Source organism: Dickeya sp. MK7, assembly GCF_000406305.1.
GTDB classification, from domain to species: Bacteria; Pseudomonadota; Gammaproteobacteria; order Enterobacterales; family Enterobacteriaceae; genus Dickeya; species Dickeya fangzhongdai.
In genome coordinates this window covers 3,193,036-3,392,182 of sequence record NZ_CM001984.1, presented here as the reverse complement: position 1 = coordinate 3,392,182, position 199,147 = coordinate 3,193,036, and the positions used below count along the sequence as shown (strand labels likewise).

Annotated in this window: 155 protein-coding genes, 3 tRNA genes and 1 pseudogene; 117 read left to right on the top strand and 42 right to left on the bottom strand. The window is 58.7% G+C overall.

Translation table 11 applies throughout. The features are described from left to right. Nucleotides 1-151: 151 nt before the first annotated feature. Nucleotides 152-228, bottom strand: a tRNA-Arg gene (locus DXXMK7_RS14575). 335 nt (nucleotides 229-563) lie between these two features. Here DXXMK7_RS14575 and DXXMK7_RS14570 point away from each other — a divergent pair. Further along, nucleotides 564-3,008 carry a DUF3772 domain-containing protein gene (locus tag DXXMK7_RS14570; RefSeq protein ID WP_038919727.1) on the top strand — a complete coding sequence of 815 codons (2,445 nt, stop codon included), beginning with the start codon at nucleotides 564-566 and terminating at the stop codon, nucleotides 3,006-3,008. A gap of 93 nt (nucleotides 3,009-3,101) precedes the next feature. On the opposite strand, the gene DXXMK7_RS14565 is transcribed toward DXXMK7_RS14570, so the two are convergent. After that, entirely contained in the window at nucleotides 3,102-3,962 is an 861-nt protein-coding gene (locus DXXMK7_RS14565) for a D-amino-acid transaminase (protein ID WP_038919726.1), read from the bottom strand. 417 nt (nucleotides 3,963-4,379) lie between these two features. Between DXXMK7_RS14565 and alaC the strand changes: the two genes are divergently transcribed. Continuing rightward, nucleotides 4,380-5,621 carry an alanine transaminase gene (gene alaC, locus DXXMK7_RS14560; protein WP_038919725.1) on the top strand — a complete coding sequence of 414 codons (1,242 nt, stop codon included), beginning with the start codon at nucleotides 4,380-4,382 and terminating at the stop codon, nucleotides 5,619-5,621. A gap of 155 nt (nucleotides 5,622-5,776) precedes the next feature. Continuing rightward, nucleotides 5,777-6,178, top strand: a complete 402-nt coding sequence (gene outS / locus DXXMK7_RS14555; protein WP_038919724.1) for a GspS family T2SS pilot lipoprotein variant OutS — start codon at nucleotides 5,777-5,779, stop codon at nucleotides 6,176-6,178. Between the two features lie 34 nt (nucleotides 6,179-6,212). Here outS and gspB read toward each other — a convergent pair whose 3' ends face one another. Next, nucleotides 6,213-6,833, bottom strand: coding sequence for a type II secretion system assembly factor GspB (gspB, locus tag DXXMK7_RS14550; RefSeq protein WP_038919722.1), 621 nt, complete (start codon nucleotides 6,831-6,833; stop codon nucleotides 6,213-6,215). A 135-nt stretch (nucleotides 6,834-6,968) separates the two neighbouring features. Here gspB and DXXMK7_RS14545 point away from each other — a divergent pair, with 135 nt between their 5' ends. The 13 genes from DXXMK7_RS14545 to DXXMK7_RS14485 all read left to right on the top strand — a co-directional run bounded on the left by DXXMK7_RS14545 (nucleotide 6,969) and on the right by DXXMK7_RS14485 (nucleotide 19,790). Continuing rightward, a complete protein-coding gene (locus tag DXXMK7_RS14545) occupies nucleotides 6,969-7,295 on the top strand; it encodes a hypothetical protein (protein WP_038919721.1) in 327 nt (108 codons plus the stop codon). Nucleotides 7,296-8,174: 879 nt separating this feature from the next. Next, nucleotides 8,175-8,993 (top strand): type II secretion system protein GspC, encoded by an 819-nt coding sequence (gene gspC, locus DXXMK7_RS14540; protein ID WP_038919720.1) that lies wholly within the window; start codon nucleotides 8,175-8,177, stop codon nucleotides 8,991-8,993. 1 nt (nucleotide 8,994) lies between these two features. Next, on the top strand, nucleotides 8,995-11,124 hold the full coding sequence (gene gspD, locus DXXMK7_RS14535; RefSeq protein ID WP_038919718.1) for a type II secretion system secretin GspD: 2,130 nt from the start codon (nucleotides 8,995-8,997) through the stop codon (nucleotides 11,122-11,124). Beyond that, on the top strand, nucleotides 11,121-12,617 hold the full coding sequence (gspE, locus tag DXXMK7_RS14530) for a type II secretion system ATPase GspE (RefSeq protein ID WP_038919717.1): 1,497 nt from the start codon (nucleotides 11,121-11,123) through the stop codon (nucleotides 12,615-12,617). Before gspD ends, gspE begins: the two co-directional genes overlap by 4 nt. A gap of 1 nt (nucleotide 12,618) precedes the next feature. Further along, a complete protein-coding gene (gene gspF / locus DXXMK7_RS14525; RefSeq protein ID WP_038919716.1) occupies nucleotides 12,619-13,845 on the top strand; it encodes a type II secretion system inner membrane protein GspF in 1,227 nt (408 codons plus the stop codon). A 34-nt stretch (nucleotides 13,846-13,879) separates the two neighbouring features. Next, a complete protein-coding gene (gspG, locus tag DXXMK7_RS14520; protein WP_038667257.1) occupies nucleotides 13,880-14,341 on the top strand; it encodes a type II secretion system major pseudopilin GspG in 462 nt (153 codons plus the stop codon). 2 nt (nucleotides 14,342-14,343) lie between these two features. After that, the gene (gspH, locus tag DXXMK7_RS14515; RefSeq protein ID WP_038919715.1) at nucleotides 14,344-14,883 is read left to right on the top strand and encodes a type II secretion system minor pseudopilin GspH; all 540 of its coding nucleotides are present in this window, start codon (nucleotides 14,344-14,346) and stop codon (nucleotides 14,881-14,883) included. A 3-nt stretch (nucleotides 14,884-14,886) separates the two neighbouring features. Continuing rightward, complete coding sequence (gene gspI, locus DXXMK7_RS14510; protein WP_038667263.1) at nucleotides 14,887-15,264, top strand: type II secretion system minor pseudopilin GspI; 378 nt, start codon at nucleotides 14,887-14,889, stop codon at nucleotides 15,262-15,264. Continuing rightward, nucleotides 15,261-16,001 (top strand): type II secretion system minor pseudopilin GspJ, encoded by a 741-nt coding sequence (gspJ, locus tag DXXMK7_RS14505; RefSeq protein WP_038919714.1) that lies wholly within the window; start codon nucleotides 15,261-15,263, stop codon nucleotides 15,999-16,001. The genes gspI and gspJ overlap by 4 nt, the downstream gene beginning before the upstream one ends. After that, nucleotides 15,998-17,074, top strand: a complete 1,077-nt coding sequence (gene gspK, locus DXXMK7_RS14500) for a type II secretion system minor pseudopilin GspK (RefSeq protein ID WP_038919712.1) — start codon at nucleotides 15,998-16,000, stop codon at nucleotides 17,072-17,074. The genes gspJ and gspK overlap by 4 nt, the downstream gene beginning before the upstream one ends. Next, nucleotides 17,071-18,273: a type II secretion system protein GspL gene (gene gspL / locus DXXMK7_RS14495; RefSeq protein ID WP_038919711.1), complete on the top strand. Its 1,203-nt coding sequence runs from the start codon at nucleotides 17,071-17,073 to the stop codon at nucleotides 18,271-18,273. The genes gspK and gspL overlap by 4 nt, the downstream gene beginning before the upstream one ends. Then, on the top strand, nucleotides 18,270-18,758 hold the full coding sequence (gene gspM, locus DXXMK7_RS14490; protein WP_038919710.1) for a type II secretion system protein GspM: 489 nt from the start codon (nucleotides 18,270-18,272) through the stop codon (nucleotides 18,756-18,758). The genes gspL and gspM overlap by 4 nt, the downstream gene beginning before the upstream one ends. 180 nt (nucleotides 18,759-18,938) lie before the next feature. Further along, nucleotides 18,939-19,790, top strand: a complete 852-nt coding sequence (locus tag DXXMK7_RS14485; protein WP_038921062.1) for an A24 family peptidase — start codon at nucleotides 18,939-18,941, stop codon at nucleotides 19,788-19,790. A gap of 176 nt (nucleotides 19,791-19,966) precedes the next feature. Here the strand turns inward: DXXMK7_RS14485 and ypdK are convergent, their stop codons facing one another. After that, a complete protein-coding gene (ypdK, locus tag DXXMK7_RS23285) occupies nucleotides 19,967-20,041 on the bottom strand; it encodes a membrane protein YpdK (protein WP_099327210.1) in 75 nt (24 codons plus the stop codon). A gap of 270 nt (nucleotides 20,042-20,311) precedes the next feature. Here ypdK and DXXMK7_RS14480 point away from each other — a divergent pair, with 270 nt between their 5' ends. From DXXMK7_RS14480 to DXXMK7_RS14470, 3 genes are all read left to right on the top strand, one after another. Next, nucleotides 20,312-20,806 carry a YbaK/prolyl-tRNA synthetase associated domain-containing protein gene (locus tag DXXMK7_RS14480; RefSeq protein ID WP_038919708.1) on the top strand — a complete coding sequence of 165 codons (495 nt, stop codon included), beginning with the start codon at nucleotides 20,312-20,314 and terminating at the stop codon, nucleotides 20,804-20,806. Between the two features lie 318 nt (nucleotides 20,807-21,124). Beyond that, a complete protein-coding gene (locus tag DXXMK7_RS14475; RefSeq protein WP_038919706.1) occupies nucleotides 21,125-21,697 on the top strand; it encodes an alpha/beta hydrolase in 573 nt (190 codons plus the stop codon). 315 nt (nucleotides 21,698-22,012) lie between these two features. Continuing rightward, nucleotides 22,013-23,071 carry an alkene reductase gene (locus DXXMK7_RS14470; protein WP_038919704.1) on the top strand — a complete coding sequence of 353 codons (1,059 nt, stop codon included), beginning with the start codon at nucleotides 22,013-22,015 and terminating at the stop codon, nucleotides 23,069-23,071. Nucleotides 23,072-23,446: 375 nt separating this feature from the next. Here DXXMK7_RS14470 and DXXMK7_RS14465 read toward each other — a convergent pair whose 3' ends face one another. The 6 genes from DXXMK7_RS14465 to DXXMK7_RS14440 form a co-directional block, all read right to left on the bottom strand. Then, a complete protein-coding gene (locus tag DXXMK7_RS14465) occupies nucleotides 23,447-23,863 on the bottom strand; it encodes a hotdog fold thioesterase (RefSeq protein WP_038921061.1) in 417 nt (138 codons plus the stop codon). Between the two features lie 23 nt (nucleotides 23,864-23,886). Next, nucleotides 23,887-24,645, bottom strand: coding sequence for a 2,3-dihydro-2,3-dihydroxybenzoate dehydrogenase (dhbA, locus tag DXXMK7_RS14460; protein ID WP_038919703.1), 759 nt, complete (start codon nucleotides 24,643-24,645; stop codon nucleotides 23,887-23,889). Then, nucleotides 24,642-25,517, bottom strand: a complete 876-nt coding sequence (locus DXXMK7_RS14455; protein ID WP_038919702.1) for an isochorismatase family protein — start codon at nucleotides 25,515-25,517, stop codon at nucleotides 24,642-24,644. Before DXXMK7_RS14455 ends, dhbA begins: the two co-directional genes overlap by 4 nt. A gap of 3 nt (nucleotides 25,518-25,520) precedes the next feature. Continuing rightward, nucleotides 25,521-27,149, bottom strand: coding sequence for a (2,3-dihydroxybenzoyl)adenylate synthase (locus DXXMK7_RS14450; protein ID WP_038919701.1), 1,629 nt, complete (start codon nucleotides 27,147-27,149; stop codon nucleotides 25,521-25,523). Then, nucleotides 27,146-28,333 carry an isochorismate synthase gene (locus DXXMK7_RS14445; RefSeq protein WP_038667293.1) on the bottom strand — a complete coding sequence of 396 codons (1,188 nt, stop codon included), beginning with the start codon at nucleotides 28,331-28,333 and terminating at the stop codon, nucleotides 27,146-27,148. The genes DXXMK7_RS14450 and DXXMK7_RS14445 overlap by 4 nt, the downstream gene beginning before the upstream one ends. Before the next feature lie 83 nt (nucleotides 28,334-28,416). Further along, nucleotides 28,417-30,624 (bottom strand): TonB-dependent siderophore receptor, encoded by a 2,208-nt coding sequence (locus DXXMK7_RS14440; RefSeq protein WP_038919700.1) that lies wholly within the window; start codon nucleotides 30,622-30,624, stop codon nucleotides 28,417-28,419. Between the two features lie 313 nt (nucleotides 30,625-30,937). On the opposite strand from DXXMK7_RS14440, the gene fes reads away from it, so the two are divergent. From fes to DXXMK7_RS14425, 3 genes are all read left to right on the top strand, one after another. Continuing rightward, a complete protein-coding gene (gene fes / locus DXXMK7_RS14435) occupies nucleotides 30,938-32,245 on the top strand; it encodes an enterochelin esterase (protein ID WP_038919699.1) in 1,308 nt (435 codons plus the stop codon). 59 nt (nucleotides 32,246-32,304) lie between these two features. Next, a complete protein-coding gene (locus DXXMK7_RS14430) occupies nucleotides 32,305-32,523 on the top strand; it encodes an MbtH family protein (RefSeq protein ID WP_038667303.1) in 219 nt (72 codons plus the stop codon). Between the two features lie 102 nt (nucleotides 32,524-32,625). Next, nucleotides 32,626-41,190: a non-ribosomal peptide synthetase gene (locus tag DXXMK7_RS14425; RefSeq protein ID WP_038921060.1), complete on the top strand. Its 8,565-nt coding sequence runs from the start codon at nucleotides 32,626-32,628 to the stop codon at nucleotides 41,188-41,190. A gap of 380 nt (nucleotides 41,191-41,570) precedes the next feature. Here the strand turns inward: DXXMK7_RS14425 and DXXMK7_RS14420 are convergent, their stop codons facing one another. The 3 genes from DXXMK7_RS14420 to fepD are packed head-to-tail and all read right to left on the bottom strand — an operon-like array spanning nucleotide 41,571 to nucleotide 44,528. Then, nucleotides 41,571-42,368 carry an ABC transporter ATP-binding protein gene (locus DXXMK7_RS14420; protein ID WP_038919697.1) on the bottom strand — a complete coding sequence of 266 codons (798 nt, stop codon included), beginning with the start codon at nucleotides 42,366-42,368 and terminating at the stop codon, nucleotides 41,571-41,573. A gap of 36 nt (nucleotides 42,369-42,404) precedes the next feature. Further along, a complete protein-coding gene (gene fepG, locus DXXMK7_RS14415; protein WP_038919696.1) occupies nucleotides 42,405-43,439 on the bottom strand; it encodes an iron-enterobactin ABC transporter permease in 1,035 nt (344 codons plus the stop codon). Between the two features lie 12 nt (nucleotides 43,440-43,451). Further along, the gene (gene fepD, locus DXXMK7_RS14410) at nucleotides 43,452-44,528 is read right to left on the bottom strand and encodes a Fe(3+)-siderophore ABC transporter permease (protein ID WP_038919694.1); all 1,077 of its coding nucleotides are present in this window, start codon (nucleotides 44,526-44,528) and stop codon (nucleotides 43,452-43,454) included. A gap of 176 nt (nucleotides 44,529-44,704) precedes the next feature. On the opposite strand from fepD, the gene entS reads away from it, so the two are divergent. Next, complete coding sequence (gene entS, locus DXXMK7_RS14405; RefSeq protein ID WP_038919693.1) at nucleotides 44,705-45,985, top strand: enterobactin transporter EntS; 1,281 nt, start codon at nucleotides 44,705-44,707, stop codon at nucleotides 45,983-45,985. A gap of 34 nt (nucleotides 45,986-46,019) precedes the next feature. Here entS and fepB read toward each other — a convergent pair whose 3' ends face one another. Continuing rightward, entirely contained in the window at nucleotides 46,020-47,084 is a 1,065-nt protein-coding gene (gene fepB / locus DXXMK7_RS14400; RefSeq protein ID WP_038919692.1) for a Fe2+-enterobactin ABC transporter substrate-binding protein, read from the bottom strand. A gap of 419 nt (nucleotides 47,085-47,503) precedes the next feature. On the opposite strand from fepB, the gene DXXMK7_RS14395 reads away from it, so the two are divergent. Both DXXMK7_RS14395 and DXXMK7_RS14390 read left to right on the top strand, forming a co-directional pair. Continuing rightward, entirely contained in the window at nucleotides 47,504-49,363 is a 1,860-nt protein-coding gene (locus DXXMK7_RS14395) for an Svx/AvrXca family virulence/avirulence protein (RefSeq protein WP_038919691.1), read from the top strand. Nucleotides 49,364-49,506: 143 nt separating this feature from the next. After that, nucleotides 49,507-51,396, top strand: coding sequence for an Svx/AvrXca family virulence/avirulence protein (locus DXXMK7_RS14390; protein ID WP_038921059.1), 1,890 nt, complete (start codon nucleotides 49,507-49,509; stop codon nucleotides 51,394-51,396). A gap of 141 nt (nucleotides 51,397-51,537) precedes the next feature. Here the strand turns inward: DXXMK7_RS14390 and DXXMK7_RS14385 are convergent, their stop codons facing one another. Beyond that, nucleotides 51,538-52,347 carry a 5'-nucleotidase, lipoprotein e(P4) family gene (locus DXXMK7_RS14385; RefSeq protein WP_038919689.1) on the bottom strand — a complete coding sequence of 270 codons (810 nt, stop codon included), beginning with the start codon at nucleotides 52,345-52,347 and terminating at the stop codon, nucleotides 51,538-51,540. Nucleotides 52,348-53,376: 1,029 nt separating this feature from the next. On the opposite strand from DXXMK7_RS14385, the gene DXXMK7_RS14380 reads away from it, so the two are divergent. Further along, complete coding sequence (locus DXXMK7_RS14380) at nucleotides 53,377-54,168, top strand: NPP1 family protein (RefSeq protein ID WP_038919688.1); 792 nt, start codon at nucleotides 53,377-53,379, stop codon at nucleotides 54,166-54,168. Between the two features lie 276 nt (nucleotides 54,169-54,444). Here the strand turns inward: DXXMK7_RS14380 and DXXMK7_RS14375 are convergent. Then, nucleotides 54,445-54,519 (bottom strand) — tRNA-Arg (locus DXXMK7_RS14375). A gap of 499 nt (nucleotides 54,520-55,018) precedes the next feature. Between DXXMK7_RS14375 and mlaA the strand changes: the two genes are divergently transcribed. Together mlaA and mqo are read left to right on the top strand one after the other, a co-directional pair. Continuing rightward, nucleotides 55,019-55,780 (top strand): phospholipid-binding lipoprotein MlaA, encoded by a 762-nt coding sequence (gene mlaA, locus DXXMK7_RS14370; RefSeq protein WP_038919687.1) that lies wholly within the window; start codon nucleotides 55,019-55,021, stop codon nucleotides 55,778-55,780. 416 nt (nucleotides 55,781-56,196) lie between these two features. After that, nucleotides 56,197-57,768 carry a malate dehydrogenase (quinone) gene (mqo, locus tag DXXMK7_RS14365; protein ID WP_038919686.1) on the top strand — a complete coding sequence of 524 codons (1,572 nt, stop codon included), beginning with the start codon at nucleotides 56,197-56,199 and terminating at the stop codon, nucleotides 57,766-57,768. A gap of 81 nt (nucleotides 57,769-57,849) precedes the next feature. Here mqo and fadL read toward each other — a convergent pair whose 3' ends face one another. After that, nucleotides 57,850-59,115: a long-chain fatty acid transporter FadL gene (gene fadL / locus DXXMK7_RS14360; protein WP_038919684.1), complete on the bottom strand. Its 1,266-nt coding sequence runs from the start codon at nucleotides 59,113-59,115 to the stop codon at nucleotides 57,850-57,852. A gap of 381 nt (nucleotides 59,116-59,496) precedes the next feature. Between fadL and DXXMK7_RS14355 the strand changes: the two genes are divergently transcribed. The 4 genes from DXXMK7_RS14355 to sixA all read left to right on the top strand — a co-directional run bounded on the left by DXXMK7_RS14355 (nucleotide 59,497) and on the right by sixA (nucleotide 64,952). Further along, nucleotides 59,497-59,793 (top strand): YfcZ/YiiS family protein, encoded by a 297-nt coding sequence (locus DXXMK7_RS14355; RefSeq protein ID WP_072093503.1) that lies wholly within the window; start codon nucleotides 59,497-59,499, stop codon nucleotides 59,791-59,793. A 285-nt stretch (nucleotides 59,794-60,078) separates the two neighbouring features. After that, the gene (gene fadI, locus DXXMK7_RS14350; protein ID WP_371205854.1) at nucleotides 60,079-61,398 is read left to right on the top strand and encodes an acetyl-CoA C-acyltransferase FadI; all 1,320 of its coding nucleotides are present in this window, start codon (nucleotides 60,079-60,081) and stop codon (nucleotides 61,396-61,398) included. Beyond that, on the top strand, nucleotides 61,395-63,587 hold the full coding sequence (gene fadJ / locus DXXMK7_RS14345) for a fatty acid oxidation complex subunit alpha FadJ (RefSeq protein ID WP_038919682.1): 2,193 nt from the start codon (nucleotides 61,395-61,397) through the stop codon (nucleotides 63,585-63,587). Before fadI ends, fadJ begins: the two co-directional genes overlap by 4 nt. Nucleotides 63,588-64,466: 879 nt before the next feature. Then, the gene (sixA, locus tag DXXMK7_RS14340; protein ID WP_038919681.1) at nucleotides 64,467-64,952 is read left to right on the top strand and encodes a phosphohistidine phosphatase SixA; all 486 of its coding nucleotides are present in this window, start codon (nucleotides 64,467-64,469) and stop codon (nucleotides 64,950-64,952) included. A 102-nt stretch (nucleotides 64,953-65,054) separates the two neighbouring features. Here the strand turns inward: sixA and smrB are convergent, their stop codons facing one another. Next, nucleotides 65,055-65,597 carry an endonuclease SmrB gene (gene smrB / locus DXXMK7_RS14335; RefSeq protein WP_038667348.1) on the bottom strand — a complete coding sequence of 181 codons (543 nt, stop codon included), beginning with the start codon at nucleotides 65,595-65,597 and terminating at the stop codon, nucleotides 65,055-65,057. A gap of 274 nt (nucleotides 65,598-65,871) precedes the next feature. Between smrB and prmB the strand changes: the two genes are divergently transcribed. From prmB to DXXMK7_RS14305, 6 genes are all read left to right on the top strand, one after another. Then, on the top strand, nucleotides 65,872-66,804 hold the full coding sequence (gene prmB / locus DXXMK7_RS14330) for a 50S ribosomal protein L3 N(5)-glutamine methyltransferase (RefSeq protein ID WP_038919678.1): 933 nt from the start codon (nucleotides 65,872-65,874) through the stop codon (nucleotides 66,802-66,804). Nucleotides 66,805-66,876: 72 nt separating this feature from the next. Beyond that, on the top strand, nucleotides 66,877-67,962 hold the full coding sequence (gene aroC, locus DXXMK7_RS14325) for a chorismate synthase (protein ID WP_038919677.1): 1,086 nt from the start codon (nucleotides 66,877-66,879) through the stop codon (nucleotides 67,960-67,962). Between the two features lie 46 nt (nucleotides 67,963-68,008). Further along, the gene (gene mepA, locus DXXMK7_RS14320) at nucleotides 68,009-68,839 is read left to right on the top strand and encodes a penicillin-insensitive murein endopeptidase (protein WP_038919676.1); all 831 of its coding nucleotides are present in this window, start codon (nucleotides 68,009-68,011) and stop codon (nucleotides 68,837-68,839) included. 3 nt (nucleotides 68,840-68,842) lie between these two features. After that, the gene (locus DXXMK7_RS14315) at nucleotides 68,843-69,643 is read left to right on the top strand and encodes a sulfite exporter TauE/SafE family protein (protein WP_038667361.1); all 801 of its coding nucleotides are present in this window, start codon (nucleotides 68,843-68,845) and stop codon (nucleotides 69,641-69,643) included. Then, nucleotides 69,643-70,206: an elongation factor P hydroxylase gene (locus tag DXXMK7_RS14310; protein ID WP_082170923.1), complete on the top strand. Its 564-nt coding sequence runs from the start codon at nucleotides 69,643-69,645 to the stop codon at nucleotides 70,204-70,206. Before DXXMK7_RS14315 ends, DXXMK7_RS14310 begins: the two co-directional genes overlap by 1 nt. 35 nt (nucleotides 70,207-70,241) lie before the next feature. After that, a complete protein-coding gene (locus tag DXXMK7_RS14305) occupies nucleotides 70,242-70,520 on the top strand; it encodes a YfcL family protein (protein ID WP_038919675.1) in 279 nt (92 codons plus the stop codon). Nucleotides 70,521-70,684: 164 nt separating this feature from the next. Here the strand turns inward: DXXMK7_RS14305 and DXXMK7_RS14300 are convergent, their stop codons facing one another. After that, nucleotides 70,685-71,581 carry a LysR family transcriptional regulator gene (locus DXXMK7_RS14300; RefSeq protein WP_038919674.1) on the bottom strand — a complete coding sequence of 299 codons (897 nt, stop codon included), beginning with the start codon at nucleotides 71,579-71,581 and terminating at the stop codon, nucleotides 70,685-70,687. 307 nt (nucleotides 71,582-71,888) lie between these two features. On the opposite strand from DXXMK7_RS14300, the gene DXXMK7_RS14295 reads away from it, so the two are divergent. The 4 genes from DXXMK7_RS14295 to DXXMK7_RS14280 are packed head-to-tail and all read left to right on the top strand — an operon-like array spanning nucleotide 71,889 to nucleotide 75,160. After that, nucleotides 71,889-73,307: a coniferyl aldehyde dehydrogenase gene (locus tag DXXMK7_RS14295; RefSeq protein WP_038919673.1), complete on the top strand. Its 1,419-nt coding sequence runs from the start codon at nucleotides 71,889-71,891 to the stop codon at nucleotides 73,305-73,307. A gap of 41 nt (nucleotides 73,308-73,348) precedes the next feature. After that, nucleotides 73,349-74,026, top strand: a complete 678-nt coding sequence (locus tag DXXMK7_RS14290; protein WP_038919672.1) for a type 1 glutamine amidotransferase domain-containing protein — start codon at nucleotides 73,349-73,351, stop codon at nucleotides 74,024-74,026. 25 nt (nucleotides 74,027-74,051) lie between these two features. Beyond that, nucleotides 74,052-74,681, top strand: coding sequence for a glutathione S-transferase family protein (locus DXXMK7_RS14285; protein WP_038919671.1), 630 nt, complete (start codon nucleotides 74,052-74,054; stop codon nucleotides 74,679-74,681). 53 nt (nucleotides 74,682-74,734) lie between these two features. After that, a complete protein-coding gene (locus DXXMK7_RS14280) occupies nucleotides 74,735-75,160 on the top strand; it encodes an organic hydroperoxide resistance protein (protein WP_038667380.1) in 426 nt (141 codons plus the stop codon). Between the two features lie 88 nt (nucleotides 75,161-75,248). Here DXXMK7_RS14280 and DXXMK7_RS14275 read toward each other — a convergent pair whose 3' ends face one another. The 4 genes from DXXMK7_RS14275 to mnmC form a co-directional block, all read right to left on the bottom strand. Beyond that, nucleotides 75,249-75,563, bottom strand: coding sequence for an AzlD domain-containing protein (locus DXXMK7_RS14275; RefSeq protein ID WP_038667383.1), 315 nt, complete (start codon nucleotides 75,561-75,563; stop codon nucleotides 75,249-75,251). Beyond that, entirely contained in the window at nucleotides 75,560-76,288 is a 729-nt protein-coding gene (locus tag DXXMK7_RS14270; RefSeq protein WP_188726071.1) for an AzlC family ABC transporter permease, read from the bottom strand. Before DXXMK7_RS14270 ends, DXXMK7_RS14275 begins: the two co-directional genes overlap by 4 nt. Nucleotides 76,289-76,374: 86 nt before the next feature. Beyond that, the gene (locus DXXMK7_RS14265) at nucleotides 76,375-77,208 is read right to left on the bottom strand and encodes an AraC family transcriptional regulator (protein WP_038919669.1); all 834 of its coding nucleotides are present in this window, start codon (nucleotides 77,206-77,208) and stop codon (nucleotides 76,375-76,377) included. Between the two features lie 65 nt (nucleotides 77,209-77,273). Further along, the gene (mnmC, locus tag DXXMK7_RS14260; protein WP_038919667.1) at nucleotides 77,274-79,292 is read right to left on the bottom strand and encodes a bifunctional tRNA (5-methylaminomethyl-2-thiouridine)(34)-methyltransferase MnmD/FAD-dependent 5-carboxymethylaminomethyl-2-thiouridine(34) oxidoreductase MnmC; all 2,019 of its coding nucleotides are present in this window, start codon (nucleotides 79,290-79,292) and stop codon (nucleotides 77,274-77,276) included. A gap of 158 nt (nucleotides 79,293-79,450) precedes the next feature. Between mnmC and fabB the strand changes: the two genes are divergently transcribed. Next, nucleotides 79,451-80,671, top strand: coding sequence for a beta-ketoacyl-ACP synthase I (gene fabB, locus DXXMK7_RS14255; protein ID WP_038667395.1), 1,221 nt, complete (start codon nucleotides 79,451-79,453; stop codon nucleotides 80,669-80,671). A gap of 125 nt (nucleotides 80,672-80,796) precedes the next feature. Here fabB and flk read toward each other — a convergent pair whose 3' ends face one another. After that, a complete protein-coding gene (gene flk / locus DXXMK7_RS14250; RefSeq protein WP_038919666.1) occupies nucleotides 80,797-82,011 on the bottom strand; it encodes a flagella biosynthesis regulator Flk in 1,215 nt (404 codons plus the stop codon). A 513-nt stretch (nucleotides 82,012-82,524) separates the two neighbouring features. Here flk and pdxB point away from each other — a divergent pair. From pdxB to hisP, 14 genes are all read left to right on the top strand, one after another. Then, on the top strand, nucleotides 82,525-83,658 hold the full coding sequence (pdxB, locus tag DXXMK7_RS14245; RefSeq protein ID WP_038919665.1) for a 4-phosphoerythronate dehydrogenase PdxB: 1,134 nt from the start codon (nucleotides 82,525-82,527) through the stop codon (nucleotides 83,656-83,658). Between the two features lie 85 nt (nucleotides 83,659-83,743). Further along, on the top strand, nucleotides 83,744-84,754 hold the full coding sequence (locus tag DXXMK7_RS14240) for an aspartate-semialdehyde dehydrogenase (protein WP_038919664.1): 1,011 nt from the start codon (nucleotides 83,744-83,746) through the stop codon (nucleotides 84,752-84,754). Beyond that, on the top strand, nucleotides 84,754-85,584 hold the full coding sequence (truA, locus tag DXXMK7_RS14235) for a tRNA pseudouridine(38-40) synthase TruA (RefSeq protein WP_038919662.1): 831 nt from the start codon (nucleotides 84,754-84,756) through the stop codon (nucleotides 85,582-85,584). Before DXXMK7_RS14240 ends, truA begins: the two co-directional genes overlap by 1 nt. A 63-nt stretch (nucleotides 85,585-85,647) precedes the next feature. Then, complete coding sequence (locus DXXMK7_RS14230) at nucleotides 85,648-86,313, top strand: DedA family protein (RefSeq protein ID WP_369831404.1); 666 nt, start codon at nucleotides 85,648-85,650, stop codon at nucleotides 86,311-86,313. A 230-nt stretch (nucleotides 86,314-86,543) separates the two neighbouring features. After that, a complete protein-coding gene (accD, locus tag DXXMK7_RS14225; RefSeq protein ID WP_038919661.1) occupies nucleotides 86,544-87,455 on the top strand; it encodes an acetyl-CoA carboxylase, carboxyltransferase subunit beta in 912 nt (303 codons plus the stop codon). Between the two features lie 79 nt (nucleotides 87,456-87,534). Then, nucleotides 87,535-88,803 (top strand): bifunctional tetrahydrofolate synthase/dihydrofolate synthase, encoded by a 1,269-nt coding sequence (gene folC / locus DXXMK7_RS14220; RefSeq protein WP_038919660.1) that lies wholly within the window; start codon nucleotides 87,535-87,537, stop codon nucleotides 88,801-88,803. Then, a complete protein-coding gene (dedD, locus tag DXXMK7_RS14215) occupies nucleotides 88,793-89,644 on the top strand; it encodes a cell division protein DedD (protein ID WP_038919658.1) in 852 nt (283 codons plus the stop codon). Before folC ends, dedD begins: the two co-directional genes overlap by 11 nt. A gap of 481 nt (nucleotides 89,645-90,125) precedes the next feature. Further along, nucleotides 90,126-90,617, top strand: coding sequence for a colicin V production protein (gene cvpA / locus DXXMK7_RS14210; protein WP_024106620.1), 492 nt, complete (start codon nucleotides 90,126-90,128; stop codon nucleotides 90,615-90,617). Nucleotides 90,618-90,647: 30 nt separating this feature from the next. Beyond that, nucleotides 90,648-92,165, top strand: coding sequence for an amidophosphoribosyltransferase (purF, locus tag DXXMK7_RS14205; RefSeq protein ID WP_038919657.1), 1,518 nt, complete (start codon nucleotides 90,648-90,650; stop codon nucleotides 92,163-92,165). A gap of 140 nt (nucleotides 92,166-92,305) precedes the next feature. Further along, complete coding sequence (locus DXXMK7_RS14200) at nucleotides 92,306-92,875, top strand: UbiX family flavin prenyltransferase (RefSeq protein ID WP_038919656.1); 570 nt, start codon at nucleotides 92,306-92,308, stop codon at nucleotides 92,873-92,875. Nucleotides 92,876-93,262: 387 nt separating this feature from the next. After that, the gene (locus DXXMK7_RS14195; RefSeq protein WP_038919654.1) at nucleotides 93,263-94,042 is read left to right on the top strand and encodes a lysine/arginine/ornithine ABC transporter substrate-binding protein; all 780 of its coding nucleotides are present in this window, start codon (nucleotides 93,263-93,265) and stop codon (nucleotides 94,040-94,042) included. A gap of 68 nt (nucleotides 94,043-94,110) precedes the next feature. Next, on the top strand, nucleotides 94,111-94,800 hold the full coding sequence (locus DXXMK7_RS14190) for a histidine ABC transporter permease HisQ (RefSeq protein ID WP_038919653.1): 690 nt from the start codon (nucleotides 94,111-94,113) through the stop codon (nucleotides 94,798-94,800). Continuing rightward, nucleotides 94,793-95,509: an ABC transporter permease gene (locus DXXMK7_RS14185; protein WP_038667446.1), complete on the top strand. Its 717-nt coding sequence runs from the start codon at nucleotides 94,793-94,795 to the stop codon at nucleotides 95,507-95,509. The genes DXXMK7_RS14190 and DXXMK7_RS14185 overlap by 8 nt, the downstream gene beginning before the upstream one ends. Before the next feature lie 38 nt (nucleotides 95,510-95,547). Continuing rightward, complete coding sequence (gene hisP / locus DXXMK7_RS14180) at nucleotides 95,548-96,321, top strand: histidine ABC transporter ATP-binding protein HisP (protein ID WP_038919652.1); 774 nt, start codon at nucleotides 95,548-95,550, stop codon at nucleotides 96,319-96,321. A gap of 41 nt (nucleotides 96,322-96,362) precedes the next feature. Here hisP and DXXMK7_RS14175 read toward each other — a convergent pair whose 3' ends face one another. Both DXXMK7_RS14175 and yfcG read right to left on the bottom strand, forming a co-directional pair. Then, complete coding sequence (locus DXXMK7_RS14175; RefSeq protein WP_038919651.1) at nucleotides 96,363-97,271, bottom strand: TIGR01777 family oxidoreductase; 909 nt, start codon at nucleotides 97,269-97,271, stop codon at nucleotides 96,363-96,365. A gap of 272 nt (nucleotides 97,272-97,543) precedes the next feature. Beyond that, nucleotides 97,544-98,173 carry a GSH-dependent disulfide bond oxidoreductase gene (gene yfcG / locus DXXMK7_RS14170; RefSeq protein ID WP_038919649.1) on the bottom strand — a complete coding sequence of 210 codons (630 nt, stop codon included), beginning with the start codon at nucleotides 98,171-98,173 and terminating at the stop codon, nucleotides 97,544-97,546. Nucleotides 98,174-98,423: 250 nt separating this feature from the next. Here yfcG and yfcE point away from each other — a divergent pair, with 250 nt between their 5' ends. Both yfcE and yfcD read left to right on the top strand, forming a co-directional pair. After that, nucleotides 98,424-98,975: a phosphodiesterase gene (gene yfcE / locus DXXMK7_RS14165; protein WP_038667458.1), complete on the top strand. Its 552-nt coding sequence runs from the start codon at nucleotides 98,424-98,426 to the stop codon at nucleotides 98,973-98,975. 90 nt (nucleotides 98,976-99,065) lie between these two features. Then, a complete protein-coding gene (gene yfcD, locus DXXMK7_RS14160) occupies nucleotides 99,066-99,677 on the top strand; it encodes an NUDIX hydrolase YfcD (protein WP_049842385.1) in 612 nt (203 codons plus the stop codon). Between the two features lie 105 nt (nucleotides 99,678-99,782). Here yfcD and pta read toward each other — a convergent pair whose 3' ends face one another. Beyond that, nucleotides 99,783-101,924 carry a phosphate acetyltransferase gene (gene pta, locus DXXMK7_RS14155; RefSeq protein ID WP_038919648.1) on the bottom strand — a complete coding sequence of 714 codons (2,142 nt, stop codon included), beginning with the start codon at nucleotides 101,922-101,924 and terminating at the stop codon, nucleotides 99,783-99,785. Nucleotides 101,925-102,015: 91 nt separating this feature from the next. Continuing rightward, nucleotides 102,016-103,218: an acetate kinase gene (ackA, locus tag DXXMK7_RS14150; protein WP_038919647.1), complete on the bottom strand. Its 1,203-nt coding sequence runs from the start codon at nucleotides 103,216-103,218 to the stop codon at nucleotides 102,016-102,018. 464 nt (nucleotides 103,219-103,682) lie between these two features. On the opposite strand from ackA, the gene yfbV reads away from it, so the two are divergent. From yfbV to DXXMK7_RS14125, 4 genes are all read left to right on the top strand, one after another. After that, nucleotides 103,683-104,138, top strand: coding sequence for a terminus macrodomain insulation protein YfbV (gene yfbV, locus DXXMK7_RS14140; protein ID WP_038919645.1), 456 nt, complete (start codon nucleotides 103,683-103,685; stop codon nucleotides 104,136-104,138). A 136-nt stretch (nucleotides 104,139-104,274) separates the two neighbouring features. After that, entirely contained in the window at nucleotides 104,275-104,769 is a 495-nt protein-coding gene (locus DXXMK7_RS14135) for a YfbU family protein (RefSeq protein ID WP_038667469.1), read from the top strand. Between the two features lie 36 nt (nucleotides 104,770-104,805). Continuing rightward, complete coding sequence (locus DXXMK7_RS14130) at nucleotides 104,806-105,462, top strand: sugar phosphatase (RefSeq protein WP_038919643.1); 657 nt, start codon at nucleotides 104,806-104,808, stop codon at nucleotides 105,460-105,462. A 146-nt stretch (nucleotides 105,463-105,608) separates the two neighbouring features. Further along, entirely contained in the window at nucleotides 105,609-107,444 is a 1,836-nt protein-coding gene (locus tag DXXMK7_RS14125; protein ID WP_174213748.1) for an SLC13 family permease, read from the top strand. A gap of 68 nt (nucleotides 107,445-107,512) precedes the next feature. Here the strand turns inward: DXXMK7_RS14125 and yfbR are convergent, their stop codons facing one another. Both yfbR and DXXMK7_RS14115 read right to left on the bottom strand, forming a co-directional pair. Then, nucleotides 107,513-108,112 carry a 5'-deoxynucleotidase gene (gene yfbR, locus DXXMK7_RS14120; RefSeq protein WP_038667475.1) on the bottom strand — a complete coding sequence of 200 codons (600 nt, stop codon included), beginning with the start codon at nucleotides 108,110-108,112 and terminating at the stop codon, nucleotides 107,513-107,515. Nucleotides 108,113-108,258: 146 nt separating this feature from the next. Further along, the gene (locus DXXMK7_RS14115; RefSeq protein ID WP_038667479.1) at nucleotides 108,259-109,473 is read right to left on the bottom strand and encodes a pyridoxal phosphate-dependent aminotransferase; all 1,215 of its coding nucleotides are present in this window, start codon (nucleotides 109,471-109,473) and stop codon (nucleotides 108,259-108,261) included. A 1,332-nt stretch (nucleotides 109,474-110,805) separates the two neighbouring features. On the opposite strand from DXXMK7_RS14115, the gene lrhA reads away from it, so the two are divergent. The 15 genes from lrhA to DXXMK7_RS14040 all read left to right on the top strand — a co-directional run bounded on the left by lrhA (nucleotide 110,806) and on the right by DXXMK7_RS14040 (nucleotide 130,086). After that, on the top strand, nucleotides 110,806-111,756 hold the full coding sequence (gene lrhA, locus DXXMK7_RS14110) for a transcriptional regulator LrhA (protein WP_038919642.1): 951 nt from the start codon (nucleotides 110,806-110,808) through the stop codon (nucleotides 111,754-111,756). Between the two features lie 637 nt (nucleotides 111,757-112,393). After that, complete coding sequence (locus DXXMK7_RS14105) at nucleotides 112,394-112,837, top strand: NADH-quinone oxidoreductase subunit A (protein WP_038667485.1); 444 nt, start codon at nucleotides 112,394-112,396, stop codon at nucleotides 112,835-112,837. Nucleotides 112,838-112,855: 18 nt separating this feature from the next. Beyond that, nucleotides 112,856-113,530 carry an NADH-quinone oxidoreductase subunit B family protein gene (locus DXXMK7_RS14100; RefSeq protein ID WP_012885398.1) on the top strand — a complete coding sequence of 225 codons (675 nt, stop codon included), beginning with the start codon at nucleotides 112,856-112,858 and terminating at the stop codon, nucleotides 113,528-113,530. A 116-nt stretch (nucleotides 113,531-113,646) separates the two neighbouring features. Continuing rightward, a complete protein-coding gene (gene nuoC / locus DXXMK7_RS14095) occupies nucleotides 113,647-115,446 on the top strand; it encodes an NADH-quinone oxidoreductase subunit C/D (protein WP_038667488.1) in 1,800 nt (599 codons plus the stop codon). A gap of 2 nt (nucleotides 115,447-115,448) precedes the next feature. Further along, nucleotides 115,449-115,979 (top strand): NADH-quinone oxidoreductase subunit NuoE, encoded by a 531-nt coding sequence (gene nuoE, locus DXXMK7_RS14090; protein WP_038667491.1) that lies wholly within the window; start codon nucleotides 115,449-115,451, stop codon nucleotides 115,977-115,979. After that, entirely contained in the window at nucleotides 115,976-117,325 is a 1,350-nt protein-coding gene (gene nuoF, locus DXXMK7_RS14085; RefSeq protein WP_013318705.1) for an NADH-quinone oxidoreductase subunit NuoF, read from the top strand. Before nuoE ends, nuoF begins: the two co-directional genes overlap by 4 nt. A gap of 113 nt (nucleotides 117,326-117,438) precedes the next feature. Continuing rightward, nucleotides 117,439-120,165 (top strand): NADH-quinone oxidoreductase subunit NuoG, encoded by a 2,727-nt coding sequence (gene nuoG / locus DXXMK7_RS14080; protein WP_038921053.1) that lies wholly within the window; start codon nucleotides 117,439-117,441, stop codon nucleotides 120,163-120,165. Then, a complete protein-coding gene (gene nuoH, locus DXXMK7_RS14075) occupies nucleotides 120,162-121,136 on the top strand; it encodes an NADH-quinone oxidoreductase subunit NuoH (protein WP_038667494.1) in 975 nt (324 codons plus the stop codon). Before nuoG ends, nuoH begins: the two co-directional genes overlap by 4 nt. A gap of 16 nt (nucleotides 121,137-121,152) precedes the next feature. Beyond that, on the top strand, nucleotides 121,153-121,695 hold the full coding sequence (gene nuoI / locus DXXMK7_RS14070; protein ID WP_013318702.1) for an NADH-quinone oxidoreductase subunit NuoI: 543 nt from the start codon (nucleotides 121,153-121,155) through the stop codon (nucleotides 121,693-121,695). A 10-nt stretch (nucleotides 121,696-121,705) separates the two neighbouring features. Continuing rightward, complete coding sequence (gene nuoJ, locus DXXMK7_RS14065; RefSeq protein ID WP_022634183.1) at nucleotides 121,706-122,257, top strand: NADH-quinone oxidoreductase subunit J; 552 nt, start codon at nucleotides 121,706-121,708, stop codon at nucleotides 122,255-122,257. After that, nucleotides 122,254-122,556: an NADH-quinone oxidoreductase subunit NuoK gene (nuoK, locus tag DXXMK7_RS14060; protein ID WP_012769142.1), complete on the top strand. Its 303-nt coding sequence runs from the start codon at nucleotides 122,254-122,256 to the stop codon at nucleotides 122,554-122,556. The genes nuoJ and nuoK overlap by 4 nt, the downstream gene beginning before the upstream one ends. Then, nucleotides 122,553-124,403, top strand: a complete 1,851-nt coding sequence (nuoL, locus tag DXXMK7_RS14055; protein WP_038919641.1) for an NADH-quinone oxidoreductase subunit L — start codon at nucleotides 122,553-122,555, stop codon at nucleotides 124,401-124,403. The genes nuoK and nuoL overlap by 4 nt, the downstream gene beginning before the upstream one ends. Before the next feature lie 96 nt (nucleotides 124,404-124,499). Continuing rightward, nucleotides 124,500-126,035: an NADH-quinone oxidoreductase subunit M gene (gene nuoM, locus DXXMK7_RS14050; RefSeq protein ID WP_038919639.1), complete on the top strand. Its 1,536-nt coding sequence runs from the start codon at nucleotides 124,500-124,502 to the stop codon at nucleotides 126,033-126,035. Nucleotides 126,036-126,041: 6 nt separating this feature from the next. Beyond that, nucleotides 126,042-127,499, top strand: a complete 1,458-nt coding sequence (gene nuoN / locus DXXMK7_RS14045) for an NADH-quinone oxidoreductase subunit NuoN (protein WP_038919638.1) — start codon at nucleotides 126,042-126,044, stop codon at nucleotides 127,497-127,499. 406 nt (nucleotides 127,500-127,905) lie between these two features. After that, the gene (locus DXXMK7_RS14040) at nucleotides 127,906-130,086 is read left to right on the top strand and encodes a multicopper oxidase family protein (protein ID WP_082202619.1); all 2,181 of its coding nucleotides are present in this window, start codon (nucleotides 127,906-127,908) and stop codon (nucleotides 130,084-130,086) included. Nucleotides 130,087-130,479: 393 nt separating this feature from the next. Here DXXMK7_RS14040 and DXXMK7_RS14035 read toward each other — a convergent pair whose 3' ends face one another. Beyond that, on the bottom strand, nucleotides 130,480-131,361 hold the full coding sequence (locus DXXMK7_RS14035) for a PhzF family phenazine biosynthesis protein (RefSeq protein WP_038919637.1): 882 nt from the start codon (nucleotides 131,359-131,361) through the stop codon (nucleotides 130,480-130,482). Between the two features lie 212 nt (nucleotides 131,362-131,573). Here DXXMK7_RS14035 and DXXMK7_RS14030 point away from each other — a divergent pair, with 212 nt between their 5' ends. From DXXMK7_RS14030 to fdoI, 19 genes are all read left to right on the top strand, one after another. After that, nucleotides 131,574-133,166 (top strand): ABC-F family ATPase, encoded by a 1,593-nt coding sequence (locus DXXMK7_RS14030; RefSeq protein WP_038919636.1) that lies wholly within the window; start codon nucleotides 131,574-131,576, stop codon nucleotides 133,164-133,166. A gap of 592 nt (nucleotides 133,167-133,758) precedes the next feature. Next, nucleotides 133,759-134,886, top strand: coding sequence for a hydrogenase 2 small subunit (gene hybO / locus DXXMK7_RS14025; RefSeq protein ID WP_071603970.1), 1,128 nt, complete (start codon nucleotides 133,759-133,761; stop codon nucleotides 134,884-134,886). 3 nt (nucleotides 134,887-134,889) lie between these two features. Beyond that, nucleotides 134,890-135,906 carry a hydrogenase 2 operon protein HybA gene (gene hybA / locus DXXMK7_RS14020; protein WP_038667515.1) on the top strand — a complete coding sequence of 339 codons (1,017 nt, stop codon included), beginning with the start codon at nucleotides 134,890-134,892 and terminating at the stop codon, nucleotides 135,904-135,906. Next, the gene (gene hybB, locus DXXMK7_RS14015) at nucleotides 135,893-137,092 is read left to right on the top strand and encodes a Ni/Fe-hydrogenase cytochrome b subunit (protein ID WP_038919635.1); all 1,200 of its coding nucleotides are present in this window, start codon (nucleotides 135,893-135,895) and stop codon (nucleotides 137,090-137,092) included. The genes hybA and hybB overlap by 14 nt, the downstream gene beginning before the upstream one ends. Beyond that, nucleotides 137,070-138,776, top strand: a complete 1,707-nt coding sequence (gene hybC / locus DXXMK7_RS14010; protein ID WP_038919634.1) for a hydrogenase 2 large subunit — start codon at nucleotides 137,070-137,072, stop codon at nucleotides 138,774-138,776. The genes hybB and hybC overlap by 23 nt, the downstream gene beginning before the upstream one ends. Continuing rightward, on the top strand, nucleotides 138,776-139,276 hold the full coding sequence (locus tag DXXMK7_RS14005; RefSeq protein WP_038919633.1) for a HyaD/HybD family hydrogenase maturation endopeptidase: 501 nt from the start codon (nucleotides 138,776-138,778) through the stop codon (nucleotides 139,274-139,276). Before hybC ends, DXXMK7_RS14005 begins: the two co-directional genes overlap by 1 nt. A 46-nt stretch (nucleotides 139,277-139,322) precedes the next feature. Further along, on the top strand, nucleotides 139,323-139,820 hold the full coding sequence (gene hybE / locus DXXMK7_RS14000) for a hydrogenase-2 assembly chaperone (RefSeq protein ID WP_049842407.1): 498 nt from the start codon (nucleotides 139,323-139,325) through the stop codon (nucleotides 139,818-139,820). Nucleotides 139,821-139,824: 4 nt separating this feature from the next. Continuing rightward, a complete protein-coding gene (hypA, locus tag DXXMK7_RS13995; RefSeq protein WP_038667526.1) occupies nucleotides 139,825-140,166 on the top strand; it encodes a hydrogenase maturation nickel metallochaperone HypA in 342 nt (113 codons plus the stop codon). Nucleotides 140,167-140,232: 66 nt separating this feature from the next. Next, nucleotides 140,233-141,381 carry a hydrogenase nickel incorporation protein HypB gene (hypB, locus tag DXXMK7_RS13990; protein WP_049842386.1) on the top strand — a complete coding sequence of 383 codons (1,149 nt, stop codon included), beginning with the start codon at nucleotides 140,233-140,235 and terminating at the stop codon, nucleotides 141,379-141,381. 2 nt (nucleotides 141,382-141,383) lie between these two features. Beyond that, nucleotides 141,384-141,671, top strand: a complete 288-nt coding sequence (gene hybG / locus DXXMK7_RS13985; RefSeq protein ID WP_038667529.1) for a hydrogenase maturation factor HybG — start codon at nucleotides 141,384-141,386, stop codon at nucleotides 141,669-141,671. Next, entirely contained in the window at nucleotides 141,658-142,773 is a 1,116-nt protein-coding gene (gene hypD, locus DXXMK7_RS13980) for a hydrogenase formation protein HypD (RefSeq protein WP_038919630.1), read from the top strand. The genes hybG and hypD overlap by 14 nt, the downstream gene beginning before the upstream one ends. Further along, entirely contained in the window at nucleotides 142,773-143,801 is a 1,029-nt protein-coding gene (gene hypE / locus DXXMK7_RS13975; RefSeq protein WP_038919629.1) for a hydrogenase expression/formation protein HypE, read from the top strand. Before hypD ends, hypE begins: the two co-directional genes overlap by 1 nt. Nucleotides 143,802-144,168: 367 nt before the next feature. Continuing rightward, nucleotides 144,169-146,463 carry a carbamoyltransferase HypF gene (gene hypF, locus DXXMK7_RS13970; RefSeq protein ID WP_038919627.1) on the top strand — a complete coding sequence of 765 codons (2,295 nt, stop codon included), beginning with the start codon at nucleotides 144,169-144,171 and terminating at the stop codon, nucleotides 146,461-146,463. A 100-nt stretch (nucleotides 146,464-146,563) separates the two neighbouring features. Further along, a complete protein-coding gene (locus DXXMK7_RS13965) occupies nucleotides 146,564-147,049 on the top strand; it encodes a YlaC family protein (RefSeq protein ID WP_038919625.1) in 486 nt (161 codons plus the stop codon). Nucleotides 147,050-147,175: 126 nt separating this feature from the next. Then, complete coding sequence (locus DXXMK7_RS13960) at nucleotides 147,176-147,919, top strand: glutamine amidotransferase (protein WP_071605216.1); 744 nt, start codon at nucleotides 147,176-147,178, stop codon at nucleotides 147,917-147,919. 11 nt (nucleotides 147,920-147,930) lie between these two features. Beyond that, the gene (locus tag DXXMK7_RS13955; protein WP_038921045.1) at nucleotides 147,931-149,352 is read left to right on the top strand and encodes a PLP-dependent aminotransferase family protein; all 1,422 of its coding nucleotides are present in this window, start codon (nucleotides 147,931-147,933) and stop codon (nucleotides 149,350-149,352) included. Between the two features lie 731 nt (nucleotides 149,353-150,083). After that, the gene (gene fdnG / locus DXXMK7_RS13945; RefSeq protein WP_071605215.1) at nucleotides 150,084-153,134 is read left to right on the top strand and encodes a formate dehydrogenase-N subunit alpha; all 3,051 of its coding nucleotides are present in this window, start codon (nucleotides 150,084-150,086) and stop codon (nucleotides 153,132-153,134) included. Nucleotides 153,135-153,149: 15 nt separating this feature from the next. Further along, on the top strand, nucleotides 153,150-154,052 hold the full coding sequence (fdxH, locus tag DXXMK7_RS13940) for a formate dehydrogenase subunit beta (RefSeq protein ID WP_038919623.1): 903 nt from the start codon (nucleotides 153,150-153,152) through the stop codon (nucleotides 154,050-154,052). Beyond that, nucleotides 154,039-154,671, top strand: coding sequence for a formate dehydrogenase cytochrome b556 subunit (fdoI, locus tag DXXMK7_RS13935; RefSeq protein ID WP_038919622.1), 633 nt, complete (start codon nucleotides 154,039-154,041; stop codon nucleotides 154,669-154,671). The genes fdxH and fdoI overlap by 14 nt, the downstream gene beginning before the upstream one ends. A 356-nt stretch (nucleotides 154,672-155,027) precedes the next feature. On the opposite strand, the gene DXXMK7_RS13930 is transcribed toward fdoI, so the two are convergent. Next, a complete protein-coding gene (locus DXXMK7_RS13930; protein ID WP_038919621.1) occupies nucleotides 155,028-156,332 on the bottom strand; it encodes an MFS transporter in 1,305 nt (434 codons plus the stop codon). 382 nt (nucleotides 156,333-156,714) lie between these two features. Between DXXMK7_RS13930 and fdhE the strand changes: the two genes are divergently transcribed. Both fdhE and DXXMK7_RS13920 read left to right on the top strand, forming a co-directional pair. Then, entirely contained in the window at nucleotides 156,715-157,668 is a 954-nt protein-coding gene (fdhE, locus tag DXXMK7_RS13925) for a formate dehydrogenase accessory protein FdhE (protein ID WP_038919620.1), read from the top strand. Nucleotides 157,669-158,068: 400 nt separating this feature from the next. Continuing rightward, nucleotides 158,069-159,052 (top strand): alpha/beta hydrolase, encoded by a 984-nt coding sequence (locus DXXMK7_RS13920; RefSeq protein WP_038919619.1) that lies wholly within the window; start codon nucleotides 158,069-158,071, stop codon nucleotides 159,050-159,052. A gap of 102 nt (nucleotides 159,053-159,154) precedes the next feature. Here the strand turns inward: DXXMK7_RS13920 and DXXMK7_RS13915 are convergent, their stop codons facing one another. Together DXXMK7_RS13915 and DXXMK7_RS13910 are read right to left on the bottom strand one after the other, a co-directional pair. Beyond that, the gene (locus DXXMK7_RS13915) at nucleotides 159,155-160,372 is read right to left on the bottom strand and encodes a multidrug effflux MFS transporter (RefSeq protein WP_038667555.1); all 1,218 of its coding nucleotides are present in this window, start codon (nucleotides 160,370-160,372) and stop codon (nucleotides 159,155-159,157) included. Beyond that, complete coding sequence (locus DXXMK7_RS13910; RefSeq protein WP_038919618.1) at nucleotides 160,369-160,965, bottom strand: TetR/AcrR family transcriptional regulator; 597 nt, start codon at nucleotides 160,963-160,965, stop codon at nucleotides 160,369-160,371. The genes DXXMK7_RS13915 and DXXMK7_RS13910 overlap by 4 nt, the downstream gene beginning before the upstream one ends. 122 nt (nucleotides 160,966-161,087) lie before the next feature. Between DXXMK7_RS13910 and DXXMK7_RS13905 the strand changes: the two genes are divergently transcribed. The 11 genes from DXXMK7_RS13905 (at nucleotide 161,088) to cobA (ending at nucleotide 179,828) form a co-directional block, all read left to right on the top strand. Continuing rightward, nucleotides 161,088-162,233: an efflux RND transporter periplasmic adaptor subunit gene (locus DXXMK7_RS13905; RefSeq protein WP_038919617.1), complete on the top strand. Its 1,146-nt coding sequence runs from the start codon at nucleotides 161,088-161,090 to the stop codon at nucleotides 162,231-162,233. 2 nt (nucleotides 162,234-162,235) lie between these two features. Continuing rightward, nucleotides 162,236-165,403 carry an efflux RND transporter permease subunit gene (locus DXXMK7_RS13900; RefSeq protein WP_038919616.1) on the top strand — a complete coding sequence of 1,056 codons (3,168 nt, stop codon included), beginning with the start codon at nucleotides 162,236-162,238 and terminating at the stop codon, nucleotides 165,401-165,403. Then, nucleotides 165,403-166,800, top strand: a complete 1,398-nt coding sequence (locus tag DXXMK7_RS13895) for an efflux transporter outer membrane subunit (RefSeq protein ID WP_038919615.1) — start codon at nucleotides 165,403-165,405, stop codon at nucleotides 166,798-166,800. Before DXXMK7_RS13900 ends, DXXMK7_RS13895 begins: the two co-directional genes overlap by 1 nt. Nucleotides 166,801-166,917: 117 nt before the next feature. Next, on the top strand, nucleotides 166,918-167,268 hold the full coding sequence (locus DXXMK7_RS22685) for a hypothetical protein (RefSeq protein ID WP_127353473.1): 351 nt from the start codon (nucleotides 166,918-166,920) through the stop codon (nucleotides 167,266-167,268). Between the two features lie 82 nt (nucleotides 167,269-167,350). Then, entirely contained in the window at nucleotides 167,351-168,637 is a 1,287-nt protein-coding gene (locus tag DXXMK7_RS13890) for a nitrate regulatory protein (RefSeq protein ID WP_038919614.1), read from the top strand. A 469-nt stretch (nucleotides 168,638-169,106) separates the two neighbouring features. Next, a complete protein-coding gene (locus DXXMK7_RS13885) occupies nucleotides 169,107-170,384 on the top strand; it encodes a CmpA/NrtA family ABC transporter substrate-binding protein (RefSeq protein WP_038669468.1) in 1,278 nt (425 codons plus the stop codon). A gap of 12 nt (nucleotides 170,385-170,396) precedes the next feature. Continuing rightward, on the top strand, nucleotides 170,397-171,332 hold the full coding sequence (gene ntrB / locus DXXMK7_RS13880) for a nitrate ABC transporter permease (RefSeq protein ID WP_038919613.1): 936 nt from the start codon (nucleotides 170,397-170,399) through the stop codon (nucleotides 171,330-171,332). 10 nt (nucleotides 171,333-171,342) lie between these two features. Continuing rightward, nucleotides 171,343-172,137 (top strand): ABC transporter ATP-binding protein, encoded by a 795-nt coding sequence (locus DXXMK7_RS13875; RefSeq protein WP_038919612.1) that lies wholly within the window; start codon nucleotides 171,343-171,345, stop codon nucleotides 172,135-172,137. A gap of 15 nt (nucleotides 172,138-172,152) precedes the next feature. Further along, nucleotides 172,153-176,325 (top strand): nitrite reductase large subunit NirB, encoded by a 4,173-nt coding sequence (gene nirB, locus DXXMK7_RS13870; RefSeq protein WP_072093955.1) that lies wholly within the window; start codon nucleotides 172,153-172,155, stop codon nucleotides 176,323-176,325. Then, the gene (locus DXXMK7_RS13865; protein WP_038919611.1) at nucleotides 176,322-178,970 is read left to right on the top strand and encodes a nitrate reductase; all 2,649 of its coding nucleotides are present in this window, start codon (nucleotides 176,322-176,324) and stop codon (nucleotides 178,968-178,970) included. Before nirB ends, DXXMK7_RS13865 begins: the two co-directional genes overlap by 4 nt. Nucleotides 178,971-178,997: 27 nt before the next feature. Next, on the top strand, nucleotides 178,998-179,828 hold the full coding sequence (cobA, locus tag DXXMK7_RS13860) for a uroporphyrinogen-III C-methyltransferase (RefSeq protein WP_038919610.1): 831 nt from the start codon (nucleotides 178,998-179,000) through the stop codon (nucleotides 179,826-179,828). 42 nt (nucleotides 179,829-179,870) lie between these two features. Here cobA and DXXMK7_RS13855 read toward each other — a convergent pair whose 3' ends face one another. After that, the gene (locus tag DXXMK7_RS13855) at nucleotides 179,871-180,416 is read right to left on the bottom strand and encodes an NADPH-dependent FMN reductase (RefSeq protein WP_038921042.1); all 546 of its coding nucleotides are present in this window, start codon (nucleotides 180,414-180,416) and stop codon (nucleotides 179,871-179,873) included. A 262-nt stretch (nucleotides 180,417-180,678) separates the two neighbouring features. On the opposite strand from DXXMK7_RS13855, the gene DXXMK7_RS13850 reads away from it, so the two are divergent. From DXXMK7_RS13850 to DXXMK7_RS13840, 3 genes are all read left to right on the top strand, one after another. Next, complete coding sequence (locus DXXMK7_RS13850; RefSeq protein WP_231348804.1) at nucleotides 180,679-181,824, top strand: hypothetical protein; 1,146 nt, start codon at nucleotides 180,679-180,681, stop codon at nucleotides 181,822-181,824. Nucleotides 181,825-182,041: 217 nt separating this feature from the next. After that, nucleotides 182,042-183,160, top strand: a complete 1,119-nt coding sequence (locus DXXMK7_RS13845) for a hypothetical protein (protein ID WP_231348803.1) — start codon at nucleotides 182,042-182,044, stop codon at nucleotides 183,158-183,160. A gap of 72 nt (nucleotides 183,161-183,232) precedes the next feature. Further along, nucleotides 183,233-184,402, top strand: a complete 1,170-nt coding sequence (locus DXXMK7_RS13840) for a hypothetical protein (protein WP_049842388.1) — start codon at nucleotides 183,233-183,235, stop codon at nucleotides 184,400-184,402. Nucleotides 184,403-184,516: 114 nt separating this feature from the next. Here the strand turns inward: DXXMK7_RS13840 and DXXMK7_RS13835 are convergent, their stop codons facing one another. Both DXXMK7_RS13835 and DXXMK7_RS13830 read right to left on the bottom strand, forming a co-directional pair. Next, nucleotides 184,517-185,293, bottom strand: coding sequence for an ABC transporter substrate-binding protein (locus DXXMK7_RS13835; RefSeq protein WP_038919607.1), 777 nt, complete (start codon nucleotides 185,291-185,293; stop codon nucleotides 184,517-184,519). A 97-nt stretch (nucleotides 185,294-185,390) separates the two neighbouring features. Further along, nucleotides 185,391-186,563 (bottom strand): pyridoxal phosphate-dependent aminotransferase, encoded by a 1,173-nt coding sequence (locus tag DXXMK7_RS13830; protein ID WP_038919606.1) that lies wholly within the window; start codon nucleotides 186,561-186,563, stop codon nucleotides 185,391-185,393. A 352-nt stretch (nucleotides 186,564-186,915) separates the two neighbouring features. Here DXXMK7_RS13830 and DXXMK7_RS13825 point away from each other — a divergent pair, with 352 nt between their 5' ends. Next, nucleotides 186,916-187,818: a LysR substrate-binding domain-containing protein gene (locus DXXMK7_RS13825; RefSeq protein ID WP_038919605.1), complete on the top strand. Its 903-nt coding sequence runs from the start codon at nucleotides 186,916-186,918 to the stop codon at nucleotides 187,816-187,818. Here DXXMK7_RS13825 and DXXMK7_RS13820 read toward each other — a convergent pair. Beyond that, nucleotides 187,809-188,825 (bottom strand): S66 peptidase family protein, encoded by a 1,017-nt coding sequence (locus DXXMK7_RS13820; protein WP_198677309.1) that lies wholly within the window; start codon nucleotides 188,823-188,825, stop codon nucleotides 187,809-187,811. The genes DXXMK7_RS13825 and DXXMK7_RS13820 overlap by 10 nt on opposite strands. A gap of 453 nt (nucleotides 188,826-189,278) precedes the next feature. Here DXXMK7_RS13820 and DXXMK7_RS13810 point away from each other — a divergent pair, with 453 nt between their 5' ends. Beyond that, complete coding sequence (locus tag DXXMK7_RS13810; RefSeq protein WP_038919602.1) at nucleotides 189,279-190,880, top strand: methyl-accepting chemotaxis protein; 1,602 nt, start codon at nucleotides 189,279-189,281, stop codon at nucleotides 190,878-190,880. A 132-nt stretch (nucleotides 190,881-191,012) separates the two neighbouring features. Here DXXMK7_RS13810 and ggt read toward each other — a convergent pair whose 3' ends face one another. Further along, a complete protein-coding gene (gene ggt / locus DXXMK7_RS13805) occupies nucleotides 191,013-192,776 on the bottom strand; it encodes a gamma-glutamyltransferase (protein WP_038919600.1) in 1,764 nt (587 codons plus the stop codon). Nucleotides 192,777-193,112: 336 nt separating this feature from the next. Here ggt and cysI point away from each other — a divergent pair, with 336 nt between their 5' ends. Continuing rightward, nucleotides 193,113-194,831 carry an assimilatory sulfite reductase (NADPH) hemoprotein subunit gene (gene cysI, locus DXXMK7_RS13800; protein WP_256379665.1) on the top strand — a complete coding sequence of 573 codons (1,719 nt, stop codon included), beginning with the start codon at nucleotides 193,113-193,115 and terminating at the stop codon, nucleotides 194,829-194,831. 134 nt (nucleotides 194,832-194,965) lie between these two features. Here cysI and DXXMK7_RS13795 read toward each other — a convergent pair whose 3' ends face one another. Continuing rightward, nucleotides 194,966-196,213, bottom strand: a complete 1,248-nt coding sequence (locus DXXMK7_RS13795; RefSeq protein WP_038919598.1) for a glycosyltransferase — start codon at nucleotides 196,211-196,213, stop codon at nucleotides 194,966-194,968. 623 nt (nucleotides 196,214-196,836) lie between these two features. Then, a tRNA-Asn gene (locus tag DXXMK7_RS13790) sits at nucleotides 196,837-196,912 on the bottom strand. Between the two features lie 385 nt (nucleotides 196,913-197,297). Here DXXMK7_RS13790 and DXXMK7_RS13785 point away from each other — a divergent pair. Next, nucleotides 197,298-197,564 (top strand): annotated as a pseudogene (locus DXXMK7_RS13785) (LysR family transcriptional regulator); the annotation flags it as partial. Nucleotides 197,565-197,638: 74 nt separating this feature from the next. Here the strand turns inward: DXXMK7_RS13785 and cycA are convergent. Beyond that, complete coding sequence (gene cycA, locus DXXMK7_RS13780) at nucleotides 197,639-199,042, bottom strand: D-serine/D-alanine/glycine transporter (protein ID WP_038919597.1); 1,404 nt, start codon at nucleotides 199,040-199,042, stop codon at nucleotides 197,639-197,641. Nucleotides 199,043-199,147 lie beyond the last annotated feature (105 nt).

Genomic DNA, 199,147 nt, shown 5'->3' with positions numbered 1-199,147 from the left:
CAAGAAGAGCCCCCATAGAGGCCCCCAACATCGACTTGATTTCCAGTATGCTGGGTTGACCTCGGTGGAGCTCAGCGACAGAGAATCCTAGTGGTATCAATGAATATAACGGGGTTTTGTTGAATTCGGTAGAGTCTGGGAGAACTTGAGATGGTACGCCCTACAGGATTCGAACCTGTGACCTACGGCTTAGAAGGCCGTTGCTCTATCCAACTGAGCTAAGGGCGCCTTGATGGGATACAGTCGCTTGGCGATGTGGGCTGGATTATACCGGGCATCCCTGATGAGTCAATGAATTGGCGCGCGATTTGGACTGGTCGGCGAATCCCTGAACAACCTTCGTATAGCTCGCTGTTATTCCTGCAAATGAAGCCGGCACATCGGAAGCGATCTCGCAAATCGGACAGTTTCGGCGATATCTGTTTGAGTTTTACCTCCATTGCTGAGTAAGTTATTAGCCATCTCGCCTGCGGGTATCGCTGCAGGTTTCTGTTTCATCCCAGGGCAACCGGCGTAGGAATTACCGCACCGGTTGACGACAGTATCAAGGGCACGTTGGGTGTATGCGTAAAGGGCTACTCGGAATTTACGGTTGGATGCTGCTGGTGGCGCTGTTTGCCTTCAGTTCGGTAAGTATGGCCGCGACGGATCCTGCGCCGGATGGGCAGGAGGAAACCGCGGACAAGGTGAATGTGGATACCGAACTGCTAAAGCTGCAGAAACAGCTTGATGGCATCAAACAACAGGTGTCCGGCGCCACCACTGACGCCAAACTCAATGTATTGAACGATACCACGTTGGGACTGGTCGCCAATGCGGATAAACTCGCCGGCATCCTGACGCCGATGCGTGCGCAATTGCAGGCGCAACTGGACGTTCTGGGGCCGGCGCCGCAGCCGCAGGCCGCCGTGAACGAAACCGCCGAGGTCACGCGTAAGCGCGCCACGCTTAACCAGCAGAAACAGAAACTGGATACGCAGGCCAGTCAGGTGCAGGCGATAAAAACCGGGGCGGAGAACCTGTCGACGCAGATTCTGGCGCTGCGCCGGAATGCGCTGAAAAATCAGTTGGCGCTCAACTCCGGCAGTATTCTTGGCAGCCGCTTTTGGTCACCCATTATCAAGCCGATGCAGGAAGACATCGAGCGGTTATCCGATTTGAAGGATGACCTGAGCGAGGCGTTTATTGCCGCCTGGCAACCCGGATGGCGTTACGGGTCGGCGTTTTTTCTGCTGCTGGCGGCGGCGCTGAGTACGGCGGGGCGAAAGCTACTGGAGAAATATCTGGCGCGGGCGGGCATTCATTTGCTGCCGGAAGGTCGTCTGAGACGCAGTTTTCTGGCTATCGCGGTGGTGTTTTCCACTGTGCTGACGATGGGGTTGGCGGTCCTGCTGGTGGATTATGTTTTCACTCGTCATGGCGATGTGACCGATCGTGCCGAGGGATTCATGGAAAGCCTGGTCCGGCTGGTGGTGTTCTGTTCGATGATTTCCGGGCTTGGGCGGGCTTTTCTTTCCAATAAACGTCCGTCGTGGCGCCTGCCGGCGATTGCCAACCCGGTGGCGCGGGCGATGGAGCCTTTCTCGATTATCGCCACCGGCTTTATCGTTGTTTTTGGGGTAATTGAGCAGATCAATACTATCAGCGGCATTTCGGTGGGGGTGACGATAGTCGGCAACGGCCTGTCGTCACTATTTCTGGCGCTGACATCCGGGGCGATAGCCCTGCGCAGCGATCAGATTCGCCGGCGTATGGTGGAAGCCGGCGAAACGCCTGAAGCGCGCTCAACCCTGTCGGGATTGATTCATCTGGCCGTACTGTTGACCACGCTGGCGGTGCTGGTGTCGCTGCTGATTGGCTATATCTCGCTGGCGCGTTTCCTAACGTATGAACTGGTGTGGGTCGGCATGGTGCTATCCCTGCTGTACTTGTCGACCACTTTTGTGGAAGACGTGTGTGAAAGCCTGTTTTCCCCGGCTTTTGCCAGCGGACGGCAGATCAAACGAACGTTGAATCTGGATGATCGTCATCTGGATCAGGCCGCGGCTATTTTGTCCGCCGGGTTGAAAGTGCTGTTGATTCTGATGGCCGTAGTGGCATTGCTGAATGGCACGTTTGGTTCGACCACGCCGGTTGATCTGGTGCAGAAAGCGGTGGAGATCTGGGGTGGGAAGGGCCTGGAGTCCATCAGTATCGTCCCCGCCCATTTGGTTAATGCCGTGGTCCTGCTGGTTATCGGCATTTACAGCCTGCGCGTATCCCGCCGCTGGCTTGAGCACGAATTCTTTCCGAAAACTACGCTGGAAGCCGGTATCAAGGCTTCTCTGGTGACGCTGTATTCCAATATTGGTTACATCCTGATTATTCTGCTGACGCTGGCGACGCTGGGTATCGAGTGGAGCAAGCTGGCGTGGATTGTCAGCGCCCTGTCGGTCGGGATTGGTTTTGGTTTACAGGAGATCGTGAAGAACTTTATTTCCGGGCTGATTCTGCTGACTGAACGGCCGGTCAAAGTGGGCGATCTGGTTAACATCAGTGGCGTTGAGGGAGATATCCGGCGCATCAATGTGCGCGCTACGGAAATTCAGTTGGGGGATCGTTCTACGGTGATTGTGCCCAACTCCCAGTTTATTTCACAGAATGTGCGCAACATTACCATGGGTAATCCGCAGGGGGTGGCGACACTGGCGCTGACCTTCCCATTGGATATTGATCCGGATGTGGTTAAAAACATTCTGTTGGATGCCTACGACGCGCATGAAAAAATTCTGGAAACCCCGGCGCCGTCGGTGATGTTCAGCCAACTGACCCCAAATGGCATGGTGCTCAGCGTGACCGGATATGTAGGCAGCCCGCGCATGGTGGCGTCGGCCAAAAGCGATCTGTTGTTCGATATCATCAAGCGCCTGAGAACAGAGAGTATTCCGTTGGCGGTGCCGCAGAAAATGGTGCTGGAAAGCAATGTAGATGTTGCTGCGTTGCAGGCGGATGCGTTGCCCAGACAGTAACAGCGGTTGCTGTGTGCGTGCAACACATCACGGCAAACAGAAGCAGACCGGCTTTCATGCTTGGATGACGAGCCGGCCCGCAACGTGAGTGGGTTAACGTGTCTGCGCGTGGGCCATCTCGATGTAGATGTCGCGCAGGCAGCGTGTGACCGGACCTGGTTTGCCGTCACCTACCTGACGACCGTCGATTTTCACGACCGGCAAGACAAATGAGGTAGCGGAAGTGATGAAGATCTCCCGCGCCTGCCAGGCTTCTTCCGGAGTGAATGGGCGTTCTTCTACAGCAATCTGCTGTTGCTCGGCCAGTTTCAGCAGGGACTGACGGGTAATGCCGTGCAGGATGTCGTGACTCAGCGGGCGGGTAACGACGGTATTGTTTTCCAGCACGATATAGCAGTTGCAGGAGGTGCCTTCGGTGACAAAACCGTTTTCGACTAACAGCGCATCGTCTGCCTGATGGGCGTGGGCGTACTCTTTCGCCATACAGGCGGCCAGCAGGCTGACCGTTTTGATATCGCGGCGATGCCAGCGGATATCCGGGCAGGTGACTACGGACAACCCGGTGTCGGCTTTAGGATGATTGATGATCGGACGATCCTGGGTGAACAGGACCAGCGTCGGTCTGACCTCGGCCGACGGAAAGTAGAAATCGCGATCGCCGCCGTTGCCGCGGCTGAGCTGAAGGTAAATCGAGCCTTCCTGCAGGTGGTTTCGTTCAATCAGTTGCTGGTGGATGGTTTTAAGGTCATCGATCGACACCGGCAGAGATAAGGATAGCTCGCGACAGGAACGTTGCAGCCGCACCAGATGCGCATCCAGATCGACCAACCCGCCATTGATGACGGACGTCACCTCATAGACGGCGTCGGCAAACAGAAAACCGCGATCGAACACCGAAATGGTGGCTTGAGATTCCGGCAGGTACTGACCATCAACATAAACACTGCGCTGCATGACAACACTCCTTAATGATGTCGGGCATAAAAACCATGCCGCACTGCCGTATTGATGGGAGGCAATGGCTTCAGGCATGAAAGAAAATTCAGGAATCGGACGGGCAGTTCTGCCGGCAGCAGTCGGAGGCATTGGGGGCAAAGATTGTCGCGCGTCGTAACCGCGCATAAAGATACTGATTTCTTTGATTGGGTGAAAGAGCGTTGCAACAGTCTGTCACAGGAAAAAGGCGGCAAAGAGACGTCGGCGGCGGTTAACCTTGACGCCTCATCAGCAAGCTGAAATGTGGGTGACAAAAAATAATCGCCAGGCGATCTCGACAAGTCTCTGCCAACTGGGATAGGGTGAATAACGGTCCGTTTTGCGGGCCAGGCGTCGCTCGGACGGTCCGGGCGCTCACGTTATCCTGAGGATCCTATGGCTGATTTTAATTCTCCGCGCCGTTTCTCGCGCATCGAACGTCTCCCCCCTTACGTTTTTAATATCACTGCTGAGCTGAAAATGGCCGCCCGTCGTCGGGGTGAGGACATTATTGATTTCAGCATGGGTAACCCGGATGGCCCCACGCCGCCGCACATTGTCGAAAAACTGTGTACGGTGGCCCAGCGTGAAGACACCCACGGTTACTCCACATCGCGCGGTATTCCCCGGTTGCGCCGGGCGATTTCCCGCTGGTATGCCGATCGCTATCAGGTGGATATTGACCCGGAAAGCGAAGCGATTGTCACCATCGGCTCCAAAGAAGGTCTGGCGCATCTGATGCTGGCGACGCTCGATCACGGCGACACCGTGCTGGTGCCCAACCCCAGTTATCCGATCCACATCTATGGCGCGGTGATTGCCGGCGCACAGGTGCGCTCGGTGCCGCTGGTTGACGGCGTTGATTTCTTCAACGAGCTGGAGCGGGCGATCCGCGAAAGTATTCCCAAGCCTAAGATGATGATTCTGGGCTTTCCGTCAAACCCGACCGCACAGTGCGTGGAGCTGGATTTTTTTGAGCGGGTCGTGGCGCTGGCCAAACAGTACGGGGTGCTGGTGGTGCATGATCTGGCGTATGCCGACATCGTTTACGATGGCTGGAAAGCGCCGTCGATTATGCAGGTTCCCGGCGCCAAAGAGATCGCGGTGGAGTTCTTTACGCTGTCGAAAAGCTACAACATGGCGGGCTGGCGCATCGGTTTCATGGTTGGTAACCCGGAGCTGGTGAGCGCCCTGGCGCGTATCAAGAGTTATCACGACTATGGTACGTTCACGCCGTTGCAAGTGGCGGCGATTGCTGCGCTGGAAGGCGATCAGCAGTGCGTGCGCGATATTGCCGAGCAGTACCGTCAGCGTCGTAATGTGCTGGTGCGCGGTCTGCATGAAGCTGGCTGGATGGTGGATGAACCGAAGGCGTCGATGTATGTGTGGGCGAAGATTCCGGACGCCTACGCCCATCTGGGGTCGCTGGAGTTCGCCAAGCGCCTGCTGGCGGAAGCGAAAGTCTGCGTATCGCCCGGTATTGGATTCGGCGATTACGGCGACACGCACGTGCGTTTCGCATTGATTGAAAATCAGGATCGCATTCGGCAGGCGGTGCGCGGCATCAAAGCCATGTTCCGGGCTGACGGGGTGTTGTCCGGCAATAACTTGTTGTCCGGCAGTAAAAAGGGCGAGTAAGCCTGTCGGGCGCACTTGCAGAAATATTTTTCTGATGGTTTGATCACGCAGTCCTTTGCCGCCGCTTGTGGCGGCAAAGGGATAATGATTTGCTAAGCGGATGTCCAATCCGGGCATCCCAGAGATGGAACTTAATTAATAAGACGAGTCGAGTCATGCATGTATCTTCGCTAAAAGTGGTCCTTTTTGGTGTCTGTTGCCTGAGTCTGGCTGCCTGTCAGGCACCGGCGCCGGTGAAAAACACCGCTTCCCGCAGTGCGGCCAGCGTGCCGGCTAATGAGCAAATCAGCCAGTTGGCGTCATTGGTGGCGGCCAGTAAATACCTTCGGGTGCAGTGTGAGCGCAGCGATTTGCCGGATGACGGCACCATCCTGAGAACGGCGGTGAACGTGGCGGCGCAAAAAGGCTGGGATACCAGTCGCTATCAATCTTTGCCGCAATTGAGCGAGAACCTGTATCAGGGGCTGTTGAAAGACGGCACGCCGAAAGCGACGCAGTGCTCTTCATTCAATCGCGCCATGACGCCGTTTCTTGACGCCATGCGCACCGTCCGCTAAGAGAGAAGCAACTGCATGATGTGCAGTTGCTGTGTTATTTCTTCGTTGTTCTGAGCGTTTTTTCCGGTTTTGACGTCGGCTCCGGGTCATTGACCTGTGCGGCGTCAGCGCCCGGTTTCCCGCCCGGCCAATCCTGTAACGAATCCAGAATGAACGCTTCGCCGTTAAAGCTGAAGATCACCATATCCTGCTCAATCTGCTCGATCACTAACCCCTGATACGGGCTGTCGCCTTCCCGGTAGCGTTCTCCGTTCAGGGTCACGCTGCGTTTGTCCGGATCAGATGTATAGACATGCGCGCTGAAAGCGATATAAGGCAGCTCACCGGGTTTGGCCGTTTGCCAGCCGACCGCGGATTTTAGCGGCTTATCTTCCGCTGCGGCATCTGGCGAGGTCGCGGTTTCTCTGTTATCCGTAGCGGCCTGAGGCGGGGGCGTAGCCTCGGCGACTGTTGCTGTTGCAGGCGCGACGATCTTGATCGGCGGGGCGGCAATTGCCGCAGTGGGGACTGAAAGCGAAGGAGGGCTGACATCCGCCCAGCGTTGATGACCAAACCAACCCAGCGCGAACAGCAGCAGCGCGTAGACAACCAGCAAATAACCGGGGATGCGGTAACCGGTCTGGATTGATGATGTCACTTCCGGTGTTTTTTTCACGTTTTACCTCAAACGTTATACAACCTGACGCTCATCCTGAGCGCACCATTACAGATCTTGATGGAGCGTCTGATGCCTCATTTTTCAGGGAATGAGAAGGAATAATCAACGTTTCATCCCATTTATGTGACCTGAATGCCATTTCGACAACATTCTATTACGCTGATCATTAATGCCGGTAAAACTTTGAGGCTGGTCGCAAAAAAAAACCGGCAATATGTTTTAATGAAACGGCGTTTTACTATCATAATGCCGCTGTTTCTGTTTGCCAGTGTGCAAAGAGGCGGTAGTGACAACGGCAGAACGGGTATCGGCATTGGTGCAGGTAGAGCATGGCTAAAGGTGTATGGCAAACATACTATCATCCCATTGCTCAATGGTCGCAACGCAATTATGCCAGTGCGTGTGCGTGAATACCGGCATGATTGTGGTTGGATTAACGTACGGCAGGATGGCAAATAACGGTTGGTGATTAAATGAACCGTTATTAAATATTATTCGTGCGATGTTCGACTCGTTATCGTCCCGCATCCCGGCATAGATAACCGAGGCGTTAGAATTAAGGGACTATGCCTGTAGCTTGTACAGATAATAAGCGTAAGCTCGGTTATTGGGTAGATATACCCAAAATAATTCGAGTTGCAGGAAGGCGGCGACGCAGCGAATCCCCAGGCGCTTACATGAGTAAGTGACTGGGGTGAGTGAGGAAAGCCAACGCATCTGTAACTTGAAGTATGACGGGTATAAATGCCATTTATCGTGTGAATCGGTAATATCCACCATGATATGAAGTAAGTGTGTAAATGAGATGTAATTTTCTTGTGTCGCAGAATATTTTCCCGCTCCTGAGACGCAACGGTAAATGCGAGCATGGCCGATTGCGTCAGGCGTTTATCGGAAAATAGTGGGAAAAATGGTTGCTGACCGGGGGATTGTCTTGTCATTAACCTGAGTTATATTATTGGGCGTTTTAGCCTTATCCGGCACGGTGATATTGCGTGCAGATCGCCTGGCATAAACAGGAAACAGGATGCCTGTCAGCCAGTAACACGATTGCAGACAGGTTGAGTACATGCGTGACGTGACTGGCTGAAAACGGTCGGAACATGAATTTCATGCTGGCGCTCACGGCCTTTCCGGCGAATCGGTTGGCGAGAGAGTAATCCGTTATCCGGGCAGGCGGCTTATATGGCCGGTGCGGCATTAAGACAGCAACAATGCAGAAGCGTCGCTTTCAGGAATGGCTGCCATGCCCCCGAAAACCGGCGCTGTATGGCCCTTATTCCACGTTCGTGAACGTGGCAAGGATAATCGGCGAACACATAGGGATAATGTTTGCAGATGAATATCTCGAAACTGCCACCGCTATCTCCGTCTGTCATCAGACGGATTTTATTTTATCTGCTGATGCTGCTCTTTTGTCAGCAATTGGCCATGATCTTCTGGCGTATTGGTTTACCGGACAATGTGCCGGTCGCCAGCGTGCAGATTACCCCGGCACAGGCCAGACAGCAGCCTGTCACCCTGAATGATTTTACGTTATTCGGCGTTTCTCCCGAGAAAAATAAGACGGGCGCGCTGGATGCGTCGCAAATGAGCAATCTGCCTCCTTCTACGCTGAATCTTTCGCTGACCGGCGTTATGGCTGGCGACGACGATTCCCGTTCTATCGCCATCATCAGCAAAGACAACGAACAGTTCAGTCGCGGCGTCAATGAAGAGGTTCCCGGTTATAACGCCAGAATCGTATCGATCCGGCCGGATAAAGTGGTGCTGCAGTATCAGGGGCGTTATGAAGTGCTGGGATTATACGGTCAGGAGGATAACGGCCAGGACGGCGTCCCTGGCGCGCAGGTCAACGAGCAACTTCAGCAGCGCGCATCCACCACCATGAGCGATTACGTCTCTTTCTCCCCGATCATGAACGACAGCAAGCTGCAGGGCTACCGGTTGAATCCGGGGCCGAAGAGCGATTCATTCTACCGCGTCGGACTTCAGGATAACGACATGGCCGTTGCCCTGAACGGGTTGGATTTACGTGACGAAGAGCAGGCGAAAAAAGCCATGGAACGCATGGCTGATGTGCATAACTTTACCCTGACGGTGGAGCGGGATGGTCAGCGTCAGGATATTTATATGGAATTTGGGGGAGACGAGTAACGTGCTTGGCAAAGGGATCAAAAAAAGCTGGGGGTGGCTGGGGCTAACCGTTCTCCTGCTTGGCTCGCCGTGTGGCTGGGCTGCCGAATTTTCAGCCAGTTTCAAAGGAACCGATATTCAGGAGTTCATCAATACGGTCAGTAAGAACCTGAACAAAACGGTGATTATTGACCCGACGGTTCGCGGCACCATCAGCGTGCGCAGCTACGACATGATGAACGAAGGGCAGTATTACCAGTTTTTCCTTAGCGTGCTGGATGTGTATGGTTTTTCGGTGGTGCCGATGGATAACGGCGTATTGAAAGTCATCCGTTCCAAAGATGCTAAATCGTCTTCCATTCCGCTGGCTAATAACGAACAGCCGGGAATCGGCGACGAATTGGTGACCCGCGTGGTGCCGCTCAACAATGTGGCGGCACGTGATTTGGCTCCGTTGCTGCGTCAGCTCAACGATAACGCCGGCGCCGGCACCGTGGTGCATTATGAGCCGTCCAACGTGCTGTTGATGACCGGGCGCGCCGCGGTCATCAAACGTCTGGTGGATATCGTCAATACGGTGGATAAGACCGGCGATCGTGAAATGGTCACAGTCCCATTGACCTACGCATCGGCGGAAGACGTTGCCAAACTGGTGAACGATCTCAACAAGAGCGATGAGAAGAACGCGTTGCCAAGCACCATGCTGGCTAACGTGGTGGCGGATGGCCGCACCAACTCAGTGGTGGTGAGCGGTGAAGAAAACGCCCGTCAGCGTGCGGTGGAAATGATCCGCCAGCTGGATCGCAAACAGGTGGTGCAGGGCGGAACCAAGGTTATCTACCTCAAGTACGCCAAGGCGCTGGATCTGATAGAAGTGTTGGCCGGCAACGGCACCAGCGGCAACCGCAATTCGTCGTCGAATGCGTCGCGGCCGTCATCGCCGCGTTCCAGCAGTAGCTCAAACAGCAACAGCAACTCCGGTTCGTCCAGCAACTCGTCTTCCGGCAGTTCGTCTTCGTCGTCCAGTTCCAGTATGGGATTTGGCTCCGCGTTTGGTTCGACCAGCAGCTCGGGCGGCCGCACTATCACGATTCAGGGCAAAGAAGTGACGGTTCGCGCCCATGATCAGACCAACTCGCTGATCATTACCGCGCCGCCCGATATCATGCGGGACCTGGAGCAGGTGATCAATCAACTGGATATTCGCCGTCCGCAGGTACTGGTGGAAGCGATCATCGCCGAAATTCAGGATGCCGACGGGTTGAATCTGGGGATCCAGTGGGCCAACAAGCGTGCTGGCATGACCCAGTTCACCAACACGGGCATACCGATTTCAACGGCGGTGATCGGAACCGATCAGTTCCGCAGCGACGGTACGTTGACGACGGCGTATGCCAGCGCACTCAGCAGCTTCAACGGCATTACCGCCGGTTTTTATCGCGGCAACTGGTCAATGTTGCTGACCGCGCTGTCCAGCGACAGCAAAAACGATGTACTGGCGACGCCGAGCATTGTGACGCTGGATAACATGGAAGCGACCTTTAATGTGGGTCAGGAAGTGCCGGTACTGACCGGTTCGCAAACCACATCGGCCGATAACATTTTCAATACCGTCGAGCGTAAGACCGTCGGTATCAAGCTGCGGGTAAAACCGCAGATCAACGAAGGCGATTCGGTGTTGCTGCAAATTGAGCAGGAAGTCTCCAGCGTGGCGGACAGCAACAGTAGTACCAACAGTTCGCTGGGCGTGACTTTTAATACCCGCACCGTGAACAATGCGGTGATGGTCACCAATGGCGAAACTGTGGTCGTGGGCGGCCTGCTCGATAAAACCGCCGTTGAAACCAATAACAAGGTACCGTTGCTGGGCGATATTCCGTGGCTGGGCAGCCTGTTTCGTTCGAAAAGTCAGACGGTGAGCAAACGCAACCTGATGCTGTTTTTACGTCCGAGCATTATTCGTGACCCAAGACAGTTCCAGGAAGCGTCGATCAACAAATACCGTTCTTTCAACAATGAACAGCAGCAGCAACGCGGCGAAGGCAACGGCGTGCTGGACAACAATACCCTGCGTTTGTCCGGTGGCAACACGTACACCTTCCGTCAGGTACAATCGTCCATCTCCGCCTTTTATCAGCCGGAGGGGCGATGAGCGATCAGCCTGTCAACACGCCTGAACTGCGACCGGTGCTGCCGTTTGCCTTTGCCCGGGCGCAGCAGATTCTGTTGTTGCAGGATGAATCGGCTACGGCGGCGGAAGTGGTGTGCGTGCCCGACACGCCCGCGCCGGCGTTGCTGGAAGCGCGCCGGGTCGCCGGGGTGCCGTTGACGGTGAGTCAGGTCAGCCCGGAAGAGTTTGAGCGGCAACTGGTGATGCGCTATCAGCGCGATTCCGAAGAGGCGCGCCGCCTGATGGAGGACATCGGCAACGATATTGATTTCTACACGCTGGCGGAAGAGCTGCCGGACAGCGACGATTTGCTGGATGGCGAAGATGACGCGCCGATCATTCGACTGATCAACGCCATGCTCACCGAAGCCATCAAGCACAAGGCCTCGGATATCCATATCGAAACCTTTGAACGTCACCTGTTAATCCGGTTTCGTATCGATGGCGTGCTGCGGGAAATCCTGCGGCCGCAGCGTCAGCTGGCGTCATTGCTGGTTTCCCGTATCAAAGTTATGGCCAAGCTGGATATCGCCGAAAAGCGTGTCCCGCAGGATGGCCGCATGGCGCTGCGCATTGGCGGCCGCGCTATTGACGTGCGTGTGTCGACCCTGCCTTCCAACTACGGCGAGCGCGTCGTGTTGCGTCTGCTCGACAAGAACAGCGTTCGGCTGGATCTGGAAGCGTTGGGGATGGCCGAACACAACCGTCGCCAACTGGATACGTTGATCCACCGTCCGCACGGCATCATTCTGGTGACCGGGCCTACCGGCTCGGGGAAAAGTACCACCCTGTATGCGGCGCTGAGCCGTCTCAATTCCGCCGAACGCAACATTATGACGGTGGAAGACCCGATTGAATACGAGCTGGAAGGCATCGGGCAGACCCAGGTCAACCCTAAGGTCGATATGACCTTCGCCCGTGGTTTGCGCGCGATTCTGCGTCAGGACCCGGATGTGGTGCTGGTGGGGGAAATTCGTGACGGCGAAACCGCGCAGATCGCGGTACAGGCGTCGTTGACCGGCCATCTGGTGCTGTCCACGCTGCATACCAACAGCGCGCTGGGCGCGTTGTCCCGTCTACAGGATATGGGTATCGAGCCGTTTCTGTTGTCCACATCGCTGTTGGGGGTGCTGGCGCAGCGGCTGGTACGTACGCTGTGCCCGTCCTGCCGTCAGCCTTATGTCCTCAACGACGAACAGGCGCAGCAGACCGGTCTGGCGGCGGGGACCACGCTCTACCATCCCGGCGGCTGTGAAAAGTGCAACTACAGCGGTTACCGCGGCCGTACCGGCATCCATGAACTGCTGCTGATCGACGATACGGTGCGCAACGCCATTCATCACGGCGAAAGTGAACTGGGTATCGCCCGGATGCTGGGCGACAAGCGGGTTACGATTCGTCAGGACGGGCTGGATAAGGTTCTGGCGGGCATCACCACCTGGGAAGAAGTGGTGCGTGTAACGAAAGAGGAATGACATGGCGCTGTTCCAGTATCAGGCATTGAACGCCCAGGGAAAGAAAAGTCAGGGCATGCAGGAAGCGGATTCTGCTCGTCACGCACGTCAGTTGCTGCGTGAAAAGGGACTGGTGCCGGTCAAAATTGAGGAACAGCGCGGCGAAGTGACTACCCGCAGCGGCTTCTCTCTGTCGTTGCGCCGTTCGCATCGCATTAGCGCCAGCGATCTGGCGTTGCTGACCCGTCAACTGGCGACGCTGGTGGCGGCGGCATTGCCGCTGGAAGAGGCGCTGGACGCCGTGGCGAAACAGAGCGAAAAGCCGAAGCTAAGCGCGCTGATGGCGGCGGTGCGCGCCAAAGTGGTGGAAGGGCATTCGCTGGCCGAGGCGATGGGCAATTTCCCCGGCAGTTTCGAGCGTCTGTATTGCGCTATGGTGGCGGCGGGCGAGGCATCCGGCCATCTGGATGCGGTGCTGAACCGGCTGGCGGATTACACCGAGCAGCGCCAGCAGATGCGCAGCCGTATCCAACAGGCGATGATTTATCCTTGCGTGTTGACCCTGGTGGCGATTTCGGTGGTGTCTATCCTGCTGTCCGCCGTGGTGCCCAAGGTGGTCGAGCAGTTTATCCACATGAAGCAGGCGCTGCCGCTGTCCACGCGGTTGCTGATGGGCGTCAGCGACGCGGTGAGAGCCTATGGGCCTTGGGTGATTTTATTGCTGGTGATGGCGGTGATGGGGCTGCGCGTGTTGCTACGGCAGGAAAAGCACCGTCTCGTCTTCCATCGGCGTTTGTTGTTCCTTCCCTTGATCGGGCGTATTGCGCGGGGGCTTAACACCGCCCGTTACGCCCGCACCCTGAGCATTCTTAATTCCAGCGCCGTGCCGCTGTTGCAGGCGATGCGCATCAGCGGCGATGTGCTGACCAACGATTACGCCCGCTTCCGGCTGGGGCAGGCGACCGATGCGGTGCGTGAAGGCGTGAGCCTGCACAAGGCGCTGGAGCAGACGTCGCTGTTTCCGCCGATGATGCGTCACATGATCGCCAGCGGCGAGCGCAGCGGCGAACTGGATGGCATGCTGACCCGCGCGGCGGATAATCAGGATCGCGAGTTCAGCGCCCAGATGACGCTGGCGCTGGGGTTGTTTGAACCGCTGCTGGTCGTCAGCATGGCCGGCATTGTGTTGTTTATCGTGCTGGCGATTCTCCAGCCGATCCTGCAGTTGAATACCCTGATGAGTATGTAGCGAAGATTGATACGTTTAATGAGGTAACGAAAAGATGGAACGACGTCAGCGAGGTTTTACCCTGTTGGAAATCATGGTGGTCATCGTCATTCTCGGCGTACTGGCCAGTCTGGTTGTCCCGAACCTGATGGGCAACAAAGAAAAAGCCGACAGGCAGAAAGCCATCAGCGACATAGTCGCGCTGGAGAGCGCGCTGGATATGTACAAGCTGGACAACAGCCGTTACCCGACGACTGAGCAAGGGCTGGGGGCGCTGGTGAAAAAACCGACCACGCCGCCGGAACCACGCAATTACCCCCAGGATGGTTATATCCGCCGCTTGCCGCAGGACCCGTGGGGCGCGGAATACCAGTTGGTCAGCCCCGGCCGTCACGGCAAGGTGGACGTGTTCTCCTACGGTCCGGATGGTATGCCGGATACGGATGACGACATCGGTAACTGGAATGTCGGCAACGGCGCGCACAACAACGGTAGTAACGGTAACGGGAACCCCTGATCGTGCGTCAGCGGGGATTTACGCTGCTGGAGATCATGCTGGTGGTGTTGCTGGCCGGTGTGGCCGCCACGCTGGTGATGATGGCGATTCCTGCGCCTAAGCAGCAGGACAGCGGCTGGCAAATCGCCCGCTTCAAGGCGCAACTGCAGTATGCGGTGGAGGACAGTCAGATGAATGACCATATTCTGGGCATTTATATTCAACCTCGCCGCTGGCAATACGCGTTGCTGCAACGTCAGGTGGTGGAGAATTCTCCGGAAGATCAGCAACGCCTGCGTTATGTCTGGGTACCCTGGCAGCCGTACCGGATGTCCTCGCCCAGCGAGTTACCGGATGGCTTTCAGATCGAGCTGTCCACGCAGGTGGGAGCCGCGGGGGATGGCGCCGGGTTTTCGCCGGGCAATGGCGACCCGCACATCCTGATCCTGCCGGGCGGCGAAGTCACGCCATTTCGTCTGACTTTGCATAATGGCAGTAGTTCCGCCTGGCTGCAGGTGGATACCAATGGTCGGGTGCAAACGTCGCCGGAAGCGGAGCAGTAAGGGATGAAACAGCAGGGAATGACGTTGCTCGAAGTGATGGTGGCGCTGGTGATTTTCGCGCTGGCCGGACTGACGGTGCTGAAAACGACCGCACAGCAGGCGAACGGGCTTGGTCGGCTGGAAGAGAAAACTTTTGCGCTCTGGATTGCGGAAAACCAGCAGGCGGCGATGCGGCTGGAAAAACAGTGGCCGCAGACGCAATGGGTAGACGGTGAAGTCAATTTTGCCGGCTCGCTCTGGTTCTGGCGTATTCAGGGCGTGGCAACGGCGGATACGCGAGTGCGAGCGGTAGATGTTGAAGTTCGTCATGAGCGCGACAGCCGGGCCGCCGATGCCGTATTGCGCAGCTATCAGGTTCAGCCGGGAGAACCCGCGCAGTGAAACGGCCAGACTGCGGATTTACCCTGCTGGAAGTGATGCTGGCGCTGGCGATTTTCGCCGCGCTCAGCCTGGCCGCTTCGCAGGTGATGAATGGCGTGATGCGCAATGACGAGGCTTCGGCGCGTAAAGAGGCCCGTCTGGCGGAGTTGCAACGGGCTTTTTCCCTGATGGAGCGAGATTTTTCGCAGATCGTTCCCCGCCGCAGTCAGGGCTATGAACTGGGGTTTTACGCCGAGCGCTATCAATTAAGCAGCGCCGACTGGGCGGTCAGTTTCATCCGCAATGGCTGGCTCAATCCGCTGGGTATTATGCCGCGCTCTGAACTGCAACGCGTTGGGTACCGCTTGCGCGGCGATACGCTGGAACGGCTGTTTTATGATTCTTCCGAGCCGCTGTCTACGCAGGAGGCGGCGATACGTCCGGTGTTAACCGGCGTGACCGGGTTTGTATTGCGCTTTTTCGGCAAGGATGGCTGGCAGGATCGCTGGGACGATCCGGCTCATCTGCCGCAAGGCATTGCGATTGTCGTTACCTTGCGGGACTACGGTGAGATTACCCGCGTGTTCCTGGTGACGCCGCGCTATGTGGAGGCGCAGCGCAAGGGCGGCCCGAATGGCAATAATGGCGATGAGAACAAGGACGAGAACAGTCAGGATCAGCCGCCGCAGGAAAATACCGATTCGTCCGGCGAGCAGAATCAGGCATCGCCGGACGACAACGGCGGAGGTGACTCATGAGTCGTCGGCAACGCGGCGTCGCCCTGTTGATTGTGATGCTGATGCTGGCGTTGATGGTCACCATCGCCGCGTCGATTACAGAGCGCAGCGGCAAGGCGTGGCAACGCACCAGCAATTTGCTCAACCGTACGCAGGCTCGCTGGTATGCGCTGGGCGCGGAGGCGTTGATTTCCAGTTCGCTGCAGCGTGACGCTCAGGCATCGCCGGAAAGCACCTTTATCGGTCAGCCCTGGTCGAAGGTGGATCACCAGATGATGGCGGATGGCAGCGAAATTCGTGCGCAGGTGCTGGACGGTCAGGCGTGTCTCAATCTTAACGCGCTCAGTCCGGCCAAAAAACCGATGCCCAATAGCGCATCCGGTAATAACAATAATGGTAATAACAATACCAACAGCAACGCCGGCAGCGGTAATACCGACACCAACAATCAAAGCCCGCCTTCCAAAGGCGGTAATCCTGAGCAGGGGCCTTATGCCGCTCAGGTATTTCGGCAGCTGCTGATGGTGCTGGGCGAAGATCCGAAGCAGGCCGAGCGCGTAACGGATGCGGTGCGCGACTGGATCGACGAGGATAGCGAACCGTTGATGAACGGCGCGGAAGACGACAGCTATGTCAACTTTCATCCCGGCAACCAGCGTATGACGGACGTCACGGAACTGCGGGCGGTCATGGGCGTGGATGCGGCGCTGTACCGCCGCTTGCTGCCTTATGTGTGCGTGTTGCCGGTGGACAAGCTGGTTGTCAACGTCAATACCCTGACGCCAGAGAGCGCGCCATTGCTGTCGGCGCTGTTCATGGGGGAGATGAGCGTGGAAGCGGCCGAGCGCGTTTTGCTGCAACGTCCGCCTCAGGGATGGCGCAATCTTAATGAATTTATGGGGCTGTCGCCACTGCCGGAAAACGCTAAAACCGGCGTCCGCCAGGTGCTGGCGATCAAGAGCGACTGGTTCTTCGCCGACATTCAGATACGGGTGGACGACAGTGAATTCTATCAACGCAGTCTGTTTCATCGTGGCAAGCAGATTGAGGTGGTACAACGTCAGTACGGGGGATATAGGACGGTGAACCCATGAACAGGGCCGAGAACGTCAGCGGCAAACAACAGCTGATTCTGCGGTTGTCCGCAGAGACTTCAGACAGCCTGGAATGGCTGATCTGGTCTGTCAGCCGCCACCAGACCCTGACGCAGGGCAACGGAACGCTGGAGCGTCTTCAGACGGTGCTGGCGGATTATCCGGTGATGTCGGTGCGGGTGCTGGTGCCGTCGACCGACGTCACGTTTCATAGCCTGTCGTTGCCGCGTCAGTCGCGCCGACAATTGCTGCAAGCCATTCCGTTTATGCTGGAAGAGCAGGTGGCGAGCGATATCGACCAACTGCATTTTGCCGTCATGGAGATGCAAGGGGATAACGCGACCGTCGCGGTGGTGCAGAAATCACGACTGCGGTCATGGCTGAACCTGTGTGAGACATTGGGCGTGCCGGTAGAGACGGTTGTGCCGGATGTGATGGCGCTGCCGCGGGCCGACAGCGCCTGGAGCGCCATCAGCCATCAGAATCTGTGGCTGTTCCGGTTGGATACCGGTATTGGCATGGCGGCGGAAGATAGCTGGTATCAGTCGCTGCTGGCCGGTTTTCAGCCGTTGCCCGCCGTGCACTGCTATAGTCCGGTGCCTGCGTCGGCTTTGACCTGGCAACCGCAACCGGTGACGGATTTGCTGACGCTGGCCGCGCAGGCCAGCCTGCCGATGAGTATGGATCTGCGACAGGGCGAATACGCGCCAGTGAAACCCTGGAAACAGGCGGTACTGCCGTGGCGCAATGTGCTGATCGCCTTGTTCGCCTGGCTGCTGCTGGTGCTGGGCGAGTCGGTCTGGACCCATTACCAGTTGTATCGTCAGGCGGATTACTGGCGTCAGGAGAGTGTGCGGATGTACCGCAAACTGTTTCCGGACGAGAAACAGGTGGTGAACCCGCGTGCGCAGATGCAACGTCATTTGCAGGAGGCGCGTTCCGGCATGAGCGGCTTTGCGCTGACGGAACAGATGAACCGGTTGCAGCAATTGGTGGCGCAGAATGACGGCGTGTCGCTGCAATCGCTATCGTACGATCGCAGCCGTGATGAACTGCGCCTCAGCCTGCGTGCGACGTCTTATGCGCAGATGGAACAGTTCCGCCAGCAGGCTCAGGCCTATTTCCAGATCCCGCCGGGTGAAATGAAGCAGGAAAAAGACCATGTGGAAGGCCAGTTAACCCTGAGGAGTCAGCCATGAATGAATTGCGTCGTCGCTGGCAGATAATGAGCCAGCGCGAACGGATGATGACGCTGGCGTGCGGCGGTCTGGTGCTGTTGTGCCTGCTGTATTATTTGTGCTGGGCGCCGTGGCAGGAGCAGGCGCGGCAGTGGCGGATGACTATTGACCGCGAGCGCCAGACCGTGCGCTGGATGCAGCAACAGGCGCCGCGTTTGCCGCCGACGGAGGGCGCGCGGCGGCAGATCGCCGGGCGGGACATCAGCCTGACGGTGCTGGTGCCGCAAAGCGCGGCCCGCTACGGCATCACCGTGCTGCGTATGCAGCCGCAGGAGTCGCAGGTGTCGGTGACGCTGGCCCGTAGCGATTTTAATAATCTGCTGCACTGGCTGGCAGAACTGGAGCAGAAAAACGGCGTGATCACCCAGGGACTGGATGTCACGGCAGTTCCCAACAGCGCCGGTATGGTGGAGGTGACCCGGTTGTCACTGGAGCGGGTGCTGTAACCGGCGAAACGGTCAGCCTGTCTGACGCTAAACGGCAGGCTGGGCTTGATGCCGCCGCCGACAATCAACCAGTCTGCGCGCCGGCGCGCAAAAAACGATGTCTGTGATTCACCGGTCTGGCACGGGCTGGCGTCTTGTGTCAGCATACCGGGCCATCAGGGATCGGGATGGGAGAACAACATGGATCTGATCGCCTTTGCCAGCGCATTTCCGCGTATCTGGCTGACGGCGTTGTTATTGCTGGGGCTGATTACCGGTAGTTTTCTCAACGTGGTGATCCACCGACTGCCGGTGATGCTGGAAAGGCGCTGGCAGCAGGAAGCGCGTTTTCAGCTCGGTCAGCCCGTTGGCGCGCCGTCTTCCCGTTATGACCTTTGCTGGCCGCCATCGTCCTGTCCTCATTGTCATCAACGACTGCGTGTGCGCGACAACATTCCGCTGCTGAGCTGGATATGGCTACGCGGGCGCGCCCATTGCTGTGGCGGCGCGATATCCTGGCGCTATCCGCTGATTGAGTTGCTGTCCGGGTTATCGTTTCTGTTGGCCGGGCTGCTTTGGCAGCCGGGGCTGGCGTTGCTGGGGGCGTTGTTGTGCTTCGGCATGCTGCTGACGCTGGCGGCTATCGACGCCCGAACCCAGTTACTGCCGGATGTCATGACCCTCCCGCTGCTATGGGGCGGTTTGCTGTTTAATCTGGCGGATACCTTTGTGCCGCTTGAGCAGGCCGTGGTCGGCGCGATGGCGGGCTATCTGTCGCTGTGGCTGATTTACTGGGCATTTCGTCTGCTGAGCGGGCGTGAAGCGCTGGGGCAGGGGGATTTCAAATTACTGGCCGCGCTGGGCGCCTGGCTGGGCTGGCAGGCGCTGCCGAATCTGGTGTTGATTGCCTCGTTGTCTGGATTGGTGGCGACACTGTTGTGGCGGCGCGTGCGCCGTATCAACATGCAGCAGCCGCTGGCGTTTGGCCCCTGGCTGGCGGTGGGCGGCGCAATCAGTCTGGTGCTGAATGTGCTGGGAGGCTGGAGTCACTGAGCCGTCACCGGTCGTTGCCGGGCGGCGTTGATCATCGGAAATCCCCATAAAAAACAGGCTGGCAGAGTGGCGCCAGCCTGTCGTTTGTTCGTCTTTCGTGTGTGCCTGATAATTATTTTTTGTTGTTGCCCCGACAGGAGCCGCCTGTCGAAGTGGATGGTGAAATACCGTCAGGGTTATTCCAGCATCAGTAAAAAAGTGCCTACCCACAAAAACAGAATAAATGAAACTCCCATGAACAAGTACTTCACTGATTTCTCTCCAGCAGTATCACGCCAGCAATGATTCCGATTGTGCGTTTCACCGTTCGGGAACTGCCTGGTTCTGAGCCGTTCCCCCAGCCATCGCTGCCATTTGCAGACAGATGACGGAATCGGCGCTAAATCTACGCTGGGTCAGGGGCGAAATTCAAGAGGAATGGCTTTAAATCCGATGGGGATAGCATTAAAAAGCATTGACGGCACGCTGCCCGCCATGCGAAAGGCAGCGGTTTGCCGATGTTGAGAACAACGGATCAGATTATGCCGACAAACACCATTTTTGAGCAGTTGTGCCAGCGCCTTGAACAGGAGCGGGCGCGTTATCGGGTCGTGCATCACGACAGCGCCGGGCGCTCGGAGGAGGTGGCGCGGATACGCGGCACCGAACTGGGGCAGGGGGCCAAGGCGCTGGTCTGCCATGTCAAGGGTAATGGCCTGCGCCAGCATGTGCTGGCGGTATTGCCGGCAGACCAACAGGCGGATTTAACCCGTCTGGCGCAGGCGTTGGGCGGCACCCGCGCGTCGCTGGCCAGTCCGGCGGAGGTCGACGCCCTAACGCACTGTGTGTTCGGCGCCATTCCGCCATTCAGTTTTCATGCTGATTTGCTGCTGGTGGCCGACCCGATGCTGTTTACCCGCTTTGATGAACTGGCGTTTAATGCGGGATCGCTGACCTGCTCGGTGATTCTTAATACCGACGATTACCGGCGTATCGCCAGCCCGCGCGAGCTGGCGTTTTCCCGCCTATCCGGGTAGGCCAAAAAGAGACGCCTCAGCAGGTGTCTGGTGTAAAAAGCACAATAACTCAGCCGGATAAGCCGGTCAGGCGGCGTACTTGAATGAGGCGTGGCTGCGAAGGGAGAGCGAATGCGGGTCGCGCGACTAGGGGGCTGGTTAGCGGCACGAATAATTAAGGAACACAGTCTAGGATACAAATCGGGAATCACGTGGTAGGCTGTAAGCCGGTGCTGATATTGTTATCAGATTGTAATGAATAGGGTGTAAGGGACGACGGTAGCACTGATGGTGTCCGTGTCACCCTGGCAGGCAATCAACAGGGAGACACAGAACCTGATGCAGACAACAGAAGTAGACCAGCGTCTGACGGACATCGACCCGCGCCTGATCATGGTGTTGGTGCCGGGGCTGCGCGACAGTGATGAAGAGCACTGGCAGAGTCACTGGGAGCGGCGGTTTCCGTTCTGGCGGCGTATTCGCCAGAAAGAGTGGTATCAGGCGGATCTGGACCGGTGGGTACTGGCGATTCGCCGCGAACTGGCGGCCTGTGATCGGCCGGCGGTGTTGATTGGTCACAGCTTTGGCGCGCTGGCCGCCTGTCATGTGGTCCAGCAAGGTATGGAAGGTATCGCCGGCGTGATGCTGGTGGCGCCGGCTGAACCCATGCGCTTTGAAATTGAAGATCGTATTCAGGCCGAACGACTGGCGGTGCCCAGTCTGGCGTTCGCCAGCCACAACGACCCGTTAATGACGTTTTCCCGCGCTGAATACTGGGCGCACGCCTGGGGCAGCGATCTGGTTGATGTCGGCGAGGGCGGTCACATTAATGCGGAGTCGGGGTTCGGCAAATGGGAATACGGACTGCAGCGGTTGGCCGCCTTTGCCGGGCAACTCGCGCCGGCAACCTGATATCGCTCCGGCGTGCGGGGACGTAAGCACACGTCTTCGCCGCGTTATAACCGTTTACCCTGTTATAACCATTTACCGCGTTATAATTATTCACCTCGTTATCATCATTCACCTCGTTATAACCAATATGCTGCCATTAGCACCGAATGGTCTGGCAGCGCTCTTCACGATGGTGTATATCCCTATTCCTTCTATTTATTACGCTGATGCCACGAATCGTCAGGCGGTGTCACCGTTCGATGCGGACAATGACGCCGTAGCCGTTCGTTGAGTTCAGCCGTTCACTTGTTGGGTGTCAACGAAAAGGAAAAAGCTATGCCAGATTTGTTTGATCCAATCCATATTGGCGCTATCAAGGCAGAAAACCGTATTGTCATGGCGCCGCTGACCCGCATGCGTGCTTTCGACCAGCGGATCCCCAGCGCGTTATCACTGGACTATTACGTTCAGCGCGCCAGCGCCGGGATGATCCTGACGGAGGCTACTGCCGTCACTCCGCAGGGCGTCGGCTATCCCAATACGCCGGGGATCTGGTCGGACGAACAGATCGAGGGCTGGAGCCGCATCAATGCGGCGGTACACGCGGCGGGCGGCAAAATGGTGCTGCAAATGTGGCACGTGGGGCGCATTTCCGACCCTGTTTATCTGGATGGCGACTTGCCGGTGGCGCCCAGCGCCATTGCGGCGGAAGGGCACGTGGCGACCATTCGTCCGTACAAGTCTTATGTGGTGCCGCGAGCGCTGGAAACCGAAGAAGTAGCCGCTATCGTGGAGGATTTTCGCCGGGCGGCGGAAAACGCCAAACGCGCTGGCTTTGACGGCGTGGAAATTCATGCCGCCAACGGTTATCTGTTCGACCAGTTCCTGCATGACGGCTCCAACCTGCGCACCGACCAGTACGGCGGTTCCATCGCTAACCGGGCGCGTTTTCTGTTGGATACGGTGGACGCCGTACTGACCGTGTGGCCGGCGGATCGGGTCGGCGTGCACCTGAATACCATGTCCAACACGCACTCCGTGCAGGATTCCGACCCGCAGGCGCTGTTCGGCTATGTGGCTGAGCAACTGAACGATCGCCAACTGGCGTTCATCTTTGTGCGTGAAGCGCTGGATACGCCGCAGCGCATTTTGCCGCTGATTCGCAAAACGTTCAGCGGCGTGGTGATCGCCAACGATGGTCTGACCCGTGGCGCCGCTGAGCAACTGTTGGCGGACGGCGAGGCGGATGCGGTGTCGTTTGGCCGGGTCTATATTTCCAACCCGGATCTGGTTGAACGCCTGCGTCGCGGCGCGCCGCTCAACGAGCTGAACAGTAATACTATCTATGGCCCAGGCGCGGAAGGTTACACCGATTACCCGGCGCTGGCGGAGTAACAAGCAATAGTCCTTAAGTACAGGATAAAGCATTTTTCCGGCGTCAAAAACTGTGCTGAGGTGAACGACTTCGCCGGATGCGCGGCAGGGAAGCCGCGCAAGCCCGTGTCGCGTCTGGAACGCGTCACGGGTGGTCCGAATAGCGAAGTCGAGCACCGAAGGCACCGCGAAGCGGCACAGTTTAGCCCCTAGCCAGAGGTCAAGGAGAGGCGGCGTTTGAGCCTCTTCTTGTCGTGCGTGCGATGAAGCGGCAAAGAAATGACACCGCTTATCCCGCACGAAACTATTCACTGACCGGACAAGCTTCACCATTCATAAAACAACATAGCTGTTTGTCAACAGCCTCAAAGGAGGCCATTGGCCTCCTTTCTCACATTACGGCTGAATAACGGCCGTGGTCAGCCGGGCGATGCAGCAGCGCCGCTGGCGCTCGTCCACGATCTCTATCTGCCAGACCTGCGTCTGGCGGCCCAGATGCAACGGTTGGCAGATGCCCCGAACCTCGCCCTGCGCTACCGCCCGCAGGTGGCTGGCGTTGATTTCTAGGCCGACTACGCTGGCGCCCGGTTCGGTACAGAGCCAGCCCGCCACCGACCCCAGCGATTCCGCCAGCACTACTGAGGCGCCGCCGTGCAGCAGGCCGAACGGTTGTCGGGTGCGGGCGTCCACCGGTAGGGTTGCTTCCAGACTGTTGTCCGTCATGTGGGTAAAGCGGATACCCAGATGGGACACCATGCAGTCATCGCTCATCTGATTGAGCGCCTCCAGTGAGGTGGCGCGTTTCCAGATCATGCTCATTTCTCCATGAAAACCGGTCATGCGCCCAGCGTGGCGCCGCCGTCGATTACCATATCCTGTAGCGTAACGTGGCTGGCGAGATCGGAAGCCAGAAACAGCACCGCATCGGTGATTTCGCGCGGATGGGCGATTTTGCCGAGCGGAATCCCCAGTTTGAACTGCTCGGGAAAACCGGCGATGGTGTGTTGTTCCGAGGCGGGGGAGTGCCACAGGCTGCGTTGCATCGGCGTGTCGGTGGAGCCGGGCGACACCAGATTGCAACGCACGCCGTATGGCGCCAGCTCCAGCCCAACGGTCAGGCACAGGCTGCGCAGCGCCGCTTTGGACGCACAATAGGCCGCCATGCCGGCCCGCGGTACATGCGCGGCGTTGGAGCCAATCGAGACAATCGCGCCGCTGCGTTGCCGTTGAAACTGCGGGATCAGCGCCTGAAACAGGTGAAAGGCGCCGCCGGCGTTAACATTCAGGCAATCCTGCCAGTCCTGCTGACTGAGCGCTTCGGTCTGGCCCATGCGCAGGATGCCGGCGCCGTTCACCAGCACATCCAGACGCGGTGTTTGCGCCAGCAGCGTCGCGCAGACACCGGCAACGGTAGCCGCGTTGCTGATATCCAATTCGATGGCGCGAAACGGCGGTTTGTCGGCGGAAAACGCGCGGTCGAATCCGGTGACGGTAGCGCCCGCGTCGGCGAAACGACAGGCAGTGTCATAACCGATGCCGCGCCCGGCGCCGGTCACCCACACCTGTTTGCCGTTGAAATCCAGCGTGACGCTCATGCTTCCTCCCGCTGAGGCTGACTAAGCAGTTGGTGCCAGTGGCGCAACGTGGGGTTTTTCACCAGCGCCACGAAGTCGAGGTCATGTCCCTGCTGACGCCAGCGGGTAACCAGCGACATGATGCGCACCGAATCCAGCCCGTAGTCCAGCAGGTTGTCGTCGTCGCCGATGTCATCGTCGTCATCCAACAGCGGCAGCAGCTCGGCGCGCAAACGCGCCAGGTCGTCATCCGCCTGCGGGGCGAGCGCTTCCAGCAGTTGCCCGCTGGTCAGCACCCGGCCGCAACGCCCGGCGGTGTAACGCAGCGCCATCAGGTGCTCTTCCTGAGAGAAATCCGCCAGCGCGTCGGCGATCATGAACGGTTTGATATCACGCATAAACGCATCGGTGGCGGTGGTCAGGCAACCGATGTGCGCGTATACCCCGCAGATAATCAGCTGATCGCGGCCTGCCGCTTTCAGTCGTTGTTCCAGATCGGAACGGTGGAACGCGCTGTAGCGCCATTTCACCAGCACGGTGTCGTCCGAATCCGGCGTCAGGGCCGCGGCGATTTGCTGTTGATCCGGGTGACGGTTCAGGCCCGGCCCCCACATGTCGTTGAGCAGCGCCCGGTCGGCGTCGCTCTGTTGGTTGGGTTGCGCGGTGTAGAACACCGGAATGCCCTGCTGGCGGCATGCCTGACGGATGAGCGCGACATTGGCGACCAACTGCTCGGTCAGCGGGCTGTTTTCTCCCCAGAAATTGAGGAAATAGTTCTGCATATCGTGAATCAGCAGGGCGGCTCGCGAAGCATCGACCGACCAGTTAACCTTGTTGACCGGCAATTGCTCCACGCCGGGAAGCGGGTAGGCGTTCAGTTTTGGAATAGCCATGGTTTATTCTCCTGCGGCGGCGGCCGCCACGCGCTGTTGCGCCAGCTGGCGTAACCGCTGTTTATCGACTTTGCCCACCGCGGTTTCCGGCAGGGTAGGCAGTTGTTCAAATCGGTCCGGCAGTTTGTAGTCGGCGATGCCCTGTTCGCGCAGATGGCGACGCAGCGCCACCGCTTTGAGCGGTTCGCGGGTGACCAGAAACGCGCAGCTTTTCTCGCCCATCATCGGGTCCGGCACCGCTACCAGTGCGGCGTTGATGACCGCCGGGTGACGCAGCAGCAGGTTCTCGATCTCCTCGGCGGCGATCTTTTCCCCGCCCCGATTGATCTGATCTTTTTCGCGGCCCACCACCTGCAAATAGCCATCCGCCTGCTGGATCACCAGATCGCCGGAGCAGTAAAAACCGTCATCGTTAAATACCTGGCGGTTGTGCGCCGGGCTGCGGTAGTAACCCCGGAAGGTGTAAGGACCGCGCGTCATCAGTCGGCCGGGTTCGCCGTGCGGCAACGGGTTGCCATCGGCATCGGCCACCCACACTTCGTCATCGTCGCTGATCGGGCAGCCCTGAGTGGTGAAACGGTGGGCATCGTCGTCGTCCAGTCGGGTGTAGTTCACCAGTCCTTCCGCCATGCCGAACACCTGTTGCAGCTGACAGCCCAGTTCCGCCGGCACCCGTCGCGCCAGCGCTTCGCTTAAACGCGCACCGCCGACCTGCAATACCTGCAAGCTTGCCAGCGCGCGGCGATCGCCGGATAACGCCACCGCTTCCAGCCACAGCGTGACGGCGGGCGGCACCAGCGCGGTCAGCGTGATCTGGTGTTGGGCAATCAGCGGGAAACAGCAGCTTGGGCTGGGGTCGCTCGCCAGCACCACCGTGCCGCCGGCGTAAAACACGCCCAGCGCGCCCGGCGAACTGAGCGGATAGTTGTGGGCGGCGGGCAGGGCGCACAGAAAGCGGGTGTGCGCGTCGACCCGACAAATCTCAACGCTGCCGCGAATGCTGTAGTAGTAATCGTTGTGGGTGCGGGGGATCAGCTTCGGCGTGCCGGTACTGCCGCCGGAAAGCTGGAAGAACGCCACCTGATCGGCGGGCGTCGGCGTGGCGGCCAGCAGGTCGCCGTCTTCCAGTAACAGCTGTGACAGCGCCTGCGCTGAGTCGGCATCGCCCCGCAGAATCACCTGCTGCAGCGACGGGCAGCGCCGGCGCAGATCGTCGATAAAGCTATCGTCGGCAAACAGCGGATGGCTGCGATCGGCGATCAACAGCGTCGGGGCTATCTGGTCGGCGTAGGCGCACAGCTCGCTGCGCTGATGGCTGAACAGCGCGTTCACCGGCACGATGCCGGCGCGCAGCAGCGCGAAGTAAGTCAGATAGAATTCGGCGGCGTTGCCCAACTGCACCAGCGCGGTCTGTCCCGGTTTGATCCCCCGGCGCTGCAGCGCGCAAGCCAGTTGCGCCACCTGCTGATTCATCTGTCGGTAACTGATGGCGCGCTCGCCGCAGATCAACGCGGTGCCGTCATTGTCGGCGTGTCGGGTCAGGATGTCGCCCAGCGGCACATCCTGCCAGTAACCCCGTTCGCGATAGCGCTGTTCCAGCTCGGGCGGCCAGCGGGTGAATTCAATCATCATGCTGCACACTCCTGATCCTGTCGCAGACCAAATGCGCGCAGCATGGTGCTCAATTTAACGCCGGTTTCGTGCCATTCGGACACCGGTTGAGAATCCGGCACGATGCCCGCGCCGGCAAACAGCCGTACCCGGTTTTGTCGGACTTCGCCGCAGCGAATGGTGACGACCCACTGACCGTTGCCTTCATCGTCGCACCAGCCGACGATGCCGCCGAACAGCCCGCGCGAGAACGGCTCCAGTTGGGCGATGCGATCTCTGGCCGCTTCGAAAGGTACGCCGCACAGCGCCGGCGTGGGGTGCAGCAGGCAGGCGATGGACAGCGCGTTTTCCTGCGGGTCCAGCACGTCGCCCTGAATCCGGGTAGCCAGATGCCACAGTACCGGCGTGCTCAGTAGCTCCGGCGTGTCCGGAATGGTCAGCGTCCGGCAGCGTGAGGCCAATACCCGGCGGATGTCATCGGTCACCAGCCGGTGCTCGTGGCGATCTTTGGCCGACGCCATCAGCATGCGGCGCAGGCGCTGGTCTTCCACCGGGTCGTCGCTGCGGCGGGCCGAGCCGGCCAGCGGTTGCGACACAATATGATGGCCCTGCTTGTTCAGCAGCAGTTCCGGGCTGGCTCCCAGCAGCGCGCCCTGTTCCAGCGGCACGTGGAAGTTATAGCTCCACGGGTTCTGGCGGTTGAGTTGCAGCAGCAGGCGAATCGAATCCAGCGGTTGCTCGGTATCGATATCCAGCAGGCGGGACAGCACGATCTTGTTCAGCTCGCCGCTGCGGGTCGCGGCGACCCCGGCGCTGACCATCTGGCAAAACGCATCCTGCTCCGGCACTTCGCGTATCTGACGCACGGTCAGCGGCGACGCGGACGGCGTGTCGTGCTGCAACGTCTCGCGTGCGAACCAGTGGGACTGTTGCGGCACGAACAGCCTGGCGGGCTGGCGTTTGTCGAACGGGATGGCGCCAACCAGCAACGGTCGGGCGATACCGTCCTGTCGGGCGCGGGCAAACAGCGTTTTTACCTGTTGCTGAACGTCGCCTTGCAGGTGACCGCCGTCTGCCACTGCCGTCGCCAGAGTGGCGTAACATCCGCGGGCATGCAGGCTGTTGTCGGGGGACAGAAACAGAAAGTCATCGTGCTGAAGCGTGCGTGCATCCAGCGATGAAGAGGTGGCTGCGAGCGTTGACACGGGGGTTATCCTTATGTCGTGAGTGAACAAAATGGTGGCGCGCAGGCGTCACCGCAGGGCGGGAAAACCCGCCCTGCCGCGTATTACCAGCTGTAGCTAACCGTGGCGACGACCGTGCGTCCGCTGCCGTAGAAGCAGGCGGTATCGCCGCCGCACGACGCCACATAGCGCTTGTCGGTCAGGTTGTTGACGTTCAACTGCACCGCAGCGCCTTTCAGTTGCGAGGCGAGCGAGCCCAGTTCATAACGCGCCATCGCGTCGTACAGGGTGTAAGCCGGTACCTTGAAGCTCTCCGCGTTATCGCCGTAGGTAGAACCGATATAACGCACGCCGGTGCCCAGCGTGACGCCTTTCAGCGGACCATTCTGGAAGCTGTAGCTGCCCCAGGCGGAAGCGGAATGACGTGGAATGGATGACGGCGTTTTGTTGACCTGGCTGGCGGTGTAACTTTCCTTGGTGACCGCATCGGTATAGGTGTAGGCCGCCATCAGGTTGATTTCCGGCGTCAGTTGCGAGTGAACTTCGGTTTCCACCCCTTTGGATTTCACCTTACCGATCTGCTCGTTGTATTTAGTCACGCTGTTGTACGACGTGATGTTTTTCTGCGTGATATCGAACAGCGATACGGTCAGCAGGGTATTACTGCCCTTGGGCTGGAATTTCACCCCCACTTCCTTCTGCTCACCGGTGGTCGGTTTAAAGGCTGGCGTGCCCGGCGCGCCGGAATCCAGGTTGGGTTCGAACGAGGTGCTGTAGCTGGCGTACGGTGAAATGCCGTTGTCGAAGGCGTATAGCAGACCAGCGCGGCCGGTGAATTTGCTGTCGTTTTGCTGGGTCGTGGTGCTGGTGGTGCGATCCTGCGTACGTATTTCGCTCCAGTCATGACGGCCGGACAGCAGCAGATTCCACTGGTTCCATTCCATCTGGTCTTGCAGATAAACGCCGACCTGATCGAGTTTTTTCTTGTAAGACTGGTTCAGTGCTAACTGACTGTCGCTGACCAGATAAGAACCGCCGTAGCTGGGGTTCGCCCAGTCAAAATTGTACTGGTTGCCGCTGTTGCGCCAGTAGTTGTAATCGCGGTCCTGCCATTTGTAATCCAGTCCGCCCAGCAGGGTATGTTCCACCTCACCGGTTGCCAGTTTGACCTTGATCTGGTTATCCAGCCCCAGTTCATCGGCGTTCAGTTCTTCGCGCACCTGACGGCGGGACAGGGAGGTATCGGAGATTTCCGGGTTACTCCAGGTATAAACCAGATACTTGTAGCGTTCCCGCAACTGGGAATAGCGAAGGTTTTGCTGGAAGGAAACGTTGTCATTGAAGGAGTGATCGAAAATATAACCGATGCCGATCTGTTCGCGTTTTGAGCGGTTGTAGTTAGGGTCGCTGACATTCAGGTCCTCTGGAATATAGCCAGCGCTGGCTTCGGTCACCGTACCGATTTTCGGCAGGAAATTGCGGTAACCGGCCTTGGGATCGTTCTGGTAGCTGGTCAGCAGCGTAAAGCTGGTGTCGCTGTTAGGCAGCCAGGTGATCGCCGGCGCGATGGCGACGCGTTTCTCTTTGTAATCCTTGACGAATTCATCGCGGGTGCTGGCGATGCCGTTGAGGCGATACAGCAGGGTTTTGTCGTCGTTGAGCGCGCCGCCGAAGTCAAACGCCGCTTCGCCCAAATGCTGGTTGCCGGCGCTGAACTGCACCTTGCGGATGGTTTCAGCGGTCGGGCGTTTGCTGGTCATGCTGATCAGCCCGCCGGGGTTAACCTGGCCGTACAGCACCGAGGCCGGGCCGTGCACCAGTTCCACTCGCTCCAGCAACCAGGGGTCGATTTTCCCCAGCGCGGCGCCCTGACCGCTCAGACCGTAGCTCAGGCCGTCGAGGAATTTCGGCGCGTAGCGGAAACCGCGGGCGATCACTTCATCGTTGCGGTTGGAAGAACCACGATAGTTGGTGACTACGCCGCTGGAGTAGTTCAGCGCGTCAGAAACAGAGGAAACCGCCTGCGCGTCCATCTGGTCGCGGGTCACGACGGTGACCGCTTGCGGAGTTTTTATCAGCGGCGTGCTGGTTTTGGTGCCGGAGGCGCTTTCTTTCGCCACGATGCCTTTCAGCGGCGCGGTGACGCTTTCACCGGCGTTGGCCGACACAATCATGGTATCGGTGCTGGTGGTGTCGGCCGCCTGCGCGTGCGCCGCCATCAGCAGAGTGGAAGCCAGCACGGCTGGCATCGCCTTTTTATTTCCCTGCCAAGACTTTAATTTTTTTAATTGTTCATTCCTGGTGCTATGCATCAGTTATCCCCTCCTGTGAAAGACCTTATTTTTTGTGTGTTTCAGGCTTTATATTCACCGGTCTTGTCATTCATCCCATTTAATCAATTAATTGACTTTAAATTCATCAGGTTAATTTTTGGTGGCGTGTTTTGTGACCGGAGTATGAGTTTGTTTGTCCCGCCAAAAATCGGGAATTGCATCTTATTGCAAATGTAAATGGTTCTCAATATTATTTCTCTTGTCTATAGAATTGTAAATCATCTAACCAACTCATTAGCTTGGTTAACTAAATGTAAGAAAAACGTAAAGGGGCAGACCCCGGGAGGTTTTGATGCCGGCAGCACAGCCGTCAGGTTTCGCCGCAACACTTTTGTCATCGCCTCAGGCAGGGGAAGAGGTCTGGTGGCAACAGGTTGTCAGGTTGGGAACGCCACTGGTGGAAGTACAGGATGCCGGGCGAGTGCGGGTGACGTTTCTCTGGCGCGATCCGGACGGTGACGAACGCTATTCCGCCATCCGGCGGGTGTATGCCGATATCAACGGCGTGACCGATCACCACAGCACCGATCCGCAGAGTCTGGAACGGTTGCCCGGCACCGATGTCTGGCACTGGTCGATGAGCATCGAGCATGACTGGCGCGGCAGCTATTCCCTGATTCCCATCGTGGCGGCGCAACTGCCGCCGGTGTTTAGCGACGATGAGCAACTGCGTGACGAACAGCAGCGGGAGTGGTGGTGTTCGCTGTTTCCCTGCGCGATCGCCGATCCGCTCAATCCGGGCCAGCCGTGGGGAGAACAACTGTCGGCCGCTCATATGCCGGCGGCGCCGTCGCAGCAGGCCTGGGGCGCGGTGGATAACGGCTCGGCGTTACCGCCGGATGCAGCCCGGCTGACGGTATTTGACTGGAAGAGCGAACAGCTCGACAACCAGCGCCGTATCTGGCTGTACGCCACTGGCAGCAACGAAGCGCCGGCCCGGCGGCCGTTGTGCATTGTGCTGGACGGGCAGAAATGGGCACAGGAGACACCGCTATTTGCCGCGCTGGACGCGGAAACCGCACAGGGCAATCTGCCGCCTGCCGTCTGGCTGTTTATTGACGCCATTGACGGGGAAACCCGCTGCCGGGAACTGCCGTGCGATGCCGCCTTCTGGCAGGCGGTGCAGGATGAATTATTGCCGCAGGCGGCGCGACTGGCGCCGTTCAGCGACGACCCGGACCGCACTGTGGTGTCCGGGCAGAGCTACGGCGGACTGGCGGCGCTGTACGCCGGCCTGCACTGGCCGCAGCGCTTCGGCCGCGTATTGACCCAGTCCGGCTCTTTCTGGTGGCCGAATCTGCAATTCATCACCGATTTCGACCTGCGCGACACGCTGGAACCCGGCGTGCTGGTCACGCAGGTAGGGCAGGGCGGACGGACGGCGTCGCCGCTGGTGATTTTTCAGGAAGCCGGGCGGCGCGAAGCCGATATCGCCTTCGTCAACCAACAGATGCATGACGTGCTGACGGCGGCGGGGCATCGGGTTCACCAGCGCGTGTATGCCGGTGGGCATGACACTCTGTGCTGGCGCGGCGGGTTGATTGACGGCTTCCGTTGGTTGCTGAGCGACGCGGGCTTACCGGCGGCGTCCCGGGATTAAGTATGCATGCTGCCGGCGTCTGACGGACGGCGGCGGCTCAATAACACGAGGTAATAACAATGAGTCAGGAACAACTTAATCCGTTTGACGATGATCGTCTGGCGTTTCTGGTACTGGTCAACGAACAGCAGCAATACAGCCTGTGGCCGGAGTTTGCAGCGGTGCCGGCAGGGTGGCGCGCGGTATACGGGCCGCAGTCCCGTGAGGCGTGCATCGCCTATACCGAAACCCACTGGCAAGACATGCGCCCGGCCAGTCTGCGGACCACTGAAGCCTAACCGGCGTTCACCAGTCAGGAATGTTTCCGTTGACGGAGTAAGGAAAACAACGTGTCAGAGCTATTCAACGAAGCTGAATCATCCAGCGAATCAGAGCTATCCATCGCATCAGAACGACCCAACGAGTTAACGCCGGCGCATCAGGCGGATTCTCTGGAACTGCCGCTGGTAGCGGCTCAACCCGGTATCTGGATGGCCGATCAAATCGCCAGCCAGCCGAATGCCTTTGCCGTGGCGCATGCGCTGGAGCTGTGCGGCCCGGTCGATCCGGTTCGCCTGTCGGCGGCCATCCGTCAGGGGCTGGCGGAGGCGGATACGGTACAGGCTCGTTTTGGCCTGAACGATCTCGGCGAGCCGGTGCAGTGGCTGCCGTCCGCACCGGATGCCGCAGGCATCCGCGAACCGGAATCGCTGGATTTCAGCGATCCGGCGCAAGGCGAACAGGCGGCCTGGGCGCTGATGCGTGCGGATCTGGCAGCGCCGCTGCCGGCCGATGGCGGGCAACCGCTGTATCGTCAGGCGATAATGCGGGTGTCGGCGCAGCCGGAGCGGTGGTTCTGGTATCAGCGTTTTCATCACCTGATGCTGGACGGTTTCAGTTTTGACGCCCTGACCCGACGGATTGTGGAGATTTATAACGCCCTCAGCGCCGGTGAAACGCCGGCGAATTCGCCGTTTACGTCGTTTGCCGACGTGGTGACGGAATATCAGGCGTGGGAGCGTTCGCCCGCCTGCCGGCAGGCGGCGGCATTCTGGCGCGAGCATGCCAGCGATTTGCCGGCGCCGGTGTCGCTGGCGGCGGACGTTTGCGCCCCGGCGCCGGCGGAAACCCGTACCCTGCATCAGCGGGTGACGTTGCCGGCGGCGCCCTTTGTCGCGCTGGCGGAGCAACAGTTCGGCGCTAAGGTGCAACCGGCCGAGATCGCTATGGCGGCGCTGGCGGTCTACCTCTACCGCATGAGCGGCGAGTCGCGCCTGTCCGTCGGTTTTCCGTTTATGCGGCGGATGGGGTCGGCGGCGCTGTGCGCCTGCGGGCCGGTGGTCAATGTGTTGCCGTTGCAACTGACGCTACAGCCGGATATGACGTTGATCGACGCCACTCAGACGCTGCTGGCGGAAATCAGGGCGGTGCGGCGTCATCAGCGTTACGAAGCGGAGCAGTTACGACGGGATCTCGGTCTGGTCGGCGGCAGCGAAGGGCTGTACGGGCCGGTGATGAACTTCAAGGTCTACAACGCCGGGTTGACGCTGGGAAACACGCCGGTAACGACGCACGTACTGGCGATGGGTCCGGTAGACGATTTGGAATTTACCCTCGGCGTGCAGGATGGCGAGCTGCAACTGGAACTGGTCGCCAACCCGGCGCGTTACGACGGCCCGTCGCTGCAGGGGCACGCGCAGCGTTTACAGCACCTGTTGGCGCAACTGGTGCAGCAGCCGGATCGGGCTATCGGCGCGCTGTCCCTGCTCAGCGACAGCGAATGGCGGCATATCGACGGATGGGGCAGCGGCCCGCATCTGACCATACCGGCGACGCTGCGTTCGGTGCTGGATTGTCTGCAACAGCAGGTGCAACAGCAGCCTGATGCGCTGGCCGTTGCCTGCGGCCGCGACCATCTCAGCTACCGCGAGCTGTCGGCGCGGGTGATGCAACTGGCGCGCAAGCTGAGGGCGCAAGGGATCGGCGCGGGGGATGTGGTGGCGATCGGCGTGCCGCGCTCGGTGTCGTCGGTCGTGGCGATTTTCGGGGTGCTGACCAGCGGCGCCGCCTACATGCCGCTGGATCTGGATTATCCGCGTGAACGTCTGGCGCTGATGTGCGACGACGCGCGTCCGGCTTTGTTGCTGACCCACAGCGCCGTGCGCGCGCAGATGCCGGAACTGCCGCAGGTGCTGTGTCTGGACGACGCCGCCTTGCGGGCCGAGTGCGCCCGGTTGCCCGCACACCTGGTGACGGACGCGGAGCGGTGCGAGCCGCTGTGCGGCGAACATCTGGCCTACATGATTTATACCTCCGGCTCCACCGGAAAGCCGAAAGGGGTGATGAGCACCCACGCCGGCTTGCTCAACCTGATGATGTCCCATTCGAGCTTCCTGTTCGGCCCGGCGATAGCGCGTTTCTCACAGCAGCACGGCCGCCGCCTGCGCGCCGGACACACCGCGTCATTCTCCTTTGACTCCTCGTGGGAACCGCTGTTTTGCATGATGATGGGCAGCGAACTGCACATTTTCGACGAGGAACTGCGTAAAGACGCCTGGGCGCTGGTACAGCATCTTAATCAGACGCCTATCGACCTGATGGACATCACGCCGTCGTTCTTCACCCAGATGATCGACAGCGGCCTGCTGGAGGCGGATAACCACCAGCCCGCATTCATCATGATCGGCGGCGAAGCGGCCACGCCGCGGCTGTGGCAACTGATGCGTCAGCATCCGCAGATGGAAATTCATAACTACTACGGGCCGTCGGAATACACCATCGATACCCTGGGCGCGCGGGTCACGGTGGCGGATCAGCCGGTTATCGGTCAGCCGGTCGCCAACACCCGGGTGTGGCTGCTGGACAACCAACTGCGCCCGGTGCCGGTAGGCGTGCCCGGTGAACTGTACATCGCCGGGCCGGGGCTGGCGCGCGGCTATCTGCGCCGTCCGGATCTCACCGCCACGCGCTTTGTCGCCTGTCCGTTTATACCGGGCGCGGTGATGTACCGCTCTGGCGATCTGATGCGCTGGCGTCATGACGGTCAGCTGGCGTTTATCGGCCGTGTTGACCACCAGATCAAGGTACGCGGCTTCCGCGTGGAGCTGGGTGAAGTGGAAAACGCGCTGGTGGCGCTGGCTGAGGTCAGCACCGCGGTAGTCATCGCTGAACCGCTTGGCGCGACGTACCGGCTGATTGGCTATTGCTCGGTGCCGGACGACGCCATCCGCGAACAACCGGATGTTGCCGCTCGCCTGTTGGCGCAACTGGCGGAGCAACTGCCGGATTACATGATCCCGGCGGTGCTGATGGTGATGGCGGAACTGCCGCTGACCGTCAACGGCAAGATTGACCGTCAGGCGTTGCCGAAGCCGCAGCAGGCCGCCGCGGTGGCCGGGCGCGAACCGGCCACCGAACAGGAACGACTGATTTGCCAGTCCATCGCCAGCCTGCTGAAACTGGACAGCGTTAGCGCGGAGGCGGATTTCTTCGCGCTGGGCGGCGACAGCATTTCCGCTATGGGATTGGGCACGCTGTTGCGTCGCGCCGGCTGGCAACTGCGGCCGAAGGTGATTTTTGCCGAACGCACGCCGGCGCGTATGGCGCAGGCGATGCAGCCGCTGGCGGCCGTTTCTGCGCCGGCGCGCACGGTACGGCATGGCGTGGTGGACGGCCTGCCGATTGTGCACAGCTTCGCCCGACTGGCGGGTATCGAGAGTCAGTTTGCCCACGGCGTGTTCCTGTCGGTGCCCGACGCGCTGCAACCGGCGCACCTGACACAGGCGCTGACGGCGCTGGCGCAGGCGCATCCGGCGTTGAGCGCGCTGACCCGCGACGGGCAACTGGTGATTGACGCGTCTTCGCCGGCGGCCGTGTCGGTACACAGCGAAACGCTGGCGGCGCAGGAGCCGGTTGACGCGGCGGCCGAACGGGCGTTTGAGACGGCGGTGGCGCGTCTCGACCCGGCGGCGGGCCGGATGATGCAGGCGGTACTGCTGCAACGCGGCGACCGCGCCTGCGGGCTGGTGCTGGTTGTCCACCACTTGGTGGTGGACGGCGTATCGTGGCGCGTACTGTTGCCGGAATTGCGTCAGGCGGCCGAGGCGGCGATGGTCGGTCAACCGGCCGTGCTGCCTGCCGAAGAGTGCTCGTTGGTCGACTGGTCCGCCAGCCTGAAAGGGCAGGCGACGGCGCGGCGCGCCGAATTGCCGTTCTGGCAATCCGCGCTGACGGCGTCGCTGCCGCGGTTGGGGCAGCGACGTCTCGATCCGTCGCGCGATCAGGAACAGAGCCGACAGCTGGCGCGCCGGGTACTGGACGCCGGGTTGACCCATGCGGTGCTGACGACCCTGCCGGAACGCTATCAGGCGCGGGTGGACGAGATCCTGCTGGGCGCGCTGATGCTGGCCTGCCATCGTCATTTCGGCGTGCAGCCGCTGCGGCTGGCGCTGGAATCCCACGGACGTATCGATACCACGGATGGTCTGGATCTCGGACGTACGGTTGGCTGGCTGACCGCCGAGTACCCGGTGTGTATTGACGCGCCGGCGGAGCAGGCCGCCACGCCCTGGGCTATCCTGCGGTCGGTGAAGGGCGCGCTGCGGGCGGTGCCGGATCGCGGCGTCGGTTATGGCGTGCTGCGTTATCTGGATGAGCAAAGCGCCGGGGAACTGGCGACGCTGGAAGACAACGCGCCGGAGATCCTGTTCAACTATCTGGGACGGTTTGAGGCGGGCGAAGGACCCTGGTCGCCGCGCCGCAGCGACCGCTATTTCCGCGATGCCTTTGCCGTGGCGCAGGCGCCGGAGATGCCGCTCAGCCATCCGCTGGACATCAATATTTTCGTCGATGAAGGTGAACAGCCGCAATTGGCCATCCACTGGGGATGGGCGCAAGGGGTGTTCGAGGCGGATGATATCGAGGCGCTGCATCAGGGCATGACGCAGGCGATCGATGAGTGGCGGGAACTGGCGGGCTATCCGCCGTTGTCGGATACGCTGGTGTCCGCCGAAGTGGCGCAGGCCAGCGTAAACGACGCGGCGCTGGAGCGTTTGCGTCAACACTACGGGCCGCTGGCGGCGGTGCTGCCGGTGCTGCCGTTGCAGCAAGGGCTGCTGTTTCACGCTCAACTGGCGGACGCCGCCGGCAGTTATAACTCGCTGACCCGATTGTCGCTGCGCGGCCCGCTGTCGGTCGCGCAATTGAGTCAGGCGCTGGAGGCGGTGGTGCGTCATCATCCGCAGCTGGCGGCGCGCTTCGATACCGAACAGGCGTCAGCGCCGTTGCAGGTGTTGCCGATACTGCGTGACGACCATTGTTACTGGCCGCTGGATCACCAGACTTTGCCCGCGATGCCGGCAGACGAGGAAGCCGATGCATTGCTGGCGCTGGAAAAAGCTGAACTGGCGCGCGATTTGTTCCACCAGCCTTCGTCAATGCTGCACGCCTTGCTGGTCAGCCACGCGGACGGGGAACGGCACACGCTGTTTCTTAACGCCCATCACCTGGTGGTGGATGGCTGGTCGACCCCGGTGTGTCTGCGCGATCTGTTCACCGCGCTGTATCAGGGCAGTAGCGCGTTGACGCCGCACGCGGTGCCGTATGCGGACATTATCCGCCAGTTGGCGGCCCGCGACGCACAGGCATCGCGTCAACGCTGGCGCTCCGTGCTGGCAGGGGCGCGCCCGACGCTGCTGTTTGGCGACGGTCCGCATCACGGCGACGTCCGCGAGCTGGAACTGCTACCGGAGCCGCAACTGGAACAGGGGCTGCTGTCGCTGTGCAAACAGCATGGCCTGACGCTCAACAGCGTGATGCAGGGCATCTGGGGGATGCTGCTCAGCGCCGGCAGCGGCGCGGACGATGTGCTGTTCGGCTCGCCGGTGTCCGGTCGGTTCGGTCAGATTGACGGCATCAACCAGCAGGTCGGGCTGTTCAGCAATACGCTGCCGGTACGGGTGCGGCTGGACGCGTCGCGGGCGCTGTTGCCGCAGCTGGCCGAACTACAGGCGCAGCAAATCCAGCTGATTGAGCACGACGATGTGGGGCTGGGGGAAATCCAGCAACTGGCCGGCACCGGTACGCTATTCGACACCCTGCTGGTGGTGGAGAACTACCCGGATGGCGATGAGCTGAGTCAGGCGGGGCAGGCGTTGCGCTGCGAGTCGGTCAACAATCGGGGTTACACCCACTATCCGCTGACGCTGCTGGTGCTGCCCGGCAAACGGCTGCGGTTGCTGATGGAATACCGCGACAGCGTGGCGCAGCCGCAGCGGCTGGCGCAGCGCCTGTTGCTGCTGCTGGAACAGCTGGTGGCCGCGCCGGAGCGCCCATTGTCGGCCTGGAACCTGCAACTGCCCGAGGAACAGGCGCTGCTGGCGGCGGTCAACCGCACCGAACAGCCGGTGCCGCCGGGCACATTACATCAGGCGCTGGCGGCGCAGGCGCAACGCACGCCGGATTGCATCGCGCTGGTGGATTGCCAGCATCAGCTGACTTACCGTCAGGTGCAACGGCAGACCCGCTTGCTGGCCGACAGGCTGATCGACGCCGGCGTGCGGCCCGGCGACATCGTGGCGGTGGCGCTGCCGCGCTCGGTGCGCCTCAGCCTGGCGCTGTACGCCATTCTGGAAACCGGCGCCGCCTGGTTGCCGCTGGATACCGGCTACCCGGATGAACGACTGGCGCTGATGGTGGAGGACGCGCGACCCCGGTTGATGATCACCGAAAGCAGCCTGCAGCCGCGCTTCGCCGAGCTGGCCGAGTTATTGCTGCTGGATACGCTGGCGGATGAACGCCAGTCGCCGCGTCACCCGTCGCCGCAGGTTGCGGAACAATCGTCGCTGGTCGCGGAACAACAGGCGGCTTACGTGATTTACACCTCCGGCTCCACCGGTCGCCCGAAAGGGGTGGTGGTCGGCCATCAGGCTATCGTCAACCGCTTGTGGTGGATGCAGCATCAGTACCCGTTGCAGGCGGATGACGTGGTGCTGCAGAAAACGCCGTGCAGTTTCGATGTCTCGGTATGGGAGTTCTTCTGGCCGCTGATGGTCGGCGCCCGGTTGGTGATGGCGCCGCCGGAGGCGCACCGCGACCCGGATGCGCTGGTGCAGTTGATCAACGACTATGCGGTGACCACCCTGCACTTCGTGCCTTCCATGCTGGCAGCCTGGGTGAGCGCGCTGGAGACGCGCCCGCGGGCGGAGATCGGCTGCGGCAGCCTGCGGCGGGTATTCTGCAGCGGCGAGGCGTTGTCGCGCGAACTGGCGCTGAATTATCAGTCGCTCATCGCGGCATCGCTGCATAACCTGTACGGCCCGACCGAAGCGGCGGTGGACGTCACCTGGCAACCGGCGTCCGGCGAGGCGCTGGAGCGCTGTCAGTTGCCGGGTATTCCTATCGGTCTGCCGGTGTGGAACACCCAACTGCGCATTCTGGACGGCGCGCTGCGACCGGTGCCGGTTGGCGTACCGGGCGATCTGTATCTGTGCGGCATTCAACTGGCGCAGGGATATCTGCGTCGGCCGGATCTGACCGCCAGCCGTTTTGTGGCGGACCCGTTCGCCACCGGCGAGCGGATGTACCGCACCGGCGACATCGCGCGCTGGCTGGAAGACGGCACGGTGGACTATCTCGGCCGCAGCGACGATCAGTTGAAAATCCGCGGGCAGCGCATCGAGCTGGGCGAAATCGAGCAGGTGCTGCTGGCGCAGCCTGATGTGGCGCAGGCGGTGGTCGGCGCGCGCGAGCTGGGCGGAAAACAGACCCGCCTGCACGGCGCTGATGCCCGGCAACTGGTGGCCTGGCTGGTGCCGCAGGCGGGGACAACGCTGGATATCGCCTCATTACAACAGGCGCTATCGCAGCAACTGCCCGCGCACATGGTGCCGGTGAGTTACGTGCTGATGACGTCATTCCCGCTCAGCGCCAACGGCAAGCTGGATCGCAAGGCGCTGCCGGCGCCTGCCGGGCAGCAGGCCGCCGGGCGCGCGCCGCAGACGGACGTCGAACGGACGATCGCCGCGTTGTTTATCGAATTGCTGGCGTGCGAGACGGTATCGGCACAGGACGATTTCTTCGCGCTGGGTGGTCATTCGTTGCTGGCGATGCGGCTGGCGGCCGAGATTCGCCGTCAGTTGCAGCGTTCGCTGACGGTCGGGCAGATCATGGCGGCGCGCAGCGTAGCCAGCATCGCCGCGCTGGTGGAGGGCGACACCGACAGCAGTCAGGACGGCAACGGCGAAACCCTGCCGCTGCGTTCCGGTCGCGGGCCGGCGTTGTTCTGTCTGCATCCGGCGTCGGGCTTTGCCTGGCAGTACGCGGGGCTACTGCGTTATCTGGACGGGGATTACCCGATCGTCGGGCTGCAATCGCCGCGGCCTGACGGGGTGATCGCCCGCTGCGCATCGGTGGACGCGATGTGTGAGCGCCATCTGGCGACCATCCGCCGCCTTCAGCCGCAGGGGCCGTATTTCCTGCTGGGCTATTCGCTGGGCGGTACGCTGGCGCATGGTATCGCGGCGCGATTGCAACAGGCGGGCGAAACGGTGTCGTTCCTCGGTCTGCTGGATACCTATCCGCCGGAAGGGCAGGACTGGGCCGCGCCGGACGAGGCCGATGCCCGCGAGGAAGTGGCGCGCGAACAGGCCGGTTTTATGGCCGACACGCAGTCTGAGGACGATCCGCAACTGCGGGCGGAGCGGGCGGCGATGTTCGGCAACATTGTCGCCAACTATCAGGATGCGGTGCGGCTGTTGTCATCGGCCCGGTCATCCCGTTACGCAGGCGACGCTACGTTGTTTGTGGCGACCCGCACTCTGCCGGCTGACATGGATGTTGATGCCACCTGGGCGCCGTATGTGAGCACGCTGACGCAGTATCCTCAGCTTTGCGAGCACGCGGACATCCTGTCGCCGGCGTCGCTGGAAAACCTGGGGCCGTTGCTGAATAGGCTGCTGCGCAGGTAATCGGGATATTGGCCGACAATAGTCGGCTATGGAGGCTGTAGACAACCATCTTAATCGTCAGCAATGGGTTTTTCTGGCGTAAAAAACTGTGCCGAGGTGTTCGTCTTCGCCGGGTGAGCCGCATGGACGCGGCGAAAGCCCGTGCCGCGTCTGGAACGCGTCACGGGCGGCCCGAACAGCGAAGGCGAACGCCGAGGGGACCGCGCCAGCGGTACAGTTTAGCCATCAGCCAGAGGTCAAGGAGAGGCGGCGTTGAGCCTCTCCTTGTCGTGCGTGCGATGATGTTGCAAAGGGATAACGGATGTCATCAAGCACGAAACCTCTCGCAACTCCAACATAAATCACCAATAACAAAACAACAGCGCTGTTTGTCAACAGCGTCAAGGCGCCGGGTGATGGCGGCCGCAGGGGACGATCAGCGGGGTGTGGGAGACTGGATCATCGATGATGACGCAGGCCATGCCGAACACCTCCTGCACCAGTTCGGCGGTGATGATATCGGCGGGCGTGCCCTGGGCCATCACGGCGCCGGCGCGCATCACGATCAGGTGGTCGGCGTAGCGGCAGGCCTGATTGAGGTCGTGCAGTACCGCCACCAGCGTGCGGTCATGTTGCTGATTTAGTTCACGGAACAGGTCCAGCAGGTCGATTTGATGGGCGATATCCAGCCAGGTAGTGGGCTCGTCCAGCAACAACAACGGCGTTTGCTGCGCCAGCACCATGGCGATCCAGACTCGCTGGCGCTGCCCGCCGGAGAGCTCGTCCACGCTGCGCTCCGCCAGTTCGCTAACGTTGGTGGCTGCCATCGCCTGTTCCACCGCCGTCTGGTCCGCGTCGCTCCACTGGCGCAGCAGCGTCTGGTGCGGGTAGCGTCCGCGCGCCACCAGATCCATCACCGTGATGTTGTCCGGCACGATGGCGTGCTGCGGCAATAGCCCCAGTTGCCGGGCCAGCGTTTTGGTGGGAATGCGGTGGATACTGGTGCCGTCCAGCAATACATCGCCCGCCATCGGTTTCAGCAGGCGGCACAGCGCGCGCAGCAGGGTGGATTTGCCGCAGGCGTTGGGGCCGATGATCACGCTGAATTTACCGGCCGGGATCGCCACGCTCAGATCCCGGGCGATGATTTTGTTGTCGTAGCCCAGCGTCAACTGCTCGGCGCGCAAAAGGTGTGTCATCAGAATCACTCTTTACAGACAAATTAACGTTGCTGATTACCGGCGTGATTCGCGGATCAGCAGCCAGATCAGATACAACCCGCCGATGCTGACCGTCACCGAACCCACCGGCAACTGTCGGCCGGTAAACAGATGCTGGGCGACGATATCGGCCGTCAGCAACAGCAGGCCGCCCACCAGCGCGGCGGCGCATAACGGCACCGTGCTGGCGCGGGTCAGACGGCGCGCAATCTGCGGCGCCGCCAGCGCGATAAAGGAAATCGGTCCGGCGCTGGCGGTCACCACCGCAATCAGCACGATGCCGCACAGCATCAGCCACAACCGGCTGGCCTCCGCGTTGACGCCCAACGCCCGGGCGCTGTCGTCGCCCATTTCCAACAGTTGCAGACGCCGGGCCAGCAGCAGCGTCGCCAGCAGCGTCAGCGGAATCAGCAGCAGCGCAGGCGCGGCTTTACTCCAGGTCATGCCGTTCAGTGAACCGGCGCCCCACAGCGCGGCGGTCATCACCGTTTCCAGCGCGCCGGTGATCATCAGCCAGGTGTTGAACGCCGACAGTATCGCGCTGACCGCGATGCCGACGATGATCAGCCGAAATCCGCTGATTCCCCGTCGCCATGCCAGCAAATAGACCGCCAGCGCCGTCGCCAGGCCGCCCAATACCGCGCCGCCGGCAATCTGGTAGTAGCTGCCGTGCAACAGGATGATGGTGACCAGCGCCCCGGTATGGGCGCCGGTGTTGAAACCGACGACGTCCGGGCTGCCCAGCGGGTTACGGGTCAGCGACTGAAAAATGGCGCCGCTGACGCCCAGCCCGGCGCCGAGCAGCAGCGCCATCACCGCGCGCGGGGCGCGCCACTGAGTCACGACGGTGACGGTGCTGGCCTCGCCGTGGCCGGCCAGCGCCTGCCATACGGTGGGCGCCGACAGCGGCAGGGTGCCGAGGCTGACGGCCAGCGTCAGCAGCGCCGCGCCGCCCAGCAGCAGCGACAGATTGATCCACAGCGCGCGCAGCGGCAGCCGGCCGCTAATCAAGCCGGCAGGCGCGCGCAGAAACAGGGTTCGGGTAGACATGGCGTGGCCTTCCTAGGACTTGCGCTGACGCACCAGCCAGATCAGGACCGGAGCGCCGATAAAGGCGGTGACGATGGACACCCGCAATTCGCCCGGCACCAGCAGACGGCCGACAATGTCGGCGCTCAGCAGCAGTATCGGCGCGAACAGCAGCGAATAGATCAGAATCCAGCGTTGATCCGGCCCGGCCCAGCCGCGTGCGATATGGGGGATCATCAGGCCGACGAACCCGATGGGGCCGGCCAGCGCGGTGGCGGAACCGCACAGCAGCATCACCGATAACATCGCGATCACGCGGATTAACGCTACGCGGGTGCCGAGCGCGGTGGCGAGATCTTCACCCATGCTGAGCGTATTCAGCGAGCGGGCGGCGAAAAAAGCCAGCGCACAGCCCAGCAGTATGGTGGGCGTCACCCAGGCGATATTGCCCAGCGATCGGATGTCCAGCGTTCCGGCTTCCCATAAGCGCAGCTGATCAAACGCCAGCGGATTGAGCAGCGACAGCGACGAGGTGAAACCGGACAGCACGGCGCTCAGCGCCACGCCCGCCAGCGTCAGACGTATCGGGTTGACCCGTCCGCCGCTCAGGGTGCCGATGATCCACACCATCAGGCTGGCCGCCAGTACGCCAAGCCAGGCGAAGCCGAGCCACGAGGCCATACCGGTGATGCCAAAGAAGCTGATGCCCAGCACGATGGCGAAGCTGGCGCCGGCGTTGACGCCGAGGATGCCGGGGTCGGCCAGCGGGTTGCGGGTCAGCGCCTGCATCACCGCGCCGGCCGCGCCCAGCGCCATTCCCACCAGAATGCCGGCCAGGGTGCGCGGCAGCCGCGCCTGCAAAATGATGGTGCTGTCCGGGCCTTGCAGGTTGCCGGTCAGACTGTGCCAGACCACTTCCGGCGCGATGGCGCGAGCGCCCAGCATCAGGCTGGCGAGACAGATCAATGCCAGCAGCAGCAGACAGGGAATCACACCGGCAATCCGCCGGCCAGTTAACGATGACAGCGCGCGCGGCAAGGTAGCTGGCGCGGTGGTCTGGGTGGAAAGGGGTGACCTCACTGATAAGAATCGCTTTATTAAAAAATGCATATGATTATTATTATCATTAATGTTGTGGCGTAGCTAGGATAGCATACGGGCTTCGGCAAAGACATTGACCTGAAGCCGGATTGGCGCCATTTACCGCACTGCCCGGGCCGCGAATGATAGCGGCGCGATTCTGATAGAAAGCATTTTGATTAAGAACAGGAATTCAACAAACGCTCATGGCTAAATCTTCTTTTTTTCTCGACTTCAGTTTGCTGAAGCAGAATGCGCATTTTCGCGCCATTTTTGTGGCTCGCATGTTGTCGGTGTTTGCGCTCGGCATGCTGACGGTGGGGGTGCCGGTACAGATTCAGGCGATGACCGGCTCTACGTTGCAGGTCGGGATGGCGGTGGCGCTGGACGGCATCGGCATGTTTATCGGGCTGATGCTGGGCGGGGTGCTGGCGGACCGCTTCGATCGCCGCAAACTGATCCTGTTTGCCCGCGGCACCTGCGGGCTGGGATTCGTGGCGCTGAGTCTGAATGCGTTTTCCGGCTCGCCGTCATTACTGGCGCTCTATGTGCTGGCCGCCTGGGACGGTTTCTTCGGCGCGCTGGGCATGACGGCGCTGATGGCGGTGATTCCGTTGCTGGTCGGGCGGGAAAATCTGCCAGCCGCCGGCGCGCTGACCATGCTGACGGTGCGGTTGGGTGCGATTCTGTCGCCGGCGCTGGGCGGGGTGATCATCGTCGCGGGCGGCGTGGGTTGGAACTTCGCCGTCGCCGCGGCCGGAACGCTGGCGACGCTGATCCCATTGGTGCGGCTGCCGTCGATGAAACCGGCGCCGGGCAAACCGGAGCATCCGCTGCAGGCGCTGGCCGGCGGGGTGCGCTTCGTTTGCTCCCATCCGGTGGTGGGCTGCGTGGTGCTGCTAGGCATGCTGGTGAGCGTGGTCGGGGCGATGCGGGTGCTGTTTCCGGCGCTGGCGGGCGATGCTTACCACGCCGGGCCGTCGGCGGTGGGATTGATGTATTCCGCGGTGCCGCTGGGCGCCATGATAGGCGCGTTCACCAGTGGCTGGGTATCGGGGACGCAACGACCGGGAAAGATTCTGCTGGGTTGCGCGACGGGCGCCTTTCTGGCGGTGGCGTCGCTGGGGCTGTTCAGCCATTTGCTGCCTGCGCTGCTGGCGCTGGTGTGCTACGGCTACTTTAACGCGATCACCTCATTGCTGCAGTTCACCCTAATCCAGAGCCATACGCCGGATCACCTGCTGGGGCGGGTCAATAGCCTGGGGACGGCGCAGGATGTCACCGGCGATTCGGTGGGCGCGCTGATTCTGGGGTTGATGGGCAAACTGCTGGCGCCGGCGACCAGTATTCTGGCTTTTGGCGCCGCCGCCGCATTGCTGGGCGGCGTGATCGCGCTGCTGGTGCGTCCGCTGCGTCAGTGCCGCTTTGGCGAACCGGCGGCGTCGCCGGATGAAGAAGAAACCGGCGACGCGGTACACGAGGGCTAGGCGGCGCATTGCAGCGCCGGCATACCCCAGTCCGTCAGCGGGATGCCGGCTGGCGGAAGTACTGTTCGATCTTGCTTAGCATGTTGCTGGCGCTGTAGTAATCGAGCCGGAAGGTGTCCGGTCCCATCGCCCAGATGCGGTGCTGTACGACCGGCTCCAGGTGGCTGAGGAACGGGTTGGCGATGACCCGATTAACGGTATCGTCGTCGTTGGCGAACAGCAGCAGCGATTGGCCGTTGAGGCTGCCCGCCATGTTCTCGCCGGAGATTTGCAGAATATCCTGTCGTTTACCCATCCGGGTTTCGGTAGGCAGGTTGTCCGGTAGCGACGCCAGCTGGAACCCCAGCTCCGACAGCAATTGTCCCTGCGCGGACGCGTGCGTCCACAAGTTGACCCCGCGGCCGTCTTCATAATACACCAGCGCCGACACCGGCTGAGGCGGCAGTTGAATCGTCTGCTTCACGGTCTGCACCCGTTGCTCGAAACGTTCAATCACCTGTCGGGCATCGGTTTCGTGACCGATGGCTTCGCCCAGATACCCGGCCAGTTGCTGCCAGCTTTTATCGCCGTAATCCACCACCAGCGTCGGCGCGATGGCGGAAAGCTGCTCATACAATTTCAGGGCGGAGTCGCCGCCGGTCGCCGCAATAATGATCATGTCCGGCGCGGCGGCGGCGATGGCTTCCGCATTGGGTTCGGTGATGTAGAGCGGTTTGACGCCGCGGGCTTTCGCCTCGGCGCTCCACTGGCGAAAGAACCCCTGATCGTCGGCCACGATGGTATTGGGGCTGGTGGCGCCGGAGCCGATCAGCGGCGCATTGATCGCCAGCAGCGTGCCGCTGATGGTTACGCTGGTAGACACGATGCGCTGAGGCGCGTGGTCGAGCGTCACGGGGCCTTTCAGCGTTGGTACCGTGCGGGGCCAGCCCGTTGACGTTGCCGCCGAGGCGCTGTGATCGGGCGAGGCGGCGTTATCGCAACCGGCGAGCAGCAGCATCGCCATCAATCCCCATATCCACATAATGGCACGGTTGTTTCTATTTCCGGATACACCTGTTCCGGATAGCACGCCTGCCGCGCGCCGGTCTGATTCCACCATACGATTACCTGTTACCTGTCGAGCATGAAAAAGAGTGCTGCAAGGTTATCGATAATGCGTCTCATAAACAACGTTATCAGCCGAATCATGAATTTATATTAATAATTCTTTGAGTCGAAAATTATCAGTCATACATGCTGGTTTTTTTAGATTGGGTAATTTCATCGGTTTTTTAAGGTAAAAAGCGCGATCTGATATGTGAAGTTTTGTCAGTGATTACTCAAATCTCTGTATCACGATATTAAAAAGTGTAATAACATTAATGTGTCTATCCATTAGGAGAGACAGCAATATTCGTACAAAACAGGTCACGAAGACCTTAAGGCTGCCTTTGACGTCCGGTGTCAGGAGGCTTGCTTTCCTTTTCATTGGATCGTGAGAAGGCGTACCCATCATTATCATGCTCGGAAAACGGACTTATGTCGCAGATAAGAAAGCATATTTCTCTGGGGCGCTGCCTGCTTGCCGCGGGCAGTTTATTGGCGGCGAATGCCGCTTATGCGGATGAAACCTGTGTGGCGGGGAACTGGCAGGTCAGTAACGTCAGTGACATGCCGGCAGCACAGTATCAAACCGAACATTTTGCCTTTCGTTGGAATAATAGCAGTCAGGTTAACCGCAATGACGTGGTTGCCGCGGGCAAACAGCTGGAGCTGATTTGGGATAAATTCATCAACCAGATCAAATTCCCGCAGCCGTATTGCAACGCGACCGTCAAGTACAAAGCGAATATTCATATCGACCCGTCCTTCGGCCTGAACGGCGGGATTGCCGATGGCGGCACCATGGGAATGTGGATCGGTCCCGGCGCGCTGCTTGACCACTGGGGTCTGGCCCATGAGTTTACCCACGCGTTGCAGGGGCAGACCGGCAGCTTCCAGTCTTACGGCAATCAAAACTTCGTCGGCTGGATTTGGGAATCTCACGCCAACTGGATGGCGCATCAACTGGACGAATACCGCGGCACTTCCGCGCATTGTTCCGACATGCTGGTGAACTATCCGCATCTCTATCTGGGTTCGACCCGCGATCGCTACTGTAACTGGCAGTTCATGGAGCACCTGAAGAACCGCTACGGTTACAGCGCCGTCAACGACATGTGGGCCAAAGCGCCAAAAATCGGCAGCGCCGAGCAGAACACCACCGATCCGATCAGCGTGCTGAAGAGCAACATGGGCTGGAGCCAGTCCGAGTTGAACGACTTCTTCGGCGACTGGGCGATGCGCAACGTCAACTGGGATTACACCGACCCTGATGGCTACGATCGCGGCAGCTTCTACCGTCGCACTTACGGCGGTTACGGTGCGGTGACGCCGTCGCAGGGCAACGCCGATAAACTGCTGCGCACCACGGCGCTGGACCCGGTCAGCGCCTCTGGCGTGAGACGCTTCGCCGTGCCGTTCGATCAGGCGCCGCAGCGTTGGGGCTACAACATTGTGCGCCTGATTCCGGATAGCGGCGCCACCAAGGTGACCGTGTCGTTCCAGGGCGTGGTGCAGAGCGCGCCGGCGGTTAATAGCCTGCCGGGCCTGAAGAACGATCCGGTTTCCCTTACCCAGCCGGATTCCGACTGGCGCTGGGGGTTGGTGGCGATCGACTCCGCCGGCAAGAGCCGTTACAGCGCGCTGCAACGCGGCGCATCGGCCAAAATCAGCAACTTCGCCGTGAAATCGACCGACAAAGGGTTGTATCTGGTGGTGATGGGCTCGCCGTCGCAAATGCACCAGATTACCTGGGATCAGGCCTACTACTCGCTGTACCGCTACCCGTGGACGGTGGATCTGACCAACGCCTGGGCGGAAGGTTCGCAGCCGAACGCGCCGACGCCGACCGCCAATGGTCGCCGTCACAGCAACGGCGGCGGCTGGGTGGCTAATGGCGCGGAAGTGGCGTCGACCGCTTATGTCGGGCCGTACGCTCGCGTTATCGGCGGCAAGGTGCTGGATTATGCCCGCATCGAAGATCACGCCACCGTACTGAGCGGCACCGTATCCGGCAACGCCCGGGTCAGCGGCCTGACGGTGGTGCAGGGCGACACGGTGATCAAGGACAACGCGCAGGTTAACACGGTGTTCAAAGGACCGGGCGCTTTCGAGCGCGGCGTGGTGGTATCCGGCACGGCGCAACTGCGCGGCGATGCTGAGATTCGCGGCGTTTCCACCTCCAGAGGCGTGTTCTACGGCTTCATTGACGAGAATGAAGTGAAGGACAGCCGGGCCGGCGCCAACCTGACCGACGCGGTACCGGAAGTTACCGAACGTCCGGCCTACGCCAGATGATAACCGGCTGAATAAGCCATCAGCATGAAAAGGGAACGGGGCGACCCGGTTCCCTTTCTATCAGGGACATCATGCGCGGCGGCGTGAAACGGAACCATGCGCCGTCAGCCATGATACACAAAGGAAAAGTAAAGGATGAAGCTATGACACACATAAGGACCGTGGCCCGGATGGTCAAAGGCGCGCTGATTATCGGCGGCCTGTTTACGTTCGCCCCGGCGTTTGCCGACGAAACCTGCGTGGCGGGCAACTGGCAGGCGGACGCTTCCACCGACATGCCGGCGGTGAAGTACCAGAGCGCGCATTTTGTCTTTCGCTGGAAAGACAGCGATGCCGGCAAACTGAACATAAAGGATGTGGAAGTCGCGGCGAAGCGCCTGGAGCTGGCCTGGGACAAGTACATCAACCAGATCAAATTCCCCGAACCCTACTGCAACAGCAAAGTGAAACTCAAGGCGAATGTCCACCTTGATCCTTCGTTTGCGCTGACCGGCGGCCTGGCGCCTAACGGCAGCATGGGAATGTGGATTGGCACGGAAGAGCTGAAAAACGACTGGTCGATCAATTGGGCGATGCCGCATGAACTGGCGCATGCGCTGCAGGGGCAAACCGGCGGTTTCCAGGCGACCGCGCCGGACAGCATCAACTATATGGGCTGGTTCTGGGAAGCGCATGCCGACTGGATGACCCATCAAATGGACAACATCCACCACAACCTGACCGGCAGCGCGGAAGAGGCGATCAATAACCCACATCTGTATCTGGGCACCACGCGCACCCGCTATGGCGGCTGGCTGTTCCTGGAGAATCTGAAAAACCGCTATGGCTATAAGGCGGTGAACGATCTGTGGGCCAACGCGCCGAAAGCGGGCGAGCCGGGACAAGGGACCGCGGATCCGTTCTCCGTGCTGAAAAGCAACATGGGCTGGAGCCAGTCCGAGCTGAATGATTTCTTCGGCGACTGGGCGCTGCGCAATGTCGGCTGGGATTACACCGATCCGGATGGCTACAACCAGGGAGCGGTCTATCGTCGCATTCTGGGCGGTTACGAGGCGCAGACTCTCGACAGCAGCCTGTCATACCGTCTGCTGCGTACCGCAACCCTGGATCCTGTCAGCAACACCGCCGGCGCACGGCGTTTTGGCGTACTGTTCGAACAGGCGCCGCAACGCTGGGGCTACAACGTGGTGCGGTTGATCCCGGATAACGGCGCCAGCCGTATCAGCGTGAAATTCAACGGCGCGGTGCAGAACGTGGCGGCGGTGAATCGTTTCCCCGGACTGAAAAACGATCCGGCCACGCTGCAATCGCCGGATTCCGACTGGCGTTGGGGCGTGGTGGCGGTGAATGCGTCCGGCAAAGCGCGCTACAGTGCGTTGCAGCGCGGCGCCAGCGCTTCCGTCAATAACTTCTCCGTCAAAAAAGGTGAAAACCTGTATCTGGTGGTGATGGGTACCCCGACGGAAATGCATAAAATTAAGTGGGATCAGGCCTACTACTCGCTGTACCGCTACCCGTGGACGGTGGATCTGACTAACGCCTGGGCCGATGGCAGCCAGCCGAATGCGCCGACGCCGACCGCCAACGGTCATCGCCATCGTAACGGCGGCGGTTGGGTAGCCGACGGCGCGCAGGTGGATGAAAGCGCTTATGTCGGGCCGTACGCCAGAGTGCTGGGCGGCACGGTGTCAGGCAACGCGCGCATTGAAGATCATGCGATCGTGCTGAACGGTACGGTGTCGGATAATGCCCGCGTCAGCGGTCTGACGATCATTCAGAATAATACGGTGATTAAGGACAACGCGCAGGTTAATACGGCGTTCTGGGCGCTGGGCCTGACCGTTCCGGGGCTGGCGGTATCAGGCGATGCCCAATTGCGTGGGGATATTGATGCGCAAGAGGCGAACATGTCGGTATCGCGCGGCGTCTTCTATGGTTATCTGACCGGCGCGGAGATTCGCGACGGACAATCCGGCGCTAACCTGACCGGGGCAGTGCCGGAAATTACCGAGCGCCCGGCTTACGCTAAGTAAGTGCTGGATAGATAACGGCATTCACGCTGATGTCAGAATGAAATAACGGGGCGAAAGCCCCGTTTTTCAATCCTTTCGAGCCACCCGCGCGGCGGCGATCTTCACACGTCTCGCGTGATAAACGGCGGGTAACGCAGCGGGTTACTGACCGTTCCAGGCACGGATTTGCCGATCGCGCACCTGCAGTTTCTGTTCCGGCGTCAGCTTGTTGTAGTCGCTGCTGAGGCCGCTTTCCCAATCGCCGTACAACGGGTTGGGCAGTACGATGAATTGCGTACCGAATTTCGCCTGATTATTGCTGACGAATGCCCGACGTGCGGCATTGTCCTTGTGGTAGGTCGCCTCACCGAAGTCGTTCAGGTTATCCCCCACGTACAGCACAATGTCATTGCCCTGAGCGGCGATATCATCAAAGCGCGCCTGCTTGTTGCTGTTGCCCTTGCTTAGCCACAGCGTCTGGTCGTTCACGTTCGGAAAACCGAGTTTGACCAGGTTGTCACGCGTATCGCTGGCTTCGATAATCAGCCGGTTGGACACATAAAAAACCTGGCCGCCATGACTGTTGACATAACGGGCGAACTCCACCGCGCCCGGCACGGCCAGCGCCTGACGGGCCTGGGACCAGCGGTTCCAACTGAGCGGGCTGAATGATTTATGTTCTTTGGCCTGCCAGCCGCTGTAGGCGCTGTTGTCCAGCATGGTTTCGTCGATATCGACCACTACCGTCTTTTTCTTGCCCGGCTTGGCCGGCGCCGCGTCGAACGCCATCCGCGCGGTATTGAACGCTTGATAGCATAACGCCTGATATTCACCCGATTGCTGGAACCAGTTCAGGGCCAGCACCGACTGGTTGGCGAGCGTTGTCTGCGCATCCTGAGTTGCGGGCGTGGTGCAGCCGGTTAACGCCAGCACTGCCATCAGGGCGCTGGCGCTGAAAGTCAGCTTTTTCATGGTTTTTCCTTTGTTTTTGGCGAGCAAGGCGAGAACGCCGAGCTGGAATAGGAATAGTGTGGTAGTGGTATCGAAGCAGGAATATATCGGGGAGTAAATATGCTGGTTTTATTTGTACGCACTTTTTTAAGAACTGTCACGAATCGGCTCACAGGGGAAATCGGTGGGAATCGTAATGAAAACGATCCCACGACAACGAACTTAGCCTGTTGAAATGGTAAATACTATGCCGGAGAGTCAATAAAAATAAAGGAAACTTATAATGAGGGTAGATAATTGTAATGCGAATGATATGAACGTCATGGAATAAATTATCTTTTTATTAAACGGAAAATACTTCGTTTTTTTAATGCGTTTTATTTATTGTCGATATATCTTGCTGCGCGTTCTGTCGAGTCTTATTTATAACGGCGATTTATGGCGGTTTTATATCATCGGGATGACAAAAATATTTTTTCTTCATCAGCGCTTTTAATAGAGAATGGCTGGGATATTTTCAGGCTGGTGATAGAAAACGCGATAAAACTGTTGGGGAAACGCCGCAGCAATACCCGACGCAGACAACAAAGCCGGGAATCATGATTTTTGGGAGTTATTTGGAAATTTTAAAGACGTAGTGATGGCGTTTGGTGCGTATCCTCCTTTGCTGGAAAGGCTGTTGGTTTCCTGAAAAAAGCCTTTTATAGTATGAAAAAAAGTGGGGATAAAAATGGATGACAAAGCATATTGCTTCTGACAGGTGATAATTTTATATCGCTATCATTCATTGGTTTTTTTTGAAACGAATAACGGCTGTGATATTTATATTTAGGATAATAAGAATCCGCTCTGGCTAAAGATTGAATCCTGCCTAAAAAAGCAGTTATGATGACTTCCGACCAGCCAGATGTTCGAGCTGGTATTTATTCACAGTTGTAACATGGGTGTTGTCATTGTGGTAATTAATATGAGCCACCCATCTTTCTTTTGCTTTTTAAAAGCACTTACAGGCATGACGCCTAATTAAGTAAAACAGAAACAGGAGATGATATGTTTTTTAAGAAGACAGCTGTTCTGGCAACACTCCCCCTTTGGATTGCGTTTGCGGCTCACGCCGATGATTTTGACAAGCTGGATCAGGCGCTGCCTTCCGGCGTTAACGCCGCGTCGATTGCGCCGGTATTCGATTTCGATACGGACGGTTGTCTGCCCAGCGCCGGGATCAGCCGCAGCGGCAAGCAGAATGGCGGCCTTAACCCGACCGGCAGCCTGACAGGCGGTTGCCGCTGGTCCACGTTTCTGGACAAATCCAACACGTTGCATCGTTACGCCTGCGTCAATAACGGCGGCAACCGCTACTGCGGCCACTTTTACGCGCTCTACTTCCTGAAAGATCAGATTGTGGCCGGCATCAAGAGCGGTCATCGCCACGACTGGGAATATGCGGCGGTCTGGACCAAAAACGGCGCCGTGACGCACGGCAGCTACAGCGCGCACGGTAAGCTGACGACGGCGGCCGCATCCAGCCTCGATAAGCAAAATGGTCACCTGAAGTTTGTGTACCATAAAGACGGCGGGCTGACCCACGCTTTCCGTTTTGCCAAATCAGGCGAACAGGCGGAAAACCCCTACAACACTTTCGTTACGCCGGATATTGTCAGCTGGTACTCGGTGCATGGCGATGGCGTCAGCAATCAGGACATGCGCAACAAGATGAATACCTTCAACTACGAATCGGCTGATATCCCTATGAAGGACGGCAACTTCCTGTCTAATCTGAACAACGGCAAACCGGGTGATTACCCGAACTTCACGCAGGCCAGCGTGGACAGCTCCCGCTAATGCCTCCGGCCGGGTCGAGTGGCCCGGCTATCTGTAATTCCCTTCATCTTTTTTAATCATCCTTGCGGCATGCATTACATGCTATTTCTTCGCGTTTTCCCTATTTACGACGCAAACCGTTGCTGGCGTAAACCGTGTGCGACGAATGCCGGTATCAAGGGGACGGATTGATTTATGGTTGCAGACACGATGCCAGGCCGTAGACGGTGGAATGTGCTGAGTGACGGGGCGATATAAAGATGAATGATAGGCTTATATAGGGGGTTTTGAATTGACTGGCGTCCCCAGCAGGGATCGAACCTGCAACTAGCCCTTAGGAGGGGCTTGTTATATCCATTTAACTATGGGGACTGCGTTGGCGCCGCATTATAACCGATTTGGCTGTCGCCATAAGCACTTGCCGGTGCGTTTGCTCAATCCGCCACCAGTTTTGGCCTGAATAGCGGCCTTAATCGTGGTATCTTTCGCTACGCTGGCCGTCAGACAAATGGGTGACGGACTACGCAAATCACTGAATTAGGGTGCGATCGCACAATTGGTGCTGGAATTATACCGGTGCCTGAAGCAGGATCCGCATCCTCCAATGTTGACCGTCGCGTCAGTCGATGCGACGGCGGTTGTTTCCCGAGCAAGGCTGTCCGGCATGAACCGGACAATTCTGAAGCGCTGACGGGAGGGGCGTCACTTCTGGCGCCGCTATTAAACGATCGCCATTTTTCCAACAGACCGCCGCCGGCGGCACGGGCAAACCAAAGCCCGGTGTATTAAGATGATAACATGTGGCCTTGTGCGCTGGCGGCCCGATGGCAGGTCGTGCGGACTGCATGAAAGTTCAGCAGGGAGATACGTTATGAATTTTCGTCTGGGTGGTGTGGTACTGGCGAGCGCATTGCTTGCCGGCTGTGCCAGCTCTAAAACCTCAGCGCCTGAGCAGCGTTCGGATCCGCTGGAAGGATTCAACCGCACCATGTTCGGCTTCAACTACAACGTGCTGGATCCGTATGTGGTGCGCCCGGCAGCGGTGGTCTGGCGCGATTATATGCCGCAACCGGCGCGCAATGGTCTGACCAATTTCTTCGTCAACCTGTCTGAACCCGCCACCATGGTGAACTATTTCGCCGAGGGTAAACCCTATCAGGCGATGATTCACTTTAACCGCTTCTTCCTTAACACCTTGCTGGGGATGGGCGGCCTGATCGACGTCGCGGCAATGGCGAATCCGAAACTGGCGAAAGAAGAGCCGCACCGTTTCGGCAGTACGCTGGGGCATTACGATGTAGGCTACGGGCCTTATCTGGTGCTGCCGGGTTATGGCAGCGCCACGCTGCGTGAAGACGGCGGCGGGGTAGTGGATACGCTTTATCCGCCGTTGAGTTATCTCACTTTCTGGATGTCCGCCGGCAAGTGGGCGGTGGAAGGGCTGGAAACCCGCGCCCGCCTGCTGGATTCCGACGGGCTGCTGCGTAATTCGTCCGACCCTTATCTGATGGTGCGCGATGCCTATTTCCAGCGGCACGATTTCCTGGCTAACGACGGTAAATCCGCCCCGGTGGCAAACCCGAACGCTAAAGCGATTGAAGGCAGTCTGGACGAAATCGATTCAGATAAATAAGCGTTTTTTTAGTATTGATAGGCGCCTGCGGGCGCCTTTTGTCACAACTCTTCTTACCTGCCCGCCTGAAACCCGCCAAACTGATTGTTTGTGAAACGTTATATTGTTGTTGAGCGTTTATTTAATTACATAAATTTATTTCCACCGTCTATGTAACAATAATAACAGCCGGTTAGAGAGGGTAACGATTCAGCAGCCCTGAGCAGCAATCCGCGTATGGCGTAACGCGCTCTTATCTCCGCCTGCCGTCAGCCATTTTTGCTCTATGCTGAAATAGACGAAGGCGTTGTCGCGCACCTGCTACGGGTTGCCGCCGTGTTTCTCATGGCTCATCGCTCCTGCATCGTTATCTCGCTAATCTGGAATCACCCTTGTTCACCTGCAGGGATGACACATTGACATAACGGGACATAAACATGAAAAAACTATTGGTTACCACCTTGTGTCTGGGCGCCATAGGGCTGGCACAGCCTGTCATGGCGGAAGAAAGTAAGGCAGTGGATGTGGTGCTGATCGGCGGTGGCGTCATGAGCGCCACGCTGGGCACCTATCTGCAGGCGCTGGAGCCGAACTGGACCATCAGCATGGTCGAGCGTCTGGATAATGTGGCGGAGGAAAGCTCCAACGGCTGGAATAACGCCGGTACCGGCCACTCCGCTTTTATGGAACTGAACTACACGCCGGAAAAAGCCGACGGCTCGATTGACATCAGCAAGGCGGTCGAAATCAGCGAAGCGTTCGAAGTTTCCCGTCAGTTCTGGTCTTATCAAATTTCTCACAATGTGATGAAAGACCCGTCGTCGTTTATCAATAGCGTGCCGCACATGAGCTTCGTGTGGGGCGACGACAACGTTAATTACCTGCACAAACGTTATCAGGCGCTGCAGCACAGCACCCTGTTCCGCGGCATGGAGTTCTCCGACAACGCGGATCAGATCAAGCAGTGGATCCCGCTGGTGATGGAAGGGCGCGATCCGCAACAGAAGATTGCCGCCACCCGTATGCCGATCGGCACCGATGTCAACTACGGCGAAGTCACCCGCCAACTGGTGGATGGGTTGAAACAGCATACGACTTTCAACCTGAAACTGAGCAACGAAGTACGCGACATCAAGCGCAACCCGGATAAAACCTGGGACGTAGTGGTTGCCGACCTGAAAAACGGCGGTAAAGAAAGCGCGATCAAAGCCAGGTTCGTGTTCATCGGCGCCGGCGGCGCGGCGCTGCAACTGCTGCAGAAATCCGGCATTCCTGAAGCGGGCAACTATGGCGGTTTCCCGGTCGGCGGCGAGTTTCTGGTCACCGATAATCAGGACATCGTAAAACGCCATCTCGCCAAGGTATACGGTAAAGCCTCGGTTGGCGCGCCGCCGATGTCCGTACCGCATCTGGATACCCGTATCTTCAACGGCAAGCAGGTGTTGCTGTTCGGGCCGTTCGCTACCTTCTCCAGCAAATTCCTGAAAAACGGTTCGCTGTGGGATCTGTTCTCGTCCATGAACACCTCCAACTTTATGCCGATGGTAAATGTGGGGATCGATAACTTCGATCTGGTGAAATACCTGATCGGTCAGTTAATGATGAGCGACGATGACCGTTTTGCCGCGCTGAAAGAGTACTTCCCGCAGGCCAAACAGTCTGACTGGCGTCTGGCGGTGGCGGGTCAACGCGTACAGGTCATCAAGAAAGACAAAGATCTGGGCGGCGTACTGAAGCTGGGCACCGAGATTGTCAGCGACAAAGACGGCTCCATCGCCGCGCTGTTGGGCGCGTCGCCGGGTGCGTCCACTGCTGCGCCGATCATGCTGAGCCTGATGCAGACCGTGTTCAAGGATAAGGTTGCGACGCCGGAATGGCAGGCCAAACTGAAGGAAATCATTCCGTCTTACGGCCAGAAACTGGAAGGCAATATCGACCTGACCAACAAGATCCGCGGTTACACCAGTAGCACGCTGAAACTGAACTATATGGAAGTGAAGCCGGAGTAATGCCACTGGCATAGCCGACTTCCCATACAACCAAAGGCCGCGATAGCGGCCTTTTTTACGAATACGGGTTAGGTACCCGGGTTAGAAACTGTAGTTGAAGTTCACGCCGTACAACCACGCCCGGCCTTTAGAGGTAAAGGTGTAAGAGGGCAGGTTGGCCGCGACGCCGGCTTCGTGAATCGTCACTTTCTGACCGTGCATGTAAGACACGCCCACATCCACCGAGGCGTCTTTGTTGAAGGCGTAGGTGGTGCCGGCGCTCAGCCAGAGACGATCCTGATCCGGGATGGAGATGGTGCGTTTGTCGGCCGGTACCGGGCTGTCGTCAAACGCGATACCGGTGCGGAAAGTCCAGTTGTCGTCGTAGTAGTACGTGGTGCCCAGCGCGATGCGGTAGGCATCGTGGAAGCGTTCGTCTTTCTGGAACAGTTGCTGGCCGTTGCTGCCGGTGGCGCGCAATTCCTGGAAGGAACTCCAGCTGGTGTAGGCCAGACTGTAGTGAACCGCCCATTGCGGGGCGACGCGGTGGTAAGCGGAAAGCTCCCACATTTCCGGCAGGTTGAGCGTCAGCTTGCCGGGGATGGTGGTGCCGCTGGTGCCGCGCGGCGCCGCCAGGTCGCTTCGGAAGGAACCATCAAAGTCGATGTCGACTTTGGAGCGGTAACTCAGGCCGAAGCGGTTGTTTTTATCCAGTTCATACAGGATGCCGGCGTTCCAGCCATAGCCCCATTCTTTACCATCCAGATGAGTGATCTCGGACGTTGAGCGTACGCCCAGCGCCGGACCGACTTCGCCGGCGTTACGCACAATCTTGGCATCGGCGTACACGGCGTTGACGCCCAGACCAAAGCTGAAATGCTGGTTGAGGCGATAGGCCGCGCTCAGATTCAGGTTGGAGGTTTTCAGGTCGGTTTTGCCCGCGATGGAACCGGCGCTGAAATTGTCGCTGAATTCAGTCGCCAGACCGAAGTTGGTGGTGGCGGATGCGCCTACCGCCCACTGCTCGTTCAGCGGCATGATGAAATGCAGGTTGGGCACCCAGGCGTGCGGCGCAATATTGTCTGCGCTGGCGTCACGGCCGGTGCTGCTGGAGCCGCGCAGGTCGATGTCCGGGTTAATGTAGGTCACGCCGCCGGAAAAGGCCGGACGATCAAACATCGTCATGGTCGCCGGGTTGCGGCTGCCGGAGGTCGCATTGTCTGCAATGGCGCTTTCACCCGAAAAGGCGCGCCCCAGGCCGGATGAGGAGAACTCATTCAACTGGAAACCTGCAGCGGTTGCATTGGATGCCATTAGCGCCAGCGCCACAGCAAGTGATGTTTTCTTTAACAGGACTTTCTGGCTCATGACCGAAACCTCACTGAACGTTTGTAATTTTTGTTAAGCGTGTAACAAGGGACGCGCATTGTAGGGGGGGTTAATGGGCTGACAAATCAGACCAGTTGCGAAAAGTATAAAAGTAAAACGATGAAATGTTTTCTTTCAGTTCCACAAATGTTGCAAAAATGATTCAGAAATTAGATCCAGTTAACAAATGTCATGATTATGTTTAGATGATTTAGCCTATTTCATTGAAAAATAACGTTAAGATGTGATTTGCATCACGTAATACCCCTTTAATCGGTAAGTGCTAGTGATAGACGGCTGTGGTGAGTAAAATGGGGACAGAATAGATGGATAGCGTGCTTCCGATTGTGGAGGCGCCTGTCGCCGCAGAGGAGTTTTGCCATGACAAACGCGATTAACAAATGTAGCGCAGAAGAAACCGCCGCCTGTTGCTGTGTGGATGTGGGAACCGTAATGGATAACACCGATTGCACCGCATCTTACAGCCGTGTATTTCCCCACCGCAGCGACGCGGAACAGACGCAGAAGCAACTGACGGAAAAAGCCCGTTCGGTTGAATCCGAACCTTGCGTGATTGATGCCCGTCTGTCCGAGGCGGAAGGCGGATTCAAACTGGATATGGATTTCACGTTTAGCTGCCAGGCTGAAACCCTGATCTTCCAGTTGGGCCTGCGCTAACCGGCCATCCTGAGCTAACCCGCGATCACGTTAACCGCGATCAATAGCGGCGTGCTTGCCTTCGCTTTGCGGCTGACTCGCTGAGATCAGCCGCATTCCCCGAGTCCTCCCGCCTCATTATTCTTTCTGTTTCATTATCTTTACCGTCTTATTTCCGTTGCGTATGAGCGCCCGGAAGCGTGGCGCGGCTCGCTGTTTGGTATCTGCTTGTTTGCATAATGTAATCTTCAGGTTAACAATGAGTTCAGACCCCATCGGCTCTGAAAAGGGATGAACGGAATGGTTATGCGCGAACGCGAAGTAGTGCCGCTGGTCACCCGGCGTGGCGACCGCATTGCGATTGTCAGTGGGCTGAGAACCCCATTTGCCCGGCAGGCAACGGTTTATCATGGTATTCCGGCGCTGGAGCTGGGCAAGCTGGTGGTCAATGAGCTGTTGCTTCGCAGCGGCGTCGAACCGGAGCTGGTGCAGCAACTGGTGTTCGGGCAGGTAATTCAGATGCCGGAGGCGCCCAATATCGCCCGCGAAATCGTGCTGGGCAGCGGCATGAGCGTGCATACCGATGCTTATAGCGTCTCCCGCGCCTGCGCCACCAGCTTTCAGGCGGTCGCCAACGTGGCGGAAAGCATTCTGGCCGGCGCTATCGACATCGGCATCGCCGGCGGCGCTGATTCGGCTTCCGTGTTGCCTATCGGCGTCAGCAAGGCGCTGGCGCGCACGCTGGTCGATCTTTCGCGCGCCAGAACCTTCCGCCAGCGGCTGGCGTTATTCGCTCGCCTGCGGCCACGGGATTTACTGCCGGTGGCGCCCGCCGTGGCGGAGTACTCTACCGGGCTGCGCATGGGCGATACCGCCGAGCAGATGGCGAAAGACTACCGCATCAGCCGCGACGCGCAGGACGCGTTCGCTCATCTCTCCCATCAACGCGCCGCGCAGGCCTGGGCCGACGGCGTACTGCGTGACGAGGTGATGACCGCCTGGGTGCCGCCGTATAAGCAGGCGATTAATGAAGACAACACGATTCGTCGCGACAGCGCGCCGGAACAGTATTCCCGCCTGAAACCCGCCTTTGACCGTCGCTACGGCAGCGTGACCGCCGGCAACAGTTCGCCGTTAACCGACGGCGCCGCCGCCGTGTTGCTGATGAGCGAATCCCGCGCCAGCGAACTGAAACTGACGCCGCTTGGCTACCTGCGCAGCTATGCGTTCAGCGCTATTCCGGTACAGCAGGACATGCTGGCGGGGCCGGCGTACGCCACCCCGCTGGCGCTCGATCGGGCGGGTATCCGGCTCGATGATCTGGCGCTGATCGACATGCATGAAGCCTTCGCCGCTCAAACACTGGCTAATCTGCACCTGTTCGCCAGCGCTGAATTCGCCCGCGATAAACTCGGGCGCAGCGCGCCGGTGGGGGAGGTGGACCGGGAGCGCTTCAATGTGCGGGGCGGCTCGATCGCCTATGGGCATCCGTTTGCCGCGACCGGCGCGCGCATGATCACCCAGACGCTGCATGAACTGCGCCGGCGAGGCGGCGGATTGGGGCTGGTTACCGCCTGCGCGGCAGGCGGCCTGGGGGCAGCCATGGTGTTGGAGGTAACGCAATGACCGAGCTGAATTCGATGCATCAGGCGCACGAACATGAGGCGCACGCCGCTTTCCAACTGACGCTACGCCCCGATCATATCGGGGTGATTACCGTGGATGTCCCCGGCGAGAAAGTGAATACCCTGAAAGCGGAATTCGCGGAACAGATGCGCGCGGTGCTGACGCAGGCCCGACAGCACAGTGGCCTGCAAGGGCTGGTTATTCTCTCCGGCAAGCCGGAATCGTTTATCGCCGGGGCGGATATCGGCATGCTGGATGCCTGTGCCGACGCGGCAGCGGCGCAGGCTCTGGCTGAAACCGGGCAGGAAACGCTGGAGGCGATCGCCCATCTGCCGTTCCCGGTGGTGGCGGCCATTCACGGCGCCTGTCTGGGCGGCGGGCTGGAACTGGCGCTGGCTTGCGATTATCGCCTCTGTACGCCGGACGACAGTACCCGTCTCGGGTTGCCGGAAGTGCAATTGGGGCTATTGCCGGGCGCAGGCGGCACCCAGCGGCTGCCGCGTCTGATTGGCGTGGACCGCGCGCTGGAGTTGATCCTGACCGGGCGGCAGTTGCGGGCGGCTCAGGCGCGGCGGCTCGGGTTGGTGGATGAGGTGGTGCCGCACGCGGTCTTGCTGGAGGCGGCGCTGGGCTTTATCCGCCGCGGTAAACGCCAACCGTCTTCGCCCGGCTGGCGGCACCGGTTACTGATGCTGCCTTACGTACGCCGCTGGCTGTTTGAGCGGGTGCGGCGGCAGACGCAGGCGAAAACCCAGGGCAATTACCCGGCGACGGCGCGTATCTTGGCGGTGGTGCGGCGTGGTCTGGAGCAGGGCAGTCAGGCTGGCTATCAGGCGGAGGCTCGCGCTTTCGGCCGACTGGTGGCGTCGCCGGAGTCCGTGGCGTTGCGGCGACTGTTTTTTACCGCCACGGCCCTGAAAAAAGATCGGGGCGCGCCGGCCGAACCCGGCCCACTGCGCCGGGTCGGGGTGCTGGGCGGTGGTTTGATGGGCGGCGGCATCGCCGGCGTCACCGCGCTTAACGGCCGATTGCCGGTAAGGATTAAAGATATTCATGAGCAAGGCATTACCCTCGCGCTGCGCAACAGCTGGCAACGGTTGAGCAAACAGGTCGAGCGCCGCCGCATCACGCCCGCAGAGCAGCGGCGGCAAATGAGCCTGATTTCCGGCGGGACCGATTACCGGGGATTTGAGCGCGTCGATGTGGTAGTGGAAGCGGTATTCGAAGATTTGGCGCTCAAACAGCAGATGGTGCGGGAAACCGAAGCGGTGACGCCGCCGCATGCGGTGTTTGCCACCAATACGTCGTCGCTGCCGATTCATCAGATCGCCGCCGGCGCCAGCCGGCCCGAGCAGGTGATTGGCCTGCACTATTTCAGCCCGGTGGACAAGATGCCGCTGGTTGAAGTTATTCCGCATGCCGGAACCAGCGAGCAGACGTTGTCCAGCACGGTGGCGCTGGCGAAGAAGCAGGGCAAGACCACGATCGTGGTAGCGGATAAAGCCGGGTTTTATGTTAACCGTATTCTGGCGCCTTACCTGAATGAAGCGGCTCGCTGCCTGCTGGAAGGCGAACCGGTCGAATCGGTTGATCAGGCGCTGGTGCGTTTCGGTTTCCCCGTCGGGCCTTTTAACTTGCTGGATGAGGTGGGGATTGATGTGGCGATGAAGATTGTACCGGTGCTGGTGGCGGAACTGGGCGAGCGGTTTTGTGCGCCGCCGGCGCTGGAAGCCATTGCCCGCGACAATCGTAAAGGCCGCAAGAACGGCCGCGGCTTTTATCGCTACGATCAGTCGCGTTATGAACGGTTATGCGGTTTGTGGCGGCGTCGGGGCAAAGTGTCCGACGGCAGCCTCTATCCATTGCTGGATGTGACGCCCAAAGCGCATCTGGATCCGGCGCTGATTGCGCAGCGCTGCGTCATGATGATGTTGAATGAGGCGGTGCGCTGTCTGGATGAAGGGGTGATCCGCCGTCCGGGCGACGGCGACATCGGCGCGGTGATGGGAATCGGATTTCCGCCGTTTCTGGGCGGCCCGTTCCACTACATGAATCAATTAGGGATAGAAACGGTGGTGGGAACCCTGCTGTCATTGCAGGCGCAGTACGGCGATCGGTTTGCGCCGGCGGAAGGGCTGCTCCGGCGACAGTCGCAGCTGGTTGGCTTTGCTGATGAAACGGAGCGATAAGCGGGTGAAGGAGAAACCTAAACCCGTTATCCACCCTCGTTTTTTATTCTTGTCGGATGAGTAAATAATAAATTAAAAAGCCGAAAGGCAGATTTTTTGAATGAAATAACCCAATCTTGTTTAAAAAATTATTTTATTGGCTGACGAAAAACTTTATTTATCGGATTCACTTTTAGGTGAAAAAATTAATTGATAAAAATGCTGAATGCAATGATGCATTAGCGGAGTGATAATTGTATTTTATTGAAAATGCTTGCTTTTTATTTAATCGGTCCATCGTTTTTACCACCCAGTGCAACAATTCCCTGAATGCTGGGCATAATACCGCGCTGAATTATTTAAACGTACTGTATTCGGCACCGGTGTTTTCTCTGTTCACTATAGTGAGGCGGGGTATTTTTTCCAGTGTTTCCCGCGGTTATAAGATGAAAAAGTGTAAAAGTGTCAGAAAAATAAAACCGGTGCCGGTTTATTCTGTATTGTGGGGATTGATAATTTTTTTATCTGAATGAAAATTATTTTTTAGTCTAAACTGCTGTTAAATGAAATCTAAAAGCGAGCCGACAGCATATTATGATGACGTGATGCCGGCTTTGCCCTGAAAAAATTAAGGTTAATTGCCTGAAAAAACGGGAGGTTGCCGACTACGGCGTGATTGCGGGGCCGTGGCGCAGCGTGGCGCATGATGCGGTTGGTTGCGATTCGCCGGCAATTGGGGTAAAAAAATGCGCTTTGCGCTGGTCAAAACGCCATCAGCATGATGTGGCGATGCCCGATACCAGGCTGTGACCTGCCGCAAAACGGCTCCGTGCCGATTCAGCTAATCTGAAGCTATCCCCAGGGTTTTATTGCCCTTTTTCATCAATATAGCGGTGTAATATGCAAGTTTTGATCATGCGTCATGGTGATGCCGTACCTGACGCCGCCAGTGATGCGCTCCGGCCTTTAAGCAGCCGGGGAGATGAAGAATCTCGTCAGATGGCAGCCTGGCTCAACGATCAGTCGATTGATATTGATCGGGTACTGGTGAGCCCTTACGTGCGGGCTCAGCAGACGTTGCAGGTCGTGGCGGAGGTGTTGCCGCTGCCGGAAAGTGAATGTCTGCCGGAGCTGACGCCGGGAGGCAACGCCGAACTGGTGTGCGACTATCTGCTGGCGCTGGCGAAAGAAGGCACCAGCGCGGTGCTGGTGATTTCCCACCTGCCGCTGGTGGGATATCTGGTCGCCGGGCTGTGCCCGTCTGAGACCGCGCCCATGTTCGCCACGTCGGCCATTGCCAGCGTCGAGCTGGATGACGTTTCCGGTGCGGGCGTATACCACTGGCAGGTCACGCCGTCCCAACTGACGGCCAAAGTTAAACCCTGATCGTCCGACAACAGGCGCCGTTAGCGGCTCCTGTTCGGTTTTCATACGGTTTCCCGCCGCAGGCGATTTTCCAGAACGGCGAAGAAGGTGAGGCGGGGAAGGTTATTCCTCGTCAGCGCTTTCCTGCGCCACCAGCACCAGTAAGGCCGCATTGCCGCCGAATTCCTTCGGCGCCTGATGAAACGCCAGCACGTCCGGGTGTTGGGCCAGCCACAACGGCGTTTGCTGTTTAAGAATGTGTTTGCCGTGGCCGTGCATCACGCAGGCGCAGTAGACATGTTCGCGCCGACAGGCGGCCAGCAGCGCCCCCAGTTCCTGCTTGGCTTCCAGCTGCGTCAGTCCGTGCAAATCCAAAAACAGTTCCGGCGAATAGTCGCCGCGACGCAGTTTCTTCAGCTCGTAATGACTGGCGCCCGGCCGGACATAGCGCGTCGGCCCGTCATTCTCCAGTTGCGGCTGGAATTCGTCCGAGAAATAGAAACTGGCGTCCACCTGTTCCTGAATCATCCGTCGTGGCGGCAATGCGCCGGGTTTGGTACGGGCCGGACGGTGAACATAGGTGTCCTGACGTAACCGGGTGGCGCCCGCCACCGACGTGCGGAAAAGCGCCTGCTCCTCGTCATCAAGCATGAATTTTTTTTTCATTTTGCGTCACTCTGTCATCGTCGCGGTTCTGTTGCAGAACCTCAATACGGTATCCGCATAGTTTCGGTGTCCGCATAGTTTTGATATTCGCATAGTTTTGATATTCGCATAGTTTACCTGTTCCGTGCCGGTCGCTAAACAAAACCTTATCGTTGCATCCCCCGCTCCGCGCCGTCCGGCGGTGATATCTGCTGATTTGTCGCCGTCTTCATGGCAAACTATTGCCATCACAGAAACATGCGATTACAGAGACAGTAGTCTGTGGAGGACAAACTTGGACAAAATTTTCGTCGATGAGGCGGTCAACGATCTGCATACCATTCAGGATATGCTGCGCTGGACAGTGAGCCGGTTTAACGCCGCCAACGTCTACTATGGACACGGCACCGATAATCCGTGGGATGAGGCGCTGCAACTGGTGCTGCCCAGTCTGTTTTTGCCGATCGATATTCCGGAAGACATGTACCTCGCCCGGCTGACGTCCAGCGAGCGTCATCGCATCGTCGAGCGGGTGATTCGCCGCGTCAACGAGCGTATTCCGGTGGCTTATCTGACGAACAAGGCCTGGTTTTGCGGACTGGAGTTTTATGTCGATGAGCGGGTGCTGGTGCCCCGTTCGCCGATTGGCGAGTTGATCAACAATCGCTTTGCGTCGCTGTTGCCCAACGCGCCGCATCATATTCTTGATTTGTGCACCGGCAGCGGTTGCATCGCCATCGCCTGCGCTCAGGCGTTCCCCGAAGCGGAAGTGGATGCAGTAGATATTTCCGACGAGGCGCTGGCGGTGACCGAACAGAATATCCAGCAGCACGGCATGGAATACAACGTGACGCCGATCCGTTCCGACCTGTTCCGTGACCTGCCGGCGATTCAGTATGACCTGATCGTCACCAATCCGCCGTACGTGGATGAGGAAGACATGGCCGACCTGCCGCAGGAATACCGCTTCGAACCGGAGCTGGGACTGGCGGCGGGCAGCGACGGCCTGAAACTGGTGCGCCGGATTCTGGCATGCGCGCCGGACTTTCTTACCGAAGAGGGCGTGCTGATTTGTGAAGTCGGCAACAGCATGGTGCACCTGATGGAGCAGTATCCGGATATTCCGTTTACCTGGCTGGAGTTCGACAACGGCGGCGACGGCGTCTTCATGTTGACCCGTTCCCAACTGCTGGACTGTCAGGCGCATTTCAGCCTTTACCGGGATTAATCCCTCCGCAGGGCGGCGGGCGGTAAATATCCGTCTGGCGCCCTGATGTTTTTTCAATGCTAAGGAGCCGTGATGGCAGGAAACAGTATTGGTCAGTTTTTCCGTGTCACCACCTTTGGTGAATCTCATGGCATCGCTCTGGGATGCGTGGTGGATGGCGTACCGCCGGGTATTCCGTTGACCGAGGCCGATTTGCAGCACGACCTGGACCGTCGTCGTCCGGGGACTTCTCGTTACACCACCCAGCGCCGCGAGCCGGATCAGGTGCGTATTCTGTCCGGGGTGTTTGAAGGCGTGACTACCGGCACCAGTATCGGTCTGTTAATTGAAAATACCGATCAACGTTCGCAGGACTACAGCGCCATCAAGGATCTGTTCCGCCCCGGTCACGCCGATTACACCTATGAGCAGAAATACGGCATCCGCGATTACCGCGGCGGCGGTCGCTCTTCCGCCCGTGAAACCGCTATGCGCGTGGCCGCCGGCGCCATTGCCAAAAAATACCTGCAACAGCTGCACGGTGTGGTGATCCGCGGCTATCTGGCGCAGATGGGCGATGTGGTGTGCGAACTGAAAGAGTGGGCGCAGGTGGAGCAAAACCCGTTTTTCTGCCCGGATGCGGACAAGCTCGACGCGCTGGATGAACTGATGCGCGCCCTGAAAAAAGAGGGCGATTCCATCGGCGCGAAAATCACGGTGGTGGCTGAGTCGGTGCCGCCGGGGCTGGGCGAGCCGGTGTTTGATCGTCTTGACGCCGATCTGGCCCACGCGCTGATGAGCATCAACGCCGTCAAAGGCGTGGAAATCGGCGACGGCTTCGCGGTAGTGAACCGTCGCGGCAGCGAAAACCGTGATGAAATCACCCCGGAAGGCTTTCAGAGCAACCATGCGGGCGGCATTCTGGGCGGCATCAGCAGCGGTCAGGCGATCACCGCCCATCTGGCGCTGAAACCGACTTCCAGCATCACCGTGCCGGGGCGCACCATCACCCGCGACGGCTACGCAACGGAAATGATCACCCGCGGTCGCCATGACCCGTGCGTGGGAATCCGCGCGGTGCCGATTGCCGAAGCGATGATGGCGATTGTCCTGATGGATCATCTGCTGCGCCAGCGCGCGCAGTGCGCGGACGTGACGAGCCAGGTTCCCCGTTGGTAACACCATAAAAACACGGTAATACACCGAACACGAATACCATAAAACAATGAAAACAAACTGGATTGGGATGGTGGCGCTGCTGTTTTGCAGCGCCGCGCTGGCGAAGACACCGTGGCAGGAGATAACCCACCCGGTGGCAGGCCAGCCTCAGGCCATCGGCGCGTTTGCCAATGGTTGTATCATCGGCGCACAGCCGCTGTCGCTGCAGTCGTCTGATTATCAGGTGATGCGCGTCGACCAGCGGCGTTACTTCGGTCATCCGGACCTGCTGGCGTTCATCCATCGTCTCAGCGCCGGCGTGCATCGCGCCACCGGCGGCACCGTGTTGATCGGCGACATGGGCATGCCGGCCGGCGGACGGTTCAGCAGCGGTCACGCCAGCCATCAGTCGGGGCTGGATGTGGATATCTGGCTGCAACTGCCGCGTCAGCGCTGGAGTCAGCAGCAGTTGCTGCAGCCGCAACCGCTGGATCTGGTGCTGGCGGACGGTAAAAACGTCAATCCGCGCGCATGGTCGCCGGATGTGCTGAAGCTGGTGAAGACGGCGGCGCAGGATAATGATGTAACGCGCATTTTCGTCAATCCGGCCATCAAAAAGCAGCTGTGTCTGGAAGCCGGCGGCGATCGCAACTGGCTGCACAAGGTCCGGCCGTGGTTCGCCCATCGCGCGCACATGCATGTGCGGCTGCGTTGTCCGGCGGATAGTCTGGAATGTCAGGATCAGGATGCGCCGCCGGCGGGCGATGGGTGCGGCGCTGAACTGAACAGCTGGTTCCAGCCGCGCAAACCGGGCGCCGAACCGCCGGCCAAAACGACGCCACCCCCGTTGCCGCCTTCCTGTCAGGCGTTGCTTGATCGCCATCTGATTGCGGAATAATTCATGGAATGGTTCGTTGTTGGGCCGGATATTCTGGCCCTATTGTTTCTGGCAAGCGTGATCGCTGGATTTGTGGATTCGATCGCCGGCGGCGGCGGGCTGCTGTCCATTCCGGTGTTGCTGGCGGCGGGGCTGTCGCCCGCTCAGGTGCTGGCGACCAACAAATTGCAGGCGGTGGGCGGTTCGTTTTCCGCCAGCCTGTATTTCATCCGCCGCAAAGCGGTGGACATGCGAATACTGAAGCTGGCGGTGCCGCTGACCTTGCTGGGCGCGATGTTCGGCGCCTGGCTGATTCAGCAGATTCACGCCGATTTCCTGCGTAAATTGCTGCCGGTGCTGGTGATCGGTATCGGCCTCTATTTTCTGCTGATGCCGAAAGTGGGGGATGAGGATCGGCATGCGCGCCTGTCGCTGTTGCCGTTTTCCCTGCTGGGCGGCGCCTGCGTCGGGTTTTACGACGGCTTCTTCGGGCCGGGGGCCGGGTCGTTTTATGCGCTGGCCTACGTCACTCTGCTGGGTTTCAATCTGGCGAAAGCCACCGCGCACGCCAAAGTGCTCAATTTCACCTCCAATTTCGGCGGCCTGGTGTTTTTTATGCTGGGCGGTCAGGTGGTATGGGGCGTGGGTTTGGTCATGCTGGTCGGGCAGATTATCGGCGCCCGGTTGGGGGCCAGAATGGTGCTGACCAAGGGGCAGAAACTGATTCGCCCGATGCTGGTGATCATGTCCGCCCTGATGAGCATCAAATTGATTCATGACAACCACGGCAGCGAGATTGCCCGCTGGCTGGGACAGCTATTCTGATGACGATGTTGACTGAAACTGCACACACTCACCATTACGACCAGTTGATCGCCGTATTCAACCGGTGTTTTAGCGAGGAATACAATACCCGGCTGGTGAAGGGCGACGATGAGCCCATTTACCTGCCGGCCGACGATCAGGCGCCGTATCACCGCATTGTGTTCGCACACGGGTTTTATGCCAGCGGCATGCACGAGATTTCCCACTGGTGCATCGCCGGTGAAGAGCGGCGCAAATTGGTGGATTTCGGCTATTGGTACTGTCCGGACGGACGCGACGCCGCGACCCAGAGCCAGTTTGAGTCGGTGGAAATCAAACCGCAGGCGCTGGAGTGGATGTTCTGCGTGGCCGCCGGCTTTCCGTTTAATGTCAGCTGCGACAATCTGGATGGCGATGTCGATCCGGATCGCATCGCTTTCCAGCGCCGGGTGCACGCGCAGGTCATGATTTATCTGCAACAGGGCGTGCCCGGCCGACCTGCGCGCTTTATTCAGGCGCTGCGGGACTTTTACCACACTGCGCCGCAAACCGCGGCGGACTTTCCTTATCCGGCCGATTTGTGATGATCGGCGGGCAACACGATAACTGAGGACCATTAATGATCGCAGAATTCGAGGCGCGCATCCTGACGCTGATTGACAATATGGTGGAGCACGCCAGCGATGATGAACTGTTTGCCAGCGGTTACCTGCGCGGCCACCTGACGCTGGCGGTGGCGGAAGCCGAAGCGCATGGCGAACAGACGGCGCAGGCGCTGCATGCCCGGGTACAGGACAGCCTGAACAAGGCGATTAATAACGGCGAGCTGTCGCCGCCGGATCAGGCGCTGGTCGCCCAGGTTTGGGAATCGTTGTATCAGCAGGCGCAATTGCAGTAACACGCGCGAGGGTCGGAATGGGCGGTCGCCTGTGTCGACCCGTGATGGGGTCTTAACCCTTCGCTGAACCTGATTTCGTGACCGGCAGGCGTGCGGTCACGGAATCTGAACGGGCGTATCTTCTGGCCCGGACATCATCCGGCTGCCTCAACGGCGCGACAAATCTACAGCCCGTGTTTTTGTCTTAGCCGAAACAGTAACGCTTGTCTGGCATGGGCGACGCGCGGTTGGCGCAGCGCGCTGGGTTGCCAGAGTAAATAGTAACTTCGGCTGGCACGCGCTACGGGGGCGGGAATTTCACTCAGCTCTCCTCGTTCGATATAGGGCGTGCATAAATACGCAGGCAGGGCGCTCCAGCCAAATCCCTGGCACAACAGGCTGCATAAGGCGCGTAAGTCTTGCCCGACCATGGCGGGAAGGATGGCCGGCGCCTGCACACGGTTCGCCGTAAACCAGTTATCGATAAGCGGGAGCGTCAGGCTATAGGCCAGCACCGGTTCGGTTTGCATCGCCGCCAGGGTATCCGGCGTGTTCATCAGCCGGGCGACGACCTGGGGCGACGCGACCGCCATCACTTCGTCGGTCAGCATCAGCTCGCTTTTCAACCGGGTGTCATGCGAGGGCGCCGCCGAGATCCCCAGATCACAGTAGCCCTCAATCAGGCTTTGGGTAATCGCGTCGTAATCCCCGGTTTGCATCCGGACGCGCACCCCCACCTCCAGCAGCGGCAACAATTGTTTGGCTACGACTTCGGCCAGAAAATCCGCATGACCAATGATTTGTAATGCGCCAGCCAATTCCAGTGAACGCGCTTTCACCGAGGCCAGTGCGTTTTCCGCCTCATCCAGCCGATCGCCAATATCCGCCGCCAGTTCATCGGCCACCGACGTGGGGACGACGCCTCGCGTTTGCCGCTCAAACAGTGGTCGCCCAATCGACGTTTCCAAACCGGCGACATGCTGTGATACCGCAGGCTGCGTCAGGTTAAGCGTGCGTGCGGCGCCGCTGATAGAGCGTTGTCGATACACCTCAATAAAGGTTCTCAGCCGAACAAGAGACATGTATCACCCATAAAATTTTTTATATCCATACCTAAATATGCTAGTTGGTCACAACTGATTAACGTCGCTAAAGTGCGCTCTATCAAAACATAACTGCCTTTTATTCGGAAGGCGGTTTGCGGGAAGTAAAGGAAAATTTATATCAAAGCCGGACGGCAAGCGAAGGGATCGCACTCCAGCGTTACGGTTTGAGCGGATTCGTCCGCCTGATGCGATCCAAATAACGGTGAGCCGAATGGATACGCGCTTTTTGTTTTCCCGCCTGTCGGGAAGAAAGACACCACACGATTGTTAAGGATTCACCATCATGCCTTTAGCGCAAACGACCAACGATTTAAAAGCGATATTGCAGACCATGAAGAATGCCCACATCGCCACTGGCCCGGCCGACGCCGCGCTGCGCCGCGACAGGCTGCTACGCAGCGCCCGGCTTATCCGGGAAAATTATTCGTCGCTCAGTAAAGCGATGGATGCGGATTTTGGTCATCGCAGCGTGTATCAGTCGCTGGTGGCGGATATGGCGACGACGGTGAAAACGCTTGAGCATTCCGCGGAGTACGTAGCGCAATGGATGAAACCGGAATTCGTCGACAGCCCCGTGCCGGGCATGCAGGCCTGGATACAGCATCAGCCGCTGGGCGTGGTCGGGGTGATCAGTCCGTGGAATTTCCCCATCAATCTGGCATTTGGGCCGCTGGCCGGCGTATTTGCCGCAGGCAATACCGCGATGCTGAAGCCTTCGGAGCTGACGCCCGCCACCTCGGAACTGCTGGCGGAGCTGATCGCGCGTTACTTTGACCCGCTGGAGCTGGAAGTGGTGTTGGGCGACGCGGCGATTGGCGCTGCGTTCAGCAGCCTGCCTTTTGATCATTTGGTCTTTACCGGCAGTTCCGCCGTTGGTCGCCATGTGATGCGTGCCGCAGCCGATAATCTGGTGCCCGTTACACTGGAACTGGGGGGGAAATCGCCGGTGGTCATCGACCGTGATGCGGATGTCGGCCTGGCGGCGCAGCGTACCCTGACCGTGAAGACCTTTAATGCCGGTCAGATCTGCCTCTCCCCTGACTACGTCATGTTGCCGGGCGATCAGGTTGATGCCTTTGTTCAGGCCGGCAAGGCGTTTATGGCTCAGGCATTCCCGACGCTTCAGAACAACCCTGACTATACGTCGATCATTACGCCGCGACACTATGAGCGTCTGGTTGGTCTGTTAAAGGATGCTGAAAAACAGGGCGCGACGCTGGTGAGCCTGGCGCCTCAGGGCGAGCCGGATTTTGATGCGGTTTCCCGCAAGATCGCGCCGCATCTGGTGCTGAATGTCACCGATGAGATGCAGATTATGCAGGAGGAGATCTTCGGGCCATTGTTGCCGGTACGCACCTGTCATTCGCAGGAAGAGGCGATTGCGTACATCAACGCGCATCCGCGCCCGCTGGCTGCGTATTACTTTGGTCAGCAGTCGGCGCGGCAAACCGCGTTTGCTGAACGGACCACGTCAGGGGCGCTGGTCATCAATGATGTGATGACGCATGCCAGTAACGACGCACTGCCTTTTGGCGGGGTGGGGGCTTCCGGCATGGGCGCTTACCACGGCATTCATGGTTTCCGCCGTTTTAGCCACGCCAAAGCGGTTGTGGTTCAGGATGAAGAGGGCGCATCCAACCTGCGTTTGCGGGCGCCCTATAGCGACAAAGTGTCTCAGCTTGAAGCGTTTTTGAAAGGCTGATGCGAACGACCTACTGAATTAGTGAGTTAAGGAGAATGACGATGAAGGTACTGATGGTATTGACATCCCACGACGCGCTGGGAAACACAGGCAAGAAAACCGGGTTCTGGCTTGAGGAATTCGCCGCCCCTTATTACACCTTCAAAGATGCCGGCGCTGATGTGGTGCTGGCGTCGCCGGCAGGCGGACAGCCGCCGCTGGACCCGAAAAGCGATTTGCCGGAATTCCAGACCGAACTGACCCATCGCTTCAAGGCCGACCCGGCAGCACAGCAAGCGCTGGCTTCCACGGTGAAACTGGACAGCGTGCGTATGGAAGATTTCGACACGGTGTTTTATCCGGGCGGTCATGGTCCGCTGTGGGATTTGGCGGAATCACCGGTTTCCATTGCGCTGATCGAAGCATTTGAACGGGCCGGAAAACCCATCGGTTTCGTGTGCCATGCTCCCGGCGTCTTGCGCCATGTCAAGGCCGCCAATGGCGAGCCTCTGATCAAAGGTCGCCGGGTCACCGGGTTTACCAACACGGAAGAAGCGGCAGTGGAATTGACGGATGTGGTGCCGTTTTTGATTGAAGACGAGTTTCAGAAACTGGGCGGGTTGTATTCCAAAGGCCCTGACTGGCACCCTTACCTCGTCGAGGACGGTAAGCTTGTCACCGGCCAGAATCCGGCCAGTTCGGAAGCGGTCGCCAAGGCGTTGTTAAAACAACTGGCTTAATCGGCTGACAAAGGAAACAGGCAGAATGACCATAAGATTGCATCATCTGAATGCTTCGCGTTCCATGCGTATTCTCTGGTTGCTTGAAGAGGCGCAGCTTCCCTATGAGCTGATCCGCTACCAGCGCAATCCGCAGACGCAACTGGCGCCGGAAGCGCTCAAGGCTATCCATCCGCTGGGTAAATCGCCGGTGGTGGAGATTGACGGCAAGGTGATTGCCGAGTCCGGCGCCATCGTTGAGTACATTATCAGTAAATACGCGCCGCAGCTGGCGCCCGATGAGCAGGATGCGGGTTATGCCGACTATCTGCAATGGATTCATTTTGCGGAAAGCTCGGCCATGCTGCCGGTATTACTGAAAGTCTTTAATCAGTTTGAGAAAAATACCGGTCAGACGCTGAAGTTTCTGGATGATTATGCCGAGGTGGAGTTCAAAAAAGTGTTTTCCTATTTGAACGACTACCTGGCTTCACGCGAGTTTATTGTTGGGCAGCGCCTGACCGGGGCGGACTTTATGTTGGGGTTCGTGGTGAAGCTGGTCACGGAGCGCTTTAATCTGGGGCAACAGTACCCCCATATTCTCCGTTATTCGCAACGCATTGCGGATATCCCGAGCTGGCAGCAGGCGCAGCGTCTGGAATCAACTCAGGCCTGACGGCTTTTACTGATTTTAGAACGGTTATCTTGTCTTAAAAGGGAGTTACAACTATGGCTGTTGAGAAAGTACTTTATCGCGCCCAGGCTTCGGTGACCGGCGGACGGGATGGACATGCGGTTTCCGATGATAATCACCTCGATCTGAAACTGACCACTCCGCGCGAGCTGGGCGGCCTTGGCGGTTCCGGCACCAACCCCGAGCAACTGTTTGCCGCCGGTTACGCGGCCTGTTTTACCGGCGCGCTGAAACTGGTGGCCTCCAAAGAGAAGGTGTTGGTTCCCTCCGCCACGGTGATTGAAGGTCTTGTCGGCATTGGTCCATCCGGCGGCGGTTTTGGTATCGAAGTTGAACTGCGCATTACCATTCCCGGCATGGACAAGGCGCAGGCTCAGGCGTTGGTGGAAAAAGCGCATCAGGTTTGCCCCTATTCCAACGCTACGCGCGGCAATATCGATGTGACATTGACCGTGTTGTAATTGTTTTTCGGATAAGTGTTGTAACTGTTTGTCGGATAAAGGGATGGCGCTCACACGGTCATCCCTGTCTCCTATTTTTCAACGTGGGCTATTGCAGCCAGAAACAGAGCGCATAAAACACGCCCAGACTCGCCATCACCGCCAGCATGGTGTGGCGAACCAGCAAGGCGATCGCCACGCTGCCCACCGCGCCCCATAAGTACGGGTTATCCGGAAAGGGACGCAGCGCTTCCTGATGCAGCAGGATCACCGGCCCGCAAATGGCCGTCAGCAAACAAGGCGCAGAGTAGTTGAGCGCTTGCCGGAACAGCGCAGGTAGCCTGACGGGAACGCCGGGTTCCAGAAACACGTAGCGGTAAGCAAATACGACCAGCGCCAGTAACAGTAATAATCCCCAACTCATGATGTTTCTCCGTTAAGCCGCGCCATCAGAACCGAAACGGCCATGCCGCCGAGGCCCGCTATCATGATCGCCCCTTCGATGCGCCAGTAAGCCAGCAGCATCGACATCAACAGTGAAAACAGCGTCCCCGCCAGTACCGGCAGGCGTTTGACCATCGGTACCACCAGCGTGATAAAGGTGGCGACGATGGAAAAATCCAGATGGTAGCGATCGAGATGGGGAATCGCATTCGCCATCATCACGCCCGCCAGACTGCATACCACCCAGCACAGATAAAACGTCAGCCCGGCGCCGAGTAGATAGGCGGTGGTCAGCCGTGTCTTTGCGGCTATCGCCAGCGCGAATAACTCGTCGGTCAACAGAAAACCGAGCAACAGGCGATAACGGGCTTTCAGCGGCGCGATGGTAGGGCGCAGCGTTAGACCATAAATCAGGTGCTGGGCGGTAATCACCATGACGGTCAGCAAGATAGTCATGACGCTGCTCCCCGACATCAACAGGCTCAGCGTCACCAACTGCGCCGCGCCGGCGAAGATAACCGCCGACATCCCCACCGCTTGCCAGAATGTCAGCCCGGCCTGTACCGCCATTGAACCCGCCAGAATGCCCCAGGGAATAACCGCCACGCACAGCGGCAACATAGCGACTGCGCCGCTAAGGAATTGGTTGGATGCCGAGTCCGACGGATATCGTCGTGATAAGGCGGTGAAAGGTGAAAATGACATAACCACGATTCTCTTCTTCAACGAATAAGCCGGAAGAATAGACAGAAGAGCGGCGGCGGTATTGAAAGAAATTGCCTGATGTCTGATTACTTCAGAGTACGGACAAACTCACCCGGCGTGATGCCCATTGCGCGTTTGAAATGGCGATTGAAGTGGCTCTGATCGGAGAAGCCGCACTGGGATGCGGTGTCAGACAGGCTAACGCCCTTTATCAGCAGCGAGCGCGCCTGACGCAGGCGAGCCTGAACCAGATAAGCATGGGGCGTCATGCCCAGCAGCGCCTTGAATTGTCTGAGAAAATGCCACGGGCTAAGGCCGGCTGCCTCCGCCAGTTGCAGCAGGCTGATATCCTGCTCCGGGCATTCGTCAAGCCACGCTTTCGCCCGCAGAATGGACTGGCTCGCCGATGGCAAGGTCCGTCCGTCGGAGCGGGTTTTGCTGTAGCGCATCATCAGCCAGCTCAATGACGAAAACAGCAGGGTTTCTTTCAACAGGCTATTGCCTGCCTGCGGCAGCAGGGTGAAGGCCAGCCGCAATTGCGCCGACAAGCCGGGGTCATGCAAGACGGCATCGGGAAACCACGGCGTGGCGCCTTGCGGCACGCGCAGGTCGCGCGACAGGTGGCATAACAAGTCCGGCGAAGGATAGATGGCGCGGTAGGACCAGCCGCTGGCGACTTCGGCGTGGCCGGTATGAATTTCATCGGCATTGACCAGAATGATATCGCCGGTGGGGGCGACGTGTTCACCGCCGGTGCGATAGAAACGCTGCGCGCCTTCCTCAATCACGCCGATACAGAAATTCTCGTGCGAATGGCGGGAAAAACGCTGGTGATGGTAGCGAGCCTGCAGCATTTCCAGCCCGCCCAGATCTTTCAGGTGGTGAAACTGCACTTCTTCCCGCGATGAAGGTTTTCCCATGACCCGCTCCCGAATCCTGTTTGGTATAAAATTGCTGCCGTATTGAATGCGCTATCCGAATTCAACTATACCGCTTTGCCTTTTAGCAGTTTTCTCACCCAAAACCGATTGGGGTGCAACGCCGCCAGCGTATCGCTGTCCAGCGGCAGCGGTTCGCCGAACAACTGCGATGCCAGTATTTCGGCGGCCAGCGGCGCAGAGCATAAACCGCGTGACCCCAACGCGCCAATCAGATAGAGATTCGGCCAGGACGGGGCGGCGGCTACTTCGTCGCCGTCAGCCAGCCGTTCTGGCAGATCCTGATAACACGCCAGTGTCTGTGGGTAATCCGGCACCTGACCCAGCAACGGCAGATGATCGCGGATCGCGCAGCGCACGCCGCAACGCGCCTGTTGCCCGGAAATGTCCACCTCGGTGGGCCAGTCACTGTCGGGCAGACAATCAATCAACCGCTGACGGTTCTGCTGTTGATCGGTTTCACGGTAATCCGTATCCGTATCGCCGCGATGATAGCTGGCGCCGATACAATGCGTGTGGTGATGCGGGCTGACCGGCGTCAGGTAGCCATCGTAGCACAGTACCTGACGCAGCGTGGACAGCGACGGCGTGTCGGGGACGTGGCTGACCTGACCGCGCACCGCGTAGACGGGCAGGCGGCGGGTCTGCTCCCAGTCGCTTACCTGATGACCGTTGGCCAGCACCACCGTGGCGTGTTGACGCTGACGGCCGTCCGCCAGCGTCAGTTGCCAGCCGCTGTCGGTGTGGGCGAGTGCGGCGACGGCGGTAGATAAATGCGCCTGCAGGCCCTGACGGCAGGCCAGCGCAAAGGCCGATGCGGTCAGCTCGGCCGGGCATAGCCAGCCGCCTTGCGGGTAGGTAAGGCCGTGGGTGTGCAGCGGTACGCCGGCCTGTTCGGTCAGGGTGCGCGCGTCCGCCGGGCGTACCAGCGTCTCCGGCCAGTTGCCGGCCAGTATCTGGGTTATTTTGCGCGTGCTTTTTTCATCGTAAGCCAGCTGGCTGACGCCGCACCAGTCGTGTTCAAACGTCACCCCTTGCGCGGCGAGAGTGTCATAGCAGCGGCGGGCGAAGCCGAACGCGGTGGCGAAAAATCCCGATAACGCATCCTGCTTGTCGTTCAGCAGCGGATAGAGCGCGCCCTGACGATTGCCGGAGGCGCGTTGTCCCACCTGTTCGTCGGCGCAGTACAGCGTCACCCGCGCGCCGCGTCGCAGCAGCGCGAGCGCCGTCAGTACCGCCGCGACGCCGCCGCCGACAATCGCCACCTCCTGCGGGTGTGTGGCCGCAGGACGCGCGTACCAGGGAGTGGGGTGCGGCTGTTCACTGCTGTGCGACACCGTGCCGCACAGCATTTCCCGTTTCTGACCGAATCCCTTGATTTTGCTGACGTCAAATCCCGCCTGTTGCAATCCCCGGCGCACAAAACCGGCCGCGGTAAAGGTCGCGAACGTCCCTCCGTTGCGACACAAGCGCGCCATGGCGTGAAATAACGCATCGGTCCACATGTCCGGATTTTTGGCCGGGGCGAATCCGTCGAGAAACCAGGCGTCGATACGCCGGGTCAGGCTGTTGTCCAGTTTGGGCAGCAGGGCGTTGACGTCGCCGAACCACAGGTCCAGCGTGATGCGCCCCTGCGCCAGAATCAGCCGGTGACAACCGGGCAGCGCCAGCGGCCAGTGCCGGCGCAGTTCGTCGGCGAAAGGCGCCAGCTCCGGCCAACTGGCGTGCGCGGCGGCCAAATCCGACTGGCGCAGCGGAAATTTCTCAAAACTGATGAAGTGCAGCCGCTGCAGCGCGGCGTCCGGTTGTTGCTGGCGAAACTGTTCGAACGCCTGCCACAGCGTCAGGAAATTCAGTCCGGTGCCGAAGCCGGTTTCCGCCACGGTGCAGACCGGGCCGGGATGGTCGGAGAAACGCTGCGGAAAACCGTTGCCCTGCAGAAAGACGTAGCGGGTTTCCGCCAGGCCATCCTGGTTGGAGAAATAAACGTCATCAAACTGTTGCGATACAGGTGTACCCTGAGCGTTCCAGTTCAGGTCTGCATGCTGGATGGAAGGGCTTGTCACGGCAACTAACTCATTATTCAAGCGGTGGCGAGATTTTAGCGAGCGGTTTATTAAGTCGCAAATTTGAGAAAAGTTAGTCTGATCGGACTTGTTCAGCTTACATCTGTACGCTAAAGTGCGGAGCTAAATCCAAACTCTACAAGCGGAAGAGGTATTGAATGAAACGTGCGGTGATTACTGGTCTGGGTATTCTGTCCAGCATCGGTAATAACAAAGAGGAAGTGCTGGCATCCCTGCGTGAAGGCCGTTCTGGCATCACTTTCTCCGAAGAGCTGAAAGATTCCGGCATGCGTAGCCACGTCTGGGGTAACGTCAAGCTGGATACGGCGGGCCTGATTGAACGTAAAATTGTACGTTTCATGAGCGATGCCTCTATTTACGCTTACCTGTGCATGGAAGAAGCCGTCAAGGATTCCGGGCTGTCCGAAGAAGCCTACCAGAACAATCCGCGCGTAGGGTTGATCGTTGGTTCCGGCGGCGGTTCCCCGCGTTTCCAGGTGTTTGGCGCTGACGCTATGCGTAGCCCACGCGGCCTGAAAGCGGTCGGCCCTTATGTCGTGACCAAGGCGATGGCTTCCGGCGTGTCCGCCTGTCTGGCGACGCCGTTTAAAATCCACGGCGTCAACTACTCCATCAGTTCCGCTTGCGCTACGTCCGCGCACTGCATCGGCAACGCGGTCGAGCAGATTCAGATGGGCAAACAGGACATCGTGTTCGCCGGCGGCGGCGAAGAGCTGTGCTGGGAACTGGCGTGCGAATTCGACGCTATGGGCGCGCTGTCTACCAAATACAACGAGACGCCGGAACGCGCTTCCCGTACTTATGACGCGGATCGCGACGGTTTCGTTATCGCCGGCGGCGGCGGTATGGTGGTCGTGGAAGAGCTGGAGCACGCGCTGGCGCGCGGCGCGCATATCTACGCTGAAGTGGTTGGCTATGGCGCGACGTCCGATGGCGCCGACATGGTAGCCCCGTCAGGCGAAGGCGCGGTGCGCTGCATGAAGCTGGCGCTGCAGGATGTCGATACCCCGGTGGATTACATCAATACTCACGGCACCTCAACGCCGGTGGGCGATGTGAAAGAACTGTGGGCGATCCGTCAGGTGTTCGGCGACAACGTTCCGCCGATCTCTTCCACCAAAGCCATGACCGGTCACTCGCTGGGCGCCGCGGGCGTGCAGGAAGCCATCTATACGCTGCTGATGTTGGAGCACGGTTTCATTGCGCCGAGCATCAACGTTGAAACGCTGGACGAGCAGGCGCAAGGCATGAACGTCGTCACCGAGCCGACCGAACGTCAGCTGACTACCGTGATGTCCAACGGTTTCGGTTTCGGCGGCACCAACGCCGTGCTGGTGATGCGCAAATACGCGCAGTAACCGCGAAAATATAAAAAATACCGGGCTTGCCCGGTATTTTTTTGTCTGACGATCGTTGCCGCCAATCCGCTTTTCTCTGCCGCTTTCTCTGATTTCCCGCGCGTTACAGCACTACTCACATCAGCTTACAGCACGACCCACATCAGCAAGGCCACCACCAGGATCGCTACCAGCGCCAGCCCGATAGGTTTATTGACCAGCGACCGCCATTCCTGCGGCAAGGCGACGATGAGCGGGTTGATAAACGGCTGCAACGGCGCGGCGGAAGCCTCCTGGATCTGCTGGAGTCGCCGGCGGTAGAGGAACGTCACCACGTCGCTGATTTGCGAAGGGGTGAGCGGCGTTTGTGGCGTAATGTTCAGGGTGCTGCGGGTGAAATCCTGCAACAGTTGTTGTTCCTGCTGATCGAGCGGCTGTTTCAGCGCCGCCTGCAGCGTATGCAGGGTGGGCAGGGTATGCTGCTGCAACAGAATGCTTTGGGTGTTGAGGAACTGGCTTAACACCTGAAAGTTCTTCGCCGGAATCGGATCGCCGGTTTTCAATCCCTGCATGTCCATCATCGTTTGCCAGACTTTACCCGGCGATTCGCCGGTCAGCGCCACCAGCTTTGACACCAACTGGTTGAGCTGGTTGTGTTCCGCGGGCAGCAGCGCGCGGTCCAGCAGCGCGGTCGCCGCCGGCGATGAATTGGCGGTGAACCCGTCCGGAATGACGCCGGTTTGCAGCATGGCCGCCAGTTGCTGAGACGTTTGCGGCAGCGGCGGCGGTATGGTGGCGGCGGTAGGCGTCTGGGGAAACTGAATCGGCTGCCCTGTCGCGGTATTGCCAAACGGCAGGGTATTGCCCCCCGTGGACAACAGTGTGGCGGCCTGCGGCAACTGGCCGTTTTGCAGCAGCGTCACCACCAGCTTTAGCTGCGAGGGCGTCAGCGAACTCAGCACCGTGTGGCCGAACTGCTGGCGGATGAAATCGCTGACGGCCTGACGGTTATTCCCCTGCGACAGCAGGCTGGTCAGCTGTTGCAGCAACTGGCGGGTATCCTGCGACCCCTGTACGGTCGTCAGTCGGTTCTGCAAACTCTGCTCGGCAGCCGGAAACTGGCTGGCAAGCAACTCCGCGTTATTTTTCGTGCCGAGCTCTGCGCGCACGGTTGCCCAGACTTCCGCCGGCTTGGCGCCGCTCAGGGTGGAAATCTGCACCACCAGCTTTTCCAGCGTGGTGCGCTGCGCCAGCGTGAGCGGTGAATCGTCCGTCTGGGATGTCGCGGTTTTCGACAACGCGGTTTCCAGCGTTTTTTCTCCCTGCAGGGAAACATTGCCGGGGTTACTGATCGGTTGCATGGTGTGATCCTTACCGTAAACGCTCGACGGGATTTCGCATCAACCCGATGAAATTATCGCCATCATACCCACTGTCATCATAACAACGGCGCGGTATTACCGATAGTTCGTCGGGCGTGAACAGGCGAAAATTCCGCTGAACCGAACGAAAAGGCGAGAAAACGCATGACCGGCGTGACGCGCGCCGATTCCGACGGGCAAAGCGGCGCGCGGAGATAGAGTAATCCGCGGCGCTCGCGTTATGCGGCCAGTGCCGGGGCTACGGTGGACGGGCTGCGGGTACGGATTGCCGCCGGCCTGATCGGGCATATCCATGATGATGTGACAACACGGTTCCACAGTAGCCAGCCTGCCGCTTTGACAACGGTTTCTGGCGGCCCGGTATGATGCCAGAACGCCGGCGGGTGCCGTTCCCGTCGTCAGTGTTACCCTGTGCCGGTTTGTGGCAGAATAATGCCCTTCGTTTCATCGCTGCGGCGCAGGTGTCGTCAGCGGTCTATCAGGAAAGCCAACGTGAAAATCCTAGTTGATGAAAATATGCCTTACGCGCAGACGCTGTTCAGCCGTCTGGGCGAGGTGACGGCGGTGCCGGGGCGGCCGATTCCGACGGATGCCCTGAACGGGGCGGATGCGCTGATGGTGCGTTCGGTCACCAAAGTGAACGCCGACCTGCTGACCGGCAAAGCGGTGAAATTTGTCGGTACGGCGACGGCGGGAACCGATCATGTCGATGAAGCGTTTCTGCGCCAACAGGGCATCGCCTTTTCCGCTGCGCCCGGTTGCAATGCGATTGCGGTGGTGGAGTATGTGTTTTCCTCGCTGCTGATGCTGGCGGAACGCGATGGCTTCAATCTGACGGATCGTACCGTCGGCATTATCGGGGTGGGCAACGTGGGCTCCCGTCTCAATGACCGACTGACGGCGCTGGGCGTCCGCACGCTGCTGTGCGACCCGCCGCGGGCGGATCGCGGCGATAGCGGGCCGTTCCTGTCGCTGGACGAGGTGGTGGCGCAGGCCGATGTGCTGACTTTTCACACGCCGCTGCTGAAAGACGGCCCTTACGCCACCTGGCACAGCGTGGATGCCGCGCTGTTGGCGCGTCTGAAAGACGGCGTCATTCTGATCAACGCCTGCCGCGGTCCGGTGGTGGATAACGCCGCCTTGCTGACGGCGTTGCAAGGCGGCAAAAACCTCAGCGTGGTGCTGGATGTGTGGGAGCCGGAGCCGGAGTTGTCCATCGAACTGCTTGATCGGGTCGACATCGGCACCGCGCATATCGCCGGTTATACGCTGGAAGGCAAAGCGCGCGGCACCACCCAGGTTTTCGAAGCCTGGAGCCATTTCATCGGTCAGCCGCAACAGGTCGCCTTGTCGTCGCTGCTGCCGGCGCCGGAACTGTCCGAGGTCACCCTGACCGTGCCGCTGGATGAGCGTCAGCTCAAACGGTTGGTGCATCTGGTGTATGATGTGCGCCGTGATGACGCCCTGCTGCGTCAGGTGGCGCACGTGCCCGGCGAATTTGACCGGTTGCGCAAGTTCTATCAGGAGCGGCGCGAGTGGTCATCGCTGCATGTCGTCTGCGCCGATCGGGAGAGTGCAGACCGGCTGAACCGGCTGGGTTTCACCGCGTCGGTCAACGATCACTAATTTCCTGTATCAAAATCAGATTAATCCGGGCGGTGCGATCATCGTCCGGTGTGTTTTATTCATTATTGTTGGGGAGAACGATCACATGTCCAATGGCTGGAATATCGCGCTGCTGGGCGCGACCGGCGCCGTCGGCACCGCTTTGCTGGAGCTGTTGCAGGAACGTGAGTTTCCCGTGGGTGAGCTCTATGCGCTGGCGAGTGAAAACAGCGTCGGCGAGAGCCTGCGTTTTAGCGGCCGTTCGCTGCGGGTGGAAGACGCCGCGGATTTCGACTGGTCGCAGGTACAACTGGCTTTTTTCGTCGCCGGTATGGAAGCCAGCGCCCGCTATGCCGACGCGGCGGGCAACGCCGGTTGCCTGGTGATTGACAGCAGCGGCCTGTTCGCGCTGGAGCCGGACGTGCCGCTGGTGGTGCCGGGCGTCAACCCGCACGTGCTGGCGGATTACCGCAACCGCAATATCGTGGCGGTGGCGGACAGCCTGACCAGCCAGTTGCTCACCGCGATCAAACCGCTGACGGAGCAGGCCGGGCTGTCGCGTCTGCATGTGACCAACCTGCTGTCGGTGTCGGCTCACGGCAAGGCAGCGGTGGATGACTTGGCCGGTCAGAGCGCTCGTCTGCTCAACGGTATTCCGGCCGAGCCGGGTTTGTTCCCGAAACAGCTGGCGTTCAACCTGTTGCCGCTGCTGGCGGATACCGAAGGCAGCGTGCGTGAAGAGCGTCGGCTGGTGGAGCAGGTGCGTAAGGTATTGCAGGACGACGGCCTGCCGATTTCGGTCAGTTGCGTACAGTCGCCGGTGTTTTATGGTCATGCGCAGGTGGTGCATCTGGAAGCGCTGCGTCCGCTGTCTGCCGATGAAGCGCGCGACGTACTGGCGCAGGCGGGCGATGTGGCGCTGAGCGAGGAAGACGACTACCCGACGCAGGTGGAAGACGCGTCCGGCAATGTACAACTGAATATTGGCTGCCTGCGCAACGATTACGGCATTCCCGAACTGTTGCAGTTCTGGTCGGTGGCCGACAATATCCGTTTCGGCGGCGCGCTGATGGCGGTGGAAACCGCCGAGCGGCTGATTGAGGAGTACCTGGGGTAATGACGGCGTTGCAGCACGCGGATGACGAGGCGCCGCTGAAAATCGCCCTGGGGATCGAGTATGACGGCAGTCGTTATTACGGCTGGCAGCGTCAGGCTGAGGTAGACAGCGTTCAGGGTTGCCTGGAGGCGGCGTTGTCTCAGGTGGCGAACGAGCGAATCGACGTATTTTGCGCCGGTCGCACCGACGCCGGGGTGCATGCGACCGGGCAGGTGGTGCATTTCACCACCCGGTCGGTGCGTAAGGATGCCGCCTGGACTATGGGCGTCAACGCCAACCTGCCGCCGGATATCGCGGTGCGTTGGGTGAAAACGGTGGATGACGCGTTTCATGCCCGTTTCAGCGCCACCGCTCGTCGTTACCGCTACGTGATTTATAACCGGCGCTTCCGGCCGGCGATCCTGTCGCGGGGCGTGACGCACTACTACCTGCCGCTGGACGCCGAGCGCATGCACCGCGCCGGTCAGTGCCTGCTGGGCGAGAACGATTTTACCTCGTTCCGGGCGGTGCAGTGTCAGTCGCGCACGCCCTGGCGTAACCTGATGCACCTGCGGGTGGTGCGTCAGGGGGACTATGTCGTGGTGGATATCAAGGCCAACGCGTTTGTGCATCATATGGTGCGTAACATTGTGGGCAGCCTGATGGAAATCGGGTGCGGCAACCAGCCGGAAAACTGGATGGCCGAACTGCTGGCGGCAAAGGATCGAACGCTGGCCGCCGCGACGGCGAAAGCCGATGGACTGTATTTGGTTTCGGTGGATTATCCGCAGGATTTCGGTATTCCATGCGCGTCGATGGGACCGCTGTTTCTGCCGGATGAGGCGATTTAAGGGTAACTGGCGCGTCGTCAACGAACGGCGAAGTCGGCATTTGAACTGAATAAGGACGCGATTATGCTGGATTTTGTACGGTTTATCATTGATTTCATCCTGCACATTGATGTGCATCTGGCTGGGCTGGTGGCGCAGTATGGCGTGTGGATCTACGCGATTTTGTTCCTGATTCTGTTTTGTGAAACCGGCCTGGTGGTCACGCCGTTCCTGCCCGGCGATTCGCTGCTGTTTGTGGCGGGCGCGCTGGCCGCGTTGCCGACCAATGACCTGAACGTTCACCTGATGGTGACGTTGATGTTGGTGGCCGCCGTGTTGGGCGATGCGGTGAATTACACTATCGGCCGGCTGTTCGGCGAGAAATTGTTCCGCAATCCCAACTCGCGCATTTTCCGGCGCAGCTATCTGGATCGCACCCATGCGTTTTATGAACGTCACGGCGGCAAGACAATAATTCTGGCGCGCTTTGTGCCGATTGTGAGAACATTTGCGCCCTTTGTCGCCGGGATGGGGCACATGCGTTACCGCGAGTTCGCCCTGTACAACGTGACCGGGGCGCTGCTGTGGGTGCTGTTGTTCACCTATGCCGGCTACCTGTTCGGCGATCTGCCGGTGGTGCAGGAGAACCTGAAGTTATTGATCGTGGCGATCATCTTCATCTCCATTCTGCCGGGGTTGATCGAGTTCTGGCGGCATAAGCGCGCCCTGACGCGGCAAAATATGAAATAAGTGGAAAATTATTTTAACATCCGGTTTGACCAGTTTTTTATCCACACGTCCGGATCGTTATGGTTTAATGAGCAGCATTTATGGCTGTGTTTGTATAAACAAGCCTGAATGCCAATGTCTTATCCCGGCGTATCCGGGATGCGATATCGCTTTATCGGCGGCGTTGCCAGGGATGGGGTAACGTGTAGCAGCGTACTGGCTGGTGCCAGGTTCAAGCAGAAAGGTTATCAATGAGCTGGATTGAACGAATTCTTAATAAAAGTAATGTCACGCCAACCCGCAAGGCGAATATTCCTGAAGGGGTGTGGACTAAATGTGACAGTTGCGGTCAGGTGCTTTACCGCGCCGAGCTGGAACGCAACCTGGAAGTGTGTCCGAAATGTGATCACCACATGCGGTTGTCCGCCCGGGCTCGTCTCCATGCGTTTCTGGACAAAGAAGGCATGGTGGAACTGGGCAGCGAGCTGGAGCCTAAAGATGTCCTGAAATTCAGAGACTCCAAAAAATACAAGGACCGTATCGTCTCGGCGCAGAAGCAGTCTGACGAAAAAGACGCTCTGGTGGTGATGAAGGGCACGCTGTACGACATGCCGGTGGTCGCGGCTTCGTTCGAATTCTCCTTCATGGGCGGTTCTATGGCTTCAGTCGTCGGCGCGCGGTTTGTCCGTGCCGTCGAGCAGGCGCTGGAAGACAACTGCCCGCTGGTTTGCTTCTCCGCCAGCGGCGGCGCCCGTATGCAGGAAGCGCTAATGTCGCTGATGCAGATGGCGAAAACCAGCGCGGCGCTGGCGAAAATGCGCGAACGCGGCTTGCCGTACATTTCGGTGCTGACCGACCCGACGATGGGCGGCGTGTCCGCCAGTCTGGCGATGCTGGGCGATCTGAACATCGCCGAGCCGAAAGCGCTGATCGGTTTTGCCGGCCCGCGCGTTATTGAGCAAACGGTGCGTGAAAAGCTGCCGCCGGGCTTCCAGCGCAGTGAATTCCTGCTGGAAAAAGGCGCCATCGATATGATCGTCCGTCGTGCGGATATGCGCTACAAACTGGCGAGCATCCTGTCCCGGTTGACGAATCGCCCGGAGCCGCAGGAATCCGCCGTGGCGCGGCCGCCCGTCTCGCCTGAATCACAGAGTGAAGCCTAATCAATGATGTACCGGGAGCAGGGCGGCGTTGTTGCCGTGTTCCCGGCAGCAATCAACCGTAAGTCAGTGAACGGGACTCATGGATAATCTTCAGACACCTCAAGCCACGTCGCCTCTGGCCACGTGGCTTCACTATCTTGAACATCTACACTTCCAGACCATCGACCTCGGTCTGGAGCGCATCCAACTGGCGGCGGAACGCCTGCATCTGCTGCAACCGGCTCCCCGCGTGTTTACCGTAGCCGGCACCAACGGCAAAGGCACCACGTGCTGCACGCTGGAATCCATCTTGAGCGCCGCCGGGCTACGGGTTGGCGTGTACAGTTCACCACACCTGCTGCGTTATACCGAACGAGTGCGCATTCAGGGCCGCGAATTGCCAGAGTCCCGGCACGCCGAGGCATTTGCCGCGATCGAGGCCGGTCGCAACGGCACTTCGCTGACCTATTTTGAATTCGGCACGCTGGCGGCGCTGTGGTTGTTCAAGCAGGCGCAACTGGATGTGGTGATTCTGGAAGTCGGGCTGGGCGGCCGTCTGGACGCCACCAATATCGTGGATGCCGATGTCGCGGTCGTTACCAGCATCGCGCTGGATCACACCGACTGGCTGGGTAACGACCGGGAAAGCATCGGCCGTGAAAAGGCGGGCATTTTCCGCGGGAACCGACCGGCCGTGGTGGGCGAACCGGATATGCCGGCATCGATTGCCGCCGTAGCGCAGGAAAAAGGCGCGCAACTGTTCCGACGCGGGTCTGACTGGCAGTTTTCACTGCAGGACGGCGGCTGGCGCTGGCAGAGCGGCGATGTTCATTATGATGGATTACCCATTCCTACCGTGCCGCTGGCGAATGCGGCGACCGCCCTGGCGGCGCTGCAAGCCTCCGACATTGTTCTGACTGTCGACGCCATCCGTCAGGGGCTGCGTCAGGCGCAATTGCCGGGACGTTTCCAGATTGTGAGCGAAAAGCCGTTGTTGATTCTGGATGTCGCGCATAATCCTCATGCTGCGGCCTACCTGGCCGCGCGACTGGCTGATTTACCGCGCGCCGGCCGGGTTCGGGCGGTGATTGGCATGCTGGCGGATAAAGACATCCCCGGCACGCTGGCGCATCTTAAGCCGCAGGTGGATGTGTGGTATTGCGCTCCGCTGGAGGGGCCGCGCGGCGCCGATGCCGGGCTGCTGGCCACGCATCTGGATCACTGTACGTCATTCCCGGATGTGGCGACGGCCTGGCGGCAGGCGATGCAGGACGCCGGCGAAGATGATGTAGTGATTGTTTGTGGTTCTTTCCATACTGTCGCGCATGTGATGGAAGCGCTGGACGGGAGCGGAACGCATGGCGAGTAAATTTCAGAATCGCCTGGTAGGAACTGTTGTGCTGGTGGCGCTGGGGGTGATCGTGCTCCCCGGCCTGCTGGATGGTAAGAAAAAGCATTATGAAGATGACTTCGCCGCTATCCCGTTGGTTCCCAAACCGGGCGATACGCTGGAAGCGGAGTCGATGCCGCCGATAAATCAGTCGCTGCCAGCCCAGCCGCCTGAAGGGGCCGAGGCGGCGATGCAGAGTAAGAATGCGTCCGCTGCGGAAACGGCTGAAGAGCCGGATTCCGCGCAATCCTCCGCCCGTCATGGCGCGTCCCAGCCGTCGTCTTCCCGCCCGGCCGCAACGCCGGCGCCGGTGGTGACAGAACCACGTGCGCCGGTTCAGCAAGTGGCGCCGCCAGCGATGAAGGCGCAGCCGGCGAAGCCTGAAGCCAAAAAACCGGAAACCAAACCGGAAAGCCGGCCGAAGCCCGAGGCGAAAGCGACGGAGAGCAAGGCGGCTGAAAGTAAGCAGGCCGAAAGTAAGTCGGCTGAAAAACCGGCCGACACCCGCGCGGCGGAAGCCAAAACGGAAAACAAAGCGCCGGAAAGCAAGCCGACGCCTCAGGAGCAGACGCCGGCCGGTCAGGCCTTTGTGGTGCAATTGGGCGCGCTGAAGAATGCCGATAAGGTCAATGAGATTGTCGCCAAGCTGCGTCTGTCCGGTTATCGGGCCTATACCGTGCCGTCGGCGCCAGTGGCGGGGCAGATAACCCGTATCTACGTCGGGCCGGATGCCTCGAAGCAGAAATTGCAGTCGGCGCTGGGCGAGTTGCAGCAGCTTAGTGGGCTGAGCGGGCAAGTCCGGTCGTACAGCGCGCGCTAAGGCGGCTAATCAGCCTATACCCAAAATAATTCGAGTTGCAGGACAACACGTTCACGTGTTGAACAACGCAACGCGTTGGACCTTTAGGGCAAGGCTCATAAGAGCCTTGTAACGCGGCAACAGAGTGAATCCCCAGGAGCTTACATCAGTAAGTGACTGGGGTGAGCGAGAGCAGCCAACGCATCTGCAACTTGAAGTATGACGGGTATATACAAGCAGGGGTAGGGGAGCGAGGCGACCTTGCCCCTTTATTTTGTGCGCGGAGCACTGAAGTTTTGTGGCGGAGCACTGAACCGCTATCGGCGGCGCGCGACGGACAGGGGCGCTATCCGTATGGCGGCGAGAGGTTTTTTTTATTTCTTCGCCTATCGAAAAAATCGGCGGGAAATACGCTACGCAAACGTTTTCTTTTTCTGTTAGAATGCGCCGCGAACAGGATGACCGGCGCTGCGATTGTCATCGTTCATTATTAGGATAGTTCATGGTTTGGGTTGATTACGTCATTATCGGTATTATCGGATTCTCGGCTCTGGTCAGTCTCATCCGGGGGTTTGTACGTGAAGCGCTGTCACTGGTGACCTGGGGGGCGGCGTTCTTTATCGCCAGCCACTACTATGCCTATCTCGCGGTCTATTTCACGCGGTTTAATGATGAGCTGGTGCGCAACGGTATCGCCATTGCCATTCTGTTTATTGCGACGTTGATTGTGGGCGCTATCGTTAATTATGTGATCGGTTCGCTGGTTGAACGCACCGGACTGTCAGGCACTGACCGGGTACTGGGCATTTGCTTCGGTGCATTGCGCGGTGTGTTGATCGTTTCCGCGCTGCTGTTCTTTCTGGATACCTTCACCGGTTTTTCACAGAGTGCCGACTGGAAGCAGTCCCATTTAATCCCGCAATTCAGTTATATCATCAGGTGGTTTTTTGACTACCTGCAAAGCACGTCGAGTTTCTTGCCGCGGCACATCTAGCCGCGGTAGCGCTGATGAGGAAAAGACCACATGTGCGGTATTGTCGGTATCGCCGGTTTTACACCGGTCAACCAGTCGATTTATGACGCGTTAACGGTGTTACAGCACCGTGGGCAGGATGCCGCGGGCATCGTCACCATTAATGATGCCAACTACTTTCGCCTGCGCAAAGCCAATGGCCTGGTGAAAGATGTGTTTGAAGCCCGGCACATGCAACGGTTGCAGGGCAACATGGGGATCGGCCACGTGCGCTATCCCACCGCAGGCAGCTCCAGTGCCTCAGAGGCCCAGCCGTTTTACGTCAATTCCCCGTTCGGGATTACGCTGGCCCACAACGGTAACCTGACCAACGCCCATGAACTGCGTAAAAAGCTGTTTGAAGAAGGGCGCCGTCACGTCAATACCACCTCGGATTCTGAAATCCTGCTGAACGTGTTTGCCAAAGAGCTGGATCGTTTCCAGCATTATCCGCTGGAAGCGGACAACATTTTTGCCGCCGTGGCGGCGGTGCATCAGCAGATTCGCGGCGCTTATGCCTGCATCGGCATGATCATCGGTCACGGTATGGTGGCTTTCCGCGATCCGAACGGCATTCGTCCGTTGGTTATCGGCAAGCGCGAGCTGCAGGATGGCCGTAACGAGTACATGGTGGCGTCGGAAAGCGTGGCGCTGGATACGCTGGGCTTTGAGTTTCTGCGCGATGTGGCGCCGGGCGAAGCGGTATACATTACCGAGAACGGCCAGCTGTTCACCCGTCAATGCGCGGAAAACCCGAAAAGCCACCCGTGTCTGTTCGAATATGTCTATTTCGCCCGTCCCGATTCCTTTATCGACAAGATTTCGGTCTACAGCGCCCGCGTGCGTATGGGCCAGAAGCTGGGCGAAAAGATTGCCCGCCAGTGGGAAGAGCTGGATATCGACGTGGTGATTCCGATTCCGGAAACGTCCTGCGATATCGCGCTGGAAATCGCCCGCATCATCAACAAGCCGTACCGTCAGGGCTTTGTGAAGAACCGCTACGTCGGCCGTACCTTTATCATGCCGGGCCAGCAAACCCGCATTAAATCGGTACGTCGCAAGCTGAACGCCAATCGGGCGGAATTCCGCGGCAAGAACGTGTTGCTGGTGGATGACTCCATCGTGCGCGGCACCACTTCTCAGCAGATCGTGGAGATGGCGCGTGAAGCCGGCGCGCGTCGGGTTTATCTGGCCTCCGCTGCGCCGGAGATCCGTTTCCCGAACGTGTACGGCATTGATATGCCGAGCGTCAACGAACTGATCGCTCACGGTCGTGAAGTGGAAGAGATTCGTAAGATCATCGGCGCCGATGCGCTGATTTTCCAGGATCTGAATGACCTGATCGAAGCGGTGCGTGAAGACAACCCGGAAATCGTTCAGTTTGAATGCTCGGTGTTCAACGGCGTCTATGTCACCAAAGACGTGGATCAGGACTATCTGGACTATCTGGAAGCACTGCGTAACGACGACGCCAAGGCGATGCGCAGTCAGAATGAAGTCGAAGATTTGGAACTGCACAACGAAGGGTGATGATCGATCGCTAATCGTGGTTAAAAAGGGAGCGCAGGCTCCCTTTTTTGTCGCTGTTATTCTTGCCAATCCTCTGGTGATGCGGCAAAGTCAGCGCACATGTTTTACCGTCTCTGTTGCGGTGGGTCTGAGAGGTGAGAATGAAGCGACTGATTGTCGGTATTTCCGGCGCCAGCGGCGTGATATATGGGGTGCGGTTGTTGCAGGTACTGCAGCCGATCGCCGGGATTGAAACTCACCTGGTGATGAGCCCGGCGGCCCGGCAAACGCTGTCGCTGGAAACCGATCTGACCGTGCGCGATGTGCAGTCGCTGGCCGATGTGGTGCACGATTCCCGCGATATCGCCGCCAGCATCTCGTCAGGCTCGTTCAAAACGGCAGGTATGGCGATTCTTCCCTGTTCCATCAAGACGTTATCCGGCATTACCCATAGCTATACCGACAGCCTGCTGACCCGCGCGGCGGACGTGGTGCTGAAAGAGCGTCGCCCGCTGGTGCTGTGCGTGCGGGAAACGCCGCTCCACCTCGGTCATTTGCGCCTGATGAATGCCGCCGCCGAAATGGGCGCGGTGATCATGCCGCCGGTGCCCGCGTTTTATCACCGCCCACAAACTGTGCAGGATATCGTCGATCAGACCGTCAACCGGGTGATTGATCAGTTTGACATTGCGCTGCCCCAGGATCTGTTTACGCGCTGGCAGGGTGCGTAACCGCCTCATTTGCAATAATAAGCCATGTCATCGCGTCACCGGGCCGGCCGGTGTCGGCGTGAAGATTTGCACTTTTTTGTGGCGTGATGTTTTTTATGGTGCATCGATGTGCACCAATATCGTGCATTTAATGCGAATCACCCGCGTCCTGTTCGTTATCCCGATAGCATGAGTTGACATAATTCATTGATTATATTGATGCGGCTATCATGATCACCACGCCTGATTTTATGCAGAATTGCATATTCTTTATGGCATAAAATTTGCTATGTTTTGACAAACAACGTGCGGATTAACGCACACGGCAAACGCATTCATCACAACAATTTCGCGGTCAGATTTCACGAATCACTTAGGCATACACAATCATAAAATAAGGGTAACGCAATGAAAAAAATGTTGAAACTTTTGCCCCTTGCGCTGGTATTCGCAGCAGGCAGTGCCCTCGCCGAGGTTCCGAAAAATATCAAGATTGGCACCGACCCCACTTATGCGCCGTTTGAATCCAAGGACGCCAGTGGTCAACTGGTCGGGTTTGATATCGATCTGGCAAAAGAGTTGTGCAAACGCATTCAGGCAAACTGTACTTTCGTCGAGAGTGATTTCGACGCGCTGATCCCGTCGCTGAAAGCGAAAAAGATCGACGCCATCATTTCCTCCCTGTCCATCACCGAGAAACGCCAGCAGGAAATCGCTTTTACGGACAAACTGTACGCAGCCAATGCCCGTCTGATCGCCAAAAAGGGCTCGCCGATTCTGCCGACGCTGGAAGCGCTGAAAGGTAAGCGTGTCGGCGTGCTGCAGGCATCCACGCAGGAATCTTACGCCAACCAGTACTGGCAGCCGAAAGGCGTTGATGTTGTCGCCTACCAGAATCAGGATCTGATCTATGCTGATCTGACCGCCGGCCGTATCGATGCCGCATTCCAGGATGAAGTGGCGGGCAGCGAAGGCTTCCTGAAACAGGCCGCAGGCAAAGAGTATGTGTTTGCCGGCCCGGCGGTGAAAGACGACAAACTGTTCGGCGTCGGCACCGGTATGGGGCTGCGCAAGAACGAAACCGAACTGAAAGCCGCGTTGGATAAAGCCTTTGCGGCCATGCGCAAAGACGGTACCTACGACACGCTGGCCAAGAAGTACTTTGACTTCGACGTTTACGGCGAATAAGCCTTCCTGATTAACCTCTGCCTGCTCCGTGCAGGCAGATGTGTGCCTTTTCTGAGCGGATTGATGTAATGCTTTATGGCTATTCCGAATTAATCATGGATGGCGCGCGCATGACGTTGCAACTGGCGTTGTGCTCGCTGGTGCTGGCGCTGCTGATCGGTCTGGTGGGGGCGGCGGCCAAGCTGTCGTCCAGTCGATTGTTGTCCGGCTGTTTTTCCGGTTACACCACCCTGATTCGCGGCGTACCGGATCTGGTCCTGATGCTGCTGATTTTTTACGGTCTGCAGATGGCGCTCAACAGCCTCACCGAAGCGCTTGGCCTGGATCAGATCGATATCGACCCGCTGGCGGCGGGGATTATTACGCTGGGATTTATTTACGGCGCCTATTTCACCGAAACCTTCCGCGGCGCTTATCTGGCGGTGCCTCGCGGTCAGATTGAGGCGGCGGTGGCGTTTGGTTTTACGCCGATGAAAGTGTTTCGCCGCATCATGTTCCCATCAATGATGCGCTTTGCGCTGCCGGGAATCGGCAACAACTGGCAGGTGATTCTCAAATCGACCGCGCTGGTGTCGCTGCTGGGGTTGAGCGACGTGATAAAAGCGACCCAACTGGCCGGAAAGGGAACCCATCATCCGTTCTTTTTCGCCATTGTGGCCGGCGTGCTGTATCTGATTTTTACCACCCTTTCCAATGGGGTGCTGTGGTGGCTGGAAAAACGCTACTCGCAGGGAGTCCGGAAAGTAAATTATGAGTGAGATTCTGCAACAATACTGGCAGGCCCTGCTGTGGAGTGACGGCTATCGCCTCACCGGGCTGGCGATGACGCTGTGGCTGCTGATTGTGTCGGTGACCATCGGCGGGTTGATGGCGGTTCCGCTGGCGGTAGCCCGCGTTTCGCCCCGTCGCCGCTACCGGTTGCCGGTATGGGCCTTTACCTATGTGTTTCGCGGCACGCCGCTGTATGTGCAACTGCTGGTGTTCTACTCCGGCGTGTACAGCCTGGAAATCGTGCGCGGCACCGATCTGCTGAACGCGTTTTTCCGCAGCGGCCTGAATTGCGCCATTCTGGCGCTGGCGCTTAATACCTGCGCCTATACCACCGAAATCTTCGCCGGCGCTATTCGTTCGGTGCCGCATGGTGAAATCGAGGCCGCCCGCGCCTATGGCTTTTCGCGTTTCAAACAGTACCGCTGCATCATTCTGCCGGGCGCGCTGCGCATCGCGTTGCCTGCCTACAGCAACGAAGTCATCCTGATGCTGCATTCCACCGCGCTGGCTTTTACCGTGACCGTGCCGGATTTGCTGAAAGTGGCGCGCGACATCAACGCCGCCACCTACAAGCCGTTTTACGCGTTCGGCATCGCAGGCGTGATGTATCTGGCGGTATCGTTCGTGCTGATCTCGTTGTTCAGAAAGGCTGAGCGCCGCTGGTTACGGCATCTTCATACCCGTTCATCCCATTAACCGTTCATTCCATTAAATAGTGCAGGAACAGACAAAGCATGCAGAATAATAAGCTGATGGTGACGGAATTACGTAAGCGTTATGGTCAGCATGAGGTGCTGAAAGGCATTTCATTACAGGCTAAAGCCGGGGACGTTATTTCTATTATCGGTTCATCGGGGTCGGGTAAAAGCACCTTGTTGCGCTGTATTAACTTTTTGGAAAAACCCTGTGAAGGGTCGATCCATGTGAATGGTCAGGAAATTCACATGGTGCGGGACAAAGACGGGCAGCTCAAGGTATTCGACAAGAAACAGCTACAGCTGCTGCGCACCCGGTTGACTATGGTATTCCAGCATTTCAACCTGTGGAGCTTCATGACCGCACTGGAAAACGTGATGGAAGCGCCGGTGCAGGTGCTGGGGCTGAGCAAGGCGGAAGCCCGCAAACGGGCCGAGTTCTACCTGAACAAAGTGGGGATCACCGGCGCATCACAGGAGAAATACCCGTCCGATTTGTCCGGCGGCCAGCAGCAGCGAGTGTCCATCGCCCGCGCGCTGGCGATGGAGCCGGATGTGCTGTTGTTTGACGAGCCTACGTCAGCGCTGGATCCGGAGCTGGTGGGTGAAGTGTTGCGCATCATGCAGCAACTGGCGGAAGAGGGCAAAACCATGGTGGTGGTGACCCACGAAATGGAGTTCGCCCGGCATGTCTCCAGTCATGTGATTTTCCTGCATCAGGGGCTGGTGGAGGAAGAAGGGCCGCCGGAGGCGGTGTTCGGCAACCCGCAAAGCCCGCGTTTGCAGCAGTTCCTGTCCGGTGCGCTGAAGTAACGTTCCGTACCGTCACGTCGTCCCCGCACCGGTTGGCCCGCTCAGCCTGCGCGGGGACGCAGCAAATCGTTCAGCGCCTCTTCCAGTTCAAAGAAGCGAAAACCGAAACCGGCTTTCTCCAGCCGCTGTGGAATAGCCCGTTGCCCGCCCAGCAGCAACGTCGCCGCTTCACCCATCAGTATCCTGAGCGCCCAGCCGGGCGTGCGCACAAAGCCGGGGCGATCCAGCGCGCTCGCCAGCATGGCGGAAAATTTCTCGTTACGCACCGGATAGGGCGACACCATGTTGAACGGGCCGCTCAGAATCGGGTTATCCAGCAGGTACAAAATAGCGTTGGTCATATCGTCGATATGGATCCACGGCAGGTATTGCTTGCCGGAGCCGACCGGGCCGCCTAATCCCAGCCGGAAAAGCGGCAGCATTTTTGTCAGCGCGCCGCCTTCGGCAGACAGCACCACGCCGGTGCGCAACAGGCTGACGCGGGTTTGGTCGCTTTCCGCTTCCAGCGCCAGCGCCTCCCAGCGCGCGCAGAGTTCATGGGTGAAGTCGTCGTGAGGCGGTTCATCTTCGGTCACCAGCGCTTGCCCCTGATCGCCGTAATAGCCGACGGCCGAGCCGGACAGAAACACAGAAGGCGGCGTTTGGCTATGGCGAATCAACTGCGTCAGCTGACGGGTGATATCCCAGCGGCTTTGACACAACCGCGCTTTTTGGGCTTTGGTCCAGCGTTTGTCGGCGATCGGCTCGCCCGCCAGATTGATGACGCCGTCAAAACCGTCCAGCGAGGTTTGCTCCTCCAGCCCGCGCCAGTAATCAACCTGAGCGCCCCACAGCCGTCGCGCGCGTTCCGGAGAGCGGGTCACTACGGTTACCTGATGTGACAGGGACAGCAAACGCGTAATCAGATGACGTCCAATAAGGCCGGTTCCCCCGGTGATCAATAGCTTCATAGCTGGCCTCGCTTCGTATGTCAGGTTATTCCCTTCCGCCGGGCAGTCGTGCTACGCCCGCTGGAACACCGTCTCTCCATCTCGGTTTCAGCATAGATGATTCGCTTTCGCCTGCCGGTGATATTAACCACATCTCAGGGAACTTTTATCAGCGGAACAAGCACTTTTCAAACCAACAGCGTAGCGTGGCAGGATGACGGAAAATAGTTTGATGGCGGTAAATCATCGAGGGAAAATCACGCCCGGTAAACCGGGCGTGGCGGCTAGCCCGATCAGGCTTTCGCCGCGAGTTGGTAGGCGCGCTGCGTGGCTGGGCGTTCACGGATGCGCTCAAACCAGCTTTTCACCGCCGGGAAGGCATCAATGTCGATGCGCTGGCGTTCGTGAGACACCACCCAGGGGTACGTGGCGATGTCGGCAATACTGTACTCATCGCCCGCCAGCCAGGTGTGGTGGCGCAACTGCGTGTTCAGCACGCCGTACAGCCGCTCTGTTTCTTTCTGATAGCGGTCGATGGCGTAAGGCACCGGCTGAGGCGCGTAGTGGTTGAAATGGTGGTTTTGCCCCAGCATCGGCCCGAAACCGGCCACCTGCCAGAACAGCCATTGCAGCGTGGCGGCGCGCTCCCGTACGTCGGTGCTCAAGAACTGGCCGGTTTTCTCGGCCAGATAAAGCAGAATGGCTCCGGATTCGAACAGGCTGATCGGCTCGCCCCGATCGGCAGGTTGCCGATCCACGATGGCGGGAATTTTGTTGTTGGGGGAAATTGCCAGAAATTCGGGTTTGAACTGATCGCCAGCGCCGATATCCACGTGGTGCAGTTGATAAGGTAACTGTGCTTCTTCCAGGAACAGGGTGATTTTGTGACCGTTCGGGGTAGGGGCGTAGTACACGTCAATCATGACTCATCTCTCCATAGGGGAGTCATCAGCCAGAAACTGAGGACTCTGAAAAACAGTTGGCAGGCAAAAGCCTAGCACTTTCCCGCCTGAAACATAAATAACCGTTATGGCTATCCTTTCCCTTTCGCTCCTGGCGTCGAGCGGCGCGTATCTGTGCGGAAAAGCAATAAGCCGATAATTTTGACCGGTGATGACATGGGTTTTTGGTACTATAGCGGGACCCAATCTTCTCACGCATCGGGATAGAATTATGAAACTGATGTTTGCGTCTGACCTGCATGGCTCGCTGTCTGCCACCGAAACCCTGTTGACCCGTTTTGAACAGAGCGGCGCCGACTGGCTGATCCTGCTGGGCGATTTTCTCAACCACGGCCCCCGCAATCCGTTGCCGGATCGTTACCAGCCGGCAGATGTGGCGAACCTGCTGAACCGCTACGCTTCACAGATTATGGCGGTACGGGGTAACTGCGACAGCGAAGTTGACCAGATGCTGTTGCAGTTTCCGATCACCGCGCCCTGGCAACAGGTGCTGCTGCCTGACAATCGCTTATTTGTGACTCACGGGCACCTTTATCACCCGGAAAAACGGCCGCCGCTGCACGCCGGCGACGTACTGGTGTTCGGTCATACCCATATCCCGGTGGCCGAGCGACGTGACGATATTTACTGTTTCAATCCCGGCTCTGTCAGCCTGCCTAAAGGCGGTTATCCCGCCAGTTACGGCCTGCTGGATAACGGCGTGTTGCAGGTTGTGCCATTGCAGGGTGGGGAGGCTATTGCACAGGTTGCGATTAGCCACTAACTTAGACGCTACTCTCACATCACATCAATAATTCCAATATTTTTAAAAACTGATGCGCGTGACCGCGCCACGACGAAAGGGTTTCAGAGGATGGTGGAACAAACACAGACGGTAGGCACGGAGTGGGTCGACATCGTTGATGAAAACAACGAGGTTATCGCCCAGTCGAGTCGCCAGCAGATGCGCGCTCAGCACCTGCGGCACCGTGCTACCTACATTGTTGTACATGATGGCATGGGCAAGATTCTGGTCCAGCGCCGCACCGAAACCAAAGATTTTTACCCCGGCTGGCTGGATGCAACCGCAGGTGGCGTGGTGCAAAGCGGTGAGAACCTGCTGGAATCGGCGCGCCGTGAAGCGGAAGAGGAGCTGGGAATCGCCGGCGTGCCGTTTGCCGAGCACGGTCTGTTTTACTATGAAAGCGATGACTGCCGGGTATGGGGCGCGCTGTTCAGCTGCGTAATGCACGGCCCGTTCGCCCTGCAGGCGGAAGAGATTGACGAAGTCAGCTGGCTGACGCCGGAGGAGATCACGGCGCGCTGCGATGAGTTCACCCCGGATTCACTCAAGGCGTTGTCGTTATGGCTAAGCCGCAACAGCGGCAGCAACGACTACGTTAAACCGCAACGTGTGTCGTCACGCGCCCAGAACGATGATTCGGCCGGAACGGAAGATCGTGACGCGGTGGAAGAAGAGCATTGAGTTAGGTTGTTCCGACGGGTTATCCATAAAAAAACGCCAGCAGTTGCTGGCGTTTTTGCTTCTGTCTTACCGGCGTATCGAAAGACGCGCCGGTCATGCCGTCGATCAGGCGATCTGGGTGGCCTGAATGGCGGTCAGCGCTACGGTGTAGACAATGTCGTCCACCAGCGCGCCGCGGGACAGGTCGTTAACCGGCTTACGCATGCCTTGCAGCATCGGCCCGATGGAAATCAGGTCGGCGGAACGCTGTACCGCTTTATAGGTGGTGTTGCCGGTGTTGAGGTCCGGGAACACGAACACGGTGGCTTTACCGGCAACCGGTGAGTTCGGCGCTTTGGACTGCGCTACGTCGGCCATGATGGCGGCGTCGTACTGCAGCGGACCGTCGATCACCAGATCCGGGCGTTTTTCCTGCGCCAGGCGGGTCGCTTCGCGGACTTTATCCACATCGCTGCCGGCGCCGGAGTTACCGGTCGAGTAGGAGATCATCGCTACGCGCGGTTCGATGCCGAAAGCGGCGGCGGAGTCGGCGGACTGAATAGCGATTTCAGCCAGCTGTTCAGCGGTCGGATCCGGGTTGATGGCGCAGTCGCCATAGACCAGAACCTGCTCCGGCAGCAGCATGAAGAACACGGAGGATACCAGCGAGCTGCCCGGTGCGGTTTTGATCAACTGCAACGGCGGACGGATGGTGTTGGCGGTGGTGTGAACGGCGCCGGATACCAGACCGTCTACTTCGCCTTGTTCCAGCATCAGGGTGCCCAGCACCACGTTGTCTTCCAACTGCTCGCGGGCGACCACTTCGGTCATGCCTTTGCTCTTACGCAGTTCGACCAGACGCGGTACATAGCGCTCACGAGCTTCGACCGGATCGACGATCTCGATGCCTTTGCCCAGTTCAACGCCCTGCGCAGCGGCTACGCGCTGGATTTCATCCGGGTTGCCCAGCAGCACGCATTGCGCGATGCCGCGTTCGGCACAGATGGCGGCAGCCTTGACGGTACGCGGCTCGTCGCCTTCCGGCAGCACGATGCGTTTGCTTGCCTGACGTGCCAGTTCGGTCAGCTGATAGCGGAAAGCCGGCGGAGACAGGCGGCGTGAGCGTTCAGACGCAGCGGTCAGCGAATCGATCCACTGGGTATCGATATGGCGCGCCACGTATTCCTGTACTTTTTCCACGCGTTCATGGTCGTCGGCCGGCAGTTCCAGGTTGAAGCTCTGCAGGTTCAGCGAGGTCTGCCAGGTGTTGGTATTAACCATGAATACCGGCAGGCCGGTCTGGAAGGCGCGTTCGCACAGCTTGCTGATGGCCGGGTCGATTTCGTAGCCACCGGTCAGCAGCAGGGCGCCGATTTCAACGCCGTTCATGGCGGCCAGACAGGCGGCAACCAGTACGTCCGGACGGTCGGCGGAGGTGACCAGCAGCGAACCCGGACGGAAATGTTCCAGCATATGCGGAATGCTGCGGGCGCAGAAGGTCACTGATTTCACGCGGCGGGTCTGGATGTCGCCGGCGTTGATCACGCGTGCGTTCAGGTGGTTGGCCATGTCGATGGCGCGGGTAGCGATCAGATCGAAGCTCCACGGCACGCAACCCAGAACCGGCAGCGGGCTGTTGGCAAACAGCAGCTTCGGATCGATATTGGCGACGCTGGCTTTGGTGGAATCATCGAAAATTTCGGACAAATCGGGACGGGTGCGACCCTGTTCATCCACCGGTGCGTTCAGCTTGTTGATGATAACGCCGGTGATGTTTTTATTCTTGCTGCCGCCGAAGCTGGAACGGGCGATGTCGATACGTTCTTTCAACTGTGCCGGGGAATCGTTGCCCAGCGCCAGTACGAAGACGATTTCCGCGTTCAGCGTTTTAGCGATTTCATAGTTCAGCGCGTTGGCGAACTGGTGTTTGCGGGTCGGCACCAGACCTTCTACCAGCACGACTTCCGCGTCTTTGGTGTTTTCGTGATAGCGGGCGATGATCTCTTCCAGCAGCACGTCCTGCTGGTTGCTGCTCAGCATCGACTCCACATAGCTCATCGTCAGCGGCTCGGCGGCCGGAATGGCGGAGGTGGCGCGGACGATGGTGGTGGTCTGATCCAGTGCGTTTTCACCGGAACGCGGCTGCGCGATAGGCTTGAATACGCTCAGGCGCACGCCTTTCTGTTCCATGGAACGAATGACACCCAGGCTGACGCTGGTCAGGCCCACGCTGGTGCCAGTAGGAATCAACATGATTGTACGGGACACGGCTTAACCTCTGTTTGCGGTTGCTCGTTGTTCAAAAACGATGCTTCTAAAACAACTCCGTCAGCCGAAGCTGACGGAGTGGGGAGACTTATCAGGCGGTCAGGCGCAGCGCGTCCTGAGCGATGACCAACTCTTCGTTGGTCGGGATAACCAGAGCCGGACGGGCGCCGTCTTTGGCGATGTTGCCGCCTTTGCCGAAACGGGCGGCCAGGTTACGTTCGTGGTCGACTTCGAAGCCCAGCAGACCCAACTGTTTCAGCGTCAGTTCACGCACCATAGCCGCGTTTTCGCCGATGCCGCCGGTGAAGATTACCGCGTCCAGACGACCTTCCATCAGCGCAGAGTAAGAACCGATGTACTTCGCCAGACGGTGGCAGTACACGTTCATGGCGCGTTTGGCGTCTTCTTTGGTTTCGTAGTTGTCTTCTACATAACGGCAGTCGCTGGTGACTTCAGTCAGACCCAGCAGGCCGGATTCTTTGGTCAGCAGCTTGTTGATGCTTTCCACGCTCATGCCCAGGGAATCATGCAGGTGGAAAACCACCGCCGGGTCGATGTCACCGCTACGGGTGCCCATCACCAGACCTTCCAGCGGGGTCAGACCCATGGAGGTATCCACGCACTTGCCGTTGCGGATAGCGGAAACGGAACCGCCGTTGCCCAGGTGGCAGGTGATCACGTTCAGTTCTTCTACCGGCTTGTTCAGGACTTTCGCCGCTTCACGAGAAACGAAGTAGTGGCTGGTACCGTGAGCGCCATAACGGCGGATGTGATGTTCTTTGTATAATTTGTACGGCAGGGCATACAGGTAGGCTTCTTCCGGCATAGTCTGATGGAACGCGGTGTCGAAGACAGCGACGTTCTTGTCTTTCAGGTGCGGGAATTCCTTCAGTGCTTCTTCGATGCCGATCAGATGAGCCGGGTTGTGCAGCGGCGCGAACGGCACGGCGTCCTTGATGCCCTGCAACACGTCGGCGTTGATCACTGCTGATTGCGTGAATTTTTCGCCGCCGTGGACGATACGATGACCGATTGCTACCAGTTGAGCAGACAGTTCCGGCTTCTGGCTGAGGATGGTGTTAACGATGAAGCTCAGTGCTTCGCTGTGGGCGGCACCGGCACCCAGTTCAGCTTCCTGCTTGCCACCGTCAATTTTCCATTTGATGCGCGCTTCAGGCAGATTAAAACACTCGGCCAGGCCAGACAGGTATTCGTCTCCGTTGACGGCATCAATGATGGCGAACTTCAGGGAAGAACTGCCACAGTTAAGGACCAGTACTAACTTACTCGACATGGAAGTACCTACTTGTTATACATGGTTAAAAAAATGTCACACAACAGCCAGCGTAGCGCAGAAGGCGGTTGACATTTATGATTAACATCATGGCCGGGTGATTTTTCCAGACATGACGGCGGAAAACGCCGATGTAACAACCGCCCGGCAGCGTATGAAACGCCCCGGCCTGGCGACATCGGCGCGGCAAAAACGGCGACAGCAGACACACATGACGTTCGCTACGCGCTGAATCAACAGTGACCGGATTCGCCAGCCGACGCAACGAAACGCTGCCTGAAACAGCGGATGGCTAAACAGCGAGTGCAGAACAACGGTGTCATACGGCTTTTTATCGCAGCTCAAAAGGCTATTTTAGGATACCGATAGCAATCATTAAACACAAAATATATTTTAAGCTTGTCAATTACAGTTGGTGATTTATACAAATTTTTTATTTTTTATATGTGAAGTTGAGGTTGAGCATGACGACGAAACCCTCCGGTAAGACAGGATGGCTACAACTATTCCGTCTGGGCCAGCACTATATGAAAACCTGGCCGACGGACAAGCGTTTGGCGCCGGTGTTTCCTGAAAATCGCGTGGCGCGCGCCACCCGGTTTGCCATTCGTATCATGCCGCCGCTGGCCGTCTTTACCCTGACCTGGCAAATCGCGCTGGGCGGGCAACTGGGGCCGAGCGTGGCTACCGCGCTATTCGCCCTTGGCTTGCCGATGCAGGGATTATGGTGGCTGGGGCGACGTTCTGTCACTCCGTTGCCGCCTTCCTTATTACAGTGGTTTCATGAAATTCGTAATAAGCTGCTGGCGTCGGGAATGGCGCTGGCGCCGGTGGAAGGACAGCCCACTTATCAGATGCTGGCGGACGTGCTGAATCGTGCCTTCAGGCAGCTCGACAAGACGTTCCTGGACGATCTTTGATGTAAACCCGGTTTTTAGCCAAAGACGCTGACATTTTTTCCATTGGATTCTGTTTTAAATCAAGAAACGAACGCCAGCCAGTATGCGATTCTGCTGTCAATATCCCTTTAGCCGGAATCAGATTCAGGAGTGCACCATGGAAATGACTAATGCTCAGAGACTTATCCTGTCCAATCAGTACAAAATGATGTCAATGCTGGATCCCGATAATGCGGAACGTTACCGCCGCCTGCAAACTATCATCGAACGGGGTTATGGGTTGCAAATGCGGGAACTGGATCGTGATTTTGGCGATTTAAACGAAGATGTGTGCCGTACCCTCATTAATATTATGGAAATGCATCATGCGCTGCAGGTTTCCTGGGCCAACCTGAAAGAGAAACCGGACATGGATGAGCGCCGTGTGGCGTTCCTTGGCTTCGATGCCGCCACTGAGGCGCGCTATCTGGGTTACGTGCGCTTTATGGTGCACGTGGAAGGGCGCTATCCCCACTTTGATTCCGGCACGCATGGCTTTAACTCACAGACCAAAATGTGGGATAAATACATCCGCATGCTGGCGATTTGGCAATCCTGCCCGCGTCAGTATCACCTGAGTGCGGTGGAGATCGCGCAAATCATTAATGCCTGATAAGTTCGGGGCCGGTAAATAAAGAAGGGGCTTTCTGTGGAGTGTAAAGGTTTTCTGTTTGATCTTGACGGCACGCTGGTGGATTCACTGCCCGCGGTGGAACGGGCCTGGAGCAACTGGGCAAAAGATCATGATATCGACCCGCAGACGGTTCTGGATTTTATTCATGGCAAGCAGGCCATCACCTCGTTGCGTCATTTTCTGGCTGGCGCCAGTGAAGAGACGATTCAGCGCGAGTTTGTCGCGCTGGAGCAGGTGGAAGCGACCGATACCACCGGTATTGCGGCTATGCCGGGCGCTCAGGCGCTGTTGGTCAGGCTGGACGAGTTGAATATTCCGTGGGCGATCGTGACGTCGGGAACGGTGCCGATTGCGCATGCTCGCCATCGCGCCGCGGGGTTGTCTGCTCCGCGCGAGTTCATCACTGCGGAGCAGGTGGCGCATGGCAAACCGAATCCGGACGCGTATCTGCTGGGCGCGCAGCGGTTGGGGCTGGCTCCTGCCGAGTGCGTGGTGGTCGAGGATGCGCCGGCCGGCGTGCTGTCTGGTCTGGCTGCGGGGTGTAAGGTTGTCGCGGTGAATGCGCCGGCCGACACGCCGCGTCTGGACGAGGTGGATGCCGTATTACATTCCCTTGAGCAATTGCAGATTTCGCGTACAGCGGGTGGCTGGGTCAATATCACCCTGAAATGATGCCCCAAACCGGAGTAAACATGATCAAAACCCTGCTTTGTCAGGGTTTTTTTATGGCATGCTGATTTTCAGCGGTTTCTCCGGGGAATGCGTTTCCAGCTGGAATACCGCCTGATGAATAAGGACTGTTAACGTCAGGAGGAGGCATGTTGAGCAGTTCGCTGGTCTGGGTTGTCATGCTGTTATTGATTGCCATTGCGCTGTTTGCTACCGGCAAACTGCGCATGGATGTGATTGCTTTGCTGGTGATTGTGGCGTTCGTGCTAAGCGGCACGCTGACGCTACAGGAGGCGCTGATCGGTTTCAGCGATCCGAACGTATTCCTGATCGCTGCGCTGTTTGTGATCGGCGAAGGTCTGGTGCGGACCGGGGTGGCCTATCAGGTCGGCGACTGGTTGATGCGCGTGGCCGGGCAGAGTGAAACCCGCATGCTGATTCTGCTGATGTGCACCGTGGCGCTGCTGGGCGCCTTCATGAGTTCGACCGGCGTGGTGGCTATTTTTATTCCGGTAGTACTGAACGTCGCCGCGCGGATGAAAACCACCCCGGCCCGCCTGATGATGCCGCTGGCCTTCGCCGGGTTGATCAGCGGCATGATGACGCTGGTGGCGACTCCGCCCAATATGGTGGTCAGCAGTGAGCTGATGCGTACCGGTATGGCCGGGTTCAGCTTTTTTAGCGTCACGCCTATTGGTGTGGTGGTGTTGCTGATCGGTATCGCGTATATGTTGGTGGCCCGTTTTTGGCTGACCACGACGGACAGCGATAACTTCAAGGAAGGGTGGAAACGTAAAACGTTTCGTGACCTGATCCGGGAATATCGACTGACCGGGCGCGCGCGCCGGCTGGCGATCCGCACCGGCTCACCGCTGATTGGTCAGCGCCTGGATGATTTGCAATTACGCCAGCGCTACGGCGCCAACGTGGTGGGGATTGAGCGCTGGCAGAAATTCCGGCGCATTATGGTCAGCGTCAGCGGCAATAGCGAATTGCGCTTGAATGATGTGCTGCTGATCGATATGTCGGCATCAGACGTGGATCTGCGTGAGTTCTGCGCCACCCAGCGCCTGGAACCGATGGTGCTGCGCGGCGAGTATTTCTCCGAACAGGCGCGGGATGTGGGCATGGCGGAAGTGTCGCTGATCCCGGATTCCGGACTGCTGGGCAAAACGTTGCAGGAGGCGTCGTTTCGCAGCCGCTATGGGTTGACGGTGGTGGGCATTCGTCGGGACGGCGAGGCGCTGGAAGGCACGCTGGCTGACGAAGCATTAAAGCTGGGGGATATTTTACTGGTGATTGGCGACTGGAAAAACATCCGCCTGCTGCACCAGCACAAGCACCACTTTATTGTGCTCAACCTGCCGGCGGAAGTGGATGAAGTGGCGCCAGCCAGTAATCAGGCGCCGCATGCGCTGTTTTGTCTGGCGCTGATGGTGGCGATGATGCTTACCGATGAAATCCCCAACGCTATCGCCGCGTTGATCGCCTGCCTGCTAATGGGTCAGTTTCGCTGCATCGACATGGAAAGCGCCTATCGCGCCGTGCACTGGCCGAGCCTGATCCTGATTGTGGGAATGATGCCGTTTGCTCTGGCGTTGCAGCAAACCGGCGGCGTGGCCTTGGCCGTCAAAGGGTTGATGGAAATTGGCGGCGATGCCGGTCCGCATATGATGTTGGTGTGCTTGTTCCTGCTGTGTGCGCTGACGGGCTTGTTTATTTCCAATACGGCGACGGCGGTGCTGATGGCGCCGATCGCCGTGGCGGCGGCGGAGCAGATGCAGGTTTCGCCATATCCTTTCGCGATGATTATCGCTATTGCCGCTTCCGCTGCGTTTATGACGCCGGTTTCTTCGCCGGTGAATACGCTGGTGCTGGCGCCCGGCGGATATCGTTTCAGTGATTTTGTTCGGGTTGGGGTGCCGTTCACGCTGTTGGTGATGGCGGTCAGCGTGGTGATGGTGCCGTGGCTGTACCCATTTTGAATGCAAACATGTGTGAACAGCCTGACTGACCTGCTGTCAGGCTGTGCGCCGCGCTCATTGGTGGCTGACTAAAGCGGCGACTCCTGGCTGATTTCATCCAGCGACAGGCTGAAGCTTGGAATAAACACCGTCATGAAATAATCCATTTCCGGGCTCTGGCGCTGCTGGAGCGTCTTTTCCAGTCGGGCTTTGGCCAGCAAAAATTCGTTATTGCCGGCCGACAGTTCTTCCAGACACTTCAGGTACGCGCAAAGCGCATCCGCCTGTTTCACGATGGCGTGCTCTTCTTCGCTGATATGGGATTCATCAAGCAGCGGGCTGAAATCCTGCTGCAGTTCGGCAGGCAGCATCGCAATCAGGTTCTGGCGGGCAATCTTTTCAATCTTCTTGTATTCGTGGGCAATCTGAGCGTTGTAATACTTGATGGGGGTGGGCATGTCGCCGGTCAGCACTTCACTGGCGTCATGGTACATCGCCAGCAGGGCAATGCGACCAACATTGAGATTGCCATTGAATTTACGGTTTTTGATCACCGCGAGGGCATGAGCGACAAACGCTACCTGCAGGCTGTGCTCGGAGACATTTTCGGTCCGGACATTGCGCATCAGCGGCCAACGGCTAATCAGTTTCAGGCGGGACAAGTGGGCGAAGAAATGACTTTGAACCATAAGTGTCTCTCGGTGTACAGCATTAGGGGTTCATTGTGGCGGCTCCGGCATCAAGAAGCAAATCAGGCCGGGGGGAGCGGGAAAAGGCTCAGGCTGCAGGGGCGCAAACATGCCCGGCGCCAGTGCGGCGCCGGGCATCATCCTGATTACTGGTGATAACCTTCCAGGAAACGGCCAAATTTGTTGATCGCCATTTCCAGTTCGTCAACACGCGGCAGGGTTACGATACGCAGGTGGTCTGGTTCCGGCCAGTTGAAGGCGGTGCCTTGTACCAGCAGCACCTTTTCCTGCAGCAGCAGGTCCAGTACCAGCTTCTGGTCGTCATGAATGTTGAAGCGTTTGGCGTCAATGCGGGGGAACATATACAGCGCTCCGCTCGGTTTGACGCAGGATACGCCGGGAATCTGGTTGATCAGTTCCCAGGCGCGATTACGCTGCTCGTATAGACGCCCGCCAGGATGAATGAATTCGCTGATGCTTTGGTAACCGCCCAGCGCGGTCTGAATAGCATGCTGCATCGGCACGTTGGCGCACAGACGCATCGACGCCAGCATTTCCAGCCCTTCAATATAACCGCGAGCGTGCTTTTTCGGTCCGTTCAGCACCATCCAGCCCTGACGGAACCCGGCCACACGATAGGTTTTGGACAGACCGTTGAAGGTGACGGTTAACAGGTCAGGCGCCAGCGCGGCAATCGAATGGTGCTGAGCGTCATCGTAGAGGATCTTGTCGTAAATCTCGTCGGCGAAAATGATCAAGTTATGCTGGCGGGCAATCTCGACCACTTCCAGCAGCAGTTCTTTGCTGTACACCGCCCCGGTCGGGTTATTGGGGTTGATGATCACGATCCCGCGGGTACGAGGAGTGATTTTACTGCGAATGTCATCCAGATCCGGGAACCAGCCCGACTCTTCGTCACAGCGGTAATGCACCGCATGGCCGCTGGAAAGCGACACGGCCGCGGTCCACAGCGGGTAATCCGGCGCCGGCACCAGCATTTCGTCACCGGTATTCAGCAATGCCTGCATCGACTGGACGATCAGTTCGGAAACGCCGTTGCCGATATAGACGTCTTCCAGCGTCACGTCGCGCATATCGCGAGCCTGATAGTGCTGTACGATGGCCTTGCGGGCGGAATAGAGCCCTTTGGAATCGCAGTAGCCTTGCGCAGTCGGCAGATTGCGGATGACATCCACCAGAATTTCATCCGGCGCATCGAACCCGAAAGGCGCCGGGTTGCCGATGTTCAGTTTGAGTACCTTGTTGCCTTCTTCTTCCAGCCGTTTTGCTTCTTTTAATACCGGACCACGAATATCGTAACAAACGTTTTCCAGTTTTTTCGATTTTTCTATCGGTGACATTTAACAAACCTTTTACAGGATCCTATTCCTGATGAGTAATCGCCTAACCCGCCTAATGTACTCTTCCCGCCGTGTGTTTTGAAGAATCATTACCATGGCTGTGAAGCCGGTTCCAGATAACGCTCAGAGCCAGAGCGACAAATGACATCATTGTTAATGAAGTGTAATTGATCTGTGATGGCGCTTTGGGTTTTTGACCCGAGATTGAGAGCGGGATCTATAAAACAGCCTCTGGTGCCGGTAAATTATCCAGCCGGATCGCATGACGAAGCATTAATCATGTCCAGATGGTGGCCGCAAGGAATAATCTCGGCAGCAATTGAGGTATTTTTTATACCTGATTCAAACGCTGAAACCGGTATCATAAAATGATGGCTGCCGTGAGGGTTATAAAAAAACCATTTTTTAAATACGGTAATGGCAGAAGAGCAAGGAAATGTTTCTCTATGTGGAAATGAAGGGGGCGTATCTTATCCGAAAAAAATAAAACGCAGCCAACTCGCTGATAATAAAAAAATGGAGTTATTTAAACGAATAGTGAAGAAATCAGGGTAAGAATAAAAAAGACAGGGTATATCTCATTGCTCATAAGATAATTCTTTGACTGGAGAAAACCTCCTCGCGTAACTTCATGAAAATTTATGTTACATGTGACATCCTTGCGCGTTATTTAACAAATTTACAAAAATTTATTAATCTTTACATAAAAACTGGGTCACATGGTGATAGTAACTTACTGTATTAATAGTGTTTGCGTGCGAACGGCGCCAGGTTTGGTCTGAGAGCTACTTTTGGGGAAGTGAAAGGATAGTGAAGTGAATTCATCAGGTGGCTTGATGGTTTTTATGATTGAATTAAAACGGGATTTCAAATTGAATAGCGCGATTTAAGAGTTTGCTGATGTTTTAAACGTAATGTCTTTTTCAAGCAAACGGAGAATCAATGATGCACAAAGCATGCGTTAAAAGTGAAAAATAAGAGATGTCGTTTATTTGGGTGAGCGTGTGTCATAACGTAAGCGCAATCAAAATCTTATATCCCTTCATTGTAAATTGCCGGTGAAGTGAGACAGCTGGTTTTTTTTTGATTTTTATTTTATTATCTAAAATAAATAAAAGGGTTCTTTTTGAAAGTCTGATTACGTCATAAGATGCTTAAATAAGGAGGCTGAGGGAAGAGGTGATTCGGACAAAGGAATATACATGGCCTTTTGCCGTAACCGTTCGTCTGCGATACTGTCCGTCTTATATTGTGCGTCCGGCCCTTGCCGGGGCATCAACATCAACACCAGGTATGTTTGTTAAAAATTAAAATAGATAAGTGAAGAACCGTATGACAAATACAAGTCGCCCTGTCCTCAACCTTGATCTCGATCTGTTGAGAACGTTCGTCGCTGTTGCAGATTTGAACACGTTTGCAGCCGCCGCTGTGGCTGTGTGCAGAACACAGTCGGCAGTGAGCCAGCAGATGCAGCGTCTGGAGCAGTTGATTGGTAAGGAGCTGTTTGCCCGCCACGGGCGAAACAAGCTGCTGACCGAGCATGGCATCCAGTTTCTTGGATATGCCAGAAAAATCCTGCAATTTAACGATGAGGCCTGCGCCTCTCTGATGTATAGCGATATTCAGGGCACCCTGACTATCGGCGCGTCTGATGACACGGCGGATACCATCCTGCCTTTCATCCTGCAGCGCGTGACTACCGTGTTCCCGAAACTGTCGATCGCCGTCAGTATCAAACGCAGCGCAGAAATGGCGGATATGCTGCAACAGGGGAAAATTGATCTGGTCATTACTACGAGCAACAGCGACGATTTGCCGCATGTGTTGCTACGCACGTCACCGACGTTATGGTATTGCTCGGCCGATTATCAGTACCAGCCGGGAGAGACTGTTTCGCTGGTGGTGCTGGATGAACCGAGCCCGTTCCGCGCGCTGGCGCTGGAGCAACTGACCGCCGCAGGTATTCCGTGGAAGATCTCTTACGTCGCCTCTACGTTGTCTGCAGTGCGTGCGGCGGTAAAAGCCGGTCTTGGGATTACCGTGCGTTCGGTAGAAATGATGAGTCCGGAACTGCGCGTGCTGGGTGAAGAGGAAGGCTTGCCGAAACTGCCTGATACTCGCTATTACCTGTGCAGGAATCCGGATCATGACAACGAGCTGACCAATGCCATTTTCAGCGCTATCGAGTCCGGTACCCGTTCGCATTTGCTGCCGGTCAGCACAGGAACGGAAAACGATACGCGGGAACCGCCGGCAGATGAATCATTAAAAGATATTACCTGAGTACAAACATAGCGGGGTGAAAGGCCCCGCTATGGCTTAGGCTTCCATCCTTCAGTCAGTCTTTGCCATGCTGGTTTTCTCACCACGGTTTGTCCGTTCACTTCTGTGCGTCCGTTTTGTCCCTCTTTGTCTAATGCGCTGTTTGTGTTCTTTTTTTATTAAAACTGCATTTCTATTTTTTTAAAGCCATGTTGACCGAATGAAAAGGTTAATGGTTGAGCAATTGACGCAATTTTTTTACTAACATAAATGAAAAAAGTGTGCCCTGGATCAAAAAATACCCCTATTAACACTATGGGGGAACAGGAATTCTTGCCGAAAATGTTATAGTCACCCTGCCAATAAGGGCTTTGTGTGGGTGGAATCGTTAACGTGAAGCGGTTGACTGACTCGATTTAGTCAACGTGTTACACACAAAATGTTAACGAAACTGCGTGCATGTAAAGTAATGTGCTGTTATTTTTAGTGGCGTTGAAAATAAGGTTACATAACAGGGAATCAGGCCTCATTAAACAGCCGCTTAACCTTATAAGTTGTGGTGTTTTTGTGGCGAAAAATCCTTCCTTTTAATCGATGTGGCGACGAACTGCCGACAAAAGAGCAGGTGTCTGATCACTTTTGATGAGTAAGCAAGAGTATGTCAACAACTACTGAAGTCCTCGCCCATCACTGGGCTTTTGCGCTATTCGTTATCGTTGCTGTAGGTCTCTGCGGCTTTATGCTGCTCGGCGGCTTCCTGTTGGGAGGCAGAGCCCGGGCCAGACACAAAAACATTCCTTATGAATCAGGTATCGATTCCGTTGGCTCCGCGCGGTTGCGCCTCTCCGCCAAGTTTTATCTGGTCGCCATGTTTTTCGTTATTTTCGACGTTGAAGCCCTCTATCTCTACGCCTGGTCCGTATCTATCCGGGAAAGCGGCTGGATAGGCTTCGTCGAGGCCACAATTTTCATTTTGGTGTTGTTGGCTGGTTTGATCTATCTGGTGCGTATCGGCGCGTTGGACTGGACGCCGTCGCGTTCAAAAAGACAAGTCGTGAAATCCAATGTCGTGACTCAGACCACCAACACTCATCAGCAGTAATAGCGAGGCATTTAGAAGATGGATTATACGCTCACCCGCATTGACCCGGACGGTGAGAACGACCGTTACCCCCTCCAGAAGCAAGAGATTGTCAGCGATCCGCTTGAACAGCATGTCAATCGCAGCGTTTTCATGGGCAACCTCGAACAGTCGCTGCACAGCATGGTCAACTGGGGGCGCAGCAATTCCCTGTGGCCTTACAACTTCGGTCTTTCCTGCTGTTACGTGGAAATGGCGACGTCGTTTACTTCGGTGCATGACGTTGCGCGTTTTGGTTCTGAAGTTATCCGCGCCTCACCACGTCAGGCGGATTTCATGGTTGTGGCCGGTACGCCGTTTTTGAAAATGGCGCCGGTCATTCAGCGTTTGTACGACCAGATGCTGGCGCCAAAATGGGTAATTTCCATGGGGGCCTGTGCGAATTCCGGCGGTATGTACGATATTTATTCCGTGGTGCAAGGCGTGGACAAGTTCCTGCCGGTTGATGTGTACATCCCGGGATGCCCGCCGCGTCCGGAAGCCTACATGCAGGCGCTGTTGCTGCTGAAAGAGTCCATCGGTAAGGAGCGCCGCCCTCTGTCATGGGTGGTAGGCGATCAGGGGGTTTACCGCGCCAATATGCAATCCGAGCGCGAACGTAAACGGGGAGAGCGCATTGCGGTAACCAATCTGCGTTCTCCTGATGAGATTTGACCCTGTGAGTGAAGGCTGTAGTGGCTACGTAAGATCACGATAAATTCATATCACGATAAATCGTGTGTAGCCATTATCAGTCACAGAAATAGCACGTTTACTGTGGTGACATATTTATGACAGATTTAACGACGCACGATGTCGCTCTGCCTGCGTGGCAAACCCGTGATCATCTGGATGATCCGGTCGTCAGCGAGCTGTGTAACCGTTTTGGACCGGAAGCATTTACCGTTCAGGCAACCCGCACTGGCCTGCCGGTGGTTTGGGTGAAACGTGAGCAGTTGCTGGACGTAGTGGCTTTTCTGAAAAAACAGCCCAAACCTTATGTGATGCTGCTTGACCTGCATGGCGTGGATGAGCGTCTGCGTACCCATCGCCAGGGCCTGCCGGACGCCGACTTCACCGTTTTCTATCACCTGATTTCGATTGAGCGCAACCGCGATATCATGCTGAAGGTGGCACTGTCGGAAAACGATCTGAACATGCCGACCCTGATCAAACTGTTCCCCAACGCTAACTGGTACGAACGCGAAGTGTGGGACATGTTTGGCATCACCTTCAAAGGGCACCCGCACCTGACGCGCATCATGATGCCGCAGACCTGGCAGGGGCATCCGTTGCGTAAGGATTTCCCGGCGCGCGCCACCGAGTTCGATCCCTTCGTGCTGACCAAACAGCGTGAAGACATGGAGATGGAATCCCTGACTTTCAAACCGGAAGAGTGGGGGATGAAGCGCGGTACCGACAACGAAGACTTCATGTTCCTGAACCTGGGGCCGAACCACCCGTCCGCGCATGGTGCTTTCCGTATCATTCTGCAGCTTAACGGCGAAGAGATCGTCGACTGTATTCCGGATATCGGCTATCACCACCGCGGCGCGGAAAAAATGGGTGAACGCCAGTCCTGGCATAGCTATATCCCTTACACCGACCGTATCGAATACCTCGGCGGCTGCGTGAACGAAATGCCGTATGTACTGGCGGTGGAAAAGCTGGCCGGTATCGAGGTGCCTGAGCGCGTGAACGTTATCCGCGTCATGCTGTCCGAACTGTTCCGCATCAATAGCCACCTGCTGTACATCAGTACCTTTATTCAGGACGTCGGCGCGATGACGCCGGTGTTCTTTGCGTTTACCGATCGTCAGAAAATTTACGATCTGGTGGAAGCGATTACCGGCTACCGCATGCATCCGGCCTGGTTCCGTATCGGCGGCGTGGCGCACGATCTGCCGCGCGGCTGGGAACGTTTGCTGCGTGAATTCCTCGACTGGATGCCGGCGCGTCTGGATACCTACATCAAGGCGGCGTTGCAAAACAGCATCCTGAAAGGGCGTTCACAAGGCGTAGCCGCCTATAACGCCAAAGAAGCGCTGGAGTGGGGCGTAACCGGCGCCGGTCTGCGCGCTACCGGCATCGCATTCGACGTGCGTAAATCACGGCCTTACTCCGGTTATGAAAACTTCGACTTTGAAGTACCGGTAGGCGACGGCATCAGCGACTGCTACAGCCGCGTGATGCTGAAAGTGGAAGAGCTGCGTCAGAGTCTGCGTATTCTGGAACAATGCCTGAAAAATATGCCGGAAGGTCCGTTCAAGGCCGACCATCCGCTGACCACGCCGCCGCCGAAAGAGCGTACGCTGCAACACATTGAAACGCTGATTAACCACTTCCTGCAGGTTTCCTGGGGGCCGGTGATGCCTGCTAACGAGTCATTCCAGATGATCGAGGCCACCAAAGGGGTTAACAGTTACTACCTGACCAGTGACGGCAGCACCATGAGCTACCGCACCCGTATCCGCACGCCGAGTTTCCCGCATTTGCAACAGATTCCGTCGGTGATTCGCGGTTGTCTGGTATCCGACCTGATCGTATACCTCGGTAGTATTGATTTTGTCATGTCAGATGTGGACCGCTAATTATGCACGAACATAACAACACTCAGGATTCGATCGATGCTCCGGCGCAGGCCGCCAGCGATGTTTTTGTGTTAAGTGACACAGAGCGCGACGCTATCGAGCATGAAAAACACCACTACGAAGATGCGCGCGCCGCGTCTATTGAAGCGCTGAAGATTGTGCAGAAACACCGTGGCTGGGTGCCGGATGGCGCGATTGACGCCATTGCCGAGGTTCTCGGTATTCCTGCCAGCGACGTGGAAGGCGTGGCGACGTTCTACAGCCAGATTTTCCGTCAGCCGGTCGGGCGCCATGTAATCCGTTACTGCGACAGCGTGGTGTGCCATATCACCGGTTATCAGGGGATCCAGGCGGCGCTGGAAAGAAAGCTGAATATCAAGCCCGGCCAGACTACATTTGACGGCCGCTTTACGCTGCTGCCGACCTGCTGTCTGGGAAACTGCGACAAGGGTCCGACCATGATGATCGACGAGGACACCCACAGTCAGCTGAAGCCTGAAGATATCGATTCGTTACTGGAGCAGTATCAATGAGTAAAAACATTGTTCTGACGGCTGAACAGCATCCCCTGACCTGGCGTCTGCGCGCAGACAAACAGCCGGTGTGGCTGGACGAATACCGCAGCAAGAACGGTTATGCAGGAGCCCAAAAGGCGCTGACCGGCATGGCGCAGGATGAGGTGGTGACCCTGGTCAAGGATGCCGGCCTGCGTGGTCGCGGCGGCGCGGGTTTCTCCACGGGTCTCAAGTGGAGCCTGATGCCGAAAGATGAAAGCATGAATATCCGCTATCTGCTGTGTAACGCGGATGAGATGGAGCCGGGCACTTACAAAGACCGCCTGCTGATGGAGCAGATGCCGCATCTACTGGTGGAAGGCATGCTGATCGGCGCTTATGCGCTGAAAGCCTATCGCGGCTATATCTTCCTGCGCGGCGAATACGTTGAAGCGGCGGCTAATTTGCGTCGTGCTATCGCTGAAGCGACAGAAGCAGGGCTGCTTGGCAAAAACATTATGGGCACCGGCTTTAATTTCGAGCTGTTTGTGCACACCGGCGCCGGTCGCTACATCTGTGGTGAAGAAACGGCGCTGATCAACTCGCTGGAAGGCCGTCGCGCCAACCCGCGCTCTAAACCGCCGTTCCCGGCTTCCGCCGGCGCATGGGGCAAACCCACTTGCGTAAACAACGTGGAAACGCTGTGCAACGTGCCGGCCATCATCGAGCATGGTGTGGAATGGTATCAGGGGCTGTCTGCCGGTAAGAGTAAAGACGCCGGCACCAAGCTGATGGGCTTCTCCGGTCGGGTGAAAAACCCGGGCCTGTGGGAGTTGCCGTTTGGTACCACCGCCCGCGAGATTCTGGAAGATTACGCCGGCGGTATGCGTGATGGTTTGACGCTGAAAGCCTGGCAGCCCGGCGGCGCCGGTACCGACTTCCTGACCGATGCGCATCTGGATCTGCCGATGGATTTCGAAAATATCGGCAAGGCCGGCAGCCGTCTGGGTACGGCGCTGGCGATGGCGGTCGACAATGAAATCAACATGGTATCGCTGACGCGCAATCTGGAAGAGTTCTTCGCTCGCGAGTCTTGCGGCTGGTGTACGCCGTGCCGCGACGGCCTGCCGTGGAGCGTCAAGATTCTGCGCGCGCTGGAGCGTGGGGAAGGGCAGCCGGGCGACATTGAAACGCTGGAGCAGCTGTGCCGCTTCCTGGGGCCGGGCAACACCTTCTGCGCCCACGCGCCGGGGGCGGTCGAACCGCTGCAGAGCGCCATTAAATATTTCCGGGACGAATTCGAGGCAGGCATCGCCAGACAGGTTGTCAGTAACGCCAAACCGATTGGCGGCATTCAGCCCAACCTGCTGAAACAGCGCTGGTAATCGCGCAATCCGGCGTGTTGAGCATCACGCCGGGATTAAACGCCGATTCATCCCGCAGACAGAATTTTTGATTAGTGCCCGCCGAGGCGGGCTGTTATGGAAGCATGCTGACTATGGCAACGATTCATGTAGACGGCAAAGAATATGAAGTGGACGGAGCGGATAACCTGCTGCAGGCTTGTCTGTCTCTGGGACTTGATATCCCCTACTTTTGCTGGCACCCGGCGCTGGGGAGCGTCGGTGCTTGTCGCCTGTGTGCGGTCAAGCAGTACCAGAACGCGGAAGATACCCGTGGTCGTCTGGTGATGTCCTGTATGACGCCGGCGTCGAATGGCACCTTTATCGCCATTGACGATGATGAGGCGAAGCAGTTCCGCAAGACGATTGTGGAATTTCTGATGACCAACCATCCGCACGACTGTCCGGTTTGTGAGGAAGGGGGCAACTGTCATCTGCAGGACATGACCGTAATGACGGGCCACAATTTCCGTCGTTACCGTTTCACCAAACGTACACACCACAATCAGGATCTCGGCCCGTTCATCTCCCACGAAATGAACCGCTGTATCGCCTGTTACCGTTGCGTGCGTTATTACAAGGATTACGCCGACGGCAAAGACCTGGGCGTTTACGGCGCGCATGACAACGTCTATTTCGGTCGTCCGGAAGACGGTGTGCTGGAAAGCGAATTTTCCGGCAACCTGGTGGAAGTCTGTCCGACCGGGGTCTTCACCGACAAAACCCATTCCGAGCGTTATAACCGCAAATGGGACATGCAGTTCGCGCCCAGCATTTGCCAGCAGTGCAGCGTGGGTTGCAACACCAGTCCGGGCGAGCGTTATGGCGAATTGCGCCGTATCGAAAACCGCTATAACGGCAGCGTGAACCACTATTTCCTGTGCGACCGCGGCCGTTTTGGTTACGGCTACGTCAACCTGAAAGATCGTCCGCGTCAGCCGCTGCAACGCCGCGGTGATGACTGGATCGCGCTGAACGCCGAGCAGGCGCTGCAGGGCGCCGCCGATGTGCTGCGTCAGGCGAAGAAGGTGATCGGTATTGGTTCGCCGCGCGCCAGCGTGGAAAGCAACTTCGCGTTGCGCGAACTGGTCGGCGCCGGCAACTTCTACACTGGCGTCTCTCAGGCGGAACAACATCGCCTGCAGCTGATGCTGAAAGTGCTGAAAGAGAGCGGGGTGCATACGCCGTCTCTGCGTGAAATCGAAGGCTACGACGCCGTGCTGGTGTTGGGCGAAGATCTGACCCAGACCGGCGCGCGCATTGCGCTGGCGGTGCGTCAGGCGGTGAAAGGTAAAGCCCGTGAAATGGCGGCGGCTCAGAAAGTGGCCGACTGGCAGATTGCGGCGATCCTGAACATCGGTCAGCACGCCAAACACCCGCTGTTCGTCACCAACGTCGACAGCACCCGTCTGGACGATATCGCCGCCTGGAGTTATCGCGCGCCGGTGGCTGAGCAGGCCCGACTCGGTTTTGCGATTGCCCACGCGCTCGACAATGCCGCGCCGGCGGTCAGCGATCTGCCGGCCGATCTCAGCCAGAAAGTGGACGTGATTGTTCAGGCGCTGGCTGGCGCGCGTAAGCCGCTGATTATCTCCGGCACCAACGCAGGCAGCGACGATGTGATCGCCGCCGCCGCCAACGTCGCCAAGGCGCTGAAAGGCCGTGGCTCCGATGTCGGCATTACCTTTGTGGCTGCCTCCGCCAACAGCATGGGCGTAACCATGATGGGCGGCGGTTCGCTGGATGAAGCGCTGTCGCAACTGGAAACCGGCGAAGCCGACAGCGTGGTGGTGCTGGAAAACGACCTGTATCGTCATGCGCCGGCCGCCCGTGTGGATGCCGCGCTGGCGAAAGCCGCCAACCTGATTGTGCTGGATCATCAACGCACCGCGATCATGGACAAGGCTGGGCTGGTGCTGTCCTCCGCCAGCTTTGCGGAAAGCGACGGTACGCTCGTCAACCAGGAAGGCCGCGCCCAGCGTTTCTTCCAGGTCTATGACCCGACCTACTACGACAGCAAGGTGGTGATGCTGGAAAGCTGGCGCTGGCTGCATTCCCTGTACATCACCTACAACAGCCGTCAGGTGGACTGGACGCAGTTGGACCACGTGATTGACGCTTGCGTTAATGCGTTGCCGCAGTTGGCCGCGATCAAAGACGCCGCGCCGGATGCCTCCTTCCGCGTCAAGGGCCAGAAACTGGCGCGTGAACCGCATCGTTACAGCGGTCGTACCGCCATGCGCGCCAACATCAGCGTGCATGAGCCGCGTCAGCCGCAGGATAAGGACACCATGTTCACCTTCTCAATGGAAGGGAACAACAGTCCGCTGGCCGAGCGTCAGCAGGTGCCGTTTGCCTGGGCGCCGGGCTGGAACTCGCCGCAGGCGTGGAACAAATTCCAGGATGAAGTGGGCGGACATCTGCGCCACGGCGATCCGGGCGTGCGCCTGATCGAAGCCGGCGACGCTTCGCTGGCGTATTTCAGCCAGATTCCGGCGCCGTTTGCCCCGCAACAAGGGCAGTGGCAGGTTGCGCCTTACTACAACCTGTTCGGCAGTGACGAGCTGTCGCAGCGCTCCGGCGTTATCCAGCAGCGTATGCCGCAGGCTTGCGCGGTAGTGAATCAGGCCGATGCCGCATTGCTGGGCGTCAATGCCGGCGCGTTGCTGGACATCACCTGTGGTGGTCAGACGCTGCGTCTGCCGGTGCGTCTGAGCACTGAGCTGCGTCAGGGCCAGGTTGGTTTGCCGCTGGGCTTCCCGGGGATTGCTCCGGTGCTGGCGGGCGCGACCGTTGAAATGCTGCGGGAGGCTGCGCAATGAGTTGGTTGACTCCGGAAGTACTGGACATTCTGGCCACCGTCGGCAAAGCGATCGTGATTCTGCTGGTCGTGGTGAGCTGCGGCGCGCTCATGAGTATGGGGGAGCGCCGTCTGCTGGCGCTGTTCCAGGGGCGTTACGGGCCTAACCGCGTGGGCTGGGGCGGTTCGCTGCAACTGGTGGCGGACATGCTCAAGATGTTCTTCAAGGAAGACTGGACGCCGCCGTTTGCCGACAAGGTGATTTTCACCCTGGCGCCGGTGATTGCCTTTACTTCGCTGTTGCTGTCGTTCGCCATCGTACCGGTCAGCCCGACCTGGCAGGTGGCCGATCTGAACATTGGGGTGCTGTTCTTCCTGATGATGGCGGGGTTGGCGGTTTATGCCGTGCTGTTCGCCGGCTGGTCCAGTAACAACAAATACTCGCTGCTGGGCGCGGTGCGCGCCTCTGCGCAAACGCTGAGTTATGAAGTGTTCCTTGGGTTGTCCCTGATGGGCGTGGTGGCGCAGGCCGGCTCGTTCAACATGGCCGATATCGTCAATGCGCAGTCCACGGTGTGGAACGTGGTCCCGCAGTTCTTTGGCTTTATTACCTTTGCGATCGCTGGCGTAGCGGTATGTCACCGTCATCCGTTCGACCAGCCGGAAGCCGAGCAGGAACTGGCGGATGGCTACCATATCGAATATGCCGGGATGAAGTTCGGTCTGTTCTTCGTTGGCGAATACATCGGTATCGTGACGGTTTCCGCGTTGATCGTGACGCTGTTCTTCGGTGGCTGGCACGGACCTTTCCTGCCGCCGTTCGTCTGGTTTGCGTTGAAGACGGCGTTTTTCATGATGATGTTCATCCTGATTCGCGCTTCGTTGCCACGTCCGCGTTATGACCAGGTAATGGCATTCGGCTGGCGGGTGTGTCTGCCGCTGACGCTGCTGAACCTGCTGGCGACCGCCGCAGTCATTCTGTACAACGCTTGATAGGGGTGAATAAACCATGACACTGAAAGAACTTTTGATTGGTTTCGGCACCCAGGTACGCAGTATCTGCATGGTGGGTTCCAACGCGTTTAAAAAGCGTGAAACCAAAATGTATCCGGAAGAGCCGGTGAATCCGCCGCCGCGTTTTCGCGGCCGCATTGTGCTGACCCGCGATCCGGACGGACAGGAGCGTTGCGTAGCCTGCAACCTGTGCGCCGTGGCTTGCCCGGTAGGGTGTATCTCCCTGCAGAAGGCGGAAATGAAGGATGGCCGCTGGTATCCGGAGTTTTTCCGCATCAACTTCTCCCGCTGCATTTTCTGCGGCATGTGCGAGGAGGCCTGCCCGACCACGGCTATTCAGCTGACTCCCGATTTCGAAATGGGTGAGTTCAAGCGTCAGGATCTGGTGTACGAAAAAGACGATCTGCTGATCTCGGGGCCGGGTAAATATCCGGAATACAACTTCTACCGGATGGCCGGTATGGCTGTTGATGGGAAAGAGAAGGGCGAAGCCGAAAACGAAGCCAAACCCATTGACGTTAAAGGCCTGCTGCCCTAAGGAGCCAAGCATGGAATTCGCTTTTTATGCGACTGCGATTATTGCGGTACTGGCAACATTGCGTGTCATTACCCATACCAATCCAGTACATGCATTACTTTATCTGATTGTTTCGTTACTGGCGGTGGCCGGTGTGTTCTTCTCGCTGGGGGCGTATTTCGCCGGGGCGCTGGAGATAATCGTTTACGCCGGCGCCATCATGGTGTTGTTCGTCTTCGTGGTGATGATGCTGAACCTCGGCAACTCGGTGGATGAGCAGGAAAAACTGTGGCTGAAACCCAGCGTATGGGTAGGGCCGGGCGTGCTGTCCCTGATTCTGCTGGCGGTTATCGTCAAAGGGATTCTTAGCGTCACCGGCCAGAACATCGCGGGCAATATCGTGGATGCCAAAGCGGTCGGCATCAGCCTGTTTGGGCCGTATGTACTGGCTGTGGAGCTGGCGTCGATGCTGCTGCTGGCGGGTCTGGTGGTGGCCTTCCACATCGGTCGTGAAGACAAGCGCGGAGAGCTGATTGCCAAAGATCAGGATGCCGACAAGAAAATAACGGAGGAACGCGCATGATTCCGCTACAACATGGCTTGCTGCTGGCGGCCATCCTCTTCGTGCTGGGGCTGACCGGGCTGGTGATTCGCCGCAATCTTCTGTTCATGCTGATCTGCCTGGAAATCATGATTAACGCTGCGGCGTTGGCTTTCGTGGTCGCCGGCAGCTATTGGGGGCAACCGGATGGTCAGGTGATGTATATCCTGGCTATTACGCTGGCCGCGGCGGAAGCCAGTATTGGCCTGGCGCTGCTGCTGCAGCTGTATCGTCGCCGTCAGACCCTGAATATTGATACTGTCAGTGAGATGCGCGGATGAACTTACTCTACTTAACAATTCTGTTTCCGCTGATCGGATTCCTGTTGCTGGCCTTCTCTCGCGGGCGCTGGTCGGAAAATGTTTCCGCCACCGTCGGGGTGGGGTCTATTGGGTTGGCTGCGCTGGTGACTGGCGGAGCCGTGGTGGATTTCCTCAGCCAGCAACAGCCTGGTGGGGTGACCTTCTTCAGCCAGCATCTGTGGAGCTGGATGACGGTCGGCAAGTTCGACATCGGCGTCACGCTGGCGCTGGACGGGCTGTCGCTGACCATGTTGTCGGTCGTGACCGGCGTGGGTTTCTTCATCCACCTGTTCGCCTCCTGGTACATGCGCGGTGAAGAGGGTTATTCCCGCTTCTTCGCCTACACCAACCTGTTTATCGCCAGCATGGTGGTGTTGGTGTTGGCGGACAACCTGCTGCTGATGTACCTCGGTTGGGAAGGGGTGGGGCTGTGCAGTTATCTGCTGATCGGTTTCTACTACACCAACCCGAACAACGGCGCCGCGGCGATGAAAGCGTTCATCGTGACCCGCGTGGGCGACGTGTTCCTGGCGTTCGCGCTGTTTATCCTGTACCGCGAGTTGGGGACGCTGAACTTCCGCGATCTGATGGTACTGGCGCCGCAGCATCTGGCCGAAGGCTCCCCGGCGATCACCTGGGCGACGCTGATGCTGTTGGGTGGCGCGGTCGGTAAATCGGCACAGTTGCCGTTGCAGACCTGGCTGGCGGATGCGATGGCCGGTCCGACGCCGGTTTCCGCGTTGATCCACGCCGCGACCATGGTGACCGCGGGCGTGTATCTGATCGCCCGTACCCACGGCTTGTTCCTGCTGGCACCGGATGTGCTGAATCTGGTCGCCAATGTGGGCGCCGTCACGCTGTTGCTGGCCGGTTTCGCCGCGCTGGTGCAAACCGATATCAAACGCGTGCTGGCCTACTCGACGATGAGTCAGATTGGTTACATGTTCCTGGCGCTTGGCGTACAGGCGTGGGACGCCGCTATTTTCCACCTGATGACCCATGCGTTCTTCAAGGCGCTGCTGTTCCTGTCGTCCGGTTCGGTGATCCTGGCCTGCCATCACGAGCAGAACATCTTCAAGATGGGCGGTTTGCGTAAAACCATTCCGCTGGTGTATGCCTGCTTCCTGGTGGGCGGCGCCGCGCTGGCGGCGTTGCCGATGGTCACTGCCGGCTTCTTCAGTAAGGATGAAATTCTGGCAGGCGCCTGGGCCAACGGTCACATTAATCTGGTGATTGCCGGTCTGGTGGGGGCGTTCATGACGTCGCTGTATACCTTCCGGATGATTTTTATCGTGTTCCACGGTGAAGCAAAAACCAAGGCCCACGCAGGCAAGGGGATTTCCCATCACCTGCCGTTGCTGGTGCTGCTGGTGCTGTCCACCTTTGTCGGCGCTCAGATTGCGCTGCCGCTGCACGGCGTGCTGCCGGCCACGACCGAGCTTGAGCACGGTCAGGTCATGACGCTGGAAATCGCCTCCGGCGTGGTGGCGATTGCCGGTATTCTGCTGGCGGCCGCGCTGTGGCTGGGCAAACGTCAGTTGGTGACGAGCATCGCCAACAGCGCGCCGGGCCGTTTCTTCTCGACATGGTGGTTCCATGCGTGGGGATTCGACTGGCTGTATGACAAGGTCTTCGTCAAACCGTATCTGGCTATTGCGACGTTGCTGCAGCGTGACCCGCTCAATGCGCTGATGAACATTCCGGCCATCCTGACCCGCTGGGGCAACCGTGCGCTGATCGTCAGCGAAAACGGGCAGGTGCGCTGGTATGTCGCCTCAATGGGGGTCGGCGCCGTGGTGGTGCTGGCGCTGCTGTTGCTGGTCTAAGCGATGCGGTAATGCAGAGGGGCGGGGCGCTCGCTGATGAGTGGCCCCGCAGGCAGCAAGTTTTTCGTTTTCTTTAATTTAGGGACACAAAACGCCATGCTACTACCTTGGCTGATTCTTATCCCCTTTATCGGCGGCCTGCTGTGCTGGCAGCTCGAGCGTTTTGGCACTCGCGTGCCGCGCTGGATCGCGCTGATCTCCATGGGGCTGACACTGGCGCTGTCACTGCAGTTGTGGCTGCAGGGCGGCTTTTCGCTGGCGACACCGACGGGCCTGCCGCAATGGCAGTCGGAGTTCGTGCTGAACTGGATACCGCGCTTTGGTATCTCGATTCACCTGGCGCTGGACGGACTGTCATTGCTGATGGTCGTGCTGACCGGCCTGCTGGGCGTGCTGGCGATCCTCTGTTCCTGGCGTGAGATTCAACGCTATCAGGGCTTCTTCCATCTCAACCTGCTGTGGATTCTCGGCGGTGTGATTGGCGTCTTCCTGTCCATCGACATGTTCCTGTTCTTCTTCTTCTGGGAAATGATGCTGGTGCCGATGTACTTCCTGATCGCTCTGTGGGGACACAAAGGCTCTGATGGCAAGACCCGTATCGCGGCGGCGACCAAGTTCTTTATCTATACGCAGGCCAGCGGTCTGGTGATGCTGATCGCCATTCTGGCGCTGGTGTTCGTACACCATAATGCCACCGGCGAATGGACCTTCGATTATTCCCGCCTGTTGAAAACGCCGATGTCCTACGGTCTGGAATATGCGTTGATGCTGGGCTTCTTTATCGCCTTCGCGGTGAAAATGCCGCTGGTGCCGCTGCATGGCTGGTTGCCGGATGCGCACAGTCAGGCGCCGACCGCCGGTTCGGTCGACCTGGCGGGGATTCTGCTGAAAACCGCCGCCTACGGTCTGTTGCGTTTCAGCCTGCCGCTGTTCCCGAACGCTTCTCACGATTTTGCGCCGATCGCCATGTGGCTGGGTGTCATCGGCATCTTCTACGGCGCCTGGATGGCGTTCAAACAGACCGACATCAAACGTCTTATCGCTTACACCTCGGTGTCGCACATGGGCTTTGTGATGATTGCCATCTATTCCGGCAGTCAACTGGCCTATCAGGGCGCGGTGGTGCAGATGATTGCCCACGGCCTGTCGGCCGCCGGTATGTTCATCATTTGCGGTCAGCTGTATGAACGCCTTCACACTCGCGATTTGCGTCAGATGGGCGGTTTGTGGGGGCGTATTCGCTACTTGCCTGCGCTGTCGCTGTTTTTCGCGGTAGCCACGCTCGGGATGCCGGGTACCGGTAACTTTGTCGGCGAATTCATGATTCTGTTCGGCAGCTACCCGGTAGTGCCGGTGATTACGGTGATTTCCACTTTTGGTCTGGTGTTTGCTTCCGTTTATTCGCTGGTGATGATGCAGCGCGCTTTCTACGGCGCCGCCAAATCGGATACGCCTTTGCAGGCAATGAGCGCGCGCGAACTGTCGCTTATTCTGCTGCTGGTGGTGTTGCTGGTGCTGCTGGGCGTTTATCCGCAGCCGATCCTGGATACGTCCAGCGCGGCGATGGCCAATATCCAGCAATGGTTTACGTCATCGGTTCAGGGTTCAACAATTTCAACGACAGGGTTGTAATTCGCCATGACAATAACTCCTCAACAACTAATCGCGATATCGCCACTGTTAATCGTTGGATTGACAGTCGTGGTTGTGATGCTGTGCATTGCGTGGCGACGCAACCATTTTGTCAACGCTACGCTGACGGTCATCGGCCTGAACATCGCGTTGTTATCGCTGTATCTGGTCGGCCAGGTTGGGCCGACCGATGTCACCCCGTTGATCCGGGTGGACGGATTTTCGATGTTCTATACCGGCCTGGTGCTGGCGGCGAGTCTGGCGACCAGCACGTTCGCCTATCCGTGGCTGGAAGGCTACCCGGACAACAAAGATGAGTTCTATCTGCTGGTGCTGATTGCCGCACTGGGCGGTATTCTGCTGGCGAGCGCCAACCATCTGGCGGCGTTCTTCATCGGCATCGAACTGATCTCCCTGCCGCTGTTCGGTATGGTGGGCTATGCCTTCCGGCAGAAGCGTTCGCTGGAAGCAGCCATCAAATACATGCTGCTGTCCGCCGCTGCGTCCTCGTTCCTGCTGTTCGGTATGGCGCTGGTGTATGCCGATTCCGGCAGCCTGAGCTTCGCCAGTCTTGGCAAGAGCCTGAACGACCACCAGTTGCATGCGCCGCTGTTGCTGGCTGGCCTGGGTATGATGCTGGTCGGGCTGGGCTTCAAGCTGTCGCTGGTGCCGTTCCACCTGTGGACGCCGGATGTGTATCAGGGGGCGCCGGCGCCGGTGTCTACCTTCCTGGCGACCGCCAGTAAGATCGCCATCTTCGGCGCGGTGATGCGTTTGTTCCTGTATGCGCCGCTGGTGGACGCCGAATCGGTGCGCACCACGCTGGGCGTGATCGCTTTCGCGTCGATCCTGTTCGGTAACCTGATGGCGGTGGCGCAGAGCAACATCAAGCGTCTGCTGGGGTACTCGTCCATCGCGCATCTGGGTTACCTGCTGGTGGCGCTGATCGCGGTGCAGACTCAGCAACTGGCGCTGGAAACCATCGGCGTGTATCTGGCCGGTTACCTGTTCAGCAGCCTGGGCGCGTTTGGCGTGGTCAGCCTGATGTCCAGCCCGTATCGGGGGCCGGATGCGGATTCGCTGTTCTCTTACCGCGGTCTGTTCTGGCATAAGCCGATTCTGTCGGCGGTGATGACGGTGATGATGCTGTCGCTGGCGGGTATTCCGATGACGCTGGGCTTCTTCGGCAAATTCTACGTGCTGGCGGTAGGTGTGAATGCCCACCTGTGGTGGCTGAGCGCGGCAGTGGTGGTAGGTAGCGCCATCGGCCTGTATTACTACCTGCGCGTATTGATAAGTCTGTATCTGAGCGCGCCGCAAACCCTGAACCGCGATACGCCGAATAACTGGGCGTTGACCGCAGGTGGCGTTGTGGTACTGATTTCGTCGGTGTTGGTTCTGCTGCTGGGTCTCTACCCGCAGCCGCTGATTTCGCTGGTGCAACTGGCGCAACCGCTGATGTAATCCCTCGGTATCCCGTACTGAAAGCCGCGAATATCGCGGCTTTTTTATTATTGCGGGTTTATCGCCTTCACCTTCGTGGTTCTGTATCCAAATCCTGCCTCTATTTCTAATTTCCCTTCTTTTGAATCAGTTATCGGGTTTCATTCTGTACGGAAAAATATCGATACAGTGTCTTTTCCCGGTTTAGGAAAATATCTGATTGCCCGAAATGAGCATGCTATTTACTTTCCCCAGACGTTTTCGGTCTGGAAATAATGACAAGATCTTTTTTTATTTACAGTCCTTCTGCAACACGTCGGACTAATAAAGAAGGTTGGTTATTTTATCCATTAAATTCAATAAATAATGAGCTTTATCAGGTCGAGGGGATGGTAAGATGGCAACATGTGACAAGGTTGGATACAGAATGACATTCCGGGATGTTTTTATTTTCCTGATGACATTAGTGGTATTTGATAGCCATGCCGATGGTCCGCCGGCAGTAAATGAAAGTACGCAGGATGAAAATAAAGAGGCTGATTTTCTATTTGAAAATCCGCCGCATTTGCAACGACTGGTCAGGTCGCTATTGCAGAACCATTTTAGCGGGGTACAGGAGGGAAACAGAGAAAAATATTATGAACTGGATGTCGGGTATGTAGACGGAAAAATTTATGATCCGTCGCAAAACCGTTTCCAAAAGGTGCATTTACGGGGCTACACCGGCAGTACGGACAGACAGCCGGTTATTGGGGCGCCGTTTGTGGCGCCGCAGATTGATGTCATGCCCGGCGATACGGTGCGTATTCTGCTCAAGAATAATTTGCCGGTAGATAGCAGCTGCCAGCCGCATCAGATGAATGGTGGCGCGATAGCCCATTCTCATGCCAGCATGGCGCAAACGGCGTTGAAGGATTCACAGCCGTCGTCGAAACTGTTCGATCCGCCTCACTGCTTTAATGGCACCAACCTGCATGCCCACGGCGCCTGGATCAGCCCGGCAGGCAATAGCGACAATGTGCTGTTGTCGGTGAATCCGGGCAACAGTTTCGAATATCAGTACAACTTCTCGCAGGATATTCCGGCCGGTACTCTCTGGTATCACTCACACCGACATGGTTCCACCGCGTTGCAGGTTTCCAGCGGCATGGCGGGAGCACTTATCGTACATGGCAACCGCAAACCTACCGAAGCCTCGAACGGCGATCTGGATACGCTCCTGATCGATCCCGACAGTCAGCAGCCATTTCCCGAGCACACGGTATTGTTTCAACAGATTCAGTACGCCTGTCTGGGGCAGGACGGCAAGCTGAAGCGGGATAAGCAGGGCAATATCAACTGGAATTGCCGCCCGAATGAGACCGGCGTAATTGAAGATTACGATCAGTTCGGCCCCGGTACCTGGCAGGCGTCCGGCCGCTGGACCAGCATCAACGGCGTGGTGTTGCCGACCTTTAAAGCCACGGCCAGGCAGGTAGAGCGCTGGCGGCTGATTCACGCTGGCGTGCGGGAAACCATCAATCTGGAGTTCCGCAAGATAAAGCCGGGCCAGAGTCTTAACGAATTGCATCGCAAGGCTTATCTGGGCAATTTACGCCGCCAGGACGTGGGGGCGCTGATTAATGAACTCTGCTCCGGCGAAAAAGTGCCGTTCCAGGTGGTCGCCGCCGATGGCCTAACCATGTCCCACTCGCTGACGGCGGATAAGGTAACGTTGCAACCGGGGTACCGTTACGACCTGCTGGCGATGTTTCCGCAGGCGGGTGGGTATTGCATGATTCAGCCGCAGCAGTCCATGACGGGCAGCATTACCGGTAAGGCTCAGGGCAACAGTTTGCTGGGGTTTGTTTCCGTATCCGGCACGGACAGCATTGCCGTGCAGGACGTTGTGCCTACCTTACGGCAGAAACTGACCTATTCGGCGCAGAAGCTGATGCCGGAAGAGGTGCGTCAGGCGGTTATTCGCGACCTGAATCGTGACGATAACCAGATCTATCTCACCCGGTTCGCGCCGCATACAAGGGATGTGAGTGATGAAGAGATTGCCGGTCAGCCAAAACAGAAAATCGTCTTCTTTGCCGGCGGCACGCAGCCGAATACAAACAATGTCTTCGCTATTGGTCACGATTTTGGCGTTGAGAAAGTTAACAGTGTGTGGTTGCCGAAACACATACAGGCTTATGACCCGAAGCGAATTGACCTGACTTTGCCGCTATGGGCGTCGCAGGAGTGGGAGCTGCGTTCGTACAGCGTCAGCCATCCGTTTCATATCCATGTGAATCCGTTCCAGATTATCGCGATTTATGACCCGCAAGGGCGTGACGTCAGTTTGCCCGGTGTCACGGAAGCCGATGGCGACAGCCAGTTCGCCGGCTTGAAAGGGCAGTGGAAAGACACGATTTTCGTCAAAACCAACCTGTTGCCCGGCCAGTTGACGGGTACGCCGCAAAACTATTATCGCGTACTGCTGAGAACTCGCTATCAGCGCTATATCGGCGAATTCGTACTGCATTGCCACATTCTGGACCATGAGGATCAGGGGATGATGGAAAATGTCGAGATTGTGCTGCCGCAAACACAAAAGGGCCAAACATCGTCAACGAAGTGACCAGGAAGAAATCAGATACAGGAATGAAGAAGACTGCGGGATATTTGCCGGAAGGGAGTGAAAAAACTAAAGCCGCCTCGTCTGGATGATTGGGGCGGCTTTTAGTTTACGGCGCTCATGTTAAAACGGGCTGATGATGGAACCGATACGTTCGCAGTAACTTACGTAGATGTCGCCCAGTTTTTTGAAGAAGCTGATGAATGCGTTCATGTGGTGTCTCCATTATCGTCGTTGAGGTTTTGTGTGATGTTCATCACGGTTTTGATAATAATAGATAAGGAACGCTATTTCAACTTTTTCGTGATGAAAGTCACATTATTTTGAAGGCGATGGCATTGTCGGAGGAATAACAGGCCGCCGTTCTGGCGGCCTGTCAGCGGGCGGAGCCGCGTGCTAGAGAGTAATATGCCCGTTAATCAAGGTGTTGCTGAGGCCGCCAATCCACGGCTGGCCGTCAATGTAGGAAACATTGACCCGGCCGTCCCGGTACAGCATGGTGCCCTGACGTACCCGATAACCGAGCGTGTGGTCCGCCTGCTCCGGCAACGGGCTGTGCTGAATCACTCTGGCAATACAGGCGTTGGCGCTGCCGGTTACCGGATCTTCCACCAGCGCATCATTCATGACAAAGAAGGCCCGTACTTCGTAATCGGCGGGACCGGCGTGGTCATGCGGGCCGTAAATCGCTACGCCGTCGGTCTGTCCGAGTTGCTGCAATCGTTGTAGATGCGCGGCGTCCGGGCGCGCCTCCAGACAGGCGCGCGCGCTTTCCATCCGCACCGTCAGCCAGCGGATACCCATCTGCACGTTGACGGGACGATGATTCGGATGACGCAGATGGCTTCCGATGGCGCTGTCGAGCAACGCGCCATACTGAGGATCGAGCTCAGTCATCGTGACGTCCGGCGCGCGAAAGGCGAGCTGGCCGTTATCGCCGATAGCCACCGGCACCAGCCCGACGCCGCATTGCTGGATCACCTGATGCGGCACATGCGGCGTCAGGCCGGATTCCAGTAACGCGTGCGCGGTTCCCAGCGTCGGATGCCCGGCGAACGGCAATTCTGCCGACGGGGTGAAAATACGCACCCGATAATCAGCCAGCGGATCGTCCGGCGGCAGCACAAAGGTGGTTTCCGACAAATTAGTCCAGCGGGCGATGGCCTGCATCTGTTCATCGCTGAGGCCGTCGGCGTCGAGAATGACGGCCAGCGGATTGCCTTTGGCGGGATGATGGCTGAACACATCGACCTGTTTAAAACGGCGTGATGACGGCATCTGATCTTTCCTTCTGCGATCGGGAGCAGAGCTCATTATGTACGGTTAACAAGATGTTGTCGTGTCTGTCGTCAGGCGTGATCGCACGCTGATGTCGCTGCGGCGGGCATCAAATCCGCGCCTGATTAAAAAACGTTCAATAATCGCCGGGATTCTGTGTTTCGCTTGTGGCATAATGCGCGCCAAATCACATTCCGAATCGAGTAAGTGCTGTGCTGGTAACCAATAATATTACGATGCAATTCGGCAGTAAGCCGTTGTTTGAAAACATTTCTGTCAAATTTGGCGGCGGTAACCGCTATGGATTGATCGGCGCTAACGGCTGCGGCAAATCCACATTCATGAAGATCCTCGGCGGCGATCTGGCGCCGAGCGCAGGCAATGTCGCCATCGACCCGAATGAGCGTATCGGCAAACTGCGTCAGGATCAGTTCGCGTTTGAGCAATACAGCGTGCTGGATACGGTGATCATGGGGCACGCCGAACTGTGGGAAGTCAAAGAAGAACGCGACCGTATTTATGCGCTGAGTGAAATGAGCGAGGAAGATGGCTATCGGGTCGCGGATCTGGAAGTCAAATACGGCGAAATGGATGGTTACAGCGCTGAATCGCGCGCCGGCGAACTGCTGCTGGGCGTGGGGATCCCGCTGGAGCAACATTACGGGCCGATGAGCGAAGTGGCGCCAGGCTGGAAGCTGCGTGTCTTGCTGGCGCAGGCGCTGTTTTCCAATCCGGATATTCTGCTGCTGGATGAACCGACCAACAACCTGGACATCGATACCATCCGCTGGCTGGAGCAGGTGCTGAACGAGCGCAACAGCACCATGATCATCATTTCCCATGACCGTCACTTCCTGAACATGGTCTGCACCCATATGGCGGACCTGGATTACGGCGAATTGCGTATCTATCCCGGCAACTACGACGAGTACATGACGGCGGCGACGCAAGCGCGCGAGCGTCTGCTGGCGGACAACGCCAAGAAGAAGGCGCAGATTGCCGAACTGCAGTCGTTTGTCAGCCGCTTTAGCGCCAACGCGTCCAAATCGCGTCAGGCGACTTCCCGCGCCCGTCAGATAGATAAAATCCAGCTGGAGGAAGTGAAAGCGTCCAGCCGTCAGAACCCGTTCATCCGTTTCGAACAGGACAAGAAACTGTTCCGTAACGCGCTGGAAATCGACGGGCTGACCAAAGGCTTTGATAACGGTCCGCTGTTCAGCCAGTTGAAAATGCTGGTGGAAGTGGGGGAGAAGGTGGCGATTCTCGGTACTAACGGGATCGGCAAATCCACCCTGCTGAAAACGCTGGTTGGTGAACTGACGCCGGAATCCGGCATGGCCAAATGGTCGGAAAACGTCCGTATCGGTTACTACGCGCAGGATCACGAGTACGAGTTTGATGGCGATCTCACCGTGTTTGACTGGATGAGCCAGTGGAAGCAGGAGAATGACGACGAGCAGGCGGTGCGTAGCGTGCTGGGGCGTCTGCTGTTTTCTCAGGACGACATCCGTAAAAAGGTCAAGGTGCTGTCCGGGGGCGAAAAAGGGCGGATGCTGTTCGGTAAGTTGATGATGGAAAAACCGAACGTTCTGGTGATGGACGAACCGACCAACCACCTGGATATGGAATCCATTGAGTCGCTGAACATGTCGCTGGAGATGTATCAGGGCACGCTGCTGTTTGTGTCTCACGACCGTGAATTCGTCAGCTCGCTGGCGACCCGCATTGTGGAAATCACCCCGGGTAAAGTGATCGATTTCAGCGGCAACTACGAAGATTATCTGCGCAGCCGCGGAATCCAATAACGTTTTGCCTTTCGGAAAAAAGCAGCCGCTCGTCGGCTGCTTTTTTTATTGCCCGAAATGTTAAAAAGACGGCGAACTGAAATCGGGCGCGGCGAGGGAGAAATAATGCTGGGTAAAAAACAACCGCAGCCTGCGCTTTTATCTTTCGTTTAGGCAGAGACATTATCCTGCAATCATACTTTTAAAAGTAAAGTATCTAAAATAATTGGATTGACTGATGAGCAGATGATGAATGTAAACGGATGGCGGGAAAATAAAATCATCTTTAAGTTAATTTGAGGTAAAATCATTTAAAATCAATATGATAATAATTTTATTATAACTGATATAAGTCGCTGTTAAATCGATTAAGCTATTGTGGATCACAAAAAAATTATCCGTTTGTTACGCATTGAGATATTTTCTCATTTAATCTGACATGCCGTGCTTTTAAAAAAGAAATGTCGCGGAGAGCCTCACAGAAGACGTACAAATAAAATGGTTATTCCCCGGCCGATTGATAGAGATCAAATCGGTGACGTTATTCTCCTCATTATTCTATGCCGACACGTAAATGTGTTACTTCGACCTGGCTACAGGAGAATAATAAAGAATGAATGGGGAAAATATGATGCTTTCCCATCACGGCATCAATCGCCGTGATTTTATGAAGCTATGTGCAGCACTTGCCGCCACCATGGGGTTGAAAGAGGCCGCCGCCGCAGATATGGCCCAGTCACTGACGTCTCCCCAGCGTCCGCCGGTGATCTGGATTGGCGCGCAGGAATGTACCGGGTGTACGGAATCCCTGCTGCGCGCCACCCACCCGACCATTGAAAACCTGCTGCTGAATACCATCTCGCTGGAATACCACGAAGTCCTCTCCGCCGCATTCGGCGAGCAGGCGGAAGAAAACAAACACCGCGCCATCGAGCAGTACAAAGGCAAATACGTACTGGTGGTGGATGGCTCCATCCCGTTGAAGGATGGCGGCATCTACTGCATGGTGGCCGGCAAGCCGATCGTCGAGCATATCCGCGCCGCCGCCGAGCATGCCGCGGCGATCGTCGCCATCGGTTCCTGTTCCGCCTGGGGCGGGGTGCCGGCCAGCGGTTCCAACCCGACCGGCGCCGCCAGCTTGCAGGACGTGCTGCCGGGCAAAACCGTTATCAATATTCCCGGTTGTCCGCCTAACCCGCACAACTTCCTGGCGACCGTGGCGCACATCATCACTTATCAGCGCGCGCCGGCGCTCGACAGCCAGAACCGTCCCACCTTCGCCTATGCCCGACTGATCCACGAAAACTGCGAGCGTCGCCCGCATTTCGACGCCGGCCGCTTCGCCAAAGAGTTTGGCGATGAAGGACACCGGCAGGGATGGTGCCTCTACCATCTGGGTTGCAAGGGGCCGGAAACCTACGGCAACTGCCCGACGCTGGAGTTTTGCGACGTGGGCGGCGGCATCTGGCCGGTGGGGATTGGTCACCCGTGTTATGGCTGCAACGAGCAAGGCATCGGGTTTACCAAGGGCATTTTCCAGTTGGCCAACGTGGAAAACCCGACGCCGCGCGTTGAGAAACCGGCGGTCACCAGCCCGGAAGGCGGCAACAGTTCCGCTACGGCCACGGGGCTTATCGGCGGCGTGCTGGGGGCGGTGGCGGGCGTCAGCCTGATGGCGGTGCGTGAACTGGGCCGTCAGCAAAAACAGCAGGACGCCGGCAACGCATCCCGGGAGGGTTAAGCCGTGAACAGACGCAATTTTTTCAAGCTGGCTTCCGCCGGGGCGTTGCTGGCGGGCACGCCGCTGGCGACTGAAGCGGCGGCCACCAACCGGCCGCCAATTCCCGGTTCGCTCGGCATGCTGTACGACTCCACGCTGTGTGTGGGCTGTCAGGCGTGCGTGAGCAAATGCCAGCAGGTCAATAAGCTGGACTATAAGCCGGATAGCTCGGTCTACAGCGGCGGCGCGGCGACCTGGTCCAACAACGACAAGCTCAGTCCCTATACCAACAACATCATTCAGGTATGGCGCAGCGGCGACGGCAAAAACAAGGATCAGGTACAAGACGGCTACGCCTACATCAAGAAGCAGTGCATGCACTGCGTCGACCCCAACTGCGTGTCGGTGTGCCCGGTTTCGGCGCTGAAGAAAGACCCGAAAACCGGCGTGGTGCATTACGACGCCAGCGTCTGTACCGGCTGCCGTTACTGCATGGTGGCCTGTCCGTTCAATGTGCCGAAGTACGACTATGAAAACCCGCTCGGCAAGCTGCACAAATGCGAGCTGTGCAACCAGCCGGAACTGGCGCGGCTTGATAAGGGCGGCATGCCGGGGTGCGTAGAGGTTTGCCCGACCGGGGCGGTGATTTACGGCACCCGCGAGCAACTGCTGGATGAAGCGAAACGTCGGCTGGCGCTCAAGCCGGGCGACGAATACGCCTATCCGCGCCAGACGCTGAGTAGCAAAGACACCTACCTGCACACCGTGCCGACCTACGAGCGTTATGTGTATGGCGAGAACGAAGCGGGCGGCACGCAGGTGCTGGTGCTGGCCGGGGTGCCGTACCAGAACCTGGAGATGCCGACGCTGGATTCGCTGTCCACCGGCGCGCGTTCGGAGCATATCCAGCATACCTTGTACAAGGGGATGGTGCTGCCGCTGGCGGTGCTGGCCGGGTTGTCGGTGCTGGTGCATCGCAATACCCGCGCCGAGCGGGAAGAGACGCACGACTCACAGGAGAAACCTCATGACGGCGCATAAAGCAAGTCCGTTGGGCGGGCGGCTGGTGAGCTGGCCCGTAATGCTGCTGGCTCCGCTGGTGGCGATTTGCGCGATCCTGATCGTGAAACGTCTGTTTCTGGGGATCGGCTCGGTGGCGGATCTGAACGGCGGCTACCCGTGGGGGATCTGGATCGCCTTCGACCTGCTGGTCGGCACCGGTTTAGCCTGCGGCGGCTGGGCGCTGGCCTGGGCGGTGTACGTGTTCAATCGCGGCGAATACCACCCGCTGGTGCGCCCGGCGCTGCTCGCCAGCCTGTTCGGCTATTCGCTGGGCGGGTTGTCGATCACCATCGACGTTGGGCGTTACTGGAACCTGCCGTACTTCTACATTCCCGGCTACTTCAATACCAACTCGGTGCTGTTCGAAACCGCGGTGTGCATGACCATCTACATCGGGGTGATGGCGCTGGAGTTCGCGCCGGTGGTGCTGGAACGCTTCGGCTGGAAAGTGTCGCTGAAACGGCTCAACAAGGTGATGTTTTTCATCATTGCGCTGGGAGCGCTGCTGCCTACCATGCACCAGTCGTCGATGGGGTCGTTGATGATCGCCGCCGGCTATAAGGTGCATCCGCTGTGGCAGAGCTATGAACTGCTGCCGCTGTTGTCGCTGCTGACTGCGTTCATCATGGGCTTCTCGATTGTGATTTTCGAAGGCTCGCTGGTGCAGGCCGGGCTGAAAGGACGCGGGCCGGACGAACAGGCGTTGTTTCGCAAACTGACCGGGCTGGCCCACGTGCTGGTGCTGTTGTTTGTAGTGCTGCGCTTCGGCGAGATCGTCTGGCACCAGAAAACCGCGCTGCTGTTCGCCGGCGACCGGTTTTCGGTCATGTTCTGGTGCGAAGCCGGTCTGATGCTGCTGCCGCTGGTTCTTCTGCGGCTGAAACGTTGCCGTCAGGACGCCCGCTGGCTGTTCGTCAGCGCGCTCAGCATGCTGTTCGGCGCCGCCCTGTGGCGACTGAGTTACTCGCTGCTGGCGTTCAATCCGGGCAACGGCTACCACTACTTCCCCAAAGCGCAGGAGATCCTGATTTCCATTGGCTTCGTCGCCATTGAGGTCTGCGCCTACATCTTGTTAATCCGCCTGCTGCCGGTACTGCCCGCGCTGAAAGGCGAACATACGCATCATCAGGCTGAGGTAAAGCATGAGCCAACGCATCACCATTGATCCCATTACCCGTATCGAAGGGCATCTGCGCATTGATTGCGAAATTGAAAACGGCAAGGTCACCAAAGCCTGGTCATCCGGCACCATGTGGCGCGGTATGGAAGAGATCGTCAAAGGGCGCGACCCGCGCGATGCCTGGATGATCGTGCAGCGTATCTGCGGCGTGTGCACCACGGTGCACGCTATCGCCTCGGTGCGCGCGGTGGAGAACGCGCTCGGTCTGAACGTGCCGGTCAACGCCCAGTATATCCGCAACCTGATTCTGGCGGCGCACAGCATCCACGACCATATCGTGCATTTCTATCAACTGTCGGCGCTCGACTGGGTGGATGTGACCTCGGCGCTGAAAGCCGATCCGCAGAAAGCGGCGGCGCTGCTCAAAGGACTGTCCGACTGGCCGCTGAATACCGCCGCCGAGTTCACCAAAGTGCAGCAGAAACTCAAAGATCTGGTAGCCAGCGGTCAACTGGGAATTTTCGCCAACGGCTACTGGGGCCACCCGGCGATGTCGCTGCCGCCGGAGGTGAACCTGATCGCCGTCGCCCACTATCTGCAGGCGCTGGAATGTCAGCGCGACGCCAACCGTATCGTGGCGATTCTGGGCGGCAAATCGCCGCACATCCAGAATCTGGCGGTCGGCGGCGTGGCGAACCCGATCAATCTGGACGCGCCGAGCGTGCTCAACCTGGAACGGTTGATGTACGTGAAAAGCTTTATCGATCGGCTGGGCGATTTTATCGAGCAGGTCTACAAGGTGGACTGCGCGGTGATTGCCGCTCACTACCCGCAGTGGCTGACGCTGGGACGCGGCGCCGATCACTACCTGAGCGTGCCGGAACTGCCGACCGACAACAAAAACGGCAGTTTCCTGCTGGCGGGCGGGTATATCGAAAACAGCGACCTGTCGCGCTACCGACCGATCACCAGCCACAGTGACAAGTTCCTGATCGACGGCATCCGCGAGAGCGGCAAGCACGCCTGGTATCAGGACGATCAGCCGCTGGCGCCGTGGGAAGGGTTGACCCGTCCTAACTACACCGGCTGGCATGAAGACGGCAAGTACTCGTGGGTAAAATCGCCGACTTTCTACGGCAAAACCGTAGAAGTAGGGCCGCTGGCCTGGCTGCTGTGCGGTCTGGCCGCGAAGCATAAAGACACGCTGGTGCATTTCGAACAGGTAAAAGCCGCTTATAAAGCGCTCAGCGGCCATCAACTGGAAGAGAAACACCTGCACTCCACGCTGGGCCGGGTGATTGGCCGTACCGTGCACTGCTGCGTGCTGAAAGATACGTTGGCGCAGCAGTGGCAGGCGCTGGTCGACAACATCGGCAAAGGCGATCACCAGACCTTCATCAAACCGGATCTGTCGCCGGACACCGAATTTCACGGCGTGGGCTTCGGGGAGATGCCGCGCGGCATGCTGTCGCATTGGATCGTGTTCAAAAACGGCAAGATCACCAACTATCAGGCGGTAGTGCCGTCCACCTGGACCTCCTGCCCGCGCAACGGCGACGACAAGCCCGGCCCGTACGAGCAGTCACTGGTGGGCACGCCGGTGGCCGACCCGCACAAGCCGCTGGAAGTGGTGCGTACCATCCACTCCTTCGACCCGTGCATGTCCTGCGCGGTGCATGTGGTGGATACCGTCAACGGCAATGAAGTAACCCGGGTGAAGGTGCTGTGATGAACATACTGGTGCTGGGGATCGGCAATATCCTGCTGAGTGACGAAGGGGTTGGGGTGCGGCTGGTGGAACGGCTGGAGCAGCGGTTCGACTGCACGCCCGCCATTGAGGTGGTGGACGGCGGCACCTGTGGTATGGAGCTGATGGAATGCATGGCCGGGCGCGATCACCTGATCGTGGCCGACGCCGTGCTCACCGGTCAGGCGCCGGGCAGCGTGACGGTGCTGCGCGACCGCGAGGTGCCGGCGCTGTTTACCCGCAAGATCTCCCCGCACCAGTTGGGGCTGGCCGATGTGCTGATGGCGCTGCAACTGACCGGCGAATTTCCCCGCCAGCTAACGCTGGTGGGGGTGGAGCCGGAAGCGCTCGATTCCGGCATCGGCCTGTCCGATACCGTTACCCGCGCGCTGGAACCGGCGTTACGGCATATCATCGCCGCGCTGCGCCAGAGCGGCGTTGCGGTAACCGAGAAGAGCGCGCAGGAGGTGTGTGGTGACTGACATTTTTTCCGCGTCGCCACTCGGCGGCAGTAATAATCCGCCCGCAATACCCGGTGAGCGCAAAGAATTGGACTGGATTGCGGGGCATGATCAGAGTCCGGTGGCCTGGCTGGAGGCCGAGTTCGGCCGTATCGCGCAAGAGCGGATGCGGTTGTTGCCGTTTTATCGCGATGGCATTCCGGTGCGGGCCTGTGGATTTACCCTGTTTGAACAGCAGTGGTTCGGTTGCCTGTTGACGCCGTGGATGATCAGCCTGCTGGTGTTGCCGGGACCGGGGCAGCAGTGGCCCCGGCGTGAGGTTTCCACCCGGCTGGCGCTGGAGCTGCCCTGCGGCAGCGTGAAATTTGTCGTGAGCGAGAGTGACGACGGACAGCAGTACCTGTCCTGCTCGCTGATGTCGCCGCTGGACTCGGCGCTTGGCGCCGAACAGGCGCTGCAACTGGCGCAGCAAAGCGCGTGTATGGCGCTGTCGTTGCCGGTGCGTGACGCCGACGCTCCCGCAAACCTCAGCCGTCGCGCGCTGTTCAGTCGTTACCGGAGTTAGCGGCATGCATGAAATTTCCATGTGCTACAACGCGCTGGAGTTGATTGAGCAGCAGGCGCGTCAGCACGGCGCCCGGCGGGTGACCGGCGTCTGGCTGGAGATCGGCGCGCTGTCCTGCATCGAAGAGAGCGCGTTGCGGTTCTGTTTTGAATCGGTTTGTCGTCAAACGCTGGCGGAAGGCTGCCAGTTGCATCTGGCGGTGCGCCCGGCGCAGGCCTGGTGCTGGCAGTGTAGCCAGGCGGTAGAGGTAGCCGACCACGACAGCGGCTGCCCGCATTGCGGCAGTCATAGCCTGCGGGTCGAGAGCGGCGACAGCCTGCAACTGAAGCAACTGGCGATTGAATAACACGCCGTCGCCATGCCGGCGTGCAATCAGTAAAAAACGGTCTGGTTGACCGGAGGAGTCGTATCAATGTGTACCACATGCGGTTGTGGCGAGGGAGAGCGTCGAATCGAAGGCGATGAGCCGACCCATTCACACGACCATCCCCATACGCACGATCACCACCACGAACATAGCCACAGTCATGACCATGTCCACTCGCATCCCCATGAACACCATCACGATGGGCATCACCATGAACATGACCATCACCATGACGATGCGTCGGTCGCGCCCGGCGTGATCATTCATCATCACCACTACTACTATCACCACGGCGATGTGCATCACCATTATCACGGCGCGTCACGCCCGCTGGCGTTGCGTCGTGCGCATGATCACTCACACTCTCATGATGAGCACTCGCATGCTCATCATGAACACGCCCAGCCGGAAGCGCGCTTTCAACCGGTGGAACAAGAGCAGCATCTGCACTACGGGCAAGGGGCGGCCGGCACCCATGCGCCGGGCATTGGTCAGCAGCGCCTGTTGCAGATCGAGATGGATGTGCTGAGCAAAAACAATCAACTGGCGGCGCACAACCGCGAGCATTTCGACGCCGATCAGATTCTGGCGTTGAATCTGGTGTCCAGCCCCGGCTCCGGTAAAACCACCTTGTTGACCAGCACGCTGCATTTGCTGCGTGAACAGGTGCCGTGCGCGGTGATTGAAGGCGACCAGCAGACCACCAACGACGCCGAGCGTATCCGTGCTACCGGCGTCCCGGCGATTCAGGTCAACACCGGCAAAGGCTGCCATCTGGATGCGCAAATGGTGCATGACGCCATGCATCGGCTGCAACTGCCGGCGCACAGCCTGCTGTTTATCGAGAACGTCGGCAATCTGGTGTGTCCGGCCGGTTTCGATCTGGGCGAACGTCACAAGATAGCGGTGCTGTCGGTGACCGAAGGGGAAGACAAGCCGCTCAAATACCCGCATATGTTTGCCGCCGCTTCGTTGATGATCATCAACAAGATCGACCTGCTGCCGTATCTGGATTTTGATCTGGAAGCCTGTGTCGCCAATGCGCGCCGCGTCAATCCGCACATCGAGGTGATTGCGCTGTCCGCCCGCACCGGCGAGGGGATGGAAGCGTGGCTGGCCTGGCTGGAAGCACAGTTGCTGGGAACCGAGTTGGCGAAAACGCCCTCACAACCGTCGCTGTTATCAGGAGCCTAATCATGTGCCTGGGCGTTCCCGGAAAAGTGGTCGCGGTTGGGCCGGATCTGCATTACCCGGCGCGGGTGGATGTCTGCGGCGTACAGCGCGAGGTGAACATCGCGCTGGTATGCGAGGGTGACCCGGCGGCGCTGGTAGGGCAGTGGGTGCTGGTGCACGTCGGCTTCGCCATGAGCCTGCTGGACGAGCAGGAGGCGCAGGAGACGCTGGCGGCGTTGCAATCCATGCAGGCGGTCGGGCTGGAACTGGATGAAGTACGGCAAACCGGAGCCATTTATGCAGTACGTTGATGAATTTCGCGATCCTGAGCTGGCGAAAGCGTTGTTGCAGCGCATTCAGGCGCTGGTCGACGCGATGCCGCAACTGAAAACGCGCCCGTTGCAGTTGATGGAAGTGTGCGGCGGACATACCCACGCTATTTTCAAGTTTGGCATCGACCGATTATTGCCGCCGGAAATCGAGTTTGTACACGGGCCGGGCTGCCCGGTGTGCGTGTTGCCGATGGGGCGGATTGACGCTTGTCTGGAGATCGCCGCCCGTCCGGAGGTGATTTTCTGCACCTTCGGCGACGCCATGCGGGTGCCGGGCCGCAACGGGTCGTTGCAGGATGCTCGCCGCCACGGCGCTGATGTGCGGGTAGTCTACTCGCCGCTGGACGCGCTGGCGCTGGCGGAACAGTTTCCTGATCGGCAGGTGGTGTTTTTCGGGCTGGGGTTCGAAACCACCATGCCGAGCACCGCGCTGACGCTGCAACAGGCCAAACGCCGCGGTATCCGTAATTTTTCGCTGTTCTGCCAGCACATCACCATTATCCCGACGTTGAAAAGCCTGCTGGAACAACCGGATCTACGTATCGACGGCTTTCTGGCGCCGGGGCACGTCAGCATGGTGATTGGCGCTTATCCCTATCAGCCGTTGTGCGAGCAGTTTCACAAGCCGTTTGTGGTCACCGGTTTCGAGCCGCTGGATATTCTGCAGGCGCTGCTGATGCTGGTGCAGCAACTGCACGACGAGCGCTGCGAGGTGGAAAACCAGTACCGCCGCATCGTGCCGGACAGCGGCAACACGCTGGCGCAGCAGGCGATGGCGGAGGTGTTCGAAACCAAAGCCAGCAGCGAGTGGCGCGGGTTGGGGGAAATCGCCGATTCCGGCATGCAACTGCGGGCGGAATACGCCGAATTCGACGCCGAGCGCCGCTTCAATCCGCAGCAACAGCAGGTGGCGGACGAGCCGCTGTCGCGCTGCGGCGAGGTGCTCACCGGGCGTTGCAAACCGGGCGACTGCCCGCTGTTCGGCCAGCGCTGCACGCCGCAAAACGCCATCGGCGCGCTAATGGTGTCCTCGGAAGGCGCTTGCGCCGCTTATTATCAGTATCGCCGGGAGTGCGCCTGATGAAGAACACGTTATTACCCAAAGAGATTACCCTGGCGCACGGCAGCGGCGGGCAGGCGATGCAGCAACTGATCGAAGGATTGTTTCTGCAGGCGTTTGATAATCCGTTGCTGGCGGAGCGCGAGGATCAGGCGCGTTTGCCGCTGGCCGCATTAAGCGAGCAGGGCGACCGGCTGGCGTTCACCACCGACAGCTACGTCATCGATCCGATCGAGTTTCCCGGCGGCGACATCGGCAAACTGGCGGTGTGCGGCACGGTTAACGATCTGGCGGTGAGCGGCGCGCTGCCGCGTTATCTCTCCTGCGGCTTTATTCTGGAAGAAGGGCTGGCGGGTGAGACGTTGCTGCGTCTTGTCACCTCAATGGCGCAGACCGCCCGCGACGCCGGGATCCAGATCGTTACCGGCGATACTAAAGTGGTGCCGCGCGGCGCGGCGGACAAAATTTTCATCAATACCGCCGGTATCGGCGTGATTCCTCACCACCTGCGTTGGGGTACTGGCGAAATCCGTCCCGGCGACCGTCTTATCGTCAGCGGCACGCTGGGGGATCATGGCGCCACTATCCTGAATCTGCGTGAGAAGCTGGGGCTGGAAGCGGAGCTGACCAGCGATTGCGCAGTACTGACGCCGCTGATTGCGCCGCTGCGTCAGATTGACGGCGTTCGCGCCCTGCGTGACGCCACCCGCGGCGGGGTGACGGCGATCCTGCATGAATTCGCGCAGGCCAGCGGCTGTGGTATGGAAGTGCAGGAGAGCGCCTTGCCGGTCAAACCGGCGGTGCGCGGCATCTGCGAACTGCTGGGGCTGGAGGCGCTGAATTTCGCCAACGAAGGCAAACTGGTGCTGGCGGTGTCGCCGGAGGCGGAAAACCGGGTGCTGGACGCCTTGCGGTCGCATCCGCTGGGGCGCGATGCCGCGGTCATCGGCAGCGTCACCGATAAAAAACAGGTGCGCCTGTGCGGCGTGTTCGGCGCCTCTCGGCTGCTGGATTTACCCCACAGCGAGCCCATGCCGAGAATTTGCTGACACGCAGCTGTTGGTAAACAGCCGTACTATTTTCATTGGCAGGAGAGCGAGAGGTTTCGTGCGGGATAAGCCACATTGTTTCTCTGTTATTTCATCACTCGCACGACAAGGAGAGGCTCAGCGCCGCCTCTCCTTGACCTCTGGCTGGTGGCTAAACTGTGCCGCTGCGCGGTTCCTTCGGCGTTCGCCTTCGCTGTTCGGGCCGCCCGTGACGCGCTCCCGGCGCGGCACGGGCTTTCGCCGCATCCATGCGGCTCACCCGGCGAAGCCGTCCACCTCAGCACAGTTTTTGACGCCAAAAAAACGAACATCGGCATCTTTGCTACAGAAAATTCATCCTACAGATCCCAAATATAGGTTCTTACCTATGTCAGCTATTTATGTACAGACGACATCAGGCGTTGATATTCGCGTTAAAGGCAAGGTGCAGGGGGTGGGGTTTCGCCCCTATGTCTGGCAAATCGCCCATCGTCTTGGCGCCAAAGGTAGCGTGCTCAACGACGGCGCGGGCGTGCTGATCCGGCTGTGGCCGGCGAGCGTCGAGGCCGATTTCGTGGCGGCATTGTACGCCGAATGCCCGCCGCTGGCGCAGATCGACCAGGTAGCATGTCAGCCCTACCGCTGGGAGACGCTGCCGGACGATTTCGTGATTGAGCACAGCGGCGCCGGGCAGATGGATACCCACATCGTGCCGGATGCCGCCACCTGCGAGGCGTGCCGTCAGGAGTTGTTTGACCCGCATGACCGCCGCTACCGTTATCCGTTTATCAACTGCACCCACTGCGGCCCGCGTTTTACCATCATTCGCCAGATGCCCTACGACCGCCCGAATACCGCGATGGCGGCGTTCCCGTTTTGCCCGACGTGTCGGCAGGAGTACCAGCACCCGGCGGACCGGCGCTTTCATGCCCAGCCCAACGCCTGCCACACCTGCGGCCCGCAGGTGTGGCTGAGCGACGCTCACCGCATCGTGGCCCACGGCGATGACGCCATCATGCAGACGGCGGCAGCCTTGTGCGCCGGGCGAATCGTGGCAATAAAAGGGCTGGGCGGGTTTCATCTGGCCTGCGACGCCACCGATGCGCAGGCGGTAGCGCAGTTGCGATCGCGCAAACATCGCCCGGCCAAGCCGCTGGCGGTGATGTTGCCGGACGCCGGCTGGCTGACGCAGTGCAGCTCGGTTGCGGAACCCGCGTCGGCGCTACGCATGATGCAAAGCCCGGCGGCGCCGATTGTGTTGCTGCCGCTACGACAGGATGGCGCGCTGGCGGCAGGAGTTGCCCCCGGTCTGGATGAAGTGGGATTGATGCTGCCCGCCAATCCGTTGCAGCATCTGCTGCTGGCGGCGGTGGCGCGGCCGCTGGTGATGACCTCCGGCAATGCCGGCGGTAAGCCGCCGGCGCTGGATAATACCCAGGCGCTGGTCGATTTGGCGGGTATCGCCGACCTGTGGCTGCTGCACGATCGCGATATCGTGCAGCGGGCCGACGACTCGGTGGTGCGGATGCAGGGGGAGCGGGCGGAGATGCTGCGGCGCGCGCGCGGCTATGTGCCGGATGCCTTGCCGCTGCCGCCGGGGTTCAGCGAGCAGCCGGCGTTGCTGGCGATGGGCGCGGATCTCAAAAACACCTTCTGTCTGCTGCGCGATGGGTCCGCGATCGTCAGCCAGCATCTGGGCGATCTGGCCGATGACGAGGTGGAACGGCAATACCGGCAGGCGCAGACGCTGTTCGCCGATATCTACCGGTTTACACCGCAAGCCATCGCGGTGGATGCGCACCCCGGTTACGCCAGCCGCCGTCTGGGGCAGCAGCAGGCAGCGCAGTTGGGGATACCCTGCATGGAGGTGCTGCACCATCACGCGCATATCGTCGCCTGCATGGCCGAGCACCAGTGGCCGCGCGACGCCGGGCCGGTGATCGGTCTGGCGCTGGATGGCATCGGCTACGGCGGCGATAACCGCTGGTGGGGCGGCGAATGCCTGCGGGTGGATTACACGCAGTGCCGGCATCTGGGCGGTTTGCCCGCGGTGGCGCTGCCGGGCGGCGATCTGGCGGCGCGTCAGCCGTGGCGCAATCTGCTGGCGCAGTTTCTGGCGTTTGTGCCGAACTGGGAAACCTTACCGCAAGCCGGCGCGATCCCCGCCAACGCAACGCCGCTGTTGACGCGCGCTATTGCGCGCGGGCTCAACGCGCCGCCGGCGTCGTCCGCCGGGCGGTTGTTTGACGCAGTGGCCGCCGCCTGCGGGTTTGCCGGCGAACAAAGCTGGGAAGGCGAGGCGGCCTGTTGGCTGGAAGCGCTGGCCCGACAGCATCAGGATGAAACGCCGCCGGTGACCATGCCGCTCTCCGGCAAGCAACTGGATCTGGCGACGTTCTGGCGGCAGTGGCTGGCGTATCACGCTGCGCCGGCCGACCGCGCCTTTGCCTTTCATCTGGCGCTGGCCGACGGGCTGGCGGCGCTGGTGCGTCAGGCAGCGCGGGAACAGGGCCTGAATACGGTGGCGTGCTCCGGCGGGGTGATGCATAACCGTTTGCTGGTCAATCTGTTACGTGAGCGGCTGGCGGATTTTACCCTGTTGATGCCGTCGCGCTTGCCGGCCGGCGATGGCGGTCTGTCGTTGGGTCAGGCGCTGATTGCCGCCAGCCGCCTGTCAGCGTAGCGCTAACTGTTATGGTTTTTTTACGTCAGACTGTATCTGTTCTGATTTGCGCGCCTATGCTACCTTCTCGCACGAATAACGCTGTGCCGGGAGGATTAGCGTGGACGAAGTCAAACGTATTCTGAGCGAAGAAATCGAGCGTCTGAACCGTGAAGAGCGGCGTGACAATCGCATCCGATTCAGCCGTAAATTCATGGTGAGCCACCCTTATCTGTTCGGCGGTATGCTGGTGAGCTATGTGCCGGTGGCGCTGATTCTATGGTACGCGCCTTATTTCGGCGCGCCTTATGTGGCCGGGTTTACGCTGTTTCTGCTGCTGATGTCGCTGGCGATGTCGATGGATATCAATCCGCGCTACCGCTTCGAGGATATCGACGCGCTGGATTTGCGGGTGTGTTACAACGGCGAGTGGTATAACAGCCGCCATGTGTCGCCCCAGACGCTGGAGTTGTTGCTGCAGAGCCCGCAGGTGGCCGGGTCGGTTAAAGACGGCGTCGCCAGGCTGTTACAGACCAAGGGTTACCTCTATTTTTACGACGTCTTTTCTCTGGCATACCGTTCATCCACCCGGTCAATCCCCGGCTGATCGGTATGGGGGCCGCCTGTTGCCGATATGAGTAAAGTTCAACGGCATGAGGCGGTGACAGGGCGCGTCCCGCGTGGTACGTTCAAAACTCATCTTGTTTAAAGTCCCCGAGGCAAGCGACGCGCCATGACGACGTTAACCGCGAATTTCCCCGTTTCATCCCGACCACCCTCGCTGCTCATTGTGCAGATGGGCGAACCGCCCGAACCGATCGCTCATGCCGTCGGCCAGCAGGCCGACTGGTTCGGCAGCGCGCTGGCCGATGAAGGCGTGCGCCTGCATGTGGTGCGGCCGGACGCCGGCGACGCTTTGCCGAACCCCGGCGAGCATGACGTCGCCATCATCAGCGGTTCCTGGTCGATGGTGACCGACCGGCTGGACTGGAGCGAACGCACCGCCGACTGGTTGCGCCAGAGTGTGGATGCCGGGCTGCCGGTGCTGGGGGTGTGCTACGGCCATCAGCTGTTGGCGCATGCGCTGGGCGGTACGGTGGCGGATAACCCGAATGGTCGGGAAATGGGCTTGAAGACCGTGACGCTGCATGACGACGCCGCGGAAGACGCACTGTTGACGGCGATACCGACGCAGTTCAGCGCCTACCTCAGCCATCTTCAGTCGGTGGTAGCGCCGCCGCCCGGCGCACAGGTGCTGGCGGCATCGGAACAGGATGGTTGCCAGATTATTCGTTATACGCCGCATACCTTGTCGTTTCAGTTCCACCCGGAGATGGATGCGGCGGTGATGAATGCCTGCCTGCGTCATTGCGCGTTGCCGGAAATGGCCGACAGCGCCGAGCCGGTGTGGGCGCGGCGGTTGCTGCTGGATTTTGTCCGGCTGGCGTTATCCCGCTCACTGGCGTTATCCCGCTAAGGAGTTCTCCGCTGGCGAAATTCGAACAACTGGCCGATCAGATGCAGGCGCAGTTACAGGCCGGCATCTGGCAACCGGGAGAAAAATTGCCGTCGCTGCGCGAAAAGGCGGTGCATTCCGGTCTGAGCCTGATGACGGTGCTGCATGCCTACCAACTGCTGGAAAGTCAGGGCTGGATCATTTCACGCCCGCAGTCCGGCTACTACGCCGCGCCGCGTATCGAACGGCCGATCGCGCCGCCCGCCAGCGGCGACGCGGTGCACCTGACGGAACACGTTGACGTCAACCGCTTTATTTTCGATGTGCTGCACGCCAGCCGCTCGCCCGGCGTAGTGCCGTTCGGTTCCGCCTTTCCCGATCCACGGCTGTTTCCCCAGCGCCAGTTGACCCGCTCGCTGGCGACGGTGGCGCGCCGTATGCAACCTGAAAACGCGGTGGACAACCTGCCGCCCGGCAACGAGCGGCTACGCAAGCAGATAGCCCAGCGCTACGCGCTGCAGGGCATCGCCGTGTCGCCGGACGAGATCGTCATTACCAGCGGCGCGATGGAGTCGCTCAATCTGAGCCTGCAGATGCTGACCCGGCCCGGTGATTATGTGGTGGTGGAGTCGCCGTCGTTTTACGGCGCGTTGCAGGCGATCGAACGTTTACAACTGAAAGCCATCGCTATCGCCACTCACCCGCACACCGGCGTCGATCTGGCGGCGTTGCGCCAGGCGTTACACGATTATCCGATTCGTGCCTGCTGGCTGATGACCAACTTTCACAATCCGCTCGGTTGCACGCTGGCGTGGGAGAAAAAGCAGCAACTGGCCGCGCTGTTGCGCGAGCATCAGGTGCCGCTGATTGAAGATGATGTCTACAGCGAACTGTACGCCGGTGCTCATCGCCCGCTGCCGGTCAAGGCGCTTGATAGTGACGGGCAGGTGCTGCACTGTTCGTCTTTCTCAAAGAATCTGGTTGCCGGATTCCGGGTCGGCTGGGTGGCGGCGGGGCGCTGGGCGCAAGGTATTCAGCGGCTGCAACTGATGAGTACGCTCTCCGCCAGCGCGCCGATGCAACTGGCGGTGGCGGATTATCTGGCCACCAGCAGCTACGACAGCCATTTGCGGCGTTTACGGCGTACGCTGGAGCAGCGTAAACACCGGTTGTATCAGGCGATGAAGGTGCATTTCCCGGCCGGGGTGGACATTTATTACGCTGAAGGCGGCTATTTCCTATGGCTGGGGCTGCCGGAAGCGTTCAATAGCATTGAACTGTATCAGCAGGCGTTGGCGCAGGGCATCAGCATTGCGCCGGGCAGAATGTTCACCACCGGCGATAAATTTGACCGCTATTTTCGTATCAATACCTCTTTCGAATGGCAGGAAAAAACGGAAAACGCCATCATCGCGCTGGCCGCTCTGCTGAAAAAAGGGCTGTCCTCTTCCTGACGCCGATACTCTGGTTGAATGCCAGACGCCGTCGGCTCATTACTTATCTCCCGGCTATGGCCGTATAGATACCGCTTGTTCATTAATACCGGGACGTTCATTTTTATTTTTTCTCTGGCAGGTGGCTGCCGCCGGTTTTCACCGTAAGCGTTGTCGGGAATATGATTATTTAATTTTCCGATTTATTTCTTTTCAATCTGACTGGTTTATTTATTTTCAGTCGGAAGATTATCGTCGTTATTTTTTTATTAGTGACGATTGTCATCGTTATTTTCTTGTTATTAACGAAGGCGTAAAAATAGATTATAGATAGCGGATTTTTTATAAAGAAATTCTTAATTATTTCAAATTGGAATAACACCGTCACGGTCGTTTCTCGTTACCGTTATGTAAAAAAATATACAGCGACACAGTGTGTTAGCGCGATTTGGTAATGAGAATTATTCTATTTAAGCTGGTGATAACGTTAAAAAACGGCCTGTCTGTGGTGAATTGTGATGGATTTGTTGTTGTTGAGATAATTAATTGGCGCTTTTTATTCATCAGTTCATAATACATATGTTTGATGGGGGTTTATGCGTTATTTCTGCCATCATTCATTCATATCAATAAAGCATTAATACATAAATACGATGTATACCCCAAATAGCTTGAGTTGCCGGAAAGCCAACACATCGGCAACTTGACGTATAAAGGGTATAGCTCTGAGTGATGTCGTGCGAGGAATCTCCATGCAGGTCAGCAGAAGGCAGTTCTTTAAAATATGCGCAGGCGGTATGGCTGGAACCACGGTCACCGCGCTGGGCTTTTCTCCCAGTGCCGCGTTAGCCGAAACGCGGCAATATAAATTATTACGCGCCAGAGAAACCCGGAATAATTGCACCTACTGTTCAGTCGGGTGCGGGATTCTGATGTACAGTCTCGGCGACGGCGCCAAAAACGCCAAAGCGTCCATTTACCACATCGAAGGGGATCCGGACCATCCGGTCAGTCGCGGCTCATTGTGCCCGAAAGGCGCCGGACTGGTGGACTTCATCCATAGCGACCAGCGCCTGAAATACCCGGAATACCGTGCGCCCGGTTCCGACAAGTGGCAGCGCATCAGCTGGGAAGAGGCGTTTGATCGCATCGCCCGGTTGATGAAAAAAGACCGCGACGCCAACTTCATCGAGAAAAACAGCGCCGGGGTGACGGTTAACCGCTGGCTGACCACCGGGATGCTGTGTTCGTCGGCGGCCAGCAATGAAACCGGTATTCTGGATCAGAAATTTGCCCGCGCGCTGGGGATGGTCGGCATCGATACCCAGGCGCGCCTGTGTCACGCCCCGACCGTGGCGGCGCTGGCGCCGACGTTCGGTCGCGGCGCCATGACCAACAACTGGGTGGACATCAAGAACGCCAACGTCATTCTGGTGATGGGCGGCAACCCGGCGGAAGCGCACCCGGTCGGCTTTAAGTGGGCGGTGGAAGCCAAGGTGAAAAACGGCGCCAAGCTGATCGTGGTCGACCCGCGTTTTAACCGCTCCGCCGCGGTAGCGGACCTCTATTCGCCGATTCGCGCCGGCTCCGATATCACCTTTCTGCTCGGCGTGGTGAACTACCTGTTGAGCCACGACAAGGTGCAGATGCCGTATGTGCAGGCATACACCAACGCCAGCCTGATCGTGCGCGACGACTTCAGTTTCGACGAGGGGATTTTCAGCGGTTACAGCGAGAAAGAGCGCAAGTACGACCGCACTTCCTGGCAGTACGAACTGGATGAGAACGGTTTTGCTAAACGCGATATGACGCTAAGCCATCCACGCTGTGTGTGGAACCTGCTTAAGACGCACGTCAGCCGCTATACGCCGGATCTGGTGACCAACGTCTGCGGCACGCCAAAGCAGGACTTTCTCACCATTTGCGACCTGCTGGCCTCCACCAGCGTGCCGGATCGCACCGCCACCATCATGTACGCGCTGGGCTGGACGCAGCACACCTCCGGCGCCCAGATGATCCGCACCGCGGCGATGATCCAGCTGTTGCTGGGCAACGTCGGTATGGCGGGCGGCGGCGTGAATGCGCTGCGCGGCCACTCCAACATTCAGGGTTATACCGACCTGGGGTTGTTGTCGCTGAACCTGCCGGGTTACATGCCGCTGCCGTCGGAAAAACAGACCACGCTGAAAGATTATCTGGATCAGATCACCCCGAAAGCGCTGCTGGCGGATCAGGTCAACTACTGGAAGAACACGCCCAAGTTTTTTATCAGCATGATGAAAAGCTTCTGGGGCGATAAGGCGCAGAAAGAAAACGACTGGGGCTACGACTGGCTGCCGAAATGGGACAAGAGCTACGATGCGCTGGCTTACTCCCGCATGATGCTGGACGGCAAGGTCAACGGCTACGTCGTGCAGGGGTTCAACCCGATAGCCGCATTTGCCGACTCCAACAAGGCGCGCGACGCGCTGGCGAAGCTGAAATACCTGGTGATCATCGACCCGCTGGCGACGGAAACCTCCAACTTCTGGCAAAACCACGGCGAACTGAATGACGTCGATCCGGGCAAGATTCAGACCGAAGTGTTCCGCCTGCCGTCGAGCTGTTTCGCCGAGGAAAACGGCTCCATCGTCAACTCCGGCCGCTGGCTGCAGTGGCACTATCAGGGCGCTGAGCCGCCGGGTGAGGCACGCCACGACGGCGTGATCATCGCCGGTCTGTTCCTGCGTCTGCGCGAACTGTACGCCAAAGAAGGCGGCGCCAACCCGGCGCCGGTGCTGAACATGAGCTGGGATTATCTGGAGCCGGACGATCCGTCCGCCGAGGAGATCACCAAAGAGGCCAACGGTCGCGCGCTGGCGGATCTGTTCGATGACAAAGGCAACCTGCTGCTGAAGAAAGGGCAACTGCTGCCTGACTTCTCCCTGCTGCGCGATGACGGCTCCACCGCCAGTTTTTGCTGGATTTACGCCGGTTCCTGGACCGAAGCGGGCAACCAGATGGCGCGACGCGACAACGCCGATCCGTCTGGTCTTGGCTGTACGCCGGGCTGGGCCTGGTGCTGGCCGCAGAACCGCCGCATTCTCTACAACCGCGCCTCGGCGGATGAACAAGGCCGCCCGTGGGATCCGAAACGCGTGCTGCTGAGCTGGAACGGTCAGAAGTGGAGCGGTATCGACGTGCCGGACTTCGCCGCCACCGTCCCGCCGGGCAGCGCCGCCGGTCCGTTCATTATGCAGGCCGAAGGGCTGGGCCGTCTGTTTGCTATCGACAAGATGGCGGAAGGGCCCTTCCCGGCGCATTACGAACCGACCGAATCGCCGCTGAAAACCAATCCGGTGTACAGCAAGGCGCTGATTAACCCAGTGGCGCGCATTCTGGAAGCGGACCGCTCGCGTATGGGAACGGCAGATGAGTTCCCGTTCGTCGCCACCACTTATTCGATCACCGAGTTGTTCCGCCACTGGACCAAGCATGCGCGCCTTAACGCCATCGTGCAGCCGGAGCAGTTTGTCGAAATCGGCGAAGGGCTGGCGAAGCAGAAGGGGATTCAGGCCGGCGATGTGGTGAAGGTCAGCAGCAAGCGGGGATACATCAAGGCGAAAGCCGTCGTCACCAAGCGTATCCGCACCCTGACGATTCAGGGCAAACCGGTGGAAACCATCGGCGTACCCTGTCACTGGGGCTTTGAAGGCACCACCCAGAAAGGCTTTATGGCGAATATTCTGACGCCGCATGTCGGTGACGCCAACAGTCAGACGCCGGAGTACAAGGCGTTTCTGGTCAATGTGGAAAAGGCGTAGTCGCGGAGAAACACTATGGCAATGCAATCACAAGATATTATCCGTCGCTCCGCGACCAACTCACTGACGCCGCCGCCGCAGGCCCGCAACCATAAAGAACAGGTCGCCAAACTGATCGACGTGACCACCTGTATCGGCTGTAAAGCCTGTCAGGTGGCCTGTTCCGAGTGGAACGACATCCGCGATGACGTCGGACACAACGTCGGGGTGTACGACAACCCCACCGATCTCAGCGCCAAATCCTGGACGGTGATGCGTTTCGCCGAATTCGAGGAGAACGGCAAGCTGGAATGGCTGATCCGCAAGGATGGCTGTATGCACTGCGCCGATCCGGGCTGCCTTAAAGCCTGCCCGTCGGAAGGGGCGATCATCCAGTACGCCAACGGCATCGTCGACTTCCAGTCGGAGCACTGCATCGGGTGCGGCTACTGTATCGCCGGTTGTCCGTTCAACGTGCCGCGCATGAATAAGGACGACAACAAGGTGTACAAATGCACCCTGTGCGTCGACCGCGTGGAGGTTGGGCAGGAACCGTCCTGCGTGAAGACCTGCCCGACCGGGGCGATTCATTTCGGCACCAAGGAAGAGATGAAAGTGCTGGCGGCCGAACGGGTCACGGACCTGAACAGCCGTGGTTACAGCAATGCCGGTCTGTACGACCCGGCCGGCGTCGGCGGTACGCACGTGATGTACGTGCTGCATCACGCCGACAGGCCGCAGTTGTACAACGGCCTGCCGGCCAACCCGAGCATCAGCCCGGCGGTGACCTTCTGGAAAGGCATCTGGAAACCGCTGGCGGCTATCGGTTTTGCCGCCACCTTCGCCGCCAGCGTATTCCACTACGTGGGTATCGGTCCGAACCGGGTAGAAGACGATGACGACGCGCATCACGAGGGCAAGCAGCATGAAAAAGAGTAATCGGATTCAGCGTTACAGCGCACCCGAGCGCATTAATCACTGGATTGTGGCGTTCTGCTTTGTGTTCGCCGCACTGAGCGGGCTGGGGTTTTTCTTCCCGTCGCTCAACTGGCTGATGAATGTGCTGGGTACGCCGCAGCTGGCGCGCATCCTGCACCCGTTTGTCGGGGTAGTGATGTTTGTCGCTTTCCTGCTGATGTTCTTACGCTACTGGAAACACAACCTGATTGAGCGCAGCGACCTGGAGTGGGCGAAAAACATCCACAAAATCGCCCGCAACGAAGAAGTCGGCGATACCGGTCGTTATAACTTCGGTCAGAAATGCGTGTTCTGGCTGGCGATTACCAGTCTGCTGCTGTTGCTGGCGAGCGGGATCGTGATCTGGCGGCCGTACTTCGCGCCGTCGTTCTCCATCCCGGTGATCCGGGCGGCGTTGGTGGTGCATTCGGTGTCCGCGGTCGGTTTGATCCTGACCATCATGGTGCATGTGTACGCCGCCTTGTGGGTGAAAGGCACCATCACCGCGATGGTGGAGGGCTGGGTTTCCAGTTCCTGGGCGAAGAAACACCATCCGCGCTGGTATCGCGAGCTGCAATCCAAAGCGCAGGATAAGCACTGATCCTAATTCGCAAACTGGTGAAGTCTGTGGTTGATGGTGAGGTTTTTCAGCGTCAAAAACTGTGCTGAGGTGGGCGACTTCGCCGGATGAGCGGCATGGACGCCGCGAAAGCCTGTGCCGTGCTGGGAGCACGTCACAGGCGGCCCGAACAGCGAAGGCGAACGCCGAAGGAACCGCGCAGCGGCACAGTTTAGCCACCAGCCAGAGGTCAAGGAGAGGCGGCGTTGCGCCTCTCCTTGTCGTGCGTGCGATGAGATAACAAAGAAACGACACCGTTTATCTCGCACGAAACTATTCCCTAATCAGACAAACTTAACCGTTCACAAAGCAATACGGCTGTTTGCCTACAGCCCAACTCAGCGATTTACCAGTTTTGCCGGCAGCGCCACCACCAGCAGCGAACTGAGCAGCAGACAGAAGGCGAAGAACCACAGTGCGCCGCTGCCGCTGCCGGTTAGCTCCATAGCGAACCCCATGATTGAATTGCTGACCAGGCCGGCGATATTCGCCAGCGAGCAGGCCAGCGCAAAGCCGGTAGCGGCGGCGGTGCCGGTGAGGAAGGTGGCGGGCAGGCTGAAGAACACCGGCACGGTGCCAATAATGGTGGCCTGCGCCACCGAGAACAGCAGCACCGTCATTACGATATTCTGGGTGAAGAAGGTGCTCGCCACCATCGCCGCCGCGCCCAGCCAGAACGGCACGATGATGTGCCAGCGCCGTTCGCGCAGCCGGTCGGAGCTGGCGCCGAGCAATACCATGCCTGCCAGCGCCGCGATGCTGGGGACTGCCGTCAGCAGGCCAATCTGCCCGATATCGGCCACGCCGGCTTTTTTAATGAAGGTCGGCAACCAGAACCCCATGGCATAGGCGCACAGCAGAATCGAGAAATCGATGCCGCCCAGCATCCAGACTTTCAGGTTGAAGAAGCCGTCGCGAAAGCGGTGTTTCATATACGGCGCTTCGCGGGCGTCGATCGCCAGATCGGCGCGCACCTGCGCTTTGTCCGTCTCGCTCAGCCAGCGCGCCTGATCAACGCCGTCCGGCAGCAGCCAGAGGGTCAGCACGCCAAGCAGTACGCTCGGCAGCCCCTCCAACAAAAACATCCACTGCCAGCCGCGCAGCCCGTGGGCCGAATCAAAATGCGACATAATCCAGCCTGACAGCGGGCCGCCCACCACACTGGAAAGCGGCAGGCCGATCATGAACAGCGAAATGATGCGACTGCGCCGCCAGGAGGGGAACCAGCGCGTCAGGTAGTACAACACGCCGGGCAGAAAACCGGCTTCCGCCGCGCCAAGCAGAAAACGCAGCACGTAGAATTGAACCGGCGTGGTGACAAACATCGTCGCGGCGGACAGCAATCCCCAGCTGATCATGATGCGCGCGATCCAGATTCGGGCGCCGACGCGTTGCAGAATCAGGTTGCTCGGCACCTCGAACAGAATATAGCCGACGAAGAACAGCCCGGCGCCGAGGCCGAAGGCGACGTCGCTGAGCGCCAGCTGATTCGCCATCTGCAGTTTCGCCAGCCCGATATTGATGCGGTCAAGGTAAGCGGCGAGATAACACAGGCACAGGAACGGGATCAGCCGCCAGGTGATTTTGCGGTAAACCGACGCGATAGCGCCCGGCGTGGGTGTCTGAGAATAAACTGCGGTCATGTATGTCGTTTCCAGCATTAGACGGAGTTATCGTTATACCTATCAGGCGGTGTCCCTTGACCGTGCGCATCCGTGGCTGACGCCCTTTCACCGAGTGTCCGAACCTGTGCGCCGGATCGCCGCCGCGTGCCTGCCGGCGCGCCAGCGGCGCCAATAGTAAGGGCACAGCCTGAGTTCTGTCGGCGAAAGACAGCCACCCAATTTTGCGGTCGATAGCCGGTCGTGTCTATCCAGTTTGGCTGATGTTTTCCATTCCCAGGCACGGCTCGGAAAATCACTCCTTATTGTGAGGAATAACCTGCTAACATGAGGGCATCAGAACGGGGGCCGGCGTGGTATTCGCACGGCCCCTGCCACGTGGATAAACAGGAAACATAACCTGATGAGTATTCGTATTGTGCCGCAGGAGCAACTGGCCGACAGTGAGAAAACCTCAACCATCGGCACGATTCCTCCCTTGCTGTTCGCTAACCTAAAAAGCCTGTACAGCGGTCGTGCCGAGCGCCTGCGCCAGCTGGCGCAGGATCACCCGCTGGCGGATTACCTGCTGTTTGCCGCCGAAGTGGTGGACGCGCAGGAAAAAGTGCGGCATGACCATCCGCTGGAGAAGGACCTCGCCGGCCTGTTGCACGATAGCGCGCACAACAGCAGCGTGCAAAACAGCGCCGGACGCCCGCCGCTGGATGCCGCCACGTTTGCGCGCGATCCGCACTGGCATACTCTGCTGCAGGCGTTGATTGAAGAACTGAAAGCCATCGCCAGCGGTCAGGTACTGACCACGCTGGAAAACCTGGAAAAGATGCCGGCGCAGCAGTGGGACGCGCTGGCGGATGCGCTGATCGCGCAACAATTCACGCCGGAAAACAACGATAAGGCGCCGTTCGTCTGGGCGGCGTTGTCGCTGTACTGGGCGCAAATGGCGACCCAGTTGCCGGGGCGGGCGCACGCCGAGCAGGGCGAGCATCGCCAGTTTTGTCCGGTGTGCGGCAGCATGCCGGTCTCCGGCGTAATACAGATTGGCGCCACCAGCGGCCTACGCTACCTGCACTGTAACCTGTGCGAAACCGAATGGCATATGGTGCGCATCAAATGCAGTAACTGTGAGCAGGCGGGTAAACTGCACTACTGGTCGCTGGATGATGAGAACTCTGCCATCAAGGCGGAAAGCTGCGACGACTGCGGCACCTACCTGAAACTGTTGTATCAGGAAAAGGATCATCGGGTGGAAGCGGTGGCGGACGATCTGGCCTCACTGGTGCTGGATGTGAAAATGGAAGAAGAAGGGTTCTCCCGCAGCAGCATCAATCCGTTCCTGTTCCCGGACAGTAGTCAGTAAGCGGAATAGGTTGCCTGCGGGAACGGCGTTGACTCACGGGAGACAACGCCGTTGTTGTTGATTTGGTCTTTCTCTCTTCTGCTTTTATTCCAGTCGATGCTGCATTATGTTTTACGGCAGTAATTTATTCTTTTATCAAAAAAACTAATAGAACAATTGGCGTGAAGCTATTTTTAATCTCTTTTATTGCCCCGAATTTATTCTTAAATAGTTTTTCCCTCACCCGACTGACCGGCTCGTTTTTTCCCCAGCCAACAGACAAGCACGATTTTTTTATACCCTGAAGAACCATTATAGTGGCGCAGCCTCACGGGAATTATCCAGTTAGTTCATCAGGAATAATCGTCTGACAAGCGATTATAAAATGTTTTTTTAAATCATTTTAAGGACTGTATTTATTATGAATACTGCTACTAACGTTAATCGCCTGCCGGGATACACTCAGGGCGCACAGGTCATTCGTGTTAAAAAAGTACGTCAACAAATTGATGCTATTAATGGCATCGTTTATTCCCAGATTAAAAACCTACAACAAGTACGTCAGTTGGAAATGTCCCTGCTCGTCCCCCGTACTGCCGCTCTGAAACCGGCGATTGTCTATTTTCCCGGTGGCGGATTCCGTTCGGCTTTCTATGAGAAATTCATTGAAATGCGCATGGCGCTGGCGGAATCCGGATTTGTTGTCGCGGCGGCGGAATACCGTGTTATTGCCGACCAATACCCGGCGTTGATCGAGGATGCCAAATCAGCGGTTCGTTACCTGCGTGAACACGCGGCGGAATACGGCATTGACCCGACCAGAATCGGCGTACTGGGCGATTCCGCCGGTGGCTATGTCGCGCAAATGGCGGGAGCGACGAATGGGCAGCGAAACTTTGACAAAGGGCAGTTTCTGGATAAATCGTCCGATGTGCAGGCGGTAGCCACCCTGTATGGGATTTCCAGTTTGCTGAATATTGGCGAGGGTTTTCCGGAAAATATGCGCAAAGTCCACGAATCGCCCGCGGTGCCGGAAGCCCTGCTGGTGAATGGCACTGCGTTTATGGATTTCCCCGGCGCCAGCATTACCAGCGATCCGGTCAAAGCGCTTAACGCCAGCCCGATGGGCCAGCTCAGCGGAAGAAAACCGCCGTTTCTGATCATGCACGGCAGCACCGACAATATCGTTTCGCCGCTGCAAAGCAAGCAGCTCTACGAGGCATTGGTCGCGGGCGGCAACCGGGCGGAATATGTGCTGCTGGAAGGGGCCGGGCATGGCGATATTTACTGGTTCCAGCCGGTGATCATCAGCAAAGTCGTGAGTTGGTTTAAACAAACACTGGGTGAATCAATCCCGGACCCTGCCTTGTCTGGCGGCGATGATCTCACTGAAGGCCGTTTGTAAGCGGGATAAGCCCGTGCCGTGAATCTTGCTGGCACGGGCTGTGCGCGCCGGGGAATCTCGGTATTCAGCGCGATGGCCGACTTCTCATCGCCGCGTACCGGTTCATCCCTTTTCCGGTTGGTCTCCCCGAGCGGTGGATTTCAGGGATAACAGCAGATAGGCGATGACCGCCAGCAGGTAGCATCCCAGAATCACCAGCGCCATCGACAGCGCGCTGGTGCTGCCGGTCAGCCCGGTAAACGGCACGCTCAGCGCGCCGAGCGCGAACATGCTCAGACCAATCAGCGCCGAAGCGCTGCCGGCCTTGCCGCCCTGGCTCTGCATCGCCAGCGATGACGCGCAGGGGCCGACAATCCCGATCATGGCGATGGCGAAAAACAGCGGGATCAGAATGCCGATAAGCGGCGCGTGCAGCAATCCGGCCACCGTCAGCACCAGCGCCGAGATGACCGCGACAGCCAGCCCGGCGTGCAGCACGCGCTGCTCGCCAAAGCGCAGGCTAAAGTGGGAGGCCAGCTGTCCGGCGGCGATCAGCCCGATGCCGTTGACCGCAAAACACAGGCTGAACGCCTGCGGGCTTAGCCCGTACACTTCCTGCAGCACGAACGGCGAGGCGCCGATGTAGGCGAACATGCCGGCGCCGCACAGCCCCTGCGCCAGACACAATCCCATGAATGTCCGTTCCCGCAGCAGGCTTCCCAGCGACGACAGCATCGAACCGACCCCGCCGGCGATGCGCCGCTCGGCGGGCAGCGTCTCGTTTAGCCGCAGCAGACACATCGCCAGCAACAGAAAAGCAATCACCGCCAGCAGCACAAAAATGCCGCGCCAGTCGGTCACGCCAAGCAGTAAACCGCCCAGTACCGGCGAGAGGATCGGCGCCAGGCCGTTGATCAGCATCAGCAACGAGAAAAAGCGGGTCAGGGCATGACCGACATACAGATCCCGCGCGACGGCCCGGGACAACACCGCGCCGCCCGCGCCGGCGATGCCCTGCAACAACCGGGCGACGATCAACTGGCCGATATCCTGCGCCAGCGCGCACCAGACCGAAGTCAACAGCAGCATCGCCAGCGACAGCAACAACGGCAGGCGTCGGCCCAGCTTGTCGCTCAGCGGGCCGAAGATCAACTGGCCGGCGCCCAGCCCGAGCAGGCCGGCGGTCAGGCTAAGTTGGGTGGCGGCCGTCGAGGTGGCGAGCGCGCCGGTCATCTGCGGCAGCGCCGGGAGGTAGAGATCGGTACATAGCGGGCCGAGCGCGGCCAGCGTACCCAGAATCAGGGCGTATTCAAGTCGTGAACGGGATGATTTTTCAGTCATGGCGTCTTATCAGGAAACAGTGAGTCAAACAGGGATTGGTACAGCGGTTCCAGCACCGCGACCGGGGCGCGCTGCGGAATCACACTGCGGAATGTCGTGCCTTCGCACAATACCGCCATCAGTTCGGTACGCGCGGCGATTTCCTCATCCGAAAAATGCGGAAAGCGGTGTTTCATCAGCGTACTGGCACGGGTAAACATTTGCTGGTCGGCTTCCTGCATGATGCTCGCCACCCGCGGGTTACGGGTGGCTTCGGATGCCACTTCCAGCATCAGCAGGTTGTCATCGTCATCGCTGTCCCCGGCGATCGGTAACTGACGGCGGGCCAGCAGCGGCGCAAAACGCCGGGGGTCTTCATTTTCCGGCGTCATGCGCTGTAGCCGGATATCGACGATACGCCGCACGATCTCCTCAATGATGTCGTCTTTGTTGACGAAATAGCGGTAAATCTGCCCGACGCTAAGCTGCGCCTGCGCGGCGATTTCCGCCATGCTGGCGCCGTGAAAGCCGGACTGGCGAAAGCAGCGGCGGGCGGCGGCGATGATCTGATCACGCCGGGCCTGCGCCTTGTCTTCATGATGGGGTGATGGCATAGCATTGCTCCAATGCCTGGATAACGTTGCTAACGCTATCCTTGCAAATTTTATAAGAAGTCTGACGTCAAATTTTTTATATTGAGAACGAACGTTCATTCTCAATTCTAGGACAGGACTTGATGCGAAGTAACAACTTTATTGTAACAGTGGCTACGTGCGCTGCGCTGTTGACGGGATGCGATCGCAGCGCTGTTTCACCGGCGTCGTCACAGCCGGTGGCGGTGACCGTGCAGACGCTGCATGGCGCACCCGTCACGCTGCACAGCGAACTGACCGGCCGCGTGACGGCGGCGATGGTATCCGAGGTTCGCCCGCAGGTGGATGGCATTATCCAGCAACGGTTATTTACCGAAGGCAGCGAAGTGAAAGCCGGGCAGATGCTGTATCAGATTGACCCGGCCAGTTATCAGGCGGCGGCGGATCAGGCCGCCGCGGCGCTGAAAAACGCCCAGTCCACCGTGCGCTCGGCCAAACTGAAAGCCGAACGTTACGCCCGGCTGCTGAAAGAAGAGGGGGTGTCGCAGCAGGACGCGGACGACGCGCAGGCCACCTATGAGCAGGATGTCGCCAGCGTTGCGGAAAAGACCGCCGCCCTGAAAACCGCGCAAATCAACCTGGCGTATACCCGCATTACCGCGCCGATTTCCGGCCGCATCGGTATTTCGTCGGTCACGCCGGGCGCGCTGGTGACCGCCAGCCAGAGCACCGCGCTGGCCACCATTCGCCAACTGGACCCGATCTACGTCGACCTTACCCAGTCCAGCAGTCAGCGGCTGGCGCTGCTGGCGCACCAGAAACAGCAGCAGGCGGCGGTAACGCTGACGCTGGAAAACGGCCAGCCTTACAGCCAGCCGGGCGTGCTGAAACTGGCGGAAGTGGCGGTGGATGAAGCCACCGGTTCAGTGACGCTGCGCGCCGAGTTCCCTAACGCCGGGCATATGTTGTTACCGGGCATGTTTGTGCGCGCCACCGTGGAAACCGCCAGCGTGCCTGACGCCATTCTGGCGCCGCAGCAAGGCATCCTGCGCGACACCAAAGGCAATGCCTATGCGCTGGTGGTCAACAACCAGCAGGTGGTGGAGCGGCGCGAGGTGGAAACCGGCGAAGCGATGGGCAGCCGCTGGCTGATCACTCAGGGGCTGAACGCGGGTGACCGGCTGATTACCGAAGGCACCGACAAGGTGCGCACGGGCGATAAAGTCACCGCCGTTGAGGAGAGCGCCCGGTCGGATACGGCGACGCCGCGCACGACGGAGGCCCGCTGATCATGTTCTCCCGTTTCTTTATTCATCGCCCGGTGTTTGCCTGGGTGATCGCCATTGTCATCATGCTGGCGGGCGCGCTGTCGATTGAATCGCTGCCGGTGGCGCAGTACCCGAATGTGGCGCCGCCCTCCATCGCCATCAAAGCCAGTTACCCCGGCGCTTCCGCCGACACGCTGGAAAACAGCGTGACCCAGGTGATTGAGCAGCAGCTCACCGGGTTGGACGGGTTACTCTATTTTTCTTCCTCCAGCGATTCGAGCGGCGATGTGCGCATCACCGCCACGTTTACGCAGGGCACCAACCCGGATACCGCGCAGGTGCAGGTGCAGAACAAGGTGCAACAGGCCACCAGCCGCCTGCCCACTGAAGTGCAACAGCAAGGCATCACGGTGACCAAGTCCCAGCAGGATTTCCTGCTGATCATGGCGTTATACGACACCACGGATAAAAGCACCGCCGCCGACATCGCCGACTACATGGTCAGCAACCTGCAGGACCCGCTCTCCAGGGTAGACGGCGTCGGCAGCGTACAGGTGTTCGGTTCCCAGTACGCGATGCGCATCTGGCTGGACCCGACCAAACTGGCGGCGTACAGCCTGATGCCGTCGGATATTTCCTCCGCGATCGAAGCGCAGAACACCCAGGTGTCGGCCGGGAAAATCGGCGCGCAGCCGGCCGGCAGCGATCAGCAATTGACCGCGACCGTCACCGCGCAATCACGGCTGAAAACCCCGACGCAGTTCCGCGACATCATCGTTAAAAGCGAATCCAGCGGTGCGTTGGTGCGCCTTGGCGACGTGGCGCGGGTCGAGCTGGGCAACGAGGACTACACCACCACCACCCGGCTGAACGGTCACCCCGCCGCCGGGATCGCGGTGATGCTGTCGTCCGGCGCCAATGCGCTGGCGACGGCGGAGCGGGTGAAAGCCAAAGTGGCGGAGTTCACCCCGCAGATGCAGCAAGGCTACGAAGTGTCCTACCCGAAAGACAGCACCGACTTTATCAAGGTGTCGGTGGAAGAGGTGGTGCAGACCCTGTTTGAAGCCATCGCCCTGGTGGTGCTGGTGATGTTTCTGTTTCTGCAGAACCTGCGCGCCACGCTGATCCCGGCGGTGGCGGTGCCGGTGGTATTGCTGGGGACGTTCGGCGTGCTGGCGGTGTTCGGGTACTCCATCAATACCCTGACGCTGTTCGGCATGGTGCTGGCGATCGGCCTGCTGGTGGATGACGCCATCGTGGTGGTGGAAAACGTCGAGCGGCTGATGCGCGATCAGGGACTGTCGCCGGTGGCGGCCACGGAACAGTCGATGCGCGAGATTTCCAGCGCGCTGATCGGGGTGGCGCTGGTGCTGAGCGCGGTGTTTCTGCCGATGGCGTTCTTCGGCGGATCGACCGGGGTGATCTATCGGCAGTTCTCCATCACCATCGTGTCCTCCATGCTGCTGTCGGTGGTGGTGGCGTTGACGCTGACGCCGGCGCTGTGCGCGGCGTTGCTGAAACCGGCGGCGCATTCGTCGCCGGACGGCAACGGTTTCTTCGCCCGTTTCAACCGTGGGTATGACCGTTTGCAGCAGCGCTATACCGGGCGGGTGGCGCATGTCATTACCGGACCGTGGCGCTATCTGGCGCTGTACGGTTTGCTGATCGTGGCGTTGGGCTTACTGTTCCTGCGGTTGCCGGGCGGCTTCCTGCCTAACGAGGATCAGGGCGATGTCATGGTGCAGTTTACGTTGCCGGCTGGCGCCACCGAAGCCCGTACCAGTAAGGTGGGGGAGCGCATCGAGCACTATTTTCTCACCGAGGAAAAAAACAATGTTGAAGCCATTTTCGTGATTTCCGGCTTCAACTTCAGCGGCAGCGGACAGAATGCCGGGATGGCGTTTGTGGCGCTGAAAAACTGGAGCCAACGCCCCGGCAGCGCGAACAGTTCCGACGCCATCGCCCATCGCGCCATGCAGGCGCTGTCCGCGATTCGCGACGCGCAGGTGTTCACCATGTCGCCGCCGGCGGTGCAGGGGCTGGGCCAGTCTGACGGCTTTACCTTTGAATTGCAGGCTACCGGCAATACCGACCGCAGTCGTTTACTGGCGTTGCGCGATCAACTGTTGGCGGAAGCGGCGAAGAATCCGCGGCTGTCCGCAGTACGCCCCAACGATCTGGTGCAGATGCCGCAGCTACAGGTGGACCTCGACTACGCCAAAATCCGCGCGCTGGGGCTGTCGATCAGCGATGTCACCAGCACGTTGAGCAGCGCCTGGGGCGGCACCTACGTCAACGACTTCATCGATCGTGGCCGGGTGAAGAAAGTCTACATTCAGGGCGACGCCGGCTCGCGCGGCCAGCCGTCGGATCTCGACAAGTGGTTCGTGCGCGGCACCGACAGCAGCGGCAACAGCGTAATGACGCCGTTCTCTGCCTTTGCCGCCACCCGCTGGAGCTACGGCCCGGAAAGCCTGTCGCGTTATAACGGGCTGGCGTCCTACGAAATTCAGGGCACCGGCGCGCCCGGCGTCAGCTCCGGCAAGGCGATGGACGAGATGGAAGCGCTGGCGCGCGCGCTGCCTGCCGGCACCACCTTTGCCTGGAGCGAGCTCTCTTATCAGGAACGGCTGGCCAGCGGGCAGGCGATATCGCTCTACGCCATGTCGATTCTGGTGGTGTTCCTGTGCCTGGCGGCGCTGTATGAAAGCTGGAGTATTCCGTTCTCGGTGATGATGGTCATCCCGCTCGGGGTGGTGGGCGCGGTGCTGGCCGCAACATTGCGCGGGCTGGAAAACGACGTCTATTTTCAGGTGGCGTTGCTTACCACCATCGGGCTGTCGGCCAAGAACGCCATTCTGATCGTGGAGTTCGCCGAAGCCGCTTACCGGCGCGGCGCCACGCTGTATGAAGCGGCGCTGGAAGGGGCGCGTACGCGTCTGCGGCCGGTGCTGATGACGTCGATGGCGTTTATCGCCGGGGTATTCCCGCTGGCGGTGGCGACCGGCGCAGGCGCCAACAGCCGTATCTCCATCGGCAGCGGTATTGTCGGCGGTACGCTGACTGCCACCGTGCTGGCGATTTTTCTGGTGCCGATGTTCTTTGTGTTGGTCAGACGGGTATTCCCCGGTCGCCACACGCAAACATCGCCATCCACCTCGATGCCAACGCCTACGCAGGGAGAAAACTGATGCGCGTTATTATGACGTTACTGACCGGCGCTATGCTGTTATCCGGCTGTTCGCTGGATCCGCACTATCAGCGGCCGTCCGCGCCGGTGCCTGACGCCTGGCCGCAAGGGGCGGCCTATCATGCGGCGGCGGCGGCCCGCCAGCCGGCGGATGATATCCCGTGGCGCGAGGTGCTGGTGGACGATCGCCTGCGTCAGGTTGTCGACATGGCGTTGTCGGACAACCGTGATCTGCGCAAAGCGATTGCCGATGTGGAAGCGGCGCGCGCGCAGCTTGGCGAAAAGCGCGCGACGCTGCTGCCGACCATCAACGCCGGGATAGATGGCGATCGCAGCCGTTCGCTCAGCAGCAGCGGCAATGGGACGGTATTGAGCAGCAGCTACGGCGCCAGCCTGTCCACCAGCGCCTTTACGCTGGATTTGTTTGGTAAAAACCGCAGCCTGACCGGCGCGGCGCGGGAGACGTATCTGTCCAGCGCCGCCACCGCCACCAGCACCCGGCTGACGCTGATCGCCGATACGTCCACCGCCTGGGTGGCGCTGGCGACCGCCCGCAGCAATCTGGCGCTGGCGCGTCAGACGATGGAGAGCGCCGGGCAGTCGCTGGCGGTGACCCGCAGCCGGTTGCGTAACGGTGTGGCGTCGGCGGTGGATGTAGCGCAGGCGGAAACCGTCTACCAGCAGGCGCGGGCGGACGTCGCCAGCGCGCTGACCACCGAAGCGCAGGATAAGAATGCGTTGGACCTGCTGGCCGGGCGCCCGGTGCCGGAGGCGCTGTTGCCTGCGGATGTGGCGTCGCTGGCGCAGGCGGTGAAACCGGTCGCCGCCGGCATTTCGTCCGCCGCGTTGTTGCGCCGTCCGGATGTGCAGGCGGCGGAACATACCCTGAAATCGGCCAACGCCAATATCGGCGCGGCGCGAGCGGCATTTTTCCCCAGCATTACGCTGACCGCCAGCAACGGCCTGAGCAGCGAGGCGCTGTCGTCGCTGTTTAGCGGCGGCGCGCACGTCTGGTCGCTGGCGCCGTCCGTCAGCCTGCCTATCTTTGACGGCGGCGCCAACCTGTCGGCGTTGCGCTACGCCGAGGCGGAAAAACAGGGCTATGTCGCCAGTTACGAGAAAACGTTGCAGACCGCGTTTCGCGAAGTGGCCGACGCGCTGGCGCGCAAAGGCACGATTGATGAGCAGCAGGCGGCGCAACGCGATTACGTGGCGGCGGCCGAGCGCAGTTATCAACTGGCCAGCAACCGCTACCGCGCCGGGGTCGATACCTATCTCAACGTACTGGATGCCCAGCGTACGCTGTACAGCGCTCGTCAGTCGTTGCTCAGCCTGGAACAGTCGCGGCTGGATAATCTGATTACGCTGTATAACGTATTGGGAGGTGGGGTGAAATAATATTTTTCGGCAGAGCGGGGATTATTTCCCGGCTCTGCCTTTTTAAATCTGGTTATATTTTTACTGCTGTTTTTTCTTTTGATAAATCGATTTTTTAGACTTAATACAGCAAGGATAATGGAGCGTATTCTGTCGGTCGCCAACGATTGCGATGGAAAACCGACTTACAACATCACCTATGACGCGGCCGGTAAAACGCCGCTGCTGATTGGCAAGCGGATTTATAATTCCGCCGGCCACTCTTCGGAAATTGGCAAGCAAAGTAGCGCCACAAACGGCGATATTGCGCATCTGGTGAATAATCTGTTCGACTCGAATTCAAAAATAAGATGTTCGCCACGCTGGATGCCGACATCGGCGCACAGCAGTTTGGACTGCCCCCACACCGGTAGACGATCCTGCCCTATAGTTTGGAATACCACGCGCCGGTTTGGTGCTGGTCAGCCCGTTGGTTGCACAACCGCCTGAGCAGGCGCACTATTTGTATCAGGCGCACTATTTGCATGTGTATTGCATAATGTGGCAATCGGCGGTGTAGAGAGAAGAGAGAATGGTAGCGGACCCTTCAACGACAATTCGTTTTCTGATGGCTTCGCGCCAGTGTGAACTGAATAGCCTGCGCGGGCTGCTGCAAAGCGGCGAGCTGGTGGGGCGCATCAGCCAGCTGGTGCACATGCTGCAACGCGAACGCGGCACTTCCAACCTGTTCCTGTGTTCGGACGGGCGGCTGTGTGTGGATGAACTGCCGCAGCGCGAGCAGGATGTGCAACAGGCCGAGTCGCAATTTATGGAACAACTGGATGACCTGGCGCAGCGCGCCGGGTCGTTGCTGCAGGCCAGCCGGCTGTTCAGCCGCGCCGCCAGCGTGGTTTACACGCTGGGGTTGCTGCCGTCGCTGCGCCAGCAGGTGCGGCAACGCGCGTTGCCGCAGTCGGACGCGATGACGGTGTTCAACGACATCATCCGCCATCTATTGACGCTGGTGTTCGAAGTGTCGGATACCGCGGCGGAGCCGGTGATTGCCCGTGCGCTGGTGGCGATGTTCAGTTTCATGCAGGGCAAGGAATTGGCCGGTCAGGAGCGGGCGGTCGGCGCCGCCGCGTTTGCCGCCGGTGAATTTCCGGTCAGTACTCAGCAGACATTGCTGGACCTGATCGAACGTCAGGAGCGTTGCTTCGATACCTTCGCCAATTTCGCCGATGACGTCAGCCGTGAGCGCTGGCTATCGCTGGCGACCGATCGGGAATTTGAACGACTGCGGCGCGTGGCTTGCACCCGCGCGCCGGACAACCTGCCGCTGGAAGGCAGCCTGCAATGGTTCGCGCTGGCGACGGCGCGTATCGACGCCATGAAGCACATCGAGGATCGGCTGGAGCAGACGCTGATGCAACTGTGCCGCGATCGTATCGCCGCCGCCGAGCAGGCTTGTCTTGACCAGCAGGCGGATGTCGCCGGCCTGATGGCGGCGCAGCAGGGGGAAGACCACAGCTATTCGGTGTTTATCGCCCGCTCGGAGATGGAGCAGGGCGCGGCGGCGCACAGCTGGCTCGACAGCGACGGCGTGCGGCCGCAGCTGGGGCGTTCGCTGCTGTCGCTGGTGCAACAGCAGGCGCGGCGTCTGCAGGCGCTGGATCATGAACTGGCGGCGATGCGCGCGACGCTGGATGAGCGGCGCCAAATCGACCGGGCCAAGGGCGTGCTGATGCAGCACCGGGGCTTAAGCGAAGAAGAGGCGTATAAAACCCTGCGCCGTATGGCGATGAACCAGAATAAGAAACTGATCGAGATTGCCAACGCCATGCTGGCGGTGGCGGATGTGTTTCAGGATAACCCCTGATGGAACGCGGCGAGTTGGCATGGCGTTAACTGGAATCCGCTCGCCGTGAATGCACATAAAGCGTGCGTGATTTGCCAGATAACGGTGCAGCCGAAGCCGTTATCTTCCCACCGCTCTGACGCGTATAGCGGCGGTTGTTCGTTTTCGCCATCGGCCTGATATCCCGGCTGAATTGATCCAGCTCAATATTAGCCGCGCTTTCGGCGAGCAGAATAGCCCCATCGGGACGCGTCGGTTATCCGGCGCGGCATGGACGGTCCACTCAATGTGCTGTCAGGTCACAGGGATATCTGACAGGTTGGCACACACCTTGCTTCATCTCCGGTAACAATTCACTGCGACTTTTTCGTGCTAATGGCGGTACGGAAAAGCGCTGGGCAAAGGCGTCCATAAGCGTGCGATTTTCGCATGGCTTATGGACGCCTTTTTGTTTTTGCCGCCGAAACGGCGGGTTGCCGAGGTGTCGTTGATGAGTGATTCCAAAACCGATAACAAAACCAATAACCAAACACAGGCGTTTTCCCGCCGCCAGTTTCTGGTGGGGAGCGCTGCGCTGGGCGGCGCCATGCTGCTGCCGGGAATAATGAACCGCGCCTGGGCGGCCGGTTCCGATGCCCCGGAGAAGAAAGAGGTGCGCATCGGTTTTATTCCGTTGACCGACTGCGCATCGGTGGTGATGGCGTCGGTAAAAGGTTTTGACAAGAAATACGGCATCACCATTGTGCCGAGCAAGGAAGCGAGCTGGGCCGCCGTGCGCGACAAGCTGGTGTCCGGCGAACTGGACGCGGCGCACGTGCTCTACGGGCTGTTGTACGGCCTGCAGGCCGGCGCGTCGGGGCCGCAGCACAATATGGCGGCGCTGATGACGCTGAACAACAACGGTCAGGCGATCACTCTGTCCAATAAGCTGCGCGAAGCCGGCGTGAGCGATGCCGCCAGCCTGAAGCGTTTTATTGCGGCCAGCCCGGCGGGGACTTACACCTTCGCCCAGACGTTTCCCACCGGCACCCACGCCATGTGGCTCTATTACTGGCTGGGGGCGGCCGGCATCAACCCGTTTGACGACGTGCGCACCGTGGTAGTGCCGCCGCCGCAGATGGTGGTGAACATGAAGATCGGCAACATGAGCGGTTTCTGCGTCGGCGAGCCCTGGAACCAGCGCGCGATTACCGACGGCCTCGGTTTTACCGCCGCCACGTCGCAGGATATCTGGCCGGATCACCCGGAGAAGGTGCTCGGCACCAGCGCCGAATGGGTTAACGCCAACCCCAATACCGCCCGCGCGCTGACGGCGGCGGTGCTGGAAGCCTCGCGCTGGATCGACAGCTCGGACGACAACCGGCGCGAAACCGCCCGCGTCATCGCCGGGCGCGCGTACGTCAACACCCAGGAGGAGACGATTGTCGGCCGTATGCTGGGGCAATACGACAACGGCGCGGGCAAAAGCTGGCAGGACGCGCACGCCATGCGCTTCTACCACGACGGCGAAGTGAACTTCCCGTATCTGTCGGACGGGATGTGGTTCCTCACCCAGCACAAACGCTGGGGCCTGCTGGCGCAGGAGCCGGATTATCAGGCGGTGGCCCGTCAGGTCAATCGCATCGATATCTACAAACAGGCGGCCAGTGCGGTCGGCAACGTGCCGCTGCCATCCGGCGAGATGCGCAGCAGCGTATTGATTGACGGCAAGCGTTGGGACGGCAGCGATCCGGCCGGTTATGCCAACAGCTTCAGCGTGAAAAAGTAACGGAGAGCGACCATGAAAACGCAAGCCCAGATTCTTTCGATCGTGCCGGAGCCGACTGACACGCCGCACCACAATGCTGTCGCGACCGACGCCACCGTTATCGCCTTACCCGAAACCGTTGGCGTAGCTGCACCGGCGCCGACCGTCGCCTCGCCGCGCGCCGTCTGGCGGCCGCGCCTGAGCCGATGGCTGTCCCGGCTGTTGCCGGGCGGCGTCGGCATGATCCTGCTGCTGGCGGTCTGGCAGCTCGCGGCGCTGAGCAGCAAAGGTTTCCCGACGCCGTGGCAGACCTGGCTGGCGGCGCAGAGCATTTTTGCCGACCCCTTTTACGTGGCCGGCCCCAACGATCAGGGCATCGGCTGGAACGTGCTGGCGTCGCTGGAGCGCGTCGGCATCGGTTTCGGGCTGGCGGCGCTGGTGGGGATTCCCGCCGGGTTCCTGATTGGCCGCTTCCGGTTTATGGCGGCGATGTTCAACCCGATTATTTCGCTGTTGCGTCCGGTCAGCCCGCTGGCGTGGCTGCCCATCGGCCTGCTGCTGTTCCAGCGCGCCGAGCCGGCTTCCAGCTGGACCATTTTTATCTGCTCCATCTGGCCGATGATCCTCAACACCGCCGAGGGGGTGCGCCAGATTCCGCAGGATTATCTCAACGTGGCGCGGGTGCTGAAGCTGTCCGAATTCACCATCATGCGCAAGATCCTGCTGCCGGCGGTGCTGCCGAGCGTGCTGACCGGGGTGCGGCTGTCGATCGGCATCGCCTGGCTGGTGATCGTGGCGGCGGAAATGCTGACCGGCGGCATCGGTATCGGCTTCTGGATTTGGAACGAGTGGAACAACCTCAACGTGCCCAACATCATCATCGCCATTCTTGTGATTGGCGTGGTCGGGCTGTTACTTGAGCAAGGGCTGATGTTGCTGGCCAAACGCTTCAGCTATGAAACCCGTTAAGGAGAAACGTATGCGCGATCAACCGATTATCCGTATTCAGCAGGTCAGTCAGCGTTTTTCCACCGCCAGCGGTTCGTTCCTGGCGCTCGATAACGTGAGTTTCGATATTCATACCGGGGAAACCCTGAGTTTGATCGGGCACTCCGGCTGCGGCAAATCAACGCTGCTCAACCTGATTGCCGGGCTGACGCTGCCGACCAGCGGCGGCCTGCTGTGCGACAACCGCGAAATCGACGGTCCGGGGCCGGAGCGGGCGGTGGTATTCCAGAACCATTCGCTGCTGCCGTGGCTCACCACCTACGACAACGTCGCGCTGGCGGTGAAGCAGGTATTCCGCGGCCAGATGAGCAAGGCGGAGATGCACGAGTGGATCGTCCATAACCTGGAGCTGGTGCACATGGGGCACGCGCTGAACAAGCATCCGCATGAGATTTCCGGCGGCATGAAGCAGCGGGTGGGCATCGCCCGCGCGCTGGCGATGAAACCCAAGGTGCTGCTGATGGACGAACCGTTCGGCGCGCTGGACGCGCTGACCCGCGCCCATTTGCAGGACGCGGTGATGGAAATTCAGCAGCGGCTGAACACCACCATCGTGCTGATAACCCATGACGTGGATGAGGCGGTGTTGCTCTCCGACCGGGTGCTGATGATGACCAACGGCCCGGCGGCCACGGTGGGCGAGATCATGACGGTGGCGCTGGAACGCCCGCGCTCTCGCGTCGCGCTGGCGGATGACCCGCGTTATCACCAGTACCGTCAGCAGGTGCTGCATTTCCTGTATGAGAAGCAGCCGCACGCGGCCTGACGGGAGGAAGCAGCGATGAGCGCGCATCTGGTGATTATCGGCAACGGTCTGTCCAGCGCGCGGCTGGTAAAGCGACTGGGGCAACTGGCGCCGCAACGCTACCGCGTCACCGTCATCGATCGCGAGCCGCGCGACAGCTATAACCGCGTGCTGCTTTCCTCGGTGCTGGGGGGCGAAAAAACCTTTGAGGACACGCAGTTAGAGCCGGCGCCGGCAACGATGGACGTGACCATACTGACCGGCGAGTCGGCGCTACGTATTGATCGGGCTACGCGGGAAGTGATTACCGATCGCCGTCGCCTGACCTATGACCAACTGGTGTTCGCCACCGGTTCCCGCCCGTTTATGCCGCCGTTGCCGGGCATCGACCTGCCGGGCGTGATGGGCTTTCGCACGCTGGATGACGTCGAGCGGATGTGGGCGGCGGTGCGACAGGGAAAGCCGGCGGTGGTGATCGGCGGCGGATTACTGGGGATTGAAGCCGCCGCCGCGCTGCGATTGCAGGGCGCCGCGGTGACGCTGCTGCACCGCCACGCCCGGCTGATGGAGCGTCAGCTCGACGCCACCGCCAGCGACCTGTTGTGCGCCCGGCTGCATGAGCGCGGCATCCGTTGCCTGACCGGCGTGCAGATTCAGGCATTATCCGGTAACGAATTGTCCGGTAATAAATCGTCCGACGGCGAGCAGGTGGAGGCGGTCGAACTGGCGGACGGTACGCGCTTGCCTGCCGGTCTGGTGGTGGTGGCGACCGGCGTGCAACCGGTGTGTGAGCTGGCTCGCGACAGCGGCCTGGCGTGCGGGCGCGGCATTCTGGCCGACGGCCAGTTGCGCACCGCCGATGAATACGTCAGCGCATTCGGCGAGTGCGCTGAAGTGAAGAGTGAAACGGTCGGGCTGGTGGCGCCCTGTCTGGCGCAGGCCGATGTGCTGGCCGCCCGGCTGGCGGGGCAACCGGTGGCGGATTACGCGCCGGCGGCGCTGGCCACCCGACTGAAAGTTACCGGGATTGACGTGGTGAGCGCGGGGGAGTTGCACCCGCAGGAGGGCGATCGACTCCACTCGCTGTCAGACCCGCTCGGCGGCCATTATCGCCGCCTGATATTCCGCGACGACCGGTTATGCGGCGCGCTGCTGTTCGGTCATGTCAGCGACAGTCCGCAACTGCTGGCGGCCATGGAGACCAGGCTGCCATCGGCACCGTCGTCGCTTTTGTTTGGTCTGTCTTTTCCTGAAGTAGACATACGGCCTGCGGCCGTAAGGATTTCTGTCATGAGTAAACCCGTATTGGTGGTAGTGGGGCACGGCATGGTCGGGCACCACTTTCTGGAGCAACTGGTGGAACGCAGCCTGCACCAACAGTATCACGTGGTGGTGTTTGGCGAGGAACGCCATCCGGCCTATGACCGGGTACATTTGTCCGAGTATTTTGCCGGTCGCAGCGCCGAATCCCTGTCAATGGTCAGCGAGGGCTTTTTCGAACAGCACGACATTGAATTGCGCACCGGTTGCCAGGTGACGGAGATTGACCGTCAACGCCGCTGCGTGCGCGACGCGAACGGCCAGGAAACCCCGTACGACCGGCTGGTGCTGGCGACCGGTTCCTACCCGTTCGTGCCGCCGATGACGGGCAACGATCGCCCCGGTTGTCTGGTGTATCGCACGCTGGAGGATCTGGACGCTATTGCCGCCGAATCGCGCGAATCGCGCAGCGGCGTAGTGGTGGGCGGCGGTCTGCTGGGGCTGGAAGCCGCCAACGCGCTGCGCCAACTGGGGCTGGAAACCCATGTGGTGGAATTCGCCCCCAGACTGATGGCGGTGCAACTGGACGACGGCGGCGCGCAGCTGCTCAAGCGCAAGATTGAGGCGCTGGGCCTGCAGGTGCACACCGGCAAGGAAACCCGCGCGATTACGGCGGGCGAGCAGGCGCGCCACCGGATGAATTTCGCCGACGGCACGGCGCTGGAAACCGATCTGGTGCTGTTTTCCGCCGGTATCCGCCCGCGCGATCAGCTGGCGCGTGACGCCGCGCTGGAGATCGGCGCCCGCGGCGGCATCGTAATCGACGACTATTGCCAGACCTCGGATGACGCTATTTTCGCCATTGGCGAGTGCGCGCTATGGCAGGGACAGATGTTCGGGCTGGTGGCGCCGGGTTATCAGATGGCGCGCACCGTCGCCGCCCGGCTGGCGCAACAGGAGCAGTCGTTCACCGGCGCCGACATGAGCACCAAGCTTAAGCTGCTGGGGGTGGACGTGGCGTCGATCGGCGATGCTCACGGTAAAACCGAGGGCAGCCTGAGCTATCAGTGGAACGACGAACCGAATCAGGTCTATAAAAAAATCATTGTTTCGGCGGACGGCAAACGGCTGCTGGGGGCGGTGCTGGTGGGCGACAGCAGCGATTACAGCACGCTGTTGCAGATGAAACTCAACGACATGACCTTACCTGCGCACCCGGAAAGCCTGATTCTGCCGGCGCTGGACGGCGCTGCGCCGAAAGGGCTGGGGGTGGCGGCGTTGCCGGACAGCGCCCAGATCTGCTCCTGCCATAACGTCAGCAAAGCGGACATCTGTGCGGCGGTGGACAACGGCTGCACCGATCTGGCGTCGCTCAAGGCCTGCACCAAGGCGGGCACCGGCTGCGGCGGCTGCGTGCCGCTGCTCAAGCAGGTGATGGAGTACCAGTTGCAGCAGTCGGGCATCGAGGTAAAAAAAGACATTTGCGAGCATTTCGCCTATTCGCGTCAGGAGCTGTACCACCTGATCCGCGTCAACCGTATCCGTAGTTTTGGCGAGCTGATCGCCCGCCACGGTCACGGGCTGGGCTGTGAAATCTGTAAACCGCTGGCCGGATCGATGCTGGCGTCCTGCTGGAACGATTACGTGCTGAAACCCGAACACGTACCGTTGCAGGATACCAACGACCGTTTCCTGGCCAATATCCAGAAAGACGGCACCTACTCGGTAGTGCCGCGCATTCCCGGCGGCGAGATTACCCCGCAGGGATTGATCGCCATCGGTCAGGTGGCCGAACGTTATCACCTGTATACCAAAATTACCGGCGGCCAGCGGGTCGATCTGTTCGGCGCGCGGCTGGAGCAACTGCCTGCTATCTGGCAGGAGCTGATCGACGCCGGGTTTGAAACCGGTCATGCCTACGGCAAGTCGCTGCGTACCGTCAAATCGTGCGTCGGCTCCACCTGGTGCCGCTACGGCGTGCAGGATTCCACCTCGCTGGCGATTGCGCTGGAGCACCGTTACAAAGGGCTGCGCTCGCCGCACAAGCTCAAGATGGCGGTTTCCGGTTGCACCCGCGAATGCGCCGAAGCGCAGGGCAAAGACATCGGCGTGATCGCCACCGACAAGGGTTGGAACCTGTATGTGTGCGGCAATGGCGGCATGAAACCGCGTCATGCCGACCTGTTCGCCAGCGATCTGGACACCGATACCCTGTTCCGGCTGATCGACCGCCTGCTGATGTTCTACATCCGTACCGGCGACCGCCTGCAGCGCACCAGCGTTTGGCTGGATAACCTGGAAGGCGGCATCGACTACCTGCGGCAGGTGGTAATCGACGACAGTCTGGGAATTGCCGACGAGCTGGAAAACGACATGCGCCAGGTTATCGACAGCTATCAGTGCGAATGGCAGACCACGCTGGCGCATGACGAACACCGGGCGTTGTTCCGCGCCTTCCTTAACAGCGACACGCCGGATGAAGCGGTAGTGATGGTGCCGGAGCGCGGTCAGCCTCGCCCCGCCCGTCTGGAGGAGAAGACGACGGCGGCATCAGAGGCGGCTGGCGTGGAAGGCTGGCAGTGCGTCGGCTTCCTCTGCGATATTCCGGCGAATGCCGGCATGGCGGCGCGGGTCGGACATCAGCAGGTGGCACTGTTTCATCTGCCTGCCGCCCAGCCGGGGCAGGCGGGACACGTGTTCGCGCTCGATAATCAGGAACCGGGCAGCGGCGCCAACGTGCTGTCGCGAGGCATTGTCGGCGACGTGGCGGGCGAGCCGGTGGTGATTTCGCCGTTGTACAAAAAGCGTCTGCGTCTGCGTGACGGCGTTAGCCCGGATGACAGCCAACTGCGGGTGCGCGCCTGGCCGGTGCGTGTGGTACAGGATCGTATCTGGGTGGCGAACGAACCGATGGCGGTGGCGGCGGCCGACATGGCGGAGGCGTTATGAGCGGCTGCCGCACCACCTGTCCTTACTGCGGCGTGGGCTGCGGGGTGATCGCCACCCCGCAGCCGGACGGGAGGGTGACCATTGAAGGCGATCGCCAGCACCCGGCCAATCTGGGGCGGTTGTGCGTCAAAGGCTCGGCATTGGGCGACACGTTGGATCTGCAAGGGCGGCTGCTGTGGCCGCTGGTTGACGGTCATCGCGTCAGCTGGGATCAGGCTCTGGATCGGGTAGCGCAGTCGCTCGGCGACATTATTGCGCAGCATGGCCCGCAGGCGGTGGCGTTTTACGGTTCGGGGCAACTGCTGACCGAAGACTATTACGTCGCCAACAAGCTGATGAAAGGATTCATCGGCAGCGCCAACATGGATACCAATTCCCGGCTGTGTATGGCATCGGCGGTGGTCGGGTACAAGCGGGCGCTGGGCGCCGATGCGGTGCCTTGTAACTACGAGGACATCGAACAGGCCGATTTGGTGGTGCTGGTCGGGTCCAACACCGCCTGGGCGCACCCGGTGGTGTATCAGCGGCTGATGCAGGCCAAACAGCAGCGCCCGCACATGCGGGTGGTGGTGATCGATCCGCGTCAGACCGCCACCTGCGATGCGGCGGAGTTGCACTTGCCGCTGGCGCCCGGCAGCGATGCCGGGTTGTTCAACGGGCTGCTGCGCTGGCTGGCGCAGCGGAACGCGCCGGTTCCCGACGGGCTGAGCGGCGTGGAGGCGGCGCTGGCGGCCGCCGATGACTGGACGGTGGAGCGGGTGGCGGAATTCTGCCAACTGGACCGCGAGGACGTCGCCTGTTTTTACCAGTGGTTTAGCGACACCGATAACGTGGTGACGCTTTATTCGCAGGGCATCAACCAGTCCTCTTCCGGCAGCGACAAATGCAACGCCATCATCAACGTGCATCTGTTCAGCGGCCGTATCGGCCGGACCGGGTGCGGCCCCTTTTCGATTACCGGTCAACCGAATGCGATGGGCGGGCGCGAAGTGGGCGGGCTGGCGAATCAGCTGGCGGCGCACATGGGCTTCAGCCCGCAGGAAGTGGACCGGGTCGGCCGTTTCTGGGGCAGCGACCGGGTGGCGCCGGCGCCGGGATTGATGGCGGTGGATCTGTTCCGCGCGATTGAAGCCGGGCAGGTCAAGGCGGTGTGGATCATGGGCACCAACCCGGTGGTTTCCATGCCGGAGGCGGATCGGGTGCGGCAGGCGCTGTTGCGCTGCCCGCTGGTGATCGTCTCCGACGTGATGCGCCACACCGATACCGCCGACTGCGCGCATGTCCTGCTGCCGGCGCTGGCGTGGGGGGAAAAGGACGGCACGGTTACCAACTCCGAGCGCCGCGTTTCCCGTCAGCGCGCCTTTCTGCCCGCGCCGGGCGAAGCGAAAGCCGACTGGTGGATCCTGTCGCAGGTGGCGCAACGCATGGGATTTGGCGCGGCGTTCGATTATCGCCACCCGGCGCAGATCTTCCGTGAGCACGCCGCCTTGTCCGGATTTGAGAATCAGGGACAGCGTGCGTTCAACATCAGCGCGCTGGCAACGCTCAGCAATGAACAATGGCAGCAACTGACGCCGGTGCAGTGGCCGGTCACCAGTGCCGTCAGCGACGGTACCGCGCGATTGTATACCGACGGGCGCTGCTGGCACCCGGACGGTAAAGCGCGCTTGCTGGCGATCACGCCGCAACTGCCCGCCAATCCGCCGTCGCCCGCGTATCCACTGGTGCTCAATACCGGCCGGGTACGCGACCAGTGGCACACCATGACCCGCACCGGCAAGGCGCCGCGTCTGATGCGCCATCTGCCGGAACCCTATTGCGATCTTCACCCGCAGGATGCGCTCAACGCCGGCGTTCACGACGGCGAACTGGTGCGCATCAGCGCCGAGTCGGGCTGGATGCTGGCGCGGGCGCAGGTCCAGCGCGGGCAGCAGCGCGGCAGCATCTTTGTCCCCATGCACTGGAACCGGCAGTTTAGCGCGCAGGCGCGGGCGGATAGCCTGGTGGCGGCGGTGACCGATCCCTATTCTGGTCAGCCGGAAAGCAAGCAGGCGCGGGTGCGTATCCAACGCTGGCCCGCTGTGTGGTTCGGCGAACTGTTTGTGCGCGGCGACGTGACGGCGCCGGACTGCGGCTACTGGAGCCGTATTGCCGCCGACGGCGTGTCCCATTACACGATCGCCGGCGAACAGACGCCGGAGCACTGGCTTGACTGGCTGGCCCGCCAGTACGGGCTGGACGGCGTCGACTATCAACAGGCGCAGGGGGACGGCGGCCTGTTTCATGCGGTTGGCTGGCTATCGGGGCAGGTGGCGGTGGCGCTGTATGTCGACGCTCGCCGGCCGGTTCTGGAGCGCGAGACCATCCTGACGGCGTTTGCCGCGCCGCCGCAACAGACGTCGGACCGGCTGGCGTTGCTGGCCGGGTGCGCGCCGCAGGGCGAAGCGCCGCAAGGAGCGACCATTTGCAGCTGCTTCGCGGTGGGAGAACAGCGCATTATCGACGCCATCCGCCAGGGGTGCCACAGCGTGGCGCAACTGGGCGAACAACTACAATGCGGGACCAATTGCGGGTCCTGCGTGCCGGAACTGAAGGCGTTGCTGCAACACTATGCCACGCCGGACACATTACGCCGGGCGGGCTGAGCCGCGCCCGGATAAGGAGCCATCAACATGAACCCTACTCTGAACACTCTGATGGCGCAGGGCCATCAACGCCAGCCTCTGCTGGCCGGCGATGTCTGGCTGGTGGGCGCCGGCCCGGGCGATGCCGAACTGCTGACTATCAAGGCGCTGCGGGCGATTCAGCAGGCGGATGTGGTGGTGCATGACCGGCTGGTTTCCGCCGATATCATGGCGTTGGTGCAGCCGGAAACGTTGCGCATCGACGTCGGCAAGCAGCAGGGACACCACGCGCTGCCGCAACCGCAAATCAACCAGTTGCTGATGGAGCTGGCGCAGGCCGGGCAACGGGTGGTGCGGCTTAAAGGCGGCGATCCGTTCATTTTCGGCCGCGGCGGCGAGGAAATGGATTATCTACAGCAACAGGGCGTGACCTGCCATGTGGTGCCCGGCATCACCGCCGCCACCGGTTGCGCCGCGGCGGTGGGGCTGCCATTAACCCATCGGGACTGCGCCCAGTCGGTGCGTTTTATCACCGGCCATGCCCGCGACGGCGAACCGCAACTGGATTGGGAAACGCTCGGCGCCGGCCAGCAGACGCTGGTGTTTTACATGGGGCTGAGCCATGCCAGCCGCCTGTGCCAGAAATTAATTGCCAATGGTCTGCCCGCCAGTACGCCGCTGGCGATTATCGAGCGCGGCACCCAGCCGGAACAACGTTTGCTGACCGCCACGCTGGCGACGTTGCCAACGCTGATGGCGCGTTATCAGCCGCAGTCACCCAGCCTGCTGGTGGTGGGGGAGGTGGTACGTTTCAGTCGTCACCCGGCGCTGACGGTCGCCGGCGAGGCGATGATGAAGGTGGGAACGGTGGCGGCGTAAACGACTGCCGCCCAATTACGAGCGGCAGCTTGCAGGCGAGGTTTATTTTCTGCGTGCAATCGCATCGGCGAGCGCGTTCATCTGATCGGCGATCAGCGCGGTGATTTTTTCGTCTTTCAGGTTGCCTTGATCGTCAAAACCGCCGGCAAAGGCGTTGGCGAACACTTCCGGTTTATTCAGCGGATGGATGTTCAGGTAGATACAGCTCTGCCGCAAGTGGTATTGGGCGCGGGAGGTGCCCATACCGCCGCCGGCGCCCATCAGCGCGGCCGGTTTATCGTTCAGGATGGTGGTGTCCGGCAGGCGGGAGATCCAGTCAAGAATGTTTTTCAGCGCCGGCGCCATCGAATAGTTGTATTCCGTACAGGCGAATACGAAGCCGTCCGCTTCGCTGGCCTGACGCGCGATACGCTGCACCGAGGCGGGAACCTCGGTCAGGTCGGCGTTGTAGAACGGTACATCCAGCAGGTCTGCGATCTCAAGCGTGACGCCCGCCGGCAGCACGGACTGCGCGGCGCGCAGCAATCCCCGGTTGGCAGAGGCTTTACGCAGGCTGCCGGCAATACCTAACAGTTTGATATCACTCATGGTGTTGTCCTTTTTGTATGAAAAGAAAATCACCGGGATCACGTCGGCGCGCACCGCGTCTCCGTTTGTCCCTGACTCGTCATAGCATAGAGCGTGGGTGGGAAAATGCCATTAGCCCGATGGGTTGATTTGTCGCCGTGAGCCTTGATCCACGAGAGATTCAATACCGGTGGGTTAGTGAAAATACATCAGTTCAACTATAGTATCCGCTCCTTTTCTTATCTGTTTACTTAACATGAACTTATTAACATTGATCTCAAGGATGTTGGTGCTGGGTTTCGTTTGTATGGTGGGTATGGCGCAGGCAACGCCGATGGTATATAGCGGCAAGCTGGGGACGACGCCGGTGGTGCTGGAGCTGGATATACGCTCGGATGGCAAAGTGGAAGGACGCTATTTTTCTTCCATGGAACATGTGACGCATTCACTTTCTGGCTCTCGGAGTGAGCAGGGTACGTTGGCGCTGGAGGTCAATGACGACGAGGATTCTGACGTGGTTGATGACGAGTCAGAGGCTAAACCGCCTGTTAACCGGGTCTTGACGCTACGAGCCGCCGGTGAACAGGGATGGCAAGGTGAGTGGCGTGAAGGGGAGACAGCACCTGTGGTGGTGGTGATGTTGCCAGCCGTGCCGATGGAGTCTACGGCGGTGGTCAAACTATCGCCTTTTATGCAGTCGCTTTATGCTCTATCCATGTATGATTTTTTGTTCCAACAAGGCTATGAGTTGAAAATGGCCAAGGAAGGCGTTGTCAATGGTTACCATGTGGAATGGTGGCAAGATCCGCTGACACATTTTTCAATGTTTCAGGTGATATCCGGTTACCCGGCAGAGCAGCGCGAGCAATTGAACGCCAAATTGCGTGATGACTTTTGGCAGATCCTGATGCGCCCGACGTGGTGTGGTGACAAGAATATTTTTGGGGTGAAAATTGGTTTTCTGTCACCGAATGTCGCCAGCTATATCATATCCGGGCAACACAGCTGCCCAGGCGCAGCACATCCGACGTCTGAAATTTTTACCCGCACGTTTCGCGTCAGTGACGCAACACTGTTGTCGCTGTCCGACCTATTTTGGGTTGGTGAGCGGCCTGTACCGGATGAAGACGCCATTGAGGATGATTACTGGGAAGACACTTTTTCTGTCTGGTTAAAAGAGCAGTTCGACAAGCTATACCCGGCTCAGATGAGCAAGACGGGCGATGCAGAAGGGGCATTCGATGGTTGTAATTATACTTCTGAGAATATCTGGGTCGATACGCCCTGGTATCTCACCCGCAAGGGCATCTACTTCCAAACTATGACGCCTAATATGTTGAGTACCTGTAATGATAGTGGCTGGGAAATTTTGCCATGGAAATTGGTAAATCAGCATCGTGGCCGTCTGCAAGGTTTGACGCTGCCCTGATTTTCTATCTGTGATAAATCCATGCGGGCTTGTAATCTAATGTGAGCCTGCATGGCAGTCACAGCTGCATATACAAGCACAAGGTTCTCTTTTTTATCCAGATAAAATGAGACGCCGTTTTGTTTTTGATTACGGCGCATAAATTATTTCCGTTATAGTATCCACTTCCTTTCTTATCTATTTACTTAATATGAACTTATTAACATTGACCTCAAGGATGTTGGTGCTGGGTTTCGTTTGTATGGTGGGTATGGCGCAGGCAACGCCGGTAGTATATGGCGGCACGCTGGGGACGACGCCGGTGGTGATGGAGCTGGATGTTCAGTTGGATGGGCGCGTGGAGAGCCGCTATTTTGTTGCATCGGAACGTGTGACTCACCATATTAACGGCCAGCGCAGCAAGCAGGGGCAGGTGACGCTGAATATTGATGTGGATGCGTTGGAGAGTGACGACGAGGCAGACGCAAAGCCGGCGAGCAGCCCAGTCATCACGTTACGTCCTGCCGATAATAATGGCTGGCAGGGCGAGTGGCGTCAGGGGCAGGGTACGCCGCTCACCGTTAAACTGTCACAGATGATGCCGATAGCGACAGCCGGATTGTCGCCCTTTATGCAGTCGCTCTACCAGCTCTCGCCTTATGACTATCTGCTGCGTGCAACGGCTGAACCGGCGATGGTTAAACAAGGCGTCGTTAACGGTTATAACGTGGAATGGTGGCAGGATCCGAGCGCTAAACTGTCAATGTTTCAGTTGACCTCGGGCTACCCGGCGGAACGGCTCGCTGCCCTGAACGCCGCGCTGCGAGACAGCTTCTGGCACACGGTTCTGGCCGTTGCGCAGTGTGAACATTCGGATGACAAGGTAAAAATCAGCCTGCTGTCGGCGAATGTGATCAGCTATGTGGTATCTGGCGATAGAAGCTGCGGCGGCGCACACGGTTATATGGAGGTGTCGCCTCGGGTGCTGCGTGTCTCCAATGCGAGCGAGTTGAGGCTTTCTGATTTGATGTGGGTCGACGAATCGCCGGTGCCGGATGCCTTCGCTATCCCTGATGACTATTTGCGGGAAACCTTGCCGACATGGCTAGCTGCACAGTTTGCCCGGCTCTACCCGGAACAGACAAAGGTGATGGATGACGAGAGCGAGGATGCCTGTGATTACACTTCTCCAGAAGTGTGGGCGAACGCACCCTGGAGCCTGACGCCCAAAGGCATCTATTTCCAGACCATGACCCCCAATCTGACTTCGCAGTGCAAAGGCTCCGGCTGGGAAATCCTACCCTGGGACCTGGTCAAACAGCACCCCGGGCGGCTGAAGGATTTGCCGTTGCCCTGATAGTTCCGGCGCTTCAGTTCCGCTAATTTGAGCGGAGCTGAGGGATCTACTCTTAATTTTTTGCTAATTCATATGACATTATTAATAAAAATTGCCCGGGTGGCGGTTGTTTCTCTGGGACTTACTCTCGTAACCATAGCGGCCCACGCTGAGTCGCAACTGTTCAGCGGCACGTTGGGTGATGACAGTATCGTGCTGGAACTGAACATCAATGCTGAAAAAAATGTCGCAGGGCGCTATTTCTCTACCCGCTCTCTGCGTGATCGGGAATTGTTAGGGGAGCGTCGCGCTGACGGGCAGTTGGCGCTGGGCGAGGTGATCAGTAGCAATTACCGTGACGACGATGTAGATCTTCCGGAACTGACGCTGCGTCCTGCGGCTGATCAAGGCTGGCAGGGGGAATGGCGTAACGGTACGGGGAAAACGGCGATAATCACGCTGCATCCGTTGACGGTAACGGCGCCAACGGCACAGGCATCGGCTTTTATGCAAAGCCTTTACACTCGTTCTCACTATGACTATGTCCGTAACCAGGGAGCTGAACCTCGACAGGTGAAAAAAGAGGTGATTAACGGGTATGAAGTCGAATGGTGGCAAGACCCGCTAAGTGGTATGCAGACCGTTCAACTGGTCTCTGGTTACACCCCCGAGCAACGCGTCCGCCTGAATGCGAAATTGATCGACAGTCTGTGGGATCAAGCAACGCTTTTCCAACTCTGTGAGATGTTCAGCAATGGTAAAGGAAATCTTACACAGGAACTGTCATTACGTCTGCTGTCGCCGTCGGTTGTCAGTTATACCATTGATGTAGATAGCATGTGTGCTGATGCCGGGCGAGAAGTGTACACAAAGGCGATGACGCTGCGTAGTCTTGATGCTACGCCACTGGTGCTGGACGATATCCTGTGGGTCGCTGAATCACCGATTCCTGATAAAGTGACGGAAAACACCGACGATGAGTATCCTGACGAGAATTTTGCCGACTGGCTGGTTGAACAGTTCAGTGAGCGTTATTCCACCCAAATGAGCGATGACTTTCAGGTGGATGGTGAGACTTGCAGTTATGGCGACCCAGAGGCATGGGGATCGTCGAAGTGGTATTTAACCCCCCAAGGCATTCATTTCATTCCTGCTTTTATCGTGGGAGCCGCACCTGAGTGCCACAACGCCGATTGGGCGGTATTACCCTGGGACCTGGTCAAACAGCATCCCGGCCGTCTGAAGGATTTGCCGTTGCCGTAACAGGCGCTTCTCCGGTTAATCGCATGTGCCAAAAAACAAGGCCCGTCGCCATCTGGCGCGGGCCTTGTCGTTTCTTTGCCGTCGTTCAGGATGCGGCGCGGCGGGAGGCGTCGGTTACTGCACCCGCACGTCAAAACCGGGGAAGTATTTTTTCGCCAGTTGCTCGACGGTGCCGTCGTCCTTCACCTGTTTGATGGCTTTATCCAGCTCGGCTTTCAGCGCGGCGTCGCTTTTACGCAGACCAAAACCGATACCGCTGCCGAGAATGGCGGCGTCGTCCACCGCCTTGCCGATAAAGGCGAAACCTTTGCCTTCCGGTTTATCCAGGAAACCGGACTGACCGGCCGCCGCCATCACCAGCGTACCGTCCAGGCGGCCTGCCGCCAGATCGTCATACGCCAGATTCTGGTCTTTGTAAGAAGTCACGGTAACGCCTTTCGGCTCCCAATGCGCCTTGGCGTACACTTCCTGAATCGACCCCTGCAACACGCCGATGTTCTTGCCTTTCAGCGCTTCCGGCGTCGGCGCCAGACCAGTGTCCGGCTTGCCGACCAGTTGGGTCGGAATGCGGTAGATAGGCGCGGTAAAGTCGATCGCTTCCTTACGTTTTTCGGTGATATTCATCGCGGAGTTGATGGCGTCGAACTTTTTGGCCTGCAGTGCCGGAATCAGGGCATCAAACGAGGTTTCAACCCAGGAGCATTTGAAATTGCCTGCTTTACAAATGGCGTTACCCAGATCGATATCGAATCCTTCCAACTGGCCCTTGGCGTTTTTGCTTTCAAACGGCGGGTATTCCGCTTCCAGCCCAAAACGCAGTTCAGTCTGCGCCAGTGCGACGGAGGAGGACAGTAAACCCAGCGACAACATCAACATGCTTAATTTTTTCATATCGGGAACGATCTCCGGTAAATCAATGAGTAGTCTTTAAACGGCAATCAATATCACACAGTAACAGCCATCACACACAAATCGAGCGCAACCGCATTTATCGGCGCTCCGCGGCCTGACACAGGGCTTTCGCGCCGGCCAGCAGCGTCTCGTCATCTTTGGAGAACGACAGACGAATCAGTTTATTGTCGGTGCCGTCGGTGTAAAACGCCGACAGCGGAATGGTCGCCACGCCGTGGTCGACAATCAGTCGTTTGACCATGTCGCTGTCGCTTTCGTCGCTGAAGTGCGCAAAGCTCGCCAGCATGAAGAACGAACCGGCGGAGGGCAACAGTTCAAACGGTCCGTGCTGTAAGGCGTTCGCCAGCAGGTCGCGTTTATGCTGATAGAACTGGCCGAGCGACAGGTAGGTCGCCGGGTCCGTCATGTAGTCGGCAAAGGCGTACTGCATCGGCGTGTCGGCGGAGAACATCATAAACTGGTGGATTTTGAGGATCTCGTCCATCAGCGCCGCCGGAGCCAGACAGTAACCGACGCGCCAGCCGGTGACGTGAAAGGTTTTGCCGAACGATGAGACAATCACGCTGCGCGCCGCCAGTTCGCTGTGGGTCGCCATGCTGTGATGGCGCTGGCCGTCAAACACTACGTGCTCGTAGACTTCGTCAGACAGGATCACGATGTCGGTGTTGCGCGTCAGGCGTGCCAGCTGCGCCAGATCGTCGGCGCTCAGCACCTGGCCGCTGGGGTTATGCGGCGAGTTGATGATGATCATGCGGGTGCGCGGGCTGATGGCCGCCTGCACTTCGTCCCAGTTGATGGCAAAGCTCGGCACGGCGAGTTTCAGCGCCACCGGCGTTGCGCCCTGTAGCCGGACGATGGGCGCGTAGCTGTCGAACGACGGCTCAAAATAGATAACTTCGTCGCCCGGATGCACCAGCGCGGAAATGGCGGAATACAGCCCTTCGCTGGCGCTGGCGGTGATGGTGACTTCCTGTCCGGCGTCGTAGTGCTGGCCGTACAGGCGTTTGACTTTCTCCGCCACCACCTCTTTGAGCGACACCAGCCCGGACATCGACGCGTACTGGTTATGACCCTCGGTCATGGCGCGCGTCACCCCGGCGATCAGCTCGGGAGAGCAGGGAAAGCTGGGCGCGCCCTGAGACAGGTTGATGGCGTTGTGCTGGCTGGATAACTGACCGATAACGGTAAAAATAGTCGTGCCCACATCCGGTAATTTGGAACTGAACTGCACCGGGGTTTGAATCGGCATGGGGGTCTCCGTTGAGTGCCATAGCAGACCCGCACGTGAGCGAACGGTACGATAGAGAAGCCCTGTCTGCTAAAATTTATTGGTTGTACGTGAATAACTATTCATGCATTAGACGTTGCCGCCGGTAGTACTACAATCGAATTGTTGTCATAATAGCCATGAGAAAAATGCATGGCTCGCGGCAACTATTTATCGCAATAGAGCAATAAGATGTGGTGATGGTAGCCGCCGCTTGCCGCGAAACCGGGGCTGACGATGCCGCTCGCATCAGGAAACGATACTCAGGCTCGCACCGCTTTTTCTGCATAGTTATGTAATCAGTTTTCTTATGACCGCCTGACGGAGAGCGCGTATGACCCTAAATAACCGCATCCCGCCGCTGAATGCGTTGCACGCTTTTGTGGTGACCGCCCGTCATCTCAATTTCACCCGGGCGGCGGCGGAGCTGTTTGTCACGCAAGGCGCGGTAAGCCGGCAGATCGCATCGCTGGAAGCCTGGCTGGGCTTCGCGTTGTTTCAGCGCCATGCCCGTGGTTTACGGTTGACGCCGCAGGGCAGTCAGCTGTTGCCGGAGGTTCGCGAGGTGTTTGACCAACTGTTTCGGGTGACGAACCGGGTGCGTGAAGGGCGTTCAATCCGCATGAAGGCGCCGACCTGCGCCATGCGCTGGCTGGTGGCGCACCTGATGACGCTGGAGCAGCGGCGGCCGGATATCCATGTCTCGCTAACGACGACCACCGAACACGGCGTCGATTTCCGTCACGAAGATTTCGATGTGGCGGTGGTGTTCGCGCCGGATGCCGCGCCGCGCCAACATGACGGCAAGCTGTTCGACGAGGTGCTGTCGCCGGTGCTGGCGCCGCATCTGCTGCCTGCCGGGCAAGCGGCGTTGTCGCCGGAGCAACTGGCGCGTTTGACGCTGTTGCATCCGACCCATGACCAGCGTGACTGGAAGTTGTGGCTGAAAACCCACGGCATCGGCGAGCAGGTGATGCGCCGTAATCAGCAGTTCGACACCATGGATCTCGCCATCAGCGCCGCCATTCAGGGCTTTGGCGTCGCGATGGCGGATGTGACGCTGGTGGCGGAAGATATCCGGCGACAACGGCTGGTGATGCCGTTTGCCGAAACGGTAAAAACCGGCGCGGCTTATTATCTGGCGCACCGGCCTGGGTTGGATGGACATGCGCAGGCAGAATGGCTGACGGATTTTCTCGCCAGCTTTACTGATTGCCTGCCGCCCGGTCAGGACTGACGCAGCCAGGGGGTGTTCAATACGACGCGTCCGGCGTCAAAATCGACCGTAATACGCACACCGAGCGGCAGGGTCAGCATCGGGTGCGTATGGCAGCAATCAAAATCCGCCAGCACCGGCAGCGGTTGCCCGTTAAGCACTTCGCGCAGTACGGTCAGCGAATCACGGCCGGTGCCTTTATCATCGAACTGTTCGTGCTTGCCCAGTATCACCGCCGCGACCCGGTCAAACACGCCGCATAGCTTCAGGTGGGCAAACGCGCGCTCCACGGTGGCGATGTCCTTCAGCGAGTCTTCCAGCAGCAGAATATCGCCGTCTTCAATCGCCGGCATAAACGGACTGCCCCAGATCCCCGCCATGGTATTGAGGTTGCCGCCGATAAGCCGCCCCTGATAAACGCCGCTGCCGTCGAAGCGCCACTGGTTGGGATGGGTGATTTTGGCGCGCGATTGTTGATTCCAGTCCAGCCGCTCGTCGGTCCATCCCGATGGCATGCGATAGGTGTGTTCAGGCTGCGCTGCGCCGGTCAGCGTGGCGAAGCCGGCAAAGGTGTCGTCCACCAGCGGCGGGAATTCGCCAAACGACGCCACCAGCGCCGGGCCGTAAAAGGTTACGAGTCCGGTTTGGGCATACATGCCAAGCAAGAGCGCGGTGACGTCGGAATAGCCGATGATGATTTTCGGATCGCGGCGCAGGGCGTCGTAATCAAGATAGGGCAGCAGCGAGTTGCTGTTGCTGCCGCCAATGGTCGACATGATGCAGCGTACGGCAGGGTCGCGGATCAGCGTGTTCAGTTCGTCAACGCGCGCGGCGATGCTGCCGGAGCGGTAGTGGTCGGTTTTACCGGTCAGCGCGCCGGCGCGCAGCCGGTAGCCGTGCTGCTCAAGAAAGACTTTCGCCCGTTCAAAGCGTGCCGGGGCAAAGTGGGTTGCGGGCGAGGACGGTGAGAAAAAACCGATGGTATCGCCCGGTTGTAAGGGTGGGGGTAATAACAGTGCATGGGACATGGCTCTCTTTCTCCTGGCTGGAAGACGCTTTGGCACCCCTCACAATAGGGCTATTTCACTTGCCATTTTGGACCTGGGCAGTGCTCGAAATCCTCACGGACTCATAAGAATTTCTTTTTAATTGTCTGGCAACATAAAAAATAATTTTCGACACATTTTTATAAATGGCTGCGAATAACAATGTCGGTAACGTTTCGCAGGCTGAATATGACCGTAAGCCATCAGTTTCTTCTTATGAAACTCTGTTTCATTCTATTTTATCCGTCCGGCGAGAAAATCGCTAACCTTCTGTCTAACCTTGAGTTTCTATATAGTTTTTCCTCGCTTTCGATGCCTGCGTTGCCGATTATCACGCCCAGTGCGGCCATGACGGATAGTCTTTTCAGGCAGGAGATAACAGTTGCAGACACAACATAACGACAAACGACATCACACAGGACAGGGTTTAAGGTAATGAAGATTTCGACACGATTATGGAGTTTCACCGGGATGCTGTCGCTGGGCATTCTGATCATGGGTGCGATCGGCATGTTTACCGCCGAGAAAGCAAATCAGTCGTTAAAGACCGTGTATGAAGACCGCACGGTGGTGCTGGCGCAACTAGAGCAACTGGAATGGCTGGTGCAGCGTAACCGGGTGCTGATCATGGATATGCTGTTGTTGCCGGAGGCGGCGAATAAGCAACAGCGGGTTGACGAACTACGCCAGAATCTCAACCGGATCGATCGGGTGTGGACCGACTACCGCGCGACCTACCTGACGCCGGAAGAGACACAACTGGCGGACCAGTTTGCCGACAGCCTGCAGCGCTATAACCGCGAAGGCGTGCAGCCGACCGATGCGGCGATCCGGGCCGGGCAGATGGAACAGGCGATGCGTCTTTATGATGAGAAGGTCAGCACGCTGGAAAAACAGGGCCATGCGCTGCTCAGCCAACTGGTGACGCTGCAGGTCAACGTGGCTAAAGACGAATACACCGGTTCGGTGCAACGTTACCAATGGCTGAAAGCGCTGGCGATTATGGCGGTACTGGCGGGGATTGCCGGCGCGGCGCTATTTGGCTGGATGATGGTGCGCAGCATTGTCCGCAGCCTGGCGCAGGCGCAGGCGGCGGCCGAAGCGGTGGCGGACGGCGATCTGACTTATCCGATCAACGCCAGCGGGCGTGATGAGATCGCCACCGTGCTCAATGCGCTGTCGCATATGCAGTCGAGCCTGATTCGTATCGTGACGCAGGTACGGCATGGCGCCGAGTCGGTAGGGGTGGCCAGCGGCGAAATTGCCCACGGTAACCATGATCTGTCCGCGCGTACTGAGTCCCAGGCCAGCGCGCTGGAACAGACCGCCGCGTCGATGGAGCAACTTTCCGCAACGGTGAAACAGAACGCCGACAACGCCCGGCAGGCCAACCACCTGGCCCAGACCGCCAGCCAGGTGGCGGAGCAGGGCGGCGCAGTAGTGACGCAGGTGGTGGACACCATGCGGGAAATCAACGACAGCGCCCAGCGCATTGCCGATATCATCGGCGTGATCGACGGCATCGCCTTCCAGACCAATATTCTGGCGTTGAATGCCGCCGTGGAAGCCGCGCGCGCCGGCGAACAAGGGCGTGGTTTTTCCGTGGTGGCGGGCGAAGTGCGTGCGCTGGCGCAACGCAGCGCGGAGTCGGCCCGTGAGATAAAAACGCTGATTTCCGCCAGCGTGGGGCGAATCGAAAGCGGCAGCACGCTGGCGGATAATGCCGGGCACACCATGCAAGAAGTGGTCGATAGCATTCGCCGGGTGACCGACATCATGGGCGAGATCAGTGTCGCCAGCGGTGAGCAGAGCAGCGGGGTGTCGCAGGTGGGCGAGGCGGTATCGAGCATGGAACGCACCACCCAGCAAAATGCGGCGCTGGTGGAAGAAATGGCCGCCGCCGCGGGCAGCCTTAATAGTCAGGCAGAAGAACTGGTGCAGGCGGTCGGCGTGTTCCGGCTATCGGGCAAAGCGCCCGGCGTGCGGCCGGACACCGGTGTCGCCGGGCACGAACTGTTACTGGGCTATAGCCGGTAAATTCATGCCGGCGGCAGAAAAGGCAACCCGGCCATTGGATTAACATGATGACCGGGTTGCTGTGCCGGATACCGATGTGAGTCGCGAGTGCAACCGCGCTCAGTCGGCATCCCCGCACTCTGCGGGGCGATATCAGTAACCGATGGCGGCGCCTGCCGGGCGACGGGAGTCGTTGGCGCCGTACAGATACCCTTCACGCACCTTACCGGATACCGCCGAGTCGTTGCCGGAGTTGGCGGGGATCACCCCTTCCACGCCGGGCAATCCGACCATAATCAGCTCGGTTGCGCCCCACGGCGTTTGTTCCACCATCTTATAGCCGCGCTCTTTTAACAACGTGAGGGTATCGGCGGACAGGCCGCGCTGTTCGTAATACACCTCATCCGGCAACCATTGATGATGGATACGCGGCGCATCTACCGCTTCCTGCGGCAGCATGCCGAAGTCGAGGATATTCAGCGCGCTTTGCAGCGTGATACTGATGATGCGCGAGCCGCCCGGCGAACCAAGCACCAGGAAGATCTTGCCGTCTTTGGTCACCAGCGACGGGCTCATCGACGACAGCGGGCGTTTGCCCGGCGCGATGGCGTTGCGCTCGCCCTGTACCAGCCCGTAGAGGTTTTTCTCACCCACTTTGACGGTAAAGTCATCCATCTCGTCGTTCAGGAAGAAGCCGGTGCCGGGGGCTATCACCACCGCGCCGAAGCGGCCGTTCACCGTGTACGTGGTGGAGACGGCGTTGCCCAGGCTGTCGACAATCGAATAATGGGTGGTTTCCGGTTTTTCATGCGGCTCCATGCCGGGTTTTACCTGTTCGGACGGCGTGGCTCGGGTGTCGTCGATTTTCTTGCGGATTTCGGCGGCATAGTCTTTGTTCAGCAGCCGGTCGACCGGGTTTTTGACAAACTCCGGGTCGCCCAGATAGGTGTTGCGGTCCATGTAGGCGTGACGCATTGCCTCCGTCATGACGTGGATTGCCTGCGCCGAGTTGAATCCCATGCTCTTCAGGTCGTAACCTTCGAGAATATTCAACGTTTCACACATCGTGACCCCGCCGGAGCTGGGCGGCGGTGACGAGATGAACCGATAGCCGCGATAGCTACAGGTGATCGGCTGGGTTTCGGTTACGCGATAGTTGGCGAAGTCCGCCGCCGTCAGGATACCGCCGCCTTTTTTGGCGGCGTCCTCGATGATTTGCGGGAGTTTGCCGTGGTAGAACGCGTCCGGTCCTTTATCCGCGATCGCCTGTAGCGTATTAGCCAGATCGGTCTGCACCAGACGGTCGCCCGGTTGCAGCGCCGAGCCGTCCGGACGCAGGAAAATACGTGCTGACTCCGGGTCCTGCTTAAAGCGTTTGACGGTGGTGTCAAGAATGTCGGTGTCGCCGCGGGTCAGAACAAAACCCTCCCGCGCCAGCTTGATAGCCGGCGTCATGACCTGTTCACGGGTCAGCTTGCCGTATTTCTCGCGTGCGGTTTCCAGCCCCAGTACCGTACCGGGAACGCCCGCCGCCAGGTAGCCATACAGGCTGGCGTCTTTTTTAACTTTACCTTCCGCATCCAGATACATAGTGGCGGACGCGGCGGCCGGCGCTGTTTCACGGAAGTTGATAAAGGTATCTTTGCCATCCGCCAGATGGATGGTCATGAACCCGCCGCCCCCAATGTTACCGCAGCAAGGGTTGACCACCGCCTGTGCGTAACCGACCGCTACCGCGGCATCAATGGCGTTGCCCCCCATTTTCAGGATATCGACGCCGACCTGCGACGCCAGATATTGCGAGCTGACCACCATACCGTTCTTCGCTTCCACTGCCGGTATGGAAACCGCGTGGACTGCACCGCTGACCAGCAATGCAGTCAGACTTAACGGCAGCAGCCATTTTCCCGATGCCATAAAACCCCCTTGTTGTGTTATTGGCGTTGTTGTTATTGATGTTTTGTCTGTTGTGTTTTTGACATGCATACCGCATGCCATTGTTCATGTTGGGTAACATGGCGTTATCAGTGTAAACGTTGCTACATGGCATGCCCGGAAAATCATCAGGAGTGTGATCGAACAAGGGCTTATGCTGTTTTGGCATAGTCTGCGCCTAATGGTTCTATCGCTGCCGGACCGGCGCGGGCGGCCGCCGCCCTGACCAAAAGACTGTTATAGCGCAAAGCTAACCCACTGTATCTGTAAGCCTTCCTGCATCCCTGCTTAACTCACCGGCATCTTTTTCAGCGCACCATTCAGGAGAACGCGAGGATGAGCGAGAAAAAACTGTCGGATAATGAGCGCCTGAAGGCGCAGAGTCATTTCCTGCGCGGTACGATTCAGGCGGATCTGGCTGACCCGCTGACCGGCGGCTTTGTCGGTGATAATTTCCAGTTGATTCGGTTTCACGGCATGTATCAGCAAGACGATCGCGATATCCGCCAGGAGCGTATCGCCCGGAAACTGGAGCCATTGCACACGGTGATGCTGCGCGTCCGTCTGCCCGGCGGCATCATCACGCCGCGTCAGTGGCTGGGGATTGACGAATTCGCCCGGGAGCATACCCAGTACGGCAGTATCCGCATTACCAACCGGCAGACGGTGCAGTTGCACGGTGTTTTGAAAAACGATATCAAGCCGGTGCACCGTCTGTTGCACCATTTGGGGTTGGATTCCCGCGCCACGGCGGGCGACGTCAACCGTAACGTACTCTGTACCGCTAACCCGGTGGAGTCGGTGTTGCACCGGCAGGCCTGGGAGTGGGCGAAAAAAATCTCTGAACATCTGCTGCCGCGTACCAACGCATACGCCGAGGTCTGGCTGGATAAGGAAAAAATCCTCCGGCAGGAGGAAGAACCGATACTGGGGAACAGCTATCTGCCGCGTAAATTTAAAACCGCGGTGGTTATCCCGCCGCAAAATGATGTGGATCTCCATGCCAATGATTTGAGTTTTGTCGCTATCGGCGAGCACGGTCGTCTGGTCGGTTTTAACGTGCTGGTCGGCGGCGGCTTGGCGATGACTCAGGGCGACGCCAGCACCTATCCCCGTCTGGCGAGTGAGTTTGGTTTTATTCCGTTGGCGCAGACGCTGGCAGTGGCTGAAGCCGTAGTGTCTACGCAGCGGGACTGGGGCAACCGTGAAAACCGGCGCAATGCCAAAACCAAGTACACGCTGGAGCGGGTCGGCGTCGAGGTCTTCAGGGCGGAGGTAGAGCGCCGCAGCGGCGCGGTCTTTGCTCCCATCAGACCCTATACGTTTTCCGGACGGGGCGATCGTATCGGCTGGGTGGAAGGGATTGACGGTCACCACCACCTGACGCTGTTTATTCCCAGCGGGCGTTTGCTGGATAAGTCCGATGCGCGCTGGAAAAGCGGGGTGGCGGCGATAGCCCAGGTACATCAAGGCGATTTTCGCCTGACCGCGAATCAAAACATCATTATTGCCGGCGTAGCGGCGGATGCACGGGAGCGGATTGATGCGCTGGCCCGGCACTATAATCTGATCACGCCGTCACTGAGCGAGCAGCGTAAAAACTCGATGGCTTGCGTATCGTTTCCCACCTGTCCGCTGGCGATGGCGGAAGCCGAGCGCGTATTGCCGGACTTTGTGACCGCGCTTGAAGAAAGCCTGCGGCGTTATGGGGTGGAGGATGACGCCGTCATTTTTCGGATTACGGGCTGCCCCAATGGCTGTGGCCGGGCGATGCTGGCGGAAATGGGTTTGGTCGGTCGGGCTGTCGGGCGTTATAGCCTCTACCTTGGCGGCAATCGCGAAGGGGCGCGTATCCCGCGGCTGTACCGCGACAACATCGATACGCCGACCATTCTGGAAGAGATTGACCGGCTGATCGGCTGTTGGGCCAGTGCGCGGCAGGCTGGCGAAGGCTTTGGCGACTTCGTGATCCGCACCGGCATTGTGAAGCCGGTCGTTCATGCGCCGGTGGATTTTCATGCGGCGCCGGGTGCGTGATACCTCATACCGTGATTCTGCGCCGTACAGCATCACGGTATGAAAAGAGATAATGCGGGCGAGGTGGTGTCTGGCTTGCACCAGACACGCCACCCTGTAACTCGGGATAGATGACTGTAGCTTTGCCGCAGGCATCAGCCTTGAGCCATGTGTCTGGCGTAGGCCTCACGCACGGTAGCGATGATTTGTTCACAGACCGCCTGTTCGGAAGGACACTGTTGGCGGATTCGCCGGCAGTGTTCCGCAATATCCGGATCGTCCAGCAGGCGCTGCAGTTTATCTCCCAGCTTGTCCATGTCGCTTTCCTGCAGCCATTCGCCGCATTTCATGGCGGTTACCCGGCGGGCGTTGTCGAATTGATCAAAGGCGCTGGGAATAACCAATTGGGGGATACCGGCCGCGAAAGCTTGCGCCATCGTGCCAATGCCGCCGTGATGGATAATGGCGGCGCATCGATGCAGGTATTGGCCCAGATTAATATGGCTCTCGGCACGAACCCCCGTATCGTCCGCCAGTTCATGGTACGGCTGGCCGACGATCAGGCACTGGTAGCCGCGTTGCCGGATTTTTTTCACCAGCGCGATTGCCAGCGGGCGTTTGGTGCTGAGCGCCCAACTGGGCATGAAAACCACCGTGCGTTCACGCGCGATAAACTGAGCCAGGTCATCATCCTGTTGATTATCCAGCAGGTTGAACAACGGAAAACCAACCTGACGAACATGAGCCGGCCAGTCTGGCAATGGCGAGGCAAACCATTGCGGAAACAGGCACAGCAACGCCGCATCGGTGCGATGCGTCCATGATGTCAGGACACGTTCGATACGCGGCAACCCCAACTGGATTCTGAACGCATTAATAAAAGGCGCCAGTTGGCGGTCGGCCAGATATTTCTCGGCGAGATACAAAAACAGACGGCGTAGGCGCATCGGTAATCGGCGAACCCACATCAGTTGCCGATGGTAGGGCGGATCGTAGCTGGAGATAAACGTCGACGGTGTGACGCGAACCGGAATGACGCAGCATCCACGGGTTTCGCTGAACATTTTGGCGGTGAAGGACCACAGCGAGGTGAGAATGACGGAGGAGTGGTCTACCCAGGGCACAAGGGCGTCATAGGCTGGTTGCTGCTGCGCATTCATGAAATTGACCATCTCATTGAAGGCGGATTGGTGATGCCATAAGCGTTGCGAATTGACGGCTCGTAAATAATCTTCGCTGGTGCCGACTGAAATAAAATTAAGCCCTCTTTCTTTTGCGGTTTGCTCAAAATAAGGATTGGTACAAAGATAAACATCTAGTCCGGCATTCTTCAATGCTTCACCTATTTTGATGAAGGGATAAACATCCCCGGCCGAGCCAAGCGTGGACAGAAATACCCTCATGATTCCCTCCCTGAATCCAGAAATAACGGGTGTGCTCTTATCCCTGAGCTGTGTTTATTGCGGTAATGAATGGTGGTGCGGATTGATGTTTTTTTACCTGTCTCCATCGTTGCGTTTCTTGCCCGATGGGCGGCGGCAGCGCTGAAGGCAATCGCCACGTCCAGAGTGACGTCGCGTCGCACCGCGCTTATCGTCATCTGGCTGCAATAATAAACATCGGTTGGGTTGTGTGTTATCGCGAGTATAGGGGAGGCTGTGCACGACTGTACAGGTATTATTGCCCCCGTATGTTTTTAATATCAATCTGGTGTTGGTTCGTTATTTGTATATAGAAATAAAATAGTAAATTGAAAAATAACACCAATAGATTATCACCTTGGTTTTTTTATTATGAGATAAAGAGAGTAAAACTAATCGGATGACTATTATCTGATTTTCATCATGCACGATCGTGGAAAGACGTCATGACTCGCTTGCATTATGGCTAGCCTGCCAGATGCTGCAGTCCTGATACCGTGGCATTGTTGATTACTGGTCTGTCGTTGGCGCTGACCGGTAGGGGCGTTCCGCGTTCCATAAAGAAAAACGCCTCGCGATTCTTTTGAATTGCAAGGCGTTGAATTTGGCTCCTCTGACTGGACTCGAACCAGTGACATACGGATTAACAGTCCGCCGTTCTACCGACTGAACTACAGAGGAATCGCTAAGTGGTGTGGATGATAGCGATAGCCTGACAGCTTGTCAAAGCATGTTAACGCCAGGTGCGACTGTTTGCTGAACTTATAACCAAATGATTGAAATTGCTGCGGTAGTCGGCGCTTTTCATGTCGGGTGAACCGTTGAACTCGTGAGCGAGTGCACTTTCAGATAGCAACGTTTGCACCGTTTTGGTGCGTGGAAATCCTGACGCCAGGATCCGGTGGACAGCGATAGGGGGATTAGTATTGTTACTGTCACCGCTATCACCATTGCTTTTACTTATTTTTAAGCGGGTTAAGCCACCGCCACACTTTTTTTGATGTATAGAGAAATGATCTGGCGCGCTTCTTGCTACTACTTAGTCGTAACTATTCAGGAGGTACACATGAATCTGAGACGACTCAAATACTTTGTGAAAATCGTTGATATCGGCAGCCTGACCCAGGCCGCTGAAATGTTGCATATCGCGCAACCAGCGCTGAGCCAGCAAGTTGCCACGCTTGAAAGCGAAATGGAGAAGCAACTGCTGGTCCGTAGTCGTCGTGGCGTGACGCCGACTGAAGCGGGCAAAATTCTGTATTCACATGCACAAACCATTTTGAATCAGTGTGAACAGGCTAAGCACGCAGTGAATGGTGTACGGCAAACGGTAAGCGTCTAATCGGGTACGGTCAGCTACATCATCGGGCGTAGCTGACCGTATTGGTTAGGGGCTGTTTTAATGTGTCACGCCAGGGCGTTGACTCTGCGGCGGCGAATAAACTGATAGGCGATAGCCAGAACCACAAACCATACCGGCGTAACCATCAGCGCCTGCAAGGTATCCGGCTGCAATGTCAGCAGTACCATCACGAAAGCAAAGAAAGCCAGACATACCCAGCTCATTACGATTCCCCATGGCATTTTGTATGCAGAGGTTTGGTGCAACTGCGGCCGGTTCCGGCGGTACACCAGATAAGAACACAGAATGATACTCCACACGAACATGAACAGAATGGCGGACACGGTGGTGACCAGCGTGAAAACCGTCATGACGTTAGGAATTAAATAGATCAGTACGACGCCGGAAAGCAGGCACAGGCACGAGAAAAACAGTCCTGCCGAGGGTACCGCCCGTTTTGACAACCGACCGAAACGCGCCGGCGCATCGCCTTGTCTGGCCAGCCCAAACAGCATGCGGCTGGTTGAGAATACCCCGCTGTTGGCCGACGACGCGGCGGAAGTCAGCACGACAAAATTAATAACGCTGGCGGCGGCCGGCAAGCCGACTAACACAAACATCTCCACAAATGGGCTGCGGTCTGCCGCAATGTGGCTCCACGGCGTAACCGACATAATCATCATCAGCGCAAACACATAAAACATAATGATACGTATCGGTATGGCGTTGATTGCGCGCGGCAGAACCACCTTCGGGTTTTTGGTTTCCGCTGCCGTGGTGCCGACCAGCTCAATACCGACAAAGGCAAACACGGCTATCTGAAAGCCGGCGAAAAAGCCGCTGAGTCCTTTAGGAAACATACCGCCGTCCTGCCAGAGATTAGTCACGGATGCCATCGCGCCGGAAGGCGATGTAAACTGCATGATAACCAGAACCGCACCAATCACGATCAGCGCGACGATGGCGACAATCTTGATCATGGCGAACCAGAACTCCATTTCGCCAAACAGTTTGACGGTGGCCAGATTTAAGGTCAGCAGCAGCAGGACGCATAACAGGGAACTGATCCACTGCGACAGATCCGGAAACCAGAATTGTGCATAAGCGCTGATGGCGACGACATCGGCAATGCCGGTCACGACCCAGCAAAACCAGTAAGTCCAGCCGGTAAAAAAACCGGCCCACGGACCCAGCAGGTCGGCGGAGAAGTCGCTGAACGATTTGTAGTTGAGGTTGGAGAGCAGTAACTCGCCCATCGCGCGCATAACAAAGAACAGCATGAACCCGATGATCATATAAACGAAGATAATTGATGGGCCGGCAAGGCTGATGGTTTTCCCTGATCCCATGAACAGGCCGGTACCGATGGCGCCGCCGATGGCAATCAACTGAATATGGCGGTTGGTTAGATTGCGCCGCAGATCGCTATGCCCGGTGGCGTCCGGGACGTGATGCGTTTGTTCTGTCATGTAATGTGATTTCCGGATTGTGTCTGCCAGGGTGAGGGCGTTTGTCAGGTCTCGCCCATTACCCATGTGATATAAGAAGTTAGAATGGTTAATAGTAACACGGTA

What these genes read in the sequence shown, in the direction of transcription:
- DXXMK7_RS13825 (WP_038919605.1), top strand. Translation starts at nt 186,916, where the DNA reads ATGACCCTAAATAACCGCATCCCGCCGCTGAATGCGTTGCACGCTTTT.
- folC (WP_038919660.1), top strand. Translation starts at nt 87,535, where the DNA reads ATGGATAATCTTCAGACACCTCAAGCCACGTCGCCTCTGGCCACGTGG.
- DXXMK7_RS14290 (WP_038919672.1), top strand. Translation starts at nt 73,349, where the DNA reads ATGAAGGTACTGATGGTATTGACATCCCACGACGCGCTGGGAAACACA.
- DXXMK7_RS13845 (WP_231348803.1), top strand. Translation starts at nt 182,042, where the DNA reads ATGTTGGTGCTGGGTTTCGTTTGTATGGTGGGTATGGCGCAGGCAACG.
- fepG (WP_038919696.1), bottom strand. Translation starts at nt 43,439, where the DNA reads ATGTCTACCCGAACCCTGTTTCTGCGCGCGCCTGCCGGCTTGATTAGC.
- fadI (WP_371205854.1), top strand. Translation starts at nt 60,079, where the DNA reads ATGCGCGAACGCGAAGTAGTGCCGCTGGTCACCCGGCGTGGCGACCGC.
- hybG (WP_038667529.1), top strand. Translation starts at nt 141,384, where the DNA reads ATGTGCCTGGGCGTTCCCGGAAAAGTGGTCGCGGTTGGGCCGGATCTG.
- DXXMK7_RS14125 (WP_174213748.1), top strand. Translation starts at nt 105,609, where the DNA reads ATGTTGAGCAGTTCGCTGGTCTGGGTTGTCATGCTGTTATTGATTGCC.
- DXXMK7_RS13850 (WP_231348804.1), top strand. Translation starts at nt 180,679, where the DNA reads ATGTTGGTGCTGGGTTTCGTTTGTATGGTGGGTATGGCGCAGGCAACG.
- DXXMK7_RS14105 (WP_038667485.1), top strand. Translation starts at nt 112,394, where the DNA reads ATGTCAACAACTACTGAAGTCCTCGCCCATCACTGGGCTTTTGCGCTA.
- DXXMK7_RS13895 (WP_038919615.1), top strand. Translation starts at nt 165,403, where the DNA reads ATGCGCGTTATTATGACGTTACTGACCGGCGCTATGCTGTTATCCGGC.
- dedD (WP_038919658.1), top strand. Translation starts at nt 88,793, where the DNA reads ATGGCGAGTAAATTTCAGAATCGCCTGGTAGGAACTGTTGTGCTGGTG.
- hybC (WP_038919634.1), top strand. Translation starts at nt 137,070, where the DNA reads ATGAGCCAACGCATCACCATTGATCCCATTACCCGTATCGAAGGGCAT.
- DXXMK7_RS14315 (WP_038667361.1), top strand. Translation starts at nt 68,843, where the DNA reads ATGGAATGGTTCGTTGTTGGGCCGGATATTCTGGCCCTATTGTTTCTG.
- fadJ (WP_038919682.1), top strand. Translation starts at nt 61,395, where the DNA reads ATGACCGAGCTGAATTCGATGCATCAGGCGCACGAACATGAGGCGCAC.
- hypA (WP_038667526.1), top strand. Translation starts at nt 139,825, where the DNA reads ATGCATGAAATTTCCATGTGCTACAACGCGCTGGAGTTGATTGAGCAG.
- fdnG (WP_071605215.1), top strand. Translation starts at nt 150,084, where the DNA reads ATGCAGGTCAGCAGAAGGCAGTTCTTTAAAATATGCGCAGGCGGTATG.
- hisP (WP_038919652.1), top strand. Translation starts at nt 95,548, where the DNA reads ATGCAGAATAATAAGCTGATGGTGACGGAATTACGTAAGCGTTATGGT.
- DXXMK7_RS14385 (WP_038919689.1), bottom strand. Translation starts at nt 52,347, where the DNA reads ATGAAAAAGCTGACTTTCAGCGCCAGCGCCCTGATGGCAGTGCTGGCG.
- nuoM (WP_038919639.1), top strand. Translation starts at nt 124,500, where the DNA reads ATGCTACTACCTTGGCTGATTCTTATCCCCTTTATCGGCGGCCTGCTG.
- DXXMK7_RS14545 (WP_038919721.1), top strand. Translation starts at nt 6,969, where the DNA reads ATGCCATTTCGACAACATTCTATTACGCTGATCATTAATGCCGGTAAA.
- hybO (WP_071603970.1), top strand. Translation starts at nt 133,759, where the DNA reads ATGAATGGGGAAAATATGATGCTTTCCCATCACGGCATCAATCGCCGT.
- DXXMK7_RS14570 (WP_038919727.1), top strand. Translation starts at nt 564, where the DNA reads ATGCGTAAAGGGCTACTCGGAATTTACGGTTGGATGCTGCTGGTGGCG.
- DXXMK7_RS14430 (WP_038667303.1), top strand. Translation starts at nt 32,305, where the DNA reads ATGAGTCAGGAACAACTTAATCCGTTTGACGATGATCGTCTGGCGTTT.
- DXXMK7_RS14480 (WP_038919708.1), top strand. Translation starts at nt 20,312, where the DNA reads ATGCCGACAAACACCATTTTTGAGCAGTTGTGCCAGCGCCTTGAACAG.
- dhbA (WP_038919703.1), bottom strand. Translation starts at nt 24,645, where the DNA reads ATGAGCGTCACGCTGGATTTCAACGGCAAACAGGTGTGGGTGACCGGC.
- truA (WP_038919662.1), top strand. Translation starts at nt 84,754, where the DNA reads ATGACGGCGTTGCAGCACGCGGATGACGAGGCGCCGCTGAAAATCGCC.
- nuoG (WP_038921053.1), top strand. Translation starts at nt 117,439, where the DNA reads ATGGCAACGATTCATGTAGACGGCAAAGAATATGAAGTGGACGGAGCG.
- DXXMK7_RS22685 (WP_127353473.1), top strand. Translation starts at nt 166,918, where the DNA reads ATGGAGCGTATTCTGTCGGTCGCCAACGATTGCGATGGAAAACCGACT.
- yfcD (WP_049842385.1), top strand. Translation starts at nt 99,066, where the DNA reads ATGGTGGAACAAACACAGACGGTAGGCACGGAGTGGGTCGACATCGTT.
- DXXMK7_RS14390 (WP_038921059.1), top strand. Translation starts at nt 49,507, where the DNA reads ATGACACACATAAGGACCGTGGCCCGGATGGTCAAAGGCGCGCTGATT.
- DXXMK7_RS13930 (WP_038919621.1), bottom strand. Translation starts at nt 156,332, where the DNA reads ATGACCGCAGTTTATTCTCAGACACCCACGCCGGGCGCTATCGCGTCG.
- DXXMK7_RS14300 (WP_038919674.1), bottom strand. Translation starts at nt 71,581, where the DNA reads ATGTCTCTTGTTCGGCTGAGAACCTTTATTGAGGTGTATCGACAACGC.
- DXXMK7_RS14285 (WP_038919671.1), top strand. Translation starts at nt 74,052, where the DNA reads ATGACCATAAGATTGCATCATCTGAATGCTTCGCGTTCCATGCGTATT.
- DXXMK7_RS14475 (WP_038919706.1), top strand. Translation starts at nt 21,125, where the DNA reads ATGCAGACAACAGAAGTAGACCAGCGTCTGACGGACATCGACCCGCGC.
- DXXMK7_RS14200 (WP_038919656.1), top strand. Translation starts at nt 92,306, where the DNA reads ATGAAGCGACTGATTGTCGGTATTTCCGGCGCCAGCGGCGTGATATAT.
- aroC (WP_038919677.1), top strand. Translation starts at nt 66,877, where the DNA reads ATGGCAGGAAACAGTATTGGTCAGTTTTTCCGTGTCACCACCTTTGGT.
- outS (WP_038919724.1), top strand. Translation starts at nt 5,777, where the DNA reads ATGCATGTATCTTCGCTAAAAGTGGTCCTTTTTGGTGTCTGTTGCCTG.
- DXXMK7_RS14295 (WP_038919673.1), top strand. Translation starts at nt 71,889, where the DNA reads ATGCCTTTAGCGCAAACGACCAACGATTTAAAAGCGATATTGCAGACC.
- nuoL (WP_038919641.1), top strand. Translation starts at nt 122,553, where the DNA reads ATGAACTTACTCTACTTAACAATTCTGTTTCCGCTGATCGGATTCCTG.
- nuoC (WP_038667488.1), top strand. Translation starts at nt 113,647, where the DNA reads ATGACAGATTTAACGACGCACGATGTCGCTCTGCCTGCGTGGCAAACC.
- ackA (WP_038919647.1), bottom strand. Translation starts at nt 103,218, where the DNA reads ATGTCGAGTAAGTTAGTACTGGTCCTTAACTGTGGCAGTTCTTCCCTG.
- gspC (WP_038919720.1), top strand. Translation starts at nt 8,175, where the DNA reads ATGAATATCTCGAAACTGCCACCGCTATCTCCGTCTGTCATCAGACGG.
- nuoN (WP_038919638.1), top strand. Translation starts at nt 126,042, where the DNA reads ATGACAATAACTCCTCAACAACTAATCGCGATATCGCCACTGTTAATC.
- DXXMK7_RS14380 (WP_038919688.1), top strand. Translation starts at nt 53,377, where the DNA reads ATGTTTTTTAAGAAGACAGCTGTTCTGGCAACACTCCCCCTTTGGATT.
- DXXMK7_RS13795 (WP_038919598.1), bottom strand. Translation starts at nt 196,213, where the DNA reads ATGAGGGTATTTCTGTCCACGCTTGGCTCGGCCGGGGATGTTTATCCC.
- DXXMK7_RS14265 (WP_038919669.1), bottom strand. Translation starts at nt 77,208, where the DNA reads ATGGGAAAACCTTCATCGCGGGAAGAAGTGCAGTTTCACCACCTGAAA.
- cvpA (WP_024106620.1), top strand. Translation starts at nt 90,126, where the DNA reads ATGGTTTGGGTTGATTACGTCATTATCGGTATTATCGGATTCTCGGCT.
- nuoE (WP_038667491.1), top strand. Translation starts at nt 115,449, where the DNA reads ATGCACGAACATAACAACACTCAGGATTCGATCGATGCTCCGGCGCAG.
- DXXMK7_RS14270 (WP_188726071.1), bottom strand. Translation starts at nt 76,288, where the DNA reads ATGTCATTTTCACCTTTCACCGCCTTATCACGACGATATCCGTCGGAC.
- DXXMK7_RS13905 (WP_038919617.1), top strand. Translation starts at nt 161,088, where the DNA reads ATGCGAAGTAACAACTTTATTGTAACAGTGGCTACGTGCGCTGCGCTG.
- nuoF (WP_013318705.1), top strand. Translation starts at nt 115,976, where the DNA reads ATGAGTAAAAACATTGTTCTGACGGCTGAACAGCATCCCCTGACCTGG.
- DXXMK7_RS14185 (WP_038667446.1), top strand. Translation starts at nt 94,793, where the DNA reads ATGAGTGAGATTCTGCAACAATACTGGCAGGCCCTGCTGTGGAGTGAC.
- DXXMK7_RS13915 (WP_038667555.1), bottom strand. Translation starts at nt 160,372, where the DNA reads ATGACTGAAAAATCATCCCGTTCACGACTTGAATACGCCCTGATTCTG.
- yfbV (WP_038919645.1), top strand. Translation starts at nt 103,683, where the DNA reads ATGACGACGAAACCCTCCGGTAAGACAGGATGGCTACAACTATTCCGT.
- yfcG (WP_038919649.1), bottom strand. Translation starts at nt 98,173, where the DNA reads ATGATTGACGTGTACTACGCCCCTACCCCGAACGGTCACAAAATCACC.
- nuoH (WP_038667494.1), top strand. Translation starts at nt 120,162, where the DNA reads ATGAGTTGGTTGACTCCGGAAGTACTGGACATTCTGGCCACCGTCGGC.
- DXXMK7_RS14355 (WP_072093503.1), top strand. Translation starts at nt 59,497, where the DNA reads ATGACAAACGCGATTAACAAATGTAGCGCAGAAGAAACCGCCGCCTGT.
- fepD (WP_038919694.1), bottom strand. Translation starts at nt 44,528, where the DNA reads ATGCATTTTTTAATAAAGCGATTCTTATCAGTGAGGTCACCCCTTTCC.
- DXXMK7_RS13900 (WP_038919616.1), top strand. Translation starts at nt 162,236, where the DNA reads ATGTTCTCCCGTTTCTTTATTCATCGCCCGGTGTTTGCCTGGGTGATC.
- DXXMK7_RS14195 (WP_038919654.1), top strand. Translation starts at nt 93,263, where the DNA reads ATGAAAAAAATGTTGAAACTTTTGCCCCTTGCGCTGGTATTCGCAGCA.
- gspE (WP_038919717.1), top strand. Translation starts at nt 11,121, where the DNA reads ATGAGCGATCAGCCTGTCAACACGCCTGAACTGCGACCGGTGCTGCCG.
- yfbR (WP_038667475.1), bottom strand. Translation starts at nt 108,112, where the DNA reads ATGGTTCAAAGTCATTTCTTCGCCCACTTGTCCCGCCTGAAACTGATT.
- smrB (WP_038667348.1), bottom strand. Translation starts at nt 65,597, where the DNA reads ATGAAAAAAAAATTCATGCTTGATGACGAGGAGCAGGCGCTTTTCCGC.
- fabB (WP_038667395.1), top strand. Translation starts at nt 79,451, where the DNA reads ATGAAACGTGCGGTGATTACTGGTCTGGGTATTCTGTCCAGCATCGGT.
- nuoI (WP_013318702.1), top strand. Translation starts at nt 121,153, where the DNA reads ATGACACTGAAAGAACTTTTGATTGGTTTCGGCACCCAGGTACGCAGT.
- DXXMK7_RS14450 (WP_038919701.1), bottom strand. Translation starts at nt 27,149, where the DNA reads ATGATGATTGAATTCACCCGCTGGCCGCCCGAGCTGGAACAGCGCTAT.
- DXXMK7_RS14275 (WP_038667383.1), bottom strand. Translation starts at nt 75,563, where the DNA reads ATGAGTTGGGGATTATTACTGTTACTGGCGCTGGTCGTATTTGCTTAC.
- fdhE (WP_038919620.1), top strand. Translation starts at nt 156,715, where the DNA reads ATGAGTATTCGTATTGTGCCGCAGGAGCAACTGGCCGACAGTGAGAAA.
- DXXMK7_RS14175 (WP_038919651.1), bottom strand. Translation starts at nt 97,271, where the DNA reads ATGAAGCTATTGATCACCGGGGGAACCGGCCTTATTGGACGTCATCTG.
- cycA (WP_038919597.1), bottom strand. Translation starts at nt 199,042, where the DNA reads ATGACAGAACAAACGCATCACGTCCCGGACGCCACCGGGCATAGCGAT.
- fdxH (WP_038919623.1), top strand. Translation starts at nt 153,150, where the DNA reads ATGGCAATGCAATCACAAGATATTATCCGTCGCTCCGCGACCAACTCA.
- DXXMK7_RS14310 (WP_082170923.1), top strand. Translation starts at nt 69,643, where the DNA reads ATGACGATGTTGACTGAAACTGCACACACTCACCATTACGACCAGTTG.
- mqo (WP_038919686.1), top strand. Translation starts at nt 56,197, where the DNA reads ATGAAAAAACTATTGGTTACCACCTTGTGTCTGGGCGCCATAGGGCTG.
- DXXMK7_RS13890 (WP_038919614.1), top strand. Translation starts at nt 167,351, where the DNA reads ATGGTAGCGGACCCTTCAACGACAATTCGTTTTCTGATGGCTTCGCGC.
- flk (WP_038919666.1), bottom strand. Translation starts at nt 82,011, where the DNA reads ATGCAACCGATCAGTAACCCCGGCAATGTTTCCCTGCAGGGAGAAAAA.
- nirB (WP_072093955.1), top strand. Translation starts at nt 172,153, where the DNA reads ATGAGCGCGCATCTGGTGATTATCGGCAACGGTCTGTCCAGCGCGCGG.
- DXXMK7_RS14280 (WP_038667380.1), top strand. Translation starts at nt 74,735, where the DNA reads ATGGCTGTTGAGAAAGTACTTTATCGCGCCCAGGCTTCGGTGACCGGC.
- hybB (WP_038919635.1), top strand. Translation starts at nt 135,893, where the DNA reads ATGACGGCGCATAAAGCAAGTCCGTTGGGCGGGCGGCTGGTGAGCTGG.
- gspI (WP_038667263.1), top strand. Translation starts at nt 14,887, where the DNA reads ATGAAACAGCAGGGAATGACGTTGCTCGAAGTGATGGTGGCGCTGGTG.
- DXXMK7_RS14465 (WP_038921061.1), bottom strand. Translation starts at nt 23,863, where the DNA reads ATGATCTGGAAACGCGCCACCTCACTGGAGGCGCTCAATCAGATGAGC.
- DXXMK7_RS13830 (WP_038919606.1), bottom strand. Translation starts at nt 186,563, where the DNA reads ATGCCGATTCAAACCCCGGTGCAGTTCAGTTCCAAATTACCGGATGTG.
- gspK (WP_038919712.1), top strand. Translation starts at nt 15,998, where the DNA reads ATGAGTCGTCGGCAACGCGGCGTCGCCCTGTTGATTGTGATGCTGATG.
- DXXMK7_RS13855 (WP_038921042.1), bottom strand. Translation starts at nt 180,416, where the DNA reads ATGAGTGATATCAAACTGTTAGGTATTGCCGGCAGCCTGCGTAAAGCC.
- ntrB (WP_038919613.1), top strand. Translation starts at nt 170,397, where the DNA reads ATGAAAACGCAAGCCCAGATTCTTTCGATCGTGCCGGAGCCGACTGAC.
- DXXMK7_RS13820 (WP_198677309.1), bottom strand. Translation starts at nt 188,825, where the DNA reads ATGTCCCATGCACTGTTATTACCCCCACCCTTACAACCGGGCGATACC.
- entS (WP_038919693.1), top strand. Translation starts at nt 44,705, where the DNA reads ATGGCTAAATCTTCTTTTTTTCTCGACTTCAGTTTGCTGAAGCAGAAT.
- yfcE (WP_038667458.1), top strand. Translation starts at nt 98,424, where the DNA reads ATGAAACTGATGTTTGCGTCTGACCTGCATGGCTCGCTGTCTGCCACC.
- nuoK (WP_012769142.1), top strand. Translation starts at nt 122,254, where the DNA reads ATGATTCCGCTACAACATGGCTTGCTGCTGGCGGCCATCCTCTTCGTG.
- nuoJ (WP_022634183.1), top strand. Translation starts at nt 121,706, where the DNA reads ATGGAATTCGCTTTTTATGCGACTGCGATTATTGCGGTACTGGCAACA.
- sixA (WP_038919681.1), top strand. Translation starts at nt 64,467, where the DNA reads ATGCAAGTTTTGATCATGCGTCATGGTGATGCCGTACCTGACGCCGCC.
- DXXMK7_RS14470 (WP_038919704.1), top strand. Translation starts at nt 22,013, where the DNA reads ATGCCAGATTTGTTTGATCCAATCCATATTGGCGCTATCAAGGCAGAA.
- gspF (WP_038919716.1), top strand. Translation starts at nt 12,619, where the DNA reads ATGGCGCTGTTCCAGTATCAGGCATTGAACGCCCAGGGAAAGAAAAGT.
- DXXMK7_RS14190 (WP_038919653.1), top strand. Translation starts at nt 94,111, where the DNA reads ATGCTTTATGGCTATTCCGAATTAATCATGGATGGCGCGCGCATGACG.
- DXXMK7_RS13960 (WP_071605216.1), top strand. Translation starts at nt 147,176, where the DNA reads ATGACGACGTTAACCGCGAATTTCCCCGTTTCATCCCGACCACCCTCG.
- DXXMK7_RS14035 (WP_038919637.1), bottom strand. Translation starts at nt 131,361, where the DNA reads ATGCCGTCATCACGCCGTTTTAAACAGGTCGATGTGTTCAGCCATCAT.
- DXXMK7_RS13840 (WP_049842388.1), top strand. Translation starts at nt 183,233, where the DNA reads ATGACATTATTAATAAAAATTGCCCGGGTGGCGGTTGTTTCTCTGGGA.
- mepA (WP_038919676.1), top strand. Translation starts at nt 68,009, where the DNA reads ATGAAAACAAACTGGATTGGGATGGTGGCGCTGCTGTTTTGCAGCGCC.
- accD (WP_038919661.1), top strand. Translation starts at nt 86,544, where the DNA reads ATGAGCTGGATTGAACGAATTCTTAATAAAAGTAATGTCACGCCAACC.
- fdoI (WP_038919622.1), top strand. Translation starts at nt 154,039, where the DNA reads ATGAAAAAGAGTAATCGGATTCAGCGTTACAGCGCACCCGAGCGCATT.
- DXXMK7_RS13920 (WP_038919619.1), top strand. Translation starts at nt 158,069, where the DNA reads ATGAATACTGCTACTAACGTTAATCGCCTGCCGGGATACACTCAGGGC.
- mlaA (WP_038919687.1), top strand. Translation starts at nt 55,019, where the DNA reads ATGAATTTTCGTCTGGGTGGTGTGGTACTGGCGAGCGCATTGCTTGCC.
- DXXMK7_RS14395 (WP_038919691.1), top strand. Translation starts at nt 47,504, where the DNA reads ATGTCGCAGATAAGAAAGCATATTTCTCTGGGGCGCTGCCTGCTTGCC.
- DXXMK7_RS13885 (WP_038669468.1), top strand. Translation starts at nt 169,107, where the DNA reads ATGAGTGATTCCAAAACCGATAACAAAACCAATAACCAAACACAGGCG.
- DXXMK7_RS14230 (WP_369831404.1), top strand. Translation starts at nt 85,648, where the DNA reads ATGCTGGATTTTGTACGGTTTATCATTGATTTCATCCTGCACATTGAT.
- DXXMK7_RS14565 (WP_038919726.1), bottom strand. Translation starts at nt 3,962, where the DNA reads ATGCAGCGCAGTGTTTATGTTGATGGTCAGTACCTGCCGGAATCTCAA.
- cobA (WP_038919610.1), top strand. Translation starts at nt 178,998, where the DNA reads ATGAACCCTACTCTGAACACTCTGATGGCGCAGGGCCATCAACGCCAG.
- DXXMK7_RS13875 (WP_038919612.1), top strand. Translation starts at nt 171,343, where the DNA reads ATGCGCGATCAACCGATTATCCGTATTCAGCAGGTCAGTCAGCGTTTT.
- DXXMK7_RS14115 (WP_038667479.1), bottom strand. Translation starts at nt 109,473, where the DNA reads ATGTCACCGATAGAAAAATCGAAAAAACTGGAAAACGTTTGTTACGAT.
- purF (WP_038919657.1), top strand. Translation starts at nt 90,648, where the DNA reads ATGTGCGGTATTGTCGGTATCGCCGGTTTTACACCGGTCAACCAGTCG.
- gspM (WP_038919710.1), top strand. Translation starts at nt 18,270, where the DNA reads ATGAATGAATTGCGTCGTCGCTGGCAGATAATGAGCCAGCGCGAACGG.
- gspG (WP_038667257.1), top strand. Translation starts at nt 13,880, where the DNA reads ATGGAACGACGTCAGCGAGGTTTTACCCTGTTGGAAATCATGGTGGTC.
- DXXMK7_RS13810 (WP_038919602.1), top strand. Translation starts at nt 189,279, where the DNA reads ATGAAGATTTCGACACGATTATGGAGTTTCACCGGGATGCTGTCGCTG.
- fes (WP_038919699.1), top strand. Translation starts at nt 30,938, where the DNA reads ATGCCGGCAGCACAGCCGTCAGGTTTCGCCGCAACACTTTTGTCATCG.
- fepB (WP_038919692.1), bottom strand. Translation starts at nt 47,084, where the DNA reads ATGGTGGAATCAGACCGGCGCGCGGCAGGCGTGCTATCCGGAACAGGT.
- hypF (WP_038919627.1), top strand. Translation starts at nt 144,169, where the DNA reads ATGTCAGCTATTTATGTACAGACGACATCAGGCGTTGATATTCGCGTT.
- DXXMK7_RS13910 (WP_038919618.1), bottom strand. Translation starts at nt 160,965, where the DNA reads ATGCCATCACCCCATCATGAAGACAAGGCGCAGGCCCGGCGTGATCAG.
- hypE (WP_038919629.1), top strand. Translation starts at nt 142,773, where the DNA reads ATGAAGAACACGTTATTACCCAAAGAGATTACCCTGGCGCACGGCAGC.
- DXXMK7_RS14455 (WP_038919702.1), bottom strand. Translation starts at nt 25,517, where the DNA reads ATGGCTATTCCAAAACTGAACGCCTACCCGCTTCCCGGCGTGGAGCAA.
- alaC (WP_038919725.1), top strand. Translation starts at nt 4,380, where the DNA reads ATGGCTGATTTTAATTCTCCGCGCCGTTTCTCGCGCATCGAACGTCTC.
- DXXMK7_RS14100 (WP_012885398.1), top strand. Translation starts at nt 112,856, where the DNA reads ATGGATTATACGCTCACCCGCATTGACCCGGACGGTGAGAACGACCGT.
- hypD (WP_038919630.1), top strand. Translation starts at nt 141,658, where the DNA reads ATGCAGTACGTTGATGAATTTCGCGATCCTGAGCTGGCGAAAGCGTTG.
- DXXMK7_RS14420 (WP_038919697.1), bottom strand. Translation starts at nt 42,368, where the DNA reads ATGACACACCTTTTGCGCGCCGAGCAGTTGACGCTGGGCTACGACAAC.
- DXXMK7_RS14440 (WP_038919700.1), bottom strand. Translation starts at nt 30,624, where the DNA reads ATGCATAGCACCAGGAATGAACAATTAAAAAAATTAAAGTCTTGGCAG.
- DXXMK7_RS14005 (WP_038919633.1), top strand. Translation starts at nt 138,776, where the DNA reads ATGAACATACTGGTGCTGGGGATCGGCAATATCCTGCTGAGTGACGAA.
- DXXMK7_RS14135 (WP_038667469.1), top strand. Translation starts at nt 104,275, where the DNA reads ATGGAAATGACTAATGCTCAGAGACTTATCCTGTCCAATCAGTACAAA.
- DXXMK7_RS14040 (WP_082202619.1), top strand. Translation starts at nt 127,906, where the DNA reads ATGACATTCCGGGATGTTTTTATTTTCCTGATGACATTAGTGGTATTT.
- ggt (WP_038919600.1), bottom strand. Translation starts at nt 192,776, where the DNA reads ATGGCATCGGGAAAATGGCTGCTGCCGTTAAGTCTGACTGCATTGCTG.
- DXXMK7_RS13865 (WP_038919611.1), top strand. Translation starts at nt 176,322, where the DNA reads ATGAGCGGCTGCCGCACCACCTGTCCTTACTGCGGCGTGGGCTGCGGG.
- fadL (WP_038919684.1), bottom strand. Translation starts at nt 59,115, where the DNA reads ATGAGCCAGAAAGTCCTGTTAAAGAAAACATCACTTGCTGTGGCGCTG.
- hypB (WP_049842386.1), top strand. Translation starts at nt 140,233, where the DNA reads ATGTGTACCACATGCGGTTGTGGCGAGGGAGAGCGTCGAATCGAAGGC.
- DXXMK7_RS14485 (WP_038921062.1), top strand. Translation starts at nt 18,939, where the DNA reads ATGGATCTGATCGCCTTTGCCAGCGCATTTCCGCGTATCTGGCTGACG.
- DXXMK7_RS14305 (WP_038919675.1), top strand. Translation starts at nt 70,242, where the DNA reads ATGATCGCAGAATTCGAGGCGCGCATCCTGACGCTGATTGACAATATG.
- lrhA (WP_038919642.1), top strand. Translation starts at nt 110,806, where the DNA reads ATGACAAATACAAGTCGCCCTGTCCTCAACCTTGATCTCGATCTGTTG.
- gspL (WP_038919711.1), top strand. Translation starts at nt 17,071, where the DNA reads ATGAACAGGGCCGAGAACGTCAGCGGCAAACAACAGCTGATTCTGCGG.
- DXXMK7_RS14240 (WP_038919664.1), top strand. Translation starts at nt 83,744, where the DNA reads ATGTCCAATGGCTGGAATATCGCGCTGCTGGGCGCGACCGGCGCCGTC.
- DXXMK7_RS13835 (WP_038919607.1), bottom strand. Translation starts at nt 185,293, where the DNA reads ATGAAAAAATTAAGCATGTTGATGTTGTCGCTGGGTTTACTGTCCTCC.